This is a genomic window from Thioclava sp. PTB-PU3-1, from assembly GCF_055666785.1.
Genome location: NZ_JBVNVL010000003.1, coordinates 109869 through 333734 on the forward strand (window position 1 = coordinate 109869; position 223866 = coordinate 333734).

A 223866-nucleotide genomic window follows, 5' to 3' on the forward strand; every position below is an offset into this window, starting at 1 on the left:
TTGAAGGAGGAATGAGATGTATTTTGCCGTGATCTGCCGCGACAAGCCCGGCGCTCTGCAAACCCGGATGGACAACCGCGAGAAGCACCTCGCCTATATCGAAGAGACCGGCGTTGTCTTCATGGCGGGCCCGTTTATCGAGAATGACCAGATGGTGGGCTCGCTCGTGATCGTGGAGGTCGACAGCCTTGAGGCGGCACAGGATTGGGCCGCGAACGATCCCTATGCCAAGGCGGGGCTGTTCGAGGATGTGCAGGTCAAGGCGTGGAAAAAGGTGATCGGCTGATGCGGTACTGGCTGTTCAAATCGGAACCCAACAAGTTTTCCTGGGACGATCTGGTCGCCAAGGGCGATGCGGGCGAGGAATGGGACGGCATCCGCAACTATCTCGCGCGTAACAACATGCGCGAGATGAAGATCGGCGATCGCGGTCTGTTCTACCATTCGAATATCGGCAAGGAGGTCGTCGGGATCTGCGAGGTCGTGGCCGAGAGCCATCCGGATTCCACCACCGACGATCCGCGCTGGGATTGCGTGGACCTCAAGGCGGTGCGGCCCTTCACCAAGCCGGTCACGCTGGCCGATGTGAAAGGCGAGCCGCGCCTGTCGGAGATGTCGCTTGTGACCTCGATGCGGCTGTCGGTTCAGCCGGTCACCGAAGAGGAATGGAAGATCGTCTGCGAGATGGGCGAGACCGACCCGACCTGAACCGGATAAAACAGGAGGGTTCCGGCACCCCAGCCAGAACCCTCCTTCACCCACGTGCACCCCTACGCACCACACGTGAAACTAAATCTCGGGTCTGGCCATCCTGGCCTCTGCCTTATGCGTATATGCAAAGATGCGGTCGCGCAAATGGCATCTACGGACAATATTCATAAAATTCAGGGTGTTAACCGAAAACTCACGCCGCAAACGCGTGATTGCCATAGGGCGCTGCTGCGCTAATCTAGGGGTATGCAGCCGGTCATTCTCGTCGCCCATGGATCCCCGTCCGAGCCTGAAACTCAGGAGAAGGCTCTGATTTCCTTAGCCAATAAGGTCTCGGAGGAGATGCCGGGCCGCAAGATAGACGCCGCGACCCTTGCAAAGCCGGGATCGTTGGAGGCTGCCTTGGCGCGGCACGATAATCCGGTGATCTATCCCTATTTCATGGCGCAGGGCTGGTTCACCAAGACCGAACTTCCGCGGCGGCTGGCGGCGGCGGGCTCGCAGGCACGCCAGCTGGAGCCGTTCGGTGTCGATCCCGCGCTGCCCGATCTTTTGACCAGAGTGATCCTTCAGGCGCGCGTCTCGGAAGATGTCCCCGCCGACTCGCCCCTGATTCTCGTGGCGCACGGGTCGAAAATATCGCGAAAATCGCGCAATTCGGTTTACGACATGGCCGAAACCTTGGGCCGCAATCCCGCGATGCCGGAGATTCATGTGGCCCTGATCGAAGAGCCGCCTTTCCTCGAAGACGTGGCCCGCGCGCACCCGGATGGCGTGTGTCTGCCCTTCTTCGCGCTGCGGGCGGGACATGTGACAGGCGATATTCCCGAGGCCTTGCAAGCAGCTAGCTATCGGGGGCACCTTTTGCCCGAAATCGGGGCCCATCGCGAGGTTCCCGTCCTGATTGCACAGGCGGTTTCGCGTGTCTGATCACGAACCTTCACGGACTCGTAGATTGTCACATAGCTGTTACATAATGTTTGCATAAGCGTCACCGAAGACCCCTAGGACCGCGCTGAGGCCACTCGACGGCCCAAATTTGAGAACACTGGGAGTGATCTATGAAATCGTTCAACCTCGCCGCCTCCGCGATCGCGATCGTTGCCGCTTCGGGCACCGCCGCTTTCGCGCGTGACAACATCCAGGTCGCCGGTTCCTCGACCGTGCTGCCCTACGCCTCCATCGTCGCCGAAGCTTTCGGCGAAAACTTCGATTACCCGACCCCGGTCGTGGAATCCGGTGGCTCCTCGGCTGGCCTGAAGCGCTTCTGCGAAGGCGTTGGCGAAAACACGATCGACGTCGCGAACGCTTCGCGCAAGATCAAGGACAAAGAAGTCGCGACCTGCGCCGACAATGGCGTCACCGACATCATGGAAGTCCGCATCGGCTATGACGGCATCGTCTTCGCGTCGCAAAAAGACGGCCCGGCCTTCAACGCATTCACCCCCTCGGACATCTTCAACGCGCTCGGCGCGAAGGTCTTGAAGGACGGCGAAATCGTCGACAACGGCTACGCCAAGTGGAACGAGTTCAACTCCGACCTGCCGGATGCCGACATCATCGCCTTCATCCCGGGCACCAAGCACGGCACCCGTGAAGTCTTCGAAGAGAAGGTTCTGGAAGCTGGCTGTGAAGCGACCGGCGCGAAAGAAGCCTTCATCGCTTCGGGCATGGACGAAAAAGCAGCCGGCAAGGCCTGCATGGAAGTCCGCACCGACGGCAAAGCTGTCGACATCGACGGCGACTACACCGAGACCCTCGCCCGCATCGGTTCGAACCCGAACGGCATCGGCGTCTTTGGTCTGGCGTTCTACGAGAACAACACCGACAAGCTGAAAGTCGCGACCATGTCGGGCGTCGAGCCCTCGACCGAGACCATCGCTTCGGGCGAGTACCCGGTGTCGCGTCCGCTCTACTTCTACGTCAAGAAAGCGCATATCGGCGTGATCCCCGGCCTGAAAGAATACGCTGAGTTCTTCGTCTCCGACGAGATCGCTGGCCCCGACGGCCCGCTCGCTCAGTACGGCCTCGTTGCTGACCCGGAACTGGCCAAGACCCAGGACGCCGTGGCGAACGAAGTGACCATGGGTTCGGGCTCGTAATCGAGACCGCTATCTTCAGGGGGCGGCTTATTTCGCTGCCCCCTTTTTCCTTTTTGGTTATTTTCAACTGGTGGGGCTGAAATGCCTGTTTTGTGGATCGTTGTGATCGTGGTCGTGCTGGCAGTCGTCGGCTTCGTGATGGGCCGTATGCGTGCGCTGCATTCGGCAGGCGAAGACCGACGGTCTCTGCACAGCCTGCCGAATTACTACGGCTTCAACGTCGCGATGTTCACCGCCGTGCCGGCTCTTCTCCTGCTGCTGGTCTGGATGGTGGCGCAGCCGCTGATCGTGAATACCCGGGTCTCGGCCGAGATCCCCGATGCGCTGCTGGACGGCTCGAACATGAGCCTCGTGATGTCCGATGTCCGGCGTGTTGCCGACGGTCTCGACACCGCAATTGCCCAAGGCGCGCTGAGCGCACGGCAAGCCGCGAATATCGATCTTCAGACCACGGACCTGCGCGAAATTCTCGGCTCGGTCGGGGTCGCGCTCGGCTCCAGTGTCGATCCGGCGACGCTGAACGCGGCGGAGACCTATCGCGACATGACCTCGGTGGGCGATCTGGCGATGACGATACTGGTCCTGCTGACAGCCATCGCGGGCTTTGCCTTCGCCTACCTGCGCACGAACAAGGATTTCCGCGCCCGTAACACGGTCGAAAAGGGAGTGCGCGTTCTGCTGATCGCCGCCGCCTCAATCGCGATCCTGACGACGATCGGTATCGTTCTGTCGCTGGTCTTCAACACGATCGAGTTCTTCCGTCTCTATCCGATCTCCGATTTCTTCCTCGGCACGACCTGGTCGCCGAGCTTCGGGGGCGGATCGGAGCTGGGCATTCTGCCGCTTCTCTGGGGCACGCTCTACATCTCGCTCGTGGCGCTTCTGGTCGCGGTGCCGATCGGGCTGTTCGCCGCCGTCTACCTGTCGGAATACGCGACCAAATCGGTGCGGGGCATCGTGAAACCGCTGCTCGAAGTGCTCGCCGGGATCCCGACCATCGTCTACGGCCTTTTCGCCCTGCTGACCGTGGGCCCGTTCCTGCTGTCGATCTTCGGCGCGAATGGCCCGACCGCTGCGATGGCCGATGGCGGCTGGATGCATGCGGGCACGGCGGTGATGACCGCGGGTCTGGTGATGGGCATCATGCTGATCCCCTTCGTCTCCTCGCTGTCCGACGACATCATCAACGCGGTGCCGCAAAGCTTGCGCGACGGCTCCTACGGCCTCGGCGCGACGAAATCCGAAACGATCAAGCAGGTGATCCTGCCCGCAGCCCTGCCCGGCATCGTCGGCGCCGTGCTTCTCGCAACCTCGCGCGCGATTGGCGAGACGATGATCGTGGTTCTGGGGGCAGGCGCCGCCGCGCGGCTCAGCATGAACCCGTTCGACGCGATGACCACCGTCACCGCCAAGATCGTCTCGCAGCTGACCGGTGACGCCGATTTCGCCTCCCCCGAAGCGCTGGTCGCCTTCGCGCTCGGCATGACGCTGTTCGTCCTGACGCTCGGGCTCAACATCTTCGCACTCTACATCGTGCGCAAATACCGGGAGCAATACGAATGAGTGATGCGACCCAACACGGCGCAAGCCAGCCCGCGACGCGTTCGCTGCATCATGTCGATGCCCGCACGAAGCGCCGCAACGCCTCCGAGAAGCGCTTCAAGGCGCTGGGGATCGGCGCGATCGGGATCGGTCTCGCGTTCCTCGTGATCCTGCTGGTGACGATCGTCTCCAACGGCGCGACCGCGTTTCAGCAGACCTTTGTCGAGGTGCCGGTCTATCTGGACGCCGCGAAGCTTGACAAGAAGGGCAACCGCGATCCGGAGGATCTGAAGAAGGCGACGACCTTCACCTACAAGCCGCTGATCGAGAAAGCTCTGCTCGACGCGGTGGAGAAATCCGGCGCGACGACCGATCTCGCCAAGGCGAAGGACATGAAGAACCTGATCTCGGCCTCGGCTGCGAGCCAGGTGCGCGACGCGGTCCTCGCCGACCCGTCGCTGATCGGCACGACGGTGGATTTCAAGATCCTCGCCTCGTCGCGGGTGGACAGCTACCTCAAGGGCCGCGTGCATCGCGACGAGATCGCCAAGGACAAGAACATCACCGTGGCGCAGCTCGACCTCGTCGATCAGCTTCGCGACGCGGGCATCATCCACAAAGGTTTCAACTGGGCCTTCATCTTCGGCGCCGACGCCTCCGACAGCCGTGCCGAGCAGGCCGGGATCGGGATCTCGATGCTCGGTTCGTTCTACATGATGCTCGTGGTACTGGTTCTGGCCCTTCCGATCGGGGTCGCTGCCTCGATTTATCTCGAAGAGTTCGCCCCGAAGAACCGTATCACCGACCTGATCGAAGTGAACATCTCGAACCTCGCTGCGGTGCCGTCGATCGTCTTCGGTATCCTCGGCCTCGCGGTCTTCATCCAATTCGCGCATTTGCCGCAATCGGCCCCGCTGGTCGGTGGCCTCGTACTGACGCTGATGACCCTGCCGACGATCATCATCTCGACCCGCGCCGCGCTGAAAGCCGTGCCGCCCTCGATCCGCGACGCAGCCCTCGGTGTGGGCGCCTCAAAAATGCAATCGGTGTTCCACCACGTTCTGCCGCTGGCGATGCCCGGCATCCTGACCGGCACGATCATCGGTCTGGCGCAGGCTCTGGGCGAAACCGCACCGCTCCTGCTGATCGGGATGGTGGGCTATATCGCGACCAACTCGCCGGACGGGTTCCTCGACGGCTTCGTCTCGCCCAACTCGGCCATGCCCGCGCAGATCTACGAATGGGCCAAGCGCGCCGACCCGGCATTTTACGAACGCGCCTGGGGAGGTATCATCATTCTGCTGATCTTCCTTCTGGGCATGAACATCATCGCCATCATCCTGCGCCGCAAATTCGAGCGTCGCTGGTAAGGGAGCGCGAGACAAATGGAAGACATGAGCCTGACGGAGAGAGCCGTGACCACTGACGACATCAAGATCACCGCACGCAACGTGCAGGTCCATTACGGCGACACCCACGCGATCAAAGACGTCGATGTCGATATTCTCGACAAGACCGTCACCGCGTTCATCGGCCCGTCGGGCTGCGGGAAGTCGACCTTCCTGCGCTGCCTGAACCGGATGAACGACACGATCGATATCTGCCGCGTCGAGGGCGACATCAAACTCGACGGCGAAGACATCTACGACAAGCGCGTCGATCCGGTGCAGCTGCGCGCCAAGGTCGGCATGGTGTTCCAGAAACCGAACCCCTTCCCGAAGTCGATCTACGACAACGTGGCCTACGGCCCGAAAATCCACGGCCTGACGAAGAACAAGGCCGAGCTGGATCAGGTGGTCGAGGACTCGCTGCGCAAGGCCGCGCTGTGGAACGAGGTGAAAGATCGCCTGCACGCGCCCGGCACCGGACTTTCGGGCGGTCAGCAGCAGCGCCTGTGCATCGCGCGCGCCGTGGCGACCTCGCCGGAAGTGCTGCTGATGGACGAGCCCTGCTCGGCGCTCGACCCGATCGCGACCGCGCAGGTCGAGGAACTGATCGACGAGCTTCGGGCGAATTTCTCGGTGGTGATCGTGACGCACTCGATGCAGCAGGCCGCACGCGTCAGTCAGAAGACCGCGTTCTTCCACCTCGGGAACCTCGTCGAATACGACGACACGGACAAGATTTTCACCAACCCGTCCGACAGCCGGACGGAAAGCTACATTACCGGCCGGATCGGCTGAGGAGGCAAATAATCATGAGCGAGCACATTCTTTCCGCCTTCGACCGCGACCTTGAGGCGGTGCAGGCGTTGGTCGTCAAAATGGGCGGCCTCGTCGAGGAGCAGATCCTCGAAAGCGCCCGCGCCCTCGAAGTGCGCGATCTCGAATTGGCCGAGCAGATCCGGGCCCGTGACCGTGCCGTCGACGAGCTGGAAGAGAAGATCAACGAAGAAGCCGCGCGCCTGATCGCCCTGCGGGCCCCCGCCGCGCGCGACCTGCGCATGGCGCTCTCGGTCATCAAGATCTCGGCGAGCCTCGAGCGCGTCGGCGATTACGCCAAAAACATCGCCAAGCGCACGCAGGTCCTGTCCGACGGGCCGCAGATCAGCGGCACCGCAACTGCGATCCGCCGCATGGCGGGCACGACGGAGGCGATGCTGAAAGACGCGCTCGACGCCTATATCCAGCGCGACCCGAAACTGGCCGCCGATGTGCGCGAGCGCGATCTCGAAGTGGACCAGATGTATAACGCGCTGTTCCGCGAGTTCCTGACCTACATGATGGAAGATCCGCGCAACATCACGCCCTGCATGCACCTGCATTTCATCGCCAAGAACATCGAGCGGATGGGCGACCATGCGACCACCATCGCCGAGCAGGTGATCTACCTCGTGACCGGCGAAATGCCGGAAGACGCGCGCCCGAAAAGCTCGAGCGTAATGTGACGGAGACCTGAGAAATGTCGCCAGCCCAACAACCCTGTGTCCTTGTGGTTGAAGACGAAAACGCCCAGCGCGAAGTTCTCAGCTACAACCTCGAAGCCGAAGGGTTTCGCGTCGTGATGGCGGAGAACGGAGACGAGGGCCTCTTGTTCCTGAAGGAAGAGAAGCCCGATCTGATCGTGCTGGACTGGATGCTGCCCAATGTCTCCGGCATCGAGATTTGTCGCCGCGTGAAGGCGAATTCCGAGACCCGCAACATTCCTGTCATCATGCTCTCGGCACGCTCCGAAGAGGTGGACCGGGTGCGGGGCCTCGAGACCGGCGCGGATGACTACGTCGTGAAACCCTATTCGGTCGTCGAGCTGATGGCGCGCGTCCGCACCCAGCTGCGCCGCACGCGGCCCGCGACGATGGGCGAACGGCTGAGCTTCGAGGACATCATCCTCGATGCCGAGGAGCACCGCGTTTTCCGCAACGGCCAACCGCTGAAACTCGGGCCGACCGAGTTCCGGCTGCTCTCGACGATGATGGAAAAACCGGGCCGCGTCTGGACCCGCGATCAACTGCTCGACCGGGTCTGGGGCCGCGACATCTATGTCGACACCCGCACCATCGACGTCCATGTCGGGCGGCTGCGCAAGGCACTGATGGCGAATGGCGGGGATGATCCGGTGCGCACGGTGCGCGGCACGGGCTACGCGCTGGGATAAAGCGAAACAGGCGCGCGGATCACCGCGCGCCTTTTCAATTCAGTCCTTCAGGCACAGCTTGCACGAGGCAAGCGCCGCCATGTTGAGGATGTCGTTCACCGTCGACGTGGTCGAGCACAGCTGCACCGCGTGGCTCGTCCCGGTCAGGATCGGGCCGATCACGGTCGCGCCCGCCATCTCCTGCATCAGTTTCACAGAAATCGAGGCCGAATGGCGTGCCGGCACGACGAGAATGTTGGCGGGGCCGGTCAGACGGCAGAACGGGTAGTTCTTCATCTGATCCATGTTGAGCGCCACATCGACGGTCATCTCGCCATCATATTCGAAATCCGCCCCGCGCGCGTCGAGCACTTTCGGCGCGACATGCATCTTCGTGGCGCGTTCCGAAACCGGATAGCCGAAGGTCGAGAAGGAACAGAAGGCCACGCGCGGCTCGAGGCCCAGACCGCGGGCGACATGCGCGCCCGCCGTCGCGATATCGGCCAGATCGTTCTCGTCGGGCCATTCATGCACCAGCGTATCGCCGATCAGCACCACGCGACCCTTGTTTAGCAGGGCGGTGATCCCGACAGCACCATCCGAGGGCTTCGCGTCGATCACCTTGTTGATCAGTTCCAGCACATGCGCCGATTTCCGGGTCGCGCCCGTGACCATCGCGTCGCCATGCCCATGCACCAGCATCAGCGCCGCGAAGACATGCCGGTCGCGCGTCGCCAGCTTATGCGCATCCTCGCGGTCCACACCCTGCCGTTGCAGGCGCTTATACAGGAAGTCCTTGTAGGTCTCGGTATGCTTGGAGTTGGCCGCATTCACCACGCGCAGCTCGCGATAGGCATCGCCCAAGCCGGCCGTTTCCAGCTTTTCCTTCACATCCTGCTCGCGGCCGACGACAAGCGCCTCGCCCATGCCGGAGCGCTGATAGGCCACGGCGGCGCGCAGCACCCGCTCGTCATCGCCCTCGGCAAAGATCATCTTCGCCTGCGCCTGACGCGCACGGCTCTGGATGCCCTGCAGGATCGACGCGGTCGGGTCCATCCGGGCTTTCAGGCTTTGGGCGTAGCCTTCCATGTCGATGATCGGACGCCGCGCGACACCGGTATCCATCCCGGCTTTCGCGACCGCCGGCGGGATCACGTGGATCAGCCGCGGATCGAAAGGCGTCGGGATGATGTAATCGCGCCCGAAGCTGAGCTTGCGCCCATAGGCCATCGCGACCTCGTCAGGCACATCCTCGCGGGCAAGCTCCGCCAGCGCGTTGGCGCAGGCGATCTTCATCTCGTCATTGATCGCGCGGGCGTGGATGTCGAGCGCGCCGCGGAACAGGTAGGGAAACCCGAGGACGTTGTTCACCTGGTTCGGATAGTCCGACCGCCCCGTCGCCACGATCGCATCGGGACGCACCGATTGCGCCTCTTCCGGCGTGATCTCCGGGTCCGGGTTCGCCATCGCGAAGATCACCGGATTGTCGGCCATCGACTGCACCATCTCGGGCGTCACCGCGCCCTTGGCCGAGACGCCAAGGAACACATCCGCGCCTTCCATCGCCTCTTCGAGCGAACGCGCCTCGGTCACCGCCGCATGGGCCGATTTCCACTGGTTCATGCCTTCGGTGCGGCCCTGATAGATCACGCCCTTGGTGTCGCACATGATGCAATTGTCGTGCTTCGCACCCATCGCCTTCACAAGCTCCAGACAGGCGATGCCCGCAGCACCCGCGCCGTTCAGCACGATCTTGCAGTCTTCGATCTTCTTGCCCGACAGCTCCAGCGCGTTGATCAACCCCGCCGCACAGATCACCGCCGTGCCGTGCTGATCGTCGTGGAACACCGGGATGTCCATCAGCTCCTTGAGCCGCTGCTCGATGATGAAACATTCCGGCGCCTTGATGTCCTCGAGGTTGATCCCCCCGAAGGTCGGCCCCATCAGTTTCACCGCATTGATGATCTCGTCGGCATCCTCGGTATCGAGCTCGATATCGATCGCATTCACATCGGCAAACCGCTTGAAGAGAACCGCCTTGCCCTCCATCACCGGCTTCGAGGCCAGCGCCCCGAGATTGCCGAGCCCCAAAATGGCCGAGCCGTTCGAGATCACGGCGACCATGTTCCCCTTCACGGTGTAATCGTAGGCCAGTTCGGGGTTCTCGGCGATCGCCTCCACCGGAACCGCGACGCCGGGGCTGTAGGCCAGCGACAGATCGCGCTGCGACGTCATCGGCTTCGACGCCGTGATGTCGTATTTCCCCGGATGCGGGTCGAGGTGATAGGCCAAGGCCTCCTCGGGCGTGATACGGTTCTTGCTGGGCATTGGGCCGGTGCTCCTCCTGCAGGTCCGAACCCGTTTAACGTCCCGTGATCCGTCACTCAACGGAATTGCGCCCGAATCCGGGGTTTTGTAGGGTCGCGCGACCAGCAAATGGGGGGCACATGGCCAAGCCGACCGTCACACCGATGATGGAACAGTATCTGGGGATCAAGGAGGCCAATCCGGGCGCGCTCCTGTTCTATCGGATGGGTGATTTCTACGAGATGTTCTTTCAGGACGCGGTCGATGCCGCATCCGCGCTCGATATCGCGCTGACCAAGCGCGGTCAGCACATGGGCGAGGACATCGCGATGTGCGGCGTTCCTGTGCACGCGGCCGAGGGCTACCTGCTGACGCTGATCCGCAAAGGCTTCCGCGTGGCGATTGCCGAGCAGATGGAAGACCCGGCCGAGGCGAAGAAGCGCGGCTCGAAATCCGTCGTGAAACGCGATGTGGTGCGACTGGTCACGCCCGGCACGCTGACCGAGGAAAGCCTGCTGGAGGCACGCCGCCACAATTTCCTAGCCGCCTGGGCGGAAGTGCGCGACGAGGCCGCGATTGCCTGGGTCGATATCTCGACCGGCGAGTTTCGCGTGACGCCCTGCCCGCTTTCGCGGCTGGGCCCCGAGCTTGCCCGGCTTGCGCCACGTGAAGTGCTGGTAAGCGAGGCCAAAGAGGCCGATTGCGCCGAAATAGTCTCTGATATGCGGGCCGCGATGACGCCCTTGTCGCGTGCGAGCTTCGACAGTCAGGCCGCCGAGACGCGACTTCTGTCGCTCTATTCCATCGGCTCGCTCGATGCGTTCGGCAATTTCACCCGCGCCGAGATGGCCGCGATGGGCGCGATCGTCGATTACCTCGAGATCACGCAGAAAGGCAAACTGCCCCTGCTGCGCCGCCCCGTGCACGAAGACAGCGGCGCGGCGATGCAGATCGACGCCGCCACGCGGCGTAATCTGGAATTGACGCAAGCTCTGTCGGGCGGACGCGAGGGCTCGCTCCTCAACGCCATCGACCGCACGGTGACGGCAGGTGGCGCGCGGCTTCTGGAGCGCCGGATCTCCGCCCCGTCCCGGAACCTGACCGAGATCCACGCGCGGCACGATTCTGTCCGTTTTCTGCTGGAACAGGGTCGATTTGCCGAAGATATCCGTGCCGATCTGAAGCGCTGCCCCGATATGGATCGCGCACTGTCGCGCCTCGCCCTCGACCGCGGCGGCCCGCGCGACATGGCCGCGATCCGCAACGGGCTGGAGCAGGCCGAGCGGATCGCCGAAGCGGTGTCCGCCGTCGAGGCCCCACCGCTTCTCGCCGAGGCTGCGAAAGCCCTCACGGGCCATGACGACCTCACCGCCCTTCTGGATGCGGCGCTCATCGCGGAGCCGCCGCTTCTCGCGCGCGATGGCGGCTTCATCGCGGCAGGCTATGACGAAGATCTCGACCAGACGCGCCAGCTGCGCGACGAGGGCCGCGGCGTGATCGCGAAAATGCAGGCGGAATACATCGAGGCCACGGGCATCAATTCGCTGAAGATCAAGCACAACAACGTGCTGGGCTACTTCATCGAAACCACGGCCACCCATGCCGAGAAGATGCTCGCCCCGCCGCTGTCGGAACGCTTCATCCACCGTCAGACCACCGCGAACCAGGTGCGTTTCACGACCGTCGAACTGAGCGAGATCGAAACCCGGATTCTGAACGCCGGAAATCATGCGCTTGAGATCGAAAAAAGGCTCTATTCCAGCTTAAGACAGGCAATTCTCGACCGCGCGGGCCCGATCAACGAGGCCTCGCGCGCGCTTGCCGAAATCGACCTCGCCAGCGCTTTCGCGACGCTTGCGCGCAACGAAGACTGGGCGGAGCCCACCGTCGACGACAGCCATGCGTTCGAGATCGAAGGCGGGCGGCATCCGGTCGTCGAAGCCTCGCTAAAGAAATCCGGCGAGCCCTTCATCGCGAATGACTGCGAACTCACCGAGGGCGCGACGCCCGCGATCTGGCTGCTCACCGGTCCGAACATGGCCGGTAAATCGACCTTCCTGCGTCAAAACGCCCTGATCGCGCTTCTCGCTCAGGCGGGCAGCTTCGTTCCGGCGAAATCCGCCCATATCGGCCTTGTGTCCCAGCTCTTCAGCCGTGTCGGTGCGGCGGACGATCTGGCACGGGGCCGGTCGACCTTCATGGTCGAGATGGTCGAAACCGCCGCGATCCTCAATCAGGCCGACGACCGCGCTCTGGTCATCCTCGACGAGATCGGCCGCGGCACCGCGACCTATGACGGGCTCTCGATCGCCTGGGCGGTCATGGAACATCTGCACGCGTCCAACCGTTGCCGAGCGCTCTTCGCGACCCATTACCACGAGATGACCGCGCTTTCGGCCAAGCTCGACGGCGTCGAGAATGCGACCGTCGCAGTAAAGGAATGGGAAGGCGAGGTGATCTTCCTGCACGAGGTTCGCAAAGGCGCCGCCGACCGCTCCTACGGGGTTCAGGTCGCACGCCTCGCCGGGCTTCCGCATTCCGTCGTGGAACGCGCCCGGATCGTGCTCGATGCGTTGGAGAAAGGCGAACGCGAAGGCGGTGGCAAGAAGCAGGCAGTGATCGACGATCTGCCGCTGTTTTCAGTGTCTAACACACCGCAACCGGCCGCCGCGCCCGCCGGTCCGTCAGAATTGGAAGAGCGGCTGAAAGCCCTCATTCCAGACGACATGACACCGAAAGACGCGCTCGACGCCCTCTACGAGCTTCGCGCGCTTCTCACGGAGTGATCTTCGTTTTGGAAGAAATATCCCGGGGGTCTGGGGGCAGCGCCCCCAGCCTTGCCGATCAGGATTTCGGAGTGGAGCTGACGCCCACTTTCGCCGGCCGCAGCAGCCGGTCGTGGATCATGAAGCCGTTCTCCATGACCTGAATGATGTCGCCTGCCTTCGTGCCGGGCGCGGGCGCTTCGAACATCGCCTCATGCATCTGCGGGTCGAATTTCTCGCCGACCTCGGGCGCCACCGTGGTGATGCCGTGACGGGCGAACACGTTGAGCAATTCGCGCTGGGTCAGTTCGACCCCTTCGAGGAACGGCCCGGCCTGCGAACGAACGTCCTCATTCGCGGCTTCGAGCGCACGCGAGAGCGCGTCGAACACGGGCAGCATGTCGCGCGCCAGACGCGTCCCACCGTAATTCGAGGCTTCCTGACGCTCTTTGTCGGCACGTTTGCGCGCATTCTCGGCATCTGCCAGCGCGCGCATGAATCGGTCGCGATAATCGTCGCGCTCGGCACGCAATGCCTCGAGCTCGTCTTCCTCATGGGACAGCACATCCTCGAAGCTCTCGTCGATATGCGCCTGATCCTCGGCAATCTCGTCTTTTTTCTCGCTCATGCCATTCATCCTTTGCCCTGGCCGGAGATCATCCGCCCGACCAGTTGCGCTGTGTAGTCCACGATCGGCACGATGCGCCCGTAGTTGAGCCGGGTCGGCCCAATCACGCCCACCGCACCAATGATCTTTCGGTCAGCGTTCATATATGGAGAGACAACCAAAGAGGAACCCGAAAGAGAGAAAAGTTTGTTCTCCGAGCCAATAAAAATACGCACGCCCTCGCCATCCTCGGCCAGATCGAGGAATTCGGCGATGTCGCGCTTCCGCTCGAGATCGTCGAACAGCGAGCGAATGCGGTCGAGGTCGTCTTCGGAGCCCAAAAGATTGGCACGACCGCGCACGATCAGCCGCTCGTAGCGCTCGCCTTTGTTTTCCCAGGCCGCCAACCCGCTGTCGATCAGTTCGGTCGCGAGCGAATCGATTTCGGTGCGATGGTTCGCGATCTGGCGTGCAATGTGACCGCGCAGTTCCGACAGCGTTTTCCCCTCCGCCATCGCGTTGAGGAAATTCGCAGCCTCCCGCATCGAAGACGGCGTTTGCCCAAGCGGCGGCGTGAAGACGCGGTTTTCCACCTGACCGTCCGCGAAGACAAGAACCACCAGCGCCCGGTCGGGCGAGAGCGAGACGAATTCGATATGCCGGATCGGGGCCTCGTGTTTCGGCGTCAGCACGAGGCTCGCGCCCTGCGTCATCCCCGAAAGCGCGCTCGAAACCCGGTCCAACAAAGACCCAACATCGCCTGAATTCGCGCCCATCGTGGCATCCAGAGCCGCACGGTCCTCTTCGCCGAGATGGTTTACCTCCATCACCCCATCGACGAACAGCCGCAGACCCGTCTGGGTCGGCACGCGTCCGGCGGAGACATGGGGGCTGTCCAGAAGCCCGAGATATTCGAGATCCTGCATCACGTTTCGGATCGTCGCCGCGGAGAGCTTCTCGTTCATCTCTCGGGTCAGGCTCCGCGAGCCCACGGGACCGCCAGTCGTGAGATAGCCTTCGACAACCCGGCGAAACACTTCGCGGGAGCGGTCGTTCAGTTCGGAAAGAATATCGTTCTGGTCACTCATCGCGCTTCATCCCTGCTGACTTAAAGCCGCGCGAAGCCGAAGGTCAATCACGGCACGGGGGTTGCATCGCTGCGCATGGGCGATCAAATGGGGTGAATTCATTAGAAAGGTCCCCACGATGCGCCCATCCGGCAGAGAGTTAAGTGAACTTCGCCCGATTTCAATCGAGACCGGGGTTACGAAACACGCAGAAGGGTCTTGCCTGATCAAAATGGGCGACACCCACGTGCTGTGCACCGCCACGATCGAAGACCGCGCGCCGTCTTTCCTCAAAGGCTCCGGCCTTGGCTGGGTGACGGCAGAATACGGCATGCTGCCGCGCGCGACCAACACGCGCAACCGTCGCGAGGCCGCGGCGGGCAAGCAAGGCGGAAGAACCGTTGAAATTCAACGACTTATCGGTCGTGCGCTGCGCGCTGGCGTTGATCGTTCGGCGCTTGGTGAGCGTCAGATCGTGGTCGATTGCGATGTGATCCAAGCCGATGGCGGCACGCGCTGTGCGTCGATCACCGGCGGTTGGGTCGCGCTGCGTCTCGCCACGAACAAGCTGCTGAAATCGGGCGCCTGCACCTCGGATCCGCTGCTCGATCATGTCGCGGCCCTGTCCTGCGGCATTTACGCGGGTCAGCCGGTCGCGGATCTCGACTATGCCGAGGATAGCGAAGCGGGCACTGACGGGAATTTCATCATGACCGGGCGCGGCAAGTTGATCGAAGTGCAGATGTCGGCCGAAGGCGCGACCTTTTCGCGCGAACAGATGGATCGGCTTCTCGATCTGGCCGAGGAAGGCGCGGCGAAGCTCGTCGAAATGCAGAAAGCCGCGATCGAATGAGGAGCTTCACCGAAAAGAAGCTGCTGGTTGCGACCCATAACGCCGGAAAGCTCGAGGAGATCAAAGCGATCCTCGCGCCTTTCGGCGTCGAGGTCGTCGGCGCGAAGGAGATGAACCTCCCCGAGCCGGAAGAGACCGAGAGCACCTTTGTCGGCAATGCGCGGATCAAGGCCCATGCCGCGGCGAAAGCGACTGGCCTGCCCGCCTTGGCGGACGATTCCGGCATCGAAGTCGACTGTCTCGACGGTGCGCCGGGCGTTTACACGGCCGATTGGGCGACCACGCCGAACGGGCGCGACTTCACCATGGCGATGGAAAAAACCTGGAAAGCCTGCGACGAGATCGAAGCGGAGCTGCCGCGGACTGCGCGTTTCCGCTCTACCTTGGTTCTCGCCTGGCCCGACGGGCATGACGAGGTGTTCGACGGCCGTGTCGAAGGTCAGCTGGTTTGGCCGATGCGCGGCGCTCTCGGGCATGGATATGACCCGATGTTCCAGCCCGATGGCTATGACCAGACCTTCGCGGAGATGGATCCCGCGCAAAAGAACGAGATTTCGCACCGTGCGGATGCTTTCCGCAAGTTTGTGACGATTTTCGACGCGAAATGACTGAGGATTGGCGGCACGGAGGGTTCGGCCTCTACCTTCACTGGCCGTTCTGTGCCGCCAAATGCCCCTATTGCGACTTCAATTCCCATGTCGCGACCGCCATCGACCAGAAACGATGGCTCTCTGCCTATCTCAGCGAACTCGACCGCTATGCCGCGCAGACGGAAGGCCGGATTTTGAACACGGTTTTCTTCGGCGGCGGCACACCCTCGCTGATGGATTCCGACATCGTCGCCGCAATCATCGAGCGCATCCGCAGAAACTGGCAAACCAGCAACGATTTCGAGATTACCCTCGAAGCGAACCCCACAAGTGTCGAATCTGGGCGGTTTAGAGACTTTTCCGAGGCTGGCGTGAACCGAGTTTCGATGGGGATGCAGGCCCTGAATGACGAAGATCTCCGTCGTCTGGGGCGGATGCACTCGGTCGCAGAAGGCCAGAAAGCTTTCGACATTGCGCGCAAGCAGTTCGATCGAGTGAGCTTCGATCTGATCTACGCGCGCCAGCACCAGACGATCGAAGATTGGAAAGCAGAGCTGGATGAGGCGCTGAAAATGGCGGTCGACCATCTCTCGCTCTATCAGCTGACCATCGAACCCGGCACGGTATTCGGCGCGCGACACGATGCGGGCAAGCTGCGCGGCATTCCCGAGGACGATATCTCCGCCGAGATGTATTTCGCGACGCAGGAAATCTGCGAGAAGCACGGCCTGCCCGCCTACGAGATCTCGAACCACGCGCGCCCGGGCGCCGAGAGCCGGCACAACCTGATTTATTGGCGTTATGGCGACTACATCGGCATCGGTCCTGGTGCACATGGACGCCTGACTGAAAATGGTGTCCGCCACGCCACCGATACGCTCAAACAGCCCGGCGCCTGGCTCGCGCAGGTAGAAAAAACCGATGCCGGAGAGAATGAGCGCGCCGCCCTGCCCCGCGAAGAGCAGGCAATCGAGTATCTTCTCTTCGCGCTGCGCCTGTCCGAAGGGCTCGAGATGGAACGGTTCAACACGATCTCGCGTTCACCGCTCGATGAGGCGACAATGCGCCATCTTGAGGATATCGGCATGGTTGAGAGAGAGAACGGATTTCTGCGCGCGACGGATCAAGGCCGTCCGGTCTTGAACGCCATCATTCGCGATCTCATCCCCTGATGCGCATCCTCTGGCTCACGCTTGGCATCATCTCGGCCGGGATCGGGATCATCGGGCTGTTTTTGCCACTCGTCCCGACCGTTCCGTTGATGCTTCTGGCGACGTTTTGCTTCGCGCGATCCTCTGATCGTCTGCACAACTGGATCATCACCCATCCGCGCTTCGGACCGCAGATCATAGACTGGCAAGAGCGCCGCGCCATCGCGAAACGCGCGAAAATCGCGGCAACAGTGTCTGTTTTCGCGGCTTTCGGCCTGTCTTTGGTCTTCCGGTTATCGGTCGAAATCCTGGCAATTCAGGGGATCACCTTGCTCGGCGTCCTGATTTTCATCTGGACGCGCCCGAATAGCTGATCAGCCGTTGCTGAGCATCTGGCAAAGCTTGTCGAGCTCCTCCAGATCGTCGTAAGAAATCGTAATCTTGCCACTGCCGCTGCTGGTATGATCGATCGCAACCTTCATCCCGATCGTCGCGGACAAATCGCCCTCGAGCGCCCGCGTGTCAGCGTCTTTCTGGGGCTTCGGACGCGCTTTGCGTTCTTCTCCGCCCTGCTGCTTCTTGGCAAGTTTCTCGACATCGCGCACCGAAAGCGTCTTCGCAACGGCCTGTTTCGCCAAGCTGACCGGATCTTCGGCGGTGATCATCGCCCGCGCATGCCCGGCAGACAGCTTGCCCTCGCGCAGATAGACCTGCACTTCTTCGGGCAGCTGCAGCAGACGCATCAGATTCGCAATGTGGCTACGGCTTTTCGACAGCGCCTCGGCCAGCTTTTCCTGCGTATGCCCGAAGCGGCTCATCAACTGCTTATAAGCAAGCGCCTCTTCGAGCGCATTGAGATCGGCGCGCTGAATATTCTCGATGATCGCGACTTCCAGCACTTCCGTGTCGTTGAATTCGCGGATGATGACCGGAAGCTGGTGCAGCTTGGCCATCTGCGACGCGCGCCACCGGCGTTCACCGGCCACAATCTCGTAATGATCGGGCTTCGTCGGGTGTTTGCGCACGATAAGAGGCTGAATCACGCCCTTTTCGCGGATCGAAGACGCCAGCTCTTCCAAAGCGGCCGGTTCGAAATCGCGACGTGGCTGATCGGGGTTCGGCTCGATCTTCTCGACCGGGACGTATTGCTCCGGACGACGCGGAGGCGCCGTCGTCTCGGTCGGATTCAAATCAACATCCGCCATCAAAGCCGACAAACCACGCCCCAATCCACGCTTTTCGCGTTCCTTAGCCATTCTCACACCGCCTTTGCCAGTTCATGCCGCGACATCAATTCGCTGGCGAGATTCCGATAGGCCAACGCCCCGCGCGAACTGCTGTCGTAGCTGAGCACCGGCATCGCGTAGGATGGCGCCTCGGAGACCCGCACATTCCGCGGGATCATCGTCCGGAACACCAACTCGCCCAAAGTCGCGCGCGCATCCGCCTCCACCTGCTGCGAGAGATTGTTCCGCACGTCATACATCGTGAGGACGACGCCCTCGATTCGCAGGTTACGATTCGCGCTCAGGCGGATCTCCCGGATCGTCAGCATCAGCTGAGAAAGCCCTTCGAGCGCGAAGAATTCCGCCTGTAGCGGCACCAGGACCGAATGCGACGCCACCATCGCGTTGATTGTCAGCAAACTCAGCGAAGGCGGGCAATCGATCAAGATATAGTCGAAGCCATAGCTATCAACATCTGGATGTCGTAGCGCGTCATGCAGAAGGAAGCTGCGCTTTTCGGTCGAGACAAGCTCCATATCCGCCGAAGACAGGTCCGTCGTCGCCGGGCACAGGTAAAGACCGTCGATTTCGGTCTTGTGCAGAACCGAGGAAACTGGCGCGTCTTCGATCAACAGATCGTAGGTCGTCAGTTCGCGATCATCCGGCTCAATCCCCAGACCGGTCGACGCATTCCCCTGCGGATCGAGATCGATCAAAAGAACCTTACGCCCGGCTTCCACCAGCCCTGCCGCGAGGTTGATCGCCGTCGTCGTCTTCCCCACGCCGCCTTTCTGGTTCGCAATCGCAATGATTTTCGGTTCATTTGCGCGAATTGGATCAGACACGCTCGGCTCCGTGGATTTTCAGGACAACACTGTTTGGATCGCTAAGGCTTTCGATCGCCTCGTAGTCAAAGGACCAGCTTTCCTGCGCCTGCGCAAGTTCTTCCTGCCAGCGCGCGCCTTTCGGGAAGATAGCGATGCCGGAGGGCTTCAGATGCCGGGCACTGAATTCTAGTAGTTTCGGCAGGTTTGCGAGCGCCCGGGCCGAGACGACATCGGCCTTCAGCGGTGCGATCTCTTCGATTCGTTGCGCAAGAACGCGGATATTGAGCGACAGCTCCCGCGTGACCGTCGAGAGAAAAGCCGATTTTCGCAGATCCGATTCGACCAGAATGACTTGGCGATCCGGTGCCTTTTCCGTCGACAGAATCGCAATCACCAAACCCGGAAAGCCGCCCCCTGCCCCGAAATCCGCCCAAATCCGCGCATTTTCCGGTGCCATCGCGAATATCTGTGCCGAATCGAGAAAGTGGCGCGACCACATATCGTCCAACGTCGATTTCGCGACGAGGTTAATCGCAGGATTCCATTTCTTGAGCAGCGCCTCATAGGCAAACAGCTTATCCAATGTTTCACGTGAAACATCGAATCGCGCGGCGAAATCCTCAGCCTCAGGCGCCGTCATGCCGAGCGTGCCCGCTTTGATTGCCGAAGGCGCGCCAAGATCAAAGTCAGCGCCGCCGGAGTCACGCCGTCGACACGCCCCGCCTGCCCCAAAGTTTTCGGCATCGCGCGCTTAAGCTTGCCCTTCAGCTCGTTCGAGAGCCCCTGCAGGGAATCGAAATCGAAATCTTCGGGAATTTCCCAGCCCTCATCGCGCTTAAGAGAAGCCGCGTCGACCTCCTGACGCGCAACGTAATTCGCATAGAGCGCATCGATCGACAGCTGCCGCGCCGTCTCATCGGAGAGATCCTGCAATTCCGGCAGCGCCTCTTGCAGCGCGGGCATCGTGATATCGGGGAAAGACAAAAGATCGAAAGCAGTTCGCCGCGTCCCGTCCTCGTTCACCTTAAAGCCCTTCGCCCTGGCTTCCTTGGGCGTCAGCGAGATCGACTGCAGCAACTCCCGACCTGCCGTCAGATCGGCGGATTTCTCTTCAAACAGAACCCGGCGCGCCTCGCCAACGCAGCCGATCTCGATCCCCATCCCCGTCAGGCGCTGGTCGGCATTATCGGCCCGCAGAGACAGACGGAACTCGGCCCGCGAGGTAAACATGCGGTAAGGCTCCGTTACCCCGCGCGACGTCAGATCGTCGATCATCACACCGATATAGCTCGACGTTCGGCTGAAATGCACCGGCGCGCCCGCCTTCGCAGAGGATGCCGCATTCAAACCAGCGACGAGACCCTGAGCTGCGGCCTCCTCATATCCTGTGGTCCCGTTGATCTGACCCGCAAGATATAGGCCAGGGACGGCACGCAACTGCAGCGTCGCGTCCAGCGCACGCGAATCGACATAGTCATATTCGATCGCGTAACCGGGCTGCAGGATCTTCGCCTCTTCCAACCCGAAAATCGAATGGACGTAATCTTCCTGAACATCCACCGGCAGCGAGGTGGAAATCCCGTTCGGATAGACCGTGTCGTCGTCCAGGCCTTCTGGCTCAAGGAAAATCTGATGCGAGTCCTTATCCGCGAAGCGCACGACCTTGTCTTCGATCGACGGGCAATAGCGGGGCCCCACCCCCGAAATATGACCGCCATACATCGCGGAGCGGTCAAGGTTGCTCCGGATGATGTCATGCGTCCGCCCATTCGTATGGGTAATCCCGCACGAAATCTGCCGGACCTCGGGACTCCGGTTCAGGAAGGAAAACATCACCGGGTCGTCATCACCGGGCTGACTCTCCAGTTTATCCCAGGCAATCGTCTTCCCATCCAACCGCGGCGGTGTGCCGGTTTTAAGACGGCCCATGGGCAGATCCATCGCGTAAAGCCGCTCGGCCAATGCGCGCGAGGGCCGATCCCCAATGCGTCCACCCGGACGCTGCTGGTCGCCGATATGGATCACGCCATTCAGGAAAGTCCCAGACGTCAGGATCGCCGACTGACAGCTCAGCGTCACACCGTCGGCCAGCACCACACCAGTGACCCGACCGCCTTCAACGCGCAGATCGGTCACCTCCCCCTCGATTACCTCGAGGTTGGGCTGCGCCGCGGTCATACGCTGGGCTGCCTCCCGGTAAAGTTTGCGATCCGCCTGAGCCCGCGGGCCTTGCACGGCGGGGCCTTTACGCCGGTTAAGAAGGCGAAACTGAATACCCGCAGCGTCGGCCAACCGCCCCATCACGCCATCGAGCGCATCGATCTCGCGGACCAGGTGGCCTTTACCAAGCCCACCGATCGCCGGGTTGCACGACATCACCCCGATCGCATCGGCGCGAAGCGTCACCAAAGCGACCTGCGCACCCATCCGGGCCGCCGCGTGGGCTGCCTCGGTTCCGGCGTGCCCGCCTCCGATCACGATGACGTCGTAATGTTTCACGTGAAACACTCCTTACTTTCCGATGCAGAAGCTCGAGAAAATTTCGTCCAACAGGTTCTCGACATCCACCCGACCGAGCAACGCTTCGAGCGCCCAAGCCGCCTGGCGCAGTGATTCCGCTGCCAGCTCGCTTCGGTCGGACCCGCGCAATACCTCATCTCGCGCCGATTCCAAAGCCCCGAATGCGCGCTGCATCGCAACCCTGTGCCGTTCGCGCGTCATTACGCCGGCGCCTTCGCCAAGCCCGGACAGACGTTCTTCGATCGCAGCGAGCAATTCTCCAAGCCCCTCACCCGTTTTCCCGGAGACGTTCAGCCCATCATGCGAAGCGATATCGGCTTTGCCATGCACCACCAGGTCGCCCGGCTCCGGTGCGATCAGCGGGACTTCCTCGCCGTCGAGCAGGAAAACGCGGAGGTCGGATTGCCGCGCGCGGTCGAGCGCCCGTTCCACCCCGATCGCTTCCACGACATCGTCGGTGTCGCGCAGGCCGGCGGTGTCGAGCAAGGTCACCGCCTGCCCGCCGATCTCCATTCGGACCTCGATGACGTCGCGTGTCGTGCCTGCGAATTCGGAGGTGATCGCCGCTTCGCGCCCTGCGAGCGCGTTAAGCAAGGTTGATTTCCCGGCATTCGGTCGCCCGACAATCGCGACCTCGAACCCTTCGCGAATACGCTCCGCCGCGCCAAGACGGCGCAATTCATCGCGAATTCCGGCGCTGACCGCGTCGATCAGCTCCAACACCTCGGGCGAAACATCTACCGGAACTTCCTCATCCGCGAAATCGATCGTGGCTTCGATCAACGCCCCTGCGCGGATCAGCTTTGCGCGCCAATCCTCGACCAGAGCGCCAACTGCGCCTGACAAAACCTTCAACGCCTGCTTGCGCTGCGCCTCGGTTTCCGCCTCGATCAGATCAGAAAGCCCTTCGACCTGCGCCAGATCGAGCCGTTCGTTCTCCAACGCCCGCCGGGTAAATTCACCCGGTTCCGCCAGCCGCAACCCGTCGATCTGCCCAAGGGCGCGCAGCACGGCAGAAACCGTCGCAATCGCGCCATGGATATGCAGCTCCGCAACCTCTTCGCCGGTAAAGCTGGCCCCGCGCTCGAAACATAGCACCACCGCCTCGTCGAGTTCCTCACCCGCGAGCCGCAACCGCCGCAGGCCGGCAACGCGCGGCTCCGGCAGGGTCCCTGCCAAGTTCCGCGCCGCCTGCCACGCCAGCGGTCCTGAAATACGAATGACGGCCACGCCCGCTTTTCCGCGGGCCGTGGCCAGAGCATAGATCGTGTCCATAGCAATCCTCTTCCCTGCGGAAGATAGGACGGCCTCAGCCGTTCATCGAGTCGAAGAATTCCGAGTTCGTCTTGGTCTGCTTGAGCTTCGAAATCAGGAACTCGATCGCATCGGTCGTGCCCATCGGGTTCAGGATGCGGCGCAGAAGGTAGGTTTTCTGCAGATCCTTCTGATCGACGAGCAGCTCCTCTTTCCGGGTACCGGATTTGAGGATGTCCATCGCCGGGAAGACGCGCTTGTCCGCGACCTTGCGGTCCAGCACGATTTCCGAGTTACCCGTGCCCTTGAATTCTTCGAAGATGACTTCGTCCATCCGCGAGCCGGTATCGATCAGCGCCGTCGCGATGATGGTCAGCGAGCCGCCCTCTTCGATGTTCCGCGCGGCCCCGAAGAAGCGCTTCGGACGCTGCAGCGCGTTTGCGTCGACACCACCGGTCAGCACCTTGCCCGAGCTCGGAACGACGGTGTTGAAGGCGCGGCCCAGTCGGGTGATCGAGTCCAGCAAAATAACGACATCGCGCTTATGCTCGACCAGACGTTTCGCCTTCTCGATCACCATATCGGAGACCGCGACGTGACGCGTTGCCGGTTCGTCGAAAGTCGAGGACACGACCTCACCCTTCACCGAGCGCTGCATGTCGGTCACTTCTTCCGGGCGTTCGTCGATCAGCAGCACGATCAGGTAACATTCCGGATGGTTCTGCTCGATCGAGGTCGCGATATTCTGCAGCAGCACCGTCTTACCGGTCCGCGGCGGCGCCACGATCAGCGAACGCTGACCCTTACCGATCGGCGCGACGAGATCGATGATCCGGGCCGAGCGATCCTTGATCGTCGGATCCTCGATTTCCATCTTCAGACGCTCGTCAGGATAGAGCGGCGTGAGGTTGTCGAAAGCGACCTTGTGGCGCGCTTTCTCCGGCTCCTCGAAGTTGATCCGCTCAACCTTCGTTAACGCGAAATACCGCTCGTTCTCGCCCGGGGCGCGGATCACGCCTTCGACCGTGTCGCCGGTGCGCAGGCTGTGCTGGCGGATCATGTCGGGCGAGACGTAGATATCGTCGGGACCCGGCAGATAGTTCGCTTCGGTCGAGCGCAGGAAGCCGAAGCCGTCCTGCAGCACTTCCAGCACGCCATCGCCGCCGATGACCCAGTCATCCTCGGCATGCTCCTTCAGGATCGAGAACATCATCTCGCCCTTGCGCATGGTCGAGGCGTTTTCGATCTCCCATTCTTCGGCCAGCGCCAGAAGTTCCTTCGGGCTCTTGGCTTTCAAATCGGAGAGATTGAGGCGTTCATCGCTCATCGGATCACCTGCAGCTGGCGCCTCACCGGAGCGATGGGCGCGAAAATTCGTCGTGTCTCAGAAAAACCGGTCGACCAGGACGGCCGTGGCTTAGCGACGCAGATAAGCGCAAAGCATCGCTGAGTCAACGAAAGTCAGAATTTCACGATCACCGAGGCGACGATAACGATCATGAAGATCGTCGGGATCTCGTTCATCATCCGGTAGTAGCGCCCGCTGCGGTTCGCCCTGCCCTCTGCGAGCGCCTTGCGTTCCTTCGCGCACCACATGTGGAACCAGGTCATGCCGAGAACGGCCGCAGCCTTCGTCCAGGGCCAGATGCTCGACCAATCGACGATCCCGGGCGTGAAGACCAGCATCAGGCCGAAGAGCCAGCTCGCGATCATCCCCGGATTCATGATGGCCTTGAGAAGAAGCCGTTCCTGATGCCGGAACAGAAGCTCCTGATCGCTGTCGCGCTCCATGCCCGCCTTGTTCAGCCCCTCGACGTGGTAAACGTAAAGTCGCGGCAAATAGAACAGGGCCGCCATCCAGGTGATGATCGCCATCACATGCAGTGCTTTGATCCACAAATACCAAGTGCTCAGGAAATCGGTCATCTCGCCTCCGGCTGACAGCTGCCATCATCTTCAAAAAAGATTCTTTAAAGAAAAAGATGATGATGATGTAGGGCCTGTTGATGATGTGGATTAACACTTTATCAAGACTTTCTCCACAGGCGGAAAACATCAGGCGAGCACTAATCTTTTACTCGACACACGTTTCATAAAATATTGATATCACGTGATTCTTTTTCAGAGAGTCACAGCGTCACCCTGTGGATAACTCTTGGGAGAAAATTGTGAAACCCCGGGCATGTCCCCAACGGCTCGAATCCGAATTCCACAGGTGGACAAGTTTCGTAAATCTGCCATGAAACGTGCCGATCCGGTGGAGTAATCCGCCGATCCGCGTTATGCCCAATTTGACCCCGAGACTTCTGCGCCCGCTTATCCACAAGTTCATGAACATCCTCCTCGCCTCCGCCTCAGAAATCCGCGCGCAGCTTTTGCGCAACGCCGGCCTGTCCGTGACCGTGCAGCCCGCGCGCATCGATGAAGACATGATCCGCCGGAGTTTGGAGGCCGAAGAGGCGAAGCCGCGCGACGTGGCGGACCTGCTTGCCGAGATGAAGGCGGCTAAGCTCTCGGCGCGCCACCCCGGGGAGCTGGTGATTGGCGCGGATCAGGTTCTCGAACTCAAAGGCGCGGTTTTGTCGAAGCCGGAGACGCCGGAGGATGCGAAATCGCAGCTGCGCGCCCTCTCCGGCCAGACCCACAAACTTCTTTCCGCGATGGTCGCGATCCGGGATGGCGAGCCACTTTGGCGGCATGTCGGCGAAGTGCGCCTCACGATGCATACGCTGTCGGAGTCGTTCATCGACGATTACGTCGCCCGCAACTGGGACAGCATCCGCTGGTCGGTCGGCAGCTACAAACTCGAGGAAGAAGGCGTGCGTCTTTTCTCCGGCGTCCAAGGCGACTATTTTGCCGTCCTGGGCCTTCCCCTGATCGAATTCCTGAACTGGCTTCACGCCCGAGGAGATTTCACCACATGACGGATCATCCGCGTATTCCCCTCGCTGGCGTCATTGGATCGCCGGTCGCGCATTCGCGCTCGCCGCTCCTGTTTCGGACGTGGTTCGCCGAATACGGGATCGACGGGTTTTACATTCCGATGGATGTGGCGAGAGACGATCTGGAAACCGTGCTGCGGACATTGCCGAAAGCGGGGTTCGTCGGCACCAATGTCACCATCCCGCACAAGATCCGCGCGCTCGAGATCGCCGATGTCATTTCCGATCGCGCAGCACTGATCGGGGCCGCGAACACCTTGGTTTTCCGGCCTGATGGTAAGATTTACGCCGATAATACAGATGGTTACGGCTTTATCGCTAATCTTCGGCAGAATGCGCCGAACTGGGACCCCAAGTCCGGCCCGGCCGCAGTTCTGGGCGCTGGCGGGGCTGCGCGGGCCATCGTCGCCTCGCTTCTGGAAAGCGGTGCGCCGGAAATCCGTATCTCGAACCGCACACGGGCGCGTGCCGATGCGTTGCGTCAGGAATTCGGCGCGCGTCTCGTCGTGTACGATTGGGTGCAGGCGGGCAACATGCTCGAAGATGCCGCGACCGTCGTGAACACGACCTCGCTCGGCATGGTCGGCAAATCGGAATTCCGCGTTCCGCTCGATGCGTTGCGACCAAGCGCGACCTGCTGCGATCTCGTCTACACACCTCTTAAGACGAAATTCCTCGCCGAGGCTGAAGATGTGGGATGCACCGTGGTCGATGGGCTCGGAATGCTTCTGCATCAAGCCGTCCCCGGGTTTGAGCGCTGGTTCGGCCAGCGCCCGGAAGTGACCGAAACAGTCCGCAACGCGGTGCTCGGGTCATGAGCAATCCTTTCCTGCTCGGGCTGACTGGCTCCATCGGGATGGGAAAATCCACGACGGCTGCGATGTTCGCTGAGGCGGGAATTCCCGTGTGGGATGCGGATCGGACGGTGCACGATCTCTACGCGAAGGGTGGTGCGGCCGTTGCGCCGATTGCCGCGGCCTTCCCGTCTGCGGTCAAGGATGGAGCGGTGGACCGGGCCGAGCTGAAAAAGCTGCTCGCCAGCGATAAAAAGGCTCTAACCCGCCTTGAATCGATCGTTCATCCGCTCACCACGGCGTGGCGAAGCGACTTCATCGCCGCGCATCCGGAGGCGGATCTGATCCTTCTCGATATCCCGCTTTTGTTTGAGACCGGGGCTGACGCTGCCTGCGATGCAACGCTCGTGGTCACCGCCCCGGCAGAGGTTCAGCGCGCGCGTGTTCTTGAACGGCCAGACATGACCGAGGCGCAGCTTGATTTCATTCTGTCGCGCCAGATGCCGGATGCGGAAAAACGACGTCGCGCTACCTTCGTGATCGAAACCCTCGATCTTGAGCAGACCCGCCAAGATGTGCGAAACCTGATTACGAAGATCAGGGGTGAGCAAGATGCGTGAAATCGTTCTCGATACCGAAACCACGGGTTTCGAGCCGGGAGAAGGCGACCGGATCGTCGAGATCGGTGCGGTTGAGCTCTTCAACCACATGCCGACTGGCAACACCTATCACCAGTACATTAACCCTGAGCGGTCGATGCCGCAGGAAGCCTTTCAGGTGCACGGGCTGGGCGACGAATTCCTGTCGGACAAACCCAAATTCGCCCAGATCGGCCTCGATTTTCTGAATTTTATCGGCACGGACTCGGTCCTCGTGATCCACAATGCCAAGTTCGACATGAAATTCCTGAATGCCGAGCTTGGATGGGCCGGGATGCCGCTGATCCCGGATGATCGCGCGCTCGATACGCTGGCAATGGCGCGGCGGAGATTTCCGGGCTCGCCCGCGACGCTCGATGCGCTGTGCCGCCGCTTCAGCATCGACAACTCATCGCGGACGCTGCATGGCGCGTTGCTCGATAGTGAAATTCTGGCCGAGGTTTATCTCGAGCTGATCGGTGGTCGGCAGCCGGGCTTCGGGCTGCAACCCGTTGAAACGGGACAGAAACGTCAGGCCGGAGCCAATCAAGACTGGCGTCCCAAGCCTCGCCCCGAGCCCCTGCCCCCGCGCTTGACTGCCGAGGAGGCCGAGGCGCATGCTGCCTTCGTCGCTCAGTTGGGCGAAGCTGCGATCTGGAACCGCTACGACTGAAAACGTCGGGTTTTCTGACATAATACGCAAGTTTTCCATTTAACCGAGCGTCAACCTCCCTTAAATCGGGGGCTTCTTAGGGAGAGAGCGGGAGGACCGTCCATGCTGGACCTGACCGAAATGCGTGCCACGCTGGCCGAGACGTACGATCTTGCGCCATCCATTGAGTTGGCAGAGGAAATGCGGGACATCCACGCAAAGATGGATCGCGTTATCCCTCTGCCGGATTTCGCGCGCTACGCGCCCTATATCCGCGCGATCAATCGTCTGAAAAAAGAGAAAAACGCGGTCATCCTCGCGCACAACTACATGACGCCGGAAATCTATCATGGCGTGGCAGATGTTGTGGGTGACAGTCTGCAGCTCGCCATCGAGGCCACGAAGGTTCAGGCCGGGACGATCGTCCAATGCGGCGTGCATTTCATGGCCGAGACGTCGAAGATCCTGAACCCTGCCAAGACTGTTCTCATCCCTGACATGAAGGCCGGTTGTTCGCTGGCGGAGTCGATCACCGCCGACGGTATCGCGGAGATGCGCGCCAAATATCCCGGTGCGCCCGTGGTAAGCTACGTTAACACGACTGCCGAGGTGAAAGCGGCGTCCGATATCTGCTGCACCTCGTCCAACGCTGCGCAGATCGTGCGCGCGATGGACAGCGACACGGTCATCATGACCCCGGACCAGTATCTTGCGCAGAACGTGGCGAACGAGGTCCCCGAGAAGAATGTCGTCTGGTGGGAGGGCTCGTGCATCGTCCACGAGCAGTATACTGCCAAGGATATCAATGATTTCCGCACGATGCATCCGAATACACGGATCATCGCGCACCCTGAATGCCCGCCCGATGTCGTCGCGGCGTCGGATTTCTCGGGTTCGACCTCGGGGATCATTAACTACGTCGAAACCAACAAGCCGAAAGAGGCGATGTTGGTCACGGAATGCTCGATGGCGTCGAACATCGCCGACGCGTTGCCGGAAGTAGATTTTGTGGGTCCGTGCAATATGTGCCCCTACATGAAGAAAATCACGCTCGAGAAAATCCTGTGGTCGCTGCATACCGGGACCGAGGAAGTGATCGTTGATCCGCAGGTCGCCGAAAAGGCGCGGGTCGCGGTCGAGCGGATGATCGAGCTGTCCCGGACCCTCGCGAAGTGATCGAAACGCGACGGATCATCATCGTCGGCGCCGGTCTGGGCGCGCTTTATGCGGCGCTCAGCCTAGCGCCCCGCCCCGTTCTCATCATTTCGCCGGAAACTCTGGGCGAAGGCGCATCCTCGGCCTGGGCCCAGGGCGGCGTCGCGGCCGCGATGTCGGTTGGCGACACGCCGGCTTCTCATGCGCGCGACACAATGATCGCCGGAGCAGGCACTGTTTCACCACAAATCGCGCATTTGGTGACCGAAGAAGCGCGTCAGCACATCCTTGCATTAACCGAACTCGGCACGCCTTTCGATCGCGATCCGGAGGGTGATTACGTGATGTCGCGCGAGGCGGCGCATAGCCACGCGCGCGTCGTTCGGGTGAAGGGCGATCAGGCTGGGCGCGAGATCATGCAGACGCTCGTGGCCGCGGTCCGGCAGACCCCGTCGGTTCAGGTTCTCGAGGGCGTCTTGGCGACGCATCTGGAGACGGAGGACGGGCGCGTCACCGGCGTGTGGATCGAGCGTGCGTTTGAGCCCTCGGGGCCGGTGCTGATCAAAAGCCCGGCGATCCTGCTGGCGGGCGGCGGGTCGGGCGGGCTGTTTGCCGTCACGACGAACCCGCCGCGCATTCGTGGGCAGGTGATCGGGATGGCGGCGCGCGCCGGGGCGCGGATCGCCGATCCGGAATTCGTCCAGTTTCATCCGACCGCGATCGCGAGTGGCGAAGACCCTGCCCCGCTTGCGACCGAAGCGCTGCGCGGTGAAGGCGCAACACTCGTTAACGCGGATGGCGAACGCTTCATGCTTTCGGTTCATCCCGATGCCGAGCTTGCGCCGCGCGATATCGTGGCGCGGGCGGTGTATTTGGAACGTAAAGCCGGACGAGAGCCCGCTTTGGATACGCGCGAAGCCCTTGGGGCCGAGGTTCTGACGCGCTTCCCGGCTGTCGCCGAAGCTTGCGAAAGGGCCGGAATAGACCCTGTTTCCGGCGTGATCCCTGTCGCGCCCGCCGCGCATTACCACATGGGCGGGATCGATACCGATACCGAGGGGCGCAGTTCGCTCGATCGGCTTTGGGTCTGTGGCGAGGCCTCGTCGACGGGGCTTCACGGGGCGAACCGTCTGGCTTCGAACGGGTTGCTGGAAGCCTTGGTCTTCGCGCGGATCTGCGCTGTCGGGATCGCCGCGGAGCTTGGGGAGATCCCCGACGTCGAAACGGTTAACCCAGATTTCCAGCAAGGCGATGTCCCGGTGAATGAGCCAGCCGTTCAGGTGCTGCGAAAAGCCATGACCGACGGCGTCGGTGTCGTGCGCGATGCGGAGGGTTTGAAAGCCGCGCTTCGGGTCATTTCGCAGATCGAGGCGGAGGCCCGCACGGAAACGATGCGGAACATGACCGCGACGGCCACGTTGATTGCTGCGGCCGCCCTTGCGCGCGAAGAGAGCCGCGGGGGGCATTTCCGCTCGGATTTCCCGGAGATGAACCCGAAACTGGCGGAAAGAACGAAAATTACGCTGGAGGAGGCGCTGAAGATTCGCGCCGCTGCCTTGGAGGACTGACATGTTGCCCGATTTGCTGATCGAACCGATTGTCCGCGCCGCGCTGGTCGAAGACCTCTCGCCGATGGGCGATGCGACGACCAATGCGGTGATCCCGACGGGCAAAACCTATTCCGCGCGGCTGAAAGCGCGCGAAAATGGCGTGGTTTCGGGGATGCAGGTCGCGGCGATGGCGTTCCGGCTGGTCGATCCCACGCTGCGCGTGTCGATCCTGATCGCTGACGGCAAGCCCTGCCAAGCTGGCGAGACGTTGCTGACGGTCGACGGATCGGCGGCCTCAATCCTGATGGCGGAGCGTGTGGCGCTGAATTTCGCGGGGCGCCTCAGCGGGATCGCCACGAAAACCGCAGGTTTTGTCGCGAAAACCGAAGGCACCAAGGCGCGCATCACCTGCACGCGGAAAACGACGCCGGGGCTGCGCGTTTTAGAGAAGGCCGCAGTGACCCATGGCGGCGGTTTTAACCATCGTTACGGCCTTTCCGACGCGATCCTGATCAAGGATAACCATATTGCGGCGGCTGGTGGCGTGCGCGCGGTGCTGGAGGCGGCAAAAGCGTCGCGCAGCCATATGATGCGGATCGAGCTGGAAGTCGACACGCTGCGCCAGATGGAAGAAGCGCTGAAGATCGGCGGGGCCGATGTCATCCTGCTCGACAATATGGACAGCGCTGGACTGCGTGCGGCGGTGGCGCTGAATGCGGGCCGCGTGGTTCTGGAAGCTTCGGGAAACATGACGCTCGAGCGGATTGCCGAAGTGGCGGCGACCGGTGTGGATTACATCTCTTCCGGCGCGCTCACCCATTCGGCCCGGACGCTCGATCTGGGCCTCGATTTCTGAGGTTTTAGCCGAGATAGTCTCTGAATTCGGCGCGCACGGCCTCATAGACCGACCGTTTGAAGGGCACGATATTCTCGACCAGCTCGTCAAAGGACATCCACTGCCAGACCGAGAATTCGGGATGGTCGGTCTCGATCTGCACCTGATCGTCGGAACCGAGGAAGCGCATCAGGAACCATTTCTGCTCCTGCCCACGCCACCGACCGTTCCAGATCTTCGGCACCAGATCGTGCGGCAGGTCGTAGCGCACCCAATCGGAGGTTTTCGCGACGATTTCCACGAGATCGGGGTTCACCCCGGTCTCTTCTTCCAGTTCGCGTAGGGCCGCTTCTTTCGGCTTCTCGCCCTTGTCGATGCCGCCTTGCGGCATCTGCCAAGCCGGGCCGGGATTGTCGATGCGCTGGCCTGCGAACACGAGGCCAGCGGGGTTCATCAGCACGACGCCGACATTGCGGCGGTAAGGAAGTTTAACGATCTCTTCGGGGGTCATATGAAAAAGGGGCCCGAAGGCCCCTTCCCTCAATTCTGCTGCGTGTCGGATTTGCTATCGTCGCTGGGCGCTTCGGCCTTCTGCGTCGAGGCGGTGTCAGCCTGCGTCTCGGGGGCAATGGCCGAGAGGCCTTTGATCAGGTCGATCGCGTAGGACATCTGGAAATCTTCCATCCGGCGCTTCGCGGCCTCTTCGGCTTTCGCGCGCTCGTCCTCGGCCTGCTGCTTCTCGTCCTCGGTCATCGAGTCGTTGGTGATCGCACCCTTCAGATCGGCCTCGGAGGTCATCTTGCGGGCGTTGTCGCCTTCGGCAGCCGTTTTATCCTCGGATTTCGGCTGATCGGGCTGCGGCACGACCACGTCGGGGGCGATACCCAGCGACTGGATCGAACGGCCCGACGGCGTGTAGTAGCGCGCGGTGGTCAGACGCATCGCGCCCTCGCCTTGGATTGGCATGACCGTCTGGACCGAGCCTTTACCGAAGCTCTTGGTGCCGACGACGATCGCGCGGTGATGATCCTGCAGCGCGCCGGTCACGATTTCCGACGCCGAGGCCGAGCCACCGTTGATCAGCACGACGATCGGCTTGCCGTCGGCCATATCGCCTGCGGTCGCGTTGAACCGCTCGCTATCCTGCGGGTTCCGGCCACGGGTGGAGACGATCTCGCCCTTGTCGAGGAACGCATCCGCCGTCTTGATCGCCTGCGTCAGCAGACCGCCGGGGTTGTTGCGCAGATCGACGATGAAGCCATCGACCTTGTCCATGCCGCCGACTTCTTTCACCTGCTCCTTGATCGAGGATTCGAGGTTCGGGAAGGTCTGGTCGTTGAACGTGGTGATGCGCAGAATGACGGTATCGCCGTCGTGGCGGCCTTTCACGGCGGTCAGCTTGATCGTGTCGCGGGTCAGCGTGACGTCGAACGGATCCTGCTCGCCTTCGCGCACGATGGTCACGGTGATGTCCGAACCGACCGGTCCGCGCATCTTGTCCACCGCCTGATCGAGCGGGATACCCATCAGGGACTCGCCATCGACCGCGGTGATGAAATCGCCGGATTTGATGCCGGCCTCGGCCGCAGGGGTGCCGTCCATCGGCGAAACCACCTTCACGAAACCGTCTTCCTGCGTGACCTCGATGCCGAGACCGCCGAAGGAGCCACGCGTCTGAACGCGCATGTCGCTGTAATCGGAAGGTGGCAGGTAGCTGGAATGCGGATCGAGCGAGCTGAGCATGCCGTTGATCGCGGCTTCGATCAGCTTCTTGCTGTCCACCGGCTCAACGTAGTCTTGGCGGATTTTTTCGAAAATGTCGCCGAACAGGTCCAGCTGCTGGTAGACGGTCTCGTTGCGTTTCGTTTCTTCGGCCATCAGCGGCGCCGCGACTTGCGTGGACAAAAGCGCCCCCGCGAGCGTGCCGCCAACCGCTGCCATCATGAACTTTTTCATACTCAACCCTTGTCGTCTTTTGTCTGGATGAACCACGGCGTCGGGTCCACGGGCTTACCGCCCTCTCTCAGTTCCAAATAAAGCGTCTCGCTGCGATCTGCACCAGCGCCATCTGTCGCCGCCTGCACGAATTCCTTGCCGAATTCCTTCGCTCCCGGCTGAATTCCGCCCATCAAACCAATGGGCGTGCCCTTTGGCAGCACGTCTCCGACCTCACCATAGACGGTTCCGAGGCCCGCAAGAACCAGAAGATATCCATCTGCGGGTTCGAGAACCATCACATTTCCGTAGTCGAGCAACGGACCACGGTAGCGAATTGTCGCAGCCCAGGGCGTTGTGACCAGCGAGCCCGGCTCACTTGCGATCACGAGGCCGGGACGTTTGATCCCCGCGGCATCGGGCTCGTTGAAGCTCCGCAGAACCGAGCCGATCACCGGCAGATTCAGCGTGCCTTTCGCGCCAGCGAAATCGCCGCGCGGTGGGCCGATATCGTTTTCCATGTCGCTCAGGCCGGTCGCGAAGCCTTCGAGCGTGTCGGCGCTTTGCACCAGCGCGGTCAGCTCCTCGGGCTCTTCGAGGTAGCGCTGCGGGAGTTTTTCGCGGCGTTCCGAGATCGCCTCGGATAGCGAGGTGCGCGCCTTGGTCACCGAAACCATCCCCGCTTCCAGCGTCTCGCGCGCGTTTTCCTGCAGCTTGCGGAGCGTCGCGATCTCCTCGAGGTGGACGCTCAGCTTCTGGGCCTCTTCCTGCAAGGCGGGCGCGACCGAAGACAGCACCATCCCTGAGCGGGCCGAGCCTTCGGGGCCCGAGGGATGCAGCAGCAGAAGCGGCCCGTCGGATTGCTGCATCGTCGACATCACGGCCAGCAGCCCGCCAAGCTCTTCGCGTTTCGCGTCAAACCCTTGCTTGATCTCGCGCTCGCGGATCGCGGCCCGGCGCAACCCGTCGCGTAGCGCGCTCAGCCCCTGTTCATAGGCGTGGATCGTTTTCGTCAGCGCCGCGATGCGATCCGATTTCGACTGCGCGGCATCGAGCGCGGTGATCGCTTTGCGCAGATCGGCCGAGGCCTTGAGTGCGGCGTCGCCCGATCCGTCCGCCCAAAGCGGCCCGGCTGAGATCAGAAGAGCTGCGAGTGCGGCGCGGATCACGATACGATCAGGCTCTTTCCGGTCATTTCCTCGGGCTGCTCGATCTGCATGAGTTCCAGCAGCGTCGGCGCGAGATCCGCAAGCCGACCTTCGCGCAGCTTGGCGCCCTCCGGCCCACCGACCAGTGAGACCGGCACGAGGTTCGTCGTATGCGCGGTATGCGGTCCGCCGGTTTCCGGGTCGATCATGGTTTCGCAATTGCCGTGATCGGCGGTGATGATCATCGCGCCGCCCGCAGCCTCCAGCGCCTCGACGACGCGGCCGATATCATGGTCGATCTCTTCCACCGCAGCGATCGCCGCCTCCAGCGAGCCGGTATGGCCGACCATGTCGGGGTTGGCGTAGTTCACGATGATCAGGTCGTACCCGGTCTCGATCGCCTCGACGAATTTGTCGGTGACTTCCGGTGCGCTCATCTCGGGCTGCAGGTCATAGGTCGCGACCTTGGGCGATTTCGGCATGTAGCGGTCCTCGCCCTCCCACGGCTCTTCCTTGCCGCCGTTGAGGAAGAAGGTCACATGCGGATATTTCTCGGTCTCGGCCAGGTGGAACTGGCTAAGCCCTTGTTTCGAAATCCATTCGCCGAGCGTGTTGACGATCTCGCGCTTCGGATAGGCGGTCTTCATATATGCGTTATGCTTGTCGGAATACTCGACCATCCCCAGCAGCGCCGCCCATTTCGGACGGGTCCCGGTTTCGAATTCCGAGAAGTCCGGCTCGCCGATCGCACGCAGGATTTCGCGGGCCCGGTCGGCGCGGAAATTGAGACAGAAGAAGCCGTCGCCATCCTTCGCACCATCGTAATCTCCGATCACGGTGGGCTTGATGAACTCGTCCATTTCCTTCTTGTCGTAGCTGGCTTCGACGGCCGCGACAGGGGTGTCGGCCCCCTGCCCTTTGCCGTTGATCATCGCATCATAGGCAAGGCCCACGCGCTCCCAGCGGTTGTCGCGGTCCATCGCGTAATAGCGGCCATCGACGGTGACGACCGTGCAGCCGTCGGGCAGCCGGTCGCAGAGATCGCTCACGAACTTTTTGGCGCTATCGGGGGCGACGTCGCGCCCATCGGTGATCGCGTGGATCAGCACGGGAACGCCCGCCTCCGAGACCATTTTCGCCGCGGCGAGCGTATGTTCGATATGGCCATGTACGCCACCATCCGAGATGACGCCCATCAGATGCGCGCTCCCGCCGCTCTCTTTCATCGTGTCGATGAAGGACAGGATCGCCTCGTTCTTGAAGAAAGAACCGTCCTCGATCGCCAGATCGATCTGGCCCAGATCCATCGCCACCACCCGGCCTGCGCCGATATTGGTGTGGCCGACCTCGGAATTGCCCATCTGACCGCTCGGCAGCCCGACATCGGGACCGAAGGTCACCAGCGTCGATTTCGCCGGGTTGTTCCATAGAACGCGGTCGAGGTTCGGGGTATCGGCCAGCAGGGGCGCGTTGCCTTCGCGCTCCTTTCGCTCGCCAAAGCCATCGAGAATGCACAGGACGACGGGTTTCGGGCGGGTCATGGCGGCCTCCTAATCTGTTGCCCCCTCATACGCCTCGCAAGCCTTGGCGGCAACCGGGGGCGTGTGCGGCTCAGGCCTGGAACATGATCCGCCGGGCTTTCTTCTCATAGCTGAGAATTTCGGTCTGTCGCGTCGCCTCGAACAGCGACGAGAGCGCCGCGTCTGGCTTGTTCATATAGCGCCGACGCAGGTCCAGCACGACCGCACCGCCATCCCGGATCACCCGCATCATAAGGTCGAGGTAGTCGCCGATCGGGTAATGGAAACCGCAGGAAATCAGGCTGGTAACCAGATCGCCCGTGACCCCCTCCAGAGCATCCGGCTGCTTGACCGGGTTGAGCGTCTCGACCGCATGGGCGCCATTGTCGCGTAGAAACGCCGCCGCGGCGTCGAGCGAGGCATAGCCCGCACCGGTATCGCTCCAGAAATGGTATTGCTCCGGGGTTTCCTCGATATCGATCAAGGTCACGGCGCAATCGTAATCCTTGATCAGCAGCGCGTCGTTGAGACCCTGCCCACAGCCGATGTCGATCACATGGGTCGGGCGGCGACCGGTTTCCTCGAGCGCCTTGCGCAGCGGGAGATACTCGGTGAAGACCTCGGCGAGCGCCCCGCGGAAAATTTCCTCGTTGCGGGCCTCGACTTCTTCCAGCGCGGGCCCCCTGTCGCCGGCTTCCCAGGCCTTGCGCGCGGTGCCGGAAATCTGGCGCGTGCGCTGAAAGCCCATCAGCATCATCGCCTCGCGGGAAATGGACGCGCCGGATATATTCATGTCGCGAAGTGTGTTCATGGAGCCTGACCTGCTGGGCATCATTTTCTGACGCAGCGTAACGTTGCCGCGAAACGGCGCAAGCCGTTGATGAGAGCTCAGGTTAAAATGGCACAGGTTAAGATGTGCTGATCAGACGCGGTGATAGGGGGTGCCGGCGATGATCTGGCCGGCGCGGTAGATCTGTTCGGTCAGCATGACGCGGGCCAGCATATGCGGCCAGACCATCTTGCCGAAAGAGATCGAGAACTCGGCGCGGCTGCGCAGGGACGGGTCGATCCCGTCCGCGCCGCCGATCACGAAAGCCACATCACGCGCCTGATCGCGCCAGCCTTGCAGCTTCGTGGCAAATTCGGGCGATGAGATCAGGCTGCCGCGCTCGTCGAGCGTGACGATCACCGATCCATCAGGAATGGCGCGGCTCAGCAGGTCTGCCTCTGCGCCCTGCCCCAGGCCCTTCTTGTCTTCGACCTCGACGACGGAAGCCGGGCCGAGCCCGAAGGCGCGCCCGGATTTCTCGAAGCGTTTCAGGTAGTCGTCGATCAGCTCGCGTTCGGGCCCCTTGCGCAAGCGGCCCACCGCGCAGATCGTGATCTTCATGCAGCCGAACTCAGACGGGGGCGCCCGCGGGCATCCACATCTTTTCCAGCTGATAAAACTCGCGCACTTCCGGGCGGAAGACGTGAACGATGACGTCGGAGCTGTCGATCAGCACCCAGTCGCCCTGATCCTTGCCCTCGACTTTGCAAGCCCGGTCGAATTCGTGCTTCAGCCGCTCGGTCAGGTTCTCGGCGATGGCGCTGACCTGACGCGTGCTGCGCCCGGAACAGACAACCATATAGTCACCGATCGAGGACCGACCGCGCAGGTCGATGGTCACGATATCTTCGGCCTTGTCGTCTTCGAGGGAAGAGATGACGCGCGCGAGGATTTCTTCGCTCGTCGCTTCGGCATTGACGGCCCGTGTATTCATGGCCGCTGCCTTTGTGCCGGCATCACTCGGCACGATGGAAAGATGAGACAGGACATGGTCCTCCAGATGTTACGCACCGAAATGGCCCCGGCGCTGGACGTCCTCCGAAAATAGCATCCCGAAGGTTCAATTTCAATTTTCATGCGGCGAATTTTCGCTATGCGTTTCCGGCCCGGGTTGCAAGTCCAGTTGCGAACCTTCGAGCAAACGCACTTCGCGCTGCGGGAACGGGATCGAAATGCCGTTTGCCTTGAATGTATCCCACAATGCGAGGAAGACCTGCCCGCGCACGTTCGTCAGCCCTTCGACGGGGTCCGTGATCCAGAACCGCAGGAGATAATCGACCGAACTGTCCCCGAACCCGGTCACGTGACACACGGTCGGGCGGTTTTTCAAAACGCGGTTCACCGATTGCGCGGCCTCCACCGCCAGCTTGCGCACCACGTGCGGGTCGTCGTGATAGGAGGTGCCGAAGGGCAGGTCGATCCGCACGAATTCGTTGGAATGGGACCAGTTGACCACCTGCCCAGTGATCAGGTCTTCGTTCGGGATCAGGTATTCCTTGCCGTCGCGCGTAACGACAGAGACGTAGCGCGCGCCGAGCGAATTGATCCAGCCGAAGGTCTCGCCAAGGCTGATCACGTCGCCGGGCTTGATCGACTTATCCAGCAGGATGATCACGCCCGAGACGAGGTTCGACACGACCTTCTGCAGACCGAAGCCAAGGCCGACGCCGATAGCACCGGACAGAACGGCAAGCCCGGTCAGGTCGAAGCCCACCGCCTTGATCCCGATGAACAGCGCCGCGCCATAGAGCAGAACCTGCATCACCTTGATGACCAGCTCCGACATCGAGGGGCTGATATCCTCGTTGGTGCGCAGCCGCACCGAGGTCTGCCCCGAGATGATCCGCGCGACCGACAGCAGGATCGTCGTCAGCACCAGCGCCTTGAGGACGCCGTAGGCCGTGATCCGGAAATCCCCGAATTCGACCGCCGTGCCGTTCAGAAGCCGCACGGTCTCGTCCCACAGCCCGAGATAATAGAGCGTCACCCAGATCCACGCGCCCCAGCGCACGATGCGGCGCAGAAGCGCGTTGCGGATCAGTCGCGCGACGAGACCGACGACCAGCCACGCCGTGACCAGCGTTGCCACCAGCACCACGAGGAAGCGCCAGGAATAAAAGCCTTTGGTCGCCTCGAGCACGAAGACCGACGCCCAGGCGAGAAGAACGAAGAGGAAGCCGCGCAGGCGTTGCCGGAACAGGATCAGCAGGCGCAGCTGGCGGGTCGAAAGCTCGCGCCGACGTCCCCAGTCATCGACTTTCGGGGCAAGCCAGATCCGCCCCAGATGGGCCAGCGCGAAACACGCCGCGATGATCCCGAACTGCCAAAGCCGCGAGGGCAGCACGATCGAATTGAGGAAGATTTCGATCTGCGCCCAGATCGAAGCCAATATCTTGACGATGTCCCCATTCGCGAAATCCATGAAAATGACGTTAGCCCGGTTTTGCGATCAGTCCAAACACGGACTCTTCGATTGCCTCAGAGACGGATTCGCCGTATTTAGCGCCCCATGACACTCGTTTTCGACATGGATGACCGCGCCCGCCTTCGCGAGCGCTTCTACGGCGAAAGCCGCTCGGTGCTGGCACGACTTTGATGCTCTGCGCCCGCGGGCGCATATCTGCGCCTGCTGTCCCATGTCTGACAAACGGCCGTTTTTAGGCCAGCCATCCAAAGAAAGTGAGAGCCATGTCTGCTCCGAAGACCCTCTATGACAAGATCTGGGACGCGCATGTCGTGTCCGAAGACGAAGACGGCACCAGCCTGCTCTATATCGACCGTCACCTCGTCCACGAAGTGACCTCGCCGCAAGCCTTCGAAGGGCTGCGCATTGCGGGCCGCAAGGTGCGCGCGCCGGAGAAAACCATCGCCGTTCCGGATCACAACGTGCCGACCACGCTCGACCGCGCCAAGGGGATCGAGAACGAGGAAAGCCGGATTCAGGTCGACGCGCTCGACAAGAACGCCAAGGATTTCGGGGTGAACTATTACCCGGTCTCCGACGTGCGTCAGGGCATCGTCCACATCGTCGGCCCCGAACAGGGCTGGACCCTGCCGGGCATGACCGTCGTCTGCGGCGATAGCCACACTGCGACGCATGGCGCGTTCGGCGCGCTCGCCCATGGCATCGGCACCTCGGAAGTGGAGCACGTTCTGGCCACCCAGACGCTGATCCAATCGAAGTCGAAGAACATGAAGGTCGAAATCACCGGCAAGCTGCGTCCGGGCGTCACCGCCAAGGACATCACGCTGTCGGTCATCGGTGCGACCGGCACCGCCGGCGGCACTGGCCATGTCATCGAATATTGCGGCGAAGCGATCCGCGATCTGTCGATGGAAGGCCGTATGACAGTCTGCAACATGGCGATCGAAGGCGGCGCGCGCGCTGGCCTCATCGCCCCGGACGAGAAGACGTTCGAGTATGTCAAAGGCCGGGCCCACGCTCCGAAAGGCGCGCAATGGGAGGCGGCTCTGCATTGGTGGAAGCAACTCTACACCGATGAGGGCGCGCATTTCGACAAGGTCGTCACCATCAAGGCCGAAGAGATCGAACCGGTCGTGACTTGGGGCACCTCGCCCGAGGACGTGCTGCCGATCTCGGGCTCCGTTCCGGCGCCGGAAGACTTCAAGGGCGGCAAGGTCGAAGCGGCCAAGCGTGCGCTCGACTACATGGGCCTCGAAGCTGGCACCAAGCTGACCGACATCAAGATCGACGTGGTCTTCATCGGGTCCTGCACCAACGGCCGGATCGAGGATCTGCGCGCCGCCGCCGAAGTCGTCAAAGGCCGCAAGCTGGCCGACGGCGTCCGCGCGATGGTCGTGCCGGGCTCGGGTCTCGTGCGGGCTCAGGCGGAGGAAGAAGGTCTGGACAAGATCTTCCTCGACGCAGGTTTCGAATGGCGCATGGCGGGCTGTTCGATGTGTCTCGCGATGAACCCCGACCAGCTGGCCGAGGGCGAGCGTTGCGCATCGACCTCGAACCGCAACTTCGAAGGGCGTCAGGGCTACAAGGGCCGCACCCATCTGATGAGCCCGCAAATGGCCGCCGCAGCTGCTGTCACCGGTCATCTGACCGATGTGCGCAAGCTGATGGAACTGGAAGACGCGTAAGGAGCGACGAGAATGGAAAAGTTCGAAAAAGTCACCGGGATCGCCGCCCCCATGCCGCTGGTCAATATCGACACCGATATGATCATCCCCAAGGGCTTCCTGAAGACGATCAAGCGCACCGGTCTCGGCGTGCATGCGTTCGACGAGATGCGTTACGACCGTCAGGGCAACGAGAACCCCGACTTCGTGCTCAACAAGCCGCAATATCGCGAAGCGCAGATCCTCGTGGTCGGCGACAACTTCGGCTGCGGCTCCTCGCGCGAGCACGCCCCGTGGGCGCTGGCCGATTTCGGCATCAAGGTGATCGTTTCGACCTCCTTCGCCGACATCTTCTACAACAACTCGTTCAAGAACGGGATGCTGCCGATCGTGCTTCCGCAGGAGCAGGTCGACATGCTGATGAAGGATGCCGAGAAGGGCTCGAACGCACGGATGACCGTCGATCTCGAGAACCAGGAGATCACGACCTCGGAAGGCGAGACGATCAAGTTCGACGTCGACGCGTTCAAGAAGCACTGCCTGCTCGAAGGTCTGGACGATATCGGCCTGACGCTGGAGAAGGCCGCGGCCATCGACACGTTCGAGACGCAGATGCATCAGGCGCGTCCCTGGGTGTAACCTAAGACGCTTTCGCCACGTGGAAAGCCGCTCCAACCGGGGCGGCTTTTTACATGAGAGGGGGCGCGGGAACCCGGCGCGCGTGGTAGGGTTCATCATTTGACGTAGATCGAGAGGATGATGCGATGCGCGTTTCGACCCTGTTTCTGGTGACCGGCCTCGTGCTGATCGTTCTCGGCGTTGCGGCCATCTCGAATCCCTTCGCGACCTCGCTGGCCCTGACCACCTTCGTCGGCATCCTCTTCCTGATCGCCGGGGTGGTGCAGGCGTGGCTCGCCTTCAACGACCGCGACGGGGCGCATCGGGCGTGGCATGCGCTGATCGCACTTCTCAACATCGTCGTCGGCGTCTGGCTGATGGCCGATCCGATGTCCGGCACGGTGTCGCTCGCGGCGGTGGTCGGCGTGCTCTTCCTGCTGATGGGCGCGTTGCGCTTGCTCATCGGTCTGCGCCTTGCCGGACCGCGTCTGCGGTGGATGCTGGTCCTGTCGGGCGCGGTTTCGATCCTGATCGGCGTGCTGATCTTCTCTGCGTTCGATCAGATTGCGACGCAAATCCTTGGACTTTTGCTAGGAATCCAGCTGCTGGCGGATGGTGTCGGGCTTGCCGCACTCGGCTTTGCCAATCGCGACTCCTGAGGGTTTTTGAGGCGCTAACCCCTTGATCCACAAAATATGGTTTCGCCTCCTAGGTTGCCACATTTTTGCACCTTTGTTGATGCAATGTCGCACCAGGTCTTCCAAGAAAATGCCTTAATGCGGCACAGAGTCTGAAAACACTATTTGCTTGGATCGGGAACTTGGGCAAAATCATGGCAAGTTTGAGGCAGCGCGCCACAGTCGGCGCGCGTCTTGCGGGTAAAAGGATCGGCAATGTACCGCATCCGACCGCAGGGAAGGGTAGGGTAACTGTGTTCTCACGTCTCTCAGGGGCGCTTGTTCGCGCGATCCTCGTCGCGGTGGTGATCTGCACCCCCGCGCTCATTCTGCCCGATACCAGTAGTGACACCGCACAGATCGTGGCGCTGATGGCGCTGTTCGGTTTCGCGCTGACCCTTTTCGAATATGCTTCCGTTTATCCCGGCCTGATCGAGTTCCGCGATGCGCCGCCCTTCAACCGCATCCGCTTCATGTCGCTGTTCCTGACCGTGCTGCTGCTCTCGTTGGCGGTGCAGTCGCAATATCACGCCTCGACGCTGACCCGGCTGATCGAGGTTCTAGGCACGACCGTCGCCAGCTCCATCGACGTGCCTTACAGCCCCGTTCGCCTGCTGCAACTCGCGCTGCCAGCGGATGCCTCACTGCATCAGGTCGCGCTGGTGCGCACTGCTGCGGGGATGGCCTATCTGATCTCGCTGCTGACCCTTGGCTATTTCGTCATCGTCATGCGGATCATGGGCTGGCCGCAGGCGCATACGAAATTCAACGTCTGGGTCAATCTGCCGACTTTCGACCCGACCGCAGGCGGCGATGTGGTCGAGCGCCTGCGCCGCGATTCCTGGTTCAACATTGCGCTGGGCTTCCTTTTGCCCTTCCTTATTCCGGCGGTGCTCAAACTCGTCTCGGTCAGTTTCGTGATCGTGACGCTGGAAGTGCCCCACACGATGATCTGGATGGTGACGGCATGGGCCTTCCTTCCCGCAAGCCTGTTCATGCGCGGCATCGCGCTGGCGCGGGTGGCGCAAATGATCGAAAACAAGCGTCTCGCTTCCGGGGCGAGCGACTACTTGCCGGCCTGATCGCGGCGTTCTTGGCGCTGCCCGCCGCGGCAGAGAGCCTGCGCGTGGCGACATGGGATGCCGGGTTGTCGCGCCGGGGTCCGGGGCTTTTGCTGAAAGATATCCGCAACGACACAGCGCAGGTCGCGGCTGTGACGCGGATCGTCGATGCGATCGCACCGGATGTGCTTTTGCTGACCGGGATCGACTGGGACTATGACGGGCAGGCGCTGGCCGCGCTGAATGAGACTTTCGCGCAGTCCTATCCGCATCTTTTCGCGCCGCGCCCCAATAGCGGCTGGCCGAGCGGGGTGGATCTAGACGGTAACGGCAAGCTTGGGGACGCGCGCGATGCGCAGGGCTACGGGCGGTTTCCGGGGCAGGGCGGTCTGGCGCTGCTGTCGCGTTACCCGATCGAGGCCGACCGCGCGCGCGACTTCTCCGCGATGCTGTGGAAGGACCTGCCTGACGGGCAAAGCGCAGGGGCGGAGCTGTCGCCGGAGGCGCTGGAGGTGCAGCGTCTCAGCTCCACCGCGCATTGGGATGTGCCGCTCCAACTGCCTTCGGGCGAGCCGCTGCATCTTCTGGCCTTCGCCGCAACGCCGCCGGTTTTCGACGGGCCGGAGGATCGCAACGGCCGCCGCAATCGTGACGAGATCGCCTTTTGGCTCCGGTATCTGGATGGGGAACTCGACGCGCTGCCGCCCGAGGCGCCGGTGATCCTGCTAGGCGACGCCAATCTCGACCCGAAAGACGGGGAGGGGCGGCGCGACGCGCTCGATCTGCTGCTGAACGGCCCGCATCTGCAAGACCTGCTGCCGCGCAGTGACGGCGCGACGCAAGCGACCGATCCCGTGCATGAAGGCGATCCGGGCCTCGATACCGCCGATTACGACGGGCCGGGCAATCTGCGGCTCGATTACGTTCTGCCGTCGACCGACTTGAGGGTGACGGGGGCGGGCGTCGTCTGGCCGAAGCCGGGGGCGCCATTGGCGAAGGCGGCCGAAGCCGCCTCGCGTCACAAGATGGTGTGGCTCGACATCGCATTGCCCTGATCGGGTACGACCTTGAGGCCCCGGATATAGAGATGTTCGAACACCACGCGCTGAAGCGTCTTCGGCGTGAATTCCGGGAAGCGCGCGTGAAAATCAGTGCCGTCGATCTCGTGGCTCATGTCGAACAGGTAGCGCATTTCGCGCAGCTCGCGTGCCAGCTCCCATGCGGGCGAGGCAAGCAGTAGCGCCGTCCACGGGAATTTCTTGATCGAGATGTCGCGCCCCATCTGACTCGAGAATTCCTCGGCCAGTTCGCGCGCAGAGAACCGCGTGCCGGGAAAACCGAGGTCGAGCAGACCGGGCGTGTGATCTTCGGTCTCGGCCAGTTGCACGGCGATCCGGGTCATATCCTCGAGATCGGCATAGACGCGCTGCGCATCGGGCTTGCCGAGCGCGGTGATCTTGCCCTTGCGCAAATCCTTCAGCATCACCCGGTTCATCAGCGTGTCGGGCGACTCGGCATTCAGGAAATCGCCGCCGCGCAGGATCGCGACCGAACGGCCCTCTTCGGCATGGGCGCGATAGCGCGCCTCCATCTCGGCGCGGATCTTGCCCTTGCGGGTGCAGGCGTGATGCGGGGTCGAAGCACTCCATGGAGACGGCTCGCGCCCGTAGACATAGACATTGCCCGGCACCATCACGGAGGCCCCGCTGTCGCGCGAGGCGGCCAGAACCTGCTTGGTGATCTGGGGGATCTGGTTCGCCCAGTCGTGGTAATTCGGCGGGTTCATCGCGTTCACGATCCACCGCGCCCCGCGCGCCGCGATCGCCATATCGGTGCCCCGGCGATAGCGATCGACGTCCCAGCCAGCGGCCCTGAAGGACCGTGCCGCAGCAGATCCGAACAAACCGCCCATTCCCAGGATCAGTACCCTGCGATTCATTTCGCCCTCATGTGTCGTCTGCCTGCTCTAAACTCTAGCATGCGCTCATACGCGTGCGGGGGCCACTCGCCAACCACTCGATCCGCAAAAGCCCGCCGAAGCCTCGGCAACCGCTTGCCGATCGTCCAGACACGGTTTCGCGACCCGTGCCGCTTGACCAAGGGGCGGGCAGGGGATACGCCCTTCGAGACCCTGTTTTCTTGGGAGATTATCCTCATGTCCAACCCCTCCATCCTCATCCTGCCCGGCGACGGGATCGGCCCCGAAGTCATGGCCGAGGTTCGCAAAGTCATCGACTGGTACGGTGCCAAGCGCGATCTCGCCTTCGACGTCAGCGAAGACCTCGTCGGTGGTGCGGCCTATGACAAGCACGGCGTGCCGCTGGCCGATGAGACGATGGCGAAGGCGCAGGAAGTGGACGCGGTTCTGCTCGGCGCCGTGGGCGGTCCGAAATACGACGTGCTCGACTTCTCGGTGAAGCCCGAGCGCGGCCTGCTGCGTCTGCGCAAGGAGATGGATCTGTTTGCCAACCTGCGCCCCGCGCAATGCTTCGACGCGCTGGCCGATTTCTCCTCGCTGAAGAAGGACGTGGTTGCAGGCCTCGACATCATGATCGTGCGCGAACTGACCTCGGGTGTCTATTTCGGCGAGCCGCGCGGCATCTTCGAAGAAGGCAACGAGCGCGTCGGCATCAACACCCAGCGCTACACCGAGTCCGAGATCGAGCGCGCAGCCCGTGCTGCGTTCGAACTGGCGATGAAGCGCAACAAGAAGCTCTGCTCGATGGAGAAAGCCAACGTGATGGAGTCGGGCATACTCTGGCGCGAGGTCGTGACCCGCGTCGGCGAGGAATACCCGGAAGTCGAACTGAGCCACATGTATGCGGATAACGGCGCGATGCAGCTCGTGCGCGCGCCCAAGCAGTTCGACGTGATCGTCACCGACAACCTGTTCGGCGACATCCTGTCCGACTGCGCCGCGATGCTGACCGGCTCGCTCGGGATGCTGCCCTCGGCAAGCCTCGGCGCGCCGATGGCGAACGGTCGCCCGAAAGCGATGTACGAGCCCGTCCACGGTTCGGCCCCCGACATTGCGGGGCAGGGCAAGGCCAACCCGATCGCCTGTATCCTCAGCTTCGCGATGGCGCTGCGCTACAGCTTCGATCAGGGCGACGAGGCGACCCGTCTGGAAACCGCGATCGAGAAAGTGCTGGCCGATGGCGTGCGCACCGCAGACCTGATGGGCCCCGAAGGCGGCACCCCGGTCTCGACCTCCGAGATGGGCGACAAGATCATCGAAGCGCTCGACGCCTCGCTCTGATCCACGAGACAAGTTTTGTGAAAGGCGCGGGCGCAAGCTCGCGCCTTTTTCATGCCGCGGCCTTGCAACTCCCGAACATCCGCTCAAGATGTGAGCGATAACACCGGGAGCCTCCCATGCCCGATTTCGGCGGAAAATCAAACGCACGCGGTGCGTCCCTCGGCCTGACCTCGATGGCGATTTTCGCCACGCATGACGTCATCATCAAACATCTGGGCCAGACCTACTCCCCGGTTCAGATCGTGTTCTTCGCGGCGCTCCTGTCTTTCCCGCTGCTCTCGGTGATCCTGCTCAACGACAAGCGCGGGGGAAGCTTGCGCCCGGTTCACCCCGGCTGGGTCGTCGGTCGGGTCTTTACCACCGTCGTCACCGGGCTCTGCGCTTTCTACGCCTTCTCGACCCTGCCGCTCGCGCAGGTCTATCCGCTCCTCTTCGCGATGCCGCTGCTGGTCACTGTCTTCTCGATCCCGATCCTGGGCGAGAAGGTCGGCATTCACCGATGGGCCGCGGTCATCCTCGGTCTGATCGGCGTGGTGATCGTGGTGCGCCCCGGTCAGGCGGATCTCGCACCCGGCCACTTTGCGGCGATGACGGCGGCGGTCACCGGCTCGCTGGCCTCGGTGATCGTGCGTAAGATCGGCTCGGAGGAGCGCTCCGTCGTGCTGCTGCTCTCGCCGCTTCTGGGCAACGTGATCGTCATGGCGATCCTTCTGCCCTTCGTCTGGCAGCCGCTACAGATCGGCGATCTCGGTCTCATGGCGGTGATCGCGATCTTCGGCCTGACTGCGTCGTTCCTGCAAATCCTCGCCTATCGCGCGGGCGAGGCCGCCATCGTCGCGCCGATGCAATATTCGCAGATCCTCTGGGCGGTCTTTTACGGCTGGATCATCTTCCACGAGAGCGTGGACATCCCGACGCTTGTCGGCGCGGGCGTGGTGATCCTCTCGGGCATCTACATCGTCATTCGCGAAACACGTGTCTCCGAGAACCAGCCGGTGCTGCGCACGAGGGGCCGCTCGGAGACCGTCACCGCCCCGCGATCGTCGCTTCTGGGTCGCGTTTTGGGCCTTCGTGCACGCAATTCAAGAAGCTGACTCAGACCCCCTTGCAAAACCCTGCACAAGCGGCTAATTCCCCGCCCACGGTCGGAGCGTAGCGCAGCCTGGTAGCGCACCTGCTTCGGGAGCAGGGGGTCGGAGGTTCGAATCCTCTCGCTCCGACCATTTTCCCGATTTCCCCTCTTTTCTTGGCGTCTTGCGATGTCGCTGGCCTTTCGGGCCGTGCTTTGGCACAACTTTCCCGAAGCAATGAAGGCGAGGCGAATGCAGGTCGAACCAACTCCACTCAGCGGCGTTCTTGTGATCACCCCGAAGCGATTCGGCGATCACCGCGGATTTTTCTCCGAGAGCTATTCGGCGAAGCGATTTGCCGAGGCCGGGATCGAGATCGATTTCGTGCAGGACAACCATTCGGTCTCGGAGGCTGTGGGCACGGTGCGCGGGCTGCATTTTCAGGCCCCGCCCCATGCGCAGGCGAAGCTGGTGCGTTGCAGCCGTGGGCGGCTCTGGGACGTTGCGGTGGATATCCGCAAGGGCAGCCCGACCTACGGCCAGTGGTTCGGCACCGAATTGAGCTTCGAGAACGGCAAGCAGCTCCTGATCCCGGCGGGCTTCGCGCATGGGTTCGTGACGCTCGAGCCGGGCACCGAGATCGTCTACAAATGCTCGGATTACTACGCGCCCGAGTGTGAGGGCGCGATCCGCTGGGACGACCCGGATCTGGGCATCGATTGGCCGCTTTCCGCAGGAATAGAACCTGTTTTGTCCGGTAAGGATGCCGAGGCGCCGCTTTTCTCCGGGTTCGACAGCCCCTTCAAATGGGAGGGCGCAGCATGAAGATCCTCGTCACCGGCGGCGCCGGGTTCATCGGCTCCGCAGTCGTCCGTCTCGCCGTCTCGCGCGGGCATGAGGTGGTGAACCTCGACGCGCTGACCTATGCCGCCTGCCTTGAGAATGTCGCGCCCGTCGCCGACAGTCCGCTCTACGCCTTCGAGCAGGCCGATATCCGCGATCCCGAGGCGCTGACGGCGATCTTCACCCGTCACAAGCCCGACGCGGTGATGCATCTCGCGGCCGAAAGCCATGTCGACCGTTCGATCGACGGCCCCGGTGCCTTCATCGAGACCAACGTGATGGGCACCTACAACATGCTGCAGGCGGCACGCAGCTTTTGGGAGGGTGAAGGTCGCCCCGAGAGCTTCCGCTTCCACCACATCTCGACCGACGAGGTTTACGGCACGCTCGGCCCCACCGGCCAGTTCACCGAAGAGACGCCCTACGCCCCGAACAGCCCCTATTCCGCCTCGAAAGCGGGTTCGGACCATCTCGTGCGCGCCTGGCACGAGACCTATGGCCTGCCGGTGGTGCTCACCAATTGCTCGAACAATTACGGCCCCTATCACTTCCCGGAAAAGCTGATCCCGGTCGTGATCCTGAACGCGCTCGCGGGCAAGCCGCTGCCGATCTATGGCGACGGGTCCAACGTGCGCGACTGGCTCTATGTCGAAGATCACGCCGATGCGCTGCTTCTGGTGCTGAAGAAGGGCGCTTTGGGCCGCAGCTACAATATTGGCGGCGAGAACGAGCGGTCGAACCTCGAGCTGGTCCAGACGATCTGCACCATTCTCGACAAGCTGCGTCCGGGCGACGCGCCCTATGCCGACCTGATCACCTTCGTCACAGACCGCCCCGGCCACGATGCCCGCTACGCGATCGACCCGACCCGCATTCGCGAAGAGCTGGGCTGGCGGCCGAGCGTCACCGTCGAGGAAGGGCTGGAACGCACCGTGCGCTGGTATCTCGAGAACGAGGATTGGTGGCGCCCGCTGCTGGAGCGGCACGGCGTCGGCGAAAGGTTGGGCAAGGCATGATCCTCGTCTTCGGACAGACCGGCCAAGTCGCGCAGGAACTACAGCGCCTCGCGCCCGATGCGGCGTTTTTAGGCCGGAATAGGGTCGATTTGCGTGATCCCGGCGCCGCAGCGAAAGCGATCCGGGAGGCGAAGCCTGAGGCCGTGATCAATGCCGCCGCCTATACGGCTGTCGACAAGGCCGAAGAAGAAGAGGCGCTCGCTCAAACCGTTAACGGTGACGCGCCCGCCGCGATGGCCAAGGCCTGCTGCGACCTCGGTGTCCCGCTCATTCACATCTCCACCGATTACGTCTTCGACGGCTCGGGCGACGCGCCGTTCAAGCCCACCGGTCCGACCGGCCCGCTGGGTGCCTATGGCCGCACCAAGCTCGCCGGTGAACAGGCAATCCGCGCTGCAGGCGGCCCCTTCGCCATTCTGCGCACCAGCTGGGTCTTCTCGGCCCATGGCGGGAATTTCGTGAAGACGATGCTGCGCCTGTCGGAGAGCCGCTATCGCCTGACGATCGTTGCGGACCAAGTTGGTGGACCTACGCCCGCCAAGGCGCTCGCCGAGGCTTGCCTTACCATCGCGAAGGAACTGCAGCGCGCGCCTGAGAAGAGTGGCGTTTACCATTTCTCAGGCTCTCCCGATGTAAGCTGGGCGGGCTTCGCGCGGGAGATCTTCGCGCGGGCCGGGCGGGAGGTGACGGTAGAGGACATTCCCACCGCCGATTATCCGACGCCCGCGAAACGGCCGCTGAATTCGCGGCTCGACTGCAGCGATCTGGCTGTGTTCGGCTTGAATAGACCCGATTGGAGATCGGGATTGGACGAGGTTTTGACCGAATTGGGGGCGATATGACGCGCAAGGGGATCATTCTGGCGGGCGGCTCGGGCACGCGGCTCTATCCGATCACGATGGGCGTCTCGAAGCAGCTTCTGCCGGTCTATGACAAGCCGATGATTTACTATCCGCTGACGACGCTGATGCTGGCGGGCATCCGCGAGATCGCGGTGATCACGACGCCGCATGATCAGGAGCAGTTCATCCGCACGCTCGGCGATGGCAGCCAATGGGGGCTGAGCCTCACCTATATCACGCAGCCCTCGCCCGACGGTCTGGCGCAGGCCTATTTGCTGGCCGAGGAGTTCCTCGCCGGCAGCCCGTCGGCGATGGTGCTGGGCGACAACATCTTCTTCGGGGCGGGTCTCGGCGAGATCCTGAAAGCGGCGAATGCGACCACGGATGGCGGCACCGTCTTCGGCTACCGCGTGCGTGATCCCGAACGCTACGGCGTGGTGGATTTCGACGACAGCGGAAAAGTGCGCGCGATCATCGAGAAGCCCGAAGTGCCGCCGTCGCAATTCGCGGTCACGGGGCTCTACTTCCTCGATGAAACCGCGCCGGACCGCGCCAAGACGATCACCCCCTCTGCCCGCGGCGAGTTGGAGATCACCTCGCTTCTAGAAACCTACCTCCACGATGGCGCGCTCTCTGTCACGCAGATGGGCCGCGGCTTCGCCTGGCTCGACACCGGAACGCATGGCAGCTTGCTCGACGCGGGCAACTTCGTCCGCACGTTGGAGGAGCGGCAGGGGCTGCAAAGTGGCTCGCCCGACGAGATCGCCTTCGAAAAGGGCTGGATCAGTGCAGACGCACTCGCCGACCGCGCAAAGAAATTCGGCAAGAACAGCTATGGTGAGTATCTGCTGCGCCTGATCGAGTAAGCGACCGTGGCGCGGGTGACGATCCTGATGGCGACACGCGATCCGGGTCCGGAGCTGCGCGATCAACTGGAAAGCCTCGCGGCGCAAACCCATCGGGATTGGCGGCTGATCGTCGGTGACGACAGCCGAAGCGATGCCGCGCGCGACGTCTTGGCGGAGCTCGCCCGCAGCCATGATGTGCAGATCGTGAGAGGCCCGCGGACCAGCGCGGGAGGGAATTTCCTGTCTCTGCTGCGGGGAATCGACAGCGCGCAGCAGGATTACATCGCCTTTTGTGATCAGGATGATGTCTGGCTGCCGGATCGGCTTGCACGCGGGATTGTCGCATTGGGCGAGGGGGACGCTGCGCTTTATTGCAGTCGGACTTGGGTCTGCAACGCTGATCTGGAAGACCAGCATCTCTCCGTTCGACACACACGCCCGCCGTCTTTCCGCAATGCACTGGTGCAGAATATCGCGGCGGGAAACACCATTCTCCTGAACCCGGCCGGGGCCGAACTGGCCATCTCGGCGGCGCGCGAATTGCGGGTCGTGCCGCGTCATGACTGGTGGCTCTACCAGCTGTTCACCGGGTACGGCGCGCGGGTCACCTATGATGCGGAGCCCACGCTGCTCTACCGCCAACACGATGGCAACGCGGAAGGGGCGAATGTCAAAATACGCGCCAAGCTTTCGCGACTCGGGCGTATGCTGTCCGGCGATTGGCGGTGCTGGATCGACGATCAATGTGCTGCTCTCACCGCATCGGCGCATCGGTTCACGCCCGAGAACCGGGCCGTTTTCGATCGCTTTGTGAGGATGCGCGACGCGACTTTTCCGGCCCGTCTGAAAGAATTCGCCCGGCTGAGGCTCTATCGCCAAAGCCGGGCGGCAACGCTTGCCCTTTGGATCGGGGCCGTGTTTCGGCGGATTTAGGGTCTTAAATCCGGAAGATCGGCTGCAACAAGCGCGGCAGAAGACCCTTGAACTTCAGCGGCGCATCGGTGGCGGCGAGGCAGATGCAGACATCCTCCATCCCCGCGATCGGCGTGTGATCGAGATCGTCATCCGCCACTTCCACATCGCCGACGCCAAAGCGCCCGGTCTCGTCCGAGAAGGACCCCTGCAGCACGAGCGTCAATTCCAGCCCGCCATGCGTGTGATCCGGCACCGCCATCCCCGGCGGAATATAGAGAAGCCGGGCCGACCCTTCTTTATCCTCGCTCAGGATCGCTTGCTTGATGCCGCCGCCCAAGGCCCGCCAGCGCGGACTGTCGGCGCCCATCGCTTCAACCACGGCGCCCGGATAAATCCCGGCGCGCGCGGGTTGCTCAGCGACGATCACATCGTCGTCGTCCAACCCGTCAAACACACGTCGCCGCAAATCGTCGCTGGGGGCCATGCCTTTCAGGTCATCCAGAACCAGCCCGCCCGCCAGTTCCTCTGCTTCAAGCCGTGCGCGACACTCGTCGCACTGGCTCACATGCGCCGCCACGACCAGCGAAAACGCATGACCCAGCGAGCCGGTCGCGTAGGACCGTACCAACCAATCGGGCAAATGATGCGTAATCTCGGTCATTCTTCTCTCAGATCCCTTAACTCGTGTCTAAGCTTCTCCAGCGCCAGCCGGATCCGCGATTTAATCGTCCCAAGGGCGAGACCCGTCGCCTCGCGTATTTCGGCCTGTGTGAGTTCGCCCACATAGGCCCGCTCGATGATCTCGCGCTGCGCTTCCGGCAGCGCCTCGATCGCTTCGCGCAGCTGCGCCGCTTCCTGTTCCAGCCCGATCGCCGCATCGGCCTCTCGGGTTTCTCGCGTCTCGGCCTCGGCGATCAGCTCGTCTGGAACGGGCCGGGGCCGTCTTCGGATCACATCAATCTGCCGATTGCGCGCAATCCGGTAAATCCATGCCGAGGCGCGTGCCCGCGTCTCGTCGTAAAGATGCGCCTTCCGCCAGATCGTGAGCATCACGTCCTGAACCACATCCTCCGCCGCCGCCTGTGTCATGCCGGACCGTACCAGCATCCCCTTCAGTCGCGGCGAAAAGTGATCATAGAGCCGCGCGAAGGCCAGTTTGTCACGCTTATCACGAACGGCCACGAGCCAATCGGTCTGCTCGCAAGCCGCCTCGGGCGTCGGTTTCGCTGATTTCTTGTCGTCCATTCTCTTCCCGGCAAAGGCCTGACCCGCCGCGATTGGCGGGGTCCCTGTGGTGTCGAAGTTGATGGTCGCATCTCTCAGCATGTGACCGATACGCAGCTTATGAGATAGCGGTTCACATGCGATGCGAAAAAACTTCTGATCCAAACGGTAATATGCACCGTTACGCCTTCAAGAGCTTGGGAGAATTCGAATGTCATTTGATGCCCTGCATCCACATGCGCAACGCATCGCGATCATCGGATCCGGGATTTCCGGTCTGGCGGCGGCGTGGCAACTCGCACCGCATAACCGCGTTACCATCTATGAGGCGGAGACGCGGCTTGGAGGGCATTCGCGTACGATCACTGCGGGGCGCAACGGCGATCAGCCGGTCGATACCGGGTTCATCGTGTTCAACTACGCGAATTATCCGCATCTAACGCGCCTGTTCTCAGAGCTCGATGTGCCGGTCGAGAAATCCGACATGAGCTTTGGCGTGACGATCGATCAGGGCCGCATCGAATATGCTCTGCGCGACCTGAACAGCCTCGTTGCGCAGAAGCGGAATTTGGCCCGGCCGGGTTTTCTGCGCATGGTCGCGGATATCGCGAAGTTCAACGCCAAGGCCGTCGCTGTCGCGCAAAGCGATGAGGTGACGATTGACGGTCTGCTGGACGAGTTGAATCTGGGCGAGTGGTTCCGGCGCTATTACCTGCTGCCGATCTGCGGGGCGATCTGGTCCACGCCCGCCGATCAGATCGGCGCGTTCCCCGCGAAAAGCCTTCTGCGCTTTTTCGAGAACCACGCGCTTTTGTCGGCGACCGGTCAGCACCAGTGGTGGACGGTCTCGGGCGGGTCGATCGAATATGTGAAGCGGCTCGAGGCTGCCCTGCGCCTGCGCGGTGTCGAATTCCGCACCGGAACGCCGGTCACCGCGATCGAGCGACAGCGCAATTCAGTCACTATTTCAGCGGAAAAGGCCCTCCCGGATCAGTTCGACCAAGTCATCATCGCCACCCATTCCGATCAGGCGCTCAAGCTGCTGGCCAAGCCGACCCCGCAGGAACAGGCCGCGCTGTCGGCGGTCCGCTATCAGCCCAACGACGTCTATCTGCATCGCGACGTGGCGCAGATGCCGCGCCGCCGCGCTTGCTGGTCGAGCTGGGTCTATCAGGCGCAGACCCGCGCGAATGAGACGCGGCTTGGCGTGACCTATTGGATGAACAAGCTGCAAAACATTCGCGAGAGCGATCCGCTTTTCGTCACGCTGAACCCCGATGCGCCGATTGCCGAGGAGACGATCTACGATCACGAGGTCTTCTGGCACCCGGTCTTCGATCGCGCAGCGATACAGGCGCAGGGCGAAATCCAGTCGATACAGGGTCTGAATCGCACGTGGTTCGCGGGCGCATGGCTCCGCCATGGTTTCCACGAGGATGGGTTTGCTTCGGCGGTTCGGGTGGCGCGCGAGCTCAATCGCGGGGCGCAGCCGCAGGTCGACTTCGAAAAGGTGCCCGCATGAGCGGCGAGTTCTGCCCCGGTCATACGGTTCATGCGCGGCGGGGCGCGATTTCCCACCAGTTCCGCTATCACGTCGACTACGTGATGATCGATCCCGACGCGCCGGGCCCGTGGCCGCGGATTTTCTCGCGCCGCGGACGCAACCTCGCGACGGTGCATGACAAGGATTACGGCGGGGCGCCCGGCCGCGGCGCGGGGGCCGAATGGGTCCGCAAGCAGCTCTCGCGTCACGGTGCGCCAGAGATCGCGCAGCTGCGGCTTCTGACCCAGCCGAAGATCCTCGGGGCCGGGTTCAACCCGGTGAATTTCTGGCTGGCCTATGATGCGCAAGACGATCTGCGCGCCGTGATCGCAGAGGTGAACAACACGTTCGGCGATCGGCACTCCTATCTCTGCGCTACCCCAAATTTCGACCCTATTTCAGCAGAAACTGAGCTTCACGCTGCGAAAATCTTCTACGTCTCCCCGTTCCAGACCATCGCCGGGGAATATCGGTTCCGCTTCGACCTCGGAGCCGAGCATATCCGCATCCGCATCGATCACCGCAATGGCGAGGAGGGCGTCGTGGCCACCCTCGCGACCCAACGCCGCAAACTGACTTCGGCGGCGCTTCTCGGTATGGCGCTGCGCCGCCCGCTCACCCCGATCCGCACGCTCGGCCTGATCTACTGGCAGGCCCTGCGACTCAAGCTCAAAGGCGCCCGCTACCTGTCGCGGCCCACACCCCCCAGCGAGGAGATCAGCCAATGATGCCTTTCCTGACCAACCGGATCCGCGGCGAATTCCTCGCGACCTGCGAGAAGATCGAGCAGGGGACGCTGCATCTGCGCCTGCCTGACGGCACCGTGCGCAGTTTCGGTCGCGGGGAGCCGCAAGCCGACATGGAAATCCGCGATTGGCAGGCCGTGGTGGCGATGGCGTCGCGCGGCGATGTCGGCCTGGGCGAGGCCTATATCGCGGGGCTGTGGGAGACTTCCTCGATCGAGGCGCTTCTCTCGCTCGCGCTTAAAAACCTCGATGTGGTCGACGGTTACGCCTATGCGGGCTTCTGGTCGAACCTGAAGTTCCGCCTGATCGACCGGCTGATGCGGGCCAATTCGCTGCGCGGGGCGTCGCGCAACATCCGGGCGCATTACGACGTGGGCAACGAGTTTTACCAGCTCTGGCTGGACGAGGGGATGAGCTATTCCTCTGCCCTTTTCGCGCCGGGGGACAACGATCTGCACCGGGCGCAGAACCGCAAGCTCGACCGCATTCTCGACCAGATGGGCGACGGGGAACAGGTGCTGGAGATCGGCTGCGGCTGGGGGCATTTCGCCGAACGCGCGGCCGAGCAGGGGCGTCATGTCACCGGGATCACGATCTCGCCCAGCCAGAAAGGCTACGCCGATGCGCGGCTCGACGGGCGGGCCGATATCCGGTTGCAGGACTATCGCCACACGCCGGGCAAGTTCGATCATATCGTCTCGATCGAGATGATCGAAGCGGTCGGTGAGCGCTATTGGCCGAACTATTTCCAAACCGTGAAAGATCGACTGGCGGAGGGCGGATCAGCGATGATTCAGGCCATAACAGTGTCTGATTCCTACTTTCCGAAATATCGCGAGACCTCCGATTTTATCCGGCAATACACTTTCCCGGGCGGGATGCTTCTGTCCGACGGGGTGATCCGCGATCAGGCGGCGAAGGCCGGGTTGGCGGTGAAGGAAAGCTTCGCCTTCGGGCAAGACTATGCCGAGACCTGCCGGCAATGGGCCACCCGTCTGAAAGAGCGCAGCGCGCGCGCGACCGAACTTGGCTTCGGGCCGGAGTTCCTGCGCAACTGGTCCTATTATCTCGAAGCCTGCGCGGCGGCCTTCGCGGTAGGCCATACCGATGTGGTGCAGGTCCAACTGGCACATACGAGGGCGTAAGATGTTGTTAAAATTGCTTTTCACCCTCGCGGTTCTGATCCTGGCGGCTCTCTTGATCCGGCATTTCTTCTTCTCCTTCCCGGCGCAAAAGTCTGCGGATTACGCGGCCGAAAGCCCGGAATTCGATATTCGCCGGGCGTTCGAGGGCCCTGTCGAGGCGCATGGCATGATCTACGGCCCCGACGGGCGGGTCACCTCGCGCTTCCGTGCCGTGATGACGGGGCGGTTCACCAATGATGGCGGCGTGATCGAGGAGGAGTTCGAATATGCCTCCGGTAGGCGACAGAGCCGTGCCTGGAATATCCAGTTCGGGCCGAACGGCGAGATCAGCTCGACCGCCGACGACATCGAAGGTCGCGCCGAGATGGAGCAGTCGGGCAATGCGCTGCGGATGCGCTATCGGCTGCGGTTGCCCGAGGATGCGGGCGGCCACGTGCTCGACGTGACCGACTGGATTTACCTGATGCCGGACGGGACGCTGCTGAATCGGTCGCAGATGCGCAAATTCGGGATCAAGGTGGCCGAGCTCTTCGCCGTCATGCGCCCGATGACCGAACCGGCCGAGTGATCACTCGAAGCAGCTTGCGCGCCCGTCCTTCTGGATCGTCGCCGCGCCGTCCATGATCGATTGCGCGCGGCGCGACAGGAAGCTGCCGGGCTTCGCCGCCGAACGGTCCTTCGGGTCGGGCAGGACGCCAGCGATCAAGGCAGATTGGCGGGCGCTCAGCTTGTCGGGCGTGGTGCGGAAATAGCGATGCGCGGCGGCATCCACCCCGAACGCGCCCTCGTCGAATTCAGCGACGTTAAGATAGATTTCCAAGATCCGCTTCTTGCCCCAGATCGCCTCGGCCAGCGGCGTCATCGACGCCTCAAGCGCCTTGCGCAGCCAGTTTCGGCCCTGCCAGAGGAACACGTTCTTCACGGTCTGCTGGGTGATCGTCGAGGCGCCGCGATTGGCGCCATCGTCGATCGCCTTGCGGATCGCGCGCATGTCGAAGCCCCAGTGGTTGCAGAAATTCGCGTCCTCCGCCGCGACGACGGAGCGGGCGAGCACGGGCGCGATATCCTCGATCGGCACCCATTTCTGATCGACGGCACCAAGACGCTGGCGTTCGCTCCACATCGTCCAGGTGGTCGGCGGATTAACGAATTTGAACAGGACCATCAGCACAAGCACCAGCGCAACGAGACCCATCACGCCCCGCAGGGCCCATTTCAGGGCGGTGCGGAAAGGCGCGCGCATGCTGCTGGAAACGCTCGATTTCGTGCTGCGTTTGGCGGGTTTGCGGCCCGATTTTTTCTTGCTCTTAGCCATGTGCGTATAAGTCACAGCGTGCCCCGAAGGGTCAAGCGACAAGCAGCGCCAATTCCGGTCCACGCGCGACCTGTCGCGCGGTTACCATGGTTTCGATCGGCGCATCGGACACCCGCTTCCACGCGGTGCGTATTTCGCGCGCGATACCGTGGTCGTCTTCAAGGACGACATTGCCGGGAAACAGGCTCTCGGTCGGCGCGCCCTCGGCCATGAGGATGTGATGGCGCGCGAAAAGCAGGTGGCGGTACTGCACGCGCGGGCGCGGAGCCACCCGAATGCTATTGCCGTTTACGAGATGCTTGGCGGCGACCAGAACTTCGCTATGGGCGCAGGCGATCTCGGCGCGCCAGCCGCGCAGCAACATCCGATGTTGTTGAGACACGTAAAGAGCGCGTCGATTTCCCATAGCCCCCGGCGCGAACCGGATCGGTGCATAGGCCCCGACGCCGCGACAGACCCGACCACCCGTCCAAAGAAGAGGCTGCGGCCCGTCATCCTGGGTCATGACAAGATCGCCGGCCTTGAGCCGCTCCACCGGTCGCGGCCCGTCTGGCGTGTCGATCCGCGTCCCGGCGAGGAAACATTCCGGCCCCAGATCGCCGACCGGCGCTTGGGTGCTCTGCGTGACATAGGTGGAGCTGATGAAGGTCGCGTTGTGGAGGATCGTGCCATCGGACGGCGTGAATACGGCACTCCCGTCGCGCAGGTAGAACGTGTCGCCTGTGATCGTCTCTTGCACGCCGTTCGGACGCTCGATGGTGATCGTGTCGCCACGCCAGACATCGGTGACGCGTTGGCCGTTGATCGTGTCGCGGGCACTGTTGCTGCTGGAAATCCAATTGTCGTTATTCCGATCGACAATTTCATATGTCGTCGGCGAAAGCGCCGTGCCCGCAGGGGGCGGACTGCCCGGATCCATGATGTAGAACTGGTCGTAATAGGTTGCCATTTTTGCTGCTCGAGTAACGTTATTATAAATTATTCGTTACTTGGTAAGCAGAGATCAGGGCGACACAAAGGCGCCTGTGGGGCGCAAAGTTAACTACGGGTTAAAGAGTGACATCCCGGTCACAGCGGGTTTAGAGGGCAGAGGGGCCCACCATCCGCGCGAGATTTCCGGTGGCGCCTTCGGTGATTTCCTCGCCGGTAAAGGCTGTGGTGCCCCCCGAAGACAGGGCGGATTCGAGCCGCTCGTGGAAATCTTCCGGCAAGGGGATCTGCAGCACGCGGCCGCTCGCGTGGCCTAGGGTCTTCATCCGGTCGAGGGCCTCTGCAGCGGTGCCCTTCTTAAGCAAGATGAACACAGCCGAGCCGCCTTGCGGCAGGCTTTCGCCCGCTTCGCGCAGGAAAGAGTCGTTCAATCCCAGATCGGTGAACTTGCCGGACACAGCGCCCGCGCCCGCACCGATTGCCGCGCCGACGACCGGCGACAGGAAGACGAGACCCAGCAGCCCGCCCCAGACAGCGCCACCGATCGCGCCAAGCGCCATCGTGTTGCTGCTTTCATGAACGTTAATCTCGCCGTTTTCGTCTCGGGTCACGACGACAATGTCCTGCGACCGGAAAAATCCTTCTCTTTCCAGTGCTCTGAGTTCCTCGCGCGTCGCGAAACCCGCAGCCTCGGTTTCATGCGCCATCACCAACAGTTCGGACATCGTTACCTCCAGACAGAACAAAGGGCGAAGCATGTGCTTCGCCCTCTGAAACGGTTCCGTAGGGGAAAGAGTTCCCTTATTCCGCCGGCATCGCCTGCGGTTCGTCGCTGAGCGGGTAGGACAGATGCGCCAACATCTCCTTCGGGCAGACCTGCAGGAAGTTCGCCTTCTCGGTCTCCCAGTGCTGGAGAATATCGGCGCCTTTGCGCGATCCCGTTTCGGCGACGTGACGCTCGATCAGGCCTTTCAGCTCGGCTTCCCAATGCTCGTGGCCCAGACCGCAGGTGACAAGGCTTTCGAGATTGATCAGCTCTTCCGCCGTGTTGTCCGGATCGTAGAGATAGGCCATCCCGCCGGTCATGCCCGCACCGAAGTTCGGGCCGATCGAGCCGAGGATCACCGCGACGCCGCCGGTCATGTATTCACAGCCGTTGGAGCCGCAGCCCTCGATCACCACTTTCGCACCCGAGTTGCGCACCGCGAAGCGCTCGCCTGCGCGGCCCGCCGCGAACAGATGACCCTCGGTCGCGCCGTAAAGCACGGTGTTGCCGATGATCGTGTTCTCCGACGCCACCAGCGGCGAGGCCATCGGCGGACGCACGACGATCATGCCGCCCGAGAGACCCTTGCCGACATAGTCGTTGGCATCGCCCGAGACTTCGATCTTCAGACCCGGAGCCGCGAAAGCGCCCAGCGACTGACCGCAGGAGCCGGTCAGCTTCACCGTCAGGTGGTCCGACTGCAGCGCGTTGCGCATCCCGAAGTTCTTCACGATATGGCTCGAAGCGCGCGTCCCGATGGTGCGCAGCGTGTTGCGCACCGCGTAGGAGAGCTGCATCTTCTCGCCTTCCTCGAAGAAGCGATGACCATCCTTGATGATCTCCGCATCGAGCGTATCCGAGACCCAGTTACGCGGCTTCGAACGGTCGTAGACGATTTTGTCCCAGCCATCGACGGTGATCAGGAGTGGATTGAGGTCCAGATCGTCGAGATGGGCCGAACCGCGGCTCACCTGGCTGAGAAGATCGGCGCGACCGATCACCTCGTCGAGCGAACGCGCACCGATCGAGGCGAGGATTTCGCGCACTTCCTGAGCGTAGAAGGTGATGAGGTTCACCACCTTGTCCGCCGTGCCGGTGAACTTGGCGCGCAGCTCCGGGTCCTGCGTACAGACGCCCACCGGGCAGGTGTTCGACTGACACTGACGGACCATGATGCATCCCATCGCGATCAGGGCGGCGGTGCCGATGCCGTATTCCTCGGCACCCATCATCGCAGCCATCACGATGTCGCGGCCCGTGCGCAGACCGCCATCGGTCCGCAGGGTGACGCGTTCGCGCAGGTTGTTCATCGCGAGCACCTGATGCGCCTCGGTCAGACCCATCTCCCACGGGAGACCGGCATATTTGATCGAGGTCGCGGGCGATGCGCCCGTGCCGCCATTGTGGCCCGAGATCAGGATGATGTCGGCCTTCGCCTTCGCGACACCGGCCGCGATCGTGCCGACGCCCGAGGACGCCACCAGCTTCACCGTAACTTTGACCTTCGGGTTGATCTGCTTGAGGTCGTAGATCAGCTGCGCGAGGTCTTCGATCGAGTAGATGTCGTGGTGCGGCGGCGGCGAGATCAGGGTCACGCCCTTGGTCGAGTGCCGCAGACGCGCGATCAGGTCGGTGACTTTCATCCCCGGAAGCTGGCCGCCCTCGCCGGGCTTCGCGCCCTGAGCGACCTTGATCTCAAGCTCTTCGCAGTGGTTGAGGTATTCGGCGGTCACACCGAAACGACCCGAAGCCACCTGCTTGATCTTCGCCGACGGGTTGTCGCCATTGGGTTCGGGCACGAAATGCGCCGGATCCTCGCCGCCTTCCCCCGAGTCCGACTTCGCGCCGATCCGGTTCATCGCGACGTTCAAGAGCTTGTGCGCCTCGGGCGACAGCGCCCCCAGCGACATGCCCGGCGTCACGAAGCGCTTGCGGATCGAGGTGATCGACTCGACCTCTTCGATCGGGACCGGTTTGCCCAGCGATTTGATATCCAGCATGTCGCGGATATGGATCGGCGGGTTCGCCCGCATCATCGAGCTGTATTGCTTCCAAAGATCGTAGCTCGCGCGGTTACAGGCCGATTGCAGCATGTGCATCGACTGCGCACCCCAGGCATGGGCCTCGCCGGTGCGGCGGGCCTTGTAGAAGCCACCGATCGGGAGAACGTCCTGACCGCCTTTCCAGCCCTTGGCATGCACACCTTCCAGCGCGTGCTGGATGCCGTGCAGACCAATGCCGGAGATGCGCGAGTGCATGCCGGGGAAATATTCGGCGACCATTGCGCGCGACAGACCCACGGCTTCGAAGTTCAGACCGCCGCGATAGGAGGAAATCACCGAGATCCCCATCTTCGACATGATCTTCAGCAGGCCGGCGTCGATCGCGTCGCGATATTTGCGCATCGCGTCGACAAGCGTGCCGCCCAGCAGACCACGGTCGATCCGGTCGGCCAGCGTGTCCTGTGCGAGATAGGCGTTCACCGTGGTTGCGCCCGAGCCGATCAGCACCGCGAAGTAATGCGGGTCGATACATTCCGCAGAACGCACGTTGATCGAGCAGAAGGTCCGCAGGCCTTTCTGCGTCAGCCAGCTATGCACCGCCGAGGTCGCGAGGATCATCGGCATCGCGACTTTGTCTTCGTCCTGCTCCTCATCGCTCAGAACGATATGAAGCGCACCCGAGCGCACCGCGTCTTCGGCTTCCTGACGGATCCGGGTCAGACCTTCGCGCAGTGCCTCCTGATCGGAATTGGCCGGGAAGGTGCAGTCGATGATCGTCACCTGCTCGCCGAATTCGTTGAGCATGTGATCGAATTCCGAATTCGCGAGGAACGGGCTCTCCAAGATCCAGATCTCGGTCTGCGAGCTATCCTCGTCGAGCACGTTCTTGAGGTTACCGAAGCGCGTCTTGAGCGACATCACCCGGCTTTCGCGAAGCGAGTCGATCGGCGGGTTGGTGACCTGGCTGAAGTTCTGACGGAAGAAGTGGCTCAGAGGGCGGTATTGCTTGGACAGAACCGCAGGCGGCGTGTCGTCGCCCATCGAAGCGATGGCTTCCTTGCCGTCCTCGGCCATCGGCGCGAGGATCTGTTCGATCTCTTCGACCGAATAGCCCGCCGCGACCTGACGCTTGCGCAGCTCACCGCCCGAGAATTTCGGGTTCTCCGGGACGTCCACGAGGATCGCGTTCAGATCGGTGACCTTGCCGACCCACTCGCCGAAGGGCTGAGCGGCCGCCAGTTTGTCCTTGATTTCGGTGTCGTGGTAGAGCTTGCCCTCGCGCATATCGACCGCGATCATCTGGCCCGGACCAAGCGCGCCTTTCTCGACAACGCTCGCCTCATCGACCGGCACCATGCCGGCTTCGGAACCTGCGATCAGAACGCCGTCGCCGGTGATGACATAGCGCAGCGGACGCAGACCGTTGCGGTCGAGACCGCCGCAGACCCAGCGACCATCGGTCATCGCTAGCGCCGCCGGGCCGTCCCACGGCTCCATCACGGCGTTGCAATAGGCATACATGTCCTGCCACGCGGAGGGCATCGTGTCGGTGGATTTCGACCACGGCTCGGGCACGAGCATCGTCTTCACCATCGGCGCGTTGCGGCCCGAACGGACCATCAGTTCGAACACCGCATCGAGCGCGCCGGAGTCGGACGCCCCCGCCGGGATGATCGGCTTGATGTCTTCGGCGCTGTCGCCGAAAGCCGAGGAGGCCATGCGGATTTCATGGCTCTTCATCCAGTTGGTGTTGCCCTTGATCGTGTTGATCTCGCCGTTATGCGCCAGCATCCGGAAGGGCTGCGCCAGCCACCATTGCGGGAAGGTGTTGGTGGAATAGCGCTGGTGATAGATCGCGAAGGCGGATTCGAAGCGCTCGTCTTTCAGGTCGGGATAGAATTCCGCGACCTGCTCAGCCAGCATCATGCCCTTGTAGATGATCGAGCGGCACGACAGCGAGCACATGTAGAGCCCGTTGATCTGCGCCGCGATCGCCGCTTTCTCGATACGGCGGCGGATGATGTAGAGCTCGCGCTCGAACTGCTCCTCGTCGATATCCTTGTCGTTGCGGATCAGGATCTGCTCGATCTCGGGGCGGGTCGAATTGGCTTTCTCACCCAGCACTTCGGTGTTCACCGGGACGTGGCGCCAGCCGTAGATGTAGTGACCCATCCGCAGAACTTCGGATTCCACGATCGTGCGGCAGCGCTCCTGCGCGCCGAAATCGGTACGCGGCAGGAAGACCTGACCGACGGCGACCATTTTCTCCATGTCCGGCTCGTGGCCGGTGCGGCGGATCTGGTCGTAGAAGAAGGGGGCGGGGATCTGGACGTGGATGCCCGCGCCGTCGCCGGTCTTGCCGTCGGCATCGACCGCGCCGCGGTGCCAGATCGCCTTCAGCGCGTCGATGCCGTTCTCCACGACGCGACGCGAGGCCTTGCCGTCGATCGACACCACGAGGCCGACGCCGCAGGACGCCTTCTCGTCTTCTTCCTTCCACAGCGAATTCTCGTTCATCCACTGGCGTTTCGCTTCCTCGGCGGCCACCCAGGCTTCGTCATATTTGGTCATTGCAGTGCCTCCTTGGAGAAAGAGCGGGAAAGGGGGGCGAGGCTGACTTGCGTGGGCCGAAGATCGGCCTGCGTCATCATCAGGTCGCAGTCATATTCGGGCGTCTCGGTCGAGAAACCGGGATCGCCGGGAAAGTCGAAGCGCACGGGGCTGTCGTCATAGCTCACAACGTCGCCCTGATCGTTCTCGAACCGCTCCGCGCCGCTGAAAAACACGCGATACTTGCGCGAGATATATTGCGTGCCGGTGCGGGTCGCGACGGTCTGGCCGTTCTGGTCATCCTCGCGCAGATCGAAGGTGATCGTCTCGAGCGGGACATCGTCGATGCTGACAGACTTGCCCGTGAGGGTATCGCTGCCGACATAGCGGCGCAGGCCCCGGTAATTCGAGCGCGTGACGAAATCGTAATCGTCCTTGCCGTCCGACAGGAGCGCCGAGAACGAGGGAGCATCCTTCGACGCGCCCGGATCGAACATCTCGATCTCGCCGGTATCGGTCGACACGCTTTCAAGCCAGCGCGTCTCGGCATCGATATGGCTCAGGTAATAGATGCCCTCACCATCCGCGAAGGCGGTCCAGAGATCGCCCTCGGGATCGGCGGCGCAGCGGTAGTAATTGGCGACCTGACAGTTATGCATCTGGACGGTCATGAAGACCTCGCAGCCCTGCGGTGGCTCGAAATCCGCGGCATGGGCGGGCAGGGCGCTGAACAGCCCCCCGCAGATCGCCATGCCGAGAAAATTCGACCGCATCGCATACATTCCTTTTCAGATCGGCAGGGCGCGGATCACTCCGCCGCCACCGCCGCCACGTTTTCGAGATAGCGCAGAATCGAGCCCGCCGCTTCGCGCCCGTCGCGGATCGCCCAGACGACGAGGCTTGCGCCGCGCACGATGTCGCCGACCGCATAGACGCCCGGGATCGAGGTCGCGTGGGTGCCGAATTCGGCCTTCACGGTGCCCCAGCGGGTGGTCTCCAGATCGTCGGCCTCCCAAGCGCCGGGCAGGTCTTCGGGCTCGAAGCCGAGCGCCTTAATCACCAGATCGGCCTCTTCGTCATAGATGCCGCCCTCGATCTTCTCGGGGCTCTGACGACCCGAGGCATCCGGCGCGCCCAGACGCATCTGCTGCACCGAGCAGTTGGTGACCGGGTTGCCCGAGAAGGCCGCGGGGGCGGAGAGCCAGACGAATTCCACGCCCTCTTCCTCGGCGTTCTGCACTTCGCGCTGCGAGCCCGGCATGTTGGCGCGGTCACGGCGATAGAGACATTTCACCGATTTGGCGCCCTGACGGATCGCGGTACGCACGCAGTCCATCGCGGTGTCGCCGCCGCCGATGACGATGACGCGCTTGCCTTCCGCGTTCAGCGTGCCGTCTTCGAACTCGGCCACGTCGTCGCCGAAGCTCTTGCGGTTCGAGGCGGTGAGATAGTCGATCGCGCGCACGATGCCGGCTGCATCCGCGCCTTCGTCGGTCAGTTCGCGCGTCTTGTAGACGCCCGTCGCGATCAGAACCGCGTCATGCTTGCCGCGGATCGCGTCGAAGGAAATATCGGTGCCGACATTGCAGTTCAGCACGAATTCGACGCCGCCATCTTCCAGCTGCTTCACGCGCTGCATGACGATGTCTTTCTCCAGCTTGAAGCCGGGGATGCCATAGGTCATCAGCCCGCCCGCGCGGTCATAACGGTCATAGACCGTGACCTGCACGCCAGCGCGACGCAGCGCGTCGGCGGCCGCCAGACCCCCCGGGCCCGCGCCGATGATGCCGACGCTTTCGGCGCGCTCGGTCGCCGGTTTGATCGGCTTGACCCAGCCCATGTCGAAGGCGGTGTCGGTGATGTATTTCTCGACCGCGCCGATGGTGACGGTGCCGTGGCCCGACTGTTCGATCACGCAGTTGCCTTCGCACAGACGGTCCTGCGGGCAGATGCGGCCGCAGATTTCCGGGAAGGTGTTGGTGGCCTGCGACATCTCGTAGGCTTCCTGCAGACGACCTTCGGCGGTCAGTCGGAGCCAGTCGGGGATGTTGTTATGGAGCGGGCAATGCGTGTGGCAATAGGGCACGCCGCATTGGCTGCAGCGGCTCGCCTGCTCGGCAGCCTTCTCGGCCGCGTATTCGCGATAGATTTCGTTGAAATCATGGGAGCGCACGTTCGCGTCGCGCTTCTGAGGCATCTCTTTCGCCGTCTTGACGAACTTGAGCATCGGTTGCTTGGCCATTGTGGCGCCTCCCTAGAAAACCGGTGGGTGCGCATGACTACACTGCCTGCCACAGCAATAAAAGTAAGCAAGGCTGACCTAAATGTGCATTTTTTGCGAGAGGCGCATGAGAAGGCACCTCAAATTCGCTCAAAATAGGTCAGCTTCATTTACTTTATTGCTGCTTCACTCTGATTTTCCTGAGGATGACGCGCCGCCAAAAAGCGATTCGCTCCTGATCAGCCTAGCACACCGACCGCCGCAAGGCTCAGCAGAAGCCCGCCGAAGATGATCCGGTAGATCGCGAAGATGGTGAAACGGTGCCCCTGAATATAGCCAAGGAGCCATTTCACCGCGACGAAGGCCGTGACGGTCGAAACGACGAAAGCGATGCCGAGCCCGGCCCAATCCTCGTTGCCGCCAGTGCCGTCCTTCAGCTGCTTGAGCAATTCGTAACCGCTCGCCGCGTACATGGTGGGAATACCGACGAGGAAGGCGAATTCGGTCGCCGCCGCCCGGTTCGAGGTGCCCAGAAGCATCGCCACGAAAATCGTCGTGGCCGAGCGCGAGGTGCCCGGAAAGACCCCGGCCACGATCTGCGCGATCCCGACCGCGATGGCGACGCGCCAGAAGATTTGGCTGTTATCGGCCTGCCGATCCGCGACGCGTTCCGCAAACAGCATCCAGAAGCCGCCGATCACAAGCGCCCAGGCGACGGGTTGGATCGTTGTCGGCAGCTCGAAGCCCATCTTTTTCACGATCAGGCCCAAAACGGCGGTGATCAGGAAGGCCACGGTGAGCTTCGCGAGATAGTCGCGGTTCTCCGGGTTGCGCCAGTTGAACAGAAGCTCCATCAGGCGACGCCAATAGATCAGCGTCACGGCAAGGATCGCCCCCGCCTGAATGACGATGTTGTAGGTATCCGAGCGCGTGCCAAGCCAATGTTCGGCCAGGATCAGGTGGCCAGTGCTCGAAATCGGGAGGAACTCGGTGATCCCTTCGATCACACCGAGCAGAACGTCGTTCAGATAGCTCAAGAAATACCGCCTAGGTCAGAGAGGCGCCGCAAGCGGCACCGGGGAGGAAGGAGGGGGTTATGTCTTGCGAAGGTTCTTCGCCGAAGCTTTGATATCGTCATATTGCCCACCGGGGCGGAAGCGCCACAGGTAGCCGGGCATCACCGCTTCCATTGCCATAGGCTGGATTCCGAGATCGGAGAAGCCTTTCGCGCCCTCGGACACGACATTGTCAGCTTGCAGGTTCTTCACCTGATCGCGCGTGAGAATGCGGTTCGTGAACAGACCGCCGGTGACGGCTTGGCCCAGATCGAAGACGCCGCCAAGGATGCTCGCAACCCAGCGCGGCAGCGACAGCACGAGACGACGACGGTGAATCACCGTCAGCATCTGCTTCATCAGGTCGTGGAACGTCTCCACATCCGGCCCGCCGAGTTCATAGGTGCCGGGCGAGACTTTCCCGTCCGCTGCCATCACCGCGACCTTCGCCACGTCGTCGACGAAGACCGGCTGGAATTTCGTGTGACCGCCGGTGATCGGAAGGATCGGGGTGAAGCGCGACATCGAGGCGAATTTGTTGAAGAACCCGTCCTCGTTGCCGAAAATGATCGAGGGGCGCAGGATCACGGCCTGCGGATAGGCATCCAGCACCGCCTTCTCGCCTGCAGCCTTGGTGCGGGCATATTCGCTCTCGCTGTCGGGATTGGCGCCGATGGCCGAGATCTGCACCAGTTTCGGCACATCCATCTCTGCAGCGATACGCGCCACGCGCCCTGCGCCTTCGGCTTGCACGGCGCCGAACTTGTTCTTTCCTTCATTGACGAGAATACCGACGCAGTTGATCACCGCATCCGCGCCCTGCATCGCCGCGCGCACGCTGGCGTCGTCGCGAATATTGCAGAAGACCGGCTCGACTTGCCCGACCGCACCGTAGGGTTTGACGAAGAGCGCCTCGTTCGGACGCCGGACCGCAACGCGAATCCGCCAACCGTCCTTTGCCATGCGCTGCGCGATATAGCGCCCGACGAACCCCGAACCGCCGTAGATCGTAACCAGCTTGGACATGGGCAGAGGCCTTTCCTTGCAAGAATTTCGTTCTTTGATTACCGCCTCGCCCCCGCGGGAACAAGGCCAAAGACCCGAAGAGTCGAAGCTTGCGAATTTTTCGTGTCGATCCCCGTTGACAGTCCCAGCGCCGCTATGTATCTCGCGCTCCACGACACCTGCCCAGGTGGCGGAATTGGTAGACGCGCACGGTTCAGGTCCGTGTGCCGCAAGGCGTGGAGGTTCGAGTCCTCTCCTGGGCACCATAAACCAAGCGAAAAGCTCGGAAAACTTCGGTTTTCCGAGCTTTTCTCTGTTTTTGGCCTGATTTTGCCTCAAAAACTGTCCCGCATGTGAATTTCATGAGGCGGGTTATGAATATCGTTCGTGAGGCTCGATCCTGAGGCGTAACGATAAGATTCGGGCGCACCGGTTCCGGTTCAGTGGAGCAAATGCGGAAAGGATTTGGTGGCGCGCCCAGATGCGTATTGGCTCGCCATCTCTTCAGCGCGATTACCGGCTCGCCTAAAGCCGCGCACGCAAGTCCACCGACGCCGCCTGATCCAGCCGATGAAGGCTTGGCCTTCACGGGCCAAGGCGGCCAGTCAACTGCCCGCTACCTGGGGAGCGCGGTTGACCGGTCGCTGTCTCATAGTGCGCGTCGCGCCCTTACCCCGAAGTCGCCGGTTTTTGCGCCGCCCGATGGCAGGATTTTACCCCGCCGTTGACAGTTGCTCCTCATCGTCAAGGCTGTGCGCGGGGCGCCGACCTCCTTAGCCCGGCAAGAAGGGGCCTCTTTGCGCGATCGCCTCGTTTCCATGTCCTATCGAATGAATTTGCTCAGCTAAAAACGTTTGACACAAATTTGGAACGTTCCTATAGGTATTTGGAACGTTCCTATTTGCTGAGTCTTTTTGGGGCGCGTCGACTGAAATCTTGTCTGGGGTCGGCAATTTGGATTGGGAGAAGCGAACTATGGGCACGATCGTCAGTGCATCGGAAGCAGTGGGGAAAATCGAGGATGGCGCTATCATCACGGTGTCCTCGTCTTCGGCGTTGGGCTGCCCCGATTCCGTGCTCAAGGCGATCGGCGAGCGCTTCGATCAGGAGCAACATCCGCAGAACCTGACCATGATCCATCCGATCGCCGCGGGGGACATGTACGGTGTGAAGGGCATCGACCATATCGCCAAGGATGGTCTGCTCAGCACGGTTCTGGCCGGATCCTATCCGTCGGGTTCGTCGAACCTGCCGATGCCGGAAATCTGGAAGATGGTCGTCGAGGATCGGGTTACTGCCTATAACGTGCCCTCCGGCATCCTGTTCGACATGCATCGCGAAGCGGCCGCGCGGCGTCCGGGGGTGATGACCAAGGTCGGTCTGAAAACCTTCGTCGATCCCGAGCGCGAGGGCTGTGCGATGAACGATCGCGCAGCAGGCGCGCCCATCGTTCACCGGGTGGAGTTCGATGGCGACACCTGGCTCCATTTCCCGAATATCTACCCCGATGTCTGCATCCTGCGCGCGACCACCGCCGATGAGCGCGGCAATCTGACCTATGAGCACGAGGGCGCCTATCTCGGCGGGCTCGAGCAGGCGATTGCGGTGCGCAACAATGGCGGGCTGGTGATCGCGCAGGTGGAGCGCGTCACCGCGGCGGGTTCGCTGCGTCCCCATGATGTCCGCGTGCCGGGGCACCTCGTGGATTACGTCGTCGTGGATGAGGATCAGAAGCAGACCTGCGAGACGCCCTACGATCCGGCGATTTCGGGGCAGGTAATGCGTCCGTGGTCGAGCTTCGAACTGGCCGAGCACGGGATCGAGAAGGTGATCGCACGGCGCGCGGCGATGGAGCTGCGCGGAGGCATGACGGCCAATCTCGGCTTTGGGATTTCGGCGATGGTGCCGCGTATTCTGCTCGAAGAAGGTCACCACGATGCGGTCACTTGGGCAATCGAACAAGGCGCGGTGGGCGGCATGCCCCTGACCGGCTTCGCCTTCGGCTGCGCGTCGAACGCCGATGGCTACGTGCCCTCGCCGCAGCAATTCATCTATTTCCAGGGCGCCGGGTTCGACATGTCCTTCCTGTCCTTCCTCGAAGTCGACGTCGAGGGGAACGTGAATGTCTCCAAGCTCGGCAAGAAGCCCTACCTGACCGCTGGCTGCGGCGGCTTCGTCGACATCACCGCCCATGCGCGCAAGATCGTCTTCTCGGGCTGGTTCGAGGCCGGGGCGCAGATGGAGATGGATGACACCGGCATCCGCGTCCGTGCGCCGGGCAAGTTCACCAAGATGGTGGACCGGGTCGAGCATGTCACCTTCTCCGGGGAGCGTGCCCGCGAGCAGGGGCAGGAGGTGCTCTATATCACCGAGCGCTGCGTGATGCGGCTCGATGACAAAGGGCTCATCGCGACCGAAATCATGCCGGGAATCGATCCCGAGCGCGATATCGTCGGCGCCTCCGAGGGGCGGGTGCGCGTGGCGGAGAATGCCGTCACCATGTCCACGAAGTTGCTCGCCGATGCCCCGATGGGGTGGACGCCATGAGCGATATTCACCTGATCATCGACGGCGCGGTTGCAGAGCTGCGTCTCGACAACCCGGCGAAGATGAACGCCCTCACGGTCGAGATGCTGAGTGCGCTCGAGGCGCATCTCGATCGGATCGAACGAGACGTCGAGATTCGCTGCGTGCTGGTGAGCGCCGAGGGCGACCGGGCCTTCTGCACCGGGGCGGATATCAACGGTTGGGGCGATCTGAGCCCGGCCCAGTTCGCGCGGCATTGGGTCCGCGACGGGCACCGGATCTTCGACCGGCTGGCGCGCCTCTCGAAGCCGACGATTGCGGCGCTGAACGGACACGCCTTCGGGGGCGGTCTCGAACTTGCCGCAGCCTGCGACCTTCGGGTCATGGCACCCGGCGCCAGCCTTGCCCTCCCGGAAGCTGGCGTCGGGATCGTTCCCGGTTGGTCGGGCACGCAGCGGCTGATGCGTCTGCTGCCCGAACCGATGGTGAAGGAGATGGCGCTTTTCGGTCACCGGGTGAAAGCCGAGCGGGCTTTGGCGGTCGGCTTCGTGGCCGCGATCTCCGACGATCCGCGCGCGGCAGCGCAGACCCTGATCGACCGTGCGCTCGGGTTATCGCCCCGCGCCGTCGAAATCACGAAATCGATGATCCATGTCGCGGCGGGTGAAGATCGCGGTGCCATGGCTGAGGCGCTCGGAAGTGCCGCCATTTCGGCCAGCGAAGATCGCGCCGAAGGGGTCACGGCTTTCCGCGAGAAACGCAAACCTAATTTTTCGGGACTTTGAACATGACCGAGCTGAACCTGATCTCTGCCGTCGATGCGGCGATCCCCGCAGAGCCCTTTATCTGTCGTCACCTGATCGCAGGTGAGTGGCGCGACAGTGCCTCTGGCGAGACCTACGATCGGATGTCCCCGGCGCATGGCTGCCTCGTGAGCCGCGCCGCGCTGGGCGCCGAAGCCGATGCGGAAGCTGCGATCGTTGCGGCGCGCGAGGCGTTCGACAGTGGCATCTGGAGCCGGGTCTCGGGCAAGGAGCGCGCCACGATCCTGCTGCGCGTCGCCGATCTGATCGAGGGCAATGTCGAGCGCATGGCGCTGCTGGAGACGCTCGAAAGCGGCAAGCCGATCTCGCAGTCGCGGGCCGAAGTGTCGGGCGCTGCGGACCTGTGGCGCTATGCGGCCTCGCTGGCGCGCACCATGCATGGGGACAGCCACAATACGTTGGGGCCGGACATGCTCGGCGTCGTCGTGAAAGACCCGATCGGCGTCGTCTCGATGATCACGCCCTGGAATTTCCCGTTCTGGATCCTGAGCCAGAAGCTGCCCTTCGCGCTTGCCGCCGGCTGCACCACGGTCATCAAGCCGTCCGAGCTGACGCCATCGACGACGGTGATGCTCGGGGAGCTGTTGTTCGAGGCGGGGATGCCCGCGGGCGTCGTGAATATCGTTCTGGGCTATGGAGCTTCCGTGGGCAGCGTGATGACGACGCATGAGGCCGTGGACATGGTGACCTTCACCGGATCGACCATGGTCGGCAAGGCGATCTCGGCGGCCGCGTCGAGCACGTTGAAGAAGGTCGCGCTGGAGCTTGGCGGGAAGAACCCGCAAGTCGTGTTCCCCGATGCCGATATCGAGAGCGCAGCCGATGCGATCACCTTCGGCGTCTATTTCAACACCGGGCAATGCTGCAACTCGAGCAGCCGGATCATCGTCCATGAAGATATCGTGGATGAGGTGGTCGAGCGCGTGGTGGACCTGTCGAAGCGCGTGGCTTTCGGCGACCCGCTCGATCCGCGCACGCAGGTCGGGGCGATCATCTCCGTCCAGCATCAGGGCAAGATCGACGACTATGTTCGCGCGGCCGTCACTGAAGGCGCCGAGATCGCGCTGGGTGGCGGGCCGATGACCGTGCCGGGCCTCGAGGGGCAATTCTATCAACCCACCGTCGTGCGCGGCGTCTCGCCCGAGATGGCGATCGCCCGCGAGGAGGTCTTCGGACCGGTGCTCTCGGTTCTGACCTTCCGCACGATGGACGAAGCGGTAGCGCTAACGAATGATGCAAGCTACGGTTTGTCTGCGGGCGTTTGGAGCGAGAACGTCCACACCTGCCTCGAGTTCTCGACGCGGGCGCAGGCTGGGACCGTCTGGACGAATACCTGGATGGACGGTTTCCCGGAATTGAGCTTCGGTGGGGTCAAGCAGTCCGGTCAAGGGAGAGAGATCGGACGCTACGGCCTCGAGGAGTTCTTCGAGATCAAGACGCTCGTGATGCGCATCGGTCGCACGCGTGAGCCTTGGGTGAGACCCGAATGACCTGACCGGTCGCACGGGAGGGAGTGTGACGACAACGCAAGAGGGAGGAAAATCATGCGTAGTTACATCGGACGGACACTGAAAATGGCGAGCGTTCTGGCGCTCGTGGCAGGGTCGGCACAGGCGGAGGATGTGGAGGTCCTTCACTGGTGGACTTCGGGCGGCGAAGCAGCCGCGCTCAACGTCCTCAAGGACGATCTGCAGAAAGAAGGCATCGGCTGGAAGGACATGCCCGTCGCAGGTGGCGGTGGCCAAAGCGCGATGACCGTGCTGCGTGCGCGTGTCACCTCGGGTGATCCGCCGACCGCGGTTCAGATGCTCGGTTTCGACATCTCGGACTGGGCGCAGCAAGGCGCGCTGGCCGATCTCGACAAGGTCGCGGCCGATGGCAACTGGGATGCCGTGGTGCCTGCGGCGCTGCAGAAGTTCTCGAAATATGACGGCCACTGGGTCGCGGTTCCGGTGAACGTGCACTCGACCAACTGGGTCTGGTCGAACAAGAAGATGCTCGCCGATCTCGGCATCGAAGAGCCGAAGACCTGGGACGAGTTCATCGCTGCGATGCAGAAGGTGAAGGATTCCGGGAAGATCGCGCTCGCCGCGGGCGGCCAGCCCTGGCAGGAAGCCACGATGTTCGATGGCGTCGTGCTGTCGGTCGGTGGCCCCGAGTTCTACAAGAAGGCCTTCGTCGATCTCGATCCCGAGGCGCTCGGCGGTCCGCAGATGGTCGAATCCTTCAAGCGCATGGAGCAGCTTCACAGCTTCGTCGACCCGAACTTCTCGGGCCGCGACTGGAACCTCGCGACCGCGATGGTCATCAATGGCGAAGCCGCCTTCCAGATGATGGGCGACTGGGCCAAGGGTGAATTCCTTCGGGCCGGCAAAGAAGCCGAGGTCGATTTCGGCTGCTTCCGCACCCCGGGGACCGCAGGCGATGTGACCTTCAACTCCGACCAGTTCGCGATGTTCAAGGTGGGCGAGGATGCGCAGGCCGCGCAGGACGCGATGGCGAAAGCCGTGATGTCGCCGTCGTTCCAGATCGCCTTCAACACGGTGAAAGGCTCTGTTCCCTCGCGTACGGACGTGTCGGACGAAGAGTTCGACGCTTGCGGCAAGAAGGCGATGGCTCAGCTGAAATCGGCGAGCGAGAACGGCACGCTGCTGGGTTCGATGGCGCATGGCCATGCTGACCCGGCTTCGGTGAAGAACGCGATCTATGACGTGGTGACGGCGAATTTCAACGGCGAATATGACGCCGAGACCGCCGCCAAGGAACTCGTCAAGGCCGTGTCGCTGGCTCAGTAACAGGCCCTCGGGCCGGTCGATCTGACCGGCCCGAACCTCACCCATCCGTCTCATTTCCCCAAAGGAGAGAGCAATGGCCCGTCCGGTCCAGTCAGACTTGCGTACCCGGCTTCAGGAATGGATTCCCAAGATCGTCCTCGCGCCCTCTGTCGCGTCCATGTTGATCTTCGTCTACGGCTTCATCGTGTTCACCGGGTACCTGTCGTTCACAAACAGCCGGATCCTGCCGAGCTTCGACCTTGTCGGCTGGCACAATTACTGGCGGCTTTTCCAATTGCCGACCTGGACGATCGCGGTCCAGAACCTTGCGATCTTCGCCTCGCTCTACATCGCGATCTGTATCGCGATCGGCCTCACCCTCGCGATCTTTCTGGATCAGAAAATCCGCGGCGAGGGGATGTTGCGCCCGATCTTCCTCTACCCGATGGCGCTGTCGTTCATTGTGACGGGCACGGCGTGGAAATGGCTTCTCGATCCGGGCATCGGCATCGAACATACCCTGCATCTCTGGGGATGGGAGAGCTTCCATTTCGGCTGGATCAAAAGCTCGTCCATGGCGATCTACACGGTGGTGATCGCCGCGGTCTGGCAAAGCTCGGGCTTCGTCATGGCGATGTTCCTCGCCGGACTGCGCGGCATCGACAACGAGATCCTGAAAGCGGCACAGATGGATGGCGCCTCGAACTGGAACCTCTATCGCCGCATCATCATTCCGCAGCTTCGGCCCGCCTTCCTGTCGGCCTTCGTCATCCTCGCGCACCTCGCGGTCAAATCCTATGACCTCGTCATCGCGCTGACCGGTGGCGGCCCGGGCCGGGCAACCGAACTGCCCGCGACCTTCATGTATTCCTACACTTTCACCCGCAACGAGATGGGCGTGGGCGCAGCGTCGGCGGTTATCATGCTGATGACCATCGCCGCGATCATGATCCCCTATCTCTATGCTGAACTGAAGGAGCCGAAGTAATGTCCGGCGCCGTCGATACCGGGGTCGCGATCCGCACAAATCGCGTGACCCGCACCTTCATCTATCTCTTCCTGCTGCTGTTCGCGCTGTTCTACCTGCTGCCGCTCGCGGTGATGTTGATCAACTCGGTCAAACCTCTGAGCGAGATCACCGGCGGCAACATGATGGCGCTGCCCAATGTCTGGACCTTCGAGCCCTGGCGCGAAGCCTGGTCCTCGGCCCAGATCGGCGTTCAACCGACCGGCCTGCGCCCCTACTTCATCAACTCGATCCTGATCGTGGTTCCGGCGGTGGCGATCTCGACCATCATGGGCGCGCTCAACGGGTACGTGCTGACCAAGTGGCGGTTCCGCGGCGACACGATCCTCTTCGGGATGCTGCTGTTTTCGTGCTTCATTCCGTTCCAGATCGTGCTGATCCCGATGGCGCGGGTGCTGGGCATGATCGGGCTCGCAGGCTCGGTGCCGGGGCTGATCCTCGTTCACGTCGTCTACGGGCTCGGTTTCACGACGCTTTATTTCCGCAACTACTACTCGGCCTTCCCGACCGAGCTGGTGCGCGCGGCGCAGATCGACGGGGCCGGGTTCTTCCGGATCTTCTACCGCATCCTGCTGCCGCTGTCGGGGCCGATCATCGTGGTCACGATCATCTGGCAGTTCACCAATATCTGGAACGACTTCCTGTTCGGGTCGTCCTTCGCCGGGCAGGCCAGCCAGCCGATGACCGTCGCCTTGAACAACCTCGTTCAAAGCTCGACCGGCGTGAAGGCCTACAACGTTCACTTCGCGGGTGCGATCCTTGCGGCGCTGCCCACTCTCATCGTCTACATCGTCTCGGGGCGCTTCTTCGTGCGCGGCCTGATGGCGGGCTCAGTCAAGGGGTAATGCCAATGGGTCTCCTCGATATTTCAAACGTCACCAAGTCCTACGGCGCGGTCGAAGTGCTGCACAGCGTCGACATCTCGGTCGATGAAGGTGAATTCCTCGTGCTGGTCGGCCCGTCCGGCTGCGGCAAATCCACGCTTCTGAGCATGATCGCGGGGCTGGAAGGGATCACCTCCGGCGAGATTTCGATCAAGGGGCGCACGATGAACGGTGTGCACCCGTCGAAGCGCAACATCGCGATGGTCTTTCAGTCCTACGCGCTCTACCCGAACATGACCGTCGGCCAGAACATCACCTTCGGCCTCGAGATGCATGGCACGCCCAAACCTGAACGCGAGGACGCGATGAACCGGGTGGCGGAGATGCTGCAGATCGACAATCTGCTCGACCGCAAACCGGGGCAGCTTTCGGGCGGTCAGCGTCAGCGCGTCGCGATGGGCCGTGCGCTGGTGCGTGACCCGGATGTGTTCCTGTTCGATGAGCCGCTGTCGAACCTCGACGCGAAACTGCGCGTCGACATGCGCACCGAGATCAAGAAACTGCACCAGAGCCTCGGCACGACGATCGTCTACGTCACCCATGACCAGATCGAGGCGATGACGCTCTCGACCCGGATCGCGGTGATGAACAAGGGCTATGTGCAGCAGCTCGGCACGCCGAAGGAAATCTACGACACGCCCTCGAATGTCTTCGTGGCGACCTTCATGGGCAGCCCCGCGATGAACGTGGTGCCTGCTCGGATCGTGGTGAAGGACGGTGCGCCCCATGCCGCCGTGACGGGCCATGACGGGGTGGAGCAACTGCTCAGCTTCCCGCAACCCAATCTCGCCGCGTGGGACGGGCGCGAAATTCTTCTCGGGATCCGGCCGGAGACGATCACCGATCCGGAGGGGGCCGATCGCAACGCCGACCATATCGCCTCGCTGCGCAACCATATCGGCGTCACCGAGCCTGCCGGGTCGGACACGTTCGTGACGATGACGCTGGGCGGGCGCGACGCCATCGCCCGGATGCGGGCCGATGTGACCGTGCGGGCGGGCGAGGCCTTCGATTTCGCCGTCAACATGGACAAGGCGGTGGCCTTCGATCCCAAGACGGAGGAGCGCATCCAGCCATGAGCGATGCCGACGTCATCATCATCGGCTCGGGCATGGGCGGTTCCACCACGGCGGCGGCACTGGCCCGGACGGGGCGGCGCGTGCTGGTGCTCGAGCGTGGCGAACGCCTGCCCGACACGCCGGACGCGCGCGACCCGGACGCGATCTTCGCGCGCGGTCATTACCGGCCCGAGGAAACCTGGCTCGATGGCGATGACGTGCCGTTCAGCCCCGGCAACTACTACAATGTCGGCGGCAATTCGAAATTCTACGGCGCCGTTCTGATGCGCTACCGCAAGGCGGATTTCTCGCCCGTCGCGCATCAGGGCGGAACCACGCCGGGCTGGCCGATCGCCTATGACGAGATCGAGCCGTTCTACCAGAAGGCCGAGGCGCTGTACCAAGTGCGCGGTCAGCTTGGAGAGGATCCGACGGAGCCGCGCCATTCCGGTCTCTACGCCCATGCGCCGGTCCCGGACGAACCCGATATCAAGGCGCTGCGGCGGCGGCTGAAATCGGTCGGGCTGCACCCGTCGTCGCTGCCGCTCGGGGTCGATATCGACCGTTGGCTCGCGCATGGGCAGACGCCTTGGGATGCGTTCCCCGATACCTGCGGCGGCAAGATGGATGCCGAAAGCGTCGGTCTGGCGACGGCGCTGAAATCCCCGAATGTGGAGCTGATGACGGGCGCGCGGGCGCGGCGTCTGATCGTCGATGCCGAGAACCGCATCAGCGGGGTCGAGATCGAGAAAGACGGGCAGACGCAGACACTCACGGCGTCGGTCGTGGTGCTCTCCGCCGGGGCGGTGCAAAGCGCGGCGCTCCTGCTGGCCTCTGCGAATGAGCGCCATCCGACCGGGCTGGCGAACGGTTCCGATCAGGTCGGGCGCAATTTCATGAACCACAACTGCTCGGCCGTTCTGGCGCTGCACCCGCTGCGCCGGAACCGGGCGATCTACCAGAAAACGTTGGCGATCAACGATTTCTACCTGTCGGGCGGGGCGAACGGCGCGCCGCTGGGCAATATCCAGCTGCTCGGCAAAATCTCCGGTCCGATCCTCGCCTCGGCTTCGCCGCTGCCGCGACCGGTGGCAAGCTGGATCGCCAACCGTTCGGTCGATCTCTACGCGATGTCCGAAGACCTGCCCAATCCCGAGAGTCGCGTGACGCTGAAGGACGGCACGATCCGGCTCGACTGGAAGCGCTCCAACTGGGAGGCCCATCTCGAACTCGTCGCCATGCTGCGCAGAAAGCTGCGCGCTGCGGGCTACCCGATCGTGCTTGCGCGGCCGTTCGACCGGCAGACCCCGTCGCATCAGTGCGGGACGGCGCGGATGGGTAACGATCCGGCGTCGAGCGTCGTCGACACGTTCTGCCGCAGCCACGATCACCCGAACCTGTTCATCGCCGATGCGTCCGTCCTGCCGACCTCGGCTGCCGTGAACCCCGCCCTTACCGTCGCGGCGCTCGCCCTGCGCGCGGCCGAGCATATCGAACAGACAGAGCTTGCCGCCTGAGCCACCCGGGCTGCGGCGAGAGACTTGGCCAAGGAGGCCAGCATGAAGACGACTTACGATTTCATCATTATCGGCGGCGGTTCGGCAGGCTCGGTGCTGGCCGGGCGTCTCTCCGAGGACCCGTCGGCTGACGTGCTGCTGCTCGAGGCGGGCGGCAGCGATCGCCACCCGTTCTATCATCTGCCCGCGGGCTTCGCGAAGATGACCAAGGGCATCGGCAGCTGGGGTTGGGACACGGTTCCGCAGCGCCACATGCAGAACAAGGTCTTTCGCTACACGCAGGCCAAGGTGATCGGCGGCGGCTCCGCGATCAACGCGCAGGTCTATACGCGTGGCAATGCGCACGATTACGACGAATGGCGTCAGATGGGATGCACCGGCTGGGGCTATGAGGACGTGCTGCCCTATTTCCGCAAGGCCGAGGATAATGCGAGCCTCGAGAACCGGTATCACGGGAAGGGCGGCCCGCTCGGCGTGAGCGATCCGCGCGCGCCCGTGCCGGTCTGCGAGGCCTATTTCGAAGCGGCCGCCGAGCTTGGCATTCCGCGCAATTACGACGTGAACGGCGAGAAGCAGGACGGGGTCGCCTATTACCAGCTGACTCAGCGAAATGTGCGCCGCTCCTCCGCTGCGATGGCCTATGTCGCGCCCAATCGTCACCGCGAGAACCTCACGGTGAAGCTGGGTGCTCAGGTGCGCCGGATCGTGGTCGAGAATGGCCGCGCGACCGGGGTCGAGCTTGTCGATGGCACGCAGCTTCGGGCGGAAAGCGAAGTGCTGCTGTGTTCGGGGGCGATCGGCTCGCCGCGGCTCTTGCAGCTGTCGGGGATCGGGCCGGCGGATGAGCTGGCCTCGCTCGGGATCGATGTCGTCTTCGACCAGCCGGAGGTGGGGTCCAATCTGCAGGACCACCTCGACCTTTATTGCATCAGCGAACTGTCGGGGCCCTATAGCTACGACCGCTATGCGAAGCCGCATTGGGCGGCGCTGGCGGGGCTGCAATATCTGTTCGGACGCAAGGGGCCGGTGGCGTCGTCTTTGTTCGAAACCGGTGGCTTCTGGTATGCCGATCCCGAGGCGCGGTCCCCGGATCTGCAGTTCCATCTCGGGCTCGGGACCGGTATCGAACACGGCGTCGTCTCGATGCCGCAGGGCGGTATCACGCTCAATTCCTGTTACCTGCGCCCGCGCTCGCGCGGCAGCGTCCGCCTGCAAAGTGACGATCCGGCGAAGGCGCCGCTGATCGATCCGAACTACCTGCAGGATCCGCTTGATCGCGAAATGTCGATCCGGGGGCTGAAGCTGACGCAGGAAATCCTGTCGCAATCCCCCTTGCGCAAATATATCCTCGCCGAGCGCCTTCCGGGGCCCGATGTCCGAACCGATGAGGATTACTTCGATTTCATCTGCACCCATTCGAAAACGTCGCATCACTGCGCGGGGACATGTCGCATGGGCGCCGATCCGGGGGCTGTCGTAGACCCGACATTGCGGTTCAACGGGATCGAGGGGCTGCGCGTCGTCGATAACTCGATCATGCCGCGCGTGATCTCGTCCAACACCAACGCAGCGGCGATCATGATCGGCGAGAAAGCCGCCGATATGATCCGCGCGTCACATGGAGGCTGACATGACAGTGCGCCACATCGTTCTCGTCAAATTCAAACCCGAGCTGAGCGAGGAAGAGATCGCGCCGCTCTGGCAGGAGCTGCACGCGATCGAGGGCAAGGTGGACGGGCTTGGCGCGATCTGCGCGGGCCGCTCCGAGAGCCCCGAGAAGATCGAGCGCGGTTACATGCACGGCTTCACGGTCGATTTCCGCGACTGGGAGGCGCTCGCCGCCTATCAGGAACATCCCGATCACCGGGCGCTCGGCGCAAAGCTCGTGGCCAACGCGCAAGGCGGGATCGACGGCATCCTCGTCTTCGACCTCGAGATCGCGGCTCAGCCGCAGAGGGCGTGACATGGCGCCGAGCGACCGCAGACCGACGATCATCGACGTGGCCCGCAAGGCCGGGGTCTCGAAATCGACCGTCAGCCTTGTGATCCAGAACAGTCCCTTGGTGAAGCAGAAAACGCGCGAACAAGTGCAGGCTGCGATGACCGAGATCGGCTACGTTTATAACCGGGCGGCCGCCAATCTGCGCAGCGCCGGGGCCGGGCTCGTCGGTCTTGTGATCAACGACCTGCGCAACCCGTTCTTCACCGAATTCGCGACATCCGTTCAAATGGCGCTGTCGAGCCGTGGCTATGCGGCGGTCGTGGCCAATACCGACGAAGACCCGCAGCTGCAGGCGCAGGTGGTCGAGGCGATGATCGAGCACGGCGTCTCCGCGATGATCCTGTCGCCCGCCTATGGCGACGAGGCGCTGAGCTTCGAGGCGCTTCAGCGGGCGGGCATTCCGGCGATGCAGGTGCTGCGCAAAGTCGAGATGCGGACCGAGCTTTTTCCCTTCGCCGCGCCGGACTATCCGAACGGGACGCGCATCGCGACCGAGCATCTCCTCGAACAAGGCGCGAAGCGGATCGCGTTCGTGGGTGGACTGGAGGGCCGGGCCGTCACGCAGGAACGTATGGCGGGCTATCTGAGTGCGATCGAGATGGCCGGGCTCGAGCCCCATGTTCTGACCGGCAGCGCGAGCCGCGCCTTCGGCAGGGAGGCGGCGCACGCGTTGGCAAAGGATCATCCGGAGGTCGATGCCGCGGTCTGCTTCAACGATCAGGTCGCGCTTGGGATGATTTCCGGCTGCGCCGAGATCGGGCGCAATGTCGGCCGCGACCTGCGCATCGTGGGCTTCGATGACATCGAGGAGGCGGCTCATTCCTGGCCGCCGCTCAGCTCGGTGCGCTGCGACATTGACGGCTTCGGGAAGCTTGTCGCCGAAACGATCCTGGCCTGGCTCGAGAACGACAAGGTGCCGGCGCCGGAAATCCGCACGCCGGTCTCGCTGGCCATACGTGGATCGAGTGGCGAGACACCCGCGGGCTGAGACGACAGGGAGACGGGAGGCCCGCCCGTTCGGACGAAACAGAGACGAGACCGCGCGGAGAGACACCGGCGCGAACAGGAGAGGAGTGTTTAAATGACAGAGATCCGCGTTGCCGTGCTCGGCGCTTCGGGGTGGATGGGCAAAGTCCATACGATGGCCTACCAGACCTTTCCGCATTTCTTCGGGACCGAGGGAGGTACGGCGCGCGTCGTTACCCTCGTCGATCGCAATCCCGCGCGGGCGCAGGAACTTGCCGCCCGGGTGCCCGGTTCGCGGATCGTTCAGGACTGGCGCGAGGTGATCGCCGATCCCGAGGTCGATCTCGTGGATATCTGCCTGCCCGACAACTTGCATTACGAGGTCGCGAAAGCCGCGCTCGAAGCGGGCAAGCATGTCTTCTGCGAAAAGCCCCTCGCCGAGTCCGCCGAGGAGGCGCGCGAGCTTGCCGATATCGCGAAGGCGCGCGGCCTCATCACCCGCGTCGGCCACGGCTTCCCGCGCAACCCCGTCCATGATCTCGCGAAGGAGATCATCGATGCGGGCGAGATCGGCGAGATCACGATGTTCAAAGGGTGCCAGCATGTCGACATGTATGGCGACCCGATGGTGCCCTACATGTGGCGCGCCGATGGGTCGCTCGCGCCGACCGGGATCGTCGGGGATACCGGCAGCCATGTCTTCAGCTTCATGGAATTCCTCGTCGGTCGCGTCTCGTCTCTGATCGCCAACAACATCATCGTCACACCGCGCCGCCCCAAGATCGAAGGGCTGGGGCTTGGCGAGACGGCAGAGCTGACCGGCAGCGAGGAATGGGCCGATATCACCAATCCCGACGCGACCCAGCTTCTGTGCACGTTCGAGAACGGTGCGAACGGGATCGTGGATTTCAGCCGTGTCGCGACCGGGCGCAAATTCATGCAGACCTACGAGATCTACGGCACGAAAGGCAGCCTCGCCTATACGTTCGACGAGGTGAACCGGCTGCGCTTCTACACCAATGCCGATCCGATCGGGCGCCGCGGCTACCGCGAGATCGATGTCGGGCCCGAGCATCCGACCTATGCGGCCTTCCTGCCGCTGCCGAATTTCGCGCTCGGCTATAACGAGACCAAGATCATCGAAGCGGCGGAGGTCATCCGCTCCATCGTCTCCGGCAAGGCGATGTGGCCGACCTTCGAGACAGGCCATCACATCACCCAGATCGTCGACGCCTGCATGAGCTCGTCCCGGCAACGCGCCTGGGTCGATATTCCGCAAAGCTGACCGGACCGCAAACGGAGCCAAGACATGGACAGTGCAATCCCTCAGGAAATCCTAGACGCCCTGACCGATATCGAGATGCCGCGGTTGCGGGCCGACGAGGCGATCCCGGAGATGCTCGAGATCGCGGGCCTCACCCTGCCGGTCTATCGCACCGGTTGCCTCGTCGTCGGCAGCGGGGCCGCGGGGCTTCGCGCCGCCGTCGAACTCAAGCGGCGCGGCGGCGAGGTTGTCGTCGCGAGCCAGAGCGCCTGGGGCGGGACCTCCGCCTGTTCGGGCTCCGACAAGCAGACGCTGCACACCGCGAACACCGCCGATCACGGGGATGATTTTCAGGCGATGGCGCGGGCGATCCGGGCTGGCGGCGCGATGGACGAGGACACGGCCTATATCGAGGCGGTGGGCTCGCCGCGCATGATGGCCTCGCTGCAATATCTCGGCCTGCCGCTGCCGCAGGACCGGTTCGGCGCGACGCTGCGCTACAAGACCGACCATGACGAGACCGGACGCGCGACGAGTTGCGGCCCCAGAACCTCGCGGTTGATGGTCAAGGTACTGGCGGAAGAGGCGCTGCGGCTCCACGTGCCGATCTTCAACCACACGACGGTCGTGCAACTGCTCACCGAAGGCGAGGGGGATGACCGCCGGGCCACCGGCGCGCTGGCGTTCCGCAAATCCGACCGCAGCGAGGCCAATCCCTATGGTCTCGTGCTGTTTGCCGCGCCGAATGTCGTGCTAGCGGCGGGCGGGCCGGGCGAGCTTTATCGCGACAGCGTCTATCCCAATGGCTGTTTCGGAACGCTGGGTCTCGCGCTTGAAGCGGGGATCGAACTGGTGAACCTCACCGAGAGCCAGTTCGGCATCGGGACGCGCCGCGAGGGGTTCCCGTGGAACCTTTCGGGGACCTACGTGCAATCCCTGCCGCATATCTATTCGGTCGATGCCGACGGGCGCGAGCATCATTTCCTCGCGCAATATTACCGGACGACGCAGGAGCTGGCCTCCAACGTGTTCCGCAAGGGCTATCAATGGCCGTTCCACGCAACGCGGATGCTGGATTTCGCGTCGAGCCTCGTCGATCTGGCGATCTGGCGCGAGAGCGCTGCGGGGCGCCGGGTCTTCATGGACTTCAATCGCAACCCGCTGCCGGTGCCCGGGGATCAGCCCTTCGAACTTACCCGCCTCGACGAGGATGTGCGGACCTATCTGGGCACGGCCGGGGCGGATCAGGAGTTGCCGATCGACCGGCTGCGCCACATGAACCCGCTCGCGATCGAACTGTACCGCCGCTACAAGGTCGACATCGCCGCCGCGCCGCTCGAATTCGCGGTGAACAACCAGCATATGAATGGCGGGATCGCGGTCGATCCCTGGGGACGTTCCAACCTGCGCGGTGTCTATGCCGCGGGCGAGGCGGCGGGCACGCATGGCGTGACGCGCCCGGGCGGATCTGCCCTGAATGCCGGTCAGGTCTTCGGCACCCGCGTCGGCGAGCATATCGGCGCGAGCCGCACGGCCCATGCGCCGGATGCTGTCGGATCGGAGGCCCTCACTGCGGCGGTGACGGATCTGCTTGCACGGTTGAACACGGACAGCGCGCATTCCGTGAAGTCGGTTCGCGACGAAGTTCAGGCCCGGATGAGCGACCATGCCGGGATGATCTGCAATGGCGAGGACGTGGCCGAAGCGCTTGCAGCGGCGCGCCAGTTGAACCGGAGTTTGCGCAGCGGCGGGATCGCCCCGGAGCGCGCGGGCGATGGCGGGCGCGCGATCCAGTGGCAGCAGATGGCGCTTGCCTCCGAGGCCGTCCTTGCCGCGCTCGACCAGTATATCTCGCAAGGCGGTGGCAGCCGCGGCGCGCGCGCGATCTGTTCCGATGAGGGCGAAGCGATCCCGATGGCGCGCGACACGGATCTGGGCGCGTTCCGCTTCAAGACGGAGCGCGACATCGACAAACAGACGCAAATCCTCGTCCGTCTGGAGGGGGAAGACTTGAAGATCGACACCCGCGAAAACCGCAGCTTTGACGAGAGTGCGCGCGCGTTCTTCGAGCGGGATTGGCCCGATTGGCTGACCGGTCGCATCTTTGACCTCGATGCGAAAGGCCTGCGCGAATGAGTGAGAACCCGAAGAAGATAGTCGCCATCGGCGAAGCGATGCTGGAACTCGCCCCGGTCGAGGGCGGCACGTTCCGCCTCGGCTATGCGGGCGATACGTTCAACACGCTGTGGCACGCGGCGCAATTGCTTGGGTCGCGTTCCAGGGCGGGCTTCGTCACGCGCATCGGCGAGGATAAGCTGTCCGGTCGTTTCCTCGCCGTGATGGAGGCGGATGGTTTGGACATCTCCGCCGTTCAGCGCGATGCCGAGCGCGAGATGGGCCTCTACATGATCGAGCTCGAGGGGGCGGAGCGCAGTTTTCACTATTGGCGCCAGCTCTCTGCGGCGCGTCGGCTCGCGGATGATCCCGATACCCTCGGGCGCGCCTTGTCCGGCGCAGATCTCGTCCATGTGTCGGGCATCACCCTCGCCATTCTCTCGCCGGAGGCGCGCGAGACGTTGTTCGACGCGATTGCCAAAGCGCGCAGCGAAGGCGCGCGAATTTCCTTCGATCCGAACTATCGGCCACGGCTCTGGCAATCGCCGGAGGAGGCGCGTGACACGTGTCTGCGCATGCTCGCCCATACCGATATCGCGCTGCCGAGTTTTGACGACGAGGCTGCCTTGTGGGGCGATGCGACGCCGGAACAGACCTTGGAGCGATTGAGTGGGCAGGGGGTGGCGGAGATCGCCGTGAAGGATGGCGCGCAACCCGTCTGGTATCTTGCCGAAGGGCGCACCGGTCGGCGCGACACCCCGGTTCTGACAGAGCTGCGCGATACCACCGGCGCGGGTGATGCGTTCAATGCGGGCTATCTTGCCGCCCGTCTTCTTGGGTACCCGGTCGAACAGGCGATCGGCATGGGACAGACAGTCGGCGGCGCGGTCTTGGGCGAGCCGGGCGCGCGGCTGGGCAAGGACGCAGCGCGCGCCCTCGCGGCATCGCTGGAATAGGGCGGTTACGGTCCATCGCGTGACCTCATGCCTATGCGGTGGTCGTCATTCCGCCGCGCCGTGACGCTTCAAACCTGTCAGGCTGCCGTGTCGGGCGCGGGTCTTCCACCCACGCCAAACCACTCTGGCATCCGAAAATGGGTAAGCGTTGACGTGTTTTCTTCGCACGAACCTCATTCGCTTTCAGGATGGGCATGCCTTTGGCTCTCATAGAGAGACAGGTCGGGGAGGCCTATGGCTCCGAGTGCTGCCGGGACTGCGGGCGACAGAGGATCCACATTGGCAATGGCCTCGATTCGGGAATGGACGTCGCTGAGAGTTCCCGTAATCAGGTCTGCCATCGGGCTGAAGCTCATGCCCCAGGCCTTCAGTATGTCGATCGGGGCTTCGAACATAGCTCGTGTGTCTGCGGCACGCCCGGCGCGACGGGCCCTCCACTCGGTGAAGAGAGCAAGCCTGACGTTGGCACAGCGTGCCTCGGCCTTGATGAGTCCCTCGTCTAAAGAGACCTGTTAATTTCACGGAGAGGTTCGACGTCCGTAAACTCATTCGGGACGCGCATGCGGAAGCAGTAGGTCTCTTGCCCGTTGCCCCACCCGGGTGCAGTTCTCGCAAATTCCACCCGCAGTTGGGCGGAGCGATTTCTCCAAAGAAACTGGGAACTTCCACCGCCCGAGAGAAAATTTCGTTCTCCCTCGAGCCTGCATCTCCTGGGCACCATTACTCAAAAAGTCGCGCAACTCGTCCGGGTTGCACGACTTTTTCGTTTCCGGGCCGGCCGTTTTCGCGCAGGGGCGCGCGCCGCGCCCTATTTCCTACGGAAAAAGCGCGCGCGGTCGTAAAGCGCCTCGAGCCGCGCCATGCGGGCCGAGGTTTCTTCCCATGTCAGCGACTGAATCGCGGCCATGAGCGTTTCGACCAGAACCTGAATCGCGACCGTCGAATCCCAAGCCGAGGGCGCTTCGATCTGCGCCGAGAAGCGGTACCGCGCATGGGTTGCGGCGGGCGAGACCCAAGGGTCGGTGATCAGCACGACTTCCGCGCCCTGCTCGACCGCCATCTCCACCAGTTGCAGCACGCTCGATTCGTAGCGGCGAATGTCGAAAACCAGAAGCACGTCACCCTTCTGCATCTCGAGAAGCGCGGGCGGCCAGCTGTTCGAAAGCGGTTCGAGCAGCTCGACGCCGGGGCGGATCACTTTCATATGCGCCACGAAATAGGCCGCGATTGGGCCGGTGATCCGGCCCCCGGTCGCGAAGATGCGGCGCTTTGGGTCGGCCATCAGCGCGGCAGCGGCGTCGAACTCGGCGTGGTCGATCTGCTTCAGCGTCGCCTGCAGATTGCCCAGAACCGTATCGGCGAAGCGGTTGATCATATGGGTGTCGGGCGCATCCCCCGCCCAGCGATCGTGTTTGACCAGCGGCGAGACAAGCTGCGCCTCCAACTCGTCGCGCACCGCCTGCTGCAGCCCCGGATAGCCGCCATAGCCCATCTTCTGCGCCAATCGCACAACTGTAGGGGAGGACACTTCGGCGGCCCGCGCCAGCTGCGCGACAGATCCCAGAAGCGCCATCGGATAGTGGCGCAGGATATGCCCGGCGAGTTGCTTCTCGGTCCGGGTCATCTCTTCGATGCCCGTCCGGAGCCTGTCTTCGATGCTTTGCGTCGCTGCTGACAAATCGGGCACCCCCGTGCGAATCAAGTTAGAAATGATTGTAACAGAATTTTCTTCTCTGAAATTTTCTTGACAGATGCGGCTTGGCGAGGCGAGCCTGACCCCAGGACGCGACGTAGAATCGCGCCGCTCAACAGAGAGGGACCGATTTGAACAGCGCGCATGTAGCGGTGGAAATCGAAGGCGCGGATCGACCGGGTGAGGTCGTTCTGGTCTGCGAACATGCGTCGAATGCCTTTCCTGCGCCTTGGGGCGATCTGGGTCTGACACCCGATCAGCGCGAGGCGCATATCGCTTGGGATCCCGGCGCGCTGGGCCTTGCACGCGGTCTGGCCGCGCAATTGGAGGCGCCGCTGGTCGCCGCCCGCCAGTCGCGGCTGATCTACGATCTCAACCGCCCGCCGCATCATCCGGGTGCGATGCCCGTGACCTCCGAGATTCACGACATTCCCGGTAATGCGGCGCTTTCGCCCGAGGATCGCCGCGCCCGCACCGAGGCGCTTTACCTGCCGTTCCATACCGCGCTGCGCGGTCTCATCGCCGAGCGGTTGGCACGCGGCAGGTCGACGACGCTGATCACGGTCCATTCCTTCACGCCGATCTGGTTCGGGAAGCCCCGTGAGGTCGAGCTTGGCGTGATCCACGATGCCGATCCGAGCCTGGCTGAGGAGGTCCTGGCGCAGGCCCGCACCATGACCCAGCTCGATGCGCGTCTTAACGAACCTTACTCCGGCGCGGATGGCGTCTGTCATACGCTGGCGCTGCAGGCCACGCCGATGGGACTGCGGAATGTCATGCTGGAACTGCGCAACGATCTGATCGCCGATCCTACCGCGCAAGAGGCGATGGCCGCGACGCTTGCCCCGGTGCTGCAAGCCGCGCTGTCGCAGATCACCGCAAATAACGGGGAGGCCGCCTGATGCCACGCTGGAGTGTCGCCTATGTCCGCCTGATCGACGGGTTCAACCGCAAGCTCGGCAAGGTGGCGATGTACCTGCTCTACGTGATGATGGCGATCATGCTGTTCTCATCGCTGACGAAGATCTTCGAAATCCCCGCGCTCTGGACGCTCGAGATGGCCCAGTTCACGCTGGTTGCCTATTACATGCTCGGCGCGCCGTGGACGCTTCAGGGCGACACGAACGTGCGGATGGACCTGCTGTATTCCCGCTGGTCGCCGAAAGGGCGGGCCTGGTGGGATGCCTTCACCGTCTTCGCGCTGATGTTCTACCTCGGGATCATGGTCTACTCGGCCTTCGATTCCACGGTCTATTCCTTCGAATATAACGAGCGAAACCCGACCGCGTGGCGTCCGGTGCTGTGGCCGATCAAGGTCATCATCACCACGGGCTTCGCGCTTCTGTTCTTGCAGGCCGTGGCGCTTCTGATCCGCGATGTCGCGACTATTCGCGGAGAGGAAATCTGATGGATCACAACACCATCGCCCTTCTGATGTTCTCGACGATGCTGCTGATGATGCTGACCGGTCAGCGTGTCTTCGGCGCGATCGGCTTCGTCGCAGTCGTCGCGGCGTTCTGGCTCTGGGGGCCGGGCGGCACGCAGATGGGCTTCGGCTCGGTCATGAAGCTGATGAAATGGACGCCGCTGCTGACGCTGCCGATGTTCGTCTACATGGGCTACGTGATGTCCGAGAGCCGTCTGGCCGAAGACCTCTACCGCATGTTCCACGTCTGGTTCGGGCCATTACCGGGGGGCCTCGCCATCGGGACGATCATGCTGATGGTGATGATCTCGGTGATGAACGGGCTGTCGGTCGCGGGCATGGCCATTGGCGCGACGATCGCGCTGCCGGAACTGCTGCGGCGCAACTACGACAAGCTGATGATCTCGGGCGTCATTCAGGCGGGATCGTCCTTGGGCATCCTGATCCCGCCCTCGGTCGTGCTGGTGCTGTTCTCGCTGATCGCGCGCCAGCCGGTGTCGGAGCTGTGGCTGGCAGGTGCGGTACCGGGGCTGCTGATGGCCACGCTTTTCGTCGCCTATATCGTGATCCGCTGCAAAATGAACCCGGACCTCGCGCCGCCGATGGATGCGGAAGAGCGCGCCATGATCACCATGCGCGAGAAGCTGCGCCTGCTGCGCGCGGGGCTGATGCCGGTCTTCATCTTCGTTGCGATGATGGTGCCCTTCCTTAAGGGCTGGGCGAGCCTGACCGAAGCCTCGGTGATCGGCGCGCTGGCGGCTGTCTTCGCTGCGGCCATCAAGCGGCGCTTCACTTGGCAGGTCTTCAAGGTTTCGACCGAAAACACGCTCAAGATCACCGTGATGTTCATGCTGATCATCACCGCGGCGCTGTCCTTCGGAGCCGTGTTCGACGGTCTGGGTGCGGGCCGCGCGATCGAGGATTTCTTCACCGACAGCCTCGGCCTCGGCCCGTGGCAGATCCTGATCCTGATGCAGCTGAGCTTCCTCGTGATGGGGATGTTCCTCGACGACACGGCGATGCTGGTGATCGTGGCGCCCGTCTATGTCTCGCTCGCCCGGCATCTGGGCTTCGACATGATCTGGTATGGTGTCCTTTATACCATCACCTGTCAGGTTGCCTATCTGACGCCGCCCTTCGGTTATAATCTGTTCCTGATGAAGGCGATGGCGCCGAAGGATTTCACCCTGCCGGTGATCTACGCCTCGGTGATCCCCTTCGTGGGCGTAATGGTTCTGACGCTAATTCTCGTGATGATCTTTCCGCAGCTGGCGCTCTGGCTGCCGCATGCGGTGCTTGGAAGATAACCATAACCCGGAAAAACCGGGATCAACCAACAAGGAGAGAGTGATGACGACAAGAAGACAGTTCCTCACCACCGGTGCGGTGGGTGCGGCTGCGGCGGGCCTTGCGGCCCCGGCCGTCGCGCAGACCACACCGATCAAGTGGCGTATGCAGACCTATGCCGGCCCCGCGCTGGCCGAACAGGTCGTGGACAATTGCATCAAGACCTTCAACGAAATCGCCGATGGCGAGATGGAGATCGAACTTTACTACGCCGACCAGCTGGTGCCGACCTCCGAGCTGTTCCGCGCGATGCAGTCGGGCACGATCGATGCCGTGCAATCGGACGATGACTCGATGGCCTCGCCCACCGAGGTCACCGTCTTCGGCGGCTATTTCCCCTTCGGCCTGCGCTACTCGCTCGACGTGCCGACGCTGTTCAACGAATGGGGTCTCAACGAGATCTGGGACGAGCAGTATTCGGCCGTTGGTGTGAAGCACATCTCGGCGGGCTCGTGGGATCCGTGCAACTTCGCCATGAAAGAGCCGGTGAAGTCGCTCGACGATCTCAACGGCAAGCGGGTCTTCACCTTCCCGACCGCCGGGCGCTTCCTTGCGCAATTCGGCGTCGTGCCGGTGACGATCCCGTGGGAAGATGTCGAAGTCGCGCTGCAGACCGGCGAGCTCGATGGCGTCGCATGGTCGGGCATCACCGAGGATTACACCTCGGGCTGGGGCAAGAACGCGCCCTATTTCCTGACCAACAACATCTCGGGCGCATGGATCGGCCACTTCTTCGCCAACATGGATCGTTGGAACGAAGTGCCGGATCGCCTGAAGACGCTGATGAAGACCTGCTTCGATCAATCGCATTACCACCGCCAGTACTGGTACTGGTCGGGCGAGGCGAAGCTGCGCGTCGAAGGCACCGATATGGAGCTGACGACCATTCCGGACGCCGAATGGCAGAAGGTCGAAGACGCCGCCCACAAGTTCTGGGACGAGATCGCGGCCGAAAGCGAGTTGAAGGCCAAGGTCGTCGACATCTTCAAGAAATACAACGCGACGATGGCGAAGGCAGGCCCGCCCTATCGCTGCGGCTAAGCAAAGCGGGGGCGGCGGAAACGCTGCCCCTACGACGCAACATTTGCCCTCTTGTGGGGCCCCGCACCGCGCGGCAATCTCGCGCGGTGATCTTGATCCCGGAGGAACTCATGTCGCGCAAATTATCGTTCGACGCGCTCAAGAAATCGGTCAATGCAGGCGAGGTCGATACGGTCATCGCAGCCCTTGTGGATATGCAGGGACGGCTTCAGGGCAAGCGGTTCCACGCGGCGCATTTCATCGACAGCGCATGGGAAGAGACCCATTGCTGCAACTACCTGCTGGCGACCGACATGGAGATGGTCACGGTGCCGGGCTATGACGCGTCCAGCTGGGAGCGCGGCTACGGCGATTACGTGATGAAGCCCGACATGGAGACGCTGCGGCTAATCCCGTGGGTGCCGGGCACGGCGCTGGTGATCTGCGATCTGCTCGATCATCACAGCCACGAGCCGATCCCTCATTCTCCCCGCCAGATGCTGAAATCGCAGCTCAAGCGCGCCAAGGACATGGGCTTTGACGTGATGATGGCGACCGAGCTGGAGTTCTTCCTGTTCGAGGAAAGCTATCCGCAGCTCTTCGACGCGGGCTACCCCGATCCGACCCCGGTCGCGCGCTACAATGTCGACTATTCGCTGATGGGCAATTCGCGCGCCGAACCGGCGATGCGGGCGATGCGCAACGCGCTCTATGCGGCGGGCGTGCCGGTCGAATGTTCCAAGGGCGAGGCCGAATGCGGTCAGGAAGAGCTGAACGTGAAATATGCGGGCGGGCTTCAGACCGCCGACATGCATGTGCTGGTCAAGCAATGCGCCAAGGAAGTCGCCCAGTCCCACGGGCTCTCGGCGACCTTCATGGCGAAATACCACACCGACAAGGCGGGCTCGTCGAGCCACGTTCACCAGTCGCTCTGGAAGGGCGGCAAGCCTGCCTTCTTCGACAAGGACGCGCCGAACGGCATGTCCGAGCTGATGCACCAGTTCCTCGCCGGTCAGCTGACCCATGCGCGTGAGATCACCTATTTCCTCGCGCCCTACACCAACAGCTACAAGCGCTTCTGCGAGGGGCTTTTCGCGCCGACGAAAGCGGTCTGGTCTTTGGACAACCGCACGGCGGGCTTCCGCATCTGCGGCGAGGGCACGAAATCCATCCGCGTCGAATGCCGTATCGGCGGGGCGGACCTGAACCCCTATCTGGCCTGCGCGTCGCTTCTGGCGGCGGGGCTCGCCGGGATCGAGGGTGAGATGGACCCGGGCCCGGAAGCCGCGGGCGACATCTACAAGGCGGGCGAAGTGACCGAGGTGCCGAAATCGCTGACCGAGGCGCTGGGCGCTCTGGAAGGTTCGGACATGCTCAAATCCGCCTTCGGCGAGGACGTGATGGCCCATTACGTGCGCGCCGCCCGCTGGGAAATCGAAGAACAGAACCGAGTTGTGACCGACTGGGAGCGGATGCGCGGTTTCGAACGCGCCTGAGTTTTGACAGACCCGCGGGGCCCTACACCCCGCAAGGAGACATGATGACCAAGACCCTGAAATGTATCTCGCCCGTCGACGGGCAGGTCTATGCCGAACGCGAGGCACTGAGCGCCTCCGACGCGCAGGCGCTGGCCGCGAGCCTTCGCGCCGCGCAGCCCGCATGGGCCGAACGCCCGCTGTCGGAGCGTATCGCGCTCGTCGAGGCGGGCATCGCCAAGCTCAACGAGATGAAGGATCTCGTGGTCGAGGAGCTTGCGTGGCAGATGGGCCGCCCGACCCGCTATGGCGGCGAATTCGGCGGCATGAACGAGCGCGCGGGCTACATGGCCTCGATCGCCGAAGAGGCGCTGGCCCCGATGGTTGTCGAGCAAAGCGACAGCTTCCTGCGCCAGATCGCGCGCGAACCGGTCGGCGTCGTCTTCATCATCGCGCCGTGGAACTACCCCTATATGACGGTGATCAACTCGCTGGTTCCGGCGCTGATCGCGGGCAACACGGTGATGTTGAAGCACGCGACGCAAACGATGCTGGTGGGCGAGCGCATCGCCGAAGCCTTCCATGCGGCGGGCGTGCCGCAGGACGTGTTCCAGAACGTCTACCTGACGCACGAGACCTCGGAAGAGCTGATGGGCGCGAAGGCGTTCGATTTCGTCAACTTCACCGGCTCGGTCGGCGGTGGCCGCGCGGTGGAGCGAGCGCTGGCGGGCACCTTCACCGGGCTGGGCCTCGAACTGGGCGGCAAGGATCCGGGCTATGTGGCCGCGGATGCCGATCTGGATGCGGCGGTCGACGGGCTGATGGACGGCGCGCTGTTCAACGCGGGTCAGTGCTGTTGCGGGATCGAGCGGATCTACGTCCATGCCAGCCTCTACGATGCTTTCGTCGAGAAGGCTGCGGCCTGGGCGAGCAAGCTGACCCTCGGCAATCCGTTCGAGCCGGAAACGACGCTGGGCCCGATGGCCAACAAGCGCTTCGCGGAAGTGGTGCGCGGCCAGATCGAGGATGCGATCACCGACGGCGCCAAGCCGCTGCTCGACCCCGCGCTGTTCCCGGCCGATGACGGTGGCGCCTATCTCGCGCCGCAGATCCTCGTCGACGTGAACCACGAGATGCGCGTGATGCGCGAAGAAAGCTTCGGTCCTGTCGTCGGCATCATGCCGGTGAAGGATGACGAGGAAGCCATCGCCGCGATGAACGATTGCGATTACGGGCTGACCTGCTCGATCTGGACCGCCGATCCCGCCCGCGCCGAGGCGATGGGCAAGCGGCTGCAGACCGGCACCGTCTTCATGAACCGCTGCGACTATCTCGACCCGGCGCTGTGCTGGACCGGCTGCAAGGAAACGGGCCGTGGCGGCTCGCTTTCGGTGCTGGGCTATCACGCGCTGACGCGTCCGAAATCCTACCATCTCAAGAAGGTGACGAAATGACTGCCCCCACCGCAAACTGGTCCTATCCGACCACGATCAAATTCGGCCCCGGCCGGATTTCGGAACTGGCCGATCACTGCAAATCCGTGGGTATCGCGAAGCCGCTTCTGGTGACCGACAAGGCGCTGGCCGCGCTGCCGATCACCGCCGTTGCGCTCGACGTGCTGGACGCGGCGGGCCTTGGACGCGCTGTGTTCTCCGAGGTCGATCCGAACCCGAACGAGGGCAACATGGCCGCCGGGATCGAGGTCTATAAGGCGGGCGGCCATGACGGCGTGATCTGCTTCGGCGGCGGCTCCGCGCTCGATCTGGGCAAGATGATCGCGCTGATGGCCGGGCAGGATACCTCGCTCAGCGTCTGGGATCTGGAAGATATCGGCGACTGGTGGACGCGCGCCAATGGCGATGTGATCGCGCCGATCATCGCGGTGCCGACGACGGCCGGGACCGGCTCGGAAGTGGGCCGTGCGGGCGTTCTCACCAATTCCGAGACCCATAAGAAGAAGATCATCTTCCACCCGAAACTGATGCCCGCGATCACGATCTGCGATCCGGAGCTGACGGTCGGCATGCCGCCCTTCATCACGGCGGGTACCGGGATGGACGCGCTGGCGCATTGCCTCGAGGCGTTCTGCAGCCCGCATTACCACCCGATGAGCCAGGGGATCGCGCTCGAAGGGATGCGGCTCGTCTTCGAGAACCTTCCGCGCGCCTATACGACGCCGGACGATCTGGAGGCGCGCGCCAATATGATGTCGGCGGCGGCGATGGGGGCGGTGGCCTTCCAGAAGGGCCTCGGCGCGATTCACTCGCTGAGCCACCCGGTCGGCGCGGTCTACGGCACCCATCACGGCACGACCAATGCCTGCGTGATGCCGATGGTGCTCGACTTCAACCGCGCCACCATCGAGGAGCGGATCAACCGCGCGGCGGCTTATCTGGGCATCGCGGGCGGCTTCGAGGGCTTCAAGGCCCGGATCGAGAGCCTGCGCACCGAATTGTCCATCCCGGCGAACCTGACCGAGATGGGCGTGAAGCGCGAAGATCTCGACATGCTCGTCGAGATGGCGCTGGAAGATCCGTCATGTGGCGGCAACCCGGTCGAGATGACGGCCGAGAATACCCGCGCGCTTTACGAGGCGTGCCTTTGATATCGGCGCGAGCGGGGGCTGAGGCCCTCGCTCGTTGGCGCGGCTCACGCGTCTGTAACTAGTGTTGATGAGGAATTTTGCTTCAACATCGGTACTGCCAAAAATCTGTTACAACGCCCGCATAAAGGGTCGCCGATGCCGGAGCCAACCGGACGGCACAACCGTCGAAAGACAATAGCTCGGGGGAGACAGGACCGCATGAGGCGGCACCGCCCTCCATCAACGGGGAGAGACCTGAAAATGACCTTCAAGTTCCGTTACCTTGCAGCGGCCAGCGCCATGGCCCTTGCTGCCAGCACCGGCGTCAGCTTCGCCGACAGCATGGATGACCTCTACGCTGCTGCGAAAGAAGAAGGCAGCCTGACCACGATCGCGCTGCCGCATTCGTGGTGCAACTACGCGGGCGTGATCGACGGCTTCAAGAAGAAGTATCCCGGGATCACCGTGAACGAGCTGAACCCCGATGCGGGCTCGGCCGATGAACTCGAAGCGATCCGCGCCAACAAGGACAACAAGGGTCCGCAGGCGCCCGACGTGATCGACGTGGGCCTTTCCTTCGGCCCGGCGGCCAAGGACGAGGGGCTGATCCAGCCCTACAAGGTCTCGACCTGGGACACGATCCCGGACAGCGCCAAGGATTCCGAAGGCTACTGGTACGGTGACTACTACGGCGTGCTGTCGTTCGCGGTGAACAAGGACATCGTCGACAACGTGCCGCAGGACTGGTCGGACCTGCTCAAGCCGGAATACGCGAACTCGGTGGCTCTCGCGGGCGATCCGCGCGCCTCGAACCAGGCGATCCTCGGCGTTCTGGCCGCGGGCGTCGCAGCAGGCGGCGAGCCGGGCAAAGCCTCGGGTGAAGCCGGTCTGAAGTACTTCGCCGAGATGAACAAGAACGGCAACTTCGTGCCCGTCATCGGCAAGACCGGGACGCTCGCACAGGGCGCGACCCCGATCGTCGTCGAGTGGGACTATAACGCTCTGGCCGGTCGCGACACGCTGAACGGCAACCCGCCGGTCGACGTCGTCGTGCCGAAATCGGGCGTCGTCGCCGGTGTCTACGTTCAGGCGATCTCGGCCTATGCGCCGCACCCGAACGCAGCCAAACTCTGGATGGAATACCTCTATTCGGACGAAGGTCAGCTCGGCTGGCTCGAAGGCTATTGCCACCCGATCCGCTTCAACGACCTGTCGGCCAACGGCAAGGTTCCGCAGAAGATGCTCGACGCGATGCCGCCCGCCGAGGGCTACGCCAAGGCGGTCTTCCCGTCGCTCGACGCGCAGGCTGCGAACAAGGAAGTCGTGACCGGCGGCTGGGACAGCGTCGTCGGCGCGAACGTCCAGTAACCGAACCCGCATAAGCACACGCCCCGCGCCTGATCGCGCGGGGCGACTTTATTGAAAATTCTGCAAAGCGAGGCCCGATGCAAAGCCGCAAGCTGCCGCTGACTTGGGTGGGGATGGTTCCCTTCACGCTCTTCGCGCTTTTGTTCCTGATCGCACCGACGATGTATATCGTGGTGGGCGCGTTCAGGACGAGTGACGGGGGCTTCACGCTGTCGAACCTCGTGAACCTGTTTCAGCCGACGATCCTCGCGAGCTACTGGATCTCGATCAAGATCAGCCTCGCCACCGCGCTTGTAGGCTGCCTGATCGGCTTCGCGCTGGCTGCCGCCGTGACGCTGGGCGGCCTGCCGAACTGGCTGCGCGGTCCGGTGATGACCTTCTCGGGCGTGGCCTCCAACTTCGCAGGCGTGCCGCTGGCGTTTGCCTTCCTTGCGACGCTGGGACGTCTGGGCCTCGTGACCGTGCTGCTGAAGTCGTGGTTCGGCTTCAACATCTACACGCATGGCTTCAACCTGCTGAGCTTCTTCGGCCTGACGCTGACCTATCTGTTCTTCCAGATCCCGCTGATGGTGCTGATCATCACCCCCGCGCTGGACGGTCTGAAGCGCGAATGGAAAGAGGCGGCGAGCATCCTCGGCGCGACCGGCTTCCAGTATTGGCGCATCGTCGCGCTTCCGATCCTCTGGCCCTCGCTGCTGGGCACGCTGGCGCTGCTGTTCGCCAATAGCTTCGGCGCGGTGGCGACGGCCTATGCGCTGACCGGCTCGTCGATGTCGATCGTGCCGATCATGCTTTACGCGCAAATCCGCGGCGATGTGCTGCAGGACCCGCATCTGGGCTACGCGCTGGCCTTCGGGATGATCGTCATCACCGGCCTTGCCAACCTCGCCTATGTCTGGCTGCGCGTACGCTCGGAAAGGTGGATGCGATGAAATCCAAGAAACTCTGGTCCTGGCTCGCGCTGGCTTTCGGCGCGCTCTATTTCGCGCTGCCGCTGCTCGGCACGCTGGAATTCTCGCTGCGGGCGCGGCGCGGGGTCTATTCGCTCGACGCTTACCGCTCGGTGCTGGCCGATCCGCAATTCCGCGAGACCTTCAGCTACTCCGTCGTGATGGCGATCTTCACGATCCTCGTTGGCGCGCTGATCGTGGTGCCGACCGCCTATTGGGTGCGTCTCAAGCTGCCGCATTGGCGCCCGGTGGTGGAGTTCATCACGCTCCTGCCGCTGGTGATCCCGCCGATCGTGATCGTCTTCGGCTATATCCGGCTCTATAACACCTCGTCGATCCTGCCGCTGACCGGCACGACGACGGGCACCAACCTCCTGCTGATGCTGGGCTATGCCACGCTCTCGCTGCCTTACATGTATCGCGCGGTCGATACCGGGCTGCGTACCATCGATGTCGGCACGCTGACCGAAGCCGCGCAGAGCCTCGGCGCCGGATGGAGCACTATTCTCGCCCGCGTCATCCTGCCGAACGTGCTGGTCGCGGTGCTCTCGGGCGCCTTCATCACCTTCGCCATCGTCATCGGCGAGTTCGTCCTCGCCTCGCTCCTCAACCGGCCGGCATTCGGCCCCTATATGCAGCTGACCGGCGCGAACAAGGCTTACGAGCCTGCCGCGCTCGCGGTGATCGCCTTCTCGATCACCTGGATCTGCATGGGGCTGATCCAACTCGTCACCCGGTTTTCCAAACATACGAACGCAAAGCGGTAACCCATGGCCTCTCTCGAGATCGAACATCTGGAAAAATCCTTCGGCGCGAACCGCGTGGTGAAGGATTTCAACCTCTCCATCGAAGAGGGCGAATTTATCTCGCTGCTCGGCCCGTCGGGCTGCGGCAAGACGACCGTGCTGCGGATGGTGGCAGGCTTCGAGAGCCCTTCGGGCGGCGCGATCCGCATCGGTGGGCAGGACGTCACGCATCTGGGGGCGAACCAGCGCAATATCGGCATGGTGTTCCAGGCCTACGCGCTGTTTCCCAACCTGACGGTCGCGCAGAACGTGGGCTTCGGGCTGCGCGTGGCGAAACGTCCGCGCGCCGAGATCAAGGCCCGTGTGACCGAGATGCTGGAGTTGATCGGTTTGCCCGATCTGGGCAACCGCTACCCGTTCCAGCTGTCGGGTGGGCAACAGCAGCGCGTGGCGCTGGCGCGCGCGCTCGCGATCCAGCCGCGGGTTCTGCTGCTGGACGAGCCGCTTTCCGCGCTTGATGCGAAGATCCGCGTCTCGCTGCGCGAAGAAATCCGCGACATTCAGCGCCGTCTGGGCATCACGACGATCTTCGTGACCCACGATCAGGAAGAGGCGCTGTCGATCTCGGATCGGGTGGTGGTGATGAATGGCGGGGTGGCCGAGCAGATCGGTGCGCCATTCGAGATCTACAACCAGCCGAAGACCCGTTTCGTCGCGCAATTCGTGGGCACGCTGAACGCGCTCGAAGCCGAGGTGGCCGATCCGGCGCGTGGCGCTCTACGCGTCGGCAACACCGAGGTGATCCTGTCCGAACCCGTGACCGCAGGTCAGGGGACTCCGGTCACGCTGGCCGCGCGGCCCGAAGTTCTGGCGCTGGGCCGCCGCGAGGGCAATGACACGGTGTTCACGGGGCGGATCGTCGAGACGCATTTCCTCGGCTCGATCCTGCGGGTGCGAATGGAAGTGGAAGGGCAGCTTATCGCGCTCGACACGTTCAACCGTCCCGGCAATCCGCCGCCCAAGGTCGGCACCGAGGCCGAGGTCAGCGTCGCAAGCCGCGATCTTCTGGTTCTGGCCGACTGACGACGCGAAAACGGGCCCGCACCCCTCTTTTCTCCGGGTTTTCGGACCCGGAGCCCCTTCTGCCGCGTTGCCGATGAAAGCTTACACGCGACCGTTGCAGAAGGATGAAAATGGAGTGGCTCGTCGATCATAATCAGGTGGTGAGTATCGCGGTGCAGATCGTCACCGCGCTCGTCTGGATTATCTATCTGCAACTTCTGCTGCAGAATTTCCGGCGGGAGCGTCGCTCGAAACTGCTGCTGACTCGGGTCGCGGGCGGCCATGAACGCGGGCATCTGATGCTCGGGAATATGGGCGCCGAGCCGATTTTCGTGAAAGCGCTTCTGGCCGATCTCGTGATCGACGGGAGAACCTATCACTCGATCGCCAGCGATTCCGGCGGCTTCGCGCCATTCGCGGATTCCAGCCCTAACGAGTCGATCAAGGGCCCGCTGAAAACCGCAGCATATCGCGATCTCGGTCGCATTTCCGATCTTGTGGACGTCGCGCTGGAATTCTCCGACCTGCCCGAAGACGCAAAACGGGTGGAAACGGTGATTTTCACCGTGCTGGCAGAGGGCAGTCGCGACAATATCCTGACCGCGGGACGGCTGTGCTTCGACGTCTATCACGCCGGGGAGCATCAGCGCTTCTTGCCGCAGACCTCTTCGACGGTTCAACTGCGCAGTTTCCGCAAACGTCGCGAATTGGCGGCGCGGCTGAAGGAAATGCTGGAGCAGGAAGCGCGCGCTTTCCTGACCAGCGAAGACGGCCAACGCCGCGAGCGTGGCGCAGAGCTACAGCAGCTGCGGCGTCGCCAGCGACAAAGCGAGAAGGATCGCCAGACTGACGCTCCGCACGAGGCCGCCGAATGATGCATCACGAGAATTGAAGCCAATTTAACTGACCATGGCGCGCCGTTCTGGCCTCAGTCGCCAAAGGAGAAAACATGTTCAACTGGATCACAGGCGTCATCGCGTCCTTCGGCTATTTCGGCATCGCGGGCCTGATGCTGCTGGAGAACGTGTTCCCCCCGATCCCGTCCGAACTGATCATGCCACTCGCAGGCTATATGGCGGCGCAGGGGAAATTCTCGCTCACATTGTTGATCGTCGCGGGTACCATCGGTTCGGTGTTGGGCGCGGTCCTTTGGTACTGGATCGGCCTCAAGATCGGGATCAAGCGCCTGTGTCACCTGTCGACCCGCCATGGCCGCTGGATCGGCATCACCCCGCGCGACATCACCCGGACCAAGAAATGGTTCGACAAGCACGGCTGGGTGGGCGTGTTCTTCGGGCGGATGCTTCCCGGCGTCCGCACGCTAATCTCGGTACCGGCGGGCATGGCGCGGATGCCCTTCGTCCCGTTCCTTGCCTACACGACGCTGGGCAGCGCGCTTTGGACCGCGCTGCTGACCGTCGCGGGCTACCTGCTTGGCAAGCAGTACAGCGAAGTCGCAAGCTGGGTGAACCCGGTCTCGACCGGCGTGATCGTGGTGCTCGTCCTGCTCTACGCCTATCGCGTGGTCACCTGGAAGCCGCTGAGAGATAGCGACGAACCCAGCGGCGCCACGCCCTCGCGCGAGAGCTGAACTGCTGAGCACACGCGACACCTAAGCCGGGTTTTGCCATCTCGCGTTGGCAAGAACGCGGCAAAAGGCTTATATGCCCGGCAAGACGTTAAAGAAGGACACGCCGTGGCAATCCACCTGCATCAAAACGACCTTCCCGACGGGCTCGATCTCGGTCCCGTCGTGGCCATCGACTCCGAGACGATGGGCCTTGACCCGCGCCGCGACCGGCTCTGCCTCGTGCAGCTTTCGGCGGGCGATGGAGACGCGCATCTGGTGAAGATCGCCCAAGGTCAGACCGAAGCGCCGAACCTGTGCCGCATGCTGGCCGATCCGTCGGTGGAGAAGCTGTTCCACTTCGCGCGCTTCGACGTGGCCGCGCTCTGCAATGCGTTCGGGGTGGAGACGAAGCCGGTTTTCTGCACCAAGATCGCCTCGAAGATGGTGCGGACCTTCACCGATCGCCACGGGCTGAAAGTGCTGGTGCAGGAGCTTGTCGGCGTCGACATTTCCAAGCAGCAGCAAAGTTCGGACTGGGGCGCGGCGGAGCTGACCGACGCACAGATGGAATATGCGGCCTCCGACGTGCTCTATCTGCACCAGATCAAGGCCGAACTCGTGGCACGGCTGGAGCGCGAGAACCGGCTCGGGCTGGCGCAGGCCTGTTTCGATTTCCTGCCGACGCGTGCGAAGCTCGATCTGCTGGGCTGGGATGAACCCAATGACATCTTCCACCACTGATTATTCCGACGTCGCCCGCCGCGTGATCGGCATCGAGGTCGCCGGGCTGGAAGCCTTGGCGGCGAGCCTCGATGGTGAGTTTTCGCGCGCGGTGGCGATGATCCTCAAGACCGAGGGGCGCGTGATCGTCTCCGGCATGGGGAAATCGGGCCATATCGGGCGCAAGATCGCGGCGACGCTGGCCTCCACCGGGACGCCTGCGCATTTCGTGCATCCGGCGGAGGCGAGCCACGGCGATCTGGGCATGGTCACCCGGCACGACCTGGCGCTGGTGCTGTCGAATTCCGGGGAGACGCCGGAGCTGGCCGACCTGATCGCCCATACACGGCGCTTTCAGATCCCGCTGATCGGTGTCGCGAGCCGCCCGGACTCGACGCTGCTGCGGCAGGCCGATCTGGCGCTGGTGCTGCCCAAGGCGGAGGAAGCCTGCGGCACGGGCGTGGTGCCCACGACCTCGACGACGATGACGCTCGCGCTGGGCGATGCGTTGGCCGTCGCGCTGATGGAGCATCGCGAATTCACCGCCGAGCATTTCCGCACCTTCCATCCCGGCGGCAAACTGGGCGCGCGCCTGTCGAAAGTTTCAGACCTGATGCATAGCGATATGCCGCTCGTGGCGGAAGACACGCCCATGCCCGATGCGCTCTTGATGATGAGCCAGAAGGGTTTCGGCGTGGTCGGCGTCACCGATGAGGCGGGCCGCCTGACCGGGATCGTCACCGATGGCGATTTGCGGCGTCATATGCAGGGGCTGCTGGAGCATAAGGTCTCCGAGGTGATGACCGCCAATCCGCGCACCATCGCGCCCGGGCAACTGGCCGAGGCAGCCGTGGCGCAGATGAACGAGCGCAAGATCACCGCGCTTTTCGTGGTCGAAGATGAGAAACCCGTGGGCTTCCTGCAGATCCACGACTGCCTGAGGGCCGGGATCGTCTGATGATGTACGACAACAGCCATACGCGACTGGTGAACTGGGCGAAGATCGTCCTGCCGCTGCTCGCGCTGGCGCTGTTGTCGACGATCTTTCTCGTCTCGCGGCGGATCGATCCGAGCGCCGCGATTCCCTATGCCAAGGTCGATGTCGAGAAACTCGCGCGCGAAAATGCGGTCACCCGGCCCGAATATTCCGGCGTGACCGATACCGGCGCGACGCTCTCGGTGACCGCAGCAATGGCGCGCACCCAGCCCTCGCAGGATCAGGGTGCGAGTGCTGATCAGGTCGCGGCGAAGCTGACCGCACCCGATGGCCATGTGACCGATCTGAGCGCGAATGAGGGTCTATTCCAGCCCAATTCGAACCGGATCGACCTGACCGGCAAGGTCGCCATGCAGACCTCCGATGGTTACCGGGTGAACTCCGACAAGGTCGAGTTGCAGACCGATAGCAGTATCCTGACCTCGCCCGGCCCGATCCATGGAACGTCCCCTTTCGGAACGCTCGATGCGGGCTATATGCAGATGGTCCCGACGGCGGATGGCAGCAGTCACGATCTTGTTTTCAAACAGGGTGTGAAGCTGGTATATCAGCCGCAACAATGAGGGTGTGGATGTTTCGAGCGCGTTTTTTCACCGCCTGTGCGATGGCGGTTTCGTTCCCGGTTCTCGTGATGGCGCAAAGCGTCGATTTCGGCGGGCTGCGCGCCGACAAGACCGCCCCGGTCGAAGTCACGGCCGACTCGCTCAACGTCAATCAGGAAAGCGGTCAGGCGGTATTCTCCGGCAATGTGGAGGTCACGCAGGGCGATATGCACATGAAAGCCGCCGAGCTTGAGGTGTTCTACGCCAGCGACAAACGCTCCGAGATCACGAAGCTGCACGCGACCGGCGGCGTCACGCTGGTTTCGCCCACCGAGGCGGCCGAGGCCGAGGAAGCTGTCTACGATGTGAAAGCGGGCACCGTTGTGATGACCGGCAATGTGCTGCTGACCCAAGGCGACAACGTGATGTCCGGCAACAAGCTCAACGTCGATCTGAGCACCGGCGCCGGCACGATGGACGGGCGTGTGCGCACGCTTCTGAAGCCCGCCGGGAGCAAGTAATGACCGAGGATGCCGTCAAAAGCGACGCCGGGCTGGCCCCGGTCGCGGGCCAGGGCGGTTTGCAGGTCCGGGGTCTGCGCAAGAGTTACAAGCGCCGCCCCGTGATTCGCGACGTCTCGCTCGACCTGTCGCGTGGCGAGGTCGTGGCGCTTCTGGGGCCGAACGGTTCGGGCAAAACCACCTGTTTTTACAATATCGCCGGTCTGATCCGCCCCGATGCGGGCGAGGTTCTGATCGACGGGCGCGATGTGACGGGCCTGCCGATGTATCGCCGCGCGCGGCTCGGAATCGGTTATCTGCCGCAGGAAGCCTCGATTTTCCGCGGGCTTTCGGTCGAAGATAACATCATGGCGGTGCTGGAAGTGGCGGAGTCCGATCCGCACACCCGTCGCGAACGGCTGGAAGAACTTCTGGGCGATTTCTCGATCGGCCACCTGCGTCACGCGCCCGCTTTGGCGCTGTCGGGGGGCGAACGCCGGCGCTGCGAAATCGCACGCTGTCTGGCTGCCGATCCGAAATATCTGTTGCTGGACGAACCCTTCGCTGGCGTCGATCCGATCGCGGTGTCGGAGATTCGCGCGCTCGTCGCACAGCTGAAAGATCGGGGTATCGGGGTTTTGATCACCGATCACAATGTGCGCGAAACGCTCGAGATCGTGGATCGGGCCTATATTCTGCATGACGGCACGGTGCTGATGTCGGGCACCGCGGAAGAGGTTGTGCAGGACGAAAACGTGCGCCGCGTCTATCTCGGCCAGCACTTCCGCATCCTCTGATCGTGATCCGCGGATCCCTGCCGGGCGCCTCCGCCTACCGGCAGTTTTGCACTGCAGCGAGGGAGACCCGTTGACACCCCCCACGATCCATCCCCAAATACATAAGAGATGCGTAATGTTCGCCCCCACTCCCCGGGCGCGCTTGCGGCCCCCGAGAGGGGTCCGGCGCGCGGAAGGTCCCCGAAAGAGGGCCCGGGCGAATTCAGACTCAACGCGACTTTTCAAGAGATTAACCGGCCCGAAACACCTCAGCCCAAAGGCTGGGGTCACTGGCCCAATGCGTGAAGGAGGAAATCCATGCGTTACCAAATCACCGGCAAACAAATCGATGTCGGAGAGGCCCTGCAATCTCACGTCAAGTCGGAGTTGGGCGAGGTCGCCGAGAAATACATGCAGCGTCCCACCGATGCGCAGATCACCTTCTCGCGCGATGCGCATGAGTTTATTTGCGAGGCGACGGTGCACCTGTCGACCGGGCTCACCGCTTCGGCCAAGGGTCATGCCACGGAAATCTATGCCGCCTTCGATGCGGCGCGCGAAAAGATGGACAAGCAACTGCGGCGTCACAAGCGCAGATTGAAAGATCATCACCGCGACCGTGCTGAACCAGTTGAATTCGAAGCTGCAGGTCTGTATGTGCTCGCCTCGGAAGAGGATGACGATACCGGCGAGACGCACGAAGGTGCTCCGATGATCGTAGCCGAGATGGAAACCAAGGTTCCCACTCTCTCGGTCGGTGAAGCGGTCATGCAGATGGAGCTGTCTGATGCGTCGCTACTCGTCTTCCGCAACGAGAAACATGGCGGGGTCAACGTCGTTCATCGGCGTGAAGACGGCAATGTCGGCTGGATCGACCCGCGCAACAGCAAATGAGCGGCCCGGAACGGGCGCGGAGTAGACGAGTTCATGGACCTATCTAAACTTCTCGTGCCAGGCGCGGTCAAAGTGCTGTCGAATGTCACGAGCAAGAAACGCCTGTTTCAGGATCTCGGTGACATCGCGGCGGCGTGCTACAAGATCGACGCCGCGGAGACTGTCGATGCGCTGCAGGAGCGTGAAAGCCTCGGGCCGACCGGTGTCGGCCACGGCGTTGCGCTTCCGCATGCGCGGCTCGACGGGCTGAGCGAAGTCGTGGGTGTCTTCCTGCGTCTGGAAAAGCCGCTCGATTTCGACGCGGTGGACCGGCTGCCGGTCGATCTGGTCTTCGCGCTCTTCGCGCCGAAGGATTCCGGGGTCGAGCATCTCAAGGCGCTGGCCCTCGTGTCGCGCACGATGCGCGATCCGGAAACCTGCGAGAAGCTGCGGGCGAATACCGATCCGTCGACGCTTCACGCGGTGCTGACCGAGGCGCAGAGCCGTCAGGCGGCCTGAACCGGTCTCGAATGAAAATCGAAAAGCGCGTCGGTCTGCCCGGCGCGCTTTTTTCATGGCGCAGGCTCAGTCGCGCCAGTTGCCGAAGCCGAACTGCATCATGTCGCGCGTATAGGTCTCGCGTGCGGCTGCCTCGAGGTCGGGCGTCCAGATATCGGCGAGCTTGATCGGCGCGGTGTCGGTCTCGCCGGGCGCGAAGGCAGGGGCCTCCACCCCGGCCATGCTGGCGAGATAGGCGAAGTCCTCTGCCATCCGCTCTTCGCGCACCAGAAGGTCGGGCAGGGCGAATTGCCCGATACCCTGCAGCGCCGCGGATTGCGTTGCCCAGAGCGTGTTCACCGGCAGGCTCGTCTGGTTCGCGAGATTGGATTTGAGCCAGCCCAGGAAAGCGATCAACGCCTCGGCATAATCGGCGGGCGCAATGCTCTGCCCCTCCTTCGGGATCGGCAGCTTGTAGCTTTGACGCAGGACGGCGCGGGTCTCGTCCATAGTGTCCCAGTTGAGCACCGCGTTGAACGCCAGATGCGCGCGCATCAGCGGGTGGCGCAGCACGGTGAAGCTGCGATGGCCGGGATGCCGGCGTTTCCACTGGCGCAGGGTCTTCTGGCTGAACCCTTCGACCAGTTCGCCGGTCGCCGCCAGCCAGTCGCGGATCGGCGCATCCATCGCGGGTCGAAGCGGCATATATAGCAGCCCCGCCTCGCTCGCGATGAAACCGGGCACGCCGGGACCGCGCCGGGGCTCGAAATTCGGGGTCTTCGACAGGTTGAACCGGTCGAGCCGCGCCAGCGACGCCTCCATCCCCGGGAAATTCGCGACCTTCGCCTCCAGCGGCTCGGGGTTCTGCACTTTCAGGGTCTCGGGCAGCTTGTTGAGCCGCCCCGCGACGCCCAGCCAATTCGCAAGACCGTTGAGCACCTCGACCGACTGCGCATCCTCGTAATCGATATAGAAGGCTGTCTGCCCCGAGCGTTGCAGCGCGTTCAGCAAAGTCACCTGAAAATCCTGCAGCCCTTCCAGATGCGCCTCGAACTCCTCGGCATCGAAGCGCGCCTTCGTGACCTTGCGGTGCTTCGCATCGCCCAGCTTCCACTGGCCCGTGGCGCGCGCGATCATCAGGCTGACATAGCTCTCGATCGGATTGCGGGTCAGCACGATCTTCGCGCATTTCGGATCGTTCACGAAGACGGCCAGCATCCGCGGGTCGTGATCGTGGAAATAGCGGCAGCCGTTCAGCCCGTCCTGCGATTTGATCGCGCCCCACAGCGCCAGCGGATCGTCATCGCGCTGCGCCTTGGTGACGCCCACCAGCTCCTTGCGGTTCGGATAGCCGATCAGCGCCGGGTTGAACGCCTCGCCATGGCAGGTCACGCCGTCCAGATCGTTCAGCGCAGCTTCCAGCAGATTGGAGCCGGTGCGCATCTCGGCGAAGACGACGAAACTATCAAATTTGGGCATGTCTTATTTCACCAGATAGGGGCGGCCGCGGCGGGTGGCGGCATCGCGCTGCCCGCTTTGCTCGAGCGGGAAATCCCCCATCACGAGCGGCTGCATCCCCTGGTTCTTGAGATTTTGCAGGAATTGGTTGAACCCCGACAGATCGACCATCTGCGGCGCCTCGGTCAGGCGACGGGTGGCGCGGGGGCTGATCTCGTCGATGATGGTCTGCAGAGGCTCCATCGGGTTCTCGATGAAATCCGCGACGGTCCAGATCCGCACGCGCGCCTTTACATACATCGAGCGCAGAATCTCCAGATGCTCCAACTCGCGTTTTTGCAGCATCGCGGCCTCGCGCCGGATCGTCGCGAAATTCTCGTTCTTGCGCGACAGCGGCAGCGCCCAGGCGCCGGTAATGACTGAAATCTGCGCATTCGGGTCGGTCGCGGTGAACCAGTTATTCGCCTGATTGTCGCGCGGCGAGAACATGTAGCACTGACGTTCGCCGCGCGAGTTCCAGATCAGGTTCGTGAGAAAAGCACGCGGGTTGTAGTCGCGCAGCGCCGCGTCGTCGGTCAGGCAGCCGTTGAACATCCGCTCGTTGCCCGCGAACTCGGCGCGCTCGGGGGCGTAGAGATGCCCATGCACCCGCGCGCCCACGTATTTCGCGAGCCAGCCGTCGAAATTCTCGAAGAGATCCGAGAAGCCGTGGAAGATCGAATAGGGCGCCGAGGTCTTGCCGTTCTCGTGGTCCTTCCTGGGAAAACGGCTTTGCATGTAGAGGCCGGGCCGCCCGCGCGTGCGCCGCTCGATCGACTTGGAAAACAGCCGGTCGATCTTGGCCGGGTTCGGCTCGGCCATGACAGACCGCCCGGGGCTTTTGTCGAGGAAGGTCCGGTAAAGCTTGTCCGCCTTGGGCCAGATTTTCCGCGCCACGAAGCAATCCGACCGCCGCAGAAGCTGCAGGTGATCGTCGTAGAAGATATGCGGCTTGCCCTGAAAATCGAACTTGGTCAGCGTCAGCGACCGACTCTCGATCGAGGTGGAATAGAGCCTTGCGAGGGTCTGGAAATAGCTCTCATCCGGAATCCAGACGCGCTTGAAATAGCGGTCGTAGAGCGCGCGATCGGGGTCTTCCAGAATGGCTGAAAGGGTCTGGCGCGTCAGGCACCACCATTGGCTGCCCAGATGCGGCACCAGCCCGTCGGGGATGCGCCGTTTGAAGCCCACTCGGCGCTGAAATTCGACATAGCGGTCGAACATGCGCCGCTGCTTCTTCCACGAGAAGGGAAAGCGCAGCGTGAAGCGTTCGATGTCGATCCCGCCGACGGTCCAGCCGACTTCCGTGGTGGTCACGCTTTCGATGAAATCGGTATAGGGCCGCGCGTCGAGATAGTCGGTCAGCTCGTGCAGCGGGCGCAGCGGCAGGCAGGAGCCCGACGCCAGATAGACGTGGCGCACGTCGTCATGCAGCGCCAGCATCTGCTCGGCCGCGGCTTGGCTGGCGGCGACCAGCGACCACGTGCCCCAGTCGCATTTGTAGCGCCGCGAGAAGGAGACATTCTCCAGATCGGAGAGCATCTTCTTGAAGCCGTTATAGTCATGCGCGGTCACGCGGGCGTCGACATGGATCACCACGGGCGATCCGCCCTCCGACCAGAACCGCGCGACCTGCGCGGCCCGGTCGAGCGCGGTGTGGCACATCATGATGAATCCGACTGTCACGCGCCTTGTTTCCTCATGCCCAATTGCCCTTCGACATCAGCCCGAGGATCTCGAGCTGGCGCCAGTTGATATATTTCTCAGACCATTTGCACCACAAATCGGGCTCTTTTGAGATCGTGCGGGCATAGGCGTGATATTCGCGCGAACCCGCGTAATGCTGCTTGCGCTCCAGCTCTTCCTCGACCTTGTCGGTCAGCGGCGAGAGGAACTTCGCATGCAGCAGGCAGCCCGAGACCATCTCGCCGCCGATCGTGTCGTATACCTGGTTCAGACCACGCGGCAGCAGCGCATGGGTCGAGGAGATATAGACGTTCCCGCGCTCCCATTTGACCAGCGGAATCTTGTTGAGCGAGGGGGCTTTCTTCGGCGCGTCGGGAAAGAAGATTCGCGCCCGGGGCCCGCCTTGAATCCACAGATTGTTGGTCTCGGGATTCGGCGAGATCATGTAGTTGCCTGCATCGAACCAGCAGGCCAGATCGAACGGGTTCTGCCCCTCGCGATAGGGCTGCGCGTCGATCGGCCCTTTCGGATACATATCCAGCAGCATCGCCGGAAAAGACCGGATGCCATAGGTGTCGAGCCAGTCGGTCAGCGCCTGAATGGGCCGCGTGTCGCAGAACGGGTAGACGAAGAACTCATCCGGATCGAGCGTCAGCGTCCAATGCCCGGTGCCGTATTTGCGCAGCAGCCAGTTCATCCAGTCGATGCCGAAATTCGACGCCTTGTAAGAGGCCTCCGTGTGCCAGACCGAGCAGTCTTCCTGTTGGGCGAGATACTCCGCGCTGCCATCGTCGCTGCCATTGTCGACGAACAGGAAATGCCCGACGCCCATCTCGCGGTAGTAGCGCAGGAAATAGGGCAGGCGGATGCGTTCGTTGCGGGCGGTGACGAAGACGAGGATATCCTCGGGGCGGATGTCGCCGGTGCGGTCGGAATAGAGAGAGAGTTCGCGGCTTTTGCGGAAAGCCCGAATCTGCCGAATTCTGCGTTTACGGCGCAGCCTGGCGATCTCTCTCAGTCCCAATTGCCGTCCCTCTCCGACGTCGCGGTCATTTCGTGCCGCACTGGTCCCTTGCTACTCGCATCGTAGTTCTCAAATCGTTAAAGGTCGCCCTGTTCAAATCGGCAAGTTTTCAACGGCTTATCAATATCTTCCGATACTTACCCGGTTTGCTCGCAGCTGAGAAGGCCACGCCTAACGCTTGCGTCAGCAATGTTGCCCCCAAGTCAACAAATTCACATCCATCCGCCGCGCGACATCAGCCCCTGCGCCTCCAGTTGCCGCCAGTCGCCGAGCCGCGTGGAATGTGGCGTCCAGAGTTCCGGATCGGCGGCCAGCGCGTCGTAATACTGGTCGAACTCCGCGGGCTGGCCGAAATGCTCGCCACGCGATTTCTCCTCCCGCGACTTGTCCACGATCTCGTCGAGAAACTTCGTGTGCAGCAGCAGCCCCGAAATCGCCTCGCCGCCGTCCGTGTCGTAGGTTTGGTTCAGGTGGCGCGGCAGCAGCGCATGGGTCGAGTTCAGATAGGCCCACCGCCGGTGCCAGCGCACCAGCGGGATCTTCGACAGGGTCGGCGATTGGCGCGGGCTGTCGGGGAAAAACGCCCGCGCCCGTGGCCCGCCTTGGATCCACAGCGCATCGGTCTGTGCCTGCTGGGTGATCATGTAATTCCCGGCGTCGAACCAGCTCAGGATCTTGCGCGGGTCCTGCCCCGCCTCGTAGCGCTGCGCGCCAAGCGGCCCTTTCGGGTAGAGGTCGAGCATCATGGCCGGGAAACTGCATTGCTCCGACCGGTCGAGCCAGTCGGTCAGCGCGGGCAGGGGGCGACTGTCGTGATAGGGATAGATCAGAAGCTCATCCGCATCGACGGTCAGGCACCAGTGATCGTGCCCGTAGCGCAGCATCAGCCACGTCACCCAATCGAGCCCGAAGCGCGACGCCCGGTAGCTGCCCGTCGTCTGCCACAGCGAGACATCGCGCGCCTCCGCCAGCAGCGCGGCGGTGCCATCCGTGCTGCCATTGTCGACGATCAGGAAGTGATCCACGCCGAGCTTGCGGTAATGCTTGAGAAAAAACGGCAGCCGCCCCGCCTCGTTGCGCATCACCGCGAAGGCGAGGATCGCGCCGGGCTTTATCTTGCCCGTGCGGTTGGTGACGGGGTCGAGCTGGTGCCGTTTGCGCAGGGCGCGCCACAGGAAATGCTTGCGCTTGAGGCGCAGCCTGTAGCCCTCCCAAAGCTCATGGCGCGATGGCATTCATTCTCCTGACCCTACCTCGGGGTCAGTATTCATACTCTGCCGCCTGATGCCAACGCCATGCATCGGAAATCATGGTGGAAAGGTCCGATCGCTTCGGCTGCCAGCCCAGTTCCTCGGTCGCCCGTTTCGAGCCCGAGACCAGCGCCGCCGCATCACCGGGACGACGGTCCCCTTCGACGATCGGGACGTCGCGATTGGTCACCGCGCGCGAGGCGTCGATCACTTCGCGCACCGAGAACCCGTTGCCCGAGCCAAGGCAGAACACCCGCGACGGCTTGCCGTCCTCGAGCCATTTCAGACCCAGAACATGGGCATCGACCAGATCGGAGACATGGACGTAATCGCGGATGCAGGTGCCGTCGCGCGTCGCGTAATCCGAGCCGAACACGGTGAGCGCCGGGCGTTTGCCCGCGATGGCATCCAGCATCAGCGGAATCAGATGCGTCTCGGGGATGTGCTGCTCGCCTACCTCCGCGTCGGGGTCGGCGCCCGCCACGTTGAAATAGCGGAAGATCACCGAGTTCAGCCCGTGGCTCGCGCCGAAATCGCGCAGCATGTCTTCGATGGCCCGTTTCGAGCCGCCATAGGCATTGATCGGGCGCTGTTCGGTGTCCTCGTTCAGCACCACCCCGTCCTGATCGCCATAGGTCGCGCAGGTCGAGGAGAAGACGAAGTTGCGGCAGCCCGCATCGACGGCCGCCTCAATCAGGTTCAGCGCGCAATTCACGTTGGTGCGCCAGTATTTCGACGGGTTCTGCATCGACTCGCCAACAAGGCTCAGCGCCGCGAAATGCATCACCGCGATGGGCTGATATTTCGCGAAGACCTCGTCGAGGCGGGCACGATCGGCAAGATCGCCCTCCTCGGCGGGACCGAACTTCACCGCCTCTTTCCAGCCGGTGGAGAAATTGTCGAAGCAGACCGGGACATAGCCCGCCGCGGCCAGCGCTTTGCAGGCGTGCGAGCCGATATAGCCCGCACCACCTGTTACCAACACATGCTGCATCGCTTACTCAGCCGCCTGCCGCATCGCGGAAAGATCGGAGAGATATTCGCCGAACTCGTCCTTCAGATCGGGGCGCTGGAGGCCGAAGGCCACCGTCGCCTGCAGGAAGCCCGCTTTCGAGCCGCAATCGTAACGCTGACCGTCGAAGCGATAGCCATAGACCGAGTTGCCGCCATGGATTTCCTGCGCGATCGCGTCGGTCAGCTGAATCTCACCGCCAGCACCCGCCTTGCGCGCATCGAGGTTCCACATGATGCGCGGGGTGAGGATGTAGCGACCGATCACCGCGAGGTTCGAGGGGGCATCCTCGGGCTTGGGCTTTTCGACCATGCCGTTGACCTGCAGGCGCGGGCCGTCGCCCGGGGCGACATCCAGAACCCCGTAGGACGCGGTCTTGTCGGCGGGCACTTCCATCGCCGCGACATAGTTCCCGCCGGTCTCGTTATAGGCTTCCATCATCTGCTGCAGACAGGGCTTGTCGGCGGCAATGACGTCGTCGGTCAGGATCACCGCGAAGGCTTCGTCATGAACCAGGCGACGCGCACACCAGACTGCGTGGCCCAGACCCAGCGGCTGGTTCTGACGGACATAGGCGATCGCGCCGCTGTCCATATTGGTCTGCTGCAGCTCGTCGAGGATTTCGGTCTTGCCCTTCTGCGCCAGCGCGCTTTCCAGTTCGGGGGCGTTGTCGAAATAATCCTCAAGTGCCGATTTGCCGCGCGAGGTGACGAAGATGAACTCCTCGATACCCGCCGCACGCGCCTCGTCGATGGCGTATTGGATAAGCGGGCGGTCCACCAACGTGAGGATCTCTTTCGGGATCGACTTCGTCGCGGGGAGGAAGCGGGTTCCGAGGCCGGCCACCGGGAAGATCGCCTTCGTCACCTTGCTTTTCATTCGTCACCTATAGGGTTGCTACGATTAAATCGTCAGAAGTTGGTTTATTGTGTCCCCAAAGCCGTGATCCAACAAGGGACCGGTTCTGGCGTTGAGCACTCCCGAAGGAAGAAATGCTGCAAATGCGAAAATTGTTTCCTGCAATGCCGTGAAAAACCGCATTTTTAATGCGATAGGCGAGAAATTGCGTGCGTTCAGGGAAGCTGCATCTGCAGCATCATGGATTCGATCCGGGCCACATCGGACGGATTGTTGAGTTCCCAGAACTGCCGTCCGCGCGACTCGACCTCTGTGCAGAGCACCGCGCGACCGTTCTCCAGAAAGCGCAGCTGCTCCAGACCTTCGAGGGTTTCCAGAGGCCCGATCGGCCAGCCCGCATAGGCTGCCAGCGTGTCCGGCCGGTAGGCATAGACGCCCACATGGTGGAACACCGGCGTGGGGGCTTCGTCCGCGTAAGTCTCGGAGGTGAAGGGAATAACCTCTTTCGAGAAATAGAGCCCGCGATTGCCGGCGCCGAACACCGCCGTCGTGCCGCCGACGCGCCCGTTCTGGCGATCTTCCAGCAGGCTGTTGAGCGTCGCACCTTCGCAGCGCAGGACCGGGGTGGCCAGCTCGGCCCAGTCATTCGCGCGCAGGCCTGCAACGAGGTCTTCGATGAACCACGCGGGGGTCAGCGGCGCGTCGCCCTGAAGGTTCACGACGATGTCGAAATCACCGCCAAGGGTCGCGGCCGCTTCGGCGCAGCGCTCGGTCCCGTTGCGGCAGCTCTCGGAGGTCATCACCACCTCGGCGCCGAAGGCTTCGCAGGCCTCGCGGATACGGGAGTCATCGGTCGCTACCACGACCCGGTCGACGCCGCCGACTTGCGTCGCCGCCTCCCAGCTGCGCTGGATCAGGGTCTTTTTCTCGCCCGTGGCGCCGGTCAGTTCGACCAGAGGCTTGCCGGGATAGCGGCTCGACGCGTAGCGCGCCGGGATGACGATCAGGACCGACATTACTTCACCAAGAGAACGCCGGGGGCATAGGCGATGAAGAACGGGTTCTCGAAGCCCGGCTTGCCATAGATGAAGGGCGCGTGATCGTCGAAGCGGATCATTTCGCCGCCCGCGCCGCGCAGAACCGCGTCACCGGCTGCCGTGTCCCATTCCATCGTGCGCCCGAGGCGCGGATAGAGATCGGCCTCGCCGGTCGCGACAAGGCAGAACTTCAGCGACGACCCGGCCGAGGCCATGTCCTTCACTGCGTATTTGCCAATGTAATCGTCGGTCGCCTGATCGCGGTGCGATTTCGACGCTACGACCATCAGACCGCGATTGTCGGGCATCGAGACGGTGATCGGATGCTGCTTGCCGGGGCGCTCCTTGTCGAAGGGGCCATCCTCTTCGACCGCGCGGCCCTCGGCCAGCGTGTAGAACAGACGTCCCTTGGCGGGGGCGTAGACCACGCCGCGCACGGGCTTGCCGTTCTCGACATAGGCGATGTTCACCGTGAAATCGCCGCGGCGCTTGACGAATTCCTTCGTGCCATCGAGCGGATCGACGATCAGGAAGGTCGATACCTCCTGCGAATGGCTCGCGGCCTGCTCTTCGGTGACGAGCGGCATATCGGGAAATTCTGCGCGCAGCCCTGCGGAAATCAGCGCGTCGGCGGCCTCGTCGGCCTCGGTCACCGGCGAGTTATCCGACTTCGACTTCACCTCGAAATCGGGCGAGTCGTAGATCTCCATGATCTTGTCGCCTGCTTCGAGCGCCAGCCGCCGCATCACTCGCATCAGATGTTCGAAATCCATCGTCACGCCTCTCCCGGCCTTGTTAAGGCCCAATTGCTATGCTCCAACTCCCCCCTTATGATGCGGCGATAAGGGTTGAGCAAGCAATCCGACCTAGCTTGGGCCGCAACGACGCCCGAATCGGCAGGGACATGTTCAGACCAGAGACGAAATCGACCAAGCTCGGCACGACCTTCAGCCTGCTGGAGCTGATCTATCACGCCACCGTGCGCAATCTGCGCAAGAACCACGGGAACGCGCTGATCGGTCTGTTGCTGAACATGTTTCAGACGATGCTGTTGGTCATCTCTTTCTACATCATGTTCAGCGTGCTCGGGATGCGGTCGAGCTCGGTGCGGGGCGATTTCCTGCTCTACATCATGACGGGTATCTTCCTCTACATGACCCACACCAAGACCCTCGGCGCGGTCTTCGGGTCGGAAGGGCCCACATCGGCGATGATGAAACACGCGCCGATGACCACGGCGATCTCGATCGCGTCGGCGGCGCTGAGCGCGCTCTATATTCAGGTGCTGTCGATGGTGACGGTGCTCTACATCTACCACGCGGCCTTCAAACCGATCGAGATTTACGACTGGGTCGGCGCGTTCGCGATGGTGCTGCTGGCTTGGTTCACGGGGCTCGCGGTCGGGGTCGTGCTGCTTGCGGCGAAGCCCTGGGCGCCCGAAGTGGTGAGCGTGATCCAGCAGGTCTATACCCGCGCCAACATGATCGCCTCGGGCAAGATGTTCCTCGCCAACAATTTGCCGCACAAGATGCTGATCCTGTTCAATTGGAACCCGCTGTTTCACACGATCGATCAGGCGCGGGGCTACACCTTCATCAACTACAATCCGCATTTCTCGAACTGGGAATACCCGCTCTACGTCGGGCTCGCGATCCTGATGATCGGCCTTCTGGGCGAGTTCTACACACGGCAATACGCGTCGCTTAGCTGGGGCGCGCGGCGCTAAAGGACGAAGGCTCGCGCCGCCGCCTTCGGATCAGGTCTTTCGGATCGTGTCGCCCGGATCGAGGGTCGGCTCCAGCTCGATCACTTCGCCGCCGATCATCCCGCTTTGCGAGCGCCCCGAAATGATCTGCGCCGCCTTGCGGCCAATCTCAGCGCGGCAGGCATTCATCGTGGCGAGCCGCACCGACAACCCGTCGAGCAGTTCCAGCCCGTTGAACCCGGCCAGACCCATCTTGCCCGGCACGTCGATCCCATGATCGAGGCACCAGAGCAGACCGCCCGCGCCGATCATGTCGTTGGAATAATAAAGGAAATCGAGATCGGGCGAGCGCTTGAGCATCGTCTCCGTCATCTCGCGCCCTTTCGCGAGCGCAGAACCGCCCGCGTAGAACTCGGTGTCCGCCAGTTCGATGCCCGCCTTGGCGAGCCCTTCCTTGAACCCTTCGAGCCGTTTGCGCGCCCGGTGATCCTCGGGCATTTTCGTGCCAAGGAACCCGATCTTGCGATAGCCGGCGGCGATGATCGCCTCGGCCATATGCAGCCCGGCGCGGCGATGCGAGATGCCGACGACCGAGTCGATCCCCTCGCCATCGACATCCATGATCTCGACCACCGGAATGCCCGCATTCTGCAGCATGGCGCGCGAGGCGGGCGTGTGCTCGACCCCCGCGATGATCACCCCCGAGGGGCGCCACGAGAGCATCTCATAGAGAACCTGCTCTTCCTTCTCGGGCGAGTAATTCGTCACCCCGACGACCGGCTGCAGCCCGGTATCCTCGAGCTCGTCGGACACGCTCGACAGCACTTTCGGAAAGACGAGGTTCGACAGCGACGGGATGATCACGGCCACGAGGTTCACCCGCTGAGAGGCCAGCGCGCCCGCGATCTTGTTGGGCACATAGCCAAGCGCTTTCGCGGCCTGCAGGACCTTTTCGCGTGTCGCATCAGAGACATCGCCGCGATTGCGCAGCACGCGACTGACGGTCATCTCCGAGACGCCAGAGGCTTCGGAGACATCGCGCAGGGTCAATGGACGGCGGGTTTCGATAGGGCGAGACAAGGGCGGTTCCTCAAGGTTCTCCTCTTGTTAGCGCCAAACATTTCCCTTGCGCAAGCGAATGATGCCAAGTATGTTAGCGTTAACGGTTGTAGGGTCGGATAATCTCCGCCCGATACCTGGAACGACCCTCGCCGGTGTCGGATTCGTCACGGCGAGGGATGCGAAAGGGGGCGCAGTGGGCCAATTTGCGCTCCCTTTTCTTTCCTTCCCCCTAAAATCCTGAAATTTCCGCACGATCCGCAGGCATAGGAATATGCCGCGGTTTTCTGTTGCAGCGCAGCGATGGACTTGCGCCACAAGCTCTTTGGCGGCATCAAAGGCGCAGTGCGGTCCCGTGGCTCAACTGGATAGAGCAGCCCCCTCCTAAGGGGCAGGTTGCAGGTTCGAATCCTGCCGGGATCGCCAAGCAGACATGAAAAAGGCCCGCGCGATGCGGGCCTTTCGTGTTTCTGGCAAGTCGATCAAAGATCGGTCCAGGCCTTGTCCTCGCCCTTGAGGCCACCGACCATCACGCGGGTCGGAAGGCCGATGCGGTCGAGCTGGGTGAAGAAGGGCTTGGGGTCCATCTCTTCGACGTTTTTCATCGTCTTCGCATCCCAGTCGCCCTGCGCGATCAGGATCGCGGCGGCGACCGGCGGCACGCCCGCGGTGTAGGAGATGCCCTGCGAGCCGACTTCCTCATAGGCCTCTTTGTGATCGGCGACGTTATAGACGAAATATTCCACGTCCTTGCCGTCCTTGGTGCCTTTCACCAGATCGCCGATGCAGGTCTTGCCGGTGTAATCGGGCGCGAGGCTCGACGGGTCGGGCAGCACGGCCTTCACCACTTTCAGCGGCACGACTTCCAGACCTTCAGCGGTTTTCACCGGCTGCTCGGAGAGAAGGCCGAGGTTCTTCAGCACGGTGAAGACATTGATGTAGTGATCGCCGAAGCCCATCCAGAAGCGCACATCGGCCTGCGGATAGTTGGTCGCGAGCGAATGCACCTCGTCATGGCCCGACTGATAGGCCTGGGACGGGCCGACGACGGGCAGATCCCAGTTGTGGCCCGACGCGAACATGCTCGTCTCTTTCCACTGCTGGTCTTCCCAATAGTAAACCACGCCGGTGAATTCGCGGAAGTTGATCTCGGGATCGAAGTTGGTCGCGAAATACTTGCCGTGCGAGCCTGCGTTGATGTCGACGATGTCGATGGATTTCACCTCGTCCATCTGGTCGATGGCGAAGCGCGCATAGGCATTCACCACGCCCGGATCGAAGCCCGCGCCGAGGATCGCGGTCACGCCATGCTCGGTGCACAGGTCGCGCTTCTTCCACTCGTAATTGGCATACCACGGCGGGGTTTCGCAGATCTTGTCGGGCTCTTCGTGGATCGCGGTGTCGATATAGGCGGCGCCCGTCGCGATGCAGCCGTCGAGCACGTGCATATTCACGAAAGCGGTGCCGACGTTGATCACGATCTGCGCGCCGGTCTCGCGGATCAGCGCTGCGACGGCCTCGGAATCGGTCGCATCCACCTCATGCGCCTCGAACGTGCCGTCCACTTTCATCGCGCCCTTTTCGCGCACGCTGTCGATGATCGCGTCGCATTTCGATTTGGTGCGCGAGGCGATATGCAGGTCGCCAAGGATGTCGTTATTCTGCGCGCATTTATGCGCCACGACCTGGGCGACGCCGCCCGCTCCGATGATGAGCACGTTCTTTTTCACTTCGGCTGTCTCCTTTTTCTGCGGACAGGGGAAGGGGGCTCTTGTGGGCCCTCAGGACAATGAGGCGCGATAATCCTCATAGGTGAAGTCGCGAATCCGGTCGATGTTCCCATTTTCGCGGCGGATGGCGATGGCGGGCATCGCCACGCCGTTGAACCAGTTCTTCTTGACCATCGTGTAACCGGCGGCATCGGCAATCGAGATACGGTCGCCGATTTCGAGCGGTTTGTCGAACCGCGCCTCGCCGAAGATGTCACCCGCGAGGCAGGTCTTGCCCGCGATCTGGTACTCAAACTCGCCCTGCTGCGGCAGCTTGGCGGTCTCGCGATAGATCAGCAGATCGAGCATATGCGCCTCGATGCTGCTGTCGACGATGGCGATCTTCTTGCCGTTATCGAGAATGTCGAGAACCGTCACCTCGAGCGAGGCTGTCTGCGTGATCGAGGCCTCACCGGGCTCTAGATAGACCTGCACGTCGAAATCCTCGGAGAATTTCTTCAGCCGGTCGGCGAGCGCGTCCAGCGGGTAATCGTCGCCGGTGAAATGGATGCCGCCGCCGAGGCTCACCCATTTCAGACGCTTCAGGATATCGCCGAACTCCGCCTCGATCCGGGAAAGCTGATGATCGAACAGCGCGAAATCCGCGTTCTCGCAATTGTAGTGGATCATCACGCCCGAGATGCGGTCCATCGCCGCTTCCAGCCGCTCGGCATCCCATTCGCCCAGACGCGAGAACGGCCGCGCCGGGTCCGCGAGATCGAAGCCGGAGGTCGAAAACCGCGGGTTCAGGCGCAGGCCACGTTCGATATGCGTGGCCTTGTCGCCGAAGCGATCCAGCTGGCTCAGCGAGTTGAAGATGATCTTGTCGGCGTAACCGATGGCCTCGTCGATCTCGTGATCGGCCCAGGCGACCGAATAGGCATGGGTTTCCTTGCCGAATTTCTCACGCCCCAGATGCAGCTCGAACAGCGAGCTGGAGGTCGTGCCATCCATGTAGGGCTTCATGATGTCGAAGGCCGACCAGGTCGCGAAACATTTCAGCGCCAGCAGGGCTTTCGCGCCGGAGCGTTCGCGCAGACGCTCGATCTTGCGCATGTTCTCGCGCAGGCGCGCCTCGTCGATCAGGTAGAAGGGCGTGTCGGACATGGCTCTCCCTCGGGTCAACAGACCCTGCGATATAGGGCGCATGTGACAGTGGCGCAACCGGATCAGTCGACTCGGATCGCATCCTTGGCCACGCTAAGTGCATAGCCTTTGCGGGAAATGTTGCGCACGAGAAGCTCGCTGACGAGCTGATTTCCGAGGCTGTCGCGCAGGCGTTTGATCCGCGTGGCGCCCGCCGCCTCGTCGCAATCGGCCTCGTCCCGGCCCGAGATCATCGCCTCGATCTGCACGCCGGTGAGGATGTCGTCGTCCATCCGCGCCTCGGCCAGCACCGACAGCGTCTCGATCGCCGCCGGGGTCAGGGTGAAGCCCATATCGTTGAGCATCACCGCGTTTTCGCCCCGCAGGATGCGTAAGGACTGCACTTCGATCCCGGCGCGGCGAATCTCGGTCATCCGCTTGTTCAGCGCGATCAGCAGCAGAAGGAAGACGATCGTCGCGATCAGAAGCGCGGCGGCGAAGATCAGCAGAATGAAGATGATCACCCGGTAATTCGCCAGCACATCCGAGAACGCGGTGCCCGACTGTGCCAGCACCTCCAGCAGCTTGATCTCGGCTTGTGAGGTCAGATTGTCGTTCTGCACGAAGATCTGCTCGACCCGCGCGTTGAACGCATCCGCGTTCGGCAGATTCGCGAACAGCAGCACCGCGGCCACGGCGAGAATCGCGACCACGGCCACGATCCCGCCCACGACCGCGCGCGAACCGAGTCGTAAACTATCAGTAACGGAGGAAATATTGTCCGGCACTGGCCTTCCTTTGCTCCAAGCCATCGGGGCCGAATGTGGAGAGAACCGTCAGCAAGGTCCACCCATCGGCTTTCAGCTTCGGCGCCAATTCGCGCGCCGCCGCCTTTTTCGAACAGGCCGAGTCAGAGACCTGCGCCACCCCGTATTGCAGCTGCAACGGGTTGTCGCGCTTGGCCTTATAATCGGCATAGCACTCGGCCTGCGCGGCCGAGGCAGAGGCGAGAAACGCCAATATGAGGACTACGTGTTTCATGTGGAACACGCTGCGCTCAACGCCCGTGTTATTCAATAGCCAAAGGGGGTTGGCCCGCCTGTTATCCGATAGCAGGGGGCCGCTATTGCCTGACTTTCGCCCCTCGGCCCAATCTCGGTTCATCGACGTCATGCGGCCTTCCGGGCTGCCGAGTGAAAGGACCGAAGCCATGAGCCTCAAGACCAAGGCCACCGCCGCCATCACCGCCCTCGCCCTCGCGCTGGGCTCCGTCGCAATCAGTGCTACGCCCGCCGCCGCGCTGGGCAAGAAGGACCGTCAGGCGCTGAGCATCCTGCTTGGGGTCGGTGCCGCCGCGCTGCTCCTCGACGGGATGAACAAGAAGGATCACAAAGCGAAGAAGGCGCAGCCGCGCTACGAGAGCTGGCAGGACCGCCAGCGTCGTCTGGAACGTGAACGCCGCGAGCGCGAGCGCCGCGAAGCTGAAGCCCGACGCCAGCGCGCGCAGGAGCGTTACGACCGCGACCACCGTCGCTATAGCCATGATCGCGACCGCATCCGTCTGCCCGCGCAATGCGTGCAGCGTGTGAAGACCGGCCGGGGCTGGGGCGAGGTGGTTTCCGCCTCCTGCCTCGATCGCCGCACCGAACGTCGCCTGCCCGCCAACTGCGCCTTCACGATGAAGACCGGCCGTCACGGCGTCGAGAAAGTCTATGGCAGCAACTGCCTCGAGGATCGCGGGATTCGTCTCAGCCGGCGTTAAGCCATGCGGCAGACGCCATAAGAGCGTCGTCGAGCAGTGCGGGGGCCTTCGGGCCCCCGCTTTTCCATTGAACAGACCTGCCGTTCCGGGGCATTCCGAAGAAATGGCACAGAACCCCGATTTCTCTTTCGAAGAAGCCGCCTTCGCGCGCGGCCTGGAAATCGTTGCAGGCGTGGACGAGGTGGGCCGCGGCCCGCTTTGCGGTCCGGTGACGGCAGCGGCGGTCATTCTCGATCCCGCCCGCATTCCTGAAGGGCTCAACGACTCGAAGAAGCTCACCGCGAAGCGCCGCGCCAATCTGGCCGCGCAGATCATGGACTGCGCCGAGTTCTGCGTGGCCCATGCCAGCGTCGAGGAAATCGACGAGCTCAATATCTACCACGCCTCGCATCTCGCGATGTGCCGCGCGATCGACGGGCTGGGCCGCACCGCCGATCATGTCCTCGTCGACGGCAACCGCGTGCCGCGCGACCTTAAGTTGTCCAGCGAACCGATCGTGAAGGGCGATGCCCGTTCTTTGTCGATCGCGGCGGCCTCGATCCTCGCGAAAGAGGCCCGCGATTTGCTCATGGTGGATTTGGCGCAACAGTATCCGGGCTACGGCTGGGAGCGGAATGCGGGCTACCCGACCAAGGACCACCTGCAGGCACTTCTAGATTTAGGGGTCACCCCCGTTCATAGACGAAGCTTCAAGCCGGTCCACAATATCTTGTGCCAAGCGAATTATATAACCCCTTGATTCAAAAAAGAAATTGACGATGAATCGCCTTTGACTCATTTTTATAGCCATAGATCGGCACAAAGCCGGCTCCCAGATATTGGGCCCTGAGGCGGGCAGTTAAGAGGCTAAAAATGGCAAAGACCAAGACTCCGGTGGTGCGCAATGCACTGCCCCTGAACGAAATTCTGGATGGCGATTGCATCGAAATGATGAACTCGCTGCCCGAGGACAGTGTGGACCTGATCTTCGCCGATCCGCCCTACAATCTACAGTTGCGCGGTGACCTGCGCCGCCCCGATAATTCCAAGGTCGACGCGGTCGATGACGCGTGGGACCAGTTCGGCTCCTTCGCGCATTACGACAATTTCACCCGCGACTGGCTGAAGGCCGCGCGCCGCATCCTCAAGCCGAATGGCGCGATGTGGGTGATCGGCTCCTATCACAACGTGTTCCGCATGGGCGCAGAGCTGCAGAATCAGGGCTTCTGGATTCTCAACGACGTCGTGTGGCGCAAATCGAACCCGATGCCGAATTTCCGCGGCAAGCGCCTGACCAACGCGCATGAGACGCTGATCTGGGCGTCGAAATCCGAAGGCGCGAAATACACCTTCAACTACGAGGCGCTGAAATCGCTCAATGAAGGGGTGCAGATGCGCTCCGACTGGGTGATCCCGATCTGCAATGGCGGCGAGCGTCTGAAGGATTCGAACGGCGAGAAAGCCCACCCGACCCAAAAGCCCGAGGCGCTGCTGCACCGTGTCCTCGTCGGTACCACCAATCCCGGCGACGTGATCCTCGACCCGTTCTTCGGCACCGGCACGACCGGCGCCGTGGCGAAGATGCTCGGCCGCGATTTCATCGGCATCGAGCGCGAAGAAGCGTATCGCGAAGTCGCGCTCAAGCGCCTCGCCAAGATCCGCAAATTCGACAAGGAAGCCCTTGAAGTTTCCACGTCGAAACGCGCCGAGCCGCGCGTGCCCTTCGGCCAGCTGGTCGAACGCGGGATGCTGCGCCCGGGCGAGGAGCTGTATTCGCTCAACGGTCGCCACAAGGCCAAGGTCCGCGCCGATGGCACGCTGATCGGCGACGACGTGAAAGGCTCGATCCATCAGGTCGGCGCCCATCTCGAAGGCGCGCCGAGCTGCAATGGCTGGACCTACTGGACGTTCAAGCGCGATGGCAAACAGGTCCCGATCGACCTGCTGCGCCAGCAAATCCGCGCCGAGATGAACTGAGGCTCGGCCCTCTCTCAAGAATTAGAAGTTACCGCCGGTGCCGAGGGCCGCTCCTCGGCACGCGCCTTGCCCCGCCGTGCGAAACGGCGGGGTCTTTTCGTTTGTGCTGACGATGAAAAGGGGCCTGCCCCACCGCGCCCCCGGGGATATTTGAACAAGAACAAAGAGCCGGATTTCGGCTTGGCGGAAATATCCCGGGGTGAATGGCCGCAGGCCAGAGGGGCAGCGCCCCTGCCGCATTCAGGCCTGGCCGAGGCGAGCGCGCAATTCGCGCAGCACCGGCAGGGTGGCGCGGACCTTATCGGGGCCGAGATCGCGCACGATCCCTCCGATGATCGGCATCAGCGAGGCCAGAGCCGCATCGCGCGCCCGCCGACCGGAGGGCGAGAGCGATACCCATTTGCGCCGCGCATCGTCCCAGTCGGGCCGGATATGCACATGTCCCGCCCATTCCAGCTTGGCGAGCGTGTTGGTCATCGCACCGCGGGTCACATGCAGCGCCTCGGCCAGTTGGGCGGGCGTGCGCTCTTCGTTGATATGGGCCAGCAGGTTGAGCACCGAGAAATGCGAGATCTCCATGCCCTTCGGCAGGGCGCGGCTCACGACGTTGCGCGCCAGCTGATCGGCCATGAAGACCTCGGCGAACAGCGTCGCGGCGAGCGGATCGTTCTCGGGCGGGGTGCTCACGGTCCGTCGAAGCTCCGGTCATGGAAGAGGGACCGCAGGCGCGAGCGCACCGCGTCCACCTGATCGAGATCGAGATCGACGAGGGTCACGCCGGGCTCGGTGCCGCCATCGGCCAGAACCTTGCCCCACGGATCGACCGCCAGCGAATGGCCCCAGGTCCTGCGCGGCCGACCGCCATGCGCGGCATGGGTGCCGCATTGCGCGGGCGCCAGCACGAAGCAGGTATTCTCGATCGCGCGGGCACGCACCAGAACCTCCCAATGGGCGGCCCCGGTCGTGTCGTTGAACGCCGCCGGGATCGTCAACACCTGCGCCCCGGCCTGCGCCAGCGTCCGGTAGAGATGCGGGAAGCGCAGGTCGTAGCAGACCGACAGGCCGAGCTGGGCGTATTTCGTGGCGCCCAGAACCGCCTCGCGCCCGGGGCGGTAGGCTTCGGATTCGCGGTAGCGTTCGGTCTCGGACACGTCCACGTCGAACATGTGGATCTTGTCGTAGCGGGCTTTGATATTGCCCTTGCGCCCGATCAGGAAGGAGCGATTGGCGAAGCGCGCATCGTCTCCGGATTTCAGGCAGAGCGAGCCGATCAGGATATAGACGCCAAGGCGCTCTGCCTCGTTGCAAAGCGCCTCCAGCGTCGGGTCGTGATGCTCGTGATGCAGGACCGCGTTCTGATGGGCGCGATCCGACGAGATCAGATTGGTGCATTCCGGCGTCGCGATCAGCTGCGCACCTTTCGACGCGGCATCGCGGATGAAGTCGAGCGTGACCGGCAGGTTCTGTGCCGGATCATCCGTTACCGAAAGCTGAACGAGCGCCGCCTTCATCGTGTCAGCTCGCCAGCATCTGATCGAGCTTGCCCGAATGTTCGAGCGCGTGCAGCTCGTCGCAGCCGCCGATCGGCTCGTCGCCGATGAAGATCTGCGGGACGGTCCGGCGGCCATTGGCGCGCTGGGTCATCGCGGCGCGCAGTTGCGGTTCGCGGCCGACATCGGTTTCCTCGTAGGAGATGCCCTTCTTGTCCAACAGGCGCTTGGCCATGATGCAGAAGGGGCAGGTGCTGGTGACGTAGATTTCGACGCGTTTCATTCTCAATTCCCTTTGGTCTGCGAGACTATAGGGATTTAGGGTGCCTTCGCAACGCGTGCCAGTGTCACAGTGCAGATCGGCTCTGCACCTGCGCTCAACGCCGCTTCTGTCGCGGCGGAAAGCGTGGCCCCCGAGGTCATCACGTCATCGACGATCAGGAGCGGACGCCCGCGCAGCAGCGCCGCGCGGCGCGGCGTGACGGTGATCGCGCCGTCGAGATTGGTGTGCCGCTCCTCCCGGCTTTTGCCCTTCTGGCTCGACGTGGGGCGGGCGCGGGTGAAGAGATCGGCGCAGTAGTCGTGGCCGGTGCGCCGGGCCAGCGCGCGGGCCAGCTCCGCCGCCTGATTGAAGCGCCGTCGCAGCAGCCGCAGCCGATGCAGAGGGATCGGCGCGATCAGCGTGTCGGGCGTCAGAAGCGGCGCGGCGGCGCGCGCCATCCAGTCGGCCAGCGGCGGCACCAGATCGAGCCGGTCGCCATGTTTCAGAGCCAGCACCAGATCGCGCCCGGTGCCCGAGTAATGCATCACCGTGCGCCCCCGCGCCTAGGGTCTTGGATGGGTGAGGCAGTCGTCGCAAAGGATGGCCGTGTCGCTTTCGCCGGGCAGCGGCGTGCCGCAGGCGTCGCAGACCGTGCCGCGCGCGAAGGTGGCCTCGGACCAGCACGCACCGCAGAGGCCGAAATCCGTGCCGACCGCGTCGCCGCAGGCGATGCAGCGCGGCGGGAAGAGCGCGCGCAATCCCAGACGCCCCGCCGCTAGCATCCGGCTTCGAACCTCGTTAAGGGTTTCTGCCATGGATACGCCGCCCCTTCTGACCGACCGCGCCGCGCTCGAGCGCCATAGACTTCGCGCCGCCCGTGCGCCCGAACTGTTTCTGCACGAGGACGCGGCGGCTGAACTTGAGGAAAGGCTCCTAGAGGTTAACAGAACCTTTACGGCCCCCGCGCTGATCGCCGCTTTTCCCGAGCCGTGGCGCGAAATTCTTCCCGAGGCGAAGATCGTGGCCGATACGGATGTGCTCGATCTCGAGGAAGGCGCGCATGATCTGGTGGTCCACGCGCTCTGTCTGCATTGGGCAAATGACCCGGTCGGGCAGCTGGTGCAGGCGTCGCGTGCGCTGAAACCCGACGGGCTGTTCATCGGCGTGATGTTCGGCGGTCAGACGCTCAATGAGCTGCGCGCCGCACTGGCGCAGGCCGAAGCCGCGATCACTGGAGGCTTGAGCCCGCGGATCGTGCCGATGGGCGAAATTCGCGATCTCGGCGCGCTGATCCAGCGGGCGGGGCTGGCGCTGCCAGTGGCCGATGCGGTGACGCGCAAGGTGACCTACGAGACGCCGCTGCGGCTCTTGTCGGACCTGCGCGCGATGGGCGAGACCAATGCGCTTGCCGCCCGCGATCGCCGCTTCCTGCGCCGCGATGTGCTGACCGAGGCGCTGCGGCTGTATATCGAGACCTATCAGGAGCCCGATGGCCGGGTGCGCGCGACATTCGATATGGTCTGGCTCACCGGCTGGAAGCCGCATCCCGATCAGCAGAAACCGTTGCGTCCGGGCTCTGCGGCACAGCGGCTCGCCGATGCGCTGGGCACCACCGAGCGCCCGAGCGGCGACAAGCCCGGCTCAGCCTAGCGCGTCGAGGAAGGACTTCGACCACCAATGCACGTCATAGGTGGTCAGCCCCTTCATCAGCGACCGATAGCGTTCCCGCCGCTCTCCGCGCGACATCATGAGCGCGGTCAGCATCGAGGTGGCGACCTGTTCGGGATCGTGCGGGTTCACCATCAGCGCCGCATCCATCTGCTCCGCGGCGCCCGCGAATTGCGACAGCATCAGAACGCCGGGATCGTCGGGGTTCTGGGCGGCCACGAACTCCTTCGCCACGAGGTTCATCCCGTCCATCAGGGGCGTCACCAGCGCGACATGCGAGGCGCGATAGAGCCCCGCCAGAACTTCGCGCGGCACTGCGCGATTGATGAAGCGGATCGGAACCCACTGGATATCGGCGAACTGGCCGTTGATGCGGCCCGAGAGATGCTCGGTCTCTTCGCGGATATCGTCATAGGCCTGCACGCCCTCGCGGGTCGGCGGCGAGATCTGCAAGAGCGAGACGTAGCGATGCCAGTCCTCGTGCCGCTCGAGAAACTCGCCGAAGGCGCGGAAGCGGTGCGGCACGCCTTTGGAATAATCCAACCGGTCGACGCCGATCATCAGCCGGCGGTGATCCTTCACGATCCCGGCGGGCAGTTTATCGAACTCGGCCTCCGCCAGTTCCTGAAACTCTCGCGCGTCGATCGAAATCGGGAACGCGGCGATCCGGCATTGGCGAGGCGAGAGATGCACGTAGCCCGCGCCCAGATTGGAGGCGTCGGCGATCTCGATCATCGAGTGGAGGCAGGCACGCACGTCGCGCTCTGCCTGAAGGCCCACGAGGTCGTAATTCGCGATCCACTGGCAGACCTCGCGCCCGTTGGGCAGGGCCTGCATCGCGGTCGGGCCGGGGAAGGGCGTGTGCAGGAAAAAGCCGATCGGATTGGTCACGCCCATCAGGCGCAGCTCGTAAGCCAGCGGCAGCAAGTGGTAGTCCTGCACCCAGATCCGGTCGTCGGGTTTCAGGAACGGCGCCACGAGTTTCGCGATCCGCCGGTTCACCTGCTTGTAGACGCCCAGATATTCCTGATGGATATCCATCAGATCGGCGCGGCCGTGGAATAGCGGCCAGAGCACCGAATTCGAATAGCCCGCGTAATAGTTGTCCTGCTCTTCCTGAGTCAGATCGAAGCAGTAACGTCGGAACGGGCCACCCTCGATCTCGCGCAACTCTGCGGCAGGCGTGTCGGCGATCTCGCCCGAGGTGCCGATCCAGATGCCGCCGGTCTCCTCCAGCACATCGCCAAGCGCCACAACGAGCCCGCCGGAGGGATTGGCCCCGGTGGGAATGCGGTTGGAGATGCAGATCAGGCGGCCCATTCGTCGTTCCTCATTCAGCGTGCCACGGCAGCGGCGAGCCAGGCGCGCACATCCATCGGCTCGTCTAGGTGATAGCGCGCGACGCTCTCTCCGTCACCGACCTTGATGCCGAAGCCGCCATGCGCCTCTGCCCAGGCCAATGCGGGCTCGTCGGTCGTGTCGTCGCCCGCATAGACCGGATTGCGGCCGCCGAACTGCACGAGGTCGGACAGGATCGCCAGAGCGCCATCCTTCGAGAACCCCTCGGGGCGAATTTCGACCGCCATTTTCGCGGGCTGGATCGTGAAGCCGTCATAGCGCGCGGTCAGCTCTTCGGTGAAAGCTTCCACTTTGCCTTGCTTGGCGGGGTTGGAGCGGAAGTGGATCGCGGCGCCGTGGCTCTTGTCTTCAAAAATGAGATCGTGGTCCTGCGCGAACCCGGCCAGATCCTCTTTTACCGCCCCCAGATGTTGTGGGGTCTCGGCCATCGGCGGTTCCATTCCGCGCGCTTCCGAGCCGTGGGAGCCAACCATCAGCCCGTCGAACCCGTCGAGGAAACGTTCCAGCTCGTGCAGGGATCGCCCCGAGACAACCGCAAGCGCCCCGTTGAGCGCCTCCGAGAGTTGTTCGAGCAAACGCGGCAGGTTTTGCGGCACGATCACCGCATCCGGGCGGGGCGCTATGTCCACCAGACATCCGTCGAAATCTAGGAACAACGCGTCTCGCGACGGGTCGAGAGCGGGCGGGGCCGGTTTTTTCCCGGTCATGTCATCCATTGCCATGTGAAGACCGTAAGTGATCCTGTCCCGGTTGAATAGGCCGCATTGGCACAGATCGGGAAACCCGTTAAGTCGGGTGGAAGTTCCGCGATAAATGACGACAGGACAGTGACACGATGACCAACGCCGCAAATCCGCGCCTTGCCCATGCCCCCGCCGATCACCCGCCCGTCAAGGAAGCGAAGATCGGTCTGCTCGTCGCCAATCTCGGAACCCCGGACAACACCGATTACTGGTCGATGCGTCGCTATCTGAACGAGTTCCTCTCGGACCGGCGCGTGATCGATTACCCGGCATGGAAATGGCAGCCGCTGCTGCAACTCATCATCCTGTCGAAGCGGCCTTTCACCTCGGGTGCGAACTACAAGACGATCTGGAACGACGAGGCGGGCGAGAGCCCCCTGATGACGATCACCAAGCAGCAGGTCGCGAAGCTGCGCGATGCGGTCTCGGCGCGCTACGGTCAGGAGGTCGTCGTCGATTACTGCATGCGCTACGGCAATCCCTCGACCCAGTCGGTCGTCGACCGGATGGTCGCGCAGGGCTGCGAGAAGATCCTGTTCCTGCCGCTTTATCCGCAATATGCGGGCGCCACCTCGGCCACCGCGAACGATCAGTTCTTCCGCGCGCTGATGAAGCAAAAGCGCCAGCCCGCCGCGCGCGTGGCGCCGGAATATTTCGACAAGCCCTCCTATATCGACGCGCTCGCGCAATCGGTGGAGCGGGTCTATGCCACGCTCGACGAGAAGCCCGATGTGCTGGTCGCCTCCTATCACGGGATGCCCAAGCGCTATCTGATGGAAGGCGACCCCTACCATTGCCAGTGCCAGAAGACCTCGCGTCTGCTGCGCGAACGGCTCGGCTGGGACAAAGACGGGATCGACACGACCTTCCAGTCGGTCTTCGGCCCCGAAGAATGGCTCAAACCCTACACGGTCGAGCATGTGGCGGAACTGGCGAAGGCCGGGAAGAAGAACATCGCGGTGATCTCGCCCGCCTTCAGCGCGGATTGCATCGAGACGCTCGAAGAGATCAACGGCGAAATCCGCGAGGCGTTCGAGCACGCGGGTGGTGAGAAATTCACCTATGTCCCCTGCCTCAACGATGACGATCTTCACATCAAGGCGCTGATGGACGTGGTGGGCGAAAACCTCGCGGGTTGGATCGACTGATAAAACCGTCGCGATCTGCGACGTCCTGCCTCACAGCTTTGTGAGTCTCTCTTCCTATATGTTCTGACGCGGGGGCAAGGGATCGCCGTCTAGGCGCACCCTGCGGACCGGCAACGTCCGGGACGCTCAGAGCAGAAAGGAATGAGAATGATCAAGACTATCGCACTGGCCGCCACGGTGGCCCTCTACGCTGGCGCTTCCTGGGCCGGTCACGCAAATCCCTGGGCGACCGAGGATGACGTGATTTACAACCAAGAGCACGAGGACAACCTCGTGCAATCCATCGACACGCCCGGCGAGGATGAGATGCTCGGCACCATGGTGCGAAGCGCCCATGGCAAGCTCGACGGCTTGACGGGCGGTTCGGGTTCGAGCGGCGGCACCGGCGGCGGCTCGGACCACGAACACGGCCAGGGCGTGGGCAAAGGTGGTAACCACTGACCCCTATCCAATGAATTGAAAACCCCCGGGACTGCGTAGTCCCGGGGGTTTTACTTTGTCCGATGGGTGGCGTGGCTCAGATCAGCAGCACCTGCGTGCCGATCTTCGCGAAGCCGAACAGCTCCTGGATATGTTCGTTGTAAAGACCAATGCAGCCGTTCGAGCTTTTGCGACCGATCTTGCGCGTGTCATGCGTGCCGTGGATCCGGTAATAGCGCCACGACAGATACAGCGCATGGGTGCCCAGCGGGTTATCGGGGCCCGGCGGGACGTAATCGGGCCATTCCGGATTGCGCTTCTTCATCGAGGGCGTCGGCGCCCAGCTCGGCCCTTCGACCTTGCGGATCACCGAGGTCCGGCCGCGCCGCGTCAATTCTTCCGACACCGGCACCGAGGTCGGATAGAGGCGGTAGATCGACTGATCCGCCGACCAGTAATGCAAAGCCCGCGAATGGGTATCCACAAGGATCGCCCCACCGCGGAGGTTCGAGAAATAGGGCTGCCAGTCGCGGTTCTGGAAGCTTGAGATATTGCGGCGCTGGTTCGTATAGGCGTTCGTTTCGAACTGCTCCTGACCGTAATCGGGCGTTTGCGCCCGGGCGGGCAGCGCGAGCCCCGCACCAAGGCAGGCGGCGGCGCCGAGGAAGGCGCGGCGGTCGAAGGGCTTGCGCGTATGGGACATCTCAGGCTCCGGGTTCGCGACGGGGTCAATTGCGATAAATATAATGTGATCGCGCGGCGGCGGCAAATCAAACTGGCGGGGATGTGCCCGCAAAGCGACAGAGGGGTTTGCGCGGCTGGGGACAAGCGTGTAATGCAGATTGACGTTTTAACGAGGGACGGACCAAAGATGTTGCGCGCTTCTGTATTTGCGGTCTCCGCGATTGTGGCTCTGGCGGCTTGCCAGCCGACCGACACGCAGCCCAAACTCGGGCCCGATGGCCTGCCGCTGCCGAAAGTCTACAACATCACTGCGAGCGATCGCTCGGTGATCCCGCAGCGCGTGCTGGAATCGGTGAACAGCCTGCGTTCGGCGCGCGGTGCTGCGCCGCTGGTGCTGAACGACGCGCTGACCACGGCGGCGCTCGCGCATTCCAAGGACATGGCCGTGCAGAACCGCCCGTGGCACTGGGGCTCCGACGGCTCCTCGCCGCTGAGCCGGGCGCAGCGCGCCGGCTATCCGGGGCAGGTGCTGGGCGAGAATATCTCCGAGACCTACGAGACCGAGATGGAGACCCTCTCGGCCTGGATGAAGGTCGCCGATACGCGCGACGTGATCCTGAACCCGGCAGCGACGCAGATGGGCTTCTCTTGGTATCAGGAGCCGTCCGGCAAGATCTGGTGGACGATGGTCACCGGCAACTGAGCCGAAGACCCGCCGCAATCAAAAAGGGCCCCACGCGGGGCCCTTTGTCATTTCCGGGGGATGCTGCGATCAGGGGAAGATGAAGATCGGCGTGCCGTCGCGGACCATCGCGTAGATGTCGCTGATTTCCTTGTCCTTCACCGCGATGCAGCCCGCGGTCCAGTCGCGACCCTTGCCTTTGTTTTTGCCGTCGCGGCCATGGATGAAGATGTCGCCGCCCGCTTTTTTTCCCTGCGATTCCGCGAAGGCCACCTGCTGCGGATTCGGGTAGCTGATACCGATCGACAGGTAATAGGCCGAGTTCGGATTGCGCCGATTGATGTAATAGAGCCCTTCCGGGGTCTTGCCGTCGCCCTCGAACCGCTTCGGCCCGACCGGATCGCCGCCAAGGCCCACCTTGTACTTCTCCAGCACCTCGTCGCCATGCAGCAGATACATCATCCGCTGCGACTTGAAGAGCTGGATCTGAGTCACGGCAGGGCCGTTATAGGATTTGAATTTGGTGGAATCGCCGCAGGCGGCGAGCGTTGCGAGGGCGCATCCGCCCAAGAGGAGGGTTCGACGGTTCATGTTCGGCCTGTATTCGGAGACTGCTGTTTTGCAGTCTTTCTACCCGATTTTCGCCGTCGCATCTAGCGGGTGAAAAGGGCCGCAAGCTCCACATGAGCGGAAAACCGGAACTGATCCACCACCAGAAGCTTGTCGAGCGTGAAGCCCGCTGCAATCAGCGTCTCTGCGTCGCGCGCGAAGGTGACCGGGTTGCAGGAGACATGGACCAGCCGCTTGAGTTTTGATGCCGCGATCTCGGCGATCTGCGCCTGCGCGCCAGCCCGCGGCGGGTCGATCACCACCGCGTCGAACTTCGCCAGCTCGTCGGGCAGAAGCGGACGGCGGAACAGGTCGCGCGCCTCGGTGGAGACCCGGTGCAGGCCCTGCGACTGACGCCAGCCCTGATCGAGCGCCTCGGTCATCGCCGCGACCCCTTCGACCGCATGCACCTCGGCCAGCTCGGCCAGCGGCAGCGAGAAGGTGCCGCAGCCTGCGAAGAGATCGGCCACCTTTTTCGCATTGCCAATCGCCGCTTTGGCGAAGGCGGTCAGCACCGCTTCGCCATGATGGGTCGCTTGCAGAAACGCGCCCGGCGGCGGCACGACTTTCGCTTTTCCGAATTGCTGGATCGCCGGGCGGCGGCCCGCGATGACCTGCCCGTTCCAGCTGAGCCGGGCGAGATCGTGGCTGCGCGCCAGAGCCGACAAAGCCTCGAATTGGGCCGTATCAGGGTCTTTTCCGCCCTGTGTGGCCAGCTCCAGCCCGGCCTCCGACAGCGTCAGGGTGAAGGCGATTTCGCCTTTGCGCGAGCCTGCAATCGAGGTGGCCTCATGCAGCATCGGGATCGCGGCCAGCAGCTCGGGCCGCAGGATCAGGCAGTTCGGAATCTCGACGACCGTGTCCGAGGCGCGGGCGTGAAACCCGACCAAGGTGCCCTTCTTCGTGCGCCGTCCCGAAAGCGTCGCCCGCCTGCGGGAATTGAGCGGCGAGGTCGCGATGCTCATCTCCGGCACGGGCAGGTTGCGCGCGGCCAGCGCCTGACGCACCACGTCCATCTTCCACTCGGCGGTGAACGCCTCGGATGCGTGCTGCATCGAACAGGCCCCGCAGGAACGGTAATGCGGGCAGGGCGCTTTGACGCGGTCGTGCGAGGGCGTCACGATCTTGGGCTGCGCGATGCGGCCGTCGATCACCTCGCCCTCGACCACTTCACCGGGAAGCGCCATTGCGACATGCACGGTCCCCTCGGGGCCATGGGTCACGCCGTCGGCATGCAGGGACAGTCGCTCGATTTCGTAGGTCATGCGCCTTCTCTAGCTGCGCGGCGCGGGTCAGAAAAGACCCTATTCCGCCGCATCCTCCGCGTCGTCGCAGGTCAAGAAGCCGCCGGACTGACGTGCCCAGTAGCGTGCGTAGAGCCCGTTCATCGCCAGCAGCTCGTCATGGCTGCCCTGCTCGACGATCCGGCCTTCCTCCAGCACCACGATCCGGTCCATCTCGGCGATGGTGCTGAGGCGGTGGGCGATCGCCAGCACGGTCTTGCCTGCCATCACCCGGTGCAGCGCGCTTTGAATCTGAGCCTCCACCTCGGAATCGAGCGCCGAGGTCGCCTCGTCCAGCACGAGGATCGGCGCGTTCTTCAGGAAGGCGCGGGCAAGGGCGATCCGCTGGCGCTGGCCGCCGGACAGCTTCACCCCACGCTCGCCCAGCTTGGCGTCATAGCCGCGATTGCCCTCGTGATCGGCGAGGCCGCGAATGAAGTGGTCCGCTTCGGCCTGTTGCGCGGCGGCGATCATCTCCTCCTCGGTCGCGTCGGGTTTGCCGTAGAGGATGTTCTCCCGTGCCGAGCGATTGAACATCGCTGTCTCCTGCGTGACCATCGCGATATTGCGGCGCAGGCTCTCCTGCGTGACCTCACGAATGTTCTGCCCGTCGATCAGAATAGACCCTTTTTCGGGATCATAGAGCCTCAGCAGCAGCGCCACGAGCGTCGATTTCCCCGCGCCCGAGGCCCCGACGATCCCGATCCGCTCGCCATCCGCGATGGTCAGATTGATATCCGCGATCCCGCCGCTGCGACGCCCATAGGCGAAATCGATATTGTCGAACTGGATCTCACCTTCCACGTGGCGCAGCGTGCGAGCATCGGGCGCGTCGGTCAGGTCGTGCATATGCGCGAGCGTCCGCATCCCGTCCTCGGCCTCGCCGATATGGGTCCAGACGGACATAAGCGCCTGACTGACCCAGCCCGACATCTGCGACAGTCGGATCGCGATGGCGCCCGACGTGGCGATGGCCCCCGCAGTCGCCTCGCCCTGCGACCAGAGCCAGATCGCACCGCCCACCAGCATCACCGGAACGATCCCGGCATAGGCCATCTGCACCACGCGATAGAGGCTTTGGACCATGCCGAAGGAATAGGTCTTCTGGCGGAACTTCTGCATCGCCTCCAGCGCGGCGCGATCCTCGTGCTCCGCATGGGCGAACAGTTTCACCGTCTTGATATTGGTGACCGTGTCGACGACCTGCCCCGTCACCATCGCCCGCGCCGAAGCTCGCTCGCGCGAGCGTCCGCGGATATGGGGCAGGAAAAGGCGGATGATCAGGTAGAGCCCGAAGGTCCAGAACACGAGACCCACCGCTCCCCAACGGTCGATCTGGGCCAGAACGATCAGCGAGCCGACGATCGAGGCCAGTGCGAAGAGCCCGGTATTGATGATCTCGGTGACGGTATCGGTGACGGCGCGCGCGGTCTGCATCTGCTTTTGCGCGATGCGCCCGGCGAAGTCGTTGTCGAAGAAGGTGACCGATTGGCCCATCGTCCAGCGGTGCAGCCGCGAGAGCACCAAGGGCATCACGTTGGGGCTGATCAGCAGGTTGTTGGTGGCGGAGCTGATCCCGAAGGTCAGGGGGCGGATCAGCAGGAAGAACGCGACGAACAGAACTAGAAGCCCGACATTGGCCCCGATCACCGCGGCGCGTTCGCTGTTGAGCGCCGCGTCGATCACCTGACCCAGAAGCCAGGCGGAGACCACCTCCATCACGCCGGCGATGGTCGTGCCCAAGCTGGCCACGGCAATCGCGCCCCAGCTGCCCTTGAGGCACCAGCGGAAGAAAGCGCCAAGCTGGCGCGGCGGGGCGCCTTCGGCGGGGGAGAAGGGGTCGAACATGAGTCTCTCTTTCCCCTCCCGATATAGGCGATTGCGGCGCGGATCAAAGCGCGGCGAGCAAATCCTCGCGCGTCAGCGTAAAACCGGAGGCGATCCAGCGCGCCTCGAGCGTCTTCAGCGTATCTCCCAATGCCTTGCCTTCATAGCGGGGCATCAGGTCGCGCGATTGTACCGGAAATTGTTGTTTTGCGCCGAAATAGACCCTGTTTTGCCAGCCTTCCGGCATTTCCTGCCCCATCAGCGCATGCCGCAGAAGAAGCGCATCGGCCCCGACCTCTGCCCCGAGCCGATAGCCAAGGACCGTCGGGTCGTCACCGTCGGACAGCGAGGCGCGCAGAGCCTCGAGTTGTCTTGTGTCCTTTTTCGACAGGCGCAGCCGCTCGGCCACGTCTTCGCCGCCAATCGCCGCCAGCCTGCGGATCGGATCGGCGGGGCGATCTTCGAGATGGACGAGCGGCCCGAGCGCGGTCGCATCGGCGCCGGGCAGCACGGCCGTGAGAACCCCGCATTGCGCCATCGCCGCCACTGCGTGAACCGGATCGGGCGCGGCCAGCAATTTGCGCATCTCGCCGCCGAGGCGTTCGCGCGAAAGCGTCTCTATTCCGGCGGTATTTTCGGCGCAGGCGGCCAACCCGTCGGGGTCGAGATCGTGGCCATACCACGCGGTAAACCGGAAGAAGCGCAGGATACGCAGGTAGTCCTCGCGGATGCGCTCCTCCGCCTCGCCGACGAAGCGGACATGATGCGCCGCCAGATCCTCCAGCCCGGTGCCGAGCGGGTCGAGAATCGTGCCGTCCGAGCGGGCATAGAGCGCGTTCATCGTGAAATCACGCCGCGCCGCGTCCTCGGCGATGTCGTCGGAAAACGCGACCGTAGCATGCCGCCCATGCGTCTCCACATCGCGGCGGAAGGTGGTGACCTCATGCGGATGCCCCTCCGCGACCACCGTGACCGTGCCGTGATCGACCCCGGTCGGTACCGGCTTCAAACCGGCCGCCTTCGCAAGTTCGATCACCCGCTCGGGCCGTGCATCGCTGGCGATGTCGATATCGTTGACCGGCGCGCCGAGGGCGCTGTTGCGCACGCAGCCACCCACCAGAAGCGCCTGATGCCCGCCCTCTTCGAGCATCTTCAGCACGCGTTGGGTCGGCTCTGCCTCGATCCAGTCTCCGGTCAGTCTCATTCCGCCATCCGGTCCGCCAATGAGCGCAATATACGCGCGGTGGCGCCCCAGATGTAATAGGGCCCGTAAGGCGCCACGAAATAGCTGCGCCGGGAGCCGCGCCAGCGGCGCGATTCGACGCGGAAATTCCCGGGCGTGATATGCGAGAGCGGCACGGTGAACGCCTCGGCCACTTCGCCCGCTTCGGGGATCACCTCGAACGGCGTGTGGATGCGCGCCAGCACCGGCGTCACCAGAAAGGACGTCACGGTCTCATGCGGATCGAGCGTGCCCAGTACTTCGACATGGGCATGGGGCAGGCCGATCTCTTCCTGCGCCTCGCGCAGCGCCGCGCCGACCGGACCTTCGTCATCGGGATCGACCTTGCCGCCGGGAAAGGCGATCTGGCCGGGGTGATGGCGCAGATGCGAGCTGCGCTTCGTCAGATGCAGGCGCGGTTCCGGCCCGAACGTATCGAAGGCGACGAGAACGCCCGCGGGTCGCAGTTTGCGGTCCTCGGGCAGGATCACTTCCGGGTTCAGATCGTAATCCGAAGAGGGCCGCCCCGGTCGCGCCAAGGCGTCGAGAACCGGGGCGAGAGGATCACTCATTCGATCCCTCATCCCCCGCTTCGCGCAGCGACCCGTCGGGGTTCTTCTGCGCTTCGAAGCCGAGCGTCAGCGGATCGAAAATGTAATGCGCGCCGCAGAACTGGCAGTCCGCGGTGACCGTGCCCTCATCGGTGGTCATATGCGCGATGTCGCGCGCCGAGTAGATAGAGAGCGACTGACGCACGCGATCGGCCGAACAGGTACAGCCGAACTCCACCCGCTGCGGATCGAAGACGCGCGGCCGCTCTTCGTGGAACAGGCGCACCAGCAGCTCGGTCGGCTGCACGGTCGGGCCGATCAGTTCCATATCCTCGACCGTGTCGAGCAGGATATTGGCGCGCGCCCAGTTCTCGCCTTCCTCGCCGTCGAGGATGTCGTCGGCGGTCAGCAGACCCTGATCGCCCGAGCCTTCCTGAGCGGCGAAGGGCGAGGCCGGCGGCATATGCTGCAGCATCACGCCGCCCGCGCGCCAGCTTTCGCCCTGACCGGGCAGGATCGAACGCCCGAAAGACAGCGAGAACCGCGTGGGCAGCTGTTCGGATTGCGCAAAATAGGCCTCGGCGCAGGCGCGCAGCGAGCCTTCGGACAGTGGCGTGATGCCCTGATAGGGGGTCGTGCCTTTGCCCTGGTCGATCAGGATCGCAAAGTAACCCTGCCCGATCTGTTCGAACGGGTCGGCCTTGGGATCGAGCTTCTCTTCATCGAAGCTCGCCCAGGCGCGAATGCGGGCGGGCGCGCCCTCTTTCTCGGGGGCGTAGTAATCGGTTGCGATGATGCGGATCGGGCCGTTACCGCGGATTTGCAGCGACAGCTTCCAGCGCAGCTTGACGGTCTGGCCGATCAGCGCGGTCAGAAGGGCGGCTTCGGCCACCAGCATTTCGACCGCGCGGGGGTAATCATGTTGCGACAGGACGGTGTCGAGCACGCCGTCGAGGCGGGCAACCCGGCCGCGGATGTCAGAGCGGTCGAGCTGAAACGGCAGAACTGTATCGTCCCATGCGATTTGGGATAGCTTGGACATGGTGCTCCTGAGGGGCTCAGAGGGGTTTTCGGGCAGCGCGGAGCCTGCCATACAGCCCCAATATAGGCGCGGCAACCGCAGACCCAAGGGAGAGCACATGATCGCGAGGTTCGGAGAGCGGGTGAAATCCGGTCAGCAGTATCGTTTGCGCCCCGGTGCCTATGCGATCCTGATCCGCGACGGGCGGGTGCTGCTGACCCATCAGGCGCACCCCATACCGGAGTTTCAATTGCCCGGCGGCGGGATCGATCCGGGCGAGGGGCCGATCGAGGCGCTGCACCGCGAAGTCTTCGAGGAGACAGGCTGGGCGATCACGGGGCTGCGCCGTCTCGGGGCCTATCGGCGTTTCACCTATATGCCCGAATACGAGTTCTGGGCGGAGAAGCTTTGCTCCGTCTGGCTCGCGCGCCCGGTGCTGAAGCGCGGTCTGCCGCCGGAGCCGCATCACACGGCGCATTGGGCCGATCCCGAAGAAGCGCTCGAACTGCTCGCGAATGAAGGCGAGCGCGCGTTTTTCCAACGGTTCGTCCGTCGCTGAATAGGCGCGGGCGTTTCGTTCGCCTCAGATGTAGCTGAGCTGGTGCGTTCTCCTCTCAAGTCTCCCCGGGGGGATGGTCTCTGCAGTCTGACACAAGCTCCGAACGTCGCTCGCTGCTGCCGGGGCCGTGAAATTCCAAAACGCCAGCCGAGACATCGTCCCCGATCTCACCCTCCGCGAATTCCTCGGTGGCCCAATAGAGCGCATCCAGAAGCCGGGGCCCCGGCATCTGGGAAAACTTGCGGAGCATCCGGGCCAGCCGGGTCTGATCGATCATCTCGCCGCTGCAGTCGCTGGCTTCGGTAATCCCGTCCGAGACCAGAACCAGCCGATCGCCCGGGGTCAGTTGAACCGTGAGCGTTTCGTATTCGGCGCCCTCGATCAGGCCGATCGGCAGCCCGCCCTCGCCGAAAAACTCCACTGTGCCGTTCTGTCTTTGCAGAACCGGGTAGGGATGCGCGGCCTGAACCAATTCCGCCTTGCCGGTACGCAGGTCGACATCGGCGTAGATAAGGGTGAAATAGCTCTCGGTGCTCATCTCGCTCAGCACGAGATCGTTGAGGCGCTGCGCGAGCTCTGCCGGGCGTCGTCCGCGCAATTCGCCCTTTGCGTTGCGGTAAATCGCGAGGTTCTGGCTGGGGGTGGTGCCGGAGAAGTAGCCCGCGATCCGCGCCATCATCAGGGCCGAGGTGATGCCATGCCCCGAGACGTCGATGCCGTATAGGCCCACCCGGCGTTCATTGATCGGAAAGAACCCGACGAGATCGCCGCCGACATGGCCTGCGGGCCGCAAGAGCAGCGAGACATCCGCCGCCTCGAACCGCGCGTGTCGTGTCCGCACGAGGCTTTGCTGCAGTTTGCGTGCCTCTTGCAGGTCGCGGTCGATCACCTCCTGTGCCTCGCGCAAGAGGCGGTTCTTTTCGCTCAACTCCTCTTGCATGGTCAGGATGCGGGCTCCCGCGCTAAGTCGCGCCCGAAGCTCCGCTCCGTTGACCGGTTTCGACAGGAAATCATCGGCGCCGCTTTCCAAGCCGCGCGTGACGTCCGTCTTTTCGGCCTTGGAGGTCAGAAGGATGAAATACCCATAGCTACGCCGCGGTAAGCCCCGGAAGACGCGACAGAATTCAGGGCCGCTCATCCCCGCCATCATCCAGTCCGAGATCACGATATCGGGCTCGCATTGGGCGCAGATCGCGATCGCCTCTTCTGCGCTTTCTGCTTCGCTCACCTGGTAACCGGAGCGGGACAACTGCGCCGAGAGGATACGGCGCTGCATGCGGCTGTCGTCCACGACGAGAACGTGCCGCGCGGCGCCCGCCAACGGTCGTCGGCCCGCATCTGCGGGAGCCTCTTGTCTTTGCACCATCTGCATCATCCGAAACCTCTGCCCTCACGAAACCGCAAACTCCCTAAGATTCGGTGAAAACCAACCCGGATCAGACGTTAAGAAAATCGAAAGGGTGCGGCGCTACGGTCAGTCTCGGGTGGAGTCGGATCGAGTGGCCTGGAGGGCGTGATGATTGATTGGGAACGGGTGCAGGAACTGCGCTCGGAAATTGGCGCCGATGGCTTTGCCGAGGTCGTGGACCTTTTTCTCGACGAGGTCGAGGCCGTGGTGATGGGGCTTGGCGGACGTCCCGACCGGGTAGAGGAGGATTTGCACTTCTTGAAAGGGTCTGCCTGGAATCTCGGGTTCCGCGATTTCGGCGGCGCCTGTCAGCAGGGAGAACGAATGGCCGCCGCCGGACGCGCCGTGGAGGTCGATCTGAGCGCGATCCGCGAAACCTATAGCCTGTCCAAGACGCAGTTCATGGGGCGGCTATCGGAGTTCACTCCGGCGGCTTAGGGCGAGGTGCTGAGCAGACTGAACTGCGCCGAGCACATATTGCACCAAGTTGCACCCGTTGGGCGCGGGTGCGGCCATATTTTGGGAACTCGCGTGCCTATCGCGGGGCGTGAGCGCAGGAGTTGAGGATGTAGAAAAGGCTCCACAGTGCAAGAACGGCGAAGGACCAATGTGTTTCGTCCGTCTGGAGGCGGCTCTATCGAACTGAAGGCCTCAGATAAGAAACTCAGCCAAGGTTTCGTCTTCGGTGATGTCGCGCCAGACGAAGCCCTCGGCGTCGAGCTTCGCGAAGAGCTCTGTGAAGTTCTCGGCGCGTTTCGTTTCGATCCCGATCAGGACCGAGCCGAAGTTCCGCGCCGATTTCTTCAGATACTCGAAGCGCGCGATATCGTCGTCAGGGCCAAGCATCTGCAGGAAGTCCTTCAGGGCGCCGGGGCGCTGCGGCAGGCGGAGGATGAAATACTTCTTCAGACCCGAATAGCGCTGGGCGCGTTCGCGCACCTCCGGCAACCGCTCGAAATCGAAATTACCGCCTGAAGTCACGCAGACCACGCGCTTGCCGCGGATCGTCTCGGCCAGCTCGGGCAGGATGTCGACGGACATCGCGCCAGCGGGTTCCAGCACGACGCCTTCGACGTTCAGCATCTCAAGCATCGTGATGCAGATGCGATCCTCCGGTGCGAGATGAACTTGTTCGGGCGTGACCCACCCAAGCTCCGCGAAGGGGCGCGCGCCGATCCGGGCAACCGCGGCGCCATCGACGAAACTGTTCACCTGCGAGATCGTCACGGGCTCATGCGCCTTGACCGCAGCGGTGAGGCTCGCGCCGCCCAACGGCTCGACGAAGCGAAATTCCGTATCGGGGGCGGTCGCGCGCAGATAGCCGGTGACGCCCGCAGCCAAGCCGCCGCCGCCGACCGGAAGGATGACCATATCCGGCGCGCCGCCCAACTGGTCGAGGATCTCCACCCCGACCGACGCCTGCCCCTCGATCACATCCGGATCGTCGAAAGGCGCTAGGAAATGCGCCCCGGCCTCACGGCAAAACTCCTGCGCCGAAGCCAGCGTGTCGTCGAAATAATCGCCCGTGAGAACGATCTCGACCGCGTCGCCGCCAAAGGTCTTGGTCTTGTCGATCTTCTGCTGCGGCGTGGTCACCGGCATGAAGATCGTCCCCTTCACCCCGAAATGCCGACAGGCGAAGGCCACGCCCTGCGCGTGGTTCCCGGCGCTCGCGCAGACGAAATGCGCCGCCGACGGATCGCGCTCGCGCAGTTTGCGCATCGCGGTGAAGGCGCCGCGGATTTTGTAGGAGCGCACCGGCGTCAGGTCCTCGCGCTTGAGCCAGACCTCGGCGTCGAAGCGTTTCGACAGGTGGGCATTGAGCTGCAGCGGCGTCGGCTCGAAGAGCGCACGCAGCGCGCGGGTGGCGGCTTGGGCGGAAAGGGCGAACTCACTCATACCGCCAGATGTGACGCGCGCCGCCCGCTTTGGCAAGCTCAGACGAGGGCGCGTTGCTCGACAAAATGACCGTAGAGCGTCGTTAGGATCGACAGCAGCAGCATCACGGTGGGCACAGCGAAAAGCAGCTTGAGCGCGACCACGACCATATCATCCGCGAGGTCATGTGGCGCCTGTATCGAAAGCATGTTCACCGCAACGAAAGGGAGTACCACGAGACATGCCAGCAGAGTGAGCAAAGCGAAGCCACGCCAGTGGCCGCGAGTCGCGCGCCAACTGTCGCGGATCGTGGCGCCGCCGATCGCGGCCCCGGGCAGGGATACTCCGAGACGGAGCATAAAGGCATACAGGGCAATGAAGAATGCCAGCCCCACCACGGCAAGTAGAACGGCTTCAGCGGTCTGGTTCGGAATGATTTCCTGCGCCGCGAGGGCGAAAAGAAAGACAATCGCGGCTCCCAGAACCATGATTGCCATGGCACAGAGCGTGATCACTATTCCACGCCAGAAATAGCTCACGTCGCGGCGCAGATGAATCCGCGGCAGCCAGCCGACGCGCTCGCCGAGCAGGATGAACCTGTGCCAGTTCACTGCCGCGATGATCATCGGGATCGGCAGGATGAACGTGTTGAAAACCAACATGAACAGTGATTTTTCGAAACTCTGGTGTTGTGATGCTCCGGCCTGCATCACGCTCTCGATAAGCCATTGCTGCCCGATGATCATGATCAAGAGAAGAAGCGCCGAGATCCGAAGGGTCTGCCGCCAATTTCCAAAGACCTGCCGGAACGAGTGTCCGAAAACCCCCAATACATTCATCACTTTGCCCCCAAAGAATGTCATTTAACAATTCACCGTTGGGGCTCGATCTCACCGCAGTCAAAGCACGTTCGGCGCGCCTTGGTTGAATTCTCCGTGTGATCGAGGTGGAAAAGAGCGAGTCACCGCTGGTTCACCTTCGCTTTGAGCGAAGCCTTGCGCATTTTGCAAAGGCTGCCGCTTTTTTGCCCACTTTCGACGCTAATCGTGCTGAAACTGTGTTGCGAGCAACAAAAGAGGAGGGCCGCATGCGCCTGAGAAAAACTTCGATTGTCGCCCTTGTCGCGGCGAGCTTCGTCGTCGCCCCGGTGGCGACCAGCCATTTCACCGGCGCGGATGCCGCCTTTGCCAAGAACGGCAACGGTGGCGGTAATGGCGGTGGAAACGGTGGCGGCAACGGCGGCGGAAATAGTGGCGGCAATGGCGGAGGCAAAAGCAACGCAGGCGGCAATTCCGGCACGGCGGGCAAATCCGCATCGGCCGGGCGTGCAACGAGCCCCGGAAATTCCGGCAAGGCTGCTGCGCATGGCGGCGGCCCCGCGAAATTCCTCGACGATCTGTTCTCGGGTAAGCGGCAGGCGAAATCGCAGCATACGACCCGCTCCAGTGTGAAAACGGCGTCGCGCGGCACCACCGCGACGAAGACGCGCTCGACCACCCCAACCAAATATGCGGTCAACGAGTCGCCGCGCCCGAACGGCAAGCCGAGCCTGAGCGAAGATGAGCTGCGCAATCACGGCGCACTGGCCTCCGAGCTGAAGGGTCTGAACGCGGCCCATGCAAGCGCGACCGCGCTCGCCAACGCCTCGCCGAACAGTCAGGTGGGCCGGATCGCGACCTATCGCGACTCTGTCGTCGGGGCGGCGCAAGCAGAAGAAGATCTCGCGACCGCGCAGCAGACCCTCTCGGATCTCGAGGCGCAGGATGTTCGCACGCCCGAAGCGATACAGTCTGACATCGACAATCTCGATCCCGAGGCAGAGGACTACCAAAGCCAGCTCGACACGCTCGAAGCTGAAAAGCAGGCGGCGGAGACCTATCAGACGGATCTCGCGACCGCTCAGGATCAGGTCACCGAGCTTGAGAAACAGGTCGCGGAAGCCGATCAGATGCAGGCGGACGCGCTTCTTGCCGCATCCAACGGGCGCGATCTTTCGCCCGAGGCCAAAGCCTATCTGCATGAACTGCTCGACCTGCCGCCGCCGGAAACGGCAACGGAAGACCAGCCTGTGGATGGCGATGTGGCGACCGGCGACGGCACGACGGGCGACGGGACCACGGCCGATGGCGATCTCGCCTCGAGCGGGGACACCACGACCGATCCGCTCGTGGACCCGTCCACCGAGAGCTGATCTCGCGCAGAGTACATTCGAAAGGGCCGTCCTTCGGGGCGGCCCTTGTTCATTGGAAAAAAAGCTTCTATTCCGTCGCGGAACAAGAAAACCGGGAGATGCCGCATGTCCGCGCCCAAGAAAGTCGTGCTTGCCTATTCGGGCGGCCTCGATACCTCGATCATCCTGAAATGGCTGCAGACCGAATACGGTTGCGAGGTCATCACCTACACCGCCGATCTCGGCCAAGGCGAGGAGCTCGAGCCGGCGCGCAAGAAGGCCGAGATGCTCGGCATCAAGCCGGAGAACATCCATATTCTCGACGCGCGCGAGGAATTCGTCCGCGATTTCGTCTTCCCGATGTTCCGCGCCAATGCGGTCTATGAAGGGCTCTATCTGCTGGGCACCTCGATCGCGCGGCCGCTGATCTCCAAGCATCTTGTCGAGATCGCGCATAAGCATGGCGCCGATGCGGTGGCCCACGGCGCGACCGGCAAGGGCAACGATCAGGTCCGCTTCGAATTGTCGGCCTATGCGCTCGACCCGTCGATCAAGGTGATCGCGCCGTGGCGGGAATGGGACCTGTCCTCGCGCACCAAGCTGCTGGAATTCGCCGAGGCGAACCAGATCCCGATCGCCAAGGACAAGCGCGGCGAAGCGCCGTTCTCGGTCGATGCGAACCTTCTGCACACCTCGTCCGAGGGCAAGGTTCTGGAAGACCCGGCCGACATGGCGCCCGATTACGTCTACCAGCGCACCGACGATCCGATCACACAGGCTCCGAACGAGCCGGAATTCATCGAGATCGGCTTCGAGAAGGGCGACGCGGTGTCGATCAACGGCGAGGCGATGAGCCCGGCGACGATCCTCACCAAGCTCAACGAATACGGCAAAAAGCACGGCATCGGCCGTCTCGACTTCGTCGAGAACCGCTTCGTGGGCATGAAGTCGCGCGGCGTCTACGAGACCCCCGGCGGCACGGTCCTGCTGGAAGCGCACCGCGGCATCGAGCAGATCACGCTCGACAGCGGCGCGGGCCACCTGAAGGACTCGATCATGCCGCGCTATGCCGAGCTGATTTATAACGGCTTCTGGTTCAGCCCTGAGCGCGAGGCGCTGCAGGCGCTGATCGACAAGACGCAGGAATATGTCACCGGCACGGTGAAGCTGATGCTCTTCAAGGGCGCGGCCCGGACCGTGGCGCGCTGGTCGGAGTACTCGCTCTATTCCGAGGCCCATGTGACCTTCGAGGAAGACGCAGGCGCCTACGATCAGAAAGACGCGGCGGGCTTCATCCAGCTCAACGCGCTGCGCCTGAAACTGATCGCCACCCGCAACGCGCGAGTGAAGAAATGAGCTTTTCGCGGCCCAAGGCCGCCATCGTCACCGTCTCCGATCGCGCGTCGCGCGGCGAATACGAGGACAAGGGCGGTCCGGGCTGCGAAGACTACCTCCGCGGCGTGGTCACCTCGCCGCTGGAGATCGAGCGTCACATCATCCCCGATGGGCGCGAGTCGGTCGCGACGAAACTCCGCGAACTGGTCGCGGCCGAAGCCGATCTGATCCTGATCACCGGCGGCACCGGCCCCGCGCCGCGCGACGAGACGCCCGAGGGCTGCTTCGACGTGATCGAGAAGGAGCTCGCGGGCTTCGGCGAGGAAATGCGCCGCGCCTCGCTGCTCGAAGTGCCGACCGCCATCCTGTCGCGCCAGTCGGCGGGGATCGCGGGCAAATCGCTGATCATCATGGTGCCGGGCAAACCCTCGGCCATCGCGACCTGCCTCGATGCGGTCTTCGCCGCCGTGCCCTATTGCCTCGACCTGATCGGCGCGGGCTATATCGAGACCGATCCGGCCCGGATCAAAGCCTTCCGTCCGAAGAAAAAGTAAGAGGGGGTGCTGCCCCCGTCGCCGGAGGACGACAATCAACAGAAAAAGAGGGGGCGCTGCCCCCCGTCTCTTTCAGAGACTCCCCCGGGATATTTGACCCAAGGCGAAAATCGCCTCTCTTCGTGTTGGCTGAAATATCCCGGGGTGAATTCGCGCATGCGAAGAGGGGCAGCGCCCCTTACCGCTTCACCGCCGCGATGGCATAATTCACCGAAAGATCGCGCGCCGAGAGCGACCAGGTCCATGCCAGCGGATTGAACACCATGCCGCGGCGGTCGACCGGGTCGAGCCCCGCGTTGCGCGACAGCTCGTAAAGCTCGTCGGGCGTGACGAATTTCGACCATTCATGCGTGCCCACGGGCAGCCAGCGCATCACCCGCTCTGCACCGATGATCGCGACCATGTAGCTTTTCGGATTGCGGTTCAGCGTCGAGCAGATCATCAGCCCGCCCGGTTTCATCAGGCTCTGGATCGTGTTCACGAAGCCCTGCGGGTCGGCGACATGTTCGATGATCTCCATCGCGAGGACGACATCGAACTGCTCACCCATTGCGGCCAGATCTTCCGCCGCGCAATGGCGGTAATCGATCTCGAGCCCCGATTGTTCGGCATGCAGCTGCGCCACGGGGATGTTGCTCTCGGCCGCATCCGCACCCACGACCGTGGCGCCAAGTCGCGCCATCGGCTCGGACAGAAGCCCGCCGCCGCAACCGATATCCAGCAGGCGCAGCCCCTCAAAGGGGCGCGGCGCTTTCAGGTCGCGGCCGAACTGCGTGGCGATCTGGGTGGTGATGTAGTCGAGCCGGCAGGGGTTGAGCATATGCAGCGGTTTGAACTTGCCATTCGGGTCCCACCATTCGGCGGCCATCGCCTCGAATTTGGCGACTTCGGACGGGTCGATGCTGTTTGCCGGATCTGCCATTGCTCTCCTCGCATTGATTTTCGGGCAGCCCATGGCGGGCGCGCCTTTTGCTCTATATAGTCCGGATATGGACAGAACTGCAGGGCAAAAGCGCGCATCGGGCGCCCATCTTTACCCGCCGATCGAACCCTTCGATCAGCGCCGGATCGACGTGGGCGATGGCCATGTTCTTTATGTCGAACAATCGGGTCATCCCGAGGGACAGCCGGTCGTGGTGTGCCATGGCGGGCCGGGGGGCGGCTGTTCACCCACGATGCGGCGATTCTTCGATCCGCAGCATTACCGGGTCATCTTGTTCGATCAGCGCGGCTGCGGTCTCTCGCGCCCGCATGCCAGCGTCGCGGATAACACGACCTGGCATCTGATCGCGGATATGGAGCAGATCCGCCGGACGCTCGGCATCGACAGCTGGATGGTCTTCGGCGGTAGCTGGGGGGCGACGCTGGCGCTGCTTTATGCGCAGACGCATCCCGACCGGGCGTCGAACCTGATTCTGCGCGGTGTCTTTCTTGCGACGCGGGCCGAGCTCGAGTGGTTCTACGGCGGCGGCGCGGGGAATTTCTATCCCGATCTCTGGGCGAATTTCCGGCGTCCGATTCCGGAAGACGAGCAGGACGATCTGATCGGCGCTTATCACAAGCGGCTCTTCTCGGGCGACTACATGGCCGAGGCGCGCTATGCGCGGCACTGGGCGATGTGGGAAAACGCGCTGGCTTCGGTGCGCTATGACGGACCGCCGGGCGAAGCCTCGCCCGATTACGCGCGCGCTTTCGCGCGGCTCGAGAACCACTATTTCCAGAACGCGGCCTTCCTCGAAGAGGACGAACAGATTCTGCGCGACCGTCACAAGATCGAGCATATCCCGACGACCATCGTGCAGGGGCGGCTCGACATGATCTGCCCGCCGACCTCGGCCTATCGGCTGGCGCAGGGCTGGGCGATGGCGAAGCTGCAGCTGGTGCCGATGGCGGGGCATGCGCTCTCCGAGCCGGGGATCACCGCCGGGCTTGTCCGCGCGATGGATGAGCTTAGATCCTGATCTAGCAAAAGATTTCGATCGGGGCCGCCATGACGCTTACCTATTTCCTGCTGTTTCTCGTGGCCTCCGCGGCCGCCGCTGCGACCGGCATCATCTTCAAGCCGGGCGAATGGTATGTCGGGTTGAAGAAGCCCGGCTTCACGCCGCCCAACTGGGTCTTCCCGGTCGCCTGGACCTATCTCTACGTCTCGGTCGCCTATGCGGCGGCGCGCATCGCCCCCGAGGCGGGCAGCCAGATCGCGCTGGCGCTTTTCGCGGTGCAGATCGCACTGAACACGCTCTGGACGCCGGTCTTTTTCGGGGCGCATCGGCTGTGGCTCGGGCTGCTTGTCCTGATCTGTCTGTGGGTCGCCGTCGCGGCGATGATGCTGGCCTTCCTGCAGCTCGATATGTTGGCCGGATTGCTGGTCTTCCCCTATCTCGTTTGGCTGACTCTGGCGGGCGCGCTGAACTTCCGCGTCTGGCGCGACAACCCCGGAGCGGGCGCGCGCGGCTGATTCCCCTTGCGGAATCTGCGATACAGGACTATATCGCCATCAACAGCGGCGCGCCGGGGTCCAAACCTGACGCCCACCGGAAACGTGTGACGGGCCGCAACGGCCCGTTTTTTGTTTTTGTAGGATCGGAAAGAGAGACATGACCGACCTGATCGCCAAGACCGCCATCGACCGGCGTCTGGCCGAGATCGTGACCCCCGTGATCGAGGGGCTGGGCTTCGAGCTCGTGCGGCTGCGGCTGCAGGGCGGCAAGACGGCCACGCTTCAGATCATGGCAGACCGCCCCAATGGCGGGATCATCGTGGACGATTGCGCCGCGATCTCGACCGCCGTGTCCGCGGCTCTCGATGTGGAAGACCCGATCGAGGACAAATATACGCTGGAAGTGTCGTCGCCCGGGATCGACCGGCCGCTGACGCGCTTTAAGGATTTCGACATCTGGGAAGGCTACGAGGCGAAGATCGAGACCTCCGAGCAGATCGACGGACGCAAGCGCTTCAAGGGTATCCTGCGCGGCACCGAAGGCTCGGAAATCCTGATCGAGCTGGACGAGAACGGCGAAGACGTCGTGATCGGCCTCCAGTTCGACTGGCTCGCGGATGCGAAGCTGGTGCTGACCGATGAGCTGATCGACGAGATGCTGCGCCAGAAGAAGGCGACCGAAAGCGTCGACGAAGCTGAATTTGACGAGATTGACGATTCCCCCGAGGAGGAGAACTGAGATGGCCATCACGGCAGCCAACCAGCTTGAGCTTCTGCAGACCGCCGAGGCGGTGGCGCGCGAAAAGATGATCGACCCGGATCTGGTGATCCAGGCGATGGAAGAAAGCCTCGCGCGTGCGGCGAAGTCGCGTTACGGCGCGGAGATGGACATCCGCGTCTCGATCGATCGCAAGACCGGCAAGGCGACCTTCACCCGCGTCCGCACCGTCGTCGAAGACGAGGAGCTGGAGAACTATCAGGCCGAGCTGACCGTCGAGCAGGCGAAGCAGTATCTCGACAACCCCTCGGTCGGCGATCAGATCGTCGACGAGGTGCCGCCGGTCGATCTGGGCCGTATCGCCGCGCAATCGGCCAAGCAGGTCATCCTGCAGAAGGTCCGCGAAGCCGAGCGTGATCGTCAGTACGAAGAGTTCAAGGACCGCGTGGGCACGATCATCAATGGCATCGTCAAGCGCGAGGAATACGGCAACATCATCGTCGATGTGGGCCGTGGCGAAGCGATCCTGCGCCGTAACGAGAAGATCGGCCGCGAGAGCTATCGCCCGAACGACCGCATCCGCGCCTACGTGAAAGACGTGCGCCGCGAGACCCGTGGCCCGCAGATCTTCCTGTCGCGCACCGCGCCGGAATTCATGGCCGAGCTGTTCAAGATGGAAGTGCCGGAAATCTACGACGGCATCATCGAGATCAAGGCTGTGGCCCGCGATCCCGGTTCGCGCGCGAAGATCGGCGTCATCTCCTATGACAACTCGATCGACCCGGTCGGCGCCTGTGTCGGTATGCGCGGTTCGCGCGTGCAGGCCGTCGTCGGTGAGCTTCAGGGCGAGAAGATCGACATCATCCCGTGGAACGAAGATCAGGCGACCTTCCTCGTGAACGCGCTGCAGCCGGCCGAAGTGTCGAAAGTGGTGATCGACGAGGAAGCGCAGAAGATCGAAGTCGTGGTCCCGGACGAGCAACTGTCGCTCGCCATCGGCCGTCGCGGTCAGAACGTGCGTCTGGCTTCGCAGCTGACCGGTCTGGACATCGACATCCTGACCGAAGCCGAGGAATCGGCGCGCCGTCAGGCCGAGTTCGCCGAGCGCACCAAGCTGTTCGTCGACGCGCTGGACCTCGACGAGTTCTTCGCGCAGCTGCTCGTTGCCGAGGGCTTTACCTCGCTCGAGGAAGTGGCCTATGTCGACATGGACGAGCTGCTGTCGATCGAAGGCGTGGACGAGGACACCGCAGGCGAACTGCAGGCCCGTGCCCGCGACGTGATCGAAGAGCAGAACCGCAAGGCGCTCGAAGCGGCGAAGGAAATGGGCGTCGAGCAGTCGCTGTTCGACTTCGAAGGCCTGACCCCGCAGATGATCGAGGCGCTCGCGAAAGACGACGTCAAGACGCTGGAAGATTTCGCGACCTGCGCCGACTGGGAACTGGCCGGTGGCTGGACCACGGTCGACGGTCAGCGCGTGAAGGATGACGGTCTGCTCGAGAAATTCGACGTGAGCCTCGAAGAGGCGCAGAACCTGATCATGACCGCGCGTATTCAGCTGGGCTGGGTCGACCCGTCCGAGCTGGAAAGCGACGCGGAAGACGAAGGCGAAGAGGAAACCGAGGAGGAGGCCGAGGCGTAAGCCTCGGTCCCGACCGGAGAGGAGCTTAGATGAGTCGCGGCGGAAAGCCGAAAACCAACGACGACCCCGAACGGCGCTGCATCGTCACCGGCGATGTTCAGCCGAAGGCGGGGCTTGTCCGCTTCGTGCTCGGACCCGATGGGATGATCTACCCGGACGTGGCAGGCAAACTGCCCGGCCGCGGCATCTGGGTCACCTCCGAACGCAGCGTCATCGAGACGGCGATGAAAAAGGGATTGTTTGCTCGCGCAGCGAAGCAGGCGGCCAAAACCCCAGAAAATCTGGTGGAATTGGTGGAACTGGCCCTTGCCTCTCGCGTTGTGGAGCTTATTTCTCTGGAGCGGAAAGCTGGCAAAGCGGTTGTCGGCTTCGAAAAGGTCAAGGGCTGGCTGGCCGAGGGGCGCGCGAAAGTGCTGCTACAGGCAAGCGACGGCTCGGACAGGGGCAAGGGCAAGCTGTGGACGCCCGAAGGCGGGCGCTGGTTCGGCTGCCTCACCTCTCAGGAATTGGGTTTGGCATTCGGCCGCGATCGTGCGATACACGGCGCGCTTGCAGCCGGTGGCCTCACCCGGCGCGTAATTGAAGACGCATCGAGGCTTGCGGGCGTACGCAAGCAGGACGGCGGCAAGACCGCCATGAAGGATACGAAGACGGCATGAGCGATACGGACGGCAAAAAGACTCTCGGACTGGGCGGCGGGCGCCCCGGGCAGGTGAAGCAAAGCTTCTCGCACGGGCGCACCAAGAACGTCGTGGTCGAGACGAAAGGCAAGAAGCGGGTGCTGAACAAACCGGCGGCAGGCGCTGGTAAGGGAGGGGGTAACAAAACTTCCCTTGGCGATCCGTCGAAGCGCCCCGCCGGGATTTCCGACGCCGAGATGGAGCGTCGCCTGAAGGCGCTTCAGGCCGCGAAGGCGCGTGAGGTCGAAGAGGCCGCCGCCCGCGAGGCCGAGGAAAAAGCCCGCGAAGAAGAACGTGAGCGTCGTCGCGCCGAGGCTGAGGCCAAGGAGCGCGAGGAGCGTGAACGCGAAGCAGCCCTGAAGGCCAAGGCTGAAGAGGACGAGCGCAAGAAGCGCGAGGCCGAACTTCGCGACAAGAAGAAAGAAGAGATCCGCAAGGGCGGACCGAAGAAGGACACTCCGGTCGATCAGGCTGCCGTGGAGGTTGCTGCCGCCCGCGCCGAGACCAAGGGTGTGTCCGCTTCGGGTCCGCGCAAGACGGATCGTGAGCGTGACACGCGCAACGATCGCAACAACAAGGGCAACGACCGCGGCAACCGCCGTTCGGGCAAGCTCTCGCTGAGCGATGCGCTCTCGGGTGGCGAAGGCCGCCAGCGTTCGCTTGCTGCGATGAAGCGCAAGCAGGAGAAGGCCCGTCAGAAGGCGATGGGTGGCTCGCAGCGTGCTGAAAAGCAGTCGCGCGAAGTGCAGCTTCCCGAGACGATCATCGTGTCGGAACTCGCCAACCGTATGGCGGAGCGCGCGGCTGACGTGGTCAAAACGCTCATGAAGATGGGCATGATGGTCACCGCGAACCAGACGCTCGACGCCGATACTGCGGAACTCGTGATCGAGGAATTCGGTCACCGGTCCGTGCGCGTCTCGGATGCGGATGTCGAACAGGTCATCGATCAGGTCGACGACAAGGAAGAAGATCTTCAGCCGCGCCCGCCGATCGTCACGATCATGGGTCACGTCGATCACGGCAAGACCTCGCTGCTCGACGCGATCCGCAAGGCGAACGTCGTCTCCGGCGAAGCTGGCGGGATCACGCAGCATATCGGCGCCTATCAGGTGCAGACCGAGAGCGGCGCGACCCTGTCCTTCCTGGACACGCCCGGCCACGCGGCCTTTACCTCGATGCGCGCACGCGGTGCCAATGTCACCGATATCGTGGTGCTCGTGGTGGCGGCCGATGACTCGGTGATGCCGCAGACGATCGAAGCGATCAATCACTCGAAGGCCGCTGGCGTTCCGATGATCGTTGCGATCAACAAATGCGACAAGCCCGATGCGGATGCCCAGAAGGTCCGCACCCAGCTTCTGCAGCACGAAGTCGTCGTCGAAGAGATGTCGGGTGACGTGCAGGACGTGGAAGTTTCGGCCAAGACCGGCAAGGGTCTCGACCAGCTGCTTGAAGCCATCGCGCTTCAGGCCGAACTGCTCGAACTCAAGGCGAACCCCGATCGCGCCGCGCAAGGTGCTGTGATCGAAGCCAAGCTCGACGTGGGCCGTGGCCCGGTCGCGACGGTTCTGGTGCAGAACGGCACGCTGCGCAAAGGCGACATCTTCGTCGTCGGCGAGCAGTGGGGTAAGGTCCGCGCGCTGATCAACGACAAGGGCGACCGCGTCGATGAGGCCGGTCCGTCGGTTCCTGTCGAGGTGCTTGGCATCAACGGCACGCCCGAGGCTGGCGACGTTCTCAACGTCGTCGAGACCGAGGCGCAGGCCCGCGAGATCGCCGAATACCGCGAGCAGGCCGCCAAGGACAAACGCGCCGCTGCCGGTGCCGCGACGACGCTGGAGCAGCTGATGGCGAAAGCCAAGGCCGACGAAAGCGTCACCGAACTGCCCGTGCTGGTGAAGGCCGACGTGCAGGGCTCGGCGGAAGCGATCGTTCAGGCGCTCGAGAAGGTCGGCAACGAAGAGGTGCGCGTGCGCGTGCTGCATTCGGGCGTCGGTGCAATCACCGAATCCGACATCACGCTGGCCGAGGCGTCCAACGCGCCGGTCATCGGCTTCAACGTTCGTGCCAATGCGCCTGCGCGCAACGCCGCGAACCAGAAGGGCGTCGAGATCCGCTACTACTCGATCATCTATGATCTGGTGGACGACATCAAAGCCGCCGCTTCGGGCCTCCTGTCGGCCGAGATCCGCGAGCACTTCATCGGCTATGCCGAGATCAAGGAAGTGTTCAAGGTCACCGGCGTCGGCAAGGTCGCGGGTTGTATCGTCACCGAGGGCGTGGCCCGTCGTTCGGCTGGCGTCCGCCTTCTGCGCGACAACGTGGTGATCCACGAAGGCACGCTGAAGACGCTCAAGCGCTTCAAGGACGAGGTCAAGGAAGTGCCCTCCGGTCAGGAATGCGGCATGGCCTTCGAGAGATACGACGATATCCGCCCCGGCGATGTCATCGAGATCTTCGAGCGCGAAGAGGTCGAGCGGACGCTCTGATCCTTCGGGACCGAGTTAGGAATATAGAAACGGGGGCCTTCGGGCCCCCGTTTTGCATCTGTGGCTGTCATTCGGCTGCGTCAGCGATTGACGGGACGCCCGGCAAATAGCGCATCGCCGACACGCACGAGGATGCGCCCGCAATCCAGCGTCCGTTCGTAAACGCCCTGAACGAAGACGCTGCTGCCGATCTGAATGGTTCTGAGCATGAGGTTCCTCCCTTGAGCGCTCATTAGAAGCGCAAGGTCTTAAGGAACGACAAATGGAAACGGTCTGCCCTTCGCGTTAGACGCGAGAGGTGGGAAAAAAGATCACAAAGGTTAACCGCGCAGTAACCCCGATCAGAGCCAATCGCGCAGAATCGGGATCAGGGGGATATCCGCCGGCGGCATCTCGTAGTCGCGCAGGTCCCGCGCCCGCGCCCAGGCGAGGGTCTGCCCCTCTTGCGGGCTGACGATCCCCTCCCACTTCCGGCAGGCAAAGAGCGGCATGAGCAGGTGGAAGTCGTCATAGGCGTGGCTGGCGAAGGTCAGAGGTGCGAGGCAGCTCTGATGGGTCTGGATGCCCAGCTCCTCGTCCAGTTCGCGGATCAGCGCGGCTTCGGGCGTCTCGCCTGCTTCGACCTTGCCGCCGGGAAACTCCCACAGACCTGCCATCGACTTGCCCTCGGGGCGCTGTGCCAGAAGCACGCGCCCGTCGGCGTCGATCAGCGCGACAGCGGAGACCAGAACCATCTTCACGAACGATAATCCGCGTTAATGTCGATGTAGCGGTGGGTCAGATCGCAGGTCCAGACCGATTTCGAGGCGCGGCCAAGACCGAGATCGACGCCGATCACGAGTTCATCATTCTTCATATAGGCGCTCGCGGCCTCTTCGGAGTAATCCGGCACGCGCCAGCCTTTCTCGGCCACGACCATGTCCCCGAAGGAAATCTTGAGCTTGTCGCGATCGGCCTCGGCCCCGGACTTGCCGACAGCCGCGACCACGCGGCCCCAATTCGCGTCCTCGCCCGCAATCGCGGTCTTCACCAGTGGCGAATTCGCAATCGACATCGCGATCTTATGGGCATCCTCGTTCGAGCGCGCTCGCGTCACGCGGATCTCGACGAATTTCGTGGCCCCTTCGCCGTCTTTGACGACCTGATGCGCGAGATCCATCATCACGTCGCGCAGCCCGGCTTCGAACGCCTTCGCAGGCTCCGAGCGCAGATCGGCGATTTCGGCGGCGTCGGATTTGCCCGTCGCCGCGACGATCAGCGCATCCGAGGTCGAGGTGTCGCTGTCCACGGTGATCGCGTTGAACGTGTCCTCCACCTGCCGCGACAGCATCTTCTGCAGCCGCGCCGGCGTGATTTTCGCGTCGGTGAAGATATAGACCAGCATCGTCGCCATATTCGGCGCGATCATCCCCGAGCCTTTTGCGATCCCGGCGATCTTGATCTTGCCGCCTTCGCCCTGAACTTCGGCAAAGGCGCCTTTGGGATAGGTGTCGGTCGTCATGATCGCGCGCGCGGCATCCTCGATCCCGGCAGGGGAGAGGCGCTGCGTCAGGCTGTCGATCACCGCGACGATCTTGTCATGCGGAAGCGGCTCGCCAATGACGCCGGTGGAGGACGAGAACACTCGGCTGATCGGCATGTCGAGCGCGTCGGCCACCGCACCGGTCACCTTGTCGACGCTCTGCTGACCGCTTTTCCCGGTAAAGGCGTTGGCGTTGCCCGAGTTGACGATGATCGCGGCACCCGTCTCGGCAGGCGCGCGCATCGCGAGCTTTTCCTGACAATCGAGAACGCAGGCCGCGCGGGTGGAGGAGGTGGTGAACACGCCCGCGATCGAAGCGCCCGGCGCGACCCGCGCCAGCATCACATCGGTACGTCCGGCATATTTTACCCCCGCCGCGGCGGAGGCGAATTCGACCCCCGCGATTTCCGGAAGATCGGGAAATTTCGCGGGGGCGAGCGGCGAAATCGTGACCGATTTCGCCTTGGTTTGCGCCGCAGAAGCGGCAGGGGCGGGCGCGGTGGAAAGGTCGGACTTCAGCGCCTTGACCTTGGCGCGGAGCTTCTTGACCTTGGCCTTCAGCTCCTTGGTGTCCTTCAACTTTTTCTTCGCCATCGCGCCCGCCTTTTGATCGATCAGTTGCTACCCAAGATGGATTGATCTTTCAGAACGCTCGGATCAATCCCGTCGGTCATCTTGTCGATTTTGGCTTCGCCCACAACAGCCTTTACGCGTTTTTGGACAGCCTCTTGGCGAATATCGCCTTCGAGCTTCTTGCGCACATCGGCCAGTTTCGGCGCGTCGACCATCTTCGTGCCGAGCAGCTTCACGACATGCCAGCCGTACTGGGTCTGGATCGGACCGGCGACTTCGCCGTCCTTCATGCCTGCAACCTCATCGGCGAAGGGTTTGACCATCGCATCGAGCTTGAACCAGCCCAGATCGCCGCCGTTCGCCGCCGCACCATCGGTCGAGTTCTTCTTCGCCAGTTCTGCGAAGTCGGCGCCGTTATCGATCTCTTTCTTGATCTTCTCGGCCTCTTCCTTGGTTTTCACGATGATATGGGCCGCGTGATATTCCTTGGTCGGCTCGGCCTTGGCGTATTTCGCGTCATAGGCTTTCTGCACGGCCTCGTCGGTCACGGCCTTGTCAGCGGTGTAGTTCAGCATCGCACCCGAGAGATACGCGCGCTTCTGCACTTCGAGAGCGATCTTGTCGCGCTGGGTGATGCGCTTCTCTTCGAGCTGGGCGAGCGCGGTCTGCTGGATCAGCTGCTCCAGGACGCCTTGGAACAGCTTGTCATCGGGCAGCTGCTGGTATTGCGCGGGCAGGCCGTCGCGTACCGTTTGCATCATGCCCAGCGTGATATCCTGACCGTTCACGGTGGCGACCACGGTGTCGGCGCTCAGGTCGGTGCGCGGCTTGGCGGCGGTTTCCGATTTCGCGGCATCCGCAGCGGCGGCAGGCACTTTCGCGTCATCGGCCTGTGCGATCCCGGCAGTCATTGCGCAGATCGCGACGCTCGCGAACAGTTTCGTCAGATTCGGCATCCTTGCCACTTCCTTTCTGCCGCGTCTCTAGGCGGCGTTGACAGTCTGGCAGCCGCCCCTTACATCGCCTAGGGCCTGTAAGAGCCATTTCGGCCTTGTTTCGCTAGCTCTTCTAGGCAAGCAAACCCTATGCGACAAGGCACAGGGAATAACGATCTGGTCAGCTACCCTCGGAGATTACATGCTCGGCATCGGAACACTCGCGAAGAAGGTCTTCGGCACGTCGAATGATCGTAAGGTGAAATCGGTGCGCCCGCTGGTGGCCAAGATCAACGCGCTGGAGGAGGAGTTCGCAGCCCTCTCCGACGAACAGATCATCGAGAAGACCCGCGAGTTTCAGCGCCGCGTTCAGGAAGAGGGCGAAAGCCTCGACAAGATCCTGCCCGAAGCCTTCGCCAACTGTCGCGAAGCCGCGAAGCGTGCACTCGGCCTGCGGGCCTTTGACGTGCAGCTCGTCGGCGGCATCTTCCTCCATCAGGGTAATATCGCCGAGATGAAGACGGGCGAAGGGAAAACCCTCGTCGCGACCTTCCCGGCCTATCTGAACGCGCTCGCGGGCAAAGGCGTGCATGTCGTCACCGTGAACGACTACCTCGCACGGCGTGACGCGGAGTGGATGAGCAAGGTCTATGGCGCGCTGGGTCTGACCACCGGCGTCGTCGTGCCCTTCCAGGCCGAGCCCGAGAAGAAGCAGGCCTACGCCGCCGACATCACCTATTCGACGAATAACGAGCTTGGCTTCGATTATCTGCGCGACAACATGAAGACCTCGGTCGACCAGATGATGCAGCGCGGCCATTTCTACGCGATCATCGACGAGGTCGACTCGATCCTGATCGACGAGGCGCGCACGCCGCTGATCATTTCGGGCCCGTCCGACGACCGCTCGGAGCTGTATATCACGCTCGACAAGTTCATCCCGAGCCTGAGCGAAGAGCATTACACCATCGACGAGAAGGCCCGCACCGCGACCTTCACCGAAGAGGGCAACGACTTCCTCGAGAACCTCCTGCTGGAGGCGGGCGTTCTGCCCGAGGGCCAGTCGCTCTACGATCCGGAAAGCACGACCATCGTGCACCACGTGAACCAGGCCCTGCGCGCCCATAAGCTGTTCTTCAAGGATCAGAACTACGTCGTGCAATCGGGCGAGGTCGTGCTGATCGACGAATTTACCGGCCGTATGATGAAGGGCCGCCGCCTCTCGGAAGGCCTGCATCAGGCCATCGAAGCCAAGGAAGGCGTCGAGATCCAGCCCGAGAACGTGACGCTGGCCTCGGTCACCTTCCAGAACTACTTCCGCCTCTACGACAAGCTCGGCGGGATGACCGGCACCGCGGCCACCGAGGCCGAGGAATTCGCCGAGATCTATTCGCTCGGCGTGGTTGAGATTCCGACCAACCGCCCGATCGCGCGGAAAGACGAACACGATCGTGTCTACCGGACTGCGCAGGAAAAATACGACGCCGTCGTCGAGGCGATCAAGAAGGCCAACGAGAAGGGCCAGCCGATGCTGGTCGGCACCACCTCGATCGAGAAGTCCGAGATGCTCTCGGACATGCTCAAGAAGGCCGGCATCAAGCACAACGTCCTGAACGCCCGCCAGCACGAGCAGGAAGCGACCATCGTCGCCGAGGCCGGTCGTCTGGGCGCGGTGACCATCGCGACCAACATGGCAGGCCGCGGCACCGACATTCAGCTTGGCGGCAATGTCGAGATGCGCGTGCAGGACGAACTCGCGGCGAATCCCGACGCCGATCCCGAAGAGGTTCGCAAACGGATCGACGCGGCGACCGCTGAGGAAAAAGCGAAAGTTCTGGAAGCGGGCGGCCTGTTCGTTCTCGCGACCGAGCGCCACGAAAGCCGCCGCATCGACAACCAGCTGCGCGGCCGTTCGGGCCGTCAGGGCGACCCGGGCCGCTCGCTGTTCTTCCTCTCGCTGGAAGACGACCTGATGCGGATCTTCGGCTCCGACAAGCTCGATTCGGTCTTGTCCAAGCTGGGCATGAAAGAGGGCGAAGCAATCGTCCACCCGTGGGTGAACAAGTCGCTCGAGCGCGCGCAGGCGAAGGTCGAGGGCCGCAACTTCGACATTCGTAAGCAGCTTCTGAAATTCGATGACGTGATGAACGACCAGCGGAAAGCGGTCTTCTCGCAGCGTCGCGAAATCATGGAAACCGAAGAGGTCGGCGAGATCACCCGCGACATGCGCGTTCAGGTGATCGAGGACCTCGTGGACCGCTTCATGCCGCCGAAATCCTATGCCGATCAATGGGATGTCGAAGGCATGCATCAAGAGGTGATCGAACAGCTGAACCTCGACGTGCCGCTTGCGGAATGGGCCGAGGAAGAGGGCGTCGATCAGGAAGTCGTCGCCGAGCGACTCGAGGAAGCGACTGATACGCTGATGGCCGAGAAGGCCGAGGCGTTCGGCGCCGACACGATGCAGATGATTGAAAAGCAGGTCCTGCTGCAGATCATCGACGCGAAATGGCGCGAGCATCTGGTCACGCTCGATCAGCTGCGCCAGACCATCGGTTTCCGCGGCTATGCGCAGCGCGATCCGCTGTCGGAATTCAAGACCGAGGGCTTCCAGCTGTTCGAGATCATGCTCGACAGCCTGCGCTCGGACGTGACGCAGCAGCTGGCCCGCATCCGTCCGCTCACCGAAGAAGAGCAGGCGCAGATGATGCAGGCGCAACAGCAGCAGCCCGCACCGACCGAAGCGTCGGCGGAAGCCCCGACCGAGGCGATGCCCGAGGTCGAGGTGGTGGGCGAGCCGCTTCCGGGATTCGACGAGACGAATCCGGCAACTTGGGGCGAGCCGTCGCGCAACGATCCTTGCCCCTGCGGGTCGGGCAAGAAGTTCAAGCATTGCCACGGGCAATTGGTTTGACACAACTCTGACGCGAATGTGGCAAAGTTGAGGCGGCTTCGGCCGCCTTTTCCATATCTTGTTGGAGTCATTGACTCTCTTGGCAGCTCCACCCCCCACGCCAGCCGCGTGAAGGGCGCGATTTCCCAATTCGCGCCGCAGCTTCGCCGCTTTCGGTCATTAGAAAATTATTAAGCAGTTTTCTAAGACAGACCCCAGTTCGAGGCGGCGATGCGCACCATTCGCAAGATATCCATGATCGGAGCGACGTTCCTGCTCGCCGCCGCGACCGGTCATGTGATGCAAAGCGTGGGTCCGCGCCCGCAACTCGGTGCGTCTTTGGTGGCAAGCTCGGTCAGTCGCGAGACTTGGAGAAATCGGGTCGAGCCGCGCGAGGAACCGCGGGTTCAGCTCATTTCGAAAACCGTTCTTCGCAATCCTCCCGTCTATCATTTCGCGACGGATTCCGGCGTCGGCATCGTGCCTGCGACGGTGCGCACATCCGGCGACCAGTTCACCTCTTCGCTTCCGCAACCGATGCCGTTGAAAACCGGCGCTGCCGATTGCGGGCACGCCGTCCTGTCGGTCACCCCCGCAGGCGATGGGCTTACCAAGCTGGAGCTGAATGCGCCGTGCCACCCCGATACGAAACTGACGATCCGCGATGCGTCGCTCTCGATCGCCGGGCAGACCGATAAGTCGGGGGCTTTCTCGGCTATTCTGCCGTTGCTTGCGCCGACGACGTCGCTGGAAGTCACCACCGGTGGCTCGACGATCGCACAGGTCGAGGCCGCGGCGTCGGGGCTCGATAAGATCAACCGCGCGATCTGGGTGACCGATGGACTAAGCCCGTTGCATCTGAACGCCTATGAGAACGGCGCGCAGTTCGACGATGCAGGCCATCTCGACGTGACCAAGCCGCGCACGCCGGACACCTCGCTGGGCGGCTATATGCAAAGCTTTACCTCCGCAGATGGCAAGCGCATCGAAATCTATACCGCACCCAAGACGCTCACCGCGCTCAAGCTGCAACTCGAAGCGACGCTGTCCTCCAACGATTGCGGCAAACCGGTCGGCGGGCGGCTGATGCGGATGCATGGCACTGGGACCGCAGCGATGCCGATCACCCTCGATCTGCCCGCCTGTCCGTCCGATGGCGGCGCGGTGGTTTTGCCGCTTGATGGGTTCGAGTCCCAGGGCTTGACCGCTCAGAAGTAACCCTCCGACCGCAGGCTGATCTCGCAGTCCTTACCGAGGATCAGGTGATCGTGCAGCACGATGCCGAAGAGCTTCGACGCCTCGTCGATCTGCCGTGTGAGGGCGATATCCGCCTCCGACGGGGTCGGGTCGCCCGAGGGGTGGTTATGCACCAGAATCAGCGCCGAGGCATTGGCCTCCAGCGCGCGCTTCATCACCTCGCGCGGATAGACGGGTACATGATCCACCGTGCCGCGGCCCTGTTCCTCATCCGCAATCAGCGCGTTCTTCCGGTCCAGCAGCAGCAGACGAAACTGCTCCGTCTCGGCATGGGACATCGCCATGTGACAGTAATCGACGAGCGCCTGCCACGAGCTGAGCACCGGGCGATGCATTACCTTCGAGCGTGCGAGCCTTTGCGCCGAGGCCTCCACCAGCTTCAACTCGATCACCACGGCCTCGCCCACGCCGGTCACTTGGCGCAGGCGGTGAGGCGGGGCAGAGACCACCCGCCCGAAATCGCCGAAGGTTTCGATCAGGCGACGGGCGAGGGGTTTGACGTCCTGCCGGGGGATCGCGCGAAACAGCACCAGTTCGAGCAGTTCGTAATCGGGCAGGGCCTGCGCGCCGCCTTCCATGAACCGCGTGCGCAGCCGTTGCCGATGATCGAACAGATAGGACGGTTTGGACGCGCCCGGCGGCGGACGGATCGCGGTGCCGCCGTTGAACAACGGCAGCGGAGGCTCCTGCATATGACGGGGCATCTGGTCCATGAAACAGACCATGAACGATTCGGATTGAAGAAAGCCTTAATCGGTTGCGAGCCGGACAAGAAAAAAGGCGCCCGAAGGCGCCTTTTCGAAATGATCACTGGGTCATGCCATCCCAGAAGCTTTTGACTTTCTTGAAGAAACTCGCACCTTCCGGGTTGTTCTCGGCCTCGATCCCCTGGAACTCCTTGAGGATTTCCTTCTGCCGTGCGGTCAGGTTCACCGGGGTTTCGACGGCCAGTTCGATGAACATGTCGCCAGACCCGCCGCCGCGCAGCGCGGGCATACCCTTGCCACGCAGGCGCATCTGCCGCCCCGATTGGCTGCCGGCCGGGATCTTCACACGGCTTCGGCCGCCATCTATCGTCGGCACTTCGACCTCGCCGCCAAGGGCTGCGGTCGCCATGCTCACCGGCACGCGGCAATGCAGATCGGTGCCTTCGCGTTCGAAGATCGCGTGCGGCTGGACCTCGATGAAGATGTAGAGATCGCCCGACGGACCACCGCGCAGCCCCGCCTCGCCTTCGCCGGCGTGACGGATGCGGGTGCCGGTCTCGACCCCCGGAGGGATGTTGACCTGAAGCTGGCGATCGACCTCCACGCGGCCTGCACCATGGCAGACCTTGCAGGGGTTCTTCACCACCTGACCCTGGCCACCACAGGTCGGGCAGGTCCGCTCGACCGTGAAGAAGCCGTTCTGCGCGCGCACCTTGCCCAGACCCGAACAGGTCGGACAGGTCTGCGGCTCGGAGCCGCCTTCCGCACCGGAGCCGTTACACTCGGTACAGGCGGCCGAGCTCGGCACGTTGATCGTCTTGTGGGTGCCGCGATACGCCTCTTCGAGCGTGACGCGCATGTTGTAGCGCAGATCGGAGCCCCGCTGTGCGCGCGAACGCCCACCGCCGGGACCGGCTCTGCCGCCGCCCATGAAATCACCGAACAGGTCTTCGAAGACGTCGGAGAAGGCCGAGGCGAAGTCGCCCTGACCGCCCGCGCCGCCGTAGCCGCCGCCCGGACGCCCGCCGCCCATGCCGCCTTCGAACGCCGCGTGACCGAACCGGTCGTAAGCGGCCTTCTTCTCGGCGTCCTTGAGGACGTCGTAAGCCTCGTTCACTTCCTTGAACTGGGCCTCGGCATCGGGATTGTCGGAATTGCGATCGGGATGAAGCTCTTTCGCCTTCTTGCGATAGGCTTTCTTGATCTCTTCGGCCGAGGCGCCTTTGGCAGTTCCCAGAACGTCGTAATAGTCGCGTTTTGCCATTGGTTACCCCCTTGGCGGAACGCAGACGGACCCGCCCTTAGAAAAGGCAGGCCCGCCCGACATTCCATGCGCAATTACTTGCGCTCGTCCTCGCCCAGATCTTCGAAGTCAGCGTCGACGATATCTTCATCGACATCGCGCGGGCTGTCTTCGTCGTTGGAGCTCTCGCCCTGACCAGCTTTCTCCTGCTCGGCCTTGTAGATGGCCTCGCCGAGTTTCATCGCCGCATCCGTCAGGTTCTGGATCGCGCCTTTGATCTTGCCGGCTTCCTCGGTCTTGAGGGCTTCCTCAAGCGCGTTGGCCGCCAGTTCGATCGCTTCGACGGTCGAGGCATCGACCTTGTCGCCGTGGTCTTCAAGCGACTTGCGGGTCGAGTGCAGGAGCGATTCGCCCTGGTTCTTGGTTTCGACCAGTTCCTTGCGGGACTTGTCCGCGTCGGCATTCGCCTCGGCGTCCTGAACCATTTTCTCGATCTCGTCGTCGGTCAGACCGCCGGACGCCTGGATCGTGATCTTCTGCTCCTTGCCGGTGCCCTTGTCCTTCGCCGAAACGGACACGATGCCGTTGGCGTCGATGTCGAAGGTCACTTCGATCTGCGGCATGCCGCGCGGGGCCGGCGGGATGTCCTCGAGGTTGAACATGCCGAGCATCTTGTTGTCGGCAGCCATCTCGCGCTCACCCTGGAAGACCCGGATCGTCACTGCGTTCTGGTTGTCTTCCGCGGTGGAGAACACCTGGCTCTTCTTCGTCGGGATCGTCGTGTTGCGATCGATCAGGCGGGTGAACACGCCACCCAGCGTCTCGATGCCGAGCGACAGCGGGGTCACGTCGAGCAGGACGACGTCTTTCACGTCACCTTGCAGAACGCCGGCCTGAATGGCTGCACCAAGCGCCACGACCTCATCCGGGTTCACACCCTTATGCGGCTCTTTGCCGAAGAAGCCGGTCACTTCTTCCACGACTTTCGGCATACGGGTCATACCGCCGACGAGCACGACTTCGTCGATCTCGTCCTTGGAGACGCCCGCATCCTTGAGCGCGGCGGCGCAGGGCTTCAGCGAAGCCTTGATCAGGTCGCCCACGAGGCTTTCCAGCTTCGCACGGGTCAGTTTCATGACCATGTGCAGCGGGGTGCCGTCCTTGCCCATCGAGATGAAGGGCTGGTTGATCTCGGTCTGGCTCGAGCTCGACAGCTCGATCTTCGCCTTCTCGGCCGCTTCCTTCAGACGCTGCAGCGCCATCTTGTCCTTGGTCAGGTCGACGCCATGCTCTTTTTTGAACTCGTCAGCGAGGTAGTTGACGATGCGCATGTCGAAGTCTTCGCCGCCGAGGAACGTGTCGCCGTTGGTCGATTTCACTTCGAAGAGACCGTCGTCGATCTCGAGGATGGTGATGTCGAAGGTACCGCCGCCAAGGTCATAGACCGCGATGGTTTTCGATTCTTTCTTGTCGAGGCCATAGGCCAGCGCAGCCGCGGTCGGCTCGTTGATGATGCGCAGCACTTCGAGGCCAGCGATCTTGCCGGCGTCTTTGGTGGCCTGACGCTGCGCGTCGTTGAAGTAGGCGGGCACGGTAATGACGGCCTGCGTGACTTCTTCGCCCAGATAGCTCTCGGCGGTTTCCTTCATCTTCTGAAGAATCACGGCCGAAACCTGTGCGGGGGAGTACTTGTCGCCCTTCACTTCGACCCATGCGTCGCCATTGCCGCCATCGACAATGTTGTAGGGGACGAGTTTCTTGTCCTTCTCGACTTCCGCATCGGTGGTGCGGCGACCGATCAGACGCTTAACAGCGAAAACGGTGTTCGAGGGGTTGGTGACCGCCTGACGTTTCGCCGGCTGGCCGACCAGACGTTCGTCGTCCGTATAGGCGACGATCGAGGGGGTGGTGCGCGCCCCTTCGGAGTTTTCAATCACTCGGGGCTGTGCGCCATCCATGATGGCGACGCAGGAGTTCGTAGTCCCGAGGTCGATACCAATGACTTTACCCATGATGTTACCTCTCTTGGCGATATGACGGGGAACGGGTCCATTCAGGCCCCCGGCCCCTATCCCTTGGGTTTCGGTTTCATGTTCTGCTATCTGGCGGTGTGAGCCGCCTTCGGCTTCGAAGCGTATATAAGGAGGGGAAAATCGGGCTGCAAGAAGGCTCCCCCGAGGAAGAGGGTGAGAAAATGACAGAAAATCCGAAACACGCAACATCTCGGCCCGATCCGCAGGAGATTCGCGGCTTCCGGCATTATCCCGGCTGGCTGGACCTCGACGAGCAAAAGGCGCTGATCGAGACGCTGCGCGGCGTCGTGGCGCAGGCGCCGCTGTTCTCGCCGATGACACCCTACGGCAAGCCGATGTCGGTGCGCATGACCTCCGCCGGGCGGTTCGGCTGGATCTCCGACCGGCGCGGCTACCGCTATTCGGAGACCCATCCCGACGGCCAGCCCTGGCCCGCAATTCCGCAGCCGATCCTCGATATCTGGAAGGCGGTCGCGGGGACGAGCCGCGCCCCGGAATGCTGTCTCATCAACTTCTACGGCGAAGGCGCGAAGATGGGGATGCATCAGGACCGCGACGAGCAGGATTTCGATCAGCCGGTGGTCTCGGTCTCGCTGGGCGATGACGGGCTGTTCCGCATCGGCAACCGCACCCGTGGGGGCAAGACCGAAAGCATCTGGCTGCACTCGGGCGATGTGATGGTGATGGGGGGCGAGGCGCGGCTGCTTTATCATGGCATCGACCGCGTGAAGCCCGGCACCTCGCCGCTGATGCCGAAGGGCGGGCGGATCAACCTGACGATGCGCGTCGTGACCTGACGCCTGTGCTGGCGGCATCTGCGGGAGCCTCCGGCGGGGATATTTTTGCCAAGAGGAAGAGGCTAGTCAGAATGAGCCGCGCGGCAGCGGCGTCGTGCCCTTGTTATAGGGCGTCCAGTCCTCGACATCCGGGTAGTATTTCCGCCGCCACGCCCGCACGCGCGGGTTCATCCGACGCCGCCAGAGCGGCGGGATCATCGCCAGCGCCGTCATGCCGGGATAGCCGAAGGGCAGCTGCGGGGCTTCCGCGGCATCGTAGGTCTGCAGAAGCGGGAAGCGGCGGTCGGGTTTGTAGTGGTGATCCGAATGGCGCTGCAGGTTGATCAGCAGCCAGTTCGAGGCGGTGTGATCGGCGTTCCAGCTATGGCGGGGCAGGACATGTTCGTAACGCCCCTCGCCCTTGTAGCGCCGCGTCAGGCCGTAATGCTCGACATAGTTGGTCAGCTCCAGCTGCCAGACCGCGAAGAGCGCCTGCAGCAGAAACAGGCCGAGCCCCATCCAGCCACCCAGTAGCGCCGCCACGATCAGCGCCAGCGCCTGCAATGCGGCGTAGCGCCAGAACGGGTTGGAGCGGTGCCAGACCGGACGGTCCGCGCGGCTGAGTTTCAGTTTCTCCGCCTTCCATGCGGAGCGGGGGCACTCAAAAATCACCCGCCAGAAGAAGCGGTGAAACCCCTCGTTATAGCGCGCCGAGACCGCATCGCGGGGCGTGCCGACCCAGAGGTGATGGACCAGGAGATGCTCGGTCCGGAAATGGGAGTAAAGGACGCTCGCCAACAGTAGATCGCCCAGCCAGCGCTCCAGCTGGCTTTTCTGATGCAGCAGCTCGTGGGCGTAGACGATTCCGATCGTGCCCGAGATCACGCCCACGCCGAACATCAGGGCGACGATCTCGAAGCCGTTCAGATGGGTCGTATGGGTCACCCACCAGATCGTGCCGAAGATCACGGCCGCCTGAATCGGGAACCAGACCAGCGTGATCGCGCGATACCAGAACAGGTCGGCTTCGGGCGTCTCGGTGTCGGGCTGATCCTCGTTGCGCCCCAGCAACTGGTCGAGCACCGTCGTCAGCCACCACGCATAGGCGGGCAGCAGGATCAGTGTCCAACCGCCGAACCACGCCTCGATCCCCGCCAGCGGCACGGTGCCGAGCGACAGCCAGAAGGGCAGGGCGTGAGAGGGGCGGCGGATTTCGTCGCGGCTGGACATCGGAGCCTCGTGAGCGATGCGGGCGCGGTCATACTAGCCGAACGCTAACCCGATACAATCATTCAGCTTGCGGCCATTCGGCGCTTTGGGCGGCATCCCAGACCTTGCGCATCAGCGTGGGCAGATCGCCGGGCCGGAAATCGGCACGCGGGGTCATGGCATGGGCCTCCGTGCGGGTGACGTGGACCTGCAGGATCAGGTGGAAATGGGTGAAGGTGTGGCGCACCTCGACCGGAGAGAGCGTCCAGTCGGCCTGCATCGGCGGAGCGGGTGTCGGCGCCTCGGACCAATCCGAGCCGGGAAAGCCCAGCGTGCCGCCCAGAAGCCCCTTGTCGGGGCGGCGTTCCAGCAGCACGTCGCCCTGACCGTTCATCGCGACATAGGCGAAGCCACGGCGGGTGGGCTTTTCTTTTTTCGGAGCCTTGCGTGGGAGCGTCTCGGCGATCCCTGCAGCGCGGGCGGTGCAGGAATCAATGAGCGGGCAGATGCCACACGCCGGATTGCGCGGCGTGCAGATCGTCGCGCCCAGATCCATCATCGCCTGCGCGAAATCTCCGGGTCGGTCCTCGGGCGTGATCTGTGCCGTCAATTCGGTCAGCTCCGCCTTCGCACCGGGCAGCGGCGTCTCGACCGAGAAAAGCCGCGAGACGACGCGCTCCACATTGCCGTCGACCACGGCGACCGGCTCGTCATAGGCGATGGCGGCGATCGCGGCGGAGGTGTAGGGGCCGATGCCGGGCAGCTTTTGCAGCTCTGCCGCCGTCTCGGGGAAGCGCCCGTCCAATTCTCCCGCGACGACACGCGCGCATTTCAGAAGGTTGCGGGCGCGGGCGTAGTAGCCAAGCCCGGCCCATTCGGCCATCACGTCGCCATCCTCGGCTGCCGCGAGTGCACCCACATCGGGCCAGCGCTCGGTGAAGCGGCGGAAATAATCGCGCACGGCGGCGACCGTGGTCTGCTGCAGCATCACCTCGGACAGCCAGACGCGATAGGGATCGGGCCGTTCGCCCTCTGCACGATCCGCAGGCGACACGCGCCACGGCATGACGCGGGCATGTGTATCGTACCAGGTGAGCAGGGTTTCGCCGATTGCCCCTTTACCGTCACGCAATGTTTATGCTCCCCTCTTGCCGACCGGTTGGCCCGGCCCGATGTGCTTCCTAGAATGGGATGGATCAAGAGGAACCGCCCACGAATGAAAAAAAGCGACCCGCAAAAGACGCCTTCGCGGCGGATGCGTGGCTTTGAAGCCGCGGGCGGGCTGCTGCGTAACCGTATCCGCGCCGCGGGTGAAGCGCGCGGTTTTGCGGTCTCGCGCCTGCTGACCCATTGGGCGGAAGTGGTGGGGCCTGAGACGGCCGCGCAATGCCGCCCGGTGAAGATCGGCTACACCAAAGGCGGCTTCGGCGCGACCCTTACTCTTTTGACGACCGGAGCGGCGGCGCCGATGCTGCAGATGCAGTTGCCGCAAATCCGCGACAAGGTGAATGCCTGCTACGGCTATAACGCGATCTCGCGCATCTCTTTGACGCAGACCGCGCCGACCGGCTTTGCCGAAGGTCAGGCGCAATTCGCACCGAAACCCAAACCCGAACCCCGCAAGCCGGACCCCCGCGTCGCCGAAGCGGCGAAGGCGCAGGTGGCCGATTGTGGCGATGCCGATCTCAAATCGGCGCTGGAAGAACTGGCAAGAAACGTTCTATCGAAGTCCGCAGAGCGGGCTGCACACAAGAAAGGCAGATAGATGAGCAAAACTCTTTCGATCCTCGGCGGCGTGGCTGTCATGGGGCTTCTCGCGACGGGCGGCTGGTATGCCAGCCAACACAGCGAGGCGAGCCTGATCACTGCGGCCCAAGCGCAGGAAGCCACGGCGAACAAAGATGTCGAGACTCTGCCCGACGTGGTTCTGGGTCAGGAAGACGCGCCGGTCACCGTGATCGAGTACGCCTCCTATACCTGCCCGCACTGTGCCGAGTGGCACAAGGTCGAGTATCCGCAGCTGAAGAAGAACTACATCGACACCGGCAAGGTGAAGTTCATCCAGCGCGAGGTCTATTTCGACAAGTTCGGTGTCTGGGCCGGTCTGATCGCGCAATGCGGTGGCGATCCGAAATATTACGCGATCTCGGACATGATCTATAACAAGCAGAAGGACTGGATCGGCGACGGCAAGCCGCAGACCATCGCGGACAACCTGCGCAAGATCGGCCTGCAGGCCGGGCTGAGCAATGATCAGGTCACCGCCTGCATGAACGACGAGAAGCGCGCCGAGCGGATGGTCGCGACCTTCCAGAAGAACGCGGGCGACGACAAAATCGACGCAACGCCGACCTTCATCATCGACGGCGAGAAGCATTCCAACATGGCTTGGGACGACTTCAAGAAAATCCTCGACGACGAGCTGGCGAAGCAAGCCAACTGATCCCGGCGACAGATGTTGAGAAGGCCGGTCCCGTGGGGCCGGCCTTTTTCATATCCCGAGCCGGTCGAGCGCTGCGTCGAGCGCTGTAGGGTCGTCTATCTCGAGCCGCACCGGCAGGGCGAGTACCTTCGGGCGGAAGCTTTCCGGCAGGCGCACCGCGTCTTTCTCGGTCGTCACCATCTGCGCACCAAGCGTGTCGGCCTCCGCCTCGATCCGCTGCAACAGGCGCGTCGTGAAAGGCTGGTGGTCTTCTAGCGCCTCGCCGCGCAGTAGGTTTGCCCCGAGGCTACGCAAGGTGGCGAAGAATTTCTCGGGATGGCCGATGCCTGCGAAAGCGAGGACGGGAAGGCCCTCCCAATCCATGCCCGTCTGCAGCGGGGCGAGCTGTCCCGTCAGGCGTGGTTTCGAAATTCTGGAACTCCAGAAATTGGCGAATTCAACCTGTGCAGCTTCCGGCCCGATCGACAGCAGAAAGTCGGCACGGGCCATTCCGGCCTCGATCGGTTCGCGCAGCGGCCCGGCAGGCAGGCAGCGCCCGTTGCCGAAGCCCTTATGCGCGTCGACCACTACGATCGAGAGGTCTTTCTGCAATGCGGGGTTCTGATGGGCGTCGTCGAGCACGATCACTTGCGCTCCGGCCGCGACTGCGGCGCTCGCCCCCGCCGCGCGATCTCGCGCAACCCAGACCGGCGCGAAGGCGGACAGCAGCAGCGGCTCGTCTCCGGTCTCTTCGGCGCGGTGGCTGCGCTCATCGACCTGCACCGGCCCTTCGAGCGATCCGCCATAGCCGCGCGTGACGACATGAGCCGTCACGCCGCGTGCGGCCAACCGCTGCACCAGCCAGATCACCGTCGGTGTCTTGCCGGTCCCGCCCGCATTGATATTGCCGACCGAGATCACCGGCACGCCCAGCCGAAGCCCCGGCTGCGCCACGCGCCGCTTCGTCATCGCCGCGTAGAGCGCGCCAAGCGGCGACAGAAGCCGCGCACGCAGTCCCGGCGCATCGGGGGCGTTGAACCAGAAGCCGGGCGCGCCCATCACGCCACCCGTGCGGGCTGGGTGCCCGAGAGAATCTCGGCCAGGTCGCGGGCGATGGTCTCCACCGCGCCGGCGCCGCCCGAGGTCACCGCCCAGGCGTTATGGGCCAGCTGCGCAGAGCGTTCCGGCGCGATCAGGTCCGCGACCACTTCGGGCAGATCCTCGGGCACCACGACGCCGCGACAGGCTTTCGCCGCCTCGAGCCGCAGGTAATCTTCGCGGAACGGGACGAGCTTGGGACCATGGAGGATCGCCGAGCCAAGCGCCGCCGCCTCGACCGGGGAGCGCGGCGCCTGCGCCGTCCCTGACAAGGTGCCGCCCATATAGCTCAGCGCGGCCAGCCGGTACCAAAGCCCGTATTCCATCGCGTCGTCGGCGATGAAAATCTCGGTCGTCAGTTCCGGTTCGCCCTCGAGCGACCGGCGCGCGACCGACCAGCCCTCGGCGGTCAGCTGCGCGGCAAGGGCCTCGCCTTGGGATTCGTCATCCGGCGCAAGCAGAAGCAGCAGCCGATGCGCATGGCGCTGGGCGTAGCGATGCGCCGCCGTCACCGGGCCGATTTCGGCCTCGGGCACGGCGGCGGCGAGCCAGACCGGGCGCGCGCCCATCGACTCGGCCATCGAGGCGCGCTCTGCCTCGGAGCCGTAAAGCGGCTGCGGCGGCTCGCCGAGCGCACCGTCATTGACCACGATGACCGGCCCATTCAGTTTGTCGCCCACCCGTTCGAGGCTCGCCTCGTCGCGCAGGTAGATGCGGTCGATCCGGCCCAGCAGCGTCAGCGAGACGTCATCGAGTCGCAGCCCATCCTGACCGCCGAGTTTCGCATCGGCCAGAACGCTGGCAATGCCGCGTTTCTGCGTCTCCGCGATCAGGGCGGCGGGCAGCGTGTCGTCCATGATGAGCACGAGATCGGGGCGCCATGCATCCAAGACCAGACGGACTGATGCCGGACGATCCTCGGGGGTGGGCCGGAAATAGACCTCTTCGGGCAGACCGTCCGGCGGATCTTCCGCGTCGCGCACCGTCATCGCAATGCGGATATCGGGCATCCGCGCGGCCACCCTGCGCGCGACCAGCCCGGCGGCTTCCGCGCATTTCCCCGCAGCCCAGATCCACAGCAGCGGGGCGTCGGCGCGCTCCTCCCCCTGACCGGCCTCGACCGCGGCTTTCGCCTTGGGTCCCGCAGGACGCAAGGCAGAGAGTTGCAGCCTGAGCCAGAGAGGAAGAGAGCGCGCCATGCCAGCCTTAGTTGCCGAGCTCTTCGGTGGTCGACACTTCGAGCTCTTCGTCGCGCAGGCGATGCAGGTGCGCGATGAAGTAACGGGTATGGGCGTCGTCGACGGTGCGCTGCGCCTCGGCCTTCCACGCGGCATAGGCGGAGGCGTAGTTCGGGTACATCCCGACGATATGGATATCGTCGACATTCTTGAATTCGGTGCGGCTCGGGGTCACCAGCTCGCCGCCGAAGACGAGGTGAAGACGTTGCGGGGTCGGTTTGGCCATAAGAACTCCTGTCGGCTTTTCTGCGGCGCAGAGATTACGCTTTGCCCCCACGCTTCACAAGGAGAGGGCCGGGGCCGCACGTAGCCGTTACCGCGCCAGTCCCAGAGACTCCAGATATTCCGCGCCTTTTCGCACGCCAATCTCGTCGTTCACTTCCAAAATAAGGCGCGGCATCTTGGGTAGCTTGCCAAGCGCCTTGAAGACCGAGTGCCACGCGATCGTGCCCTCGCCCGGATGCCAGTGCCGGTCGCCATAGCCGTCGATATCCTGCAGGTGGACATGCTCCAGCGCCGCGCCTGCCGCATGGACGAACACATCGACCGGCGGCGCGCCGCAGCGGCGATGCATGAACTGTGCATGGCCCGTATCGAGCGAGACCTTCACCGCTTTGCTCTTCATCTTCGCGGCCAGTTCGACACGCAGGTTCGGCGTGATGTCCTCGCAATTCTCGATGACCAGCGTCACGCCCAGCTCCTCGGCGCGTTCGATCACCGGGGTCAGGACATAGCGCACGCGTTCGACCTGAATGAACGCGTTCGCGGGGTTCTGCTCCAGATCGGCTTCCTTCCACAGCGTATAGGGCGAGTGGATCACCATCTGATCTCCGCCCAGCTCCGCCGTGATTTCCAGCACCCGCAGCATCCGGGCGCGGATGACCTCGATGATCTCGGAATCGGCGCAGTCGATACTGAACGAGGTGAAGGGCCCGTGCAGCCCCAGCCGCCCGGTATAGCCGTCGAGCAATTCCTTCGTCCGCGCGACCATCTTGCGCAGATCCGCATCCGTGGCGTTCGGCCAACAGAAGCTCTGCAATTCCAGATCGCGCTGGTTGTTCAGAATCCAGTCGCGATGATGCGCGAGCATATCGAGGCTCAGCGCAGCACCGAGCAGCGGTAATTCCTTGGCCATGGGGTCCTCCTCCGGATCGAATGCTCGCGCAAGCCGCGGGGCTTTTCAATCCCGTGAGCGCGCTATATCGGAACGTCATGAAACGCAGTCTGCCCGAGTTTTACGAGTCCATGGTGGAGAACGGGGACCTCAACCCCGATCCCGCCCAACGCGCCATTCTGCCCGAACTGGAGCGTGTGCGCCGCGCGCTGGAAGAGGCGCCTGCGCCCGAGCCGGTGAAACGCGGGCTCTTCAAGCGCAAGATCAAGCCGGTCGAAGGCGTGCGCGGCCTCTATATCTGGGGCGGTGTCGGGCGCGGGAAATCCATGCTGATGGACCTGTTCTTCGGCCAGACCGACGTGCCGAAACGCCGGGTGCATTTCCACGCTTTCATGCAGGAAGTCCAAGGCAAGCTCGACGATGCGCGCCGCGCCAATACGGTGGATGCGATGCGCCCCGTGGCCGAAGAGGTGGCGGGCTCGCTGCGGCTGCTGTGCTTCGACGAGATGCAGATCACGGATATTGCCGACGCGATGATCGTGGGCCGCCTGTTCGAGGCCCTGTTCGAGCGTGGCGTGACCATCGTCACTACCTCGAACCGGGTGCCCGAAGACCTCTACAAGAACGGGCTCAACCGCCAGCTTTTCCTGCCCTTCATCGGGCTGATCCGCGAGAAGCTCGACATCTACGAACTGGCCTCCGAAAACGATTACCGGCAGAACCGTCTCGCAGGCCAACAGGTCTATTTCACGCCTGCGGGTCGCGAGGCGCGCGCGAAGATGGATGCGCTTTGGGATGAGCTGACCGGGGGCGATCATCACGGCAAGCTCGACATTCCGGTGAAAGGCCGCACGGTCGAAATCCCGCATTTCCACAATGGGGTCGGCCGCGCGAGCTTCTGGGATCTCTGCGCGCAGCCGCTGGGTCCGGCGGATTATCTCGCCATCGCGGATGCGGTGAAGGTGCTGCTGCTTGACGATATTCCGCTGCTCTCGGCCTCGAACTTCAACGAAGCGAAGCGCTTCGTCACGCTCATCGACTCGCTTTACGAGGGCAAGGTCCGGCTGATCTGTTCGGCCGCGGACGAGCCCGAGCGGCTTTACGTCGAAGGCGAGGGCACGTTCGAATTCGAGCGCACCGCCAGCCGCCTGCGCGAGATGCAGGCAGACGGCTGGGCGGCTGAGGCTTAAGCCAGCATTTCGTTCAGAAGCGGGCGGACCTTGGTGCCGTAAAGCTCGATCGTCTTGCGCAGATGCGCGGGGTTCTGCGGCCCGCCGCTATATTTCAGCGTGAACCGTGACAGGCCCAAGGCTTTCACCGTCCGCGCGATCTTGCGCGCCACGGTTTCCGGGCTACCGACATAGAGCGAGCCATGCTCGATCTCCGACAGGTAGGCCTCGCGCCGGAAGGGCGGCCAACCGCGCGAGCGCCCGATCATGTCATGCATCCGCGCATAGCCTTCGTAGAACTCTTCCTGCGCGATCTCGTCGGTCTCGGCGATATGGCCGGGCGAGTGGACGCCGATCTTGCCCGGCTTGGTGCCCATCTGGTCATGCGCGCGGTGATAGAGATCGACATGCGGTTTGAACCGGGTCGAATCCCCGCCGATGATCGCCAGCATCAGATCCATCTGCATCGCGGCGGTCTCGACCACCGATTGCGGCGACCCGCCGACCCCGCGCCAGATCTGCAGCGGCGCCTCGGGGCGCGGATAGACGGTGACGTTCTTCAGTGGCGGGCGCATCTGGGCGTCGAAGCTGACCTTCTCCTGCGTCGCGAGCAGGTGCAGAATCTGGGACTTCTCGGTGAACAGCGCCTCGTAATCGTTCAGGTCGAGCCCGAAGAGCGGGAAGCTCTCGGTAAAGGAGCCGCGCCCGATGGTGATCTCGGCCCGTCCCGGCGCCAGAGCGTTCAGCGTCGCGAAACGCTGGAAAACGCGGATCGGATCGTCCGAGGACAGCACCGTCACGGAGGTGCCCGCCTTGATCTTCTCGGTGCGGGCAAGGATCGCCGAGAGGATCGGCTCGGTCGAGGAGATCGCGAAATCCGGGCGGTGATGTTCGCCCAGACCGATATAGTCGAGCCCGACCTGATCGGCGAGTTCGCCTTCGGCCAACGTGTCGCGGATCACTTCGGCATGGCTGCGCAGCAGGCCATCCTCCCCGCGCGTCACATCGCCGAACGTGTCGATCCCAAGCTCAAGCTGCATGGTGGTCTCCTTTCCTGTTCACGCGAAGATAGGGGCGCGGGCGCAGGTCAGCCACCGGTATCCTCGCACAGACTCCGTGCGAGACCGCAGCCTCAGCCGTTGTCGCGCAGCACCCGGCCCGCGAGGTAGAGCGAGCCGCAGATCAGGATGCGGGCATGGGGATGGATCGCGACGATCCCCGCGATGGCCGAGCCGACCGAGGCCGCAGGGCGGGCCTCTATGCCGACCACGCGTGCGGCTGCGGCGGTGTCTTCGGCGGGCAGCGTGTTCGCCTCGCCGGGGATCGACACCGCGAGCAGGCTCGCCGCGTGATCCGCCAGCGGACGCAGATAGCCGGTCACGTCCTTGGTGTTGAGCATGCCGCAGATCAGATGGGTCGGGCGTTTCGGAAGCGCGCCGAGCGTCTTTGCGATCATGTCGCCCGCCGCCGGGTTATGCCCGCCATCGAGCCAGACCTCCGCCTCGGGCGCACCGTCCACCAGCGGTCCGTGACGCAGCCGTTGCATCCGGGCGGGCCATTCAGCCTTCGTCACCGCCGCCTCGCAGGCAGCCTCGTCAAAGCCCAGATGCCGCAACGCCGCGAGCGCCGCCCCGGCATTCGCGATCTGATGCGGGCCGGGCAGGTTCGGCAGCGGCAGATCGAGAAGCCCGTTCTCGTCCTGGAAGATCAGCCGGTCGCGCTCTTCCCAGACCTGCCAATGCTGGCCATGCACGAGAAGTGGCGCGCCGAGCTTTTCCGCCCGAGCTTCGATCACCTCAAGCGCGCCTTCCTGTTGGGGGCCGACCACGCAGGCCACGCCGCGCTTGATGATCCCGGCCTTCTCGCCCGCGATCTCGGCCAGCGTTTCGCCGAGGAATTGCTGATGGTCGATCGAGACCGGCGTGATGATGCTCAGCGCGGGTTTGTCGACAACATTGGTCGCGTCGAGACGTCCGCCGAGCCCCACTTCCAGCAGCGTGTAATCCGCAGGGGTCCGCGCGAAGGCCAGAAGCGCCGCCGCCGTCGTCACCTCGAAGAAGGTGATCGGCTTGCCGCCATTCGCCGCCTCGACCTCATCGAGTAGCGCGGCCAGATCGGCCTCTGAGATGAGCGATCCGGCGATCCGGATGCGCTCGTGGAAGCGTGCGAGATGCGGCGAGGTATAGGCGTGGACGCGCTTGCCCGCAGCCTCCAGCCCCGCGCGGATCATCGCCTGGGTCGAGCCCTTGCCATTGGTACCCGCGATATGGATCACCGGCGGCAGCTCACGCTCGGGATGGTCGAGGTCCCCCAGCAACCGCTCCATCCGGTCGAGCGACAGGTCGATGACCTTGGGATGCAGCGCCATCAGGCGGTCGAGAATATCATCGGAGCTTTGCGTCATTGGCCCCTCCGGCCTTAGATGGCGGACCGGGGAGGGGGCGCTGCCCCCGCGGCTGATGCCGCCCCCCGGGATATTTCAGCCAATACGAAGATCAGGTCTTGGGCTTCGCCTCGGCCTCGGGAGCCGCCTCGGCGACCGCTTCCTCGGGCGCCTTCTCCGGCGCGGGCAGATCGCCCTTCACCGCAGGCGGCAGGTTCATCAGCATGCGCAGGATGGTGATCAGCTCGTCGCGCATCTTCATGCGATGCGTCACGCGGTCGAGCATCCCGTGATCCAGCAGATATTCGGCGCGCTGGAAGCCCTCGGGCAGCTTCTCGCGGATCGTCTGTTCGATGACGCGCGGGCCCGCGAAGCAGATCAGCGCGTTGGGCTCTGCGATATGCACGTCGCCCAGCATCGCGTAGGAGGCGGTCACGCCGCCGGTCGTCGGATGGGTCAGCACGACGATATAGGGAAGGCCCGCTTCCTTGAGCATCTGCACGGCGACGGTGGTGCGCGGCATCTGCATCAGCGACAGGATACCTTCCTGCATCCGTGCGCCGCCAGCCGCCGAGAACAGCACCAGCGGACGCTTGAGCTTCACCGCGCGTTCGGCCGCCGCGATGATCGCGTTGCCGACATACATGCCCATCGAGCCGCCCATGAAGGTGAAGTCCTGCGCGGCGGCCACGATGGGCGTGCGCCCGATCTCGCCCTCGGCCACCAGCATCGCCTCTTTTTCGCCGGTCGATTTCTGTGCCGCCTTCATCCGGTCCGGATAGCGTTTCTGGTCCTTGAAATGCAGCGGATCGGTGATCGGTTCGGGCACTTTCACTTCGGAGAAGATGCCGCCGTCGAACAGCGCCTCGAAGCGCACGCGGGGCGTGATCGCGAGGTGGTGGTCGCAATTGGTGCAGACGTTCAGATTGTCCGACAGCTCCCGGTGGAACAGCATCGTCCCGCATTCGGGACATTTCGTCCAAAGGTTCTCGGGCACTTCGCGGCGCGAAAACAGCGAGTTAATCCGAGGACGGACGTAATTGGTGATCCAGTTCATCGTATGAGCCTCTCGCTGGGGCGGGTCGGTTTGGCTTGAAATACGCCGCCCCTGCACGAATTGCAATCAGACGCGGAGGGTGAGGCGGATCAACAACCACGCGATCAGCAGGTGCAGCATGTCCAGCAGAAGCCACGGCAAGAGGTCCCAAAGGTCGCGTGTGTTGATCACGATCGTGTAGAGCGCGAGCCCATCGAGCTGGCCGTAGAAGCCCACGAGGAAGAGCGAGCCGAAATTATTGGCGAAATGCAGCGCAAGGGCTGCGCCGAGATTGCCGGTCCGCGCGGTCAGGTCGCTCGCGAGGCAGCCGAAGCCGAAAGCCCAGAGCGCGGGCCAGAGCGCGTTGCTGCCATAAGCGCCGGGCGAATAATGTAGTGCGCCGAACAGAGCCGAGGGCAGAACCATCCAGATCAGGGGGCTGCGCCAGCGCGCCGCGAGCTGCTGCAGGAGATAGCCGCGAAACAGCACCTCTTCGGTCGCGATCTGCACCCCCAGAAGCGGCAGCGCGATCGGTGCCCAGCTCAGCACATGCAGCAGCGGGTTGGAGCGCGCTGCGGCCTCGCTGAACTGGGTCAGCCCGAAGGAGAAAAGAGCGAAGAGCAGCAGAACCGGCAGCACCTTCGTGAAGGTGGCGAGGCTCCGCTGTCCGAACAGCGTCGCGGGCGCGCGGTGATGCAGGTGGCGGCTGACGACGAAAGTCGCGATCAGAAGCGGCGCGAAGCTTGCGAGCAGGATGGCGAGGCCACGCGGCGTCGAGCCATGGGCGATTTCCTGAAACAACCGAAGCATCGAGAAATCGTCGAGCATCGAGGAGAAGAACAGGATCATCGCCCAGCCGCTGAGCAGGTAGAAGGCGACGATCACGCCCAGACCCAGCATCCCGCGCCAGATCTGCGCATAAGGCTTCGCGGGGGCCGCGAACGCCTCGAGCGGCGCATATCGGTTCGTGCGCGCGATCACCGGGCGGGGCTCGCAAGAAGAGGGGCGGCTGCAAGGGGCGATTGGGTCATCTGGGTCTTCCGCAAAGCTGAGCTTCGGTGATAGCGGCTGCGGCCCCGGTGAGGCAACGGCTTTACTTTTCGCGGCGCGGGCAGGACAAGAGGCGGCTGTCTTCTGACCGGGGTGCAAATGTTTGAACTTCCTCTCGATCTGGTGGTGATGCTGATCGGCGCGGCCTTCGCAGCGGGGGTGGTCGATTCCATCGCGGGCGGCGGAGGGCTGATCACGGTGCCGGCGCTTTTGCTGGCGGGTGTGCCGCCGGTGCAGTCGCTGGCGACGAACAAGATTCAGGGCACGTTCGGGGCAGCGACCGCAGCGATTTCCTACGCGGCCTCGGGCCATGTGGTGCTACGAAAACAGCTGCTGGCCGCCGTGATCGGGTTCCTTGGCGGGCTCGCGGGGGCGCTTCTCGTGTCGCGCATCCCGACTGATAAGATCGAGATCGCCCTGCCGTTCATCCTCGTCGCGATTGCCGCGTTTTTCGCCTTGCGGCCCGGTTTGGATGACACGGATCGGGTGCAGCGTATTCGGCCCGGCCTGTTCACGGCCGCCTTCGTGCCGGTGATCGGCTTTTACGACGGGCTGATCGGGCCGGGGACGGGGTCGTTCTTCATGATCGGTTTCGTGACGCTGGCGGGCTACGGCGTGCTGAAGGCGACGGCGCATACGAAACTGCTGAACTTCTCGTCGAATATCGGGGGGCTGACGGGGTTCCTGCTGGTCGGCTCGCCGCTCTGGGTGCTGGGCATCGCGATGGGACTGGCGCAGATCGCCGGGGCGCGGCTGGGCTCGCGGCTTGCGATGCGGGTGGGCGCGCGGCTGATCAAGCCGCTGCTGGTGACGACCTCGACGCTGCTGGCCGCGAAGCTGCTTTGGGACCTGATTTAGACCCTAGCCCTGCACCTGCGACAGGATCGTGCGCAGCTGCGCGAAACTGCCCGCGATGCCGTCGGGGGCGGGTTCGGCGATGAAGGCGTCCAGCTCGGGCCAGACCTTGATCGCCGCGTCGATGCGCGGGGCCGAGCCTTCCGCATAGAGCCCCGCCTGAATCATCATCTCGGCCCGGTCATAGGCGCCAAGCAGGCTGCGCGCCTTGCCGATCAGCCGGTTTTCCTCGGGATCCGCCGCGTCGGGCAGCGAGCGCGAAACTGAACGCAGCATGTTGATCGCCGGGAAGCGCCCCCGCTCCGCGATCTCGCGCTCCAGCACCACATGGCCGTCGAGCACGCCGCGCAGGATATCGGCGATCGGCTCGTCCATATCGGAACCGGCCACCAGAACCGAGAAAACGCCGGTGATGTCGCCTTGACCTTCGGCGCCGGGGCCCGCGCGCTCGCCCAAGGCCATGATCTGATAGGAGGTCGAGGGCGGATAGCCGCGCAGCGAGGCGGGCTCGCCCCCGGCGAGCGCCACTTCGCGATGGGCTTCGGCAAAGCGCGTGATCGAGTCGGCGAGGAACAGCACATGCTGGCCCGCATCGCGGAAATGCTCGGCCACGGCCATCGCAGTCCAGGCGCATCGGCGGCGCACCAGCGGCGATTGATCCGAGGTGGCGGCGACGATCACCGCGCGGGCCATCCCCTCCGGGCCGAGCGTCTTTTCGACGAATTCCCGCAATTCCCGGCCGCGTTCGCCGATCAGCGCGATGACGACGATATCGGCAGAGACCCCGCGCGCGAAACTCGCCAATAGCGAGGATTTCCCGACGCCCGATCCCGCGAAAAGGCCGACCCTTTGGCCTTGGACCAGCGGCAGCATCGTGTTGAAGGCGGCAAGTGACGTCTCCAACCGACCGCCCAACCGCTTGCGCTGGGCGGCAGGAGGCGGGCTTGCGCGCAAATCGCGCTCGCGCCCGCCGTGGATCAGCGGTTGCCCGTCGAGCGGCTTTCCGAACGGGTCGATGATGCGCCCGACCCAGCTGTCATGCGGGGCGATCCCGCCCTGACCGAGCAGCTCCACCTCGTCGTCGATCGCCACGCCATCGGCGGCTCCATCGGGCAGCACAGTGACCGCCCCGCGCGTCAGCGACAGAACTTCCGCGCCGATTTCGCGCCCGCTTTGGCAGCGAATCGTCGCGCGGTCGCCAAGGGCCGCCGAACGAGCCAGACCGCTGACCTTGATCATCCCGCGCCGCACCTCGCGCACGCGCCCGACCGCATGGGTGCTCGCGATACCGCGCATTTCGGCGCGCAACAGGTCGAATCCCGCAAATGCCATTCTGGCCTCCGATGTTCTCGAAACGTTTTCTAAACGATTCGCTCTTAAAGCTTGGTTGATAGCTCGGAGGAGAAGCCCCGATGTTCGAGAAGATTGAGATCATGAAAATGGCCAGTGCGATGGCCACCCACGCCGCAGCCCGCCAGAACGCGGTTGCGGAGAATATCGCCAATGCGGACACGCCCGGCTATGCGGCGCGTGACCTGCCGGCTTTCGAAGACCTCTATCGCAGCGAGGGTAGCGGCGCTCTGCGGGCGACGCGGTCGGGTCACATCGACGCCTCGGCGACGATCACCACCGCGCCCGAGGTGATCGCCTCTCCCGGAGTCACCTCGCCCGACGGCAATTCGGTCTCGCTGGAAGAAGAGATGGTCCGCTCGGTCGAGGTGAAACGCGAGCATGATCTGTCGCTCGCGATCTACCGCTCCTCGCTCAACATCCTGCGCAGTTCGCTCGGGAGGGGCTGAAGATGAGTGATTTCACCCAATCCATGGCGCTGTCCGCCTCGGGCATGAAGGCGCAGGCGATGCGGCTTCGGCACAGTTCTGAGAATATCGCGAATGCCGATACGCCCGGCTATCACCGCAAGATTGCGGGCTTCGAGAAGGTCGTCTCCGAAGGTGCTCCCACCGGAGAGGTCACCCTTGGCCCGGTGCGGCTCGACCGATCCGAACTCACCCAAATCTACGAACCTGGCCATCCGATGGCCGACGAGAACGGCTACTACGACGGCTCGAATGTCGATCTGGTGGTCGAAATCGCTGACGCGCGCGAAGCGCAGCGCAGCTACGAGGCGAATTTGCGCATGTTCGATCAGGCCCGGCAAATGTCGGCCTCCCTGCTCGAACTGCTTCGCCGCTAAAGACCGAGGAGATCTAGAATGGATTTTAACACCTCCCTTGCAACGCAAAGCTACGCCCAGGCCCGGGCTGCTGTCCCGCCGGAAGCGGGCGGTTCCGGGCCGGGCTCCCTTGTCGAACAGGCGGCGAACTCATTCGTCGATGCGGTCAAGGCAGGCGAAGACACTGCCAAAGCCGCGATGGCGGGACAGGCTGATCCACATGCGCTGGTGCAGGCGCTCGCCCAGACGGAACTCGCGATCGAGACGGCGGTGACCGTCCGCAACAAGGTCGTCGAGGCCTATCAGGGAATTCTCAGGATGCCGGTCTGATGCAGGACGCGATTTTCTTCGACACGCTCCGGCAGGGCTTGTGGATCGCCGTGCTGATCGCCGCGCCGCTTCTGTCGGTCGCGCTGGTCGCCGGGGTCACGATCGGTCTCTTTCAGGCGCTGACCTCGGTGCAGGAAATGACGCTGACCTTCGTGCCCAAAGTGGGGGCGATGCTCGTCGTGTTCTGGGTGTCGATGAGCTTCATGTCGGAAAAGCTGGTGGAGTTCTTCACCCGCACCATCCTGCCGATCGTCGCCGGGGGCTGAGATGGATAACGCAATCTATACCACACTCACCCGGCAATCCGGCCTGATGCGCGAAATGCGGACTGTCGCGAACAATATCGCGAATGTCTCGACCACCGGGTTTCGGCGCGAGGGCGTGATCTTCTCCGAATATCTCTCGGGGTTGGAGGGTAACGAACCCTCGCTGTCGATGGCGCGGGCGCATGGTCGTCTGATCGATCGAAGCCAAGGCGGGCTGACCCAGACAGGCGGCACCTTCGATTTCGCGATCGAGGGCGAGGGGTTCTTCATGATCGAGACCCCGCAGGGCAATCAGCTCACGCGGGCTGGCAGTTTCATCCCATCGGCTGAAGGCGAGTTGCTCACGCCCGACGGGTTCCGGCTGCTCGATTCCGGTGGCACCCCTGTTGCGATTCCCTCGGGGGCGACTTCGGTCGCGCTCGCGGCCGATGGCACACTTTCGAACAACGGCCAGCCGATCGCGCAGGTCGGCGTCTACCTTCCTACCGATCCAAACGAATTGAGCCATGTCGGCGGCACCCGCTTCACCGCAGAGGCCGGGGCCGAACCGGTGGAGGGCGCGGTTCTGATGCAGGGGTATCTCGAAGACAGCAACGTCGATCCGATCACCGAGATCGCGCGCATGATCGAGGTCCAGCGCGCCTACGAGATGGGCCAGGCCTTTCTCGAACGCGAAGACGAACGAATCCGCGGCGTCATCCAGACGCTCGCCCGCTAACAGGAGGCCCATGACATGAGAGCTCTTCAGATCGCAGCCACAGGCATGAGCGCGCAGCAGATGCGCGTCGAGGTGATTTCCAACAACCTCGCGAACATGTCGACCACTGGCTACAACGCGCGCCGCGCCGAGTTCGCCGATCTGCATTACCAGCAGATGACCCGCCCCGGCACGATCAACGCGACCGATGGCACGACCATCCCCGCCGGGGTGCAGCTTGGCCTCGGCGTTCGCCCGACGGCCGTGACGGTCAACATCGCGCAGGGTTCGCTCAGCGCGACGGGCGGTGATCTGGACGTCGCGATCGACGGCAATGGCTATCTCGAGGTGACACTGCCCTCTGGTATCTCCGCCTACACGCGCGATGGCGGGCTCAAGCGCAACGGCACCGGACAGATCGTGACCTCTGACGGCTATCCGGTCGTGCCGGATATCACCATTCCGAACGACGCGCGCGCCGTTGCGATCAACGCGGAGGGCGAGGTCTATGCCTATTTCGCCGATCAGGTCGCGCCGCAGCTTCTGGGGCAGTTCACCTTGGCGAATTTCTCGAACCAGAAGGGGCTGGAGGCGATCGGGTCGAACCTGTTTCTCGAAACCGGCGCCTCCGGTCCGCCCAATGTGAATACGCCCGGCGCGGATGAGTTGGGCACGCTGCGGCAGGGCTATCTGGAGGAGAGCTCGGTCGATCCGGTGCGCGAGATCACCGAGCTGATCAAGGCGCAGCGCGGCTACGAGCTGAACGCGAAGGTCATTTCCGCCGCCGATCAGATGCTTGGCGCGACGACACAGGTGCGCTGATGCTGCGGCGGGCGATCCTGATTGCGGCATCCGGTCTTTTGCCGGGGCAAGCCCTGGCGGACACGCTCGTCGCGCTGCACACCATGCGCGCCCGGACGATCGTCGCTCCCGCGGATGTCGGGTTGCAACCGGGCGAGGTGGCCGGGGCGTTGACCGGGCCGGAGGAAGCGATCGGCCTCGAGACGCGCGGGGTGATCTATGCCGGTCGCCCGATCCGAGCCCGCGATCTGGGGCAGCCCGCCATTGTCGAGCGCAATCAGATCATCCCGCTCCTGTTTCGCCGCGGCTCGCTGGAGATCCGAACCGAAGGCCGCGCGCTCGATCGCGCTGGCATCGGAGAGACGATCCGCGTGATGAACGCCGCTTCCAAAACCGTGGTCTCCGCGACGCTTGGCGCTGACGGAACTGCCCATGTTGCCCCATGAGGAATTCGCGATGAAATCTCCTGCCCTGTTGCTTTTGTCGATCACGCTCATCGCCTGCGGGCGGCTCGAGCAGGTCGGTAAGGCGCCCGGATTCACGCCGATGGAAGGCGGGAACGAGTTCTACGCCATGGCCTCCTCACCACTGCCCGTCACGACGGAGGCGCGCAGCCCCGAACAAGAAGCCTCTCTTTGGTCAGGTGCGCGCAACTCGCTGTTGGGCGACCCACGCGCCGCCAAGCGGGGCGATATCCTCACCGTCGTGATTGAGATTAACGATAAGGCCGAGATCTCGAATTCGACGGGCCGCTCGCGCAGCGGATCGGATACGATGGGGGTGACCTCGATGCTAGGCATTCCGCAGCGGATCGACAAGCGCCTGCCAGACGGGGCGAGCATGGCCGACGCCGTCTCGACCAATTCGAATTCGACCTATTCCGGCGACGGGCAGGTGTCGCGAAACGAGAAACTGACTCTCCGCGTGGCCGCAACGATCATCGAGACGCTCCCGAATGGCGTGTTGCGCATTCAGGGCAGCCAGGAGGTGCGGGTGAATTTCGAGGTGCGCGAGCTGATCGTCACCGGTTTCGTGCGACCCGCCGATGTGAGCCGCCAGAACGAGATCACCTATGACAAGATCGCTGGCGCGCGGATTTCCTATGGCGGGCGCGGGCAGATCACCGATGTGCAGCAGCCGCGCTACGGCCAGCAGATCGCCGATATTCTCCTGCCCTTCTGAGGTTCCGCAATGCTTGGTAAACTTCTCCCGCTTCTCCTCGGTCTGATCGGCCTCGCCGGTGGCGGTGCGGCCGGGTATTTCCTGCGCCCAGCCCCTCCGCCCGCAGAACATCCCACCGACCCGGCCGCTGCGGAGGGGGCAGCGGAAGGAGATCACGGCGCCGCACCAGAGGCTCATGGGAACCCGGCCGCCGCCGATCATGGGGACGAGGGCGATGTCACCTCCGAATTCGTCAAGCTCAACAACCAGTTCATCGTGCCGCTGGTAACCGAGTCGCGAATCTCCGGCATGGTCATCCTGTCGCTCAGTCTCGAGGTGAAGGTCGGTGAGACCGAGGCCGTCTACCGCGCTGAGCCGAAACTGCGCGACGCGTTCCTCCAGGTGCTGTTCGATCACGCGAATACGGGGGGATTTCAGGGCCTGTTCACGGATTCCGCGAACATGTCGCGCCTGCGGCGCGCCCTGACCGAGACCGCGCGTAGCATTCTAGGTCCCGGTGTCCTTGCGGTCTTGGTCTCCGACATCGTGCGTCAGGACAGCTAGGTCCGGTCCGCGATATCTGCGCCAGACGAGAGATCCCGTGCCTCAGCGCGGGGCGCCTCGTTTCGGGTGGCCAAGTTTCGTGACAACGTCATGGCGCCCCACCGCGCGCGCGGTTGCGCCATGTTGCGCAGCAAGCGCGGGGTCGAGCTCCTTCCGCGCGGCGCGTAGCCGCGTGTCTTCCAGCGACAGGTAGCGCAGATAGGCGAGGGTGTTCTGCCCGGAGGCTGGTTCCTGCGCGAGCGTCTCCCGGGTCGACCGCTCCTCCGTTTGGAAGCTGGCAATTCGCGCATCGAGCGCGCGCGCCCGGGCGTTCAGCCGTGCGAGCGCTGCAAGCTCCGCCTCCCGCTGCATACGGGTCAATCGGGCGAGCGCCGCCAGCCGCTTTACCTGCAATTTGCTCATTTGCGCCATGCCGCACCTCCGCGGGCCGCCTTGCGCATTTTCTCCGCAAAGCGGATCGCGGCGGCGACGGGTTTGTAATGCTCCGGCCGGATTTCTTCGCCAATCTCGATCGCCGCGAATAGCGCCCGCGCGGTCGGCGGGTCCGAATGCACGGGCACCGCATTTTCCGCCGCGATCTCGCGGATCCGCGCCGCGATCGCATCGACCCCTTTCGACAGGCAGACCGGCGCACGACCCGAGGCGCGATCCCATTTCAGCGCGACCGCGTAATGGGTTGGGTTGACGATCACGACATCGGCCTTGGCGGTGTCGGGAACCGATTGCCGCATCGCAAGCTCCATCCCCTTCTGACGTCGCTGTGCCTTCAGATGAGGATCGCCTTCGGATTGCTTCATTTCGTCGGTCAATTCCTTGCGCGTCATCCGGTTGCGGCGCAGGAATTCGGACCGCTGCCAAAGATAGTCGATCGCGCCCATCGTGGCGGCGAGGGCAGTGACGATCATCAGAAACTCGGCGATCATCCGAAACAGCAATCCCACGATCTGCACCGGTTCGAGACGCTGCGTGAGCAAAATCAGATCGGCGCGCGCCTTGAAGTAAATGAAAAGAATCGTCGCGATCACGGCGAGTTTCGTCGCGCTCTTGGCGAATTCGAACAGCCCGCTGCGTCCGAATTTCTGCGCAGCATTCTTCAGCGGATTGATCCGGCTGAGCTTTGGATGGATCTTGTCGGGCGCGACCACGATCGCGCGTTGTGCCCAGTAGGCGACGAGCGCGGCGATCATCGGCACCACGAAAAACGGCGCGAGCGGCAGGAGCAGCGTGCCGATGATCCGCCCGCCCAGGGCCGTCCCGCCACCAAGAAACTGCGCGGCCATCTCATCGGCGCGATCAAGCATCGCCATCGCCCCACTGCCGAACCGCGTCACGCTGTAGATACCCAGGCCGAGCAGTGTCGCGAGAAAACTGCCATAGACTGCGGCCACGGAAATCTCGGTCGAGCGCACCAGATCGCCCTTGCGCCGTGCTTCCTCCAACTTCTGCGGGGTTGGATCGAATTCCTTTTCGCCGGCTTCGTCTTCGCTCATCGCACGGCTCCGAACGGGTTGCCGAGGAAGGCCATGACCGCCTCGCGCCAGATCGCAATGGCGGTGGGCGCACATAGTGCGAGCAGGATCAGACCGCCCGCCGTGAGCGCCGGGGCGCCGACGAACGCGACCATGAGCTGCGGCATGGCTCGGTTAATCGCGCCAAGCGCAACGTTGTAAATCAGCCCGGTGACCGCGAAGGGGGCGGCGAGCGTGAAAGCGAGCGAAAACGCATGCGCGACACCCGAGACGCCCCAGCGACGCAGCGCATCCGGATCGGGCAGTTCGCCCACCGGTAACACCTGATAGGTGCCGAGCAGAAACTCGATTAGCTGGACGTGAAACCCGAGGCTCATCAGCACCGCGATCCCGGCGATCAGCAGCAGGTTCCCGATCGCGGGTTGCGGCTCTCCGCCCATTCCGCCGAGCAGCTGCGAGAGAGAACTCGACTGCGCCGCCATTGTGCCTGCGATTTGCAGAGCGAAGACAAAGGCGCGCAATCCGAAGCCAAGAAAGAGGCCGATCGCGATTTCCGAGGCCAGCCAAAGCGGCAAAGCCGTCCCTTGGTCGAAACTGGCGAGCGTCGGCGCGAGTGCCGGAACCGTCACCAGGGTTATCGCGAGTGCGACACCCGTCTTGATCCGCGCAGGCAGGCTCGTCTCGCCAAAGCCCGGGGCCATGGCGACAATCCCGCCCACCCGCAGCAAGACAATGAAACCCATGAACAAAAAGCTTCGTGCTTGTTGCAGGATCTCGCTTAGCAGATCGAGAAGCGACGGGCTCATGCAGGGACCTGTCCGACCATCGCGGGCCGCGCCTCCAGGCCGATTTCTTCGTAGCTCAGGACCGGCGCGTTCAGCCCTTTCGCGTTGATGACCGTGCGCAAGAAACGCCGCCTGCGCCCTGAAGAGACCAGTGCCGGGAAGGTTCCCGCTTGCGCCGACCCGGCGAGTTTCTCGGCGATATTCGCCGCCAGCTTGTTGAACAGGTCAGGTGGCAAGGCGACATCGCTGCCCGCCTCGCCACCGATCGTGTATTTTCCGAAGCGTTCCTCCCAATCGGGCGCCAGCTGGATCAGGGGAATCGTGCCGTCCTCGCGACGCAGATCGGCAACGAGCTGGAAGCCGAGGCGCTGCCGCACATGTTCGCAGATCTGCTCGGGGCTTTGCAGGTGACGCGCCTCCGAGATCGCCTCGACGATCAGCAGAAGGTTGCGGATCGAGACTCGTTCATCGAGCAGTAGCCTTAACACCGAAAGCAGCAGATCGACCGGCACCTTGTCGGGGATGAGCTCGTCGAGAACGCGTCGATTGGCCTGCGCGCGTGTCGGATCGGAGAGGTTCGCGACTTCGTCGAGCAGCCGCCGCAGCGCCCGCAACGTCATCAGCCGCGAGAAATTCGCCTTGATCACTTCGAGAAGATGCGTCGCGAGCACCTCCGTCGGCCCGACCACGGTTGAGCCGGCAAGCGCCGCGTCTTCCTGCTGATGGGCGGGCACCCAAAGCGCGGGCGCGTGGAACACCGGTTCGCGGACCTCTTCGCCGTCGGGCAGGAACTCGCGATTGTCCGCGATCAGCGCAAGAACATGCTCCGGCATCAGCCGATCGCGCGCCTGCTCCACCCCCTGAACGCGGACGCGATAGTGACCGGGCGGCAAGGTTGCGTCGTCGGTCAGCCGAATTTCGGGGAGGATCAATCCGAAATTCGCCGCGACGTGATTGCGCATGTTGGATATGCGCGCGTCCAGACCCGTCGCCGGATCGAGCGCCATCTTGACCAGATCCGGGGCGAATTCGACATGGATATCGTCGATGTCGAGCACGTCACCCATGGATTTCTGCTTCGGCCCGGTCTCTGGCGCAGGCATTTTCATCGCCTCGCGCCGCGCACGCGTCCGCTCTGCGCGCCGCAGCATATAGGCTGCGGTGCCGAGGATGACGGCCCCCGCGGTGAAAGGCACGAAGGGGAGGCCCGGCACGAGACCGAAAAGCGCCATCAAGACCGCAACGGTGGTCAGGGCGGCCGGGTATTTACCAAGCTGGCGGAACAACTCCAGATCGGTGGAGCCTTTCGCCCCGCCGCGCGACAGAAGGATGGCCGCCGCGATCGAGATGATGACCGCCGGTATCTGGCTGACGAGGCCGTCGCCGACCGTGAGGATCGCATAGGTCTCGAGCGCGCGGTCGAGCGGCATTCCATGCACGACGGTGCCGATAAGCAGCCCGACCACGAGGTTGAGCATCGTGATTAACAACCCAGCAACCGCGTCCCCTTTGACGAATTTGGATGCCCCGTCGAGCGAGCCGAAAAAGGTGGTTTCCGCCTGCTCGCGTTCGCGCCGCTCTCGTGCTTCGGCATGGTCGATCGCGCCCGCATTCATGTCGCTGTCGATCGCGAGCTGCTTACCCGGCATCGCGTCGAGCGCGAAGCGCGCGCCGACCTCGGCCATGCGCCCCGCGCCTTTGGTGATCACGATGAAATTCACGATCAGGATCACGCAGAACACGACCAGCCCGATCAGGACCGAGCCGCTCATGACGAAATTCGCGAACCCTTCGATAACGCCGCCCGCCGCACCCGTACCCGTTTGTCCGTTTCCGATGATGAGTTTCGTCGAGGTAACATTGAGCGACAGCCGCAGCATGAGCGTCGCAAGGAGAATGGTGGGAAAGGCGGAGAAATCGAGCGGACGTTCGATGAAAAGGGTGACGGTGAAGATCAGGATCGCGAGGGCGAAAGAGGTCGCGAGTCCAATGTCGAGGATCCAGGAGGGCACCGGAAGGATCATCATTGCGATGACCGCCATCAGCGCGAGCGCCAATAGGATCGTTGGCTGAAACGCGCGTTGCACGAGCGGAGCCGCCATCACATCCCTCGCGCTTTCCGCGCCGCACGCGCGAACAGGGAGGCGCCCGGGGCACCGCCCGGCCGGGGCGGCTCTGCGTCTTTCGACCTGAGCAGAAGCGGGTAGCTGTTTTCTCGGCGTCGTGTTTGGGATGCGCTTTGTGCCAGCACGATGTCGGGAATATCAGGCAATGGACTGGCCGCGGCAGCGGAAGTGGTCATCACGTCTTTCGGGCCGCTTCTGCCCGCGAGTTTCGCGTAAAACCGGGCAAAGCGTCTCGAATAGCTGTTCGCATGCTCGGGCGTGCGCGAGTGATAGGCGCCCGCCGCTTTCTTCCAGTCACCGCTTTCTGCGTAGAGTGATTTCAGAAATTGTGCCGCATATCGGGCGTTTTCCAACGGGTCGAACATGTCTTCGATCGATGAGAAATGCTGCCCGTGCCATTTGAAATTGATCTGGAAACATCCGACGTCGAAGCTTCGCGCGCCGCGTTTGAATTCCTTGAAAACGTAAGCGAGCGCCAAGTCCCGGTTGTCGAACCAATGCCCAGCGCCTTCCATATTCACGGTCCACGGCCACGGCTCGAAGCCACCCGCGCCTTTGCGTCCGGTCTCATTTAGCGAGATCGCCATGAGCACCGCATAAGGAACGCCGCTTTCGCGCGAGGCTTGCTTCGCGGCGGCCTCGCATAGCTGGGGTTGCCCCGCCGCGGATAGCGGAACGAGGGTTAGACAGAGGACATACAGAGCCCGCCGAAACCAAGGCATGGGATTTTCCCTTTGCAGTGCAATTCTTGCAAACCCAGACCTAGCGGCCAAAGATTTAGAAACCGTTTGCGCCGTTTCTGCGCGTCATTCCTGTGCGGACGGCAAGGCAAGACGGTCGAGCATTTTCGACAGCGTTTCCCGCTCGGCTTGGCTTCGCTCCAATAGGTTGCGTGCCTGAGTGATCGGGCCGCCTTGGACCTCCGCCTCAGGCGGAGGCGGCGCAACGAAAGTTTCCAAAAACTCCTTCTCCACCGCATCGGGCGAAGTCTCCAGGTTTGACCAGTCGCCCTTATGCCAGGACTGCGCGCGCGCATCGTCCGAATTGCCCGCGCGCAGGTAGGCGGCACGCGCGTCGTTGTGTCGACCGAGCCGGGATAAAGCCTCCGCCCGGAGTTGCTCGACTTGCTGACCGCCGAGGTCTTTCAGATGGGCGAGAGCAGCTGCAGGGTCCAACTCAAGAAGCGCTGCCCGAGCGAGCAGAGTTTTGTCCTGCTCCGTCAATGGCGCGGCCTTGCCGAGGAGGCGCACGGCGACTGCCGGCATTCCCAGAGAGATTGCGCGTTCGGCCAATTCTTGTCGCAGGTCCGGTATCTGCGCGACTGCCTCGGCAAGCGGTAATTCGTCGTAGAGGGTTCGAAGGAAGACAGCGTCGCTGGCTTGACCAACCAACCGTGTGAATATTGCCGCGAGCGTGCCGTTTGGGTCCGCGATCGTGGTCGCATCGGCATAGATATCAAAGGCTTTAGGAAATTCGGAATTCGCGGCGTGCCCGATCGCAGCGATGCGCCGCAGCTCCGGTGCCTCTGGCGCTTTGGCGAGTTCGGATGCGAGCGCCTCAGCATTGGCGAGAGCTGCCGGATCGACCTCTCCGCCTGCATCGATTTGGCCGTTGAGCCACAAGATCAACGCGCGCAACCCTTGCTCTGAATTCGTCTTCGAAAGCGCCTCAAGGTTACCCAAAGCTTGTGGATCCGCTTCCTTCGCTTGGATTTCCGCCTCCACTGTATCAAGCGCAGTTCGATCCTCCGTGGTTATTCGGCTGACCGCAGGTTCGAGAGACCTCGCCACATCCGCTGCCCCAATCTGCATGAGCCTAGCCACAAGGTTTGGTGCCAGAGACCGTCGCAGATCCACCGGAAGTGTTTCGAAATTTCGGCGGAGCGCGGCGAATGCGACATCTCGTTTTTCGGGCGGCGGGTCTGATGCAAGGAAAGCCCAAAGCGCGACCGCACCATCGCAATCTGTGAGCCGCGCGAGCGGCGATGCGGCGGCGGCAGGGTCCTGATCGAGAACCGATCCGACAAAGAGCAGAGCATCTTTGCTAGGACCATCCTTGGCCATGTCGCGCAAAAGCGCGCGGGACTCCGTCCCGAAGCCGAAGGCGATGTATAGCCTTGCCAAAGCCATCACCTTACGCGGGTTGGGGACGTCGAATTCGCCCAAAAGATCACGGCGTGCATCGCTGATCTGCGCGAAAGCCGGGCGCTCGTCGATCCAGCTCGCGAGGTCGAAATATCGATCGGGAGGGCATGCGGATACCTCCAGTTGCGTCTGGGGTGGCGTGACGAGATGATCGCGATCAATCACGGTCATCGAATCGACGGCGAGATGCGGCGGAGGTGTCGGAGGGGGTGGACCTATCGGATCATAATCGCTCTCAGGGGCCGCCTTGCTTGCAGGAGACTTTGCTTCTTGCCCGCTTTTTTCGGGCTGGACTTCTGAAGGCTTTACCTGAGCCGACACGAGCCCCTGCGATGCCGCCCGCGAAATTTGGCGTAAGAGGCTCTCTTCAATGCCATCAAGTCGCGGATCCGGTTTCGGCGGGATTTGCGGTTTGGGCGCGCCGTCCGCAATCGTCACCGGCGCAGCGGTGGTTTCGCGCATATGCGGCGGCTGCCAGAAGAGGTCGAGATAGTCCCGTCCAATCGCGACGGGCTGAACGGTTCTTTGCCGGGGCGGGGAGGATGGCTGCGGCGCATTCGTCGGCGAAGATTTGGTCCGATCGCGAACTGCCGCAGCTGGCGACAGCGCGGCTTCATCTGGGGGGATATTCTTGAGGTCGATGACGAATGCACCGCTTTCGAGAGCAAAGGTTTCGGGAACGATTCCGGGTGCGAGTTTCAGAAGAAGCGTGCCATCCGGCTCTGCGATAAGTGCTTTCAACCTGTCACGCGGGATCAACTCGAACACGTTCTGAATCGCATATTGCGGATCTGATGCGTCGGTCGCGAGGCGCAAACCTCCATCTACGGGTGCGAGGGCCCGACTGGCCGATGTGGGTAGATAGACCACAAGGCGGGAGAAGCCGTCATGCTCGCCCGATTTGACCGGAATTAGCGTGGCATAAGCTGGTGCGAAAGGCAGCAGAAAAAGGAACGCGATCCAGAACCTCATGCCGCCTCCGATTTCACCGACTTCAAGGCCTCCTCGAGGTCGGAGAAGCTTGGGCGAATGTGGTGGGGCGTATTCTGGCGGCCAACCTCGATGCAGATATTGGTTGCGTGATTGTGCAGGTTGGCGATCAACACCTCGCGGATCAGTTTGTAGAAGTGGCTCTCTTCGTCGATCACCCCCTTCATCCGGCTCGCGAAGGGGGCGATGAACCCGTAGGCGAGGAACACGCCGAGAAAGGTCCCGACAAGCGCGCCCCCGATCATCTTGCCGAGAATTTCGGGGGGCTGGTCGATCGACCCCATAGTCTTGATGACCCCGAGCACCGCCGCGACGATCCCGAGCGCGGGCATCGCATCGGCGACCGACTGCATCGCGTGGCTCGAATGCATGGCGTGGTGGTAATTCGCCTCGAGCTGCTTATCGAGCACCTCTTCCACCTGCATGGGGTCGTCGTAATTCATCGAGGCTGATCGCATTGTATCGCAGATGATGTCGATCGCCTCGTGATCGTGCAGGATCTTCGGATATTTCCCGAAAATCGAAGAATTTTCCGGGTCTTCGATATGCTCTTCGATCGCGACGGGGTTCTGGCGGGCAAGCCGGATCAGTTCGAACAACAGGCAAAGAAGATCGCGGTAATCGTCGGGCTTCCATTTCGGACCTTTGAAGACTTTGCCGACATCCTTCAGCGTGTGCTTGATCGAGGCCATGTCGTTCGACAGAACGAAGGCGCCGACGGCGGCGCCGCCGATCATGATCATCTCGAAGGGCAGGGATTTCAGGATGATCCCCATCTTGCCGCCCGCCGCGACATAGCCGCCGAAAACCATCGCGAAGATGATCACGATGCCGATGATGCCGATCATGGAAAGCCCCTTCCGTTACTCTTGGGGGACTTTGAATGATTCGGTTTAAGAAATGCCCAAGACCCTTAAGGTCCCGCTCAGTCGCGGGGCGCGCCCGCGTTGCGGCCCGCCATCAGGACGCTAATCGCATAGGCCGTTTTCGGCTCGAGGCTTTCCATTACTGCCGCGGCCGCGGCGGGCCGCATCCGGGCGAGAAAACCTGCGGCGAAATTCGGGTCCATTTCGGCGAAAAGCGGGGCGGCCTGTTTCGGCTTCATGTTCTCGTAAAGGGCGACGAGCTTTCCGACATCTTTCTCGGCCGCGCCATCTGCCACGGCCACGGTCTTGGACAGCGCCTCTTCCGCCGCGACGAGATCATTCAGCCGCGCTTCGAACCGGGTTTCCGCGAGAGCGAGCGCATTGCGGCGGTCGCTGAGCAGCCCCTCCTGTTCGACGAGTTTCGCCTCTCGCACCTTGAGATCTGCAAGCATCGCCATGAACCCCGCGTCGTCGATGCAATCGTCTTCCGGTTTCGCCGCTTCGGTCTCATGCGCGGGGCCGGTCGCCTCGCGCGCCCAGGCTCCGAATTGCACAAGCTGCGATCCGCCGGACAGGACGAAAAGCGCGGCGATGATCCAGAGCGCACCGCGGCCCGGGCGGGATTTGCGACGGCCGGGTTTGCGCTTGGGCAGAAGGGTCATGGCGCCGCCTCCATATCCGTTTCCCGATGCCGTCGGCGCAACACACGGCGGCGCGGTTCACCGTCATCGGGCAGATCGTGCAGCGAGGCCAGAAGCAGTTCGAGCTTCTCCGCCCCCGCCTCTGCGCGTTCCGTCAGGGCACGTAATTGCCGCTCGGACGTGCCCGCGGTCGCCTGCGCCCGCTCGAGCGCGCGCGTCATGTCATCGACTTGTGCGGACAGCACGGCGATCGCCCCGCCCATTCCGGTTTCCAGCTGATTGAACCGCTTGAGTCTGCGCGCGAGCACGAAGCAATAATTCGCCGCCGCCAAGGCCGCGAGTCCGGATGTGATTTCGGCAAGGAATTGCATTGCTCTCTCCCTCAGTTCAGCACGAATTCGATGACCAGAAGGTCGCGCACGCGCCCGTCTCCGGTGACCAGTTGCACCCGCCGCAACATCTGCGCGCGCAGGCGCATCATCGCGCTCGGATCCTCCAGAAGGCTGACATCAACCGCGCGCAAATAGCCGTTAAGCACGTCCATCACGCGCGGCTTCAAAAGCTCCACGTCATGTTGATAGGCGCTGGGTACCTCAAGCTCGGCTGCGAAACGCAGATGGCGCGCGGATGCCCCGCTCAGCGTGATCGCGAGCGGTTCGAGTGCGACATAGGCGATATCGGGAAGCGCCTCGGGTGTGTGCGTCTCCGGCCCGGCAGCACCGTGTGCCGTGTCCGGAGGTGCGAGAATCAGCCCCGAATAGACCGCATAGAAGCCCCCGCCGCCCAGCAACAGCATGAGTACCAGACCGATCAGGAGCATCAGCTTGGACTTTTTCTTCGGTGGCTCTTCGGCCTCGGCAGTGGCGTCCGTCATAGGGGCCTCGCTGTTGCGGTTCGAGACTTGGAATACCCGAGTCGGACTAACCGATTGTTAATCGCATTAAGGGAAGGTGCCTGCGACGCTCGGGTAGAACGCCCGCTCTTTGGAGGTTCGTCTTGCAGCAACTCATCGACACTTGGGCCGGCCTAGATATGCGCAGGAAACTCGCCGCAGTTTTTGGGGTGATCGCCATGATCGCCACGGTTTTCGCCATCGGGTCGATCGCGTCGAAGCCGACGTTTGCGCTGCTTTACGCGGGGCTTGGCAGCGCGGAATCGGGGGAGGTGATCTCGGCGCTCGAACAGCGCGGTATGGCCTATGAGGTGCGTGGCGATTCGATTTTCGTGGCCGCACCGCAGCGCGACGAATTGCGGATGACGCTTGCCTCGCAGGGTCTGCCCGCGAGCGGCGGGGCGGGCTATGAACTGCTCGATTCGCTGTCGGGTTTCGGCACGACCTCGCAGATGTTCGACGCGGCCTATTGGCGCGCGAAAGAGGGGGAATTGGCGCGAACGATCGCCGCCGTGCCGTCGATCCGATCGGCACGGGTGCATATCGCGCATCCGACGAATATGCCGTTTCGCGGAACACCCGAGCCGACGGCCTCGGTGACGATCACGCCGACGCTCGGGGGCTTGAGCGGCGCGCAGGCAAAGGCGGTGCGCTATCTCGTGGCCTCGGCGGTGACCGGTATGACGCCCGAAGATGTCTCGGTGATCGACTCGGCGCGGGGGCTCATCCCCTTTAACGACAATCCCGCGCTGACCGGCAGCGGGGAAGATCGCGCACAAGCGTTGAAGCAGAATGTCGAACGGCTGCTCGAGGCGCGTGTGGGGGCCGGAAACGTCGTTGTCGAAGTGGCGCTCGACACCGCGACAGAGCGCGAGGCGATCACCGAAAGGCGCTTCGATCCGGAGGGGCGCGTGGCGATTTCCACCGATACGTCGGAGACCTCGAAGACCTCCGACTCGACCACGCCACCGGCAACGACCGTGGCCTCGAATCTGCCCGATAACGGCACCGGCGAGACCGGAAAATCGCAAAGCCGTACGAGCGAGACCCGCGCGCGCACCAATTTCGAGGTGTCGGAGACGCGCCGCGAATTGCTGCGCGCGCCCGGCGCACTCAAGCGGCTCAGCGTGGCCGTGCTCGTCGATGGGGTGCGCGGGACCAACCCGGATGGAACGCCAAGCTGGGAACCACGCAGCGATGCCGAACTGGCCGATCTGCGCGAACTCGTCGCCTCGGCGGTCGGGTTCGACGAGGCGCGTGGCGACGTGATCACCCTGCGGTCGATGCAGTTCGAGGCGCTGCCAGACGCGGGTACCGTCGCAGGGCCCGGCTTCATCGACAGCATGGCTCTCGATCTGACGCAGATCATCCAGATCGCGGTCCTTGCGATCGTCGCGCTCGTGCTTGGTCTCTTCGTCGCGCGCCCGATCCTGCTGCAGAAATCGCGTGCAGGCGCGGCGGAACTGCCCGCGCCCAGCGCCTCGGAGGAGGGCACCACGGCGTCGACGGCGCTCACCGGTGAAATCGACGACGGAGACATGCCGGACATGAACATGCAGCTGGTGTCCGATTTCGACCTCGGTGACCTGCCGATGGCGACACAGGCGGATTTCGACCTCGACCGTCCCGCCGACCCCGTCGACCGATTGAAGAAGATGATTGAGGAGCGGCAGGCGGAAACCGTCGAAATCCTGCGTAGCTGGATGGAAGAGTCGTCGGAGAAAACATGATGGGGCAAAGGCTGAAACTGGAATCCTTTGAGCCGAACTCGGCAGAGGCGGGTGAAATCGCGCTCGCGCCAGCCGAGTTGGAAGAGGCCAAGCTGGCCGCCTTCGAGACCGGATATCAGGCCGGGTGGGACGATGCCGTTGCCGCGCAAAATGCGGAAACCGCGCGACTTCACGCCGATCTGGGGCGCAACCTGCAGGCGCTGGGCTTCACCTATCACGAAGCGCGCCAGCACATGCTCGACGCGCTCCAGCCGCTTCTGGTCGAGATCTGCGGCAAGCTGTTGCCCGAGCTTGCGCGCGCGTCGCTTGGCCCCGTCGTGGCCGAGCAGTTGATGCCGATTGCCGAGGATCTCTGCGCGACGCCGATTACGGTGGTCGGCAATCCGATCGCATTGCCGCAGGTTCAAGAGGCGCTCGCGCCACGTGCAGACTTGCCACTCGTCTTCGCGGCAGAGCCCAGCCTTGGCGAGGGCCAGGTCTATCTGCGCTTCGCCGATACCGAGACCCGCGTCGATCTCGACGCCGTCACCGCCGCCATTTCGCGCGCGGTCACGACCTATTTCACCGCCACCGCGAAGGACAAGCCAGATGAATGAAACCGCGCCGGACGCTTCGACCGCCAATCCCTTCACGCAGGTCCCGATCGAGATCACCATCTCGGTTGGCAAGGCCCGCCCGCTGGTGCGCGATTTGCTGCGCCTGAAGCGCGACGCCGTGCTGCCGCTCGACCGGAAAGTGGAGGACCCGGTGGAGCTGTATGTCGGGGACAAGCTGATCGCGCGCGGCGAGCTGACAGAGATCGATGGCAGCGACGGACAGCTTGCGGTGCGGCTTACCGAGGTGGCCGATCTGCAAAACGGGTTGTGAGATGCGCCCCCGCCTAATCTCTCCCGGCGCGGCCACGATATGCCTGCCTGCGCTTTGGCTGGTCCTGCTCGCGGCATTAACCTTAACGCTCGTGGCGCTGCCCGCGCAGGCTCAGGACATTACGCTTTCTGTCGGGGAGGGCGATAGCCTCGCGGGCCGCTCCTTGCTGATCATTGCGGCGATCACCCTACTCAGCCTCGCGCCCGGGCTCGCGATCATGGTCACGGCCTTTCCGTTCATCGTCACGGTGCTGTCGATTCTGCGCCAAGCCCTCGGGTTGCAGCAATCGCCGCCGAATATGCTGATCATCAGCCTCGCGCTGTTCCTGACATGGTTCATCATGGAGCCGGTCTTCCTTGAGAGTTGGCGCGTCGCGGGCCAGCCGCTGATCGACGGCACGATCGACTGGCAGGAGGCGTTCACCAAGGGGATCGAGCCTTTCCGCACCTTCATGGCCGGGCGCACGAATCCCGACACCTTCGCAGCCTTGGCCGAGTTGCGCAGCAGAACGCCCGCACCGGAAAGCCTTGAAGGCGCGCCGCTCTCGACCCTCGTGCCGTCCTTCATGCTGTCCGAAGTCACCCGCGCCTTCCAGATCGGCTTCCTCGTCTACCTGCCGTTTCTGATCATCGACCTCGTCGTCTCGGCGGTTTTGATGTCGATGGGGATGATGATGGTGCCGCCCGCGGTCGTGGCGCTTCCCTTCAAGCTCGCCTTTTTCGTGGTGGCGGACGGTTGGGTGCTGCTCTCGGGGGCCTTGGTACGCAGTTATTTCTGACGCCGGAGGCTGGGCCGCATAACCGCAGGTCCAGAAACGCAAAAACCCGGGCCGAAGCCCGGGTTTCTGAGGGTGATGGTGAGCCGTGCAGGATTCGAACCTGCGACCCACTGATTAAAAGTCAGTTGCTCTACCAACTGAGCTAACGGCCCATCACAGGGCGCGTCTCTACAAACCCCCGCCGGGGGGGTCAAGGCATAAAATTCACAAAAATTGCACATCTGGAAAAAACCTTGGCGCGGGCGTATATCGCGCGCCATGAATACAAAGCGCACACAGACCGGACTGCCCTTCATGAAGATGCATGGGCTCGGCAATGACTTCGTCGTGATCGACGCCCGTGAGGGCGACGATCCGGTTACGCCTGCGCTCGCGCGTGCGCTGGGCGATCGGCATCGCGGCGTGGGATTTGACCAGCTTGCCGTGATCCGCCCTGCACAAGGGGCTGATTTCACGCTCGAATTCTGGAATTCCGACGGCACGCGGGCCGGCGCTTGCGGCAATGCGACTCGCTGCGTGAGTGATTACATGATGCGCCAGCTCGACCGGACCGATGTCACGCTTCTGACCGAACGGGGCCAGCTTGCCGCGGTGCGGCGCGAGGACGGGATGGTCTCGGTCAATATGGGCGCGCCGATTCTCGAAGCGGCGCAAATTCCGATTCTGCCCGGCATCGATCCGGCGCATCTGCCGCTGGGCGGCGACCCGATCGCGGTCGGCATGGGCAACCCGCATTGCGTCTTCTTCGTCGACGACGCCGAGGCGGTCGAAGTGGATCGCCAGGGCCCGGTGATCGAGCATGATCCCCTGTTCCCCGAGCGCACCAATGTCGAATTCGCCAGCGTGATCGGCCCCGACCATCTGCGGATGCGCGTCTGGGAGCGCGGCACCGGCATCACGCTCGCCTGCGGCTCGGGTACCTGCGCAACCGCCGTCGCCGCGCATCTGCGGGGGCTCACCGGCAAGCGCGTCCTCGTCGATGTCGATGGCGGCCAGCTGGAGATCGACTGGCGCGACGATGGCGTCTGGATGACCGGCCCCACCGCGCATGTCTTCGATGCGACCCTCACCCAAGATTATCTGGACGCGATATGAAACCGCCCGTTTTCTCGACCCTCGGCTGCCGTCTCAATGCCTATGAGACGGAGGCGATGAAGGAATTGGCTGCAGGCGCCGGGCTCGAAGGGGCCGTGGTCGTCAATACCTGCGCCGTGACCGCCGAGGCCGTGCGCAAGGCCAAGCAGGAGATCCGCCGTCTGTCGCGCGAGAACCCGGACGTGCCGGTGATCGTGACCGGCTGCGCCGCGCAGACCGAGCCCGAGACGTTCGCCGCGATGCCCGAGGTCACCAAGATCATCGGCAATCACGAGAAGATGCAGGCCGACACCTGGGCGCAGCTCGCCCCGCAAGGCCCCGATTTCATCGGCGAGACCGAGCGCGTGATGGTCGACGACATCATGTCGGTGAAGGAGACCGCCGGTCACCTGATCGACGGGTTCGGCCGCCATCGCGCCTATGTGCAGGTGCAAAACGGCTGCGATCACCGCTGCACTTTCTGCATCATCCCCTTCGGGCGCGGCAATTCGCGTTCTGTCCCAGCGGGCGTCGTGGTCGAGCAGATCAAGCGCCTCGTGGATCGCGGCTTCAACGAGGTCGTCCTCACCGGGGTCGATCTGACCTCCTGGGGCGCGGACCTGCCCGGCGAGCCGCGTCTGGGCGATCTGGTGATGCGGATCCTGCGCCTCGTGCCGGACCTGCCGCGCCTGCGGATCTCTTCCATCGACTCGATCGAGGCCGATGAGAACCTGATGCTGGCGATCGCGAGTGAGCCGCGCCTGATGCCGCATCTGCATCTCAGCCTTCAGGCGGGTGACGACATGATCCTCAAGCGGATGAAGCGCCGCCACCTGCGCGACGACGCCATTGCCTTCACCGAGGAGGCGCGCAAACTGCGCCCCGGGATCGTCTTCGGCGCGGACATCATTGCGGGCTTCCCGACCGAGACCGAGGAGATGTTCGAAAACTCCCTGCGGCTCGTCGATGATTGCGGGCTGACCTTCCTGCATGTCTTCCCCTATTCCGCGCGCAAGGGCACGCCCGCCGCGCGGATGCCCGCCGTGAAAGGCCCGATCGTCAAGGAGCGCGCGGCCCGGCTGCGCGCGAAGGGCGAGGCCGCGCTGGCCGCCCATCTCGACGCGCAGGTCGGCACCGAACAGCTCGTGCTGACCGAGACCCCGCGCGTCGCGCGCACCGAAGGCTTTGCCGAGGTGGCGTTCGAAGCGGACCAGCTCGAAGGCACGCTGATGACCGTGCGCATCACTGGCCATGACGGGGCGCGGTTGCTGGCGGGGTAAAGGGGGCGCTGCCCCCTCGGCGCCGTGCGCCTCTCCCCCGGGATATTTGAGCCAAGCCGAAGGGGGCTTTCGTTTTTCGCAGCGTGAGCTAGCTTGTGGCCCATGCTGCGGATCAACGATCAGATAACCATCGAGGATTGGGAAATCACCGAAACCTTCACCCGGGCGCAAGGTCCGGGGGGGCAGAATGTGAACAAGGTCTCGACTGCGGTCGAGCTGCGCTTCGAGGCCGAACGCTCGCCGCATCTGCCGCAACCGGTGAAGAACCGCCTGCGCCGGATCGCGGGCCGCAGATGGACCAGCGACGGCGCGCTTTTGCTGCTGGTGCAGGACACGCGCAGTCAGGCGCGCAACCGCGAGATCGCGCGCGACCGCCTCGCCGAGATGATCCGTAAGGCCTGCGAAAAGCCCAAGAAACGTATCCCGACCCGGCCCACGCTCGGCTCGAAGAAGCGGCGTCTGAAGGCGAAGGCGATCCACGGCGAGAAGAAAGCGCTGCGCGGGAAGGTCTCGGATGGGGAATGATCTTTTGGCGCGGCGCGAACGGCTTCTGGGGCCGAACGTGCCGACCTTCTATGCGCGTCCGGTCGAGATCGTGCGCGGGCAGGGCAGCTCGCTTTTCGATGCCGACGGCCAGCGTTACCTCGACGCCTATAACAACGTCGCCCATTGCGGCCATTGCCACCCGCGCATCGGGAAGGCGATCTGCGAGCAGGCCGCCACGCTCAACACCCACACGCGCTATCTGCACGAGGGCATCCTCGATTATGCCGAGGCGCTGCTGGGCAAGTTCGGCTTTGACGGCCAGCTTCTGATGACCTGCACCGGGTCGGAGGCCAACGACGTCGCGCTGCGCATGGCGCAGGCGGTGACCGGCAAGCGCGGCTTCATCGCGACCGACAACACCTATCACGGCAACACCACCGCCGTGGCGTATCTCTCGACTCGCCGCCCGCCGATCGGGGGCTGGCCCGACCATATTCGCCGGGTGCCCGCGCCCGACAGTCTCGCGCCTTTGGGCGGATCGCTGGAAGCGCAGCCCGAGGCCTTTGCCGCGAATGTGGCCCAAGCGATCGCCGAGCTGGAAGAGAGCGGCCACGGCTTCGCGGGGCTCATGCTCTGCCCGATCTTCGCCAATGAGGGGATGCCCGGCATCGCACCTGGTTTCCTCGACCCGACCGTCGAGGTGATCCGCCGTGCGGGCGGGCTGATCCTTTGCGACGAGGTGCAGCCGGGCTTCGGCCGCATCGGCTCGCATTTCTGGGGCCACGAATGGCTGGGCTTCACGCCCGACGTGGTCACGATGGGCAAGCCGATGGGCAATGGTCATCCGGTCGCGGGCTTGGTGGCGAGGTCCGATGTGATGGCCGCCTTCCGCGAGGCATTCGGCTATTTCAACACGTTCGGCGGCAATCCCGTCTCGGTCGCAGCCGCGATGGAGACCCTGCGCGTGATCGAAGACGAAGGCTTGCAGGAGAATGCGGCGCAGGTTGGCGACTACCTTCTGCAAGGGCTGCGCGATCTGTCCCATCCTCTGATTACTGAGGCGCGCGGCTTGGGGTTCTTCCTCGGGATCGAACTTGCGCAAGACGGCGAGCCCGCCAGCGAAGCCGCGGGCCGGATCGTCGAAGCGATGCGCGAGCGCCATGTGTTGATGGGCCGGGTGGGCCGGACACAACACATTCTCAAGATACGCCCGCCGATGGTCTTCAATCGGGCCGATGCCGATGAAATGCTGGAGAAACTTGCGCAAAGTTTCGAGGAGCTTCCCGCATGATTTCGGACGAGACCGCACAGGCGATGGCGGACTCCGCCCTCTATTCCTGGGGGCAGGCGAGCGCGCCGCCACGTCTGGTAAAGAATCGCGAGAATATCGTCTTCGAGGCGCATCTGAAGGATGGCCGCCACGTCGCGCTGCGGCTTCACCGTCCCGGCTATCAGGGCCGCGAAGGGATCGAAGCCGAGTTGCGCTGGTGCGAAAGCCTCGCCGATCAGGGGATGCCGGTGCCGCGCCCGGTGCGTGCGCTGAACGGGGCGCTGACGGGAAGCGTGCGCAACCGCGTGACCTCCTGCGTGGAGTGGCTGGATGGCGCGCCGATCGGCGCGGGCGATCAGCCGCTTTCCGGCTCGCCCGAGGCGGTGCGCGCCGAGGCTCATGCGCTGGGCCGCCTTATCGCGCAACTGCACATCAGCAGCGATGCCGCCCCGCCCGACGGGTTCGACCGGAACCCGTGGGATGGCGAAGGGTTTCTGGGGGAGCGTCCGCTTTGGGGACGATTCTGGGAACATCCTCAGCTTTCGGAAGTTGAGGCCGCAACGCTGTCTTCGGGCCGCGATCTTGCGCGTGCGCTACTGGCACAGGCGCAAGATTACGGTCCGATCCACGCCGATTGCCTGCGTGAGAACGTGCTATCGACCCCGCGCGGGCTGGCTCTGATCGACTTCGACGATTGCGGGCCGGGCTACCGCCTCTACGACCTCGCGACGGCGCTGGTGCAGGGCTGGGGCGACCCGCTTTGGGGCGAACAGGCGGCGGGGCTCGTCGAGGGCTATCGCAGCCTGCGTCCGCTTCCGCCCGATCAGGAGGCACTTCTGCTGCTTTTCGTGGCGCTGAGAGCCTTCGCGTCTGCTGGCTGGATTGTGACCCGGGCACCGGGTTCCGATCCGCGCCAAAGACTATATTTAGAGCGTGCGCTTGAACTCGCACAGCATTTGGAGAACCGTACGCCGCCATGGGAGACCAGTCGATGAAATGGGCGAAATCCGTCGCGAAGGGCTTGCTGGGGTATCGCCCCGCCTCTTTGCAGGTGGGGGCGCTCTGTCTGCGAATCCGTGACGGCAAGACCCAGGTCCTTCTGATCACCTCGCGCGACACCGGGCGCTGGGTGATTCCGAAAGGCTGGCCGATGCGCGGACGCTCGCTGTCCGGCGCGGCCAAGCAGGAGGCATGGGAAGAAGCCGGGGCGGTCGGCAAGATCGAAAAGGAGCCCGCCGGGGCGTTCCGCTACGACAAGGTTCTCGATAGTGGCTTGGCCACGCCCACCGATGTCGTCGTCTTCCCGATGCGGGTCGAGACCCTGATGAAGTCCTTTCCCGAAGAGCATCAGCGCAAGCGCAAATGGTTCGCGCCCAAGCAGGCCGCGAAGCTGGTCGCGGAAGAGGGCCTGCAGAAGCTTTTGCGCAAGCTCTGAGCCCCGAATGGCGTCGAATGCCTTGTCACAACGGGTCAAACCCGCTAGGCCCGCGCGGACTTCTGACAATTAGATGACAGGTTCGTGACGGTGGCCAATCAAGACAACGAGTCCCGCGTCAATCAGTGGAAAACGCTCGACAAGGATCTCAAGCGGATCGGGCGCGTCGAAAGTGCCGGGCAATTCGTGGCGCGCGGCATGGTCGCGCCGGGGATCGCGCTGGCCTTCATCGTGCTCGTCGGTCTGGTGGCCGCCGTGTTGGTGGGCGGTCAGCCCGGTCAGTTGGTGGTGATCGCCGCAGCGGCGATCGGGGCCTATATGGCACTGAACATTGGCGCCAATGACGTGGCCAACAACATGGGCCCCGCCGTGGGCTCGCGTGCGATGACGCTGATCGGGGCGCTGATCGTTGCCGCCATCTTCGAAAGCTTGGGCGCGCTCGTCGCGGGCGGAGATGTCGTCAAAACCGTCGCGAAGGGCATCATCGATCCGACCGCCTTGCCCGATTCCGGGCATTTCGTCTGGGCGATGATGGCGGCGCTTCTGGCAGCGGCCCTGTGGCTGAACCTCGCGACATGGCTCGGCGCACCGGTCTCGACCACGCATTCCATCGTCGGCGGCGTCGTCGGCGCGGGCATCGTGGCCGCGGGCTTCGGGGCTGTCGATTGGGCCTCAATGGCGAAGATCGCGGCAAGCTGGGTGATCTCGCCGGTCATGGGCGGCGTGATCGCGGCCGCCTTCCTCGCGCTGATCAAGACGAAGGTGATCTATGTCGATGACAAGATCGCCGCCGCGCGCCGATGGGTGCCGATCCTGATCGGCATCATGTCGGGGGCCTTTGCTGCCTATCTCGCGCTCAAGGGCCTCAAGCACCTGTTCAAGATCACGATTATCGAAGCGGTCCTGATCGGCCTCGTCGTCGGTGTCATTGGATGGCTCGTCACGATCCCGATGATCCGCCGCCAATCCGAGGGGATGGAGAACCGCAAGAAGTCGCTCAAGACGCTGTTCGGCCTGCCGCTCGTCGTCTCTGCCGCGCTGCTGAGCTTCGCCCACGGCGCGAATGACGTCGCCAATGCGGTCGGCCCGCTCGCGGCCATCGTGCACACGGTGGAGCAGGGCGATATCGCCGCAGAGGTCGGCATCCCGTTCTGGGTGATGGCTGTTGGCGCGCTGGGGATTTCCGTCGGCCTGCTGCTGTTCGGGCCCAAGCTGATCCGCCTCGTCGGCAACGAGATCACCAAGCTCAACCCGATGCGCGCCTATTGCGTGGCGCTTTCGGCGGCGATCACGGTGATCGTGGCGTCGTGGCTGGGCCTGCCGGTCTCCTCGACCCATATCGCGGTCGGCGGCATCTTCGGCGTCGGCTTCTACCGCGAATGGCACGCCGAGAAGCGCGCCCGCGAGCTGGGCATCCGCAAGGGCAAGCCCGTCCCGCCGGAAGAGCGCAAGCGCCGCCTTCTGGTGCGCCGCTCGCATATGATGACGGTCGCCACGGCGTGGATCGTCACGGTGCCGGCCTCGGCTGCGCTCTCGGCGGTGGTCTACCTGATCCTCAACGCGATCACCTGACCGCTCAGACCATGACCTTCATCGCCTGCTGCTGGCCGACTTCGAAGACGCGCTTGTAGCGGGCGATCTCGTCCTCCGGGCCCATCGCCTTCGCGGGATTGTCCGACAGTTTCACCGTCGGGCGCCCATCCGCCTCGACGGCTTTGCACACGAGGCTGAACGGCGCGAGCGTGTCATTCGGCACCAGCCCGCGGAAGTCGTTTGTCAGCAGCGTGCCCCAGCCGAAGCTGACCTTCACCCGACCGGCGAACTGCGCGTGCAACTCGCGGATCTTGTCGACGGTCAGCCCGTCAGAGAAGATCACCAGCTTCTGGCGCGGGTCCTCGCCGCGCGCTTTCCACCAGTCGATCGCGATCTCGGCCCCCGTCGCCGGGTCGCCCGAATCGATGCGGATGCCGGTCCAGCCCGCCAGCCAATCTGGCGCGTGGTCGAGGAAACCCTTCGTGCCATAGGTGTCGGGCAGGATGATGCGCAGGTTGCCGTCATGCTCCTCGTGCCAATCGGCCAGCACCTTGTAAGGCGCCTTCGCCAGTTCCGCATCGCTATTGGTCAGCGCCGCATAGACCATCGGCATCTCATGCGCGTTGGTGCCCACCGCTTCGATGTCGCGGCGCATCGCGACCAGACAGTTCGACGTGCCGGTGAACGCGCCCCCTTCGGAAACATCGCCCAGCCCTTCGAGCATCGCCTGCACACACCAGTCCTGCCACAGGAAACTGTGCCGCCGCCGGGTGCCGAAATCCGCGATCCGCAGGTTGTCCAGCTCCCGCAGCGCCTCGATCTTCTCCCAGACCTTCGTCATCGCGCGCGCATAGAGCACCTGCAGCTCGAAACGTCCCATCGTGTTCAGCACCGCCCGGCCGCGCAACTCCATCAGGATCGCGAGCGCCGGAATCTCCCAGAGCATGACCTCGTGCCACTTGCCCTCGAAGGTCAGCTCGTACTGCCCGTCGCGCTTTTCCAGATGGTAGGGCGGCAGTTGATAGCCCTCGAACCACTCCATGAAATCCGAGCGGAACATCTGCCGCTTGCCGTAGAACGTGTTGCCGCGCAGCCATGTGCTCTCCCCGCGCGACAGTTTCAGCGAGCGCGCATAATCCAGCTGCTCGCGCAGTTCCGCCTCGTCGATCAACTCCGCCAGCCGGATCGACTTGCTGCGGTTGATCAGGCTGAACTTTACCCGCGTCTCCGGCTTGTTGCGGAAAATCGACTGACACATCAACAGCTTGTAGAAATCCGTGTCGATCAGAGACCGCACGATCGGGTCGATCTTCCACTTGTGGTTATAGACGCGGCTCGCGATGTCGACCATGGATCAGGCCTCCAGCTTCACACCGGCAGAGCGCATCTCGCTATGCGCCTCCTGCAGCGAGCCGTCGAGGTCGATCGCCCGGCAGGCGCCTTCGATCACGGTCGCGCGGAAGCCCAGCTTCGCCGCATCCAGCGCCGACCACGCGACGCAGAAATCGGTGGCGAGCCCCACGAAGGTCAGATCCTCGACGCCCCGGTCGCGCAGGTAGCCCGCAAGCCCCGTCGGCGTCTTGTGGTCGTTCTCGAAGAAGGCCGAATAGCTGTCGACATCGCGCCGGAACCCCTTGCGGATGATCAGCTGCGCCCGGTCCACGGCCAGATCGGGGTGGAACTCGGCCCCTTTGGAACCTTGCACGCAATGAGCGGGCCAGAGGGTCTGCAGCCCATACTTCATGTGAATCTGCGTGAAGGGCGCGCCGCCTTCGTGCTGGCTTGCGAAAGAGGAATGGTCCGCCGGATGCCAATCCTGCGTCAGCACCACGGTGTCGAACTCGGTCATCAGCGTGTTCACGCGCGGAAGGATCTCGTCGCCCCCCGAGACTGCCAGCGCGCCGCCGGGGCAGAAATCGTTTTGCACGTCGATCACGATCAAGGCTTTGGTCATCACTTTACCTCCCGCAGGGTTTTCTCATGGGTAGGCCGCGCACCCCCTGTGGTCAACGGCACGGATGCGCAACGGCTCTTGCCTAACGCCCCCGCACGGCGCTAATGCGGGGCCCATGTTCACCGTTGCCGCCCTTTACCATTTCACCCGGTTCGAGTCCCCCGAGGCCCTGAAGGCCCCGCTGGCGAAGATCGCCTGCGCGCATGGCGTGAAAGGCTCGCTTCTTATCGCCCGCGAGGGGATCAACGGCACCATCGCGGGGACCCGTGAAGGGATCGACGCGGTGCTGGCGCATATCCGCAGCTTGCCGGGCTGTGCCGATCTGGAATGGAAGGAAAGCGCGGCGGCCGAGATGCCTTTCGGCAAGATGAAGGTGCGGCTCAAGCGCGAGATCGTCACGATGGGCGAGCCCGATATCGATCCGAAAGCCCGCGTCGGCCATTACGTCGAGCCGCAGGACTGGAACGCGCTGATCTCCTCGCCCGACACGGTCGTGATCGATACGCGCAACGATTACGAGATCGAGATCGGCACTTTCGAGGGGGCCATCGATCCCGGCACGAATTCCTTCCGCGAATTTCCGCAATGGTGGCGCGACAATGCGCATCGCTTCCACAACAAGCGCGTCGCGATGTTCTGCACCGGCGGCATCCGCTGCGAGAAATCGACGAATTTCCTGCTCTCGGAAGGCGTGCCCGAGGTCTATCACCTCAAGGGCGGCATCCTGAAATATCTCGAAGACATGCCTGAAGACGGCTCGCTCTGGCAGGGCGATTGCTTCGTCTTCGATCAGCGCGTGAGCCTGCGCCACGGGCTGAAACAGGGCGATTACGACAGCTGTCACGCCTGTCGCCGCCCGGTCTCCGCGGAAGACAAGCGCCATCCCGATTACGAGGAAGGCGTCTCCTGTCACCGCTGCATCGGCGAATATTCCGATGCCGATCGCGACCGCTTCCGCGAGCGCGAACGTCAGATGCGCCTCGCCGCCAAGCGGGGCGAAGCGCATCTCGGACGCGATTAATTATCCGCGCAGACCTGCGTCAGATCGTTGCAGCCTTGCGTGACGGTCGGAGCCCCGGTGGTCGGGAAGTCCAGACGCGGCAGCGAGAAATCCCCGATGCCAGCCGATGCGGCGGTCGCGCCAAACACAGACAGAACAAGGGCGTAAGCGAGACGTTTCATAGCGGTTCTCCATAACTGAACTACTTGGTTCGGAATTGAATATGAACCGTTCGGTTCGGAAATCAAGCCTAAATGAACTGATCAGTTCGAAATACTGCCTTGCGCTGGACGCAACTCTGCATATTTTAGAACCGTTCTAAAAAAGAGGGCCTCCCATGCTTCCCGGTTTCGCGTCACGCCGTCGTTTCGACGATCTCACTGAACAGGAAGTGCTTGCGCTCGCGATCTCCTCCGAGGAGGACGACGCACGCATCTATCGCCAATATGCCGAACATCTGCGCGCCGAATATCCGGCTTCCGCGAAGATCTTCGACGAGATGGCGAAAGAGGAAGACGAGCATCGCCGCCTCCTGATCGCCCGGCATACGGACCGCTTCGGCGATGTGATCCCGCTGATCCGCCGCGAACATGTCGCGGGCTTCTACAACCGCAAACCGATCTGGCTCACCAAGAACCTCTCGCTCGACACCATCCGCGGCGAGGCCGAGGCGATGGAGCGCGAGGCGGGCAAGTTCTACACGCTCGCAGCCCAGCGTAGCTCCGATGCCAGCACGCGCGAGTTGCTGGGCGATCTCGCTGCTGCCGAACTCGGTCACGAGCAAAAGGCCGAAGAGCTGACCGGCACGCATCTGCCCGAGAGCGAAAAAGAAGAGGAAGACCGTCAGGCCCATCGCCAGTTCATCCTGACCTGGGTGCAACCGGGCCTCGCCGGGCTGATGGACGGCTCGGTCTCGACCCTCGCGCCGATCTTCGCCACCGCCTTCGCGACCCAAAACCCCTGGACCACCTTCCTCGTGGGCCTCGCGGCCTCGGTCGGCGCGGGCATCTCGATGGGCTTCACCGAAGCGGCGCATGATGACGGCGTGATCTCGGGCCGCGGCTCGCCGATCAAACGCGGCATCGCCTCGGGCGTGATGACCATGCTGGGCGGCCTTGGCCACGCGCTGCCCTACCTGATCCCCGATTTCTGGACCGCCACCACCATCGCGATCATCGTCGTGTTCATCGAGCTCTGGGCCATCGCCTGGATCCAGAACCGCTTCATGGAAACGCCCTTCCTGCGCGCGGCCTTCCAGGTCGTGCTCGGCGGCGCGCTGGTCTTCGCAGCCGGTGTACTGATCGGCGGCGGCTGACACAGCCTAGCTCCGACCCGCGCGCAAGCGGCACATGCGGGACGCGCCGCGGGGGATATTTGAGCCAAGGCGAAAACAGGCGCTTTGCCTTCGGCTTGGCAAAAATATCCCCGCCGGAGGCTTCCCGACCCCGCCACGGGCGCGCAGACCTCATTCCATAGCTGGCACTTGCCAAAACCGCATGCTAGCCCTTGGCCATGCTTGAGATCTTTCTGAAGACCTTGCCCTTTTTTGCCCTGATCGGGCTTGGCTGGTTCGCCGGACAGATCCGCTTTTTCACCGCCGAGGCGACCGCGTGGCTGACGAAATTCGTCTTCTACTTCGCGCTCTCGGCGATGCTGTTCAAATTCTCCGCCAATCTCGATCTGGCCGCGCTCGTCGATCCGCAGTTCATCCTCGCCTATCTGACCGGATCGGGCGCGGTCTGGCTGATCACTTTCGCCGTCGCCAAGGCGCGCAAGCTGCCCACCGCGCTTTCCGCGATGGAGGCGCATACCTCGATGACCGGCAATACCGGCTTTCTCGGCGTGCCGATGCTGGTGGTGCTGCTGGGACCGGCAGCGGTGGGGCCGGTCTTGATGGTGTTGAGCTGCGATCTGATCGTGTTCTCCTCAATCATCACGATCTTCATCACCGCCGCGCGGCACGGGAAGGTCTCGCTCGCGCCGATCGCGTTGGGGCTGGTGAAGAACCCGATGATCGTCTCGATGGTGGCGGGGCTCGCCTGGGCCGGGCTGAAACTGCCGATGCCGGGCCCGCTTTCGGAGTTCATGACGATCCTCGGCGCCGCCGCGACGCCGGGCGCGCTCTTCGCCATCGGCGCCTCGCTTGCGGGCAAATCGGCCGAGAAGCCCGCGCCGGCGGTCTGGCTGTCCTTCGGCAAGCTCTTCCTGCACCCGGCCGCGATCGCGATCACGTCGCTGCTGATCTTCGATGTCGACCCCTTCGCGGCAGGCGTGATGATCGCCGCCGCCGCCCTTCCCGTCGCGGGCAATGTCTATATTCTGGCGCAGCATTTCGGGGTGGCGCCGCAGCGCGTCTCGGCTGCCATCCTCGTCTCGACCGCCGTCTCGATCCTCACGGTTCCGGCGGTCATCCATTGGGTTCACGGCTAAGGAGGCTTTGATGAAAACGATCTCGGAAAACCGCTGTTTCGGAGGCGTCCAAGGCGTCTATTCGCATGCATCGAAGGTCAATGATTGCGAAATGACTTTCGGACTGTTCCTGCCGCGCGAGGCCGAGGACGGGCCGGTGCCGGTACTGTGGTATCTCTCGGGGCTGACCTGCACCCATGAGAACGCGATGACCAAGGCGGGCGCGCAGGCTTTCGCGGCCGAGCATGGGATCGCGCTCGTGTTCCCCGACACTTCGCCGCGCGGCGAGGGCGTGGCCAACCACGAGGATTACGATCTGGGCCAAGGCGCGGGCTTCTATGTCAACGCGACGCAGGATCCGTGGGCGCCGCATTTCCGGATGTGGGATTACATTGCCGAGGAACTGCCGAACGCCATCGACGCCGCTTTCGAGATCGACCCGGAGCGGCAGGCGATCACCGGCCATTCGATGGGCGGGCATGGCGCGTTGACGCTGGCGATGTCGCTGCCCGAGCGTTTCCGCTCGGTCTCGGCCTTCGCGCCGATCGCGAACCCGACGCAAAGCGATTGGGGCCGTAAGCAGTTCAGCGCCTATCTGGGTGACAACGAGGCCGCATGGGCGGCGCATGACGCAACGCTTCTGATGCGCGAGCGTGGGTTCGACGGCGAAGTGCTGATCGACCAGGGCGGCTCGGACCAGTTCCTTGATCTCTTGAAGCCCGAAGCGCTGGCCGAGGCGATGGCCGCGCGCCGTCAGCCCGGCACTTTCCGGATTCAGGAAGGTTACGATCACAGCTACTATTTCGTCTCGACCTTCATTCCCGATCACATCGAGTTCCACGCCGAGGCGCTCTGGGCGTGATCTGGGTCGACGCGGATGCCTGCCCGGTGAAAGCCGAGGCCGAGAAGGTCGCGACCCGTCTCGGCGTCAAGCTGATGCTTGTCTCCAATGGCGGGCTGCGGCCCTCGCCCAATCCGCTGGTCGAGATGGTCTATGTCGATCAGGGGCCGGACGTGGCCGATATGTATATCGCGGAGCGCGCGACCGTGGGTGATGTGGTCATCACCAATGACATTCCGCTGGCGGCGAAATGCGTCGAGGCGGGCGCGCGGGTACTGCGTCCCGACGGCGAGGCGCTGACCCCCGCCAATATAGGTAACGTCCTGGCGACACGGGATCTTATGGCGGATCTGCGCTCCGCCGATCCGTTTCGGCAGGGCGGCGGCAAGCCGTTCTCGAAGGCCGACCGGGCGCGGTTCTCGGATGCGCTCGACCGGGTCGCGCGGGCGGCAGCAAGAGAGGTTAAGAATGGTTAAGGCAGTTATCTTCGATATCGGTAACGTGCTGATCGAATGGCAGCCGGAGCGGCATTACGACCGGATCATGCCGCGCGAGACCCGCGAGCAGATGTTCGCGGAGGTCGATCTGCACGGGATGAACGACGAGATCGACCGCGGCGCGCCGTTCCGCGAGACGATCTACGCATGGGCCGAGAAATACCCGAGCTGGCGCGATGCGATCCGGCGTTGGCACGATGACTGGATCGAGATGGCCGCGCCCGAGATCCCGCATTCGCTGCGCCTGATGAAATCCTTGCAGGCCAAGGGGATGCCGGTTTTCTCCCTGACGAATTTCGGAATTCAAAGCTACGATTTCGCGGCCACGCATTACCCGTTCCTGCGCGATTTCGACCGGGATTTCATCTCGGGCCATATGGGCGTCACGAAGCCCGACCCGAAGATCTATCAGATGGTCGAGGACGCGTCGGGGCTGTCCGGCTCGGATCTGATCTTCACCGATGACCGGGCCGATAATATCGCGACGGCGCATACATTCGGCTGGAAGACGCATCTGTTCGACGGACCGGAGGGCTGGGCGCGGCGGCTGGTCGAGGAAGGACTGCTGGAGGAGGCGGAGGCCGCATAAGTTCAACTTATGCAGCCGCCGCGAAAATAAGGAAAACTTATCTCAGGCGCGTTTCGCGACCGCGACGCCCAGAAGCTCGAGCACCTTCGCCTCGATCTGCGGCGCATCCATGCCCGCCGAGTGATACATATCCTCGGGCGAGGCGTGGTCGATGAACGTGTCGGGCAGCACCATCGAGCGGAACTTGAACCCGTGATCGAAGACGCCCTGATCCGACAGGTATTGCGCGACATGGCTGCCGAAGCCGCCGATCGCGCCTTCCTCGATGCAGATCAGCGCCTCGTGCTCGGCGACCAGCCGGTCGATCAGATCGGTGTCGAGCGGTTTGACGAAGCGTGCATCGGCGACAGTCGGCGCAAGGCCGCGGGCCTGCAGCGCCTCGCGCGCTTTCAGCACTTCGGCCAGACGGGTGCCGTAGGACAGGATCGCAACGCGCGCGCCTTCCGCGATCATCCGGCCCTTGCCGATCTCCAGCGGCACGCCTTCTTCGGGCATGTCGACGCCCATGCCTTCTCCGCGCGGATAGCGGAAGGCGATCGGGCCGTCGTCATATGCTGCGGCGGTGGCGACCATATGGACCAGCTCCGCCTCGTCGGCGGCGGCCATCACGACCATGCCGGGCAGCGAGGACATGAAGCCCACATCGAACGAGCCCGCATGGGTTGCACCATCCGCGCCCACCAGACCGGCGCGGTCGATGGCGAAGCGCACGGGCAGGCGCTGGATCGCGACGTCATGCACGATCTGGTCGTAGCCGCGTTGCAGGAAGGTCGAGTAGATCGCGCAGAACGGTTTCATCCCCGAGGCGGCGAGCCCGGCGGAGAAGGTAACGGCGTGTTGCTCGGCGATGCCCACGTCGAAACAGCGGCGCGGATAGACGCCCGCGAATTGCTTCAGCCCCGTGCCGTCCGGCATGGCGGCGGTGATGCCGACGATCTTCTCGTCCTTCGCTGCTTCCTTGATCAGGCTTTCGGCGAAGACCTTGGTGTAGCTCGGCGCGTTGGAGGGCGATTTCTTCTGCTCGCCGGTGCTGAGATCGAATTTCGCGGTGGCATGGCCGCCATCCGGGCGGCTCTCGGCCGGGCCGTAGCCTTTGCCCTTCTTCGTCACCGCATGGATCAGAACCGGGCCGGTCGCGCGGGCCTTGAGCGTGCGCAGCAGCGGCAGCAGCTGATCGAGGTCGTGGCCATCGACCGGGCCGACATAGGAGAAGCCCAGCTCCTCGAACAGCGTCCCGCCCATGGCGATGCCCTTGAGCATTTCCTTCGCCCGGCGCGCGCCTTCCTGGAACGGCACGGGCAGCAGGCCGACCGCGCCCTTGGCGGCGGATTTCAGGTCCTGCAGCGGGGCCTCGGAGTAAAGCCGGGTGAGGTAGCTCGACAGCGCGCCGACGGGCGGGGCGATCGACATCTCGTTGTCGTTGAGCACGACGAACATGCGTTTGCCCAAGTGGCCCGCGTGGTTCATCGCCTCGAAGGCCATGCCGCCCGACATCGCGCCGTCACCGATCACGGCGATCGCGTCGCCCGTTTCGGCGCCCAGCTCGCGGCCCATCGTGAAGCCGGTCGCGGCCGAAATCGAAGTGGAGCTATGGCCCGCGCCGAACGGATCGTAGGGCGACTCGGAGCGCTTGGTGAAGCCCGACAGCCCGCCCTTGGTGCGCAGCGTGCGGATGCGGTCGCGGCGCCCGGTCAGGATCTTGTGCGGGTAGCACTGGTGGCCCACGTCCCAGACGATCTTGTCGCGCGGCGCGTCGAACACGGCATGCAGCGCGACCGTCAACTCGACCACGCCCAGGCCCGCACCCAGATGCCCGCCGGTTTGCGACACGGCCGAGATGGTCTCGGCGCGCAATTCGGTGGCGAGCGTTTTCAGCTCGGGATCGGAAAGGCCTTTCAGATCGGACGGCAGTCGCACCTTGTCGAGGAGCGGCGTGGCCGTTTGGTCGTTCGGGTTATCGCTCATTGGCTGCCCCCTAGGCGCGCTACATCTCGCGGGAGATAACGAAACGCGCAGCGGCCCGCAAGTTTTCCGCTTCCTCGCCGTAAGGCGAAAGCGCGTCTATGGCTTGCTCGATCAGCTCGCCCTCCCGAAGCCGCGCGCCGGCGAGGCCGAGCAGCGAGACGAAGGTGGCTTTTCCGGCCTCGGCATCCTTGCCGACCCGTTTCCCGGCGGCCTTTTCGCAACCCGTCACATCTAGGATGTCATCGTGAATTTGAAAGGCCAGACCGACCGCATCGGCGAAATCGCTCAGGGGGCCCTCGTCCTCGCCCGCGAGGATCGCGCCGGTGCGCGAGGCGAACGAGATCAGCGCCCCGGTCTTGCCCGCCTGCAGCGCGGTGATCTGGCTGAGCGAGAGCGGATCGGTGGCGCTTTCGGCGGCGATGTCGAGCGCCTGACCGTGGCCCATCCCGGCCGCGCCGGAGGCTTTCGCAAGCGCGAGGCTAAGCGCGATGCGCCGCTCTGCTGGGCCGAGGACGGGGTCGGCGCAAAGCTCAAACGCAAGCGTCTGCAACACGTCGCCGGTCAGCACGGCGGTGGCCTCGTCCCATTTCACGTGAATCGTCGGCTGGCCGCGGCGCAGATCGTCGTCATCCATGCAGGGCAGGTCGTCATGCACGAGGCTATAGGCGTGCAGCGCCTCGACCGCGGCGGCGGCGGGCATCACCTGCGCCTCCGGGATGCCGAAGATCGCGGCGCTTTCGATCGCGAGGAAGGCGCGCAGGCGTTTGCCGCCCTGCAGCGCGTAATGCATCGGGGCGCGCAGCGGCCCCTCGGGCTGGCGCGCCACGGCGGCATCGAGCGCGACCTGAACGGTCGTCTGCACCTCTTTCAAACGGGAGGTGAACATTTACAGACCTTCGGCGGGGGTCGTGCCTTTCGGAGCGCCGTCGGCATTGAGCGTGATTTTCTCAACGCGCGCCTCGGCCTCTTTCAGAAGCTTGGCGCAATGCTCTTTCAGCTTGGCGCCGCGCTCATAGAGTTTGATCGACTCGTCCAGGGGCACGTCGCCATGTTCCAGTTTGCCCACGACTTCCTCGAGAGCCTTCATCGCCTCTTCGAAGCTCAACGCGTCAATATCGCTCATCAATCTGCATTCCCGGTGATATGTCGTCCAATAAGGCTCTGACGCCCGGGTTCCTGCAAACCATATCCGGCTCGCGGAGTCGAGATCACCCCGCGAGACCGGTGCTATCGTGAACGTCTTATCGCCTATTTCTGAAGCGACTCGAGATATGTCGCGAGTGAAAGGACGCGCCCGCGCGTGGCCAGGACGTCGGTGTAATACGGCGCACCATGCCCGCCCTGTTCCATGAACACATCGCCGAAGACCGGCATCGGCCCGCCATGCGCCCGCACGCCTGTGCGTCCGTCGATGATGTGGATCGCCTTGAGCATCGGGAACTCGCCGTCATTGGCGGCGGCAAGGCCGGTCAGATCGGCGGGTTTCACGTTCAGATATTCTGCCATCGGCCCGGTGCCCGTGCCATCGTCGCCATGACAACTGGCGCAATATTGGCCGTAGAGAGCTTTGCCGACATCGCCGTCCTGAGCGATGGCCGGGGTCGCGGCGAGACAGGCCGCGGCGATGAGGTAAGTGAAGCGCATGGTGTCCTCCCAAACAAGTTGACGCTTGGGAAGGTTGGGCGCGAAATAGGACCTAGTCGATGATCGACGTCAATGACGAAGGGCGCCCCTTTTTGCTAAGGAACGCCCCACGAAAAGGGCCATCTCTGTTCGAGATGGCCCTCCGAGATCTACGGAGATGGTCCGGTTAGGGTCCGAAGGAACCAGCCGTCCCAGTCAGGGTTTTTTGCCCTAGGGTTTGCCCTCAGGCCACGGCCCCCCTCACTGTCCCGACACCTCTCTCCACTATCACTCTAGACACTGGACCACCTCCTTTCATGCGTTGCCGTTATCCACAGCGTGCCACAGATTTTGTGTGTGGCAAGAAAAATTACGCAAGTCTTGGAGAAAGTTTCGTAACAAGTGCCTTGAAAGGCAGCAGTGCGATCAAAGTCAGGGCAAGTTTGACAAGCCAGTCTGCGGTGGCCAGCGACACCCAGAGCGGCACCGTTGGCCCGAAGCCCAACAGGGGCAGGGTTTCATTGGCCCAGGACACGTCATTCGACGGCTCGAGGAAGATGAGCGCGCTCGAGAAGGCGACCGAGAAGAAGATCAGCGTGTCGAGCGACGCGCCGATCAGGGTCGAGATCGCAGGCGCGCGCCACCAGACACCATTGCGCAGCTTGTCGAAGACGAAGATGTCGGTCATCTGCGCCACGAGGAAGGCCGCGCCGGAGCCGAGCGCGATGCGCAGCGTGACGGCGGGATAGGTGTAGCCGTCGCCCTGCAGCATGATCTGGCTGCCGATGAGCGAGCAGATCACGCCCACGACGAAACCGGCGGCCACGACGCGGCGCGCGGCGCCCGGGCCGTAGACGCGGTTCATCACGTCATTGACGAGGAAGGCGAAGGGGTAGGTGAAGGCGCCCCAGGTCAGCCAGTCGCCGACGAGGAATTGCACCAGGATGTTCGAGGCCACGACGATAATGGCCATGGCAATGATGCCAGGAATATAGCGGGTCATGATGTTCAACCGTTTTTACATGGTAGCGGAGACATGGCCCGGAACCCTCCGGGCAAGGGCGCGCGATACGCGCTCGAACGCGTTGCGTCAATCCTTTTTGGCGGTGCGGCGCGTCTCAGGCAGGACGTATTCCACGATCTCGGTGCGCTGCAGGAACCGGAAATTATCGTCGGAAATCATCGTCAGACGGATCGCGCCGCTGTCGTCGCGCCAGACCGCGAGGCCTTCGAGATTGTCGTGACGCCCGGCGCCGGTTTCCAGAAGAACCTCGCCGCCCGAGATCGAGTCGCCGTTGATGTCGAAGACCTGAACGCGCGTCCGAAAGCCCAGTAGCCCCCAGAAGTCGCGCTCCAGCAGGTAGAAGCGGCCATCGGGGCCGAAATCCGCACCGACCGGCAGCCAGTTCTCGGAGCGCGGGATGGCGAAGGGTTGATCCCATTTCCCGTCGCGATAGCGCCAGACCGGGTAGGGCCTGTCTTTCGCGCCCGAGCGTTCGGGCATCGTGTAGAGCGTGCCCTGATCGTCGATCGCCAGCGCCTCGAGCGAGGAGTTGTTCTGCATCTTCGCAAAGGCATCCGGGCGCGGCAGCAATTCGGCCGGACCGCCATCGGTCGGGAAATGCGACACCCGCGCCAGACCCTCGAAGGAGATATAGACAGAGCCGTCCGGGGCCAGCGCCAAGCCTTCGCTGTCACCCAGATGACGGGTCAGCGCCGCGCCTTTGGAGCTGTGAAGCCAGTTCGGCCCTTGTGTGACCCTCACGTCCTTGATCTGGCCGGCTGCGTTGCGATCGAGATGCCCGCGCCAGATGGTCGTGCGGTCCGACTGGGTGACGAAATCGCCTCCGTCCGGCCCCAGCTCAAGCCCTGAAAACCCGCCGAAGACGAACACGCCCGGCATGGTCCAGTGATAGCTTTGCAGGAATTGCGCGCGAGGATGCGGCCCGGCGGGCGCGAGCCCTCCGAGAATGGCCAGCCCCGCACCTGCAATCAGCGCGAGGTAAGAACGGCGCGGCATTGGTTGGGCAGGTCCGACATGACGTAGGTTTTGGCGTTTTTCTTCGGCGGCCCTTTCGGCTTGGGCTTGGCCGCAGTCTTCGGCGGGTTGAGATAATCGGTTACCCACCAGTTCAGCGTGTCGTCACAGCCATCGCCGCCCTTCGACAGCTGCGCCACGGTCGGTTTCTGCGTCTCGCAATAGCGCGCACCGGGCGGGCATTTCAGGCGGACGTGGAAATGCGTGTTGTGGCCGTACATCGGGCGGATCTTCTGCAGCCATGCGCGATCGTTGCGCGGCACCGTGTTGCACATCGCGATCTTCACGGCGGCGGCCACGAAGATACGGTCGACGCGCGGATCGGCAGCGGCGTGGCGCATCAGCGCGAGATGCTGCGGCGTCCAGTTGGAATTGGTGTGGCGCTGATCGGCGGTGCGCACCGAGATCGAGGAGATTTTCTCCCGCTGGGCTCGGCTGAGATTCAGGTTCGTCGCGGGCAGCATCCAGATATCGGCATCCAGTCCGATCTGGTGGCTCGCATGGCCGCCGGTCATCGGGCCGCCGCGCGGCTGGGAAATGTCACCGATATAGAGACCGTTCCAGCCCGGCAGCGACGCGGCGTAGCGCGACAGATCCTGCAGGTAGGTCAGCATCGCGGGCTGGCCCCAGTTACGGTTGCGCGACAGGCGCATCGCCTGCCATGTCGGGCCGCTCTCGGGCATGCGCTGGAGGCCTGCGGCGCAGCCACGCGAGTAAAACCCGATGGCCGAAGGCGCCTGCGCCGAAGCGCTCGCCTTGGAGCCGAAAAGTTGGCGGGCGAGCGGTTCGGCGAATGTGGGCGCAGAAATAAGGCTGAAAGAAAGAGCGGCGACGAGAAATTTCGCGATCATGATGAGGGGGGTCCTTCGGGCGCAGGGTCTCCGTGACTTCTCACGAATCCTAGCAGGACCAGCCCCAAAAGCAAAAGAACGATGATCGGTGTGATGCCCGTCGACTGATTTCCGCTTATCTGCGTCGTGATCCCGATGGCGAGCGGCGCGATGAAGGCCGTGGCCTTGCCCGAAAGCGCGTAGAGGCCGAAATGCTCGGTGATCTTTTCCGGGTCGGCCTGACGCACCATCATCGTCCGCGAGGCCGATTGCAGCGCGCCGCCGCAGGCCCCGATCATCCCGCCCAGCACCATGAAGGCGATGTCGGGGAGTTTGCTGTCGGGGGTGACGGCCATGCCGAAGACGCTTTCGCGCGAGATCATCACGATGCCGATCACGACCAGCGTCAGGATCACAAGCGAGGTGATGATGACCGTGCGCGGCCCCCAGCGGTCATCGGCCTTGCCGCCGAGCCATGCGAAGGTCGCCCCGGTGATCGTGCCGAGGATGCCGAACAGGCCGATCAGCGTGATCGACCAGTTCAACACGCCCGCCGCATAGAGCCCGCCGAAGGTGTAGATGCCGTTGAGCGCGTCGCGGTAGAACATCGAGCTGAGCAGGAACGAGGTCAGCGAGCGCCGGCGCGGCAGCGCCTTCAGCGTCGCGCGCAGTTCGGGCCAAGCGCCGCGCAGCGCCGTGCCGATGGGCAATGCGTCGGGTTTGCCCGGCTCGCGCACCCAGAAGAAGAAGGGGATCATGAAGACCGCGTACCAGATCGCGGTGAGCGGCCCGACCGCGCGGGTATCCTCGCGCGTGGCGACGTCGAGACCGAAGAGGGGGTCGATCCCGAGCATGGTTTTCCCGGTCGTCGGGCTCGCCTGCAGTAGCAGAAGCATGATGAACAGCGTGATCATCCCGCCGATATAGCCGAACGCCCAGCCCGAGCCGGAGATGCGCCCGATCTCTTCGCGGGGCCCGAGGTCAGGCAGGATCGCATTGGTGAAGGTGGTCGCGAATTCCATGCCGATCATGCCGATGGCGAAGCTGATCATGATCGCCATCAGCTTGAAATCGCCCGGCACCGCATACCACAGGCCCCATGCGCCCAGCACATACATCACCGAGAAGACCCAGATGAACGGCATCCGCCGTCCCGAGCGGTCCGCGACCGCACCGAGGAAGGGCGAGCCGAGCGCGATCAGGATCCCGGCGATGCCGACGCCATAGCCCCAGACGGTCTGCGCCGCCGTGCCCGAGCCCATCAGGTCTTTCACGAAGGGAGCGAAGATGAAGGTGACGAGCAGCGTGTTATAGGGTTGGCTCGCCCAGTCGAAGAACCACCAGCCCCAGATGCGTTTCTTCGCCGTGATCATGTCGCCCTCTCCCCGCCGCGCCAGTAATTGCGGCGATCAAGCCCGAAAAGGGACGATCTGGCAAGGGTTTCGACGGGTTAGGCAGGCCGCGCTGGCGGCAGTGTTACATCTGCGGCGGCCAGGGGCGCTTGTGGTCGGCCTCGGCCCAGGCGGTCACGAATTCGGGAAGCGGCGGCGAGGTCGCATCCTGCCCCATCTCGGCGAGAACCTGCGCGGGCGGGATCATACCTTTCTTGGAGGTCACCGCCCCGCGGATCAGCACATGCGAAGTGCACTCGCCGTCCTTCGTGAACATCGCATGTTCGAGCCAGATCCAGCGATCGTCCCAGCCGAGGCAACGCGAGCGCATCTCGAATTTCTGGAAGGCCTGCACCCGGCGGCGATACCGCGTGGTGTTACCGGCGACCACGATGCCCCATTTGTTGCGCTTGAGCGCGCCCCAGAGCCCGGTGCGGATCGCGAGCGGAATCCGCCCCAGATCAAAAAGCGTCAGCGTGCGCCCGTTGTTGAGCTCCATCCACAGGTCGATGTCCCACGGCCAGCAGATATGCTGGCTGACATGGGTGCCCGTGATCGGCAACGACGGGGCGTTGCGGAACTTCACGATCTCTTTGGCCATGCGGATAACGGGATACATGCGCCAAGAGGTGCTGCGCCGCAGCGGGGCGGTCAAGAGAGACGTTACGGAAAATGCGCGCCAGCCTGCGGTTGCAATGGGGCTGCGCCTCGCTTACCTGTCTTTGCGATCCAAAGCGGAGGTTTCGATGGTCACGCTCTTTCAGGCCCTGGTGCTGATCCTGAACGTCATCTGGTTCGTCATGATCGCCCATATCATTATGAGCTGGCTTATCAATTTTCAGGTGCTGAACCTGCGCCAACCCTTGGTGGCGCAAATCTGGTTCGGTCTGAATAACCTGCTGGAGCCGATCTACGGGCGCATCCGGCGCTTCCTGCCCGACACGGGCGGGCTCGATCTGGCGCCGCTGGTGGCCTTCATCATCCTGATCATCATCCGTCAGGCGCTGTTCAACAACGCGGCCTTCTTCTACGGCAACAGCTTCTGATGCCAGCGGCTGCGGCAGCCGAGGCACCCGCAGAGCTACTGGCGCGGGTCTGGGGGTTCGACGCCTTCCGGCCCGGTCAGGAAGAGATCGTGCGCGCGGTGATCGACGGCCGGAACGTGCTGGCGATCATGCCGACGGGTGGCGGGAAATCCCTGTGTTATCAGTTGCCTGCGCTGGCGCGCGAGGGCGTGACGGTGGTGATTTCGCCGCTGATCGCCCTGATGCGCGATCAGGTCCGCGCGCTGCGGCAGGCGGGTGTCGAGGCGGGCGCGCTGACCTCGGGCAATACCGAGGAGGAGACCGAAGAGGTCTTCACCGCGATCGACGAAGGGCGGCTGAAGCTTCTCTACATGGCGCCGGAACGTCTGGCCT

General features: G+C 63.3%; 225 protein-coding genes, 4 tRNA genes and 1 pseudogene (2 of these 230 running past the window's edge). 129 read left to right on the forward strand and 101 right to left on the reverse strand.

All coding sequences use genetic code 11. The features are described 5' to 3' along the window. From ACZ7GB_RS10235 to phoB, 10 genes are all read left to right on the forward strand, one after another. Positions 1-15: the end of an NAD(P)H-dependent glycerol-3-phosphate dehydrogenase gene (locus tag ACZ7GB_RS10235; protein WP_472158571.1), read on the forward strand. It extends 942 nt beyond the left edge of the window; only the last 15 of its 957 coding nucleotides appear in the window; the start codon falls outside the window, past its left edge; the stop codon is at positions 13-15. Between the two features lies 1 nt (position 16). Beyond that, positions 17-286, forward strand: a complete 270-nt coding sequence (locus tag ACZ7GB_RS10240) for a YciI family protein (protein WP_274962623.1) — start codon at positions 17-19, stop codon at positions 284-286. After that, positions 286-708, forward strand: a complete 423-nt coding sequence (locus tag ACZ7GB_RS10245) for an EVE domain-containing protein (protein ID WP_078522684.1) — start codon at positions 286-288, stop codon at positions 706-708. The genes ACZ7GB_RS10240 and ACZ7GB_RS10245 overlap by 1 nt, the downstream gene beginning before the upstream one ends. A gap of 249 nt (positions 709-957) precedes the next feature. Then, complete coding sequence (locus tag ACZ7GB_RS10250) at positions 958-1641, forward strand: sirohydrochlorin chelatase (RefSeq protein WP_472158572.1); 684 nt, start codon at positions 958-960, stop codon at positions 1639-1641. 131 nt (positions 1642-1772) lie between these two features. After that, complete coding sequence (locus ACZ7GB_RS10255; protein ID WP_083079467.1) at positions 1773-2813, forward strand: PstS family phosphate ABC transporter substrate-binding protein; 1041 nt, start codon at positions 1773-1775, stop codon at positions 2811-2813. 81 nt (positions 2814-2894) lie between these two features. Beyond that, a complete protein-coding gene (pstC, locus tag ACZ7GB_RS10260; RefSeq protein ID WP_472158574.1) occupies positions 2895-4376 on the forward strand; it encodes a phosphate ABC transporter permease subunit PstC in 1482 nt (493 codons plus the stop codon). Beyond that, positions 4373-5725, forward strand: coding sequence for a phosphate ABC transporter permease PstA (gene pstA, locus ACZ7GB_RS10265; RefSeq protein ID WP_472158575.1), 1353 nt, complete (start codon positions 4373-4375; stop codon positions 5723-5725). Before pstC ends, pstA begins: the two co-directional genes overlap by 4 nt. Positions 5726-5740: 15 nt before the next feature. Continuing rightward, positions 5741-6538, forward strand: a complete 798-nt coding sequence (gene pstB / locus ACZ7GB_RS10270; protein WP_078522679.1) for a phosphate ABC transporter ATP-binding protein PstB — start codon at positions 5741-5743, stop codon at positions 6536-6538. Between the two features lie 14 nt (positions 6539-6552). Continuing rightward, positions 6553-7242, forward strand: coding sequence for a phosphate signaling complex protein PhoU (phoU, locus tag ACZ7GB_RS10275; RefSeq protein WP_152844554.1), 690 nt, complete (start codon positions 6553-6555; stop codon positions 7240-7242). Between the two features lie 14 nt (positions 7243-7256). Further along, complete coding sequence (gene phoB, locus ACZ7GB_RS10280) at positions 7257-7949, forward strand: phosphate regulon transcriptional regulator PhoB (protein WP_078522678.1); 693 nt, start codon at positions 7257-7259, stop codon at positions 7947-7949. 39 nt (positions 7950-7988) lie between these two features. On the opposite strand, the gene ACZ7GB_RS10285 is transcribed toward phoB, so the two are convergent. Next, a complete protein-coding gene (locus ACZ7GB_RS10285; protein ID WP_078602424.1) occupies positions 7989-10256 on the reverse strand; it encodes an NADP-dependent malic enzyme in 2268 nt (755 codons plus the stop codon). A 119-nt stretch (positions 10257-10375) separates the two neighbouring features. On the opposite strand from ACZ7GB_RS10285, the gene mutS reads away from it, so the two are divergent. Continuing rightward, positions 10376-13021 (forward strand): DNA mismatch repair protein MutS, encoded by a 2646-nt coding sequence (mutS, locus tag ACZ7GB_RS10290; RefSeq protein WP_472158577.1) that lies wholly within the window; start codon positions 10376-10378, stop codon positions 13019-13021. Between the two features lie 58 nt (positions 13022-13079). Here mutS and ACZ7GB_RS10295 read toward each other — a convergent pair whose 3' ends face one another. Both ACZ7GB_RS10295 and hrcA read right to left on the reverse strand, forming a co-directional pair. Further along, entirely contained in the window at positions 13080-13628 is a 549-nt protein-coding gene (locus ACZ7GB_RS10295; RefSeq protein WP_078522675.1) for a nucleotide exchange factor GrpE, read from the reverse strand. Between the two features lie 5 nt (positions 13629-13633). Continuing rightward, on the reverse strand, positions 13634-14695 hold the full coding sequence (gene hrcA, locus ACZ7GB_RS10300; protein ID WP_078541489.1) for a heat-inducible transcriptional repressor HrcA: 1062 nt from the start codon (positions 14693-14695) through the stop codon (positions 13634-13636). Positions 14696-14813: 118 nt separating this feature from the next. Between hrcA and rph the strand changes: the two genes are divergently transcribed. From rph to ACZ7GB_RS10320, 4 genes are read left to right on the forward strand one after another with little or no spacing between them, the layout of a single operon-like run. Next, positions 14814-15527 carry a ribonuclease PH gene (rph, locus tag ACZ7GB_RS10305; RefSeq protein WP_078522673.1) on the forward strand — a complete coding sequence of 238 codons (714 nt, stop codon included), beginning with the start codon at positions 14814-14816 and terminating at the stop codon, positions 15525-15527. Further along, positions 15524-16135 (forward strand): RdgB/HAM1 family non-canonical purine NTP pyrophosphatase, encoded by a 612-nt coding sequence (gene rdgB, locus ACZ7GB_RS10310; protein WP_078605862.1) that lies wholly within the window; start codon positions 15524-15526, stop codon positions 16133-16135. Before rph ends, rdgB begins: the two co-directional genes overlap by 4 nt. Further along, a complete protein-coding gene (gene hemW / locus ACZ7GB_RS10315) occupies positions 16132-17289 on the forward strand; it encodes a radical SAM family heme chaperone HemW (RefSeq protein ID WP_472158579.1) in 1158 nt (385 codons plus the stop codon). The genes rdgB and hemW overlap by 4 nt, the downstream gene beginning before the upstream one ends. Continuing rightward, positions 17289-17642 (forward strand): YbaN family protein, encoded by a 354-nt coding sequence (locus tag ACZ7GB_RS10320; RefSeq protein WP_472158580.1) that lies wholly within the window; start codon positions 17289-17291, stop codon positions 17640-17642. Before hemW ends, ACZ7GB_RS10320 begins: the two co-directional genes overlap by 1 nt. On the opposite strand, the gene ACZ7GB_RS10325 is transcribed toward ACZ7GB_RS10320, so the two are convergent. The 7 genes from ACZ7GB_RS10325 to ACZ7GB_RS10355 all read right to left on the reverse strand — a co-directional run bounded on the left by ACZ7GB_RS10325 (position 17643) and on the right by ACZ7GB_RS10355 (position 25021). Next, complete coding sequence (locus ACZ7GB_RS10325; RefSeq protein ID WP_472158582.1) at positions 17643-18524, reverse strand: ParB/RepB/Spo0J family partition protein; 882 nt, start codon at positions 18522-18524, stop codon at positions 17643-17645. Between the two features lie 2 nt (positions 18525-18526). Then, positions 18527-19339: a ParA family protein gene (locus ACZ7GB_RS10330; protein ID WP_078522668.1), complete on the reverse strand. Its 813-nt coding sequence runs from the start codon at positions 19337-19339 to the stop codon at positions 18527-18529. Then, positions 19332-19961, reverse strand: a complete 630-nt coding sequence (gene rsmG / locus ACZ7GB_RS10335) for a 16S rRNA (guanine(527)-N(7))-methyltransferase RsmG (RefSeq protein ID WP_472158583.1) — start codon at positions 19959-19961, stop codon at positions 19332-19334. Before rsmG ends, ACZ7GB_RS10330 begins: the two co-directional genes overlap by 8 nt. After that, positions 19958-21820, reverse strand: a complete 1863-nt coding sequence (gene mnmG, locus ACZ7GB_RS10340; protein ID WP_472158585.1) for a tRNA uridine-5-carboxymethylaminomethyl(34) synthesis enzyme MnmG — start codon at positions 21818-21820, stop codon at positions 19958-19960. Before mnmG ends, rsmG begins: the two co-directional genes overlap by 4 nt. A gap of 12 nt (positions 21821-21832) precedes the next feature. After that, positions 21833-23116 carry a tRNA uridine-5-carboxymethylaminomethyl(34) synthesis GTPase MnmE gene (mnmE, locus tag ACZ7GB_RS10345; RefSeq protein ID WP_472158586.1) on the reverse strand — a complete coding sequence of 428 codons (1284 nt, stop codon included), beginning with the start codon at positions 23114-23116 and terminating at the stop codon, positions 21833-21835. Positions 23117-23150: 34 nt separating this feature from the next. Then, complete coding sequence (gene rho, locus ACZ7GB_RS10350; RefSeq protein WP_078522665.1) at positions 23151-24422, reverse strand: transcription termination factor Rho; 1272 nt, start codon at positions 24420-24422, stop codon at positions 23151-23153. Between the two features lie 134 nt (positions 24423-24556). Further along, complete coding sequence (locus ACZ7GB_RS10355; RefSeq protein ID WP_078541497.1) at positions 24557-25021, reverse strand: CopD family protein; 465 nt, start codon at positions 25019-25021, stop codon at positions 24557-24559. A 356-nt stretch (positions 25022-25377) separates the two neighbouring features. On the opposite strand from ACZ7GB_RS10355, the gene ACZ7GB_RS10360 reads away from it, so the two are divergent. The 7 genes from ACZ7GB_RS10360 to nadC all read left to right on the forward strand — a co-directional run bounded on the left by ACZ7GB_RS10360 (position 25378) and on the right by nadC (position 31682). Beyond that, positions 25378-26019 (forward strand): Maf family protein, encoded by a 642-nt coding sequence (locus ACZ7GB_RS10360; protein WP_472158588.1) that lies wholly within the window; start codon positions 25378-25380, stop codon positions 26017-26019. Next, positions 26016-26855 carry a shikimate dehydrogenase gene (locus tag ACZ7GB_RS10365; protein ID WP_472158590.1) on the forward strand — a complete coding sequence of 280 codons (840 nt, stop codon included), beginning with the start codon at positions 26016-26018 and terminating at the stop codon, positions 26853-26855. The genes ACZ7GB_RS10360 and ACZ7GB_RS10365 overlap by 4 nt, the downstream gene beginning before the upstream one ends. Next, positions 26852-27451, forward strand: coding sequence for a dephospho-CoA kinase (gene coaE, locus ACZ7GB_RS10370; protein ID WP_152844562.1), 600 nt, complete (start codon positions 26852-26854; stop codon positions 27449-27451). Before ACZ7GB_RS10365 ends, coaE begins: the two co-directional genes overlap by 4 nt. Continuing rightward, positions 27444-28142 (forward strand): DNA polymerase III subunit epsilon, encoded by a 699-nt coding sequence (gene dnaQ / locus ACZ7GB_RS10375; protein WP_078541749.1) that lies wholly within the window; start codon positions 27444-27446, stop codon positions 28140-28142. Before coaE ends, dnaQ begins: the two co-directional genes overlap by 8 nt. A 102-nt stretch (positions 28143-28244) precedes the next feature. Further along, positions 28245-29297, forward strand: coding sequence for a quinolinate synthase NadA (gene nadA / locus ACZ7GB_RS10380; RefSeq protein ID WP_472158592.1), 1053 nt, complete (start codon positions 28245-28247; stop codon positions 29295-29297). Further along, positions 29294-30844: an L-aspartate oxidase gene (locus tag ACZ7GB_RS10385; RefSeq protein WP_472158593.1), complete on the forward strand. Its 1551-nt coding sequence runs from the start codon at positions 29294-29296 to the stop codon at positions 30842-30844. The genes nadA and ACZ7GB_RS10385 overlap by 4 nt, the downstream gene beginning before the upstream one ends. Position 30845: 1 nt before the next feature. Continuing rightward, positions 30846-31682: a carboxylating nicotinate-nucleotide diphosphorylase gene (gene nadC / locus ACZ7GB_RS10390; protein ID WP_472158595.1), complete on the forward strand. Its 837-nt coding sequence runs from the start codon at positions 30846-30848 to the stop codon at positions 31680-31682. A 4-nt stretch (positions 31683-31686) separates the two neighbouring features. Here nadC and ACZ7GB_RS10395 read toward each other — a convergent pair whose 3' ends face one another. The 8 genes from ACZ7GB_RS10395 to ACZ7GB_RS10430 all read right to left on the reverse strand — a co-directional run bounded on the left by ACZ7GB_RS10395 (position 31687) and on the right by ACZ7GB_RS10430 (position 39515). Further along, positions 31687-32172: an RNA pyrophosphohydrolase gene (locus ACZ7GB_RS10395; protein ID WP_078551016.1), complete on the reverse strand. Its 486-nt coding sequence runs from the start codon at positions 32170-32172 to the stop codon at positions 31687-31689. A gap of 29 nt (positions 32173-32201) precedes the next feature. Next, positions 32202-33617 carry a S41 family peptidase gene (locus tag ACZ7GB_RS10400; protein WP_472158596.1) on the reverse strand — a complete coding sequence of 472 codons (1416 nt, stop codon included), beginning with the start codon at positions 33615-33617 and terminating at the stop codon, positions 32202-32204. Positions 33618-33619: 2 nt separating this feature from the next. Continuing rightward, positions 33620-34765: a murein hydrolase activator EnvC family protein gene (locus tag ACZ7GB_RS10405; RefSeq protein WP_472158597.1), complete on the reverse strand. Its 1146-nt coding sequence runs from the start codon at positions 34763-34765 to the stop codon at positions 33620-33622. Beyond that, the gene (gene gpmI, locus ACZ7GB_RS10410; RefSeq protein ID WP_472158599.1) at positions 34762-36285 is read right to left on the reverse strand and encodes a 2,3-bisphosphoglycerate-independent phosphoglycerate mutase; all 1524 of its coding nucleotides are present in this window, start codon (positions 36283-36285) and stop codon (positions 34762-34764) included. The genes ACZ7GB_RS10405 and gpmI overlap by 4 nt, the downstream gene beginning before the upstream one ends. Before the next feature lie 70 nt (positions 36286-36355). Next, positions 36356-37075: a hypothetical protein gene (locus ACZ7GB_RS10415; protein WP_472158600.1), complete on the reverse strand. Its 720-nt coding sequence runs from the start codon at positions 37073-37075 to the stop codon at positions 36356-36358. A gap of 111 nt (positions 37076-37186) precedes the next feature. After that, a complete protein-coding gene (gene rlmH / locus ACZ7GB_RS10420) occupies positions 37187-37654 on the reverse strand; it encodes a 23S rRNA (pseudouridine(1915)-N(3))-methyltransferase RlmH (RefSeq protein ID WP_078522651.1) in 468 nt (155 codons plus the stop codon). A 10-nt stretch (positions 37655-37664) separates the two neighbouring features. Next, entirely contained in the window at positions 37665-38027 is a 363-nt protein-coding gene (gene rsfS / locus ACZ7GB_RS10425; RefSeq protein ID WP_075776745.1) for a ribosome silencing factor, read from the reverse strand. 132 nt (positions 38028-38159) lie between these two features. Further along, positions 38160-39515 (reverse strand): mechanosensitive ion channel family protein, encoded by a 1356-nt coding sequence (locus ACZ7GB_RS10430; RefSeq protein ID WP_472158602.1) that lies wholly within the window; start codon positions 39513-39515, stop codon positions 38160-38162. Positions 39516-39781: 266 nt separating this feature from the next. Between ACZ7GB_RS10430 and leuC the strand changes: the two genes are divergently transcribed. The 5 genes from leuC to ACZ7GB_RS10455 all read left to right on the forward strand — a co-directional run bounded on the left by leuC (position 39782) and on the right by ACZ7GB_RS10455 (position 44593). Next, on the forward strand, positions 39782-41203 hold the full coding sequence (gene leuC / locus ACZ7GB_RS10435) for a 3-isopropylmalate dehydratase large subunit (protein WP_078522649.1): 1422 nt from the start codon (positions 39782-39784) through the stop codon (positions 41201-41203). 12 nt (positions 41204-41215) lie between these two features. Next, positions 41216-41821 (forward strand): 3-isopropylmalate dehydratase small subunit, encoded by a 606-nt coding sequence (leuD, locus tag ACZ7GB_RS10440; RefSeq protein ID WP_078522648.1) that lies wholly within the window; start codon positions 41216-41218, stop codon positions 41819-41821. A gap of 125 nt (positions 41822-41946) precedes the next feature. Then, positions 41947-42459, forward strand: coding sequence for an HdeD family acid-resistance protein (locus ACZ7GB_RS10445; RefSeq protein WP_472158603.1), 513 nt, complete (start codon positions 41947-41949; stop codon positions 42457-42459). A gap of 272 nt (positions 42460-42731) precedes the next feature. Then, on the forward strand, positions 42732-43559 hold the full coding sequence (locus ACZ7GB_RS10450; protein ID WP_133052000.1) for a hypothetical protein: 828 nt from the start codon (positions 42732-42734) through the stop codon (positions 43557-43559). Between the two features lie 11 nt (positions 43560-43570). Next, the gene (locus tag ACZ7GB_RS10455) at positions 43571-44593 is read left to right on the forward strand and encodes an endonuclease/exonuclease/phosphatase family protein (protein ID WP_472158605.1); all 1023 of its coding nucleotides are present in this window, start codon (positions 43571-43573) and stop codon (positions 44591-44593) included. Here ACZ7GB_RS10455 and ACZ7GB_RS10460 read toward each other — a convergent pair. Further along, positions 44557-45477 carry a Rossmann-fold NAD(P)-binding domain-containing protein gene (locus tag ACZ7GB_RS10460; RefSeq protein WP_472158606.1) on the reverse strand — a complete coding sequence of 307 codons (921 nt, stop codon included), beginning with the start codon at positions 45475-45477 and terminating at the stop codon, positions 44557-44559. The genes ACZ7GB_RS10455 and ACZ7GB_RS10460 overlap by 37 nt on opposite strands. 216 nt (positions 45478-45693) lie before the next feature. Here ACZ7GB_RS10460 and leuB point away from each other — a divergent pair, with 216 nt between their 5' ends. The 8 genes from leuB (at position 45694) to ACZ7GB_RS10500 (ending at position 52349) form a co-directional block, all read left to right on the forward strand. Continuing rightward, positions 45694-46797, forward strand: coding sequence for a 3-isopropylmalate dehydrogenase (gene leuB / locus ACZ7GB_RS10465; protein ID WP_078541515.1), 1104 nt, complete (start codon positions 45694-45696; stop codon positions 46795-46797). Between the two features lie 116 nt (positions 46798-46913). Then, a complete protein-coding gene (locus ACZ7GB_RS10470) occupies positions 46914-47891 on the forward strand; it encodes a DMT family transporter (RefSeq protein WP_078522643.1) in 978 nt (325 codons plus the stop codon). Positions 47892-47943: 52 nt separating this feature from the next. Next, positions 47944-48020: transfer RNA gene (locus ACZ7GB_RS10475), tRNA-Pro, on the forward strand. A 99-nt stretch (positions 48021-48119) separates the two neighbouring features. Next, positions 48120-48692, forward strand: coding sequence for a dTDP-4-dehydrorhamnose 3,5-epimerase (gene rfbC, locus ACZ7GB_RS10480; protein ID WP_472158608.1), 573 nt, complete (start codon positions 48120-48122; stop codon positions 48690-48692). After that, on the forward strand, positions 48689-49726 hold the full coding sequence (gene rfbB, locus ACZ7GB_RS10485; RefSeq protein WP_472158609.1) for a dTDP-glucose 4,6-dehydratase: 1038 nt from the start codon (positions 48689-48691) through the stop codon (positions 49724-49726). The genes rfbC and rfbB overlap by 4 nt, the downstream gene beginning before the upstream one ends. After that, on the forward strand, positions 49723-50568 hold the full coding sequence (gene rfbD, locus ACZ7GB_RS10490; RefSeq protein ID WP_472158611.1) for a dTDP-4-dehydrorhamnose reductase: 846 nt from the start codon (positions 49723-49725) through the stop codon (positions 50566-50568). The genes rfbB and rfbD overlap by 4 nt, the downstream gene beginning before the upstream one ends. Further along, the gene (gene rfbA / locus ACZ7GB_RS10495) at positions 50565-51434 is read left to right on the forward strand and encodes a glucose-1-phosphate thymidylyltransferase RfbA (RefSeq protein WP_472158612.1); all 870 of its coding nucleotides are present in this window, start codon (positions 50565-50567) and stop codon (positions 51432-51434) included. Before rfbD ends, rfbA begins: the two co-directional genes overlap by 4 nt. 15 nt (positions 51435-51449) lie before the next feature. Then, entirely contained in the window at positions 51450-52349 is a 900-nt protein-coding gene (locus ACZ7GB_RS10500; RefSeq protein ID WP_472158613.1) for a glycosyltransferase, read from the forward strand. 4 nt (positions 52350-52353) lie between these two features. On the opposite strand, the gene ACZ7GB_RS10505 is transcribed toward ACZ7GB_RS10500, so the two are convergent. Continuing rightward, positions 52354-52992, reverse strand: a complete 639-nt coding sequence (locus ACZ7GB_RS10505; protein ID WP_098409528.1) for a ChrR family anti-sigma-E factor — start codon at positions 52990-52992, stop codon at positions 52354-52356. Then, entirely contained in the window at positions 52989-53576 is a 588-nt protein-coding gene (locus ACZ7GB_RS10510) for a sigma-70 family RNA polymerase sigma factor (RefSeq protein ID WP_472158614.1), read from the reverse strand. The genes ACZ7GB_RS10505 and ACZ7GB_RS10510 overlap by 4 nt, the downstream gene beginning before the upstream one ends. A 190-nt stretch (positions 53577-53766) precedes the next feature. Here ACZ7GB_RS10510 and ACZ7GB_RS10515 point away from each other — a divergent pair, with 190 nt between their 5' ends. From ACZ7GB_RS10515 to ACZ7GB_RS10530, 4 genes are read left to right on the forward strand one after another with little or no spacing between them, the layout of a single operon-like run. Next, positions 53767-55077: an NAD(P)/FAD-dependent oxidoreductase gene (locus ACZ7GB_RS10515; RefSeq protein WP_472158616.1), complete on the forward strand. Its 1311-nt coding sequence runs from the start codon at positions 53767-53769 to the stop codon at positions 55075-55077. Continuing rightward, positions 55074-55826 (forward strand): DUF1365 domain-containing protein, encoded by a 753-nt coding sequence (locus ACZ7GB_RS10520; RefSeq protein WP_078570633.1) that lies wholly within the window; start codon positions 55074-55076, stop codon positions 55824-55826. Before ACZ7GB_RS10515 ends, ACZ7GB_RS10520 begins: the two co-directional genes overlap by 4 nt. Further along, positions 55826-56989 (forward strand): class I SAM-dependent methyltransferase, encoded by a 1164-nt coding sequence (locus tag ACZ7GB_RS10525; RefSeq protein ID WP_472158827.1) that lies wholly within the window; start codon positions 55826-55828, stop codon positions 56987-56989. The genes ACZ7GB_RS10520 and ACZ7GB_RS10525 overlap by 1 nt, the downstream gene beginning before the upstream one ends. A gap of 1 nt (position 56990) precedes the next feature. Further along, positions 56991-57557 carry a DUF3833 domain-containing protein gene (locus ACZ7GB_RS10530; protein WP_078523339.1) on the forward strand — a complete coding sequence of 189 codons (567 nt, stop codon included), beginning with the start codon at positions 56991-56993 and terminating at the stop codon, positions 57555-57557. Here ACZ7GB_RS10530 and mtgA read toward each other — a convergent pair whose 3' ends face one another. The 8 genes from mtgA to ACZ7GB_RS10570 form a co-directional block, all read right to left on the reverse strand. Next, positions 57558-58304: a monofunctional biosynthetic peptidoglycan transglycosylase gene (mtgA, locus tag ACZ7GB_RS10535; RefSeq protein ID WP_078570635.1), complete on the reverse strand. Its 747-nt coding sequence runs from the start codon at positions 58302-58304 to the stop codon at positions 57558-57560. A gap of 31 nt (positions 58305-58335) precedes the next feature. Further along, the gene (locus ACZ7GB_RS10540; protein ID WP_472158618.1) at positions 58336-59253 is read right to left on the reverse strand and encodes a Hint domain-containing protein; all 918 of its coding nucleotides are present in this window, start codon (positions 59251-59253) and stop codon (positions 58336-58338) included. Between the two features lie 130 nt (positions 59254-59383). Next, on the reverse strand, positions 59384-59959 hold the full coding sequence (locus tag ACZ7GB_RS10545) for a DUF1269 domain-containing protein (RefSeq protein WP_472158619.1): 576 nt from the start codon (positions 59957-59959) through the stop codon (positions 59384-59386). Positions 59960-60035: 76 nt separating this feature from the next. Further along, positions 60036-64574: a glutamate synthase large subunit gene (gene gltB, locus ACZ7GB_RS10550; RefSeq protein ID WP_472158621.1), complete on the reverse strand. Its 4539-nt coding sequence runs from the start codon at positions 64572-64574 to the stop codon at positions 60036-60038. Further along, entirely contained in the window at positions 64571-65326 is a 756-nt protein-coding gene (locus tag ACZ7GB_RS10555) for a hypothetical protein (RefSeq protein WP_246831930.1), read from the reverse strand. Before ACZ7GB_RS10555 ends, gltB begins: the two co-directional genes overlap by 4 nt. Positions 65327-65361: 35 nt before the next feature. Then, entirely contained in the window at positions 65362-66795 is a 1434-nt protein-coding gene (locus ACZ7GB_RS10560) for an NAD(P)-dependent oxidoreductase (RefSeq protein ID WP_078541530.1), read from the reverse strand. A 218-nt stretch (positions 66796-67013) separates the two neighbouring features. Further along, the gene (locus ACZ7GB_RS10565; protein WP_078523332.1) at positions 67014-67811 is read right to left on the reverse strand and encodes an undecaprenyl-diphosphate phosphatase; all 798 of its coding nucleotides are present in this window, start codon (positions 67809-67811) and stop codon (positions 67014-67016) included. A 57-nt stretch (positions 67812-67868) separates the two neighbouring features. Further along, positions 67869-68855: a complex I NDUFA9 subunit family protein gene (locus ACZ7GB_RS10570; protein ID WP_078570642.1), complete on the reverse strand. Its 987-nt coding sequence runs from the start codon at positions 68853-68855 to the stop codon at positions 67869-67871. Between the two features lie 160 nt (positions 68856-69015). On the opposite strand from ACZ7GB_RS10570, the gene ACZ7GB_RS10575 reads away from it, so the two are divergent. The 15 genes from ACZ7GB_RS10575 to ACZ7GB_RS10645 all read left to right on the forward strand — a co-directional run bounded on the left by ACZ7GB_RS10575 (position 69016) and on the right by ACZ7GB_RS10645 (position 86747). Continuing rightward, positions 69016-69100: transfer RNA gene (locus ACZ7GB_RS10575), tRNA-Leu, on the forward strand. Positions 69101-69809: 709 nt separating this feature from the next. Further along, a complete protein-coding gene (locus ACZ7GB_RS10580) occupies positions 69810-71381 on the forward strand; it encodes an acyl CoA:acetate/3-ketoacid CoA transferase (RefSeq protein WP_472158623.1) in 1572 nt (523 codons plus the stop codon). Further along, a complete protein-coding gene (locus ACZ7GB_RS10585) occupies positions 71378-72145 on the forward strand; it encodes an enoyl-CoA hydratase/isomerase family protein (RefSeq protein ID WP_472158624.1) in 768 nt (255 codons plus the stop codon). Before ACZ7GB_RS10580 ends, ACZ7GB_RS10585 begins: the two co-directional genes overlap by 4 nt. Before the next feature lie 2 nt (positions 72146-72147). Then, positions 72148-73674, forward strand: coding sequence for an aldehyde dehydrogenase family protein (locus tag ACZ7GB_RS10590; RefSeq protein ID WP_472158626.1), 1527 nt, complete (start codon positions 72148-72150; stop codon positions 73672-73674). A gap of 54 nt (positions 73675-73728) precedes the next feature. After that, complete coding sequence (locus ACZ7GB_RS10595; protein ID WP_108722337.1) at positions 73729-74979, forward strand: ABC transporter substrate-binding protein; 1251 nt, start codon at positions 73729-73731, stop codon at positions 74977-74979. Between the two features lie 73 nt (positions 74980-75052). Next, positions 75053-75946, forward strand: a complete 894-nt coding sequence (locus ACZ7GB_RS10600; RefSeq protein WP_078522163.1) for a carbohydrate ABC transporter permease — start codon at positions 75053-75055, stop codon at positions 75944-75946. After that, on the forward strand, positions 75946-76830 hold the full coding sequence (locus tag ACZ7GB_RS10605) for a carbohydrate ABC transporter permease (RefSeq protein WP_078522164.1): 885 nt from the start codon (positions 75946-75948) through the stop codon (positions 76828-76830). The genes ACZ7GB_RS10600 and ACZ7GB_RS10605 overlap by 1 nt, the downstream gene beginning before the upstream one ends. Before the next feature lie 5 nt (positions 76831-76835). Beyond that, positions 76836-77948 (forward strand): ABC transporter ATP-binding protein, encoded by a 1113-nt coding sequence (locus ACZ7GB_RS10610; RefSeq protein WP_472158628.1) that lies wholly within the window; start codon positions 76836-76838, stop codon positions 77946-77948. Continuing rightward, positions 77945-79444: a GMC family oxidoreductase gene (locus tag ACZ7GB_RS10615; RefSeq protein ID WP_472158629.1), complete on the forward strand. Its 1500-nt coding sequence runs from the start codon at positions 77945-77947 to the stop codon at positions 79442-79444. Before ACZ7GB_RS10610 ends, ACZ7GB_RS10615 begins: the two co-directional genes overlap by 4 nt. Before the next feature lie 42 nt (positions 79445-79486). After that, the gene (locus ACZ7GB_RS10620) at positions 79487-81073 is read left to right on the forward strand and encodes a GMC family oxidoreductase (protein ID WP_472158631.1); all 1587 of its coding nucleotides are present in this window, start codon (positions 79487-79489) and stop codon (positions 81071-81073) included. A 1-nt stretch (position 81074) separates the two neighbouring features. After that, positions 81075-81407 (forward strand): Dabb family protein, encoded by a 333-nt coding sequence (locus ACZ7GB_RS10625; protein ID WP_472158632.1) that lies wholly within the window; start codon positions 81075-81077, stop codon positions 81405-81407. Position 81408: 1 nt separating this feature from the next. Further along, positions 81409-82434, forward strand: a complete 1026-nt coding sequence (locus tag ACZ7GB_RS10630; RefSeq protein ID WP_152844592.1) for a LacI family DNA-binding transcriptional regulator — start codon at positions 81409-81411, stop codon at positions 82432-82434. A gap of 93 nt (positions 82435-82527) precedes the next feature. After that, positions 82528-83697 (forward strand): Gfo/Idh/MocA family protein, encoded by a 1170-nt coding sequence (locus tag ACZ7GB_RS10635; RefSeq protein ID WP_472158634.1) that lies wholly within the window; start codon positions 82528-82530, stop codon positions 83695-83697. Between the two features lie 24 nt (positions 83698-83721). Beyond that, on the forward strand, positions 83722-85812 hold the full coding sequence (locus ACZ7GB_RS10640; protein ID WP_472158635.1) for an FAD-binding protein: 2091 nt from the start codon (positions 83722-83724) through the stop codon (positions 85810-85812). Next, the gene (locus ACZ7GB_RS10645) at positions 85809-86747 is read left to right on the forward strand and encodes a sugar kinase (protein WP_472158637.1); all 939 of its coding nucleotides are present in this window, start codon (positions 85809-85811) and stop codon (positions 86745-86747) included. The genes ACZ7GB_RS10640 and ACZ7GB_RS10645 overlap by 4 nt, the downstream gene beginning before the upstream one ends. Positions 86748-87555: 808 nt before the next feature. Here ACZ7GB_RS10645 and ACZ7GB_RS10650 read toward each other — a convergent pair. Further along, positions 87556-88425 (reverse strand): MurR/RpiR family transcriptional regulator, encoded by an 870-nt coding sequence (locus ACZ7GB_RS10650; protein WP_078602509.1) that lies wholly within the window; start codon positions 88423-88425, stop codon positions 87556-87558. 146 nt (positions 88426-88571) lie between these two features. Between ACZ7GB_RS10650 and ACZ7GB_RS10655 the strand changes: the two genes are divergently transcribed. The 20 genes from ACZ7GB_RS10655 (at position 88572) to ACZ7GB_RS10750 (ending at position 106915) form a co-directional block, all read left to right on the forward strand. Next, positions 88572-89342 (forward strand): N-formylglutamate amidohydrolase, encoded by a 771-nt coding sequence (locus ACZ7GB_RS10655; RefSeq protein ID WP_472158638.1) that lies wholly within the window; start codon positions 88572-88574, stop codon positions 89340-89342. Continuing rightward, positions 89342-89848, forward strand: a complete 507-nt coding sequence (locus tag ACZ7GB_RS10660; RefSeq protein ID WP_472158639.1) for a TRAP transporter small permease subunit — start codon at positions 89342-89344, stop codon at positions 89846-89848. The genes ACZ7GB_RS10655 and ACZ7GB_RS10660 overlap by 1 nt, the downstream gene beginning before the upstream one ends. Beyond that, entirely contained in the window at positions 89848-91173 is a 1326-nt protein-coding gene (locus ACZ7GB_RS10665) for a TRAP transporter large permease (RefSeq protein WP_083076673.1), read from the forward strand. The genes ACZ7GB_RS10660 and ACZ7GB_RS10665 overlap by 1 nt, the downstream gene beginning before the upstream one ends. Positions 91174-91216: 43 nt before the next feature. Next, entirely contained in the window at positions 91217-92254 is a 1038-nt protein-coding gene (locus ACZ7GB_RS10670) for a TRAP transporter substrate-binding protein (protein ID WP_078522177.1), read from the forward strand. Positions 92255-92364: 110 nt separating this feature from the next. Further along, the gene (locus tag ACZ7GB_RS10675; RefSeq protein ID WP_347431071.1) at positions 92365-93729 is read left to right on the forward strand and encodes a glutamine synthetase family protein; all 1365 of its coding nucleotides are present in this window, start codon (positions 92365-92367) and stop codon (positions 93727-93729) included. 44 nt (positions 93730-93773) lie between these two features. Next, entirely contained in the window at positions 93774-95162 is a 1389-nt protein-coding gene (locus ACZ7GB_RS10680) for an aldehyde dehydrogenase family protein (RefSeq protein ID WP_472158640.1), read from the forward strand. Next, a complete protein-coding gene (locus ACZ7GB_RS10685; RefSeq protein ID WP_472158641.1) occupies positions 95159-96313 on the forward strand; it encodes an iron-containing alcohol dehydrogenase in 1155 nt (384 codons plus the stop codon). The genes ACZ7GB_RS10680 and ACZ7GB_RS10685 overlap by 4 nt, the downstream gene beginning before the upstream one ends. Positions 96314-96553: 240 nt before the next feature. Then, positions 96554-97660 carry an ABC transporter substrate-binding protein gene (locus ACZ7GB_RS10690; protein WP_078522180.1) on the forward strand — a complete coding sequence of 369 codons (1107 nt, stop codon included), beginning with the start codon at positions 96554-96556 and terminating at the stop codon, positions 97658-97660. Between the two features lie 77 nt (positions 97661-97737). After that, entirely contained in the window at positions 97738-98592 is an 855-nt protein-coding gene (locus tag ACZ7GB_RS10695; RefSeq protein WP_078550973.1) for an ABC transporter permease, read from the forward strand. Next, positions 98589-99377, forward strand: coding sequence for an ABC transporter permease (locus ACZ7GB_RS10700; protein ID WP_078541553.1), 789 nt, complete (start codon positions 98589-98591; stop codon positions 99375-99377). The genes ACZ7GB_RS10695 and ACZ7GB_RS10700 overlap by 4 nt, the downstream gene beginning before the upstream one ends. Positions 99378-99380: 3 nt before the next feature. Beyond that, the gene (locus ACZ7GB_RS10705; RefSeq protein WP_078522183.1) at positions 99381-100439 is read left to right on the forward strand and encodes an ABC transporter ATP-binding protein; all 1059 of its coding nucleotides are present in this window, start codon (positions 99381-99383) and stop codon (positions 100437-100439) included. A gap of 110 nt (positions 100440-100549) precedes the next feature. Beyond that, positions 100550-101293 (forward strand): hypothetical protein, encoded by a 744-nt coding sequence (locus ACZ7GB_RS10710; protein WP_472158642.1) that lies wholly within the window; start codon positions 100550-100552, stop codon positions 101291-101293. Between the two features lie 74 nt (positions 101294-101367). After that, positions 101368-102009 carry a DedA family protein gene (locus ACZ7GB_RS10715; protein ID WP_472158643.1) on the forward strand — a complete coding sequence of 214 codons (642 nt, stop codon included), beginning with the start codon at positions 101368-101370 and terminating at the stop codon, positions 102007-102009. A 105-nt stretch (positions 102010-102114) separates the two neighbouring features. Next, positions 102115-102729, forward strand: a complete 615-nt coding sequence (locus ACZ7GB_RS10720) for a ribonuclease D (RefSeq protein ID WP_472158644.1) — start codon at positions 102115-102117, stop codon at positions 102727-102729. Beyond that, positions 102710-103666 carry a KpsF/GutQ family sugar-phosphate isomerase gene (locus ACZ7GB_RS10725; protein ID WP_472158646.1) on the forward strand — a complete coding sequence of 319 codons (957 nt, stop codon included), beginning with the start codon at positions 102710-102712 and terminating at the stop codon, positions 103664-103666. Before ACZ7GB_RS10720 ends, ACZ7GB_RS10725 begins: the two co-directional genes overlap by 20 nt. Further along, entirely contained in the window at positions 103666-104268 is a 603-nt protein-coding gene (gene lptC / locus ACZ7GB_RS10730) for an LPS export ABC transporter periplasmic protein LptC (protein WP_143595178.1), read from the forward strand. Before ACZ7GB_RS10725 ends, lptC begins: the two co-directional genes overlap by 1 nt. Before the next feature lie 8 nt (positions 104269-104276). After that, positions 104277-104768 (forward strand): lipopolysaccharide transport periplasmic protein LptA, encoded by a 492-nt coding sequence (gene lptA / locus ACZ7GB_RS10735; RefSeq protein ID WP_078541559.1) that lies wholly within the window; start codon positions 104277-104279, stop codon positions 104766-104768. Then, the gene (gene lptB / locus ACZ7GB_RS10740; RefSeq protein WP_472158647.1) at positions 104768-105544 is read left to right on the forward strand and encodes an LPS export ABC transporter ATP-binding protein; all 777 of its coding nucleotides are present in this window, start codon (positions 104768-104770) and stop codon (positions 105542-105544) included. Before lptA ends, lptB begins: the two co-directional genes overlap by 1 nt. Before the next feature lie 297 nt (positions 105545-105841). Further along, the gene (gene hpf, locus ACZ7GB_RS10745) at positions 105842-106417 is read left to right on the forward strand and encodes a ribosome hibernation-promoting factor, HPF/YfiA family (RefSeq protein WP_078522191.1); all 576 of its coding nucleotides are present in this window, start codon (positions 105842-105844) and stop codon (positions 106415-106417) included. 33 nt (positions 106418-106450) lie between these two features. Beyond that, positions 106451-106915: a PTS sugar transporter subunit IIA gene (locus ACZ7GB_RS10750; protein ID WP_078522192.1), complete on the forward strand. Its 465-nt coding sequence runs from the start codon at positions 106451-106453 to the stop codon at positions 106913-106915. 66 nt (positions 106916-106981) lie between these two features. Here ACZ7GB_RS10750 and ACZ7GB_RS10755 read toward each other — a convergent pair whose 3' ends face one another. From ACZ7GB_RS10755 to cysQ, 8 genes are all read right to left on the reverse strand, one after another. Then, on the reverse strand, positions 106982-108373 hold the full coding sequence (locus tag ACZ7GB_RS10755; RefSeq protein WP_472158649.1) for a nodulation protein NodH: 1392 nt from the start codon (positions 108371-108373) through the stop codon (positions 106982-106984). A 3-nt stretch (positions 108374-108376) separates the two neighbouring features. Further along, positions 108377-110077 carry a DUF5927 domain-containing protein gene (locus tag ACZ7GB_RS10760; protein WP_078602366.1) on the reverse strand — a complete coding sequence of 567 codons (1701 nt, stop codon included), beginning with the start codon at positions 110075-110077 and terminating at the stop codon, positions 108377-108379. A 13-nt stretch (positions 110078-110090) separates the two neighbouring features. Then, on the reverse strand, positions 110091-111101 hold the full coding sequence (locus ACZ7GB_RS10765) for a glycosyltransferase family 2 protein (protein WP_472158650.1): 1011 nt from the start codon (positions 111099-111101) through the stop codon (positions 110091-110093). A gap of 212 nt (positions 111102-111313) precedes the next feature. Then, positions 111314-112336 carry a glycosyltransferase family 2 protein gene (locus ACZ7GB_RS10770; protein ID WP_472158651.1) on the reverse strand — a complete coding sequence of 341 codons (1023 nt, stop codon included), beginning with the start codon at positions 112334-112336 and terminating at the stop codon, positions 111314-111316. A gap of 25 nt (positions 112337-112361) precedes the next feature. Beyond that, positions 112362-113345, reverse strand: a complete 984-nt coding sequence (galE, locus tag ACZ7GB_RS10775; RefSeq protein WP_472158652.1) for a UDP-glucose 4-epimerase GalE — start codon at positions 113343-113345, stop codon at positions 112362-112364. Positions 113346-113348: 3 nt separating this feature from the next. Beyond that, positions 113349-114242 (reverse strand): UTP--glucose-1-phosphate uridylyltransferase GalU, encoded by an 894-nt coding sequence (galU, locus tag ACZ7GB_RS10780; RefSeq protein WP_078522198.1) that lies wholly within the window; start codon positions 114240-114242, stop codon positions 113349-113351. Between the two features lie 194 nt (positions 114243-114436). Continuing rightward, positions 114437-115237: a 3-deoxy-manno-octulosonate cytidylyltransferase gene (locus ACZ7GB_RS10785; RefSeq protein WP_472158653.1), complete on the reverse strand. Its 801-nt coding sequence runs from the start codon at positions 115235-115237 to the stop codon at positions 114437-114439. Next, on the reverse strand, positions 115237-116031 hold the full coding sequence (cysQ, locus tag ACZ7GB_RS10790) for a 3'(2'),5'-bisphosphate nucleotidase CysQ (protein ID WP_472158655.1): 795 nt from the start codon (positions 116029-116031) through the stop codon (positions 115237-115239). The genes ACZ7GB_RS10785 and cysQ overlap by 1 nt, the downstream gene beginning before the upstream one ends. A gap of 131 nt (positions 116032-116162) precedes the next feature. Between cysQ and ACZ7GB_RS10795 the strand changes: the two genes are divergently transcribed. Then, entirely contained in the window at positions 116163-116984 is an 822-nt protein-coding gene (locus tag ACZ7GB_RS10795; protein ID WP_078522201.1) for an ABC transporter permease, read from the forward strand. Positions 116985-117014: 30 nt separating this feature from the next. On the opposite strand, the gene ACZ7GB_RS10800 is transcribed toward ACZ7GB_RS10795, so the two are convergent. Beyond that, on the reverse strand, positions 117015-118043 hold the full coding sequence (locus ACZ7GB_RS10800) for a LacI family DNA-binding transcriptional regulator (RefSeq protein WP_472158656.1): 1029 nt from the start codon (positions 118041-118043) through the stop codon (positions 117015-117017). Positions 118044-118371: 328 nt separating this feature from the next. Here ACZ7GB_RS10800 and ACZ7GB_RS10805 point away from each other — a divergent pair. Then, a tRNA-Arg gene (locus ACZ7GB_RS10805) sits at positions 118372-118448 on the forward strand. A 56-nt stretch (positions 118449-118504) separates the two neighbouring features. Here ACZ7GB_RS10805 and ACZ7GB_RS10810 read toward each other — a convergent pair. The 4 genes from ACZ7GB_RS10810 to ACZ7GB_RS10825 all read right to left on the reverse strand — a co-directional run bounded on the left by ACZ7GB_RS10810 (position 118505) and on the right by ACZ7GB_RS10825 (position 121918). After that, complete coding sequence (locus ACZ7GB_RS10810) at positions 118505-119752, reverse strand: saccharopine dehydrogenase family protein (protein ID WP_472158658.1); 1248 nt, start codon at positions 119750-119752, stop codon at positions 118505-118507. Positions 119753-119803: 51 nt separating this feature from the next. Beyond that, the gene (gene nspC / locus ACZ7GB_RS10815; protein WP_472158659.1) at positions 119804-120898 is read right to left on the reverse strand and encodes a carboxynorspermidine decarboxylase; all 1095 of its coding nucleotides are present in this window, start codon (positions 120896-120898) and stop codon (positions 119804-119806) included. 62 nt (positions 120899-120960) lie between these two features. Continuing rightward, a complete protein-coding gene (locus ACZ7GB_RS10820; protein ID WP_078550958.1) occupies positions 120961-121665 on the reverse strand; it encodes a hypothetical protein in 705 nt (234 codons plus the stop codon). Further along, positions 121637-121918, reverse strand: coding sequence for a hypothetical protein (locus tag ACZ7GB_RS10825; RefSeq protein ID WP_078541754.1), 282 nt, complete (start codon positions 121916-121918; stop codon positions 121637-121639). The genes ACZ7GB_RS10820 and ACZ7GB_RS10825 overlap by 29 nt, the downstream gene beginning before the upstream one ends. Positions 121919-122087: 169 nt before the next feature. Between ACZ7GB_RS10825 and ACZ7GB_RS10830 the strand changes: the two genes are divergently transcribed. The 3 genes from ACZ7GB_RS10830 (at position 122088) to ACZ7GB_RS10840 (ending at position 124595) form a co-directional block, all read left to right on the forward strand. After that, positions 122088-122639 (forward strand): hypothetical protein, encoded by a 552-nt coding sequence (locus ACZ7GB_RS10830; RefSeq protein WP_078522204.1) that lies wholly within the window; start codon positions 122088-122090, stop codon positions 122637-122639. A gap of 103 nt (positions 122640-122742) precedes the next feature. Beyond that, complete coding sequence (locus ACZ7GB_RS10835) at positions 122743-123378, forward strand: ribonuclease HII (RefSeq protein WP_472158660.1); 636 nt, start codon at positions 122743-122745, stop codon at positions 123376-123378. Positions 123379-123491: 113 nt separating this feature from the next. Then, positions 123492-124595, forward strand: coding sequence for a DNA methyltransferase (locus tag ACZ7GB_RS10840; RefSeq protein WP_472158662.1), 1104 nt, complete (start codon positions 123492-123494; stop codon positions 124593-124595). A gap of 240 nt (positions 124596-124835) precedes the next feature. Here ACZ7GB_RS10840 and ACZ7GB_RS10845 read toward each other — a convergent pair whose 3' ends face one another. From ACZ7GB_RS10845 to ACZ7GB_RS10860, 4 genes and pseudogenes are all read right to left on the reverse strand, one after another. Beyond that, on the reverse strand, positions 124836-125225 hold the full coding sequence (locus tag ACZ7GB_RS10845; RefSeq protein ID WP_078541755.1) for a MarR family winged helix-turn-helix transcriptional regulator: 390 nt from the start codon (positions 125223-125225) through the stop codon (positions 124836-124838). Between the two features lie 53 nt (positions 125226-125278). Then, a complete protein-coding gene (locus ACZ7GB_RS10850; protein WP_078570678.1) occupies positions 125279-126106 on the reverse strand; it encodes a carbon-nitrogen hydrolase family protein in 828 nt (275 codons plus the stop codon). Between the two features lie 4 nt (positions 126107-126110). Next, positions 126111-126368, reverse strand: a complete 258-nt coding sequence (grxC, locus tag ACZ7GB_RS10855) for a glutaredoxin 3 (RefSeq protein ID WP_078522208.1) — start codon at positions 126366-126368, stop codon at positions 126111-126113. A 35-nt stretch (positions 126369-126403) separates the two neighbouring features. Next, positions 126404-127129: pseudogene (locus ACZ7GB_RS10860) on the reverse strand (ComF family protein). A gap of 31 nt (positions 127130-127160) precedes the next feature. Here ACZ7GB_RS10860 and ACZ7GB_RS10865 point away from each other — a divergent pair. Next, complete coding sequence (locus ACZ7GB_RS10865) at positions 127161-127997, forward strand: methyltransferase domain-containing protein (RefSeq protein ID WP_472158663.1); 837 nt, start codon at positions 127161-127163, stop codon at positions 127995-127997. On the opposite strand, the gene ACZ7GB_RS10870 is transcribed toward ACZ7GB_RS10865, so the two are convergent. Both ACZ7GB_RS10870 and otsB read right to left on the reverse strand, forming a co-directional pair. After that, entirely contained in the window at positions 127989-129335 is a 1347-nt protein-coding gene (locus tag ACZ7GB_RS10870) for an alpha,alpha-trehalose-phosphate synthase (UDP-forming) (protein ID WP_472158664.1), read from the reverse strand. The two genes, ACZ7GB_RS10865 and ACZ7GB_RS10870, sit on opposite strands and share 9 nt — an antisense overlap. Before the next feature lie 14 nt (positions 129336-129349). Beyond that, the gene (gene otsB / locus ACZ7GB_RS10875) at positions 129350-130096 is read right to left on the reverse strand and encodes a trehalose-phosphatase (RefSeq protein WP_078522212.1); all 747 of its coding nucleotides are present in this window, start codon (positions 130094-130096) and stop codon (positions 129350-129352) included. Between the two features lie 113 nt (positions 130097-130209). Between otsB and hemH the strand changes: the two genes are divergently transcribed. Continuing rightward, positions 130210-131265: a ferrochelatase gene (gene hemH / locus ACZ7GB_RS10880; protein WP_472158665.1), complete on the forward strand. Its 1056-nt coding sequence runs from the start codon at positions 130210-130212 to the stop codon at positions 131263-131265. Between the two features lie 147 nt (positions 131266-131412). Continuing rightward, a complete protein-coding gene (locus ACZ7GB_RS10885; RefSeq protein ID WP_472158666.1) occupies positions 131413-131706 on the forward strand; it encodes a hypothetical protein in 294 nt (97 codons plus the stop codon). 76 nt (positions 131707-131782) lie between these two features. Here the strand turns inward: ACZ7GB_RS10885 and ACZ7GB_RS10890 are convergent, their stop codons facing one another. After that, positions 131783-132388, reverse strand: coding sequence for a L,D-transpeptidase (locus ACZ7GB_RS10890; RefSeq protein ID WP_078550947.1), 606 nt, complete (start codon positions 132386-132388; stop codon positions 131783-131785). Between the two features lie 168 nt (positions 132389-132556). Between ACZ7GB_RS10890 and dalA the strand changes: the two genes are divergently transcribed. Then, on the forward strand, positions 132557-133072 hold the full coding sequence (gene dalA / locus ACZ7GB_RS10895) for a divisome-associated lipoprotein DalA (protein WP_078522216.1): 516 nt from the start codon (positions 132557-132559) through the stop codon (positions 133070-133072). 69 nt (positions 133073-133141) lie between these two features. Here the strand turns inward: dalA and ACZ7GB_RS10900 are convergent, their stop codons facing one another. The 6 genes from ACZ7GB_RS10900 to hslO form a co-directional block, all read right to left on the reverse strand. Beyond that, positions 133142-133642 carry a L,D-transpeptidase family protein gene (locus tag ACZ7GB_RS10900; RefSeq protein WP_078602353.1) on the reverse strand — a complete coding sequence of 167 codons (501 nt, stop codon included), beginning with the start codon at positions 133640-133642 and terminating at the stop codon, positions 133142-133144. A gap of 62 nt (positions 133643-133704) precedes the next feature. Further along, positions 133705-134925, reverse strand: a complete 1221-nt coding sequence (locus ACZ7GB_RS10905; RefSeq protein ID WP_078602352.1) for a class I SAM-dependent RNA methyltransferase — start codon at positions 134923-134925, stop codon at positions 133705-133707. A gap of 39 nt (positions 134926-134964) precedes the next feature. After that, complete coding sequence (locus tag ACZ7GB_RS10910; RefSeq protein WP_078605932.1) at positions 134965-136791, reverse strand: ABC transporter ATP-binding protein; 1827 nt, start codon at positions 136789-136791, stop codon at positions 134965-134967. 43 nt (positions 136792-136834) lie between these two features. Beyond that, entirely contained in the window at positions 136835-137974 is a 1140-nt protein-coding gene (locus tag ACZ7GB_RS10915) for a CCA tRNA nucleotidyltransferase (protein ID WP_472158668.1), read from the reverse strand. Then, positions 137971-138564: a CoA pyrophosphatase gene (locus ACZ7GB_RS10920; protein ID WP_472158669.1), complete on the reverse strand. Its 594-nt coding sequence runs from the start codon at positions 138562-138564 to the stop codon at positions 137971-137973. The genes ACZ7GB_RS10915 and ACZ7GB_RS10920 overlap by 4 nt, the downstream gene beginning before the upstream one ends. Beyond that, the gene (hslO, locus tag ACZ7GB_RS10925; protein ID WP_078602349.1) at positions 138557-139585 is read right to left on the reverse strand and encodes an Hsp33 family molecular chaperone HslO; all 1029 of its coding nucleotides are present in this window, start codon (positions 139583-139585) and stop codon (positions 138557-138559) included. The genes ACZ7GB_RS10920 and hslO overlap by 8 nt, the downstream gene beginning before the upstream one ends. Positions 139586-139682: 97 nt before the next feature. Here hslO and ACZ7GB_RS10930 point away from each other — a divergent pair, with 97 nt between their 5' ends. Continuing rightward, positions 139683-140123, forward strand: a complete 441-nt coding sequence (locus ACZ7GB_RS10930) for an NUDIX domain-containing protein (protein ID WP_078550942.1) — start codon at positions 139683-139685, stop codon at positions 140121-140123. 55 nt (positions 140124-140178) lie between these two features. Here the strand turns inward: ACZ7GB_RS10930 and ACZ7GB_RS10935 are convergent, their stop codons facing one another. Next, complete coding sequence (locus tag ACZ7GB_RS10935) at positions 140179-141498, reverse strand: PP2C family protein-serine/threonine phosphatase (protein WP_472158671.1); 1320 nt, start codon at positions 141496-141498, stop codon at positions 140179-140181. A gap of 141 nt (positions 141499-141639) precedes the next feature. Here ACZ7GB_RS10935 and ACZ7GB_RS10940 point away from each other — a divergent pair, with 141 nt between their 5' ends. Continuing rightward, positions 141640-141969: an Hpt domain-containing protein gene (locus tag ACZ7GB_RS10940; protein WP_078541587.1), complete on the forward strand. Its 330-nt coding sequence runs from the start codon at positions 141640-141642 to the stop codon at positions 141967-141969. Between the two features lie 213 nt (positions 141970-142182). On the opposite strand, the gene ilvA is transcribed toward ACZ7GB_RS10940, so the two are convergent. Both ilvA and ACZ7GB_RS10950 read right to left on the reverse strand, forming a co-directional pair. Continuing rightward, on the reverse strand, positions 142183-143430 hold the full coding sequence (gene ilvA, locus ACZ7GB_RS10945; protein WP_078602346.1) for a threonine ammonia-lyase IlvA: 1248 nt from the start codon (positions 143428-143430) through the stop codon (positions 142183-142185). Positions 143431-143468: 38 nt separating this feature from the next. Further along, the gene (locus ACZ7GB_RS10950; protein WP_472158672.1) at positions 143469-144272 is read right to left on the reverse strand and encodes a hypothetical protein; all 804 of its coding nucleotides are present in this window, start codon (positions 144270-144272) and stop codon (positions 143469-143471) included. A 224-nt stretch (positions 144273-144496) separates the two neighbouring features. Between ACZ7GB_RS10950 and ACZ7GB_RS10955 the strand changes: the two genes are divergently transcribed. From ACZ7GB_RS10955 to mog, 3 genes are all read left to right on the forward strand, one after another. Then, the gene (locus tag ACZ7GB_RS10955; protein ID WP_472158673.1) at positions 144497-145600 is read left to right on the forward strand and encodes a hypothetical protein; all 1104 of its coding nucleotides are present in this window, start codon (positions 144497-144499) and stop codon (positions 145598-145600) included. A 105-nt stretch (positions 145601-145705) separates the two neighbouring features. Further along, the gene (locus ACZ7GB_RS10960; RefSeq protein ID WP_472158674.1) at positions 145706-146935 is read left to right on the forward strand and encodes an argininosuccinate synthase; all 1230 of its coding nucleotides are present in this window, start codon (positions 145706-145708) and stop codon (positions 146933-146935) included. Continuing rightward, positions 146932-147468, forward strand: coding sequence for a molybdopterin adenylyltransferase (gene mog / locus ACZ7GB_RS10965; RefSeq protein ID WP_472158676.1), 537 nt, complete (start codon positions 146932-146934; stop codon positions 147466-147468). Before ACZ7GB_RS10960 ends, mog begins: the two co-directional genes overlap by 4 nt. 178 nt (positions 147469-147646) lie before the next feature. Here the strand turns inward: mog and ubiG are convergent, their stop codons facing one another. After that, on the reverse strand, positions 147647-148390 hold the full coding sequence (ubiG, locus tag ACZ7GB_RS10970; protein ID WP_472158677.1) for a bifunctional 2-polyprenyl-6-hydroxyphenol methylase/3-demethylubiquinol 3-O-methyltransferase UbiG: 744 nt from the start codon (positions 148388-148390) through the stop codon (positions 147647-147649). A gap of 67 nt (positions 148391-148457) precedes the next feature. On the opposite strand from ubiG, the gene pip reads away from it, so the two are divergent. From pip to infB, 6 genes are all read left to right on the forward strand, one after another. Further along, positions 148458-149429: a prolyl aminopeptidase gene (gene pip, locus ACZ7GB_RS10975; RefSeq protein ID WP_347430191.1), complete on the forward strand. Its 972-nt coding sequence runs from the start codon at positions 148458-148460 to the stop codon at positions 149427-149429. A 29-nt stretch (positions 149430-149458) separates the two neighbouring features. Next, positions 149459-149926, forward strand: coding sequence for a tryptophan-rich sensory protein TspO (tspO, locus tag ACZ7GB_RS10980; RefSeq protein WP_078605945.1), 468 nt, complete (start codon positions 149459-149461; stop codon positions 149924-149926). 139 nt (positions 149927-150065) lie between these two features. Continuing rightward, complete coding sequence (rimP, locus tag ACZ7GB_RS10985; protein WP_078522234.1) at positions 150066-150647, forward strand: ribosome maturation factor RimP; 582 nt, start codon at positions 150066-150068, stop codon at positions 150645-150647. Between the two features lies 1 nt (position 150648). Then, a complete protein-coding gene (gene nusA / locus ACZ7GB_RS10990; RefSeq protein ID WP_078522235.1) occupies positions 150649-152268 on the forward strand; it encodes a transcription termination factor NusA in 1620 nt (539 codons plus the stop codon). A 29-nt stretch (positions 152269-152297) separates the two neighbouring features. Continuing rightward, positions 152298-152927 carry an RNA-binding protein gene (locus ACZ7GB_RS10995; protein WP_078522236.1) on the forward strand — a complete coding sequence of 210 codons (630 nt, stop codon included), beginning with the start codon at positions 152298-152300 and terminating at the stop codon, positions 152925-152927. After that, positions 152924-155440, forward strand: coding sequence for a translation initiation factor IF-2 (gene infB / locus ACZ7GB_RS11000; RefSeq protein ID WP_078570702.1), 2517 nt, complete (start codon positions 152924-152926; stop codon positions 155438-155440). The genes ACZ7GB_RS10995 and infB overlap by 4 nt, the downstream gene beginning before the upstream one ends. A gap of 80 nt (positions 155441-155520) precedes the next feature. Here the strand turns inward: infB and ACZ7GB_RS11005 are convergent, their stop codons facing one another. The 4 genes from ACZ7GB_RS11005 to ACZ7GB_RS11020 form a co-directional block, all read right to left on the reverse strand. Then, positions 155521-155649 (reverse strand): hypothetical protein, encoded by a 129-nt coding sequence (locus ACZ7GB_RS11005; protein ID WP_256365680.1) that lies wholly within the window; start codon positions 155647-155649, stop codon positions 155521-155523. 132 nt (positions 155650-155781) lie between these two features. After that, positions 155782-156180 (reverse strand): 8-oxo-dGTP diphosphatase MutT, encoded by a 399-nt coding sequence (gene mutT / locus ACZ7GB_RS11010; protein WP_078522238.1) that lies wholly within the window; start codon positions 156178-156180, stop codon positions 155782-155784. Continuing rightward, positions 156177-157556: a bifunctional glutamate N-acetyltransferase/amino-acid acetyltransferase ArgJ gene (argJ, locus tag ACZ7GB_RS11015; RefSeq protein ID WP_472158679.1), complete on the reverse strand. Its 1380-nt coding sequence runs from the start codon at positions 157554-157556 to the stop codon at positions 156177-156179. Before argJ ends, mutT begins: the two co-directional genes overlap by 4 nt. Before the next feature lie 20 nt (positions 157557-157576). After that, positions 157577-158491, reverse strand: coding sequence for a peptidylprolyl isomerase (locus tag ACZ7GB_RS11020; protein ID WP_472158680.1), 915 nt, complete (start codon positions 158489-158491; stop codon positions 157577-157579). A gap of 181 nt (positions 158492-158672) precedes the next feature. On the opposite strand from ACZ7GB_RS11020, the gene secA reads away from it, so the two are divergent. Both secA and ACZ7GB_RS11030 read left to right on the forward strand, forming a co-directional pair. Further along, positions 158673-161384 (forward strand): preprotein translocase subunit SecA, encoded by a 2712-nt coding sequence (gene secA, locus ACZ7GB_RS11025; RefSeq protein WP_472158682.1) that lies wholly within the window; start codon positions 158673-158675, stop codon positions 161382-161384. Between the two features lie 234 nt (positions 161385-161618). Beyond that, positions 161619-162581 carry a hypothetical protein gene (locus ACZ7GB_RS11030; RefSeq protein WP_472158683.1) on the forward strand — a complete coding sequence of 321 codons (963 nt, stop codon included), beginning with the start codon at positions 161619-161621 and terminating at the stop codon, positions 162579-162581. Here ACZ7GB_RS11030 and radC read toward each other — a convergent pair. From radC to dnaK, 3 genes are all read right to left on the reverse strand, one after another. Continuing rightward, positions 162572-163333, reverse strand: a complete 762-nt coding sequence (radC, locus tag ACZ7GB_RS11035; protein WP_098412388.1) for a RadC family protein — start codon at positions 163331-163333, stop codon at positions 162572-162574. The genes ACZ7GB_RS11030 and radC overlap by 10 nt on opposite strands. A gap of 94 nt (positions 163334-163427) precedes the next feature. Continuing rightward, positions 163428-164591, reverse strand: coding sequence for a molecular chaperone DnaJ (dnaJ, locus tag ACZ7GB_RS11040; protein ID WP_078541605.1), 1164 nt, complete (start codon positions 164589-164591; stop codon positions 163428-163430). Between the two features lie 74 nt (positions 164592-164665). Continuing rightward, a complete protein-coding gene (gene dnaK, locus ACZ7GB_RS11045) occupies positions 164666-166582 on the reverse strand; it encodes a molecular chaperone DnaK (RefSeq protein ID WP_078550926.1) in 1917 nt (638 codons plus the stop codon). Positions 166583-166764: 182 nt separating this feature from the next. Here dnaK and ACZ7GB_RS11050 point away from each other — a divergent pair, with 182 nt between their 5' ends. Further along, positions 166765-167400, forward strand: a complete 636-nt coding sequence (locus ACZ7GB_RS11050) for an alpha-ketoglutarate-dependent dioxygenase AlkB family protein (protein WP_472158684.1) — start codon at positions 166765-166767, stop codon at positions 167398-167400. Between the two features lie 66 nt (positions 167401-167466). On the opposite strand, the gene ACZ7GB_RS11055 is transcribed toward ACZ7GB_RS11050, so the two are convergent. Further along, positions 167467-168609 carry an alkane 1-monooxygenase gene (locus tag ACZ7GB_RS11055; RefSeq protein ID WP_472158686.1) on the reverse strand — a complete coding sequence of 381 codons (1143 nt, stop codon included), beginning with the start codon at positions 168607-168609 and terminating at the stop codon, positions 167467-167469. A 58-nt stretch (positions 168610-168667) separates the two neighbouring features. Beyond that, positions 168668-169720 carry an A/G-specific adenine glycosylase gene (gene mutY, locus ACZ7GB_RS11060; protein WP_472158687.1) on the reverse strand — a complete coding sequence of 351 codons (1053 nt, stop codon included), beginning with the start codon at positions 169718-169720 and terminating at the stop codon, positions 168668-168670. Between the two features lie 84 nt (positions 169721-169804). Here mutY and ACZ7GB_RS11065 point away from each other — a divergent pair, with 84 nt between their 5' ends. Beyond that, positions 169805-170353, forward strand: coding sequence for a DUF721 domain-containing protein (locus ACZ7GB_RS11065; protein ID WP_143595172.1), 549 nt, complete (start codon positions 169805-169807; stop codon positions 170351-170353). Beyond that, complete coding sequence (locus tag ACZ7GB_RS11070) at positions 170354-171031, forward strand: DsbA family protein (RefSeq protein ID WP_274962471.1); 678 nt, start codon at positions 170354-170356, stop codon at positions 171029-171031. 48 nt (positions 171032-171079) lie between these two features. On the opposite strand, the gene lpxK is transcribed toward ACZ7GB_RS11070, so the two are convergent. The 4 genes from lpxK to ACZ7GB_RS11090 all read right to left on the reverse strand — a co-directional run bounded on the left by lpxK (position 171080) and on the right by ACZ7GB_RS11090 (position 174481). Beyond that, a complete protein-coding gene (gene lpxK / locus ACZ7GB_RS11075) occupies positions 171080-172069 on the reverse strand; it encodes a tetraacyldisaccharide 4'-kinase (RefSeq protein ID WP_472158689.1) in 990 nt (329 codons plus the stop codon). Beyond that, the gene (locus ACZ7GB_RS11080) at positions 172069-173307 is read right to left on the reverse strand and encodes a 3-deoxy-D-manno-octulosonic acid transferase (protein WP_078550920.1); all 1239 of its coding nucleotides are present in this window, start codon (positions 173305-173307) and stop codon (positions 172069-172071) included. Before ACZ7GB_RS11080 ends, lpxK begins: the two co-directional genes overlap by 1 nt. Before the next feature lie 7 nt (positions 173308-173314). Then, positions 173315-173572 carry a DUF4170 domain-containing protein gene (locus tag ACZ7GB_RS11085; protein WP_078522252.1) on the reverse strand — a complete coding sequence of 86 codons (258 nt, stop codon included), beginning with the start codon at positions 173570-173572 and terminating at the stop codon, positions 173315-173317. An 87-nt stretch (positions 173573-173659) separates the two neighbouring features. After that, a complete protein-coding gene (locus ACZ7GB_RS11090; protein WP_472158691.1) occupies positions 173660-174481 on the reverse strand; it encodes a sugar phosphate isomerase/epimerase family protein in 822 nt (273 codons plus the stop codon). A gap of 77 nt (positions 174482-174558) precedes the next feature. Here ACZ7GB_RS11090 and zapE point away from each other — a divergent pair, with 77 nt between their 5' ends. Continuing rightward, entirely contained in the window at positions 174559-175650 is a 1092-nt protein-coding gene (zapE, locus tag ACZ7GB_RS11095) for a cell division protein ZapE (protein ID WP_078570839.1), read from the forward strand. Here the strand turns inward: zapE and ACZ7GB_RS11100 are convergent. The 4 genes from ACZ7GB_RS11100 to ACZ7GB_RS11115 all read right to left on the reverse strand — a co-directional run bounded on the left by ACZ7GB_RS11100 (position 175647) and on the right by ACZ7GB_RS11115 (position 180029). After that, positions 175647-176669: an LLM class flavin-dependent oxidoreductase gene (locus ACZ7GB_RS11100; RefSeq protein WP_472158692.1), complete on the reverse strand. Its 1023-nt coding sequence runs from the start codon at positions 176667-176669 to the stop codon at positions 175647-175649. The genes zapE and ACZ7GB_RS11100 overlap by 4 nt on opposite strands. 92 nt (positions 176670-176761) lie before the next feature. Then, on the reverse strand, positions 176762-178033 hold the full coding sequence (locus tag ACZ7GB_RS11105; RefSeq protein WP_472158694.1) for a bifunctional folylpolyglutamate synthase/dihydrofolate synthase: 1272 nt from the start codon (positions 178031-178033) through the stop codon (positions 176762-176764). A gap of 91 nt (positions 178034-178124) precedes the next feature. Then, a complete protein-coding gene (gene accD, locus ACZ7GB_RS11110) occupies positions 178125-179069 on the reverse strand; it encodes an acetyl-CoA carboxylase, carboxyltransferase subunit beta (RefSeq protein WP_078522256.1) in 945 nt (314 codons plus the stop codon). 66 nt (positions 179070-179135) lie between these two features. Continuing rightward, positions 179136-180029: a lysostaphin resistance A-like protein gene (locus tag ACZ7GB_RS11115; protein WP_472158696.1), complete on the reverse strand. Its 894-nt coding sequence runs from the start codon at positions 180027-180029 to the stop codon at positions 179136-179138. Positions 180030-180197: 168 nt separating this feature from the next. Here ACZ7GB_RS11115 and ACZ7GB_RS11120 point away from each other — a divergent pair, with 168 nt between their 5' ends. Then, positions 180198-180956, forward strand: a complete 759-nt coding sequence (locus ACZ7GB_RS11120; protein WP_078541616.1) for a TSUP family transporter — start codon at positions 180198-180200, stop codon at positions 180954-180956. A 3-nt stretch (positions 180957-180959) separates the two neighbouring features. Here ACZ7GB_RS11120 and ACZ7GB_RS11125 read toward each other — a convergent pair whose 3' ends face one another. After that, positions 180960-182285 carry a FliI/YscN family ATPase gene (locus tag ACZ7GB_RS11125; protein ID WP_472158698.1) on the reverse strand — a complete coding sequence of 442 codons (1326 nt, stop codon included), beginning with the start codon at positions 182283-182285 and terminating at the stop codon, positions 180960-180962. A gap of 80 nt (positions 182286-182365) precedes the next feature. On the opposite strand from ACZ7GB_RS11125, the gene ACZ7GB_RS11130 reads away from it, so the two are divergent. From ACZ7GB_RS11130 to ACZ7GB_RS11170, 9 genes are read left to right on the forward strand one after another with little or no spacing between them, the layout of a single operon-like run. Beyond that, on the forward strand, positions 182366-182752 hold the full coding sequence (locus ACZ7GB_RS11130) for a FlgB family protein (RefSeq protein WP_078605961.1): 387 nt from the start codon (positions 182366-182368) through the stop codon (positions 182750-182752). Positions 182753-182754: 2 nt separating this feature from the next. Beyond that, positions 182755-183147: a flagellar basal body rod protein FlgC gene (gene flgC, locus ACZ7GB_RS11135; RefSeq protein ID WP_078602322.1), complete on the forward strand. Its 393-nt coding sequence runs from the start codon at positions 182755-182757 to the stop codon at positions 183145-183147. 18 nt (positions 183148-183165) lie between these two features. After that, a complete protein-coding gene (gene fliE / locus ACZ7GB_RS11140; protein WP_472158700.1) occupies positions 183166-183456 on the forward strand; it encodes a flagellar hook-basal body complex protein FliE in 291 nt (96 codons plus the stop codon). Beyond that, positions 183456-183722: a flagellar biosynthetic protein FliQ gene (locus tag ACZ7GB_RS11145; RefSeq protein ID WP_078522260.1), complete on the forward strand. Its 267-nt coding sequence runs from the start codon at positions 183456-183458 to the stop codon at positions 183720-183722. Before fliE ends, ACZ7GB_RS11145 begins: the two co-directional genes overlap by 1 nt. A 1-nt stretch (position 183723) precedes the next feature. Further along, entirely contained in the window at positions 183724-184440 is a 717-nt protein-coding gene (locus ACZ7GB_RS11150; protein WP_472158702.1) for a flagellar hook-basal body complex protein, read from the forward strand. A 15-nt stretch (positions 184441-184455) separates the two neighbouring features. Then, positions 184456-185241: a flagellar basal-body rod protein FlgG gene (gene flgG, locus ACZ7GB_RS11155; RefSeq protein WP_472158703.1), complete on the forward strand. Its 786-nt coding sequence runs from the start codon at positions 184456-184458 to the stop codon at positions 185239-185241. Next, positions 185241-185666 (forward strand): flagellar basal body P-ring formation chaperone FlgA, encoded by a 426-nt coding sequence (flgA, locus tag ACZ7GB_RS11160; RefSeq protein ID WP_472158705.1) that lies wholly within the window; start codon positions 185241-185243, stop codon positions 185664-185666. Before flgG ends, flgA begins: the two co-directional genes overlap by 1 nt. Before the next feature lie 10 nt (positions 185667-185676). Beyond that, complete coding sequence (flgH, locus tag ACZ7GB_RS11165; protein WP_078551122.1) at positions 185677-186402, forward strand: flagellar basal body L-ring protein FlgH; 726 nt, start codon at positions 185677-185679, stop codon at positions 186400-186402. A gap of 9 nt (positions 186403-186411) precedes the next feature. Beyond that, positions 186412-186945 carry a flagellar basal body-associated FliL family protein gene (locus ACZ7GB_RS11170; RefSeq protein ID WP_472158706.1) on the forward strand — a complete coding sequence of 178 codons (534 nt, stop codon included), beginning with the start codon at positions 186412-186414 and terminating at the stop codon, positions 186943-186945. Positions 186946-186987: 42 nt separating this feature from the next. Here the strand turns inward: ACZ7GB_RS11170 and ACZ7GB_RS11175 are convergent, their stop codons facing one another. The 10 genes from ACZ7GB_RS11175 to ACZ7GB_RS11220 form a co-directional block, all read right to left on the reverse strand. Continuing rightward, positions 186988-187356 carry a hypothetical protein gene (locus ACZ7GB_RS11175; protein ID WP_472158708.1) on the reverse strand — a complete coding sequence of 123 codons (369 nt, stop codon included), beginning with the start codon at positions 187354-187356 and terminating at the stop codon, positions 186988-186990. Continuing rightward, the gene (locus ACZ7GB_RS11180; RefSeq protein ID WP_472158709.1) at positions 187344-188435 is read right to left on the reverse strand and encodes an EscU/YscU/HrcU family type III secretion system export apparatus switch protein; all 1092 of its coding nucleotides are present in this window, start codon (positions 188433-188435) and stop codon (positions 187344-187346) included. The genes ACZ7GB_RS11175 and ACZ7GB_RS11180 overlap by 13 nt, the downstream gene beginning before the upstream one ends. Beyond that, the gene (locus ACZ7GB_RS11185; RefSeq protein WP_246832597.1) at positions 188432-189157 is read right to left on the reverse strand and encodes a flagellar biosynthetic protein FliR; all 726 of its coding nucleotides are present in this window, start codon (positions 189155-189157) and stop codon (positions 188432-188434) included. Before ACZ7GB_RS11185 ends, ACZ7GB_RS11180 begins: the two co-directional genes overlap by 4 nt. Before the next feature lie 59 nt (positions 189158-189216). Then, on the reverse strand, positions 189217-191301 hold the full coding sequence (flhA, locus tag ACZ7GB_RS11190) for a flagellar biosynthesis protein FlhA (RefSeq protein ID WP_472158711.1): 2085 nt from the start codon (positions 191299-191301) through the stop codon (positions 189217-189219). Then, positions 191301-192047, reverse strand: coding sequence for a transglycosylase SLT domain-containing protein (locus ACZ7GB_RS11195; RefSeq protein ID WP_472158712.1), 747 nt, complete (start codon positions 192045-192047; stop codon positions 191301-191303). Before ACZ7GB_RS11195 ends, flhA begins: the two co-directional genes overlap by 1 nt. 84 nt (positions 192048-192131) lie before the next feature. Further along, complete coding sequence (locus ACZ7GB_RS11200; RefSeq protein ID WP_472158714.1) at positions 192132-194441, reverse strand: hypothetical protein; 2310 nt, start codon at positions 194439-194441, stop codon at positions 192132-192134. Next, positions 194438-195307 carry a flagellar motor stator protein MotA gene (gene motA, locus ACZ7GB_RS11205; RefSeq protein ID WP_472158715.1) on the reverse strand — a complete coding sequence of 290 codons (870 nt, stop codon included), beginning with the start codon at positions 195305-195307 and terminating at the stop codon, positions 194438-194440. Before motA ends, ACZ7GB_RS11200 begins: the two co-directional genes overlap by 4 nt. 77 nt (positions 195308-195384) lie before the next feature. Further along, positions 195385-195987 (reverse strand): MotE family protein, encoded by a 603-nt coding sequence (locus ACZ7GB_RS11210; protein WP_472158717.1) that lies wholly within the window; start codon positions 195985-195987, stop codon positions 195385-195387. Beyond that, complete coding sequence (locus ACZ7GB_RS11215; protein WP_472158718.1) at positions 195984-196337, reverse strand: hypothetical protein; 354 nt, start codon at positions 196335-196337, stop codon at positions 195984-195986. The genes ACZ7GB_RS11210 and ACZ7GB_RS11215 overlap by 4 nt, the downstream gene beginning before the upstream one ends. Before the next feature lie 11 nt (positions 196338-196348). Then, positions 196349-196840 carry a flagellar basal body-associated FliL family protein gene (locus ACZ7GB_RS11220; RefSeq protein ID WP_472158719.1) on the reverse strand — a complete coding sequence of 164 codons (492 nt, stop codon included), beginning with the start codon at positions 196838-196840 and terminating at the stop codon, positions 196349-196351. A gap of 122 nt (positions 196841-196962) precedes the next feature. Here ACZ7GB_RS11220 and fliF point away from each other — a divergent pair, with 122 nt between their 5' ends. Genes fliF through fliP form a run of 4 tightly spaced genes read left to right on the forward strand, consistent with a single transcriptional unit; the run spans position 196963 to position 200233 of the window. Beyond that, positions 196963-198588, forward strand: coding sequence for a flagellar basal-body MS-ring/collar protein FliF (gene fliF / locus ACZ7GB_RS11225; RefSeq protein ID WP_472158721.1), 1626 nt, complete (start codon positions 196963-196965; stop codon positions 198586-198588). Beyond that, a complete protein-coding gene (locus tag ACZ7GB_RS11230) occupies positions 198585-199184 on the forward strand; it encodes a FliH/SctL family protein (protein ID WP_472158722.1) in 600 nt (199 codons plus the stop codon). The genes fliF and ACZ7GB_RS11230 overlap by 4 nt, the downstream gene beginning before the upstream one ends. Further along, a complete protein-coding gene (locus ACZ7GB_RS11235; protein WP_078522277.1) occupies positions 199177-199455 on the forward strand; it encodes a FliM/FliN family flagellar motor switch protein in 279 nt (92 codons plus the stop codon). Before ACZ7GB_RS11230 ends, ACZ7GB_RS11235 begins: the two co-directional genes overlap by 8 nt. A gap of 1 nt (position 199456) precedes the next feature. Continuing rightward, positions 199457-200233: a flagellar type III secretion system pore protein FliP gene (fliP, locus tag ACZ7GB_RS11240; protein WP_472158724.1), complete on the forward strand. Its 777-nt coding sequence runs from the start codon at positions 199457-199459 to the stop codon at positions 200231-200233. A 76-nt stretch (positions 200234-200309) separates the two neighbouring features. Here fliP and ACZ7GB_RS11245 read toward each other — a convergent pair. After that, positions 200310-200385: transfer RNA gene (locus tag ACZ7GB_RS11245), tRNA-Lys, on the reverse strand. A gap of 142 nt (positions 200386-200527) precedes the next feature. Here ACZ7GB_RS11245 and dapF point away from each other — a divergent pair. From dapF to ACZ7GB_RS11280, 7 genes are all read left to right on the forward strand, one after another. Beyond that, a complete protein-coding gene (gene dapF / locus ACZ7GB_RS11250) occupies positions 200528-201328 on the forward strand; it encodes a diaminopimelate epimerase (protein ID WP_472158726.1) in 801 nt (266 codons plus the stop codon). After that, complete coding sequence (gene mtaB / locus ACZ7GB_RS11255; protein ID WP_472158727.1) at positions 201325-202587, forward strand: tRNA (N(6)-L-threonylcarbamoyladenosine(37)-C(2))-methylthiotransferase MtaB; 1263 nt, start codon at positions 201325-201327, stop codon at positions 202585-202587. Before dapF ends, mtaB begins: the two co-directional genes overlap by 4 nt. 102 nt (positions 202588-202689) lie before the next feature. Continuing rightward, entirely contained in the window at positions 202690-203112 is a 423-nt protein-coding gene (gene arfB, locus ACZ7GB_RS11260; protein WP_075775325.1) for an alternative ribosome rescue aminoacyl-tRNA hydrolase ArfB, read from the forward strand. Next, entirely contained in the window at positions 203102-204364 is a 1263-nt protein-coding gene (locus ACZ7GB_RS11265; protein WP_472158729.1) for an aspartate aminotransferase family protein, read from the forward strand. Before arfB ends, ACZ7GB_RS11265 begins: the two co-directional genes overlap by 11 nt. Continuing rightward, positions 204361-205338 carry a phosphotransferase enzyme family protein gene (locus tag ACZ7GB_RS11270; protein WP_472158730.1) on the forward strand — a complete coding sequence of 326 codons (978 nt, stop codon included), beginning with the start codon at positions 204361-204363 and terminating at the stop codon, positions 205336-205338. The genes ACZ7GB_RS11265 and ACZ7GB_RS11270 overlap by 4 nt, the downstream gene beginning before the upstream one ends. After that, positions 205335-205778, forward strand: coding sequence for an NUDIX hydrolase (locus tag ACZ7GB_RS11275; protein WP_472158732.1), 444 nt, complete (start codon positions 205335-205337; stop codon positions 205776-205778). The genes ACZ7GB_RS11270 and ACZ7GB_RS11275 overlap by 4 nt, the downstream gene beginning before the upstream one ends. Before the next feature lie 90 nt (positions 205779-205868). Further along, positions 205869-207350, forward strand: coding sequence for an inorganic phosphate transporter (locus ACZ7GB_RS11280; RefSeq protein WP_472158733.1), 1482 nt, complete (start codon positions 205869-205871; stop codon positions 207348-207350). 4 nt (positions 207351-207354) lie between these two features. On the opposite strand, the gene pncB is transcribed toward ACZ7GB_RS11280, so the two are convergent. Further along, complete coding sequence (gene pncB / locus ACZ7GB_RS11285; RefSeq protein ID WP_472158734.1) at positions 207355-208662, reverse strand: nicotinate phosphoribosyltransferase; 1308 nt, start codon at positions 208660-208662, stop codon at positions 207355-207357. Between the two features lie 3 nt (positions 208663-208665). Then, positions 208666-209265 (reverse strand): bifunctional nicotinamidase/pyrazinamidase, encoded by a 600-nt coding sequence (gene pncA, locus ACZ7GB_RS11290; protein ID WP_472158735.1) that lies wholly within the window; start codon positions 209263-209265, stop codon positions 208666-208668. 115 nt (positions 209266-209380) lie between these two features. On the opposite strand from pncA, the gene trhO reads away from it, so the two are divergent. Continuing rightward, positions 209381-210286, forward strand: a complete 906-nt coding sequence (gene trhO, locus ACZ7GB_RS11295) for an oxygen-dependent tRNA uridine(34) hydroxylase TrhO (protein ID WP_472158736.1) — start codon at positions 209381-209383, stop codon at positions 210284-210286. Here the strand turns inward: trhO and ACZ7GB_RS11300 are convergent. Beyond that, the gene (locus ACZ7GB_RS11300) at positions 210283-210447 is read right to left on the reverse strand and encodes a hypothetical protein (protein WP_158522192.1); all 165 of its coding nucleotides are present in this window, start codon (positions 210445-210447) and stop codon (positions 210283-210285) included. The two genes, trhO and ACZ7GB_RS11300, sit on opposite strands and share 4 nt — an antisense overlap. 155 nt (positions 210448-210602) lie before the next feature. Between ACZ7GB_RS11300 and mbfA the strand changes: the two genes are divergently transcribed. From mbfA to ACZ7GB_RS11325, 5 genes are all read left to right on the forward strand, one after another. Continuing rightward, a complete protein-coding gene (mbfA, locus tag ACZ7GB_RS11305; protein ID WP_472158738.1) occupies positions 210603-211580 on the forward strand; it encodes an iron exporter MbfA in 978 nt (325 codons plus the stop codon). Positions 211581-211777: 197 nt separating this feature from the next. Next, the gene (locus tag ACZ7GB_RS11310) at positions 211778-212695 is read left to right on the forward strand and encodes an AEC family transporter (RefSeq protein ID WP_078550887.1); all 918 of its coding nucleotides are present in this window, start codon (positions 211778-211780) and stop codon (positions 212693-212695) included. Positions 212696-212705: 10 nt separating this feature from the next. Then, positions 212706-213536, forward strand: a complete 831-nt coding sequence (fghA, locus tag ACZ7GB_RS11315) for an S-formylglutathione hydrolase (protein ID WP_098409679.1) — start codon at positions 212706-212708, stop codon at positions 213534-213536. Beyond that, entirely contained in the window at positions 213533-213991 is a 459-nt protein-coding gene (locus ACZ7GB_RS11320; protein WP_078522289.1) for a YaiI/YqxD family protein, read from the forward strand. The genes fghA and ACZ7GB_RS11320 overlap by 4 nt, the downstream gene beginning before the upstream one ends. Further along, positions 213984-214601, forward strand: coding sequence for an HAD family hydrolase (locus ACZ7GB_RS11325; protein ID WP_078606005.1), 618 nt, complete (start codon positions 213984-213986; stop codon positions 214599-214601). Before ACZ7GB_RS11320 ends, ACZ7GB_RS11325 begins: the two co-directional genes overlap by 8 nt. 42 nt (positions 214602-214643) lie before the next feature. On the opposite strand, the gene dxs is transcribed toward ACZ7GB_RS11325, so the two are convergent. The 9 genes from dxs to ACZ7GB_RS11370 all read right to left on the reverse strand — a co-directional run bounded on the left by dxs (position 214644) and on the right by ACZ7GB_RS11370 (position 223067). Beyond that, a complete protein-coding gene (gene dxs / locus ACZ7GB_RS11330) occupies positions 214644-216566 on the reverse strand; it encodes a 1-deoxy-D-xylulose-5-phosphate synthase (RefSeq protein WP_134330082.1) in 1923 nt (640 codons plus the stop codon). 19 nt (positions 216567-216585) lie between these two features. Then, the gene (locus tag ACZ7GB_RS11335) at positions 216586-217452 is read right to left on the reverse strand and encodes a polyprenyl synthetase family protein (protein WP_078550884.1); all 867 of its coding nucleotides are present in this window, start codon (positions 217450-217452) and stop codon (positions 216586-216588) included. Then, positions 217453-217689, reverse strand: coding sequence for an exodeoxyribonuclease VII small subunit (locus ACZ7GB_RS11340; protein ID WP_078522293.1), 237 nt, complete (start codon positions 217687-217689; stop codon positions 217453-217455). Positions 217690-217814: 125 nt separating this feature from the next. After that, positions 217815-218210, reverse strand: a complete 396-nt coding sequence (locus ACZ7GB_RS11345; RefSeq protein WP_078522294.1) for a c-type cytochrome — start codon at positions 218208-218210, stop codon at positions 217815-217817. Between the two features lie 349 nt (positions 218211-218559). Continuing rightward, positions 218560-219192, reverse strand: coding sequence for a queuosine precursor transporter (locus tag ACZ7GB_RS11350; RefSeq protein ID WP_472158741.1), 633 nt, complete (start codon positions 219190-219192; stop codon positions 218560-218562). 87 nt (positions 219193-219279) lie between these two features. Continuing rightward, a complete protein-coding gene (locus ACZ7GB_RS11355) occupies positions 219280-220209 on the reverse strand; it encodes an esterase-like activity of phytase family protein (protein WP_472158743.1) in 930 nt (309 codons plus the stop codon). After that, positions 220182-221078, reverse strand: coding sequence for a penicillin-insensitive murein endopeptidase (gene mepA / locus ACZ7GB_RS11360; protein WP_078541653.1), 897 nt, complete (start codon positions 221076-221078; stop codon positions 220182-220184). The genes ACZ7GB_RS11355 and mepA overlap by 28 nt, the downstream gene beginning before the upstream one ends. Continuing rightward, on the reverse strand, positions 221075-222430 hold the full coding sequence (locus ACZ7GB_RS11365; RefSeq protein WP_472158745.1) for an MFS transporter: 1356 nt from the start codon (positions 222428-222430) through the stop codon (positions 221075-221077). Before ACZ7GB_RS11365 ends, mepA begins: the two co-directional genes overlap by 4 nt. Positions 222431-222533: 103 nt before the next feature. Then, entirely contained in the window at positions 222534-223067 is a 534-nt protein-coding gene (locus ACZ7GB_RS11370; RefSeq protein WP_472158746.1) for an acyl-CoA thioesterase, read from the reverse strand. A 127-nt stretch (positions 223068-223194) separates the two neighbouring features. Between ACZ7GB_RS11370 and ACZ7GB_RS11375 the strand changes: the two genes are divergently transcribed. Then, positions 223195-223494 (forward strand): YggT family protein, encoded by a 300-nt coding sequence (locus ACZ7GB_RS11375; protein WP_075775346.1) that lies wholly within the window; start codon positions 223195-223197, stop codon positions 223492-223494. Continuing rightward, a protein-coding gene (recQ, locus tag ACZ7GB_RS11380; RefSeq protein WP_472158748.1) for a DNA helicase RecQ crosses the window boundary here: on the forward strand, positions 223494-223866 show its 5' end (the start). 1691 nt of this gene lie beyond the right edge of the window; the window shows 373 of its 2064 coding nt (coding positions 1-373); it begins with the start codon at positions 223494-223496; the stop codon falls past the right edge of the window. Before ACZ7GB_RS11375 ends, recQ begins: the two co-directional genes overlap by 1 nt.

Bases quoted from the DNA above. Each gene is read 5' to 3' on its own strand.
- ACZ7GB_RS10240 (WP_274962623.1), top strand. From the start codon at position 17: ATGTATTTTGCCGTGATCTGCCGCGACAAGCCCGGCGCTCTGCAAACC.
- ACZ7GB_RS10245 (WP_078522684.1), top strand. From the start codon at position 286: ATGCGGTACTGGCTGTTCAAATCGGAACCCAACAAGTTTTCCTGGGAC.
- ACZ7GB_RS10250 (WP_472158572.1), top strand. From the start codon at position 958: ATGCAGCCGGTCATTCTCGTCGCCCATGGATCCCCGTCCGAGCCTGAA.
- ACZ7GB_RS10255 (WP_083079467.1), top strand. From the start codon at position 1,773: ATGAAATCGTTCAACCTCGCCGCCTCCGCGATCGCGATCGTTGCCGCT.
- pstC (WP_472158574.1), top strand. From the start codon at position 2,895: ATGCCTGTTTTGTGGATCGTTGTGATCGTGGTCGTGCTGGCAGTCGTC.
- pstA (WP_472158575.1), top strand. From the start codon at position 4,373: ATGAGTGATGCGACCCAACACGGCGCAAGCCAGCCCGCGACGCGTTCG.
- pstB (WP_078522679.1), top strand. From the start codon at position 5,741: ATGGAAGACATGAGCCTGACGGAGAGAGCCGTGACCACTGACGACATC.
- phoU (WP_152844554.1), top strand. From the start codon at position 6,553: ATGAGCGAGCACATTCTTTCCGCCTTCGACCGCGACCTTGAGGCGGTG.
- phoB (WP_078522678.1), top strand. From the start codon at position 7,257: ATGTCGCCAGCCCAACAACCCTGTGTCCTTGTGGTTGAAGACGAAAAC.
- ACZ7GB_RS10285 (WP_078602424.1), bottom strand. From the start codon at position 10,256: ATGCCCAGCAAGAACCGTATCACGCCCGAGGAGGCCTTGGCCTATCAC.
- mutS (WP_472158577.1), top strand. From the start codon at position 10,376: ATGGCCAAGCCGACCGTCACACCGATGATGGAACAGTATCTGGGGATC.
- ACZ7GB_RS10295 (WP_078522675.1), bottom strand. From the start codon at position 13,628: ATGAGCGAGAAAAAAGACGAGATTGCCGAGGATCAGGCGCATATCGAC.
- hrcA (WP_078541489.1), bottom strand. From the start codon at position 14,695: ATGAGTGACCAGAACGATATTCTTTCCGAACTGAACGACCGCTCCCGC.
- rph (WP_078522673.1), top strand. From the start codon at position 14,814: ATGCGCCCATCCGGCAGAGAGTTAAGTGAACTTCGCCCGATTTCAATC.
- rdgB (WP_078605862.1), top strand. From the start codon at position 15,524: ATGAGGAGCTTCACCGAAAAGAAGCTGCTGGTTGCGACCCATAACGCC.
- hemW (WP_472158579.1), top strand. From the start codon at position 16,132: ATGACTGAGGATTGGCGGCACGGAGGGTTCGGCCTCTACCTTCACTGG.
- ACZ7GB_RS10320 (WP_472158580.1), top strand. From the start codon at position 17,289: ATGCGCATCCTCTGGCTCACGCTTGGCATCATCTCGGCCGGGATCGGG.
- ACZ7GB_RS10325 (WP_472158582.1), bottom strand. From the start codon at position 18,524: ATGGCTAAGGAACGCGAAAAGCGTGGATTGGGGCGTGGTTTGTCGGCT.
- rsmG (WP_472158583.1), bottom strand. From the start codon at position 19,961: ATGACGGCGCCTGAGGCTGAGGATTTCGCCGCGCGATTCGATGTTTCA.
- mnmE (WP_472158586.1), bottom strand. From the start codon at position 23,116: ATGGACACGATCTATGCTCTGGCCACGGCCCGCGGAAAAGCGGGCGTG.
- rho (WP_078522665.1), bottom strand. From the start codon at position 24,422: ATGAGCGATGAACGCCTCAATCTCTCCGATTTGAAAGCCAAGAGCCCG.
- ACZ7GB_RS10355 (WP_078541497.1), bottom strand. From the start codon at position 25,021: ATGACCGATTTCCTGAGCACTTGGTATTTGTGGATCAAAGCACTGCAT.
- ACZ7GB_RS10360 (WP_472158588.1), top strand. From the start codon at position 25,378: ATGCCCAATTTGACCCCGAGACTTCTGCGCCCGCTTATCCACAAGTTC.
- ACZ7GB_RS10365 (WP_472158590.1), top strand. From the start codon at position 26,016: ATGACGGATCATCCGCGTATTCCCCTCGCTGGCGTCATTGGATCGCCG.
- coaE (WP_152844562.1), top strand. From the start codon at position 26,852: ATGAGCAATCCTTTCCTGCTCGGGCTGACTGGCTCCATCGGGATGGGA.
- dnaQ (WP_078541749.1), top strand. From the start codon at position 27,444: ATGCGTGAAATCGTTCTCGATACCGAAACCACGGGTTTCGAGCCGGGA.
- nadA (WP_472158592.1), top strand. From the start codon at position 28,245: ATGCTGGACCTGACCGAAATGCGTGCCACGCTGGCCGAGACGTACGAT.
- nadC (WP_472158595.1), top strand. From the start codon at position 30,846: ATGTTGCCCGATTTGCTGATCGAACCGATTGTCCGCGCCGCGCTGGTC.
- ACZ7GB_RS10395 (WP_078551016.1), bottom strand. From the start codon at position 32,172: ATGACCCCCGAAGAGATCGTTAAACTTCCTTACCGCCGCAATGTCGGC.
- ACZ7GB_RS10400 (WP_472158596.1), bottom strand. From the start codon at position 33,617: ATGAAAAAGTTCATGATGGCAGCGGTTGGCGGCACGCTCGCGGGGGCG.
- gpmI (WP_472158599.1), bottom strand. From the start codon at position 36,285: ATGACCCGCCCGAAACCCGTCGTCCTGTGCATTCTCGATGGCTTTGGC.
- ACZ7GB_RS10415 (WP_472158600.1), bottom strand. From the start codon at position 37,075: ATGAACACACTTCGCGACATGAATATATCCGGCGCGTCCATTTCCCGC.
- rlmH (WP_078522651.1), bottom strand. From the start codon at position 37,654: ATGAAGATCACGATCTGCGCGGTGGGCCGCTTGCGCAAGGGGCCCGAA.
- rsfS (WP_075776745.1), bottom strand. From the start codon at position 38,027: ATGAATACACGGGCCGTCAATGCCGAAGCGACGAGCGAAGAAATCCTC.
- ACZ7GB_RS10430 (WP_472158602.1), bottom strand. From the start codon at position 39,515: ATGGATTTCGCGAATGGGGACATCGTCAAGATATTGGCTTCGATCTGG.
- leuC (WP_078522649.1), top strand. From the start codon at position 39,782: ATGTCTGCTCCGAAGACCCTCTATGACAAGATCTGGGACGCGCATGTC.
- leuD (WP_078522648.1), top strand. From the start codon at position 41,216: ATGGAAAAGTTCGAAAAAGTCACCGGGATCGCCGCCCCCATGCCGCTG.
- ACZ7GB_RS10445 (WP_472158603.1), top strand. From the start codon at position 41,947: ATGCGCGTTTCGACCCTGTTTCTGGTGACCGGCCTCGTGCTGATCGTT.
- ACZ7GB_RS10460 (WP_472158606.1), bottom strand. From the start codon at position 45,477: ATGAATCGCAGGGTACTGATCCTGGGAATGGGCGGTTTGTTCGGATCT.
- leuB (WP_078541515.1), top strand. From the start codon at position 45,694: ATGTCCAACCCCTCCATCCTCATCCTGCCCGGCGACGGGATCGGCCCC.
- ACZ7GB_RS10470 (WP_078522643.1), top strand. From the start codon at position 46,914: ATGCCCGATTTCGGCGGAAAATCAAACGCACGCGGTGCGTCCCTCGGC.
- rfbC (WP_472158608.1), top strand. From the start codon at position 48,120: ATGCAGGTCGAACCAACTCCACTCAGCGGCGTTCTTGTGATCACCCCG.
- rfbB (WP_472158609.1), top strand. From the start codon at position 48,689: ATGAAGATCCTCGTCACCGGCGGCGCCGGGTTCATCGGCTCCGCAGTC.
- rfbD (WP_472158611.1), top strand. From the start codon at position 49,723: ATGATCCTCGTCTTCGGACAGACCGGCCAAGTCGCGCAGGAACTACAG.
- rfbA (WP_472158612.1), top strand. From the start codon at position 50,565: ATGACGCGCAAGGGGATCATTCTGGCGGGCGGCTCGGGCACGCGGCTC.
- ACZ7GB_RS10505 (WP_098409528.1), bottom strand. From the start codon at position 52,992: ATGACCGAGATTACGCATCATTTGCCCGATTGGTTGGTACGGTCCTAC.
- ACZ7GB_RS10510 (WP_472158614.1), bottom strand. From the start codon at position 53,576: ATGGACGACAAGAAATCAGCGAAACCGACGCCCGAGGCGGCTTGCGAG.
- ACZ7GB_RS10515 (WP_472158616.1), top strand. From the start codon at position 53,767: ATGTCATTTGATGCCCTGCATCCACATGCGCAACGCATCGCGATCATC.
- ACZ7GB_RS10520 (WP_078570633.1), top strand. From the start codon at position 55,074: ATGAGCGGCGAGTTCTGCCCCGGTCATACGGTTCATGCGCGGCGGGGC.
- ACZ7GB_RS10525 (WP_472158827.1), top strand. From the start codon at position 55,826: ATGCCTTTCCTGACCAACCGGATCCGCGGCGAATTCCTCGCGACCTGC.
- ACZ7GB_RS10530 (WP_078523339.1), top strand. From the start codon at position 56,991: ATGTTGTTAAAATTGCTTTTCACCCTCGCGGTTCTGATCCTGGCGGCT.
- mtgA (WP_078570635.1), bottom strand. From the start codon at position 58,304: ATGGCTAAGAGCAAGAAAAAATCGGGCCGCAAACCCGCCAAACGCAGC.
- ACZ7GB_RS10540 (WP_472158618.1), bottom strand. From the start codon at position 59,253: ATGGCAACCTATTACGACCAGTTCTACATCATGGATCCGGGCAGTCCG.
- ACZ7GB_RS10545 (WP_472158619.1), bottom strand. From the start codon at position 59,959: ATGTCCGAACTGTTGGTGATGGCGCATGAAACCGAGGCTGCGGGTTTC.
- gltB (WP_472158621.1), bottom strand. From the start codon at position 64,574: ATGACCAAATATGACGAAGCCTGGGTGGCCGCCGAGGAAGCGAAACGC.
- ACZ7GB_RS10555 (WP_246831930.1), bottom strand. From the start codon at position 65,326: ATGCGGTCGAATTTTCTCGGCATGGCGATCTGCGGGGGGCTGTTCAGC.
- ACZ7GB_RS10560 (WP_078541530.1), bottom strand. From the start codon at position 66,795: ATGGCCAAGCAACCGATGCTCAAGTTCGTCAAGACGGCGAAAGAGATG.
- ACZ7GB_RS10570 (WP_078570642.1), bottom strand. From the start codon at position 68,855: ATGTCCAAGCTGGTTACGATCTACGGCGGTTCGGGGTTCGTCGGGCGC.
- ACZ7GB_RS10580 (WP_472158623.1), top strand. From the start codon at position 69,810: ATGGGCACGATCGTCAGTGCATCGGAAGCAGTGGGGAAAATCGAGGAT.
- ACZ7GB_RS10585 (WP_472158624.1), top strand. From the start codon at position 71,378: ATGAGCGATATTCACCTGATCATCGACGGCGCGGTTGCAGAGCTGCGT.
- ACZ7GB_RS10590 (WP_472158626.1), top strand. From the start codon at position 72,148: ATGACCGAGCTGAACCTGATCTCTGCCGTCGATGCGGCGATCCCCGCA.
- ACZ7GB_RS10595 (WP_108722337.1), top strand. From the start codon at position 73,729: ATGCGTAGTTACATCGGACGGACACTGAAAATGGCGAGCGTTCTGGCG.
- ACZ7GB_RS10600 (WP_078522163.1), top strand. From the start codon at position 75,053: ATGGCCCGTCCGGTCCAGTCAGACTTGCGTACCCGGCTTCAGGAATGG.
- ACZ7GB_RS10605 (WP_078522164.1), top strand. From the start codon at position 75,946: ATGTCCGGCGCCGTCGATACCGGGGTCGCGATCCGCACAAATCGCGTG.
- ACZ7GB_RS10610 (WP_472158628.1), top strand. From the start codon at position 76,836: ATGGGTCTCCTCGATATTTCAAACGTCACCAAGTCCTACGGCGCGGTC.
- ACZ7GB_RS10615 (WP_472158629.1), top strand. From the start codon at position 77,945: ATGAGCGATGCCGACGTCATCATCATCGGCTCGGGCATGGGCGGTTCC.
- ACZ7GB_RS10620 (WP_472158631.1), top strand. From the start codon at position 79,487: ATGAAGACGACTTACGATTTCATCATTATCGGCGGCGGTTCGGCAGGC.
- ACZ7GB_RS10625 (WP_472158632.1), top strand. From the start codon at position 81,075: ATGACAGTGCGCCACATCGTTCTCGTCAAATTCAAACCCGAGCTGAGC.
- ACZ7GB_RS10630 (WP_152844592.1), top strand. From the start codon at position 81,409: ATGGCGCCGAGCGACCGCAGACCGACGATCATCGACGTGGCCCGCAAG.
- ACZ7GB_RS10635 (WP_472158634.1), top strand. From the start codon at position 82,528: ATGACAGAGATCCGCGTTGCCGTGCTCGGCGCTTCGGGGTGGATGGGC.
- ACZ7GB_RS10640 (WP_472158635.1), top strand. From the start codon at position 83,722: ATGGACAGTGCAATCCCTCAGGAAATCCTAGACGCCCTGACCGATATC.
- ACZ7GB_RS10645 (WP_472158637.1), top strand. From the start codon at position 85,809: ATGAGTGAGAACCCGAAGAAGATAGTCGCCATCGGCGAAGCGATGCTG.
- ACZ7GB_RS10660 (WP_472158639.1), top strand. From the start codon at position 89,342: ATGCCACGCTGGAGTGTCGCCTATGTCCGCCTGATCGACGGGTTCAAC.
- ACZ7GB_RS10665 (WP_083076673.1), top strand. From the start codon at position 89,848: ATGGATCACAACACCATCGCCCTTCTGATGTTCTCGACGATGCTGCTG.
- ACZ7GB_RS10670 (WP_078522177.1), top strand. From the start codon at position 91,217: ATGACGACAAGAAGACAGTTCCTCACCACCGGTGCGGTGGGTGCGGCT.
- ACZ7GB_RS10675 (WP_347431071.1), top strand. From the start codon at position 92,365: ATGTCGCGCAAATTATCGTTCGACGCGCTCAAGAAATCGGTCAATGCA.
- ACZ7GB_RS10680 (WP_472158640.1), top strand. From the start codon at position 93,774: ATGACCAAGACCCTGAAATGTATCTCGCCCGTCGACGGGCAGGTCTAT.
- ACZ7GB_RS10685 (WP_472158641.1), top strand. From the start codon at position 95,159: ATGACTGCCCCCACCGCAAACTGGTCCTATCCGACCACGATCAAATTC.
- ACZ7GB_RS10690 (WP_078522180.1), top strand. From the start codon at position 96,554: ATGACCTTCAAGTTCCGTTACCTTGCAGCGGCCAGCGCCATGGCCCTT.
- ACZ7GB_RS10695 (WP_078550973.1), top strand. From the start codon at position 97,738: ATGCAAAGCCGCAAGCTGCCGCTGACTTGGGTGGGGATGGTTCCCTTC.
- ACZ7GB_RS10700 (WP_078541553.1), top strand. From the start codon at position 98,589: ATGAAATCCAAGAAACTCTGGTCCTGGCTCGCGCTGGCTTTCGGCGCG.
- ACZ7GB_RS10705 (WP_078522183.1), top strand. From the start codon at position 99,381: ATGGCCTCTCTCGAGATCGAACATCTGGAAAAATCCTTCGGCGCGAAC.
- ACZ7GB_RS10710 (WP_472158642.1), top strand. From the start codon at position 100,550: ATGGAGTGGCTCGTCGATCATAATCAGGTGGTGAGTATCGCGGTGCAG.
- ACZ7GB_RS10715 (WP_472158643.1), top strand. From the start codon at position 101,368: ATGTTCAACTGGATCACAGGCGTCATCGCGTCCTTCGGCTATTTCGGC.
- ACZ7GB_RS10725 (WP_472158646.1), top strand. From the start codon at position 102,710: ATGACATCTTCCACCACTGATTATTCCGACGTCGCCCGCCGCGTGATC.
- lptC (WP_143595178.1), top strand. From the start codon at position 103,666: ATGATGTACGACAACAGCCATACGCGACTGGTGAACTGGGCGAAGATC.
- lptA (WP_078541559.1), top strand. From the start codon at position 104,277: ATGTTTCGAGCGCGTTTTTTCACCGCCTGTGCGATGGCGGTTTCGTTC.
- lptB (WP_472158647.1), top strand. From the start codon at position 104,768: ATGACCGAGGATGCCGTCAAAAGCGACGCCGGGCTGGCCCCGGTCGCG.
- hpf (WP_078522191.1), top strand. From the start codon at position 105,842: ATGCGTTACCAAATCACCGGCAAACAAATCGATGTCGGAGAGGCCCTG.
- ACZ7GB_RS10750 (WP_078522192.1), top strand. From the start codon at position 106,451: ATGGACCTATCTAAACTTCTCGTGCCAGGCGCGGTCAAAGTGCTGTCG.
- ACZ7GB_RS10755 (WP_472158649.1), bottom strand. From the start codon at position 108,373: ATGCCCAAATTTGATAGTTTCGTCGTCTTCGCCGAGATGCGCACCGGC.
- ACZ7GB_RS10770 (WP_472158651.1), bottom strand. From the start codon at position 112,336: ATGCCATCGCGCCATGAGCTTTGGGAGGGCTACAGGCTGCGCCTCAAG.
- galE (WP_472158652.1), bottom strand. From the start codon at position 113,345: ATGCAGCATGTGTTGGTAACAGGTGGTGCGGGCTATATCGGCTCGCAC.
- galU (WP_078522198.1), bottom strand. From the start codon at position 114,242: ATGAAAAGCAAGGTGACGAAGGCGATCTTCCCGGTGGCCGGCCTCGGA.
- ACZ7GB_RS10785 (WP_472158653.1), bottom strand. From the start codon at position 115,237: ATGTCGGTCCTGATCGTCATCCCGGCGCGCTACGCGTCGAGCCGCTAT.
- cysQ (WP_472158655.1), bottom strand. From the start codon at position 116,031: ATGGATTTCGAACATCTGATGCGAGTGATGCGGCGGCTGGCGCTCGAA.
- ACZ7GB_RS10795 (WP_078522201.1), top strand. From the start codon at position 116,163: ATGTTCAGACCAGAGACGAAATCGACCAAGCTCGGCACGACCTTCAGC.
- nspC (WP_472158659.1), bottom strand. From the start codon at position 120,898: ATGTCCGACACGCCCTTCTACCTGATCGACGAGGCGCGCCTGCGCGAG.
- ACZ7GB_RS10825 (WP_078541754.1), bottom strand. From the start codon at position 121,918: ATGAAACACGTAGTCCTCATATTGGCGTTTCTCGCCTCTGCCTCGGCC.
- ACZ7GB_RS10830 (WP_078522204.1), top strand. From the start codon at position 122,088: ATGAGCCTCAAGACCAAGGCCACCGCCGCCATCACCGCCCTCGCCCTC.
- ACZ7GB_RS10835 (WP_472158660.1), top strand. From the start codon at position 122,743: ATGGCACAGAACCCCGATTTCTCTTTCGAAGAAGCCGCCTTCGCGCGC.
- ACZ7GB_RS10840 (WP_472158662.1), top strand. From the start codon at position 123,492: ATGGCAAAGACCAAGACTCCGGTGGTGCGCAATGCACTGCCCCTGAAC.
- ACZ7GB_RS10845 (WP_078541755.1), bottom strand. From the start codon at position 125,225: ATGGCCGATCAGCTGGCGCGCAACGTCGTGAGCCGCGCCCTGCCGAAG.
- ACZ7GB_RS10850 (WP_078570678.1), bottom strand. From the start codon at position 126,106: ATGAAGGCGGCGCTCGTTCAGCTTTCGGTAACGGATGATCCGGCACAG.
- grxC (WP_078522208.1), bottom strand. From the start codon at position 126,368: ATGAAACGCGTCGAAATCTACGTCACCAGCACCTGCCCCTTCTGCATC.
- ACZ7GB_RS10865 (WP_472158663.1), top strand. From the start codon at position 127,161: ATGGATACGCCGCCCCTTCTGACCGACCGCGCCGCGCTCGAGCGCCAT.
- ACZ7GB_RS10870 (WP_472158664.1), bottom strand. From the start codon at position 129,335: ATGGGCCGCCTGATCTGCATCTCCAACCGCATTCCCACCGGGGCCAAT.
- otsB (WP_078522212.1), bottom strand. From the start codon at position 130,096: ATGGCAATGGATGACATGACCGGGAAAAAACCGGCCCCGCCCGCTCTC.
- hemH (WP_472158665.1), top strand. From the start codon at position 130,210: ATGACCAACGCCGCAAATCCGCGCCTTGCCCATGCCCCCGCCGATCAC.
- ACZ7GB_RS10885 (WP_472158666.1), top strand. From the start codon at position 131,413: ATGATCAAGACTATCGCACTGGCCGCCACGGTGGCCCTCTACGCTGGC.
- ACZ7GB_RS10890 (WP_078550947.1), bottom strand. From the start codon at position 132,388: ATGTCCCATACGCGCAAGCCCTTCGACCGCCGCGCCTTCCTCGGCGCC.
- dalA (WP_078522216.1), top strand. From the start codon at position 132,557: ATGTTGCGCGCTTCTGTATTTGCGGTCTCCGCGATTGTGGCTCTGGCG.
- ACZ7GB_RS10900 (WP_078602353.1), bottom strand. From the start codon at position 133,642: ATGAACCGTCGAACCCTCCTCTTGGGCGGATGCGCCCTCGCAACGCTC.
- ACZ7GB_RS10905 (WP_078602352.1), bottom strand. From the start codon at position 134,925: ATGACCTACGAAATCGAGCGACTGTCCCTGCATGCCGACGGCGTGACC.
- ACZ7GB_RS10910 (WP_078605932.1), bottom strand. From the start codon at position 136,791: ATGTTCGACCCCTTCTCCCCCGCCGAAGGCGCCCCGCCGCGCCAGCTT.
- ACZ7GB_RS10915 (WP_472158668.1), bottom strand. From the start codon at position 137,974: ATGAGACTGACCGGAGACTGGATCGAGGCAGAGCCGACCCAACGCGTG.
- ACZ7GB_RS10920 (WP_472158669.1), bottom strand. From the start codon at position 138,564: ATGAGTGATCCTCTCGCCCCGGTTCTCGACGCCTTGGCGCGACCGGGG.
- hslO (WP_078602349.1), bottom strand. From the start codon at position 139,585: ATGTCCAAGCTATCCCAAATCGCATGGGACGATACAGTTCTGCCGTTT.
- ACZ7GB_RS10930 (WP_078550942.1), top strand. From the start codon at position 139,683: ATGATCGCGAGGTTCGGAGAGCGGGTGAAATCCGGTCAGCAGTATCGT.
- ACZ7GB_RS10935 (WP_472158671.1), bottom strand. From the start codon at position 141,498: ATGATGCAGATGGTGCAAAGACAAGAGGCTCCCGCAGATGCGGGCCGA.
- ACZ7GB_RS10940 (WP_078541587.1), top strand. From the start codon at position 141,640: ATGATTGATTGGGAACGGGTGCAGGAACTGCGCTCGGAAATTGGCGCC.
- ilvA (WP_078602346.1), bottom strand. From the start codon at position 143,430: ATGAGTGAGTTCGCCCTTTCCGCCCAAGCCGCCACCCGCGCGCTGCGT.
- ACZ7GB_RS10950 (WP_472158672.1), bottom strand. From the start codon at position 144,272: ATGACATTCTTTGGGGGCAAAGTGATGAATGTATTGGGGGTTTTCGGA.
- ACZ7GB_RS10955 (WP_472158673.1), top strand. From the start codon at position 144,497: ATGCGCCTGAGAAAAACTTCGATTGTCGCCCTTGTCGCGGCGAGCTTC.
- ACZ7GB_RS10960 (WP_472158674.1), top strand. From the start codon at position 145,706: ATGTCCGCGCCCAAGAAAGTCGTGCTTGCCTATTCGGGCGGCCTCGAT.
- mog (WP_472158676.1), top strand. From the start codon at position 146,932: ATGAGCTTTTCGCGGCCCAAGGCCGCCATCGTCACCGTCTCCGATCGC.
- ubiG (WP_472158677.1), bottom strand. From the start codon at position 148,390: ATGGCAGATCCGGCAAACAGCATCGACCCGTCCGAAGTCGCCAAATTC.
- pip (WP_347430191.1), top strand. From the start codon at position 148,458: ATGGACAGAACTGCAGGGCAAAAGCGCGCATCGGGCGCCCATCTTTAC.
- tspO (WP_078605945.1), top strand. From the start codon at position 149,459: ATGACGCTTACCTATTTCCTGCTGTTTCTCGTGGCCTCCGCGGCCGCC.
- rimP (WP_078522234.1), top strand. From the start codon at position 150,066: ATGACCGACCTGATCGCCAAGACCGCCATCGACCGGCGTCTGGCCGAG.
- nusA (WP_078522235.1), top strand. From the start codon at position 150,649: ATGGCCATCACGGCAGCCAACCAGCTTGAGCTTCTGCAGACCGCCGAG.
- ACZ7GB_RS10995 (WP_078522236.1), top strand. From the start codon at position 152,298: ATGAGTCGCGGCGGAAAGCCGAAAACCAACGACGACCCCGAACGGCGC.
- infB (WP_078570702.1), top strand. From the start codon at position 152,924: ATGAGCGATACGGACGGCAAAAAGACTCTCGGACTGGGCGGCGGGCGC.
- ACZ7GB_RS11005 (WP_256365680.1), bottom strand. From the start codon at position 155,649: ATGCTCAGAACCATTCAGATCGGCAGCAGCGTCTTCGTTCAGGGCGTT.
- argJ (WP_472158679.1), bottom strand. From the start codon at position 157,556: ATGGCGAAGAAAAAGTTGAAGGACACCAAGGAGCTGAAGGCCAAGGTC.
- ACZ7GB_RS11020 (WP_472158680.1), bottom strand. From the start codon at position 158,491: ATGCCGAATCTGACGAAACTGTTCGCGAGCGTCGCGATCTGCGCAATG.
- secA (WP_472158682.1), top strand. From the start codon at position 158,673: ATGCTCGGCATCGGAACACTCGCGAAGAAGGTCTTCGGCACGTCGAAT.
- ACZ7GB_RS11030 (WP_472158683.1), top strand. From the start codon at position 161,619: ATGATCGGAGCGACGTTCCTGCTCGCCGCCGCGACCGGTCATGTGATG.
- radC (WP_098412388.1), bottom strand. From the start codon at position 163,333: ATGGACCAGATGCCCCGTCATATGCAGGAGCCTCCGCTGCCGTTGTTC.
- dnaJ (WP_078541605.1), bottom strand. From the start codon at position 164,591: ATGGCAAAACGCGACTATTACGACGTTCTGGGAACTGCCAAAGGCGCC.
- dnaK (WP_078550926.1), bottom strand. From the start codon at position 166,582: ATGGGTAAAGTCATTGGTATCGACCTCGGGACTACGAACTCCTGCGTC.
- ACZ7GB_RS11050 (WP_472158684.1), top strand. From the start codon at position 166,765: ATGACAGAAAATCCGAAACACGCAACATCTCGGCCCGATCCGCAGGAG.
- ACZ7GB_RS11055 (WP_472158686.1), bottom strand. From the start codon at position 168,609: ATGTCCAGCCGCGACGAAATCCGCCGCCCCTCTCACGCCCTGCCCTTC.
- ACZ7GB_RS11065 (WP_143595172.1), top strand. From the start codon at position 169,805: ATGAAAAAAAGCGACCCGCAAAAGACGCCTTCGCGGCGGATGCGTGGC.
- ACZ7GB_RS11070 (WP_274962471.1), top strand. From the start codon at position 170,354: ATGAGCAAAACTCTTTCGATCCTCGGCGGCGTGGCTGTCATGGGGCTT.
- lpxK (WP_472158689.1), bottom strand. From the start codon at position 172,069: ATGGGCGCGCCCGGCTTCTGGTTCAACGCCCCCGATGCGCCGGGACTG.
- ACZ7GB_RS11080 (WP_078550920.1), bottom strand. From the start codon at position 173,307: ATGGCGCGCTCTCTTCCTCTCTGGCTCAGGCTGCAACTCTCTGCCTTG.
- ACZ7GB_RS11085 (WP_078522252.1), bottom strand. From the start codon at position 173,572: ATGGCCAAACCGACCCCGCAACGTCTTCACCTCGTCTTCGGCGGCGAG.
- ACZ7GB_RS11090 (WP_472158691.1), bottom strand. From the start codon at position 174,481: ATGGCCAAGGAATTACCGCTGCTCGGTGCTGCGCTGAGCCTCGATATG.
- zapE (WP_078570839.1), top strand. From the start codon at position 174,559: ATGAAACGCAGTCTGCCCGAGTTTTACGAGTCCATGGTGGAGAACGGG.
- ACZ7GB_RS11100 (WP_472158692.1), bottom strand. From the start codon at position 176,669: ATGCAGCTTGAGCTTGGGATCGACACGTTCGGCGATGTGACGCGCGGG.
- ACZ7GB_RS11105 (WP_472158694.1), bottom strand. From the start codon at position 178,033: ATGACGCAAAGCTCCGATGATATTCTCGACCGCCTGATGGCGCTGCAT.
- accD (WP_078522256.1), bottom strand. From the start codon at position 179,069: ATGAACTGGATCACCAATTACGTCCGTCCTCGGATTAACTCGCTGTTT.
- ACZ7GB_RS11120 (WP_078541616.1), top strand. From the start codon at position 180,198: ATGTTTGAACTTCCTCTCGATCTGGTGGTGATGCTGATCGGCGCGGCC.
- ACZ7GB_RS11125 (WP_472158698.1), bottom strand. From the start codon at position 182,285: ATGGCATTTGCGGGATTCGACCTGTTGCGCGCCGAAATGCGCGGTATC.
- ACZ7GB_RS11130 (WP_078605961.1), top strand. From the start codon at position 182,366: ATGTTCGAGAAGATTGAGATCATGAAAATGGCCAGTGCGATGGCCACC.
- flgC (WP_078602322.1), top strand. From the start codon at position 182,755: ATGAGTGATTTCACCCAATCCATGGCGCTGTCCGCCTCGGGCATGAAG.
- fliE (WP_472158700.1), top strand. From the start codon at position 183,166: ATGGATTTTAACACCTCCCTTGCAACGCAAAGCTACGCCCAGGCCCGG.
- ACZ7GB_RS11145 (WP_078522260.1), top strand. From the start codon at position 183,456: ATGCAGGACGCGATTTTCTTCGACACGCTCCGGCAGGGCTTGTGGATC.
- ACZ7GB_RS11150 (WP_472158702.1), top strand. From the start codon at position 183,724: ATGGATAACGCAATCTATACCACACTCACCCGGCAATCCGGCCTGATG.
- flgG (WP_472158703.1), top strand. From the start codon at position 184,456: ATGAGAGCTCTTCAGATCGCAGCCACAGGCATGAGCGCGCAGCAGATG.
- flgA (WP_472158705.1), top strand. From the start codon at position 185,241: ATGCTGCGGCGGGCGATCCTGATTGCGGCATCCGGTCTTTTGCCGGGG.
- flgH (WP_078551122.1), top strand. From the start codon at position 185,677: ATGAAATCTCCTGCCCTGTTGCTTTTGTCGATCACGCTCATCGCCTGC.
- ACZ7GB_RS11170 (WP_472158706.1), top strand. From the start codon at position 186,412: ATGCTTGGTAAACTTCTCCCGCTTCTCCTCGGTCTGATCGGCCTCGCC.
- ACZ7GB_RS11175 (WP_472158708.1), bottom strand. From the start codon at position 187,356: ATGGCGCAAATGAGCAAATTGCAGGTAAAGCGGCTGGCGGCGCTCGCC.
- ACZ7GB_RS11180 (WP_472158709.1), bottom strand. From the start codon at position 188,435: ATGAGCGAAGACGAAGCCGGCGAAAAGGAATTCGATCCAACCCCGCAG.
- ACZ7GB_RS11185 (WP_246832597.1), bottom strand. From the start codon at position 189,157: ATGGGTTTCATTGTCTTGCTGCGGGTGGGCGGGATTGTCGCCATGGCC.
- flhA (WP_472158711.1), bottom strand. From the start codon at position 191,301: ATGGCGGCTCCGCTCGTGCAACGCGCGTTTCAGCCAACGATCCTATTG.
- ACZ7GB_RS11195 (WP_472158712.1), bottom strand. From the start codon at position 192,047: ATGCCTTGGTTTCGGCGGGCTCTGTATGTCCTCTGTCTAACCCTCGTT.
- ACZ7GB_RS11200 (WP_472158714.1), bottom strand. From the start codon at position 194,441: ATGAGGTTCTGGATCGCGTTCCTTTTTCTGCTGCCTTTCGCACCAGCT.
- motA (WP_472158715.1), bottom strand. From the start codon at position 195,307: ATGATCGGCATCATCGGCATCGTGATCATCTTCGCGATGGTTTTCGGC.
- ACZ7GB_RS11210 (WP_472158717.1), bottom strand. From the start codon at position 195,987: ATGACCCTTCTGCCCAAGCGCAAACCCGGCCGTCGCAAATCCCGCCCG.
- ACZ7GB_RS11215 (WP_472158718.1), bottom strand. From the start codon at position 196,337: ATGCAATTCCTTGCCGAAATCACATCCGGACTCGCGGCCTTGGCGGCG.
- ACZ7GB_RS11220 (WP_472158719.1), bottom strand. From the start codon at position 196,840: ATGACGGACGCCACTGCCGAGGCCGAAGAGCCACCGAAGAAAAAGTCC.
- ACZ7GB_RS11230 (WP_472158722.1), top strand. From the start codon at position 198,585: ATGATGGGGCAAAGGCTGAAACTGGAATCCTTTGAGCCGAACTCGGCA.
- ACZ7GB_RS11235 (WP_078522277.1), top strand. From the start codon at position 199,177: ATGAATGAAACCGCGCCGGACGCTTCGACCGCCAATCCCTTCACGCAG.
- fliP (WP_472158724.1), top strand. From the start codon at position 199,457: ATGCGCCCCCGCCTAATCTCTCCCGGCGCGGCCACGATATGCCTGCCT.
- dapF (WP_472158726.1), top strand. From the start codon at position 200,528: ATGAAGATGCATGGGCTCGGCAATGACTTCGTCGTGATCGACGCCCGT.
- mtaB (WP_472158727.1), top strand. From the start codon at position 201,325: ATGAAACCGCCCGTTTTCTCGACCCTCGGCTGCCGTCTCAATGCCTAT.
- arfB (WP_075775325.1), top strand. From the start codon at position 202,690: ATGCTGCGGATCAACGATCAGATAACCATCGAGGATTGGGAAATCACC.
- ACZ7GB_RS11265 (WP_472158729.1), top strand. From the start codon at position 203,102: ATGGGGAATGATCTTTTGGCGCGGCGCGAACGGCTTCTGGGGCCGAAC.
- ACZ7GB_RS11270 (WP_472158730.1), top strand. From the start codon at position 204,361: ATGATTTCGGACGAGACCGCACAGGCGATGGCGGACTCCGCCCTCTAT.
- ACZ7GB_RS11275 (WP_472158732.1), top strand. From the start codon at position 205,335: ATGAAATGGGCGAAATCCGTCGCGAAGGGCTTGCTGGGGTATCGCCCC.
- pncB (WP_472158734.1), bottom strand. From the start codon at position 208,662: ATGGTCGACATCGCGAGCCGCGTCTATAACCACAAGTGGAAGATCGAC.
- pncA (WP_472158735.1), bottom strand. From the start codon at position 209,265: ATGACCAAAGCCTTGATCGTGATCGACGTGCAAAACGATTTCTGCCCC.
- trhO (WP_472158736.1), top strand. From the start codon at position 209,381: ATGTTCACCGTTGCCGCCCTTTACCATTTCACCCGGTTCGAGTCCCCC.
- ACZ7GB_RS11300 (WP_158522192.1), bottom strand. From the start codon at position 210,447: ATGAAACGTCTCGCTTACGCCCTTGTTCTGTCTGTGTTTGGCGCGACC.
- mbfA (WP_472158738.1), top strand. From the start codon at position 210,603: ATGCTTCCCGGTTTCGCGTCACGCCGTCGTTTCGACGATCTCACTGAA.
- ACZ7GB_RS11310 (WP_078550887.1), top strand. From the start codon at position 211,778: ATGCTTGAGATCTTTCTGAAGACCTTGCCCTTTTTTGCCCTGATCGGG.
- fghA (WP_098409679.1), top strand. From the start codon at position 212,706: ATGAAAACGATCTCGGAAAACCGCTGTTTCGGAGGCGTCCAAGGCGTC.
- ACZ7GB_RS11325 (WP_078606005.1), top strand. From the start codon at position 213,984: ATGGTTAAGGCAGTTATCTTCGATATCGGTAACGTGCTGATCGAATGG.
- dxs (WP_134330082.1), bottom strand. From the start codon at position 216,566: ATGAGCGATAACCCGAACGACCAAACGGCCACGCCGCTCCTCGACAAG.
- ACZ7GB_RS11335 (WP_078550884.1), bottom strand. From the start codon at position 217,452: ATGTTCACCTCCCGTTTGAAAGAGGTGCAGACGACCGTTCAGGTCGCG.
- ACZ7GB_RS11340 (WP_078522293.1), bottom strand. From the start codon at position 217,689: ATGAGCGATATTGACGCGTTGAGCTTCGAAGAGGCGATGAAGGCTCTC.
- ACZ7GB_RS11345 (WP_078522294.1), bottom strand. From the start codon at position 218,210: ATGCGCTTCACTTACCTCATCGCCGCGGCCTGTCTCGCCGCGACCCCG.
- ACZ7GB_RS11350 (WP_472158741.1), bottom strand. From the start codon at position 219,192: ATGACCCGCTATATTCCTGGCATCATTGCCATGGCCATTATCGTCGTG.
- ACZ7GB_RS11355 (WP_472158743.1), bottom strand. From the start codon at position 220,209: ATGCCGCGCCGTTCTTACCTCGCGCTGATTGCAGGTGCGGGGCTGGCC.
- mepA (WP_078541653.1), bottom strand. From the start codon at position 221,078: ATGATCGCGAAATTTCTCGTCGCCGCTCTTTCTTTCAGCCTTATTTCT.
- ACZ7GB_RS11365 (WP_472158745.1), bottom strand. From the start codon at position 222,430: ATGATCACGGCGAAGAAACGCATCTGGGGCTGGTGGTTCTTCGACTGG.
- ACZ7GB_RS11370 (WP_472158746.1), bottom strand. From the start codon at position 223,067: ATGTATCCCGTTATCCGCATGGCCAAAGAGATCGTGAAGTTCCGCAAC.
- ACZ7GB_RS11375 (WP_075775346.1), top strand. From the start codon at position 223,195: ATGGTCACGCTCTTTCAGGCCCTGGTGCTGATCCTGAACGTCATCTGG.